Origin of the sequence: Avibacterium sp. 21-594 (genome assembly GCF_026226815.1) — a bacterium.
GTDB lineage: Bacteria > Pseudomonadota > Gammaproteobacteria > Enterobacterales > Pasteurellaceae > Avibacterium > Avibacterium avium.
Genome location: NZ_JAKKOC010000001.1, coordinates 230,687 through 461,372 on the forward strand (window position 1 = coordinate 230,687; position 230,686 = coordinate 461,372).

The following is a 230,686-nucleotide window of genomic DNA, read 5'->3' on the forward strand; positions in this document are numbered from 1 at the left end:
TTAATCGCAGGATTTTCTTGCTGAACAGATTGAGTAAGCGCATCAAGATCTTGGAAAATCAATTTATCCACGCCAATGAGTTTGGCAATTTCGTCCACTTCTCTTCCATAAGCAATGAGTTCGTGTTTTGTTGGCATATCAATGCCGTACACATTTGGATAACGAATTTCTGGTGCCGCTGAAGCAAAATAGATTTTTTTCGCCCCCGCCGCACGCGCCATATCCACAATTTGCTCTGAGGTGGTACCGCGTACAATGGAATCATCCACTAATAGCACATTTTTGCCTTTAAACTCAGATGAAATGGTATTCAGTTTGCGGCGTACTGCACTTACGCGCTGCGTTTGCCCCGGCATAATAAAGGTACGCCCTACATAGCGATTTTTCACAAAACCTTGACGATAAGGTTTGTTTAAAATATGGGCGATTTGTAAAGCAATATCATTGGAGGTTTCAGGCACAGGGATCACCACATCAATGTCTAAATCTGGCCATTCACGGGCAATTTTTTCGCCTAAATATTTACCCATATGCACACGTGCGGCATAGACAGAAACGCCATCAATATAGGAATCTGGACGAGCAAAATAAACATACTCAAAAATGCACGGCGTTAATTTTGGATTATCCGCACATTGTTGTGCATAAAATTGGCCATCAAAGGTGATATAAACTGCTTCACCTGGTTGAATATCGCGTACAAATTCAAAGCCAACTACATCAAGTGCGGTGCTTTCTGACGCAAAAATATATTCTGTTTTACCATTCTCTTCTCGCTTTCCTAACACCAAAGGGCGGATACCATTAGGATCGCGAAACGCCACCATTCCGTGTCCGATAATCATTGCCACGCAGGCATAAGCACCACGAATATCATTGTGTGTCGCTTTAATGGCGTGGAAAATGTCTTCAGGCGAAAGATGCTGGGTATAAATATGATCAAGATGATAAGCAAGAATATTGAGCAAAATCTCTGAATCAGAATTGGTATTAACGTGGCGGCGAGCGCGTTCGTATAAGGTCTTTTTCAGTTGTTCAGAGTTCGTTAAATTACCGTTATGAACAAGGCTTAAGCCATAAGGTGAGTTTACATAAAAAGGCTGCGCCTCAGAAACACTGGAACTGCCCGCAGTCGGATAACGAACGTGCCCAATGCCAGCATTGCCTTGCAAACGTAGCATATGTACTTGCTGGAAAACATCACTTACCAGCCCATTTGCCTTACGTAAACGGAAGCGATTTTCATCATCAATAGTGACAATTCCTGCCGCATCTTGCCCTCGGTGTTGAAGAACCGTTAAGGCATTATAAATTGCTTCATTGACAGGGCTTGTCCCCACTATACCGACAATACCACACATTCGTGTTATCCCCTATTGAGTTAATGTTGAGTTTAATAAACTGGAATTTTCCTGAATTTTTTGAAAGAACCATTCCACAATAAAGCCAAAGTGCGGGATTAATTTTGATTCTTTCCACACATCACTTTGACTAAAGTTAGTAAAGGTATCGACAAAGAATAAGAGTGCCGCAACAATCAATACCCCACGTAATAAGCCAAAACAGCCACCTAATACACGATCTGTGCCAGATAACCCGGTTTTATCTACCAGTTGGCTAATTAAATAATTCACAATTGCCCCAATGATTAAAGTGGCAATAAATAAGATGGCAATGGCTACGCCATTACGAATATAGCCTGATTCAATTTGAGTTAAAAAGTTGGCAACATAAGGATAAAAATGATTTGCGACCAAAAAAGCGACGACCCAGCTTGCAAGGGACATCACCTCACGCACGAAACCACGCAAAAGGCTGACAATAATAGAAAAAGCAATAATTCCGATAATAATAAAATCTAAATAATTGTTCACGAAAATAATCTCTACAATAGATAGGATATTTATGACCGCGCTATTCTAGCAAAAAACGAAAACGTTTGCGTAGCATTATTTGCAGTTTTTTATCCTAAAGGTTAAAAAGTGCCGTACTATATCACTCGCTTTTAGCGGGATCAACAAAGCACATATTAAGAGCATTATAAGGATTGCCAAACGTCTGCGGGCAATTTTTGTACCGCCTTTTTTAGTACGAACGCGAGATCTTGATAAGTCGGTTTCTCTGGCATCTTGACACCACTTCCGACTTTTTCTAACTGCTGACAAATTTGCAAAAATTGCACCGCACTTTGTTGAGGCAATGGTGTTTTCGCACGCTTGCCGAGCCAATAAAGCCCTTGCAAAGGTAAACACAAAGAAAAAAGTGCCGTTAATATTGTTGCCGCCAGTGCCACCATATCCCCTTTGGCATACATTTGTTGCCATACCAATGCAAACACTGCCAAAAATGGCATCAACTTTTGTGAAAACAGAGTGGCTTTAATTACGCGATTTTCGGGGAAAATCATTCCCAATTTAGGCATTAACGGCCAAGTGTCGAGATATTGTTGTCCTTGTTGAAGTGCGGTGAAAAATTTCATTGTTTTCCTTGTTATGCTGAACGGTAATCAATTTGGGCATTATAGCTCATTCTTTTCTTTTCCTTCTTCTTTACTTCAATTTTATTTTTTATAAAAAAATTTTAATTTTTAATCATTTTTTTGATAAATATCGTATTTTTTCTGCCTTGAGAATTTATTTTATTGAGTGAACAGTGTATCCTATGCAAGATCTAACGACTTTTATATGTCGCTCCGTTTAGGCTATTTTAGACGGATTCCTTTTAACTTAATTAAAGATAGGTTACTTATGTCTCAAAAATTAGTTCTCGTACTTAACTGCGGTAGTTCATCACTTAAATTTTCAATTTTAGATCCGGTAACGGGTGAAGAAAAATTATCTGGTTTAGCAGAAGCATTCCATTTACCTGATGCACGTATTAAGTGGAAATTACACGGTGAAAAAGGCAATGCCGAATTAGGTGCTGGTGCGGCACACAGTGAAGCGCTTGCATTTATTGTGAACAATATTTTCCCACTCGATCCATCATTAAAAGATGAAATTGTAGCAATTGGTCATCGTATTGTTCACGGTGGTGAAAAATTCACTTCTTCTGTTGTTATCAATGATGAAGTGATTCAAGGTATTAAAGATGCGATCCAATTTGCACCATTACACAACCCAGCTCACTTAATTGGTATTGAAGAAGCGTTCAAAATGTTCCCGCACTTAAAAGATAAAAACGTGGCGGTTTTTGATACAGCATTCCATACAACAATGCCTGAAGAAGCTTATCTTTATGCAATTCCTTATTCTTTATATAAAGAGCACGGTGTTCGCCGCTATGGGGCGCACGGTACAAGCCATTACTATGTAAGCCAGCAAGCCGCGGAGCGTTTAAATGTGCCAGCGGATCAAGTTAATGTGATCACTTGTCACTTAGGTAACGGTGCCTCTGTAGCTGCCGTTCGTCACGGTAAATGTATTGATACGTCAATGGGCTTAACCCCATTAGAAGGCTTAGTGATGGGGACGCGTTCTGGTGATTTAGATCCCGCAATCATTTTCTACCTACACGACAATCTAGGTATGAGTGTTGAAGAAATCAACACTCTATTAACCAAAAAATCAGGCTTATTAGGTTTAACAGAAGTAACTAGCGACTGTCGTTATGCCGAAGAAAACTATGATGCAGAAGCCGCAGCAAAACGTGCATTAGATGTATTCAGCTACCGTTTAGCAAAATATATCGGTTCATATATGGCGGTTATCGGTGAGCGTTTAGATGCTATCGTGTTTACGGGTGGTATTGGTGAAAACTCAGGACTTGTTCGTGAAAAAACCTTAGAGCATTTAAAACTCTTCGGCTATAAACTAGATAACGACAAAAACCTTGCAGCACGTTTTGGTAACGAAGGCGTGATCACCGCAGATAACACCCCTGTGGCAATGGTTATCCCAACAAACGAAGAATTAGTAATCGCACAAGATACTGCAAAACTTTGTAGCTAATTTTATAAACAGACTGCCGAATTATTCGGCAGTTTCTTTTTCATCATTTAACCTGAAGGTTTATTATGTCTCGCACAATTATTCTTATTCCTGTGAGTGCTGGCGTTGGTTTAACCAGTGTTAGCCTTGGTTTAATTCGTTCGCTTGAAGAAAAAGGCGCGAAAATTGGTTTTATGAAACCTATTTCACAACCAAATACTGGCGAAGATAAACTTGATCGCAGCACTTCTATCGTTCGTACTAGCACTTCTATTGAAACCGCTGAGCCATTTATGCTAAGCGTGGCGGAAAGCTTAATCGGACAAAATCAATCTGATGTTTTATTAGAGAAAATTGTTGAAAATCACCAACAATTAGCTAAAAACAATGAAATTATCATTGTTGAAGGTTTAATCCCAACGCGTAAACATAGCTATGCCAACAGCATTAACTATGAAATTGCCCAAGCGCTAGATGCAGAAATCATTTTGGTTGCTGCCCCTTCAACAGAAACGCCAGCGCAGCTGAAAGAACGTGTAGAAGCCGCTGCTTCACAATTTGGTGGTAAAAATAACAAAAACTTACTGGGTGTGGTTATCAACAAATTCAACGCACCAATTGATGAATCTGGCCGCACTCGTCCTGATTTAAGTGAGATTTTTGATGCTTATCAACATAGCCATAGCAACGTGGCTGAAGTGTACAAACTATTTGAAAAAAGCCCAATTAAAGTACTTGCTTGCATTCCTTGGAATGCAGAATTGATTGCAACCCGTGTTATTGATCTAGTAAAACATTTAGGTGCAGCAATTATCAATGAAGGCGATATTCAAACACGCCGTATTCGTAGCATTACTTTCTGTGCAAGAAGTTTACCAAATATGGTGGAACACTTCCGCAACGGTAGCTTACTTGTTACTTCGGCAGATCGCCCTGATGTATTGGTTGCTTCCGCACTAGCGGCAAGTAATGGTATTGAATTAGGTGGCCTTCTACTTACAGGTGGCTACAAAATCGATAATCAAATCAAGAAACTTTGCCAACCAACATTTGAAAGCTCAGGTTTACCAATTTTCCGTATTGAAGGCAACACTTGGCAGACCGCTCTTGCATTACAAAGCTTCAACCTTGAAGTGCCAGTCGATGATAAAGAACGTATTGAAAGCATTAAACAATACACGAGCCAACAATTTGATGCAGACTTTGTTAATTCAATCGTGGCAGAGTCTTCTCGCCAACGCCGCTTATCACCACCAGCGTTCCGTTTCCAATTAACCGAATTAGCACGCCAAGCGAAAAAACGCATTGTATTGCCTGAAGGGGACGAGCCGCGTACTATCAAAGCTGCTGCCCTTTGTGCAGAACGTGGTATTGCAGAATGTGTGCTTTTAGCTAACCCTGCTGATGTTCAACGTGTAGCAGAAGCACAGGGCGTACAATTAGGCAAAGGTATCACCATTATTGATCCAGCAAGCGTGCGTGAAAACTATGTGGCACGTTTAGTCGAACTGCGTAAAAACAAAGGTATGACCGAAGCGCTTGCCCGTGAGCAACTAGAAGACACCGTAGTACTTGGCACAATGATGTTAGAAGCCAACGAAGTTGATGGCTTGGTTTCAGGTGCGGTTCACACCACAGCGAACACCATTCGTCCACCAATGCAAATTATCAAGACTGCGCCGGGTAATTCGATTGTTTCTTCTATCTTCTTTATGCTACTGCCAGATCAAGTGCTGGTTTATGGAGACTGTGCGGTAAACCCGGATCCAAATGCCGAACAACTGGCTGAAATTGCTATTCAGTCTGCGGATTCCGCAAAAGCCTTTGGTATCGATCCAAAAGTGGCAATGATTTCCTACTCTACAGGCACATCAGGCAGTGGTGCAGACGTAGAAAAAGTGAAAGAAGCCACCCGCATCGCCCAAGAAAAACGCCCAGATCTTATCATTGACGGCCCATTACAATACGATGCGGCAATTATGGAAGATGTGGCACGTTCTAAAGCGCCAAACTCACCAGTTGCGGGTAAAGCCACCGTATTTGTATTCCCAGATCTAAATACAGGTAACACCACTTATAAAGCGGTACAACGCTCTGCGGATCTCGTTTCTATTGGTCCGATGCTACAAGGTATGCGTAAGCCAGTGAACGACCTTTCTCGCGGTGCATTAGTCGATGATATTGTGTACACCATTGCATTAACAGCAATCCAAGCAACGCAATAATCATATAACTTAGCACATAAAAATCGCCATTAAGTCAAAAGACATAATGGCGATTTTTTATTTTAAGCAATAATCAATGCGTCTTACTCGCTTTATAGCATTGCTTGCAACAACGAGGATAACCCACTTTGCCGTTTGGTTGGTTTTCTTACCGCACTTTTCCAGCTTTGTTCTGTGCTAAACACAGTAGCTTGGCTTTTGGCGCGCGTAATGCCAGTGTAAACCAATTCGCGGGATAAAATCGGGTTGGGTTCAGTGGGCAACACCATAAAAGCGTGATCAAATTCAGAACCTTGCGATTTATGTACGGTCATCACAAAAGCGGGTTCGTGGCTTGGAATACGGCTAGCTAATTCGCGTTTGCCATTTTCAAAATAAAAATGCCCGCGTGCGTTACCTTGCTCATTAACACTCAATAAATACAGCCCCACATCGCCATTATATAAGCCTACGTTGCTGTCATTTTGCGTGATCATAATAGGTTTGCCGAGATAATGCTCACGCGGTTGATTAAATTGCACTAAGCCTTTTGCACGCAAGCCTTCCGCAATCAGTTGATTGAGTTTCTCACTGCCCAACTCCCCTACGCGTAATGCAGTAAGATAACGCACTTTATTAAATGCGGTGAAAATTTGCTGAATTTTTTCTGAATCTAACGGCTGATTTTGCGCCGTAATTTGCTGAATTAAGGTTAAAAAATCAGCGTAATTTTGCACCGCACTTTTCACAATTAGGTTGGCACAATATTGCTGATACGCCACCGTATTCACGTCCATCTCTTGTGCAAATTGCATAAAATCCACTAAGGTTAAGGGTGAGTTTGTTACAACATCACTTTTCGCCAAATCCCCTGCTTGTAACAGCTGCCAGCTTTCTTCAGCTTTGCCTTGATTAATCAGTTTTGCGAGCTGACCAATGGCGGAATGTTCATCAAAACGATGGCTTTGGGTTAAATGGCAAAGATGATCGCGAATTGGATTTCCTTTCTCCATCGCTGGCAAATGTTGCCCTGTGGTTTGTTGTAAATAAGCCACAAAATCAGGGCTATATCCCTGCACAAGAAATTTGCCTAGCTCCGCCAAAATTGCCCCTGCCTCCACGGAAGCAAGCTGATCTTTATCGCCTAACAAAATCAATTTAGTTTGCGGTTTTAGAGCCTGTAACAATTTCGCCATTAGGGATAAATCAATCATTGAAGATTCGTCCACCACCAGCACATCAATAAGCAAAGGGTTTTGCTTATTATGACGTGGCATTTCTTCATAAAAACGCACGCCAAGCAAGCGGTGCAAGGTTTCAGGCTGGGTGGGAATGGCTGCAATTAAGCTTTCGGGCAAGGCTAGCTCTGCTTGCAGACGAGCTAAGGAATTGTCCATACTCTCTTTTAACCGCGCTGTAGCTTTACCTGTTGGTGCAACCAATTTTATACGCAAACCTTGCTGATACAACTCCTGCAAGGCAAGTAACAAGCGCGTTACGGTGGTGGTTTTACCTGTTCCCGGCCCACCACTGATTAAGGTGAAAGGCTGCTTCAGCGCCATTGCCACCGCAATTTCTTGCCAGTTAATTTGCCTTGGTTGTGGTGAAGCTGGAAAATATTTTTGCAAAATGCTGGCGATGGCTTGCGGATCAAAAGTGCGGTCAAAAATTGCTGAATTTTGCACCGCACTTTGCTGTTTTGTTCCCTGTTCGACACGTTTAATAGCATTAGCAAAATATTCCGCCACGCGATATTCATCTTGCCAAATGCGATAAAAATATAAAGCGTTAAACTGAAATACCAAAGGTGAAACCTTGCTTTTTGGATCAGTGGTAAACGCAATATGATCCTGCAATTCTGCAATCCATTGAGTAACGGGCAGAAAACCTATTTGTTCATTAATGCGGTTTGCGTATTCTCGTTCGCTGTAAGGCAACAAATTCTGTAGCAGATTTTCTTCAAGCAACAAACAGCTATGCCCCTGCAAATAAGAATAGTTGCACAACGCCGCCAATAAAATCGCTAAATTTTGTTGGTGTAAGGAATAGGATTTACCTTGTTGTTTTTCGGCGATCAGCCGTGCAAAATGGTAATCGGCCTCGCTAAACACGCCTTTTTCTTTCAGTTCTTTAATTAGCCCAAGCATTAAAACAATTCCTCCAAGGCTTGAATTAGCCGCCAATCTGGCTTATCAAAATAAATACCGTTTTGATCTTGTCCATTCATTCCACGCAAGAACGTATAAATCACGCCACCAAAATCTCGCTCATATTGATAATCTGGATCGCGGCTTTGTAAATAGCGGTGCAACGCCAAGGTGTAAAGCAAATATTGCCAGTCATAAAAACCGTTTTTCATCACTTCAGGCAACTGCGTAGGCTGATAATTTTCCATTTGATGACCAAGTAAATTTGATTTGTAATCCAACACATAATATTTTCCCTGATGACGAAACACGAGATCAATAAAACCGCGCAACATTCCTTGCAAACGCTCAAAAATCAGATTTTGCGAAGAATATGGGTGATAATCTTGCAAGGCTCGGTTAAACGCCGTAGCGTCAAAGGCCTTATTGAGTTTCAAATAAAATTGCATTTCTTTTAAGCAATCTTGTTGCTGAATTTGGGCAAGGGTTAAGCTTTCCCCAGACAATAATGGGCTGTGATAAATGGCGTGAAACCATTGTTGCAAGGTGGAAATCCACTGCTCATCAAGCTGTAACAGTTGGCATAATTTGGCAAGGTTTTGCTCATCAAGGGCGGATTGTGCGGTATTTTTTTCTAAATAACGGTGCAAAATCGTCCCCACGCGCACGCCGCTTGGCAAATCAAAAGGGCTATAGCCTTGCGGATAAGCATTTTCATTTTCTTGTGGTGGCGTATTTTCTTCGCTTAAATTTGCTGTTGGCGGCACATTGAAATCGTAATCCTTACCTTGATCAAAAACTGACGAAATTTGCCCCGCACTTTCATTTTCTGCCTGTAATTTCAATTTATTACGCTGATGCTTATGCACCATATCGGTGAAACTGGTTACTCCCCAATGATATTCAATGTTACCGTTAAATATAGCAGGGCTAAAGGTTTGATCGTGAGAAGTGGAAACCAAAGGCGCGCTTGCTTCAAGATCTTCAATGCTGTGAATGGCAACATTCTGCTCACCCACTTTTTGTTGTAAGGCTTGCAATAATGAGTTGGTGTCATAGGCTCCAGAGAATGTTATTTTTTCGCCTATCGCCCCTTGGCTTAGGGCATAAAGCAATCCATTCCATTTTTTCTCAAAGGATTGCGGCAGACAACACGCCACTTGGTATTTGGCTCGGGTGAGCGCCACATAAAGCAAGCGCATTTCCTCTGCCAAATTTTCTTTCAAAACCAGCACCGACTGCTGATTTTCCATATCCCACAACACTTGATCTTGTTCTACCGCATAATAGGTGGTGATGGTATCTTTGACGCCTTTCGCAGGGGCGGCAATAAAGGGCAGCCATACCAAATCGTAAGCCAAGCCTTTTGATTTGTGAATCGTCACGATTTTCACTAAATCTCGTTCGCTTTCTAAACGAATGCTTTCTTGCATTCGATCTGTGCCTTGTATTTGCTTTTCAAACCAACGCAATAAGGCGGCTTCGCTTTCATTTAAACGGCTGGCTTGCTGCAAAAGCTCTGCCAAGTGTAAGAAGTCGGTTAAAATACGCTCCCCTTGGCTACGCACAAGCAAGCGTTGAGTGAGTGGATTTTCTTCATTTAACAATAATTGGTGCAACATCACCAAAATGCCTTTTTGTTGCCAGCTTTTTTGATAGGCAAAAAAAGCTTCCACCCAGTGTTCCCACAGATTTTCATCTTGCTTGATTTGATAAATTTCCGCACTGGTTAAGCCAAATAACCGGGTGGCAATGGCATTGAGAATGTGGCGCTCATTCAATGGGTTTAAACAAGCCTGCAAAATTAACGCCAATTCCTGCGCGGTTTCGCTGTCAAACACATTGCTTTTATCCGACAAATACACCGAAGCAATGCCTAAATTTTGCAAGGCAGTTTTAACGCTCAGCGCTTCTTTCCAACTGCGCACTAACACCGCGATATTTTTGGCTTGCAATGGCTCATCACCAAATTTTGCGTGATTTTGCACCGCACTTTTTAACCATTGTTGAATGGAAATGGCACAGGTTTCGGCAAATTGCTCTTGATTATACGCATCGCCTAAATAGCAACTTAAAGCGGGCTGATCTTGTCCGTTAAGGTTAAAGTGCGGTAGATTTTTCCCGGCTTTTACAGGATCAAACGGAATTTCATCAAATAAAAATGGCGCAGGCTGTTCAAAATCAAAAATCCCATTAACACATTGAATTAATGCGGCGGTGGAACGCCAGTTTTCTTTCAGTGTAAAACGCTGATTGGCTTGTTGCGAAGCCTTAAAATAAGTAAAAATATCTGCGCCACGGAATTTATAAATGGATTGCTTTGGATCACCAATCATTATAAAGCCTGATTGTGGTGTTTGATTTTCAATATAAATTTTAGAGAAAATTTGATACTGTTGAGCATCCGTATCCTGAAACTCATCAATCATTGCAAAGGGATATTGATTGCGAATCAGCGCGGCTAATTCTTGCCCATTCTCGCCACATAAGCCTTCTCGCACTAAACGCAACAAATCATCAAAGCTTTTTTGCGTGTGATGATTTTTGTAATCAAATAATTTTTGTCGAATAGTTTGAATGGAATGGTAAAGCACAATGGGCAAGAAAAGTGCCTTTTCTTCTGATTGGTTTAATAACCTTTCTGCTTGGTCGAAAATATGATGTTCAAGCGGCTCTTTACCTTTTTTTGTATTTTCTTTAATTTTGCTTGCGATGAAATGGGTTAATAATTCTTTATATTTACCATTTTTATCCTTAGGTAAATCAATATCACTAGGATCTAATGCCCATTTACGCATTTTTTCAAAGCGACCTTTTGTATGGTGTCCATCTTTTTGATTTTGTGCCAAAAGCTCCAATAATTCTTGCTCATTCGCCAACCACTCTTGCTTAAACTCATCAATATCCTTATAGCGAGCCAATAAATGTTGTTGGAGAAATTCATCAAGAGAAAGTTCAAGCAGACTTGGATCAGAAAGTGCCACATCAAAGGCTTCTTTGTCTAAATAATCCTTAATTTTTTTCAGTAATTCCTGCGGCGATTTTAAGTTTTCATAAACCCATTTCGCCACGATGACAGGCTGATGATAAAAGGTTTCACGCCAAAATTCATTGGTTAAGCGTGCGAGCAAATCACTTTCATCAGTAACCAACTCTAAATTAAAATGCACGCCCGAATTAAAGGCATATTGCATTAGCATACGGCGACAAAAACTGTGGATCGTGTAAATCGCGGCGGTATCCATACTCTGCTCCGCCCAGTTAAGGCGTTGAATCGCCAAAGGAATATCCGGCAAACTTTGTACAAGCTCGCCAAGCAAAGGATCGCCACCTTGGCTAAACACGTCCAAATCCTGTGTTGTTTGATATTGCAAAAGCAGCTGTTTGCTATGGTAAATCCTTGCACGAATACGCTCGCGCAGCTCTTGCGTTGCCATTTCAGTAAAGGTTACCACGAGAATTTTATCCACCGATAGCGGCTGGCTAAAACAGTTCTCCCCTGCTTGTAACAGCAAGCGAATATACAAGGACGCCATAGTATAGGTTTTGCCCGTTCCCGCGGACGCTTCGATCAGGCTAACGCCCTGCAACGGCATTGTGGCTGGATTGAGTGTTTGCGTTTTTGTCGTCATCATAAATTAAAAATTCAGTACCTTATCTGCTGCCATTGTCCAATCTGCAAGCTCAACTAATGTACCAATTTCCACCCCATCAGCAAGCGGTGCATTGTGAATGCCACGGGCATTGGCACAGGTTTTGCATAATTTAATGGTCGCCCCTTGTGCGGTGAGAATTTCGATCATTTGTTGTAAATGATAGCCCTCCGCTGGCTGTTGTTGAGCTAAGCCACCCACCACGGCATCAGACATAAAAAATAAGCGTAATTGCACCGCACTTTTATGTTGCTCTTGTAACTGCAAGGCAAGGCGTAAAGCGCTGAAAAAATGTTCATCGCCATAAGGGGAAGAATGCACGATAAATAAGATGTTTTGCATAAGGAACTCCTATGAAAATTGTAGATACAAAAAAGTGGGCAAATCGCCCACTTAGTTTATCAAATTTGTTTTAGCCAACCCAAACGAATTTGGCAATAAAGAGTAAGGATACCACCCAAACTGGTGCGTTGACTTCTTTCCAGCGTCCTGTGCAAACTTTCATCACACAGTAGCTAATAAAGCCAAAGGCAATGCCTTCCGTAATGGAATAAGTGAACGGCATCATTGCTGCGGTGATAAAGGCTGGTGTGGCTTCGGTTAAGTCTTCCCATTGAACACGAATTAAGCTTGAAGCCATTAAAATCCCCACATAAACCAACGCCCCTGCGGTGGCATAAGGTGGCACAACGCTCGCTAATGGTGAGAAGAAAATAGTTAATAAGAACAACACACCAACCACAACTGCCGTCATTCCCGTGCGTCCGCCTACGGAAACACCAGCGCCACTTTCAATGTAGGTACTGATTGCAGAGGTGCCGATATACGATCCCGCCACGGCGCTCACGCTATCCACATAAAGGGCTTGTTTCATTTTCGGGAAACGTCCTTTCTCATCGCTGATCCCTGCTTTGTCTGTTACCCCCAACAAAGTGCCTGAAGAATCGAATAAATTCACCAATAAGAAAGAGAAAATAATGCCAAGCAATGCGGTATCTAATGCGCCCATAATATCCACTTTGCCCACCACTGGCGCAAGGCTTGGTGGCATAGAAATCACCCCGTGGAACACCACGCTGTCATCAAATAACAACGCAAGCGTGGTCACCACCGCAATTGAAATCAGTACGCCAGAATAAATTTTGCGCGCAGCAAGCACCACAATAATGAAAAAGCCTAAAATCCCCATTAAGACTTGCGGATTATGCAACTCACCCAGCGCCACTAAAGTTGCAGGATTTGCCACCACTAAGCCCATATTTTTAAAGCCAATGAGCGAGATAAAAAAGCCAATCCCCGCCCCAATGCCAACACGCAAACTCAAAGGAATGGACGCCATTAACCAATAGCGAATTTGGAATAACGTTAGCACGAATAATCCCACTGAACCCCAGAAAATTGTACCCATTCCCACTTCCCAAGAATAGCCCAATTTTCCCACTACCACATAGGCGAAAAAGGCGTTCAAACCCATCGCAGGCGCAAGGGCAATAGGCAAATTACTGAACAAGCCCATCGCGATCGTACCAAATGCCGCGATCAAACAGGTGGTAACAAACACCACTTGTTTATCCATTCCCGCATCACCAAGCACTGAAGGATTAACAAAAACAATATAAACCATCGTAAAAAAGGTGGTAATCCCTGCGATGATTTCTGTTTTTGCCGTGGTATTTTTTTGATTTAATTTAAAAAGTTTTTGTAGAAAAGACTGATTTTCCATTTTTTAATCCAGATTAGTTGATAAAAAAGATGAAAAACGCAACTTAAAGAAGGGTGTTTTTCCTGCCAATTCTAGCAGAAAGCAAACGATTTCGCGATAGGTTTTTTAGCAAAAAAATTGCACGATAAAACCAATTTTAGTCTTAATATCACAATAGAATTATAAAATCTCTATAAAAATCACCGCACTTTCTTGTAGAATAGAATGCAATTCTTGGTTGAAAAAGGACAATTTATGTTAAGTATTGAACAAGCTTTGAGTGAAATGTTGGCACAGCTGCCTGCGCCGCAGCAAATGGAAACTTTGCCGCTTTCGCAAGCCAGCCAGCGTATTTGTGCGGCGGATATTATCTCCCCGATAAACGTGCCATCTTTTGATAATTCTGCGATGGACGGTTATGCGGTGCGTCTTGCGGATCTTGCCCAATCACGCACACTCAGCGTGGCAGGCAAAGCTTTTGCCGGCAATCCTTTTAATGGCGAATGGTTGCCACAAAGTGCGGTGCGAATTATGACTGGTGCGATGATCCCAGCTGGCGCGGACGCGGTGGTGATGCAAGAAAATGTGCAACTTAACGAAGACGGCACAGTTACTTTCAACGAAATGCCAAAATTAGGGCAAAATATCCGCCGTGCGGGGGAAGATGTGAAACAAGGGGACGTGGTGCTAAAAACGGGTGAAAAACTCACCGCACTTTCCTTACCATTGCTTGCTTCCTTAGGCATTGCGGAAGTGCCTGTATTTCCGCGTTTGAAAGTGGCGATTTTATCCACTGGCGATGAATTAGTTCCTGTTGGCGAGCCATTGAGCAGCGGTAAAATTTACGATACTAATCGCTTTACCGTGAAATTATTACTAGAAAAATTGCCTTGCGAAATTTTAGACTTCGGCATTCTGCCTGATGATGAAGTCTTATTTGAAAAAGCCTTTTTGCAAGCACAAGAACAAGCGGATTTAGTGATCACCAGCGGTGGCGTGTCAGTGGGGGAAGCGGATTTCACCAAGACGATTTTAGAAAAACTGGGGACGGTTAATTTCTGGAAAATTGCAATGAAACCGGGGAAACCTTTTGCGTTTGGTCAATTAGAAAAGGCGTGGTTCTGCGGCTTGCCGGGCAATCCTGTTTCCGCCTTGGTTACTTTTTATCAGCTTGTGCAGCCTGCCATTGCCAAGCTCAGTGGTTACAGCCAATGGCAAGCGCCACAACAGCTTAAGGCAATCGCAAGTGAAAATCTGAAAAAAGGCGTGGGTCGCAAAGATTTCCAACGTGGTTTTTATTGGGTCAATACACAAGGACAACTTGAAGTGAGAGCTGTGGGTTTCCAAGGTTCTCATTTGTTTAGTGCTTTCATTGAAAGCAACTGTTTTATTGTATTAGAAGCAGAACGTGGCAACGTGCAAGCGGGTGAAATGGTGACCATTGAACCTTTCAATGAATTATTGGGTTAATGAATTATTAGGCTGATTATGATCGAACTCACTGCTGAAGAAGAACTGCGTTACAATCGCCAAATTGTGCTGAAAGCCATTGATTTTGACGGGCAAGAAACGCTGAAAGACAGCACAATGCTGATAATGGGCTTGGGCGGTTTAGGCTGTGCGGCGAGCCAATATTTAGCCGTGGCAGGCGTTGGCAAATTGATTTTAGTGGATTTTGATACCGTTTCTTTATCTAACTTACAGCGCCAAGTGTTGCACGATGATAGCCGTCTTACAATGCCCAAAGTGGAATCCGCCAAGCTCAGTTTACAGCGTTTAAATCCGCACGTTAAGCTGGAAACCATCAATCAACAATTAGATGATGATGCCCTACTCGCATTATTGCAAGGCGTTGATGTAGTGCTAGATTGTACCGATAATGTGGAAACGCGCAATCAGCTAGATCGTTGTTGTGAACAACGCAAAACGCCACTGATTTCTGGAGCGGCAATCCGTATGGAAGGGCAAATTTCTGTGTTCACTTATGAAGAAAATACGCCCACTTACCGCCAACTTAGCCAGCTTTTTGGCAATGCGCCATTAAGCTGTGTGGAAACAGGCGTGCTTGCGCCAATGGTAGGCATTGTCGGCTCAATGCAAGCCCTTGAAGCGATCAAAGTGCGGTTGAAAATAGGTGAGAATTTATGTGGGCGGTTATTGCTCATTGATGGCTTCACAATGAAGATTCGGGAAATTAAAATCCCCGTTTAGCCTAAATCAGCGAAATAAAGCGGCATTAATTGCCGCTTATTTTTTCTCTTTTTTCTGTCATTTTTTCCCTATCGCTTCGTTTGTTCGAGCTTAGACGATTTCTTAAGATGAACGCGCTAAAATTAACACGCGCGTGAAAAGCTGTTTAAACAAACGCGGAATAGACGCAACCCCACGCAGTTTTATCTCATTGGATAATGCCACCGCAAGATCGGGCTTTGATGTGCGTTGTATAGCACGTTGAATGATGCGATGAACTAAATATTTCTGTGAATGATCTTGCCAACGTGCTAATCGAATAAAAGTTTGTTCAAAACCAGCATAATAGAAAAAATGCTCAATGTCTTTTTTCGGCAAATAAGTGAGCCGCATTGCTGGCTGTTCCTTATCATTGAGCAGACTTTTCGCCGTTGCAGAATATTTTTTGCCAGCTTCATCGCCATCAGTCAGCACATACCACTCAATCCCCATCGCTTTGGCATAATGAATCAAAGGGCGCAAGCCACACTGAGCAAATTCCACGATCCTGATGCCTTCCATCGCAAGATCAATACCAAGCAATTCTGCCAATTCAGTTAAAATCCAAACTTCCGTTTCGCCCTCCACCAACAGCCACATTCGAGAAAATAATGCAAGGCTACGGTTATGCCGAATATGAAAGCTCAAACGGCGTAATTCTTCTTTATTTAATTGATGTGCAAGCTGAAAGGCTTGAGTGCGCTCTGCATTTCTTACTAAACGGCAAATGGACTGTAAAGGGATTTGTGAAAGCAATTCTACGGAATTTGTGGTGGTGATACGTTGGATCGGCAAATAACTGACCAGCTCCCAAATAATCGCCACCATTCTTGGGTGCAGGCGAGCATCGGGATCTTCAAATAAAATAATCGGCCGCAAGCTGTGAAAATCGCGTAATTCATCGGCAGAAACAAATAATTGGGTTAATTGTTGCAATAAAATATGGCGCAATGAATGATGCTGTTTTTCACGCAATTTTAGGCAAAGAGATTTCACATCGTTCCAAAGTGCGGTGGTATCTTGCATTAATTCTGTTGCCATCGCACGATTGAGAAAATAATGTTGCAGCAAGTGCAGTGTGGATTGAATTTCACGATTGACTTTCGGATCGTCTAACAAGGGCAACGCTGAAAAATGTTGATGCTTGGCTGATGAATTCAACCTTGCATCACGAAAACGGTAAACAGGGTGCTGTGCAATTAACGCCATTGCCACTTGCTCAGGATTTTCCAGCTTAATCACATTCCCTTCGCCATCTAAAAAATGATAGGTGGTGATAATCTCTACCCCTTGCATTTCCCCTGTAATCTGAAAATAAATTTTGGCATAGGGTTCATCATCAAAAATAGCCAATTGGTTATAAGGAAAATGCGTTAAGGATTTAGCTTCACGATGAACACTAAAGGTAAAGAAAAGGGTGATTTCTTTCGCCGTAAACGCATTATTTTCGTCCTGATAAAAATCCGTTGCTTGGAATTGATAAAGGCGCTTCTCATCATTAAAAATTAAACTCAACGCCGCCAATAAACTGGATTTCCCCCACGCATTTTCACCAATCAACACCATATTCGGTTGTAAGGTAAATGAAAGACGGTTTATGCCACGAAATCCTACAATATCTAATTGACGCAAATACATCACCGCTCCTTATAACCCTTTAAATAGTTTTATATGTATAAGATTAGCTTTACTCTTCTATATATTAACGAATTAAATCGATATTAAATCTTTTCGAGAATTCATCTTCATCTAGGATCTCTACTGCACCTGCACCAATAAATAACCATTTTAATGTTCCTGATGAAAAAGGATCATCCAATACTCTAGTTGTAAAAAATAAATAATTATTTCCATCTTCTTCATCTATTACCGTAGCTCCCCACCAAAACCAACTCCTATCTATTGGCTCCATCAAGAAAATCCAATTTTCAAAAGTCCATCTATTATCCTCAGATTTTTTAGATACTATCTTATGAAAAAAATTAGACCACCATTTTTTAGCTGATTTTCTTTCTTCTTTTTTGAAATTTTTTAAAAAATTCTTAGGAAGAATCTCATGCCATTTTGGATTGCTAGGCCAAGTTTTAGCTGTATATTGCTCATTAATAGCTAATAAAACGTTTTTAGCTAACCCTAACACTTCTGCAGCATTACCATTACACCTAATTAGGAAATTAGCTCCCATTCCATCATTTTCTCTATATTCTGGAAAAGCGGAATTTTTCAATCTTTCTCTTTCCATAATAATCATTTGATAAAAATTATTATTCATTTCCATTTTTTCCACTTCCTTCAATAACATTAGATTTTAATTGATTGATTTGCTCTTTTCTTAACCCATACTGATATTTTGCTTTTTAGGATGTCTGGGGCCTTAGTTCATTTGGTATTTTCAGTTCACTTGCGTAAAATAGCACAATAATTTCATCATTTTAAGGAAAAAACTGTGTTTGAAGGGTTACTCATCGTCCTTGGCCCAATGTGTTTGGGGTATTTTTTTAAGACAAAAAACACCGCACTTTTGCAGCGTATAAATCAAATTGTAATGCTGCTGCTCTATGTGATTTTATTCGTTATGGGCGTATCTTTAGGGCATTTGGACGATCTTGCTAACACTTTACCGTTAATTGGTATTTCTGCTTTCACTTTTGCTTTAATCATTCAAGGCTGCAATATTCTCGGCTTAATACTGTATGACAAACTACGCCCACAGCCACTTAAACATTTAGGCAAAGATTTACCTTCTCGTGGGCGATTATTATTAGACAGCGCCAAACTTTGCTCAATGGTGTTGATCGGTTTTGTGATGGGTATTTTAACCAAAGAATGGCTTGCTTTTCCTTTTAGTACAAGCACTTATGCCTTAGTGCTGCTGATCTTTTTTGTCGGCATTCAGCTGCGTAATAACGGCATTGCGTTGCGTGAAGTCATCTTCAATAAGCGTGGGCTTTATACAGGTCTGGTTTTTATACTTACTTCATTATTAGGTGGGATTATTTCCGCTTATGTGCTGAATTTACCTGTTACACAAGGCCTAGCCATTGCTTCGGGCTTTGGTTGGTATTCCCTTTCTAGCGTGGTGATTAATGATGCTTGGGGGCCTGTTTTTGGTAGCATTGCGTTTTTTAACGATCTTTCACGGGAAATTGTCAGCTTATTCATTATTCCCTTTTTTATGTTTAATTATCGCTCTACCGCCGTTGGAATGGCAGGCGCCACTGCATTAGATTGCACCTTGCCAATTATTCAACGTTCTGGTGGCATTGAAGTTGTGCCGCTGGCCATTAGTTTTGGCTTTGTAACCAATATCGTGCCACCTATTTTACTGGTATTTTTCTCCAGCATTCCCCTTGCTTAAACGTTCATTTTCAGCCTGTATGCTGTGATACAGGCTGAAAAATTCATCAAATTTCCACCGCACTTTACTTATTACCATTTGGCAATAAGAACGATTCTCTCAAATAGAATAATTATTATTAAAATTCCCTTTAAAAATTAATAACTTACAAATATTTTTAGTTGCAAAAAAGAAAAAACTGGTTAAACTATGCCCACTATATTTTATTGACCATTAAGGAAAGGAGTGGCTATGTTACAAGACGCGATTATTAAAAAACTAAACGAACAAATTAATTTGGAATTTTATTCTTCCAATGTGTATTTACAAATGAGTGCTTGGTGCTCAGCAAACGGCTATGAAGGTGCCGCAGCCTTTTTGCTCCGCCACGCAGATGAAGAAATGATGCATATGCAAAAATTATTCACCTATGTAAATGAAACCACAGGTATGCCATTATTAGGCAAAATTGAAGCGCCTAAAAATGATTACAAATCCTTGAAAGAAGTGTTTGAAATCACCCTTGAACACGAAAAATTTGTTACCGCAAAAATCAATGAATTGGTAGAAGTTACCTTTGAACACAAAGACTACTCTACCTTCAATTTCTTACAATGGTATGTGGCAGAACAGCACGAAGAAGAAAAATTGTTCAGCAGCATTATTGATAAATTCAATTTAGTGGGCGAGGACGGACGTTCCCTTTACTACATTGACCGCGATTTAGCCACATTAGAATAATCAGAATAAAGGAGAGAAAAATGTTATCAAACAACGTAATTAAATTATTAAACGATCAAATGAATTTGGAATTTTATTCCTCAAACTTATATTTACAAATGAGCGCTTGGTGCGAACAGCAAGGCTTTGAAGGAGCTGCTCAATTTTTATCTGCTCACGCTGCAGAAGAAATGCAACATATGCGTAAATTGTTTACCTATTTAACTGAAACAGGCGCATTGCCAATCATTAGCGAAATTGAAGCACCACCGCACGAATTTAGTTCATTAAAACAAGTGATTGAAACCACTTATCAACACGAAAAGCTGATCACCAGCAAAATCAATGAATTAGTCGGCAGAACCTTTGAAGAAAAAGACTTCTCAGCCTTCAATTTCTTACAATGGTATGTGGCAGAACAACACGAAGAAGAAAAATTATTCAGCGGCATTTTAGATAAACTAAATCTTCTTGGCGATGACGGCAAAGGGTTATTCTTAGTGGATAAAGACCTTGCAAAACTTGCTGTGAATCACGGTTAGTTGTTTAGCCTATCTTCATTCTAATTTTATTTAGAAAGCGCTCATCTTAACGTGTTTAAAAATGATGAGTGCTTTTTTATTTATATCGAGAATAAGACATAAAAAATCTGCCTTTTAATCAGTAAGATATACTCTAACTGTTAAAGGCAGATATTATCCTTTCCTAAAACGCAATAAAATTATTGCGTTACATTACGGCGTGCTAGTACGGCATCGGATAGAGCTTGTAGTACGGCTTCAGAATCTTCCCAGCCGATACAAGCATCAGTGATACTTTGTCCGTAAACTAATTCCTTGCCTTCTACCAGATCTTGTCTGCCTTCCACTAAGTGGCTTTCGATCATTACACCGAAGATTTGGTTTGAACCCTGTGCAATTTGCTGGCAAACATCTGCGCAAACTTCTAATTGTTTTTTGAATTGCTTATTACTGTTTGCGTGGCTGAAATCCACCATAACGTGCGGAATTCGACCGCTCTTTTCAATGCTTTCGCAAACTTCATTAACATCTTTTGCGCTGTAATTTGGCCCGTTATTGCCGCCACGCAAAATAATGTGGCAATCTGCATTTCCTTTGGTCGAAACGATTGCAGAATGGCCAAATTTGGTTACAGAAAGGAAATAATGTGGTGCTTCTGCCGCGCCAATGGCATCAAGGGCAATGCGTACACCACCATTGGTGGCATTTTTAAAGCCTACGGCACAAGACAAGCCTGAAGCTAACTCACGGTGAACTTGCGATTCTGTGGTTCTTGCCCCAATTGCGCCCCAGCTCATAAAATCTGCCACATATTGTGGTGTGATCATATCCAAAAATTCGCCTGCAGTTGGCACCTCTAAATTATTAATATCTAATAATAATTTTCGCGCGATGCGTAAACCGTCATTGAGTGCATAGCTGTTGTTTAGGTAAGGATCGTTGATTAACCCTTTCCAACCTACGGTTGTACGCGGTTTTTCAAAATAAACACGCATAATAATTTCTAAGCTGTCTTGATATTTCTCACGCATTGCTTTGATGCGTTGTGCATATTCCAAAGCCGATTTTGGATCGTGAATGGAGCAAGGCCCAATCACGACAAGTAAACGATCATCTTTGCGATGAATAATATTGTGTGCTTGTTGGCGAGCTTTTTTTACGGTGTTGATCGCCACTTCGCTTGCTGGATATTTTTCAATTAACGCAATGGGTGGTAGCACCTGCTCTACTTTGCCGATTCGGGTGTCATCGTTAGCAATATAAATGTCATTTTTGCTTTTTGTCATACATCACTCTCTTACATCTTGGTTTGTATTTTATAATTACTTGCTTATCCGCATTGCGAATACTTAATTGTGTGTCAATGTAACATGCATTTTTGTACTAGTAAACTAGTTTAAAAACATTATTAATAAATTTTTAATGACTGCTTAAAACTTGCGCAGGTTGCAATTTTGCCGCGCGACTTGCTGGATATAAACTAGCGATCAAACTTAGCACTAAGGCCACCACAAAGACCACCGCAATATCTTGCCAATGAAGTTCACTCGGCAAAAAGTCCACGAAATACACGCCGTCTGAAAGCAGTTTTCTGCCAATTAAAAATTCAATGCTTTTAATTAATTGGGTGAGATTTAATGCCGTTACGCAGCCTAACAGCAGCCCGATGACACAGCCTTTCATTCCAGCTTGTAAGCCATACCAAATAAAAATTCGCTTAATAAAGCCATCATTTGCGCCAAGGGTACGCATAATAGCAATATCGCCTTGCTTGTCTTTCACCGCCATAATCAAAGTTGAAATAATATTAAAGCACGCCACGCCAATCACTAGCACCATTGCTAAATACATCACCGTGCGAATAAGCTGAATGTCGCGGTACATATAGCCAAATTTACTAATCCAATTTTGCGCGGACAAAAATTGTGGATATTGTTGCAAGGTTGGGTAATCCAGTTGTTGCACGGCGAAAGGGTGCTGCACTTTCAGTTCAACACCTGTGGCCTCATCGGCGGAATAATCCAAGAATTGCTGCGCTGTTGCAAGGGGAATTAAGGCATAACTGTGATCGAGCTGGCCATCAAGGCGCAAAATGCCTGTAATTTGCATACGCTCACGCATTGGCTGGGTAAAATTATTGGTGCCGTCTGATTGAGAAATCAACAATGTTACCCAATCCCCTTCTTGCACCGCTAATTCGCGCGCAATGCCAGAACCTAAGACTAATCCGCCTTCACGAGAGAAATTTTGCCAGCCATCACCTAATACAAATTGCCCTAAGGCACTCACTTGATCTTGCTTGTCTGCTTCAATACCTTTCACTTGCACCACTTTTAACTTCGTGCCATTTTCTACCAACGCGGTAAAGCTGACAAAAGGGGAACTCGCCAACACACTAGGATCTTGTTTTAAAAGTGCGGTTAAATTTTGCCAATTTTTTATTGGCGTACTCTCGCCCTGTTCAGAATAAGCAGAAATTTCAACGTGCGGCACAACCGCTAAAATGCGTTTATTTAGCTCACGTTCAAAGCCGTTCATCGCACTTAGCCCCACGATCAATACCATTACCCCAAGAGCGATGCCAAGGGTCGAAAACATTGAAATCAGCGAAACCAAACGATTTTTCTGCTTACCACGCTGATAACGCCAGCTAATAAAAAAGGGTGCGTTCATCTAGCTTTCTCCACGCAAGATACCATCTTGCATCACCATTCGGCGAGAAAGTTTCTCCGCCAACTGTAAATCGTGCGTAACCAATAAAAAGGCAATTTTTTGCTCTTGGTTTAATTTCAAAATAAGCTCAAAAATGCTTTCTGTGGTTTTGCGATCTAAATTCCCTGTGGGTTCATCAGCTAGCACTAAAGCAGGATTATTCACTAAAGCACGGGCTATAGCGACACGCTGACGCTCACCGCCAGACAACGCAGAAGGACGATGCTTAATGCGATGTGCTAAGCCCACCGCCTGCAACATTTTTTCGGCACGGTCTTGCGCTTCACTACGATTTTGCTTACCAATCAACATCGGCATCATCACGTTTTCTAGCGCGCTAAAATCTGCCATTAAATGATGAAATTGATAGACAAACCCCATATATTGATTGCGCAATTTCGCTAATTCATCAGCGCTTGCCTTTTGCAAAGATTTCCCTTTAATGAACACTTCACCGCTGGTTGGCTGATCTAAGCCGCCTAGGGTATGCAATAAGGTACTTTTGCCCGAACCTGAACTGCCCACAATCGCCACCAATTCGCCTTCTTCCATTGAGAAAGTAACGTCTTTTAGCACCTGTGTTTGGTTTTCCCCTTCTTGGTAAACTTTGGTTAAATTTTGGCAGCTGAGTAAAATTTGCTTCTCTGTCATTCTTTTCTCGTTATTTTTCTGTTTCGCTTTATGGTAAAAAATTTCGTAAAAAAGCACCGCACTTTGTTACGCATTATTCATAGCGCAAGGCTTCTGCTGGCTCAATTTGTGCCGCGCGGTACGCGGGATAAATCGTTGAACATAAAGAAAATAATAAGGACACCGCGACAATCATCACAATCTGCGAAAGATTTAATTCTGTCGGTAAACGAATATTTTCTGCACTAAACCACGCCATAATAGAATCTAAATTTAATGTGGTTAGCACGCCAAGCAGTGTGCCGATCAAAGTTCCACTAATGCCTACTAATAGCCCCTGCCAAATAAACAGGCTGCGCACTTGCGATTTATTCAGCCCTTGGGTTTGCAAAATGGCAATTTCCCCTTGCTTATCCACCACCATTAAGCTGAGCGACGTGATAATATTTGAAATGGCGACCACAATAATCAGGCTAATCAATAAGCCCATCATATTTTTTTCCATTTTTACCGCTTGGAAAAATTCCCCTTTTTGGCTACGCCAATCGGTTATCTGCCATTCATCGGCACTGAAATAGTTAGGAAGTTCGGTAATATCAAAAGGATCGCGTAAAAATAAGCGATAACCTTGCATTTGCTGTGGGCCAATACGCATCAATCTGCCAATATCGGAAAGATTGGCAAACACGGCGTTGCTGTCATTTTGCCCCGAAGCAAAATAAATATCGCTAATGGTAAATAAGCGTTGCACAGGCACACGACCAAAGGGCGTATATTGACTATTTTCCGTGATCATTAAACGGACTTTATCGCCAATTTGTAAATGTAATTTTTGCGCTAATTGCGATCCCATTATCAATTTAAATTCGCCTGCGGGCAATAATTGCTCAAAAGATTGGGGTTGAAAATGGCCCAATAAGGGATCGTCAGAAAAATGTTGAATACCTATCACTTGCCCAGCACTCACGCCTTGTGGTGCTTGTAAAATCACATTCGTGGTGTTAATCGGAATGGCGCGCTGCACAAAAGCTGGCATTGTCGGTGTTGGCACTTCACGGGATAAATGGCCTGACTTTGGCATAATTATGGCGTGGGGAATGGTGGAAAGCACTTGTTTTTTTTGTTGATTTTCCAAACCATTCATTACCGAAAGCACGATGATTAACGCCATAATACCCAGCACAATCCCCATCATCGCAAGGTTGGTAACTAATCGCCCAAAACGATCCGCACTTTTCGCTCGCCAATAACGCAGGGCAATAAATAAAGAAATCGGTAAATTCATCATTATTATTTAAGGGTTGAAATAACAAATTTCCCCTGCATAACAGGGGAAATTTCGTTCGATAATAAATTTATTTGCCCGTTGCGACAAATTCTTCCATATTTTGTGTTACTTTTTTCACCAAAATTTCCACCGCACCATCAGATGCCCAAGCAACGTGTGGGGTGATGATTAAATTTGGTAAACGCGTTGCCGCTTGGATAAGTGGGTTATCTTTCTCAGGCGGCTCTTTCACTAACACATCTAAAGCCGCGGCGGCGATTGTGCCATTTTCTAACGCTTCTGCTAAGGCTTTTTCATCTACTAAAGGCCCGCGTCCTGTGTTGATTAAATATGCCGTTGGCTTCATTAATTTTAATGTTTCTGCATTGATCAAATTGGTGGTTTCAGAGGTTAAAGGACAATGTAGAGTAACAATGTCCGCTTCTTGCAACACTTGCTCAAAAGGTAAATAGCCCTCACGCACTGTTGTCGCTCCTTTGCGTTCTGCATAAATCACCTTCATTCCTAGCGCTTCGGCTAAACGGCCAATTTCTTTACCAAGATTGCCTTTACCCACAACACCTAAGGTTGAACCTTTCACATCGGTGATCGGGTAATCAAAATAGCAGAACTGTTTGCTATCCGCCCATTTGGCGCTGAGCTGATCTTTATACCAGTTCATTAAACTGTGTTTTAAAGCAAAAATTAACCCTAAAACGTGTTCAGGCACGGTAACAGAAGAATAACCAGTCACATTTTTCACTGCGATTCCTAACTCTTTTGCCGCCTCTAAATCCACATTATTTGTTCCTGTGGCAGTGATCGCAATTAACTTTAAGTTCGGGAGCTGTTTCATTGTTTCACGATCAAACACGACTTTGCTCGTAATCACAATATCCGCATCTTTCGCACGCTCAATGGTTTGTTCAGGCGAAGTATGCTCATATTCCACCCATTGATGTTCAAAGTTAGGGCGTGGAATAGGAATGTGTTTTGGAATGGCTGTGCTATCAAGAAAAACAATTTTCATAAAATGCTCCTTTAATCTTATAAATAGAAAAATGCGGTAAAAACTTACCGCACTTTGGTAAGAGAATTTAGATTTTATCGCATTAATTCGCGGTATCTAATTCCTCAAAAGACTTAACCAAATCATCTACCGCTTTCATTTGGCTTACAAAGGCTTCTAATTTGGCTAATGGCAACGCAGAAGGCCCATCGCATTTGGCATTTTGTGGATCAGGGTGTGCTTCAAGGAATAATCCTGCTAGCCCTACCGCTAGCCCTGAGCGTGCCAATTCTGTTACCTGTGCACGGCGACCGCTTGATGCTGCACCAAAGGGATCACGACATTGCAAAGAATGGGTTACGTCAAAAATCACCGGGCAACCTTTGGAAACCTTTTTCATTACGCTAAAACCCAGCATATCCACAATAAGGTTATCATAGCCAAAGTTAGTTCCACGATCACAAAGGATCACTTTATCGTTACCACATTCTTCAATTTTTTCTACGATATTTCCCATTTGCCCCGGGCTTAAGAATTGTGGTTTTTTCACGTTGATCACCGCCCCTGTGCGCGCCATTGCTTCAACAAGATCGGTTTGACGCGCTAAAAATGCTGGCAACTGAATCACATCAACCACTTCAGCCACAGGTTGGCATTGATAAATTTCGTGTACATCGGTAATCACTTTAACGCCAAAGGTATCTTTTAATTCTTGGAAAATTTTCAACCCCTCTTCCATTCCCGGCCCACGGTAAGAATGAATTGATGAGCGGTTCGCTTTATCAAAAGACGCTTTGAACACATAAGGCACATTGAATTTCTGCGTTACTTCAACATATTTTTCACACACTGCCATTGCCATATCACGGCTTTCCAACACATTCATTCCACCAAATAGAACAAATGGTTTATCATTAGCCACTTCAATATCGCCAATGTTGATGATTTTATTTTGCATAATTTTCTCTTTATATTTAGAAACAAAACCACGACAAAGCGACACGTTTTCATTGTTTAGCTTTGCCGTAGCTCAAAAAATCATTTTGATGTAAACCGCGTTATTACACCATTTTATGCGAGAAATAATTTTACTCTCGCAGTATCCGGCACTATTATTGTGTTTCTAAAAAAAAATAGCAACCATAGCGATTATTTATGTACAAATTATCATCAAAACTACTGCCTTTTGTATTAGGCATTTCCTTTACTTTGCACACGCCATATAGCGCCGCTGAAGTGGACGTGGCACAACTTAGCACGCAGCTTCCTACGGGAACGAGTCTTTCTTTTGTGGCGAAAAATTTAAAAACGCAAGAAATTCTCACCGCACTTAATCCACAAACCTTTATGCTTCCTGCAAGTACGCAAAAAGTATTTACTGCGCTCGCTGCCAAACTGACTCTTGGCGATGAATTTCATTTTGAAACAAGTCTGCTACGCCAAGGTGATATTAAAAATGGCGAGTTACGCGGTAACTTAATTGCCAAATTTACTGGCGACCCAGATTTAACCAGTGATCAACTGTATCAGCTACTTGCCCAATTAAAACAACAAGGTATTCAGCGCATTACAGGGGATCTTATTTTAGATACTTCCGTGTTTACAGGACACGACCGTGGCTTAGGTTGGATTTGGAATGATTTGTCAATGTGCTTTAATTCGCCCCCTGCGGCGGTGAATATCAATCACAACTGTTTTTATGTAGATCTTGATGCCAATTTGCCTGTGGGTGAACTGGTGAAATTCAACGTGCCAGCGCAATATCCCGTGCAAGTGTTCGGCCAAGTTCGTGTGGCAAGCAAAGAAGAAGCGCCTTATTGCCAACTTGATGCCGTGTTGCACGACAACAATCGCTATCAGATTAAAGGCTGCCTTGCTCGTCAAAGCAAACCTTTTGCACTCAGTTTTGCTGTGCAAGATCCCAATGCTTATGCAGCAGCCATTATTCAACGTCAATTAAACCGTCTTGGCATTGCATTTAACGGTAAAATTCAACAGCCACACACAGCACAAAAAGGGCGAATTTTGTCGCAACATTTGTCTAAACCGCTGCCAGATTTGATCAAAAAAATGATGAAAAAATCTGATAACCAAATTGCTGATGCCCTCTTTCGCACCATTGGTTATCACTATTACAAACGCCCTACGTCCTTTCAACTTTCCGCGAAAGCAATGCGCCAAATTTTGCAATCTCAAGCGGGTATAAAATTCGATAATAGCGTTATCGCCGATGGTTCTGGACTTTCACGCCACAACTTAATTTCTGCCGATATTATGTTGCAAGCCCTTGAATATATTGCCAATCACGAAACGCAACTGCATTTATTAGACAGCTTTCCCATTGCGGGAGTAGATGGCACATTAAGCGGACGCGGTTCGATGATTAATCCCCCTTTAGCGCAAAATATTTCCGCGAAAACAGGGGCGTTAAAAGGGGTTTATAACCTCGCGGGCTTTATGAAAAATGCCAAAGGCGAGTCCATTGCCTTCGTACAATTTATTAACGGCTATTCCACGGGCGATCTGGAAAACAAAACCAAACGTGCGCCCTTAGTACGTTTTGAAAATGCCCTTTACAACCAACTTTATCAGGATTAAGCAATGAAATTACAGCATATTTACTTATACCCCATCAAATCTACGCAAAATTATGAAGTGGCGCAAGCCGTGGTTCAACCGCAAGGGCTAAATTTTGATCGCACCTTTATGCTCACCGAACCTGATGGCACATTTATCAGCGCACGCAAAGATGCCGAACTGTATCATTTTTACGCCTTACCAACACCACTTGGTTTATATATTCAGCATAAAGATGGTTCAGCCATTCAAGTCCAATATACGGATTTTCAGCAAAGCCAAGCCTGCGAAGTGTGGGGAAATGAATTTAACTCATTGCTTGCATCGCAAGAAATTAATCACTGGTTTAGCGAGAAAATAGGCCGTGCCGTGCAATTGCGCTGGACAGGCGAACACACGCAACGCAAAATTAAACGCTACCCCGACCAACCGCTCTCTTTTGCCGATGGCTACCCACTTTTGCTCACCACTGAAGCGTCTTTTAACGCGGTACAGCAAGCTTGCCCAAGTTCAATTTCACCGCTGCAATTTCGCCCAAATTTAATTATTGACGGCATCGCCCCCTTTGAAGAACAGCAATGGGGTGAAATTCAAATCGGTGAAGTCAAATTCTTACACAGCAAACCTTGCGAACGCTGCGTACTCACCACTCGCAACCCTACCACCAACCAAACAGATCCGAAAATGGAACCTTTCCGCACGCTGAAAAAACTCAACCGAAACGAACAAGGCGCACCACTTTTCGGCATTAATTTAATTCCATTGAATACGGGGATTATTCGCGTAAATGATGAAGTGAAAATTTTGACATTGAAATAAAAAAGTGCGGTGGTTTTAGAGAAAATTTTCCTAAAAACCACCGCACTTGGTTGGTTATTTGGTTCGTTATTGATGATTAATGAATATCACCAAACTCACCTTTGTTAAACGCGTTGAATTTTTCGATTAATTCTTCGCGGGTGTTCATTACGAACGGGCCGTAGGCTGCAATTGGCTCATCAATTGGCACGCCGCTGAGTAGCACCATTTTCACGTTTTCATCACCTGCGGTGATTTTTACTTCGCCGCTTTCGTGGTTGAAAATCACCAATTCTGTTGGATTCGCACGGTCGCTGTCGTTAATCACGGCAGATCCGCGTAATGCCACCAACATTAAATGATGGGTTTCTGGCACGTTAATGGTGACGCTGTGGTTTGCGTTAATATCCATTTCCCACATATTTAACTCAGTAAAGGTGCGAGCTGGGCCTTTTACGCCGTCAAGCTCACCAGCAATAATGCGTGCTGTTCCTGCATTATCCGCAAAGTGATAAGTTGAAATATCTGCCGATTTAATGCTTTGATAACCAGCTGGCGCGTTTTTGTCTTTCGCTGGCAAGTTTACCCAAAGTTGTAGCATTTCAAACATTCCGCCTGTGCGGCTGAAGTTTTCGCTATGGAACTCTTGGTGAACGATCCCATTCCCTGCGGTCATCCATTGCACATCGCCTGCGCCGATTACGCCGCCGTTGCCATCGCTGTCGCGGTGTTCTACTTCACCTTGCAATGCGATTGTAACGGTTTCAAATCCTGCGTGAGGATGTGCGCCTACGCCGCGTGGTGCGCCGTTGTGAGGTTTAAACTCCATTGGCATTGCGTAATCTAGCATTAAGAACGGGCTAGTTACTTTATCTTGTTGGCTATGTGAAAATAAAGGTGATACATAAAAGCCATCACCCACCCAGTGTTTTTGTGGTGCGGTATAAACTCGATTTACTGTACGCATAATTTTTTCTCCTAAATTTGATAAATTCTGTTTTTTTGTGATGCCCTGAATATTCAGGGCGGTTAGTTCATTAATAAGTTGCAACTTGCATTCCACTACGTTGCGCTTCACGCAATTTAGTTGGGGTAACATCATTGCCGTCTGGATCAACCACACTTACGGTAGATAAAATATTGGTTAATTGTCCACGGATTGCCGCTAAATAACGCTGACGTAACGCACTACGCTCATTTAATTCAGCTTCAGAAAGTGCGGTAACTTTTGCTTTGCGAGCTAATTCGTTAATTCTATCTAATTCCAAAATACGCATTTTCTTTCTCCTTGTTTGTTAATCTGTTTGCTTATTTCTTGTGGCGTAGTTTATACTTGTTCCATATAGTGAACAATAGTCAATTTTGAAACATAAGGTTCTATTTATGCAACAAATCGATCTCAATGATATGCGCTTTTTTGTTACCGTGATCCAATCTGGTAGCCTCACGCACGCGGCAGAACAGATGAACGTGCCAAAATCTCGCTTAAGCCGCCGTTTAACCGAATTAGAAAATCAACTGGGCAGCAAACTGCTAGATCGTAATCGCAATGGGGTACGGCTAAATGATCTGGGCGAACATTTTTATCAACACGCCTTAATTGCGGTGGAAGCGGCAGAAAGTGCGGTGAATTCTGTGGCAGATTGTTTAGCCACGCCCCGTGGGTTACTGCGTATTTCCGTTTCTAGTGAAATTTTGCGTTATTGGCTCACGCCCCATTTATCGCACTATTTACAGCAACACCCGGATGTTGAGTTAAATATTACAATGGAAAACCGCCGCGCGAATTTATTGCAAGAAGGCGTGGATATTGCCTTACGCATTGGTGAGCTTGATCTTGATGATGTGGTTGCCAAACATTTATTAGATATTGATTCTGGGGTTTACGCTTCACCTCATTATTTAAAGGCAAATGGCACGCCACTCACCCCACAAGAACTGAAAAACCACCGCTTGCTGCATAAAAGTGATGGCAAACATTGGCTTTTCAAGCAGGGCAATCAACGGGAATTAATTCAAGGGAAAAAAGCCTTACAAGCCAATGATGCTTCAGTGTTGGCGCAACTTGTTGAAGATAGCTACGGCATAGCCCTGTTGCCTGAGCTTTCAGGCTTAATTCAACCTCATTGGCAAAAATTATTACCCGATTGGCAAGTAGAAAGCGTGCCTTTATATGCCATTTATTATAAAAATCGCGGGCTTGCGCCAACGGTGCGAACATTTGTTAATTTTTTAAGCGAAATAGCAAAAAATTCGCAAAAATAACACCGCACTTTCTATTCAGGCGTTGAGCAAGGGAAACAGATAAAGTAAGATTAACGCCCTTTTGAAAACAACTTAACTTATAACAAATACAGGAAAACACAATGAAAATATCCATTATCGGTGCAGGCGCGGTGGGCGTGGGCATTTGTAATTATCTTCTGACAATGGGCGAATGCCAAGAAGTGGTCTTGGTGGATCTCAACAAAGAGCGCACCCGTGGCGAACAGTTAGATTTCAGCCATACCAGTGCATTAACCTTCGCCAAAAACACTAAAATTATTTCCGGTGAATATGAAGATACCCGTGATAGCGATGTGGTGGTGATCACTGCTGGCGCACAAATTAAAGTGGGGCAAGATCGCTTAGAAATTGGTCATATCAATGCGAAAATCACCGTGGATATTGCTCGTCAATTAGAACGTTATACACCCAATGCGATTATCATTGTGGTCACCAATCCTTGTGATATTCTCACCCACTTCATTATTCGCAATACGAACTTCCCTGCGCACCGTGTGATTAGCGCAGGTTGTGTAGTGGATACGGCGCGAATGATGAAAATTATTGCCGATAAAGTAAAAATCGATCCGAAAAACGTTTTCGGTTATGTGATGGGCGAACACGGCGCAAATAGTTTTATTCCTTGGAGTATCGTCAATATCGCAGGGCAAAAAATCGATGATTTTTGCCAGCAAAACGATGTACCAATGCTCGATCCACAAGAGCTACTCAAAGCAACCAAAGCCATTGGTTTAGAAGTGTTTAGCTTAAAACTCAACACCAATCACGCCATTGCGGCGAGCGTGTTCCGCATTATTCGCGCCATTAGCATTAATGAATATTCGGTCTTGCCCGTTGGCACAATGCTCAATGGCGAATACGGCTTAAACGATGTGGTGGTGAACGTGCCAATGGTCATCAGTAGCAAAGGCGTAGAACGCATTTTGAAATACAAACTGCCTGCCGATGAGCTAGAACAACTTCACCAATGCGCCAAAGCCTTACGCCAAGTGGTTGAGCAAGTGGCAGAAAGCACAGGGTTGAATTGTTAATTTAACAAGGTATATGTAATGCTAAACATTTTCAAAAAACCTTATGAAAAAGGAACCTTGGCTGCTTGGGCAAAAATCTCAGATGACATTGCAAAAGTTGCTTTTCTTGCTATACCTGTTATGATTTATGGAAATGATTCATTACCTATAAAACTATTAAATATAGCGCTATTAACCATCGGTATTTATCTTTTTATTTTGGCAGGACGACTTTGTCGGCGTGCTGTTGAAAATCGGAATGAGGAGGAATAAATGGGCATTACACTAGGGCTTATTATTTGGGTTGCTATTGGCGCTTTATTTGTTTATAAGCTAAATCAGCAATTAAAAGAGTGAGATTAATAAAAGAACCGCTTAGTTAGCGGTTTTTTATTATCTTTAATTTAGAATAAAATTCATCATAAAAAATACCGCACTGTTAAGGAAGCACAATGAAAACGATTAAACAACTTACCCCAGAATTAAGCCTACAACAATATAATGAAATCCCTGTGATCGCATTAGATCACCCAGTGGGCAAAGCTTTGATCTCGCTTCAAGGCGCACATTTATTTAGCTGGCAGCCGAAAGGCGCGCAGAAAGACGTGCTTTGGCTGAGTGAAATTGAACCTTTTACCTTAGGCAATGCTATTCGTGGTGGCGTGCCAATTTGCTATCCTTGGTTTGGTGGCGCAAAATCCCCCGCGCACGGTTATGCGCGTATCAGTTTATGGCAACTCAGTGATTATGAAATTGAAGAAAACAAAGTGCGGTTGGAATTTTGTTTATTTTCTTCAGATCATTTAATTGAAGCCAAAACCACAATGATCTTTAGTCAAGATTGCGAAATTATTTTTCAGCATTACGGACAAGAACCTGCCCAACTTGCTTTGCATAGCTATTTTAATTTAAGCGATGTGGCCAATGTGGAAGTGCAAAACTTGCCAACGGAATGTTTCAACGCATTAACGCAGCAGCAAGAAAATGTGCCTTCCCCACGTTTAATTGATCAGCATATTGATTGCATTTATACGGTGCAATCCCCTGTTTCGCATCACATTGTCGATAAAGGGGACGGGCGTACAATTAATGTGGCACATCATAATGCAAGCAATGTGGTGCTGTGGAATCCTTGGCATAAAGCCACTGGTGGAATTAGCGAAACAGGTTATAAAACAATGGTTTGTTTGGAAACTGCAAGAATTGCACAACCGCTCCAACAAGGCGAACGCTGTGCGGTGAAGATCTCGCTTAAACCATAAAGTGCGATGATTTTTTAACAAATTTTAGGGCGAAGATTTTCGCCCTTTTGTTTTTTATTTCGCTGATTCTTACACCCAGCCCATTTGGTGCAAAATAGTTAAGCCTAAGGCAGAGATAAACATTGATGCGAAAGTGGTAATGCCAATAATGTTCGCTGCGGTGTTGGCGTTGCCGCCCATTCCACGCACCATTGCATAAGCCGCAGCCGCCATTGGGGTGGCATTCATTAAGAAAATCACACCTAAATTCACGCCGCTAAAGCCAAATAATTTGCCCAGTAACACCATAAAAATCGGTGCAACAATCACTCGCCCTATGCTTGCCCATAAAGAGATGCCTGAAATTTTATACAAGGCTTTTAATTCAATGCTGACACCAGCACAGATCAACGCAAGCGGTAAGGTCATTGTGGCGAGATATTGGATTGTGGTGAGCATAAATTTAGGAATGGCCAAGTTTAAATAACTGGCTAAAAAGCCTAATACTATGCTGATAATTAAGGGATTTTTTGCCACATTTAAGATCATTCGTGGAATATTCACTTTGCCGTCAGAAAGGGAGCGACTTAAGGTGATCACGCCTAACACATTGTAAATAATCGCCGTGGTGGCGGCATAAATGGTGGCTGGCACTAATGCGGCATCGCCATAGGCATTTAGGCAAAATGCTAGCCCTAAAATACTACAATTTCCGCGATAAACCCCTTGCACAAACGTGCCACGTTCTCGCTTTTCTTGCACAAATTTTGCGGCGAAAATTTCTGCACAAAGGAACAGTAGTAAGGTTCCTAGCACGCACGCCCAAATCATCACCAGTTGTTCATTCAGTTCAGCAATGGGATTTTTAAACACGTTAAGAAAGAGTAAGGCGGGCAAGGTGATTTTGAACACCACGCTAGTGGCTTGCTGGCTGAATTTATCGTCAATGATTTTGCGTTTTCGCAGCCCGATGCCGAGTATTAACAACAATAAGGTCGGTAAAGTTACGCTTATGGAAAAAAGCGCGGAACTCCAAAAATCATTTTGCATATTGCCCCCATATCGCTGTTGCGTGCCGTTTACTGCATATTGCCACATCGTAACACAGAATGCGATTAAAAAAGTGCGGTGAAAAATTTCGTAATTTTCGACCGCACTTTAGTTTTTCATTTTATGCCATTATTCACCACGGCTGGCTAAATAGCGTTCCACCGTATCCACAATGGCTTGGGTTTGTGGATCGATTTCAATATTCACTAAATCCCCCACTTCACGCTTGCCGATCAAGGTGCGATGAATGGTTTCTGGAATAAGGTTTACGCAAAACTCGTTGCCTTTCACTTCGCCGATGGTCAAGCTGATGCCGTCAATGGCGATAAATCCTTTAGTGAGAATATATTTCATCAAGGCCGGATCTGGCAACTCGAACCAAATTTGCAGGTTATTTTCTGACACAATACGCTGCGAAACCTTGGCGGTGGTGTAAACGTGGCCAGACAAAATATGTCCGCCGATTTCATCGCCCATTTTCATCGCACGCTCAATGTTCACCCAATCCCCTTGGCACAATTCGCCTAAATTAGTAATGCGTAGGGTTTCGGTCATTAAATCAAAGCTGACTAAATCCCCTTCAATTTTGGTCACGGTTAAGCAGACACCGTTATTTGCCACAGACGCACCAATTTCCAGATTTTCGGTTAATTCCTGTGGCATTTTCACTACCTGTGTTCTAAAATGAGATTTTTCATCAATAGAATGAATTTGGGCTACGCCCTGCACGATTCCTGTAAACATAATTAGCTCTCTTATCTTAAAAATCATCACCGTAAATTCGGTAAAACTTGCAATAGTATATAACAAATTCGGATATTTTTATGTTATTTAGTTTCATTCAACATCATCGCCAAGAAATGGGCAAATTGGTGGCGATCGCCTTCCCCATTTTACTGGCGCAAATGGCACAAAATTCAATGGGTTTTGTGGATACCATTATGGCTGGTCGCGTCAGCGCGGCGGATATGGCGGCGATTTCGGTGGGTGCGTCCATTTGGTTACCGCTAATTTTATTAGGACACGGTTTACTGCTTGCCTTGCCGCCGATTATTTCTTATCTCAATGGTTCAGGCCAACGCCAGCGGATCGCTCATTATGTGCGACAAGGTATGTGGGTGGTGGTGCTAAGCTGTATTCCTCTTGGTTTGTTTATTTATTACAGCGATTATGTCATCAGCCATATGAAAATGGAGCCAAGATTGGCACAAATCACTATTGATTATCTGCACGCGATGCTGTGGGGCTTACCCGGTTATTTGCTGATGATCAATTTTCGCTGTTTAAATGACGGCATCGCTAAAACGGCGCCAACAATGCTGATCACCTTTGCGGGATTATTTCTTAATATTCCGCTTAATTATATTTTTATTTACGGCAAACTTGGCGTGCCAGCCTTTGGTGCGGTGGGCTGTGGCATTGCAACAGCAATTGTAAACTGGGCAATGTGCTTAATGATGATTAGCTATTCACGTCAAGCTCGCAGTCAGCGTGATATTCATCTTTTTGATAAAATCATTGAAAAACCTGATTTTTCCACCTTAAAAAAAGTGCTAGGCTTAGGCTTCCCTATTGGTATTGCGCTATTTTGCGAAGTGGCATTATTCGCCCTTTCTTCCCTTTTACTCGCCCCACTGGGTACAGATGTGGTAGCAAGCCACCAAGTAGCTTTAACAACAAGTTCATTTATTTTCACTTTCCCCATTTCCTTAGGAATGGCAACCACCATTTTAGTGGGGCAACGTTTAGGTGAAGGGCAATTAAAGCAAGCCAAAGTGGTGTTTCACTCTGCCCTTGCGGTGGGATTAGCCTTAGCTTGTATTACCGCGTCTATCATTGTGTTATTCAATCAACAGATCCCCAAAATTTATGTTACCGATAAACAAGTGATCCTAATCGCTAGCCATTTGCTGTTAATTTCTGCCTTATACCAATTTTCCGATACCATTCAGGTGATCACCGCAGGGGCATTGCGTGGCTATAAAGACACTAAATCCATTTTATACATCACAATGTTCTGTTATTGGGGCATTGGAATGCCGTTGGGCTATATTTTATCGCGCACCGATTGGCTAATACCAAGCATAGGCGCGGCAGGTTTTTGGGTGGGATTTGTGGTGAGCTTAACGGTCGCCGCCGTGCTGCTTATCCAACGTATTCGCAAAATTCAGGCCTTACCTGAACAGCAAATTTTGCAGAAATTAAAAGAAATTCAATAGGAAAATCAAATGGAAAAAATCATTAATGTCGCCATTGCAGGTTTTGGAATGTCCGCCAAAACCTTTCATATGCCTTTTTTAGATCTCGATCCGCGTTTTCAAGTGCGTAAAGTGTTTGAACGCAGCAGCGAAAAAGCGAAACAGGCCTATCCTTATATTGAAGTGGTACATCAGTTTGAGCAATTACTCAGCCCTGATATTGATCTGGTCATCATCACCACACCGAATCTCACCCATTATGAAATGGCAAAACAAGCGATTTTAGCGGGCAAAAATGTCATCATAGAAAAGCCCCTTGCGGTTTACCCTGCGCAAGCAGAAGAGCTAGATAAACTCGCCAAACAGCATAATGTGATGCTTTCCGTTTACCAAAATCGCCGTTGGGATAATGGTGCTTTAACGGTGAAAAAACTGCTTGAACATCAAATGTTGGGCGAAATTGTGCATTATGAAATGCGTTACGAACGGTTCAGCCAAAAACCTAATAGCAAAGCGTGGAAAGAAACGGGCGAATTTGGCTCTGGGCTAGTTTATGATTTAGGCGTGCATTTGATCGACCATTGCGTAGATTTATTCGGTATTCCCACCGCACTTTATGCGGATATGAAAGCACAACGTGCAGGCGCAAAATCGGAAGATAATTTTGAAATTATTTTCTATTATGCGGACAAAAAAGTGGTGCTATCTTCCACCAAATGCGCCCGCGAACCTTCCCCTTATATTATGCTACAAGGTACTAAAGGCAGCTACATCAAAGCCACAATGGATAACCAAGAAGCCCTATTGCTCAAAGGCATAAAACCACAAGGCGATTGGAACGCTGAGCCTGAAAAAGACTGGGGACTACTGCACACCGAAATCAACGGCATTGTTATCCGCAGCCCCATTGAAACCGAACGCGGCAACTACCAAGCCTATTACGATAACATCTACGCCGCTCTCCGCGAACAAGCCCCATTGCAAGTTACCGCTCAACAAGCTACTGACGTGCTGAAATTGATTGCGTTGATCTATGAAAGTGTGGAGAAAGGAATGCAAATGGCTATTAATTTGTAAATAACAGCTCTTATTGCATCTAAGCAATATAGGTAAACGAAGTGTTTTTATGATAAAAATAAAGGCCAATTATCACATTGGCCTAAACATCATAAGTTAAAATGTTTTTTCTACTTCTAACATTAGATCGTTAGCATTGTAAGAAAAAATTGGGTAATTGCTTTTCACCTTTGTATAAGACCAAGTTAATTTCGGCATAAAGCCTTTATAACTTAATTTCTTATTGGAAAGAGATAAAGAACTAAAATATGTCTTATCTTTTTGCTTAATGTCGTATAGCAAGGCTTCTTTTCTTTCTACTATTGAATAACCTAAGGTTATGCTAGACATAAATTCATAAGGCCATTCTCTTCCCCAAGAAAAACGAATTCCTTTTCTAAAATAAGATTCTGTATCTTCTTCAGCTTTCTTCCAACCAAGGTCAAGCGCACCATAAAAATATTGACCGCTAGGCGTGAAATAAGTTAGCGCATTTGTTAAGAAATGACCATTCCCATTACTAATACGGTTAGCGTCTTTATTATAGATAGTACGAGAGAAGTTATAATAAGTACTATATCTCAGTCTTGGCATAAACCAATAATTTAAAGAGAGTGAACTTCCCCATGTATTAGAATAAGAATCTAATGAGCCATAATCACTTAAACCACCACGATATAAGCGTTTAGAAAAATATGGACGAACTTCAACACCAAATTTTGCATCTTGATAACCATAGCCGATACCCGCGTTCAGGTTTAAATCATTATATTTATGGTTATTCCAATAATATTTACCTCTAGCTGACGCGTTAAAGGCTATATATTGTCCATTATTTAAAAAGAATTGTTTATCTGTACTTAAACCTAATGCAATCCCTTTCCCTTTCTGGCGTTCAGTATTGTATGTATAAGTTCCACCATTAGGTAGAGTCCAAGTCGTTCCTGCTGGAGCCGCCTGATTTAAATTTCTGTCATTTAAAAAATTGCCATCTAAACGGAAATTCCATTCAGATTTTTGATCTATCGCCTTAAGATATTGTTGATAAACTTCATCATCTTGCTTAGTTCTAGCTGATGAACTTAATTGTTTAAACAGTTTTTCTGATTCAACATAGCGTTTATTCGCGAATAAAACGCTCGCGTATTGAAACGCAATAAAATCATTATTCGGGAAGTTTTTATTTAACTTACTGAATTTATCACTTGCAGTCCCTAAACTCTTATCTGTTGCTAATAATGCTTCCGCCCACTCGATAAGAGATTCATCTCGTTCAGGAACATTTTTATAAATTCCAATTAAGCTAGGAAGAATAGGCTTATTCATTTTAATTAAGGAATCAAGGAATAAATGCTCTAAGATAGCAGGATTTTCACGTAATTCCTTACCTGTAAGACGTACATAACCATCATCTTTCTTTTTCAATTCGGAAACTTTTTGCTGATAGCTTAAAGCATTTCTTAATTGCTGATTCTCTTGTTCAATGGCATAACGATCTATATTACTATTATCTTGTTGCTGTGCTTGAGTAATTTGTTGATTCACTTCATTTCCGTAAGCAGTCATCGCAAGAGAAGATAATAGCGTAATCGTGAAATATTTTTTTATTTGCATTCACTTTTTCCTAACATTCATTGAAATAATAAATAAACAGCTCCTTAAAGGAGCTGTTTTGACTATTTAGCAGTAATAATTAGTTTACGCTATTAACTGTACCAACATTTTGCTCAGCATTTTCAGCTTGGCCTAGTGGGTTGCTTGGTACCACTACTGGTGTTGGATCTACTGGTTTTGGTTCTACTGGTTTTGGCGCGATAACTTTTTTAGTTACATCTTCTGCACCGAATACAGCACCCCATTTATTGTCAACCAATTTATTATCAACCACTTTACCTGGTCCACCTTCATGACTTGCTACAGCACCGCCTAACTCAGTGTTATCTAAACCAAGTTTTTCATTACCATAGATAGTTGCATTGAATGTACCACCATAGTTAACTGCATCTTCTTTAACATAAGCAAGATTTGATGTACCTGTGATTGCACCATTTGCAGCTAAATCACCGTTGAATTTAACTAAGTCACTATCGTGCTTATCACCATCCACAGTAAATACATCATAAAGTTTACCATCTACTTTACGAGATGCTAAATCTACATCAGCTAATACATGCGTACCACTTACAAATTTAATATCACGAGCTTTAGGTTCTAGTAATGCTGTTGGTGCATCTTCTGTCGCCTCTGCAGGTAAACCATGAATATCATGATCTAAACCATAAGTTACTGCGTGACCTTTATAGGTTAATTTACCTTCTAATTTAGCTAAATCTTCTGCTGAGATATTGTGGATACCACGCGCGAAGTAGTTATCTTCTTTCTCAAACTTACCTTCGTCATTCTCATGATTGTATTTAGCATAAGCTACAACATAAGTATCCAAGTCACCATTTAATTTAAGACCTGGTTTGAAGTTAGCTGCTAAAATTTTATTAGCTTCTTCTTGTTTCAAGTTGCTAGAGTCTAATGCGGTAGTTACACGACCATATTGAACTAATTGTAAGTGACCATCACCACGATGAGTTGCACGTTCACCATAATGAGCGGCTAATGGTAAGTTCTCTGTCGCATTAACTTCTTTGTCGAGACTCATTGTGTTACGACCATATAATTCTGCTACAGTATCTTGTTTTACGTCACTTCTGTTATCAGCATGGAAGTCCGTATAGTTTTGACGGTTAGCTTCATAAACTAAAACTGAACCTGTTTCTGTACCTTGAGTCTTAGTTTTTGTAACGTTGCCAAAGGCATTTTCACGATCGGCCTCTGCACGATCAACACCACCAGCTACGGTCTGAGTACCAATATAGATATGTTCTAATTTACCAACACCTTTATCCTGGCCTGTAACATCTAAATCTTCTACATAAGCGATAGATTTGTTACCTGCTTTAGTTGTTGGCGCTGCAATAACTAATGTGTCAAAACTTGGTTCTGGGTTTTGAGTTAACATAGACTCAGCCACACCAGCAACAGAGTTTCTGCCTTCATCAGGGCGACCTTTAACTTGGAAGTCTGAGTTAGTTTTGTTTACAACTTTGTAACCAACTGGTGAATCTTCTTTGCTAGCAGCTGGTGTAACAGTAGTTTCTTCTTGAGCTGTTTCTTGAGTTGCTTCTTCCTGAGTTGTAGGAGCAACAACTTGTTGGCTTTGAGTGGTTTGATTTGCAGCATTGTTTTGAGCTGGCGCATCAGAACTACCGCCACCACCTGAACTACAAGCAGCTAAAATAACTGATGCAACTAACGTTAATGAAAATTTGATTGCGTTGTCTTTTTTCATCATTTTATTTCCTTAAATAATTTCTCTGATAATTAGACAGGCGATTTTATTCCATGGAATAGAATTAAATCTTAAACTTACCAAATTTAGCTAAATCTGGTCGGCACCTATTCTACCCCCCCCCCGAAATCATAAGTCAAGCGGCTATTTAATATTTTTTAATTTTTTTATAAACTATTTTAGATAGCAGATAGATGTTCTATTTTGGATAAAATGGTAAAAAGAAAAAGTCAGTTAAACTGACGAAATGTTCGTTGCAGAAATTAAGATTGTAAACAAGTTAATGCTATTCCAAATGGCATATTTGGGCTATTAGAAAAAGAAATGCGAATAACTGAGAGATAATCACCGTAGTATTTCCCCTACTATTCATCTCTACAGGTTGGGCATTTATTCTTAAAAGAGCTAAAACGCCTTCAGCGCAATAAAATTAAAAAAATCCACCCTCTCAGGTGGATTTTTATTAGAGCATTGTCTCTGCAACATTAAGGAAAAAAGTAATAATTAAGGCATTGCTAATATTACTAATAAATCCACCGATTAACGGCACAACAAAGAAAGCAATCTTGGAATAGCGATAGCGGGCGCAAACCGCGGTCATTGTTGCCATTGAAACAGGAACAGCCCCTAATCCGAAACCGGAATGACCTGTGGCTATCACTGCTGAGTCATAATTTTTACCACATAATCTAAACGTAATGAAAACGCAAAATACATAGCACAATAAGACTTGCAAAACCAAGATAACAATTAACGGTATCGCCAAATCGGCAAGTTTCCATAATTGCATCGTAATAATCACCACAGAAACGAAAATGGCAAGGGAAATCTCTCCAATAATGCCAATGGTTTCATACAAGGCTTGATTGTCACGCTTTCTCGTATCCAAAATTAAACGTAAAACCACCCCTCCCAACATACTCATTACGTGAATAGGAATGTTCACTTTAGGAAATGCGACTTGTGTAAGGTAAAAGAGCGTTTGCCCAATACCACAAGCCAAAAGCAATAAAAATGCGGCTTGGCTTGAACGGCGATAACTAATTTTGGCAAGAATGCCATTATCTTCACGCTCAACAACCTGCCCATTTTCTACTTGATGTTCTAGATGGTGTTTTTTTATCAAACCTCTGCCTAATGGCCCACCAAGCATACAACCCGCCACCAAACCAAAGGTTGCGGCAGCAATTGCAACTTCCATTGCGCCAACCGCACCTTGCTGCTCTGCTAACGGCGCGAACGCAGCAGCATTACCATGCCCACCCGTTAATGGAATAGAGCCTGCCATTAATGCAGTTAATGGGTTCATATCCAACAATGTTCCAACACCAAGAGCTAAAACATTTTGCAAAATCGCCAATATAGCAGCTAATACACTGAAAATAAGGACTAATTTTCCCCCTTTCTTTAATAGTGCAAAACTTGCGGCAAACCCCATTGCGGCAAAAAACACATTATAGAAAAATGTATTAATCGTTTTATAGTCAAACTGGAAGGAAATTAAATCTAGACTGTGGCTTAACGTTGTTAGTAACGCAAAAATCACACCACCAATAACAGGAGAAGGAATACAATATTTTTTCCAGATTGGAAATTGCTGACGAATAAATTCCCCAACATAAATAGCTACTACGGCAAGCGCTAAGGTTTGAAACATCCCCACTTTTATTAACATAGCCACCCCTTTTATTTACATTTTTAACATAAATTTAACATTTTTATCCTAGTTAAATATAAATTGAATACAACAATGAATATTAAAAAATGTGACGTAGCTCAAATTTTTTCAAATAAAAATGCACCATTCTTCAATGGTGCATTCTTTTTTATCGCCTATCTACTAACAACTATTTTCTAAACACTCTCACATTCCCAAACCCATTTTCTTTTAAATAAAGGGCTTGGAGTTTGCTCATTACGCCGCGGTCACAGTAAAGGACGTAATTTTTGCTTTGGTCTAAGTCTGGAAATAAAGTAGAAAGTTTATAGAATGGGATTAAACGCACTTCCTGCCCTACTAGTTCTAATGGATTTTCGTCTGTTTCTTCGGGGCTGCGGATGTCAATGACAATGTCGTTTTCGCCTAATACAGAAATGGTGTCCACTTCCACCACTTCTTTTTCCGTTTGTTCTGCAATTTGGCGAATGTCTAAATATTGCGCATTTTGCACCGCACTTTCTAATACGCTGAAATCAAAATGATTTTCTTCGCTAAGAATTTTTTCTCGTACCGCTTTAACCGTTGGATTTTTTGAAATCACGCCACAAAATTCCGGCATTGATTTCGCAATATCGTCCGTACCAATTTCTTTTGCCATTGCAATAATTTGTTCTTTATCGTGGGTGATAAGTGGACGCAACACAAGGGCATCGGCGGCCTCATCAATTAGGCGTAAATTGGTGAGCGTTTGGCTGGAAACTTGACCGAGTGCTTCGCCCGTAACAATGGCTTGAATACCAAAACGTTCTGCCACTTTGCTTGCAGCGCGCACCATCATTCGTTTTAACACCACGCCCATTTGGCCGTTGTCGATTTTCTCTAAAATCTCTGCCACCACAGGCTCAAAATTAATCGCCACAAAACGTACTTTGTGCGAGCCACTAAAGCGATTCCAAATGTGATACGCCATTTGTTTTACGCCGATTTCGTGTGCCGCACCACCCAGATTAAAGAAGCAATAATGCACGCGCGAGCCGCGGCGAATCAGCATATAACTGGATACACCCGAATCAAAGCCACCCGAGATAAGCGAAAGCACATCTTCTTGCGTGCCAATAGGATAACCGCCCAGCCCTGTATGACGGGCTTTCACCAACATCATTTTGTCGTCTTCAATATCAATGCGAACAGTAACATCGGGATTGCTGAGTTTCACTTTTGCGCTGGCGATATGTTGATTTAAGCCACCGCCGACATAGCGTTCCACATCAAGAGAAGAGAAATCGTGCTTGCCTTTACGTTTTACACGCACACAAAAGGTTTTGTTTTCAAGCAACGGTGCTACATCTTGCAACGTTTGTTGGAAAATATCTTGCACGTTGTTGAACGGTTTTTCTTCCACTTCAAGAAAATGATGAATGCCGGGGATTCGTCCTAATAGTTCTATTAATAAGGCACGATTTTCCGCATTTTTTGACCGCACTTCGATATAGTCCCAGTGCTTCACCACGGCCACTGTGTCGTCATATTTATTCAAAATATTGCGAATATTCCCTGTCAAAATTTTAATAAAGCGTTTACGCACGCTTTCACTTTTAATCATAATTTCAGGGAAAAGTTTAATAATAAATTTCATTGGAATACTTCTGTTTTAAGCAAAAAATTGGGCGGTATTGTACAACATCTTTTACAAATCCCCAATTTTTCTCACCCGTTGCTTGCACCTGTTTTGGCGCTAAGCAAAGGAAACAAAAGTGCGGTGCTTTTTTCTGAGATTTTTTGCGCAACAATCTTGCTATAGGCTTTAACAAGTCCATAAAAATACAGTACAATGTGGCATTTATTTAGCTTGAACTTAGGAAAAACAATGGCACGCAAACCTACCACAGACGAAAACAGCTTAGATTTTGAAACCACCTTAACCCAATTAGAAAGCATTGTTGCTCGTTTAGAAAGTGGCGAATTGCCTTTAGAACAGGCGTTAAAGGATTTTGAAAGCGGAATTAAGCTGGCGCAATTAGGTCAAGCGCGTTTACAACAAGCGGAACAGCGCATTCAAATTTTGCTTTCTAAAAGCGATAAAGCAGAATTAAGCGACTATCAAAACAACGAATAAGCAACCCAATAACTAAGCCACTGCTATGTACCAATTTGCACAGGATTTACAACAACTTCAACAGCGGATTAATCAATTTCTCGAACACCAATTTGAGCAAATTGATACGCAACCCTCTCCCCTTGCGGAAGCGATGAAATATGCGCTTTTATTGGGTGGAAAGCGTGTTCGTCCGTTTTTGGTTTATGCCACAGGCAAAATGTTAGGGGCAGAACTCGTGCATTTGGATTATGCCGCTGCAGGCATTGAAGCGATTCACGCTTATTCTTTAGTTCACGATGATTTGCCCGCAATGGATAACGATGCGCTGCGCCGTGGCCACCCCACTTGCCATATCGCCTTTGATGAAGCCACCGCTATTCTGGCTGGTGATGCGCTGCAAGCCTTTGCGTTTGAATTACTGAGCCAAACGCCAAATTTATCTGCCGAACAACGCCTTGCTTTGGTAGCAGAATTGGCAAAAGCCTCTGGCGTGCAAGGAATGTGTTTGGGGCAAAGCCTTGATTTACAAGCTGAGCATCAACAAGTTAGCCTTGCGGAATTGGAAAGAATTCATCGCAACAAAACAGGCGCGTTGCTACGCTGTGCATTAAAAATGGGCTTTCTTTGTTCACCGCATTTTGCCGACAAACAACTTTGCCAACAGCTCGAACGCTATGCCGATGCCATTGGGCTGGCGTTCCAAGTGCAAGATGATATTTTAGATATTGAAGGCGAAAGTGCTGTGATCGGTAAAACTGTGGGGGCAGATTTAGCTGCAGATAAAAGCACTTACCCGAAATTGCTCGGCTTGCAAGGGGCGAAAGAAAAAGCGCAAGAACTTCATCAACAAGCCCTTGATGCTTTGGCCAAATTACCTTTTGATAGCTCGCCATTAAAGGCATTGAGCGAGTTTATTGTAACAAGAAAAAATTAATATATTGGACACCGCCTAAGCCTTGTATTATTAAAGTGCGGTCGAAATTTAACCCTTTTTTGGATTTGATTAACAATGGAAAAATATCCTCTTTTATCACTGATTAATTCACCGGACGATTTGCGTCTTTTAAATAAAGATCAACTTCCCCAACTTTGTAATGAATTACGCGGATATTTGTTGGAAAGTGTTAGTCAAAGTAGCGGCCATTTGGCTTCTGGCTTAGGCACGGTAGAACTCACCGTTGCCTTGCATTATGTGTTCAACACGCCATTCGATCAGCTCATTTGGGACGTGGGGCATCAGGCCTATCCGCATAAAATTCTCACTGGACGCCGTGATAAAATGTCCACCATTCGCCAAAAAGACGGGCTTCACCCTTTCCCGTGGCGTGATGAAAGCGAATTTGATGTGCTAAGTGTGGGACATTCTTCCACTTCGATTAGTGCAGGGCTTGGTATTGCCGTAGCTGCAGAAAAAGAGAACGCAGGGCGCAAAACCGTTTGTGTCATTGGCGATGGCGCAATCACCGCTGGAATGGCCTTTGAAGCGCTCAATCACGCTGGCGCCTTGCACACCGATATGCTGGTGATTCTCAATGATAACGAAATGTCTATTTCAGAAAATGTGGGGGCGCTGAACAACTATCTTGCCCGCTTGTTTTCTGGTTCTTTCTATTCCACCTTGCGCGAGGGCGGCAAAAAAATTCTCTCTGGCGTGCCACCGATTAAAGAATTTGTGAAAAAGACGGAAGAACACGTTAAAGGCTTTGTTTCACCGATTGGCACAATGTTTGAAGAGCTAGGCTTTAACTATATCGGCCCAATTGACGGCCATAATGTGGACGAATTAATTAGCACGTTAAAAAATATGAGCAGTCTGAAAGGGCCACAATTCTTACATATAAAAACCAAAAAAGGCAAAGGCTATGCCCCTGCGGAACAAGATCCAATCGGCTTCCACGGTGTGCCGAAATTCGATCCCACAAGCGGAAAATTGCCAAAGTCCACTACCCCAACCTATTCGCAAATTTTTGGTAACTGGCTATGTGAAATGGCAGAGCAAGACCCGAAATTAATCGGCATCACCCCTGCGATGCGTGAAGGTTCAGGAATGGTTGAATTTTCCAACCGCTTCCCACAACAATATTTTGATGTTGCCATTGCCGAACAACACGCCGTTACTTTTGCTGCGGGCTTGGCGATTGCTGGGTTTAAACCTGTGGTAGCCATTTATTCCACTTTTTTACAGCGTGCCTATGATCAAGTTATCCACGATGTTGCCATTCAAAATCTGCCTGTATTATTTGCTATTGACCGGGCTGGTATTGTTGGCGCAGACGGCCAAACTCACCAAGGCGCATTCGACATTAGCTTTATGCGTTGTATCCCAAATCTTGTGATTATGACGCCAAGTGATGAAAATGAATGCCGCCAAATGCTTTATACCGGCTATCAATGCGGTAAACCTGCCGCCGTGCGCTATCCGCGTGGCAATGCCATTGGTGTAGAGCTTGAGCCATTAGCAATGCTACCGCTCGGCAAGGGGAAAGTGTTGCGCGAAGGGGAAAAGATCGCCATTTTAAATTTCGGTACGCTATTACCAAATGCCAAAGCCGTAGCCGAAAAATTAAACGCCACCCTTGTGGATATGCGATTTGTTAAACCGATTGATGAAGCGTTAATTTTGCAACTTGCTGAAAACCACTCATTATTAGTGACACTCGAAGAAAACGCCATTCAAGGCGGTGCAGGCAGTGCCGTGGCAGAAGTGCTAAATTCTCAGCCAAAAACCACCGCACTTTTACAATTAGGCTTGCCAGATTTCTTCATTCCACAAGGCACACAACAAGAAATTTTGGCAGATTTAAAACTAGACGCACAGGGTATTGAAGAGCAAATCTTGGCCTTTCGTGAAAAGCTAAATAACTATTAATAACTTTTATATTTAATTAAATGCGGATTTGATATGGAATTTTTAATCAACTTTTTTACTGACTACGGCTACTTTGCTGTTTTGTTTGTTTTGATCATCTGTGGTTTCGGCGTGCCAATTCCTGAGGATATTACCCTTGTGTCCGGCGGCGTCATTTCTGGCTTAGGCTATACCAATCCGCATATTATGTTAGTGGTGAGTATGTTGGGAGTGTTAATCGGCGATAGCACAATGTATTGGTTAGGCCGCGCTTATGGGGTAAAAATCTTGCGTTTCCGTCCAATTCGCAAAATGCTTACCTTAAAACGCTTACAAATGGTACGTTCGCAATTTGATAAATACGGCAATCGCGTCCTATTCACCGCGCGTTTTCTCCCTGGTTTAAGAGCGGCAATTTATATGGTTTCAGGGATTACCCGCCGTGTAAGTTTTGTCCGCTTTGTGCTGATTGATTTTCTTGCCGCCATCATTTCTGTTCCAATTTGGGTTTATTTAGGGCATTTTGGCGCAAGTAATTTAGATTGGTTGAATGAGCAAATCCACAAGGGGCAATTTGTTATTTACGCCATTATCGGCGTAGTAGCCTTGATTTTATTGTGGAAATGGAAAAAATCACGCAAAAATAAACAAACTGAACAATAGGAAGCCTTATGCTCTGCGCTATTTATAAAAGTAAGAAAAAAGAAGGAATGTATTTATACATTGCTAAACGCGATGATTTCTCCCAAATTCCCGAAACCCTACGCGACAGTTTCGGCACGCCCATTTTTGTGATGCTATTTAATCTTAAAGGCGAAAAATCGCTCATCAATGCAGATAACCAAGAAGTGCTAGAAACAATCCAACAACAAGGCTTTTATCTACAAATGCCTAAACAAGAAGAAAATTTGTTGGAAATTCATAAAAAAAGTACCGCGCTTTTGAATAAATAATTAAAGTGCGGTGAAATTTTTTATCATTTTTGAAATCTTGCAAACCTTAGTATAATGCCCGTCTGATTTTTATAAATGAACAATTAGGAACGTATTGAATGAAAGTAATGTCTTTTAATATCAATGGACTACGAGCAAGACCTCATCAGCTCGAAGCCATTATTGAACAGTATCAGCCCGATATTTTGGGATTGCAGGAAATTAAGGTGGCAGATGAAGATTTCCCTTATGCGTTGGTGGAACACTTGGGTTATCACGTTTATCACCACGGGCAAAAAGGGCATTATGGCGTGGCATTTTTGTTGAAACAACCACCAAAAGCCATTCACAAAGGTTTTCCGACTGATGAAGCGGACGCACAAAAACGCATTATTATGGCGGAAATGGAAACAGAATTTGGGTTGCTCACGGTGATAAACGGCTATTTTCCACAAGGGGAGAGCCGCAAGCACGAAACAAAATTCCCTGCTAAAGAAAAATTCTATGCGGATTTGCAACGTTATTTAGAGCAGGATCACAATAAAGACAATCCCATTATTATTATGGGTGATATGAATATCAGCCCGAGTGATTTGGATATTGGCATTGGTGAAGAAAATCGTAAACGCTGGTTGCGTACAGGAAAATGCTCGTTCTTACCTGAAGAAAGAGAATGGTATAACCGCTTATATGCCTACGGTTTAACAGATACTTTCCGTCATTTAAACCCAACAGTTAATGATAAATTCTCGTGGTTTGATTATCGCTCAAAAGGCTTTGATGATAACCGCGGCTTACGCATTGATCACATTTTAGCAAGCAATAATTTAATCGATCGCTGCACAGATACAGGCATTGCCCTAGATATCCGTGCGATGGAAAAACCTTCCGACCACGCACCAATTTGGGCGGTGTTTGAATAATTAAAAAAACTCACCGCACTTTTTGGCACAAAGGTTTATCCATTTTGTGCGGTGAGAAGATTTTATATCCTAACTACCCCACCTCATTAATCACATTCAAAATCCGTTTATCTGAAATAGGATATTTCGTGCCGAGTTGTTGGGCGAATAGGCTGACGCGTAGTTCCTCAATCATATAAGGGATCTCTGCCACTTCTGCGGGGATTGGCTTGGATTTTGGCAATTTTAATAATAACTGCTGATACGCCTTTTCGACATTTTCTACCCGCAACATTGCGGCACGATCACGGTTGGGATCTTGCAATAATTTGTCAATGCGTTTATCAATGGCTTGCAAATAACGTAATAAATCTGGCAAGCGTTGATAGCCCGTTTTCTGCACAAAGTTTGGGTAAATAAGATGATTAATTTGCGCTTTAATATCTGAAAGAGCAAAGGCTAAGGTGAAATCCATTTTGCCTTTTAAGCGTTTGTTGATTTCAAACACGAGCGTCAAAATCTCTTCCACTTGTTTGGCAATATCCACTGTGGTTTCGTTTAAATTGGCTCGAATGTAATCTTTTAGGCGTTCAAAATCCTGTTCATTCCACACAAAACCGCCGAAATCTTGCACTAATTTATCCACGGCGCAGGCGATACAATCGTCAATCAATTCCAGCACTTTGCCAAATGGTGTGAAATACAGCCCTAATTTTGATTTGTTAGGCAGTTTTTCGTGCAAATACTTTATCGGTGATGGCACGTTAAGCAATAATAAGCGGCGTAGTCCTTGCTCCATTGCGACAGCTTGCTCAAATTCTGTTTCAAATAATTTGATCCCAACAGAATCTTTTTCGTCCACAATGGCAGGATAGGCTTTGATGGTAAAGCCTTGTTTTTTCTGCTCATAATATTGAGGTAATTGGTCGAAATTCCATAAATGAATCCCTGTTTGCTCAATACCTTCATCTGCCACCGCTGACAAGGTTTCCTGCACTTGCTCTTTCAGATTCACTTTGAGTTCATCTAAATTTTTGCTCTCGGCAATTTTCTTACCTTTCTCATTAACCACGCGGAATGTCATTGTTAAGTGCGGTGGAATTTGCGCAAGATTCCATTCATCAGGGGCAACATAAACACCCGTGATTTTGCGTAATTCTGCAGACAGCGTTTCTAGCAAGGGTTTGTCCACATCATTCACACGCCCAAGAAAGGCTTCCGCATAATTCGGTGCTGGCACAAAATGGCGGCGTAATGTTTTTGATAAGGATTTAATCAGGGCGATAATCAATTCTTTGCGTAAGCCCGGAATTTGCCAGTCAAAACCCTGCATTTCCACTTGGTTAAGCAGTGGCAAAGGAATATGCACGGTTACCCCATCGGCTTCCATACCCGGTTCAAATTGATAGCTAAGCTTTAATTTTAAATTGCCTTGATGCCAGAAATTAGGGAAATCTAGCTCGCTGACATTGGCGTTGTCATTGGTGAGAAAGGCTTTTTCAAAATTCAGCAATTCAGGATCTTTTTGCCGCGCTTTTTTCCACCAAGTATCAAAATGCTTTTGCGACACCACTTCTGTGCCAATGCGTTGATCATAAAATTCAAATAAACGGCGTTCGTCCACCAAAATATCTCGGCGGCGCGTTTTATGTTCTAACTCTTCCACTTCGCGAATCAGCCGTTGATTTTGCAAGAAGAAGGTGTGTTTCGTGTGCCAATTTCCTTCCACCAAGGCAGATTGAATAAAAATTTCACGGCTTACCGCCGGATCAATTTTGCCATAGTTCACAGGACGATTTGCCACAATCGGCACGCCATAAAGGGTCACTTTTTCATTAGCGATAACCGCCCCTTTGGATTTTGACCAACGTGGCTCCGCATAAGATTTTTTCACTAAATGCTGTGCCAATGGCTCAATCCATTCGGGATCGATCTCTGCCACCATTCGTCCCCATAATTTGGAGGTTTCCACTAATTCCGCTGCCATACACCATTTGGGCTGCTTCTTGAATAGCACGGAATTAGGAAAAATCGCAAAATGAGCGTTTCTTGCGCCTAAATATTGCTGTTTTTCCGCTTCTTTCATACCAATATGAGAAAGCAAACCCGATAAAAGTGCGGTGTGAATTTGCGGATATTCTGCCGCTTGCGAATTAATCGGCAAGCCCATTTCTCGCACGGTAAGGCGGATTTGATGATAAATATCTTGCCATTCCCGCACGCGGATATAATTCAAATAATCTTTCTGACACAAACGGCGGAACTGATTTTTGCTCAGAGCCTTTTGCTGTTCTTGCAGATAATTCCACAAGTTTAAGAACGCGAGAAAATCGGATTTTTTATCCGCAAAACGGCGATGTTTTTCATCTGCCGCTTGTTGTTTTTCTTGTGGACGCTCTCTAGGATCTTGAATAGAAAGCGCCGCCACAATGATCATCACTTCGTGCAACGCATTGCTGTTTACAGCACTCAGCAACATTTTACCCAAGCGGGGATCAACAGGTAGCTGAGCAAGCTGGCGTCCAATTTGTGTAAGCTGGCGTTTTTCGCCGTGCTTGGTTTTCACGATTTGGAAAGCTTGCAATTCTTCCAATAACTTAATACCGTCTTGAATATGGCGTTTGTCAGGAGCATCTACGAAAGGAAATGCACTAATATCATCTAGCCCAAGAGCAGTCATTTGTAAGATGACGGAGGCAAGATTGGTACGCAAAATTTCAGGATCGGTAAATTCTGGGCGCTGATTAAAATCTTCTTCTGAATACAGGCGGATACAAATCCCTTCGGATACCCGTCCACAACGCCCTTTGCGTTGATTTGCCGAAGCTTGTGAAATCGGCTCAATGGGCAAGCGTTGTACTTTGGTGCGGTAGCTATAACGGGAAATGCGCGCCGTGCCGGGGTCGATCACATATTTAATCCCCGGTACGGTCAGTGAAGTTTCTGCCACGTTGGTGGCAAGCACGATGCGATTTAAGCCACTTGGGTGAAAAATTTTATTTTGCTCTTGCGCCGATAAGCGAGCAAAGAGCGGTAGGATTTCGGTGTGTTTTAAGTGCTGTTTTTCCAAGGCTTCTGCGGTATCACGAATTTCACGCTCACCATTTAGGAAAATCAAAATGTCGCCCCGCCCTTCTGCCTGCAATTCATCAACGGCATTGAGAATGGATTGGATTTGATCTTGTTCTTCCGTTTCCGCCACAGGACGATAACGCACTTCCACAGGATAGGTTCGCCCCGAAACTTCAATAATTGGTGCATTATTAAAATGACGCGAGAAACGCTCCACATCAATGGTTGCCGAGGTGATTATCACTTTTAAATCTGGACGTTTTGGCAACAGCTGTTTTAAATAACCAAGAATAAAATCGTTATTTAGGCTGCGTTCGTGAGCTTCGTCAATGATCAAAGTATCGTATTGATTTAAAAAAGGATCACTTTGAATTTCAGCGAGTAAAATACCATCTGTCATCAGCTTAATTTGAGTATTATCACTGATTTGATCGTTAAAGCGTACCTTATAACCCACCAGCGTTCCTAGCTCACAATGTAGTTCTTCGGCAATGCGTGTTGCCACAGAGCGTGCAGCAATGCGGCGCGGTTGTGTGTGTCCAATTAAGCCTTTTTTTCCACGTCCTAACTCAAGACACATTTTCGGCAGCTGGGTGGTTTTACCTGACCCTGTTTCCCCCGCAATAATCACCACTTGATTTTGCTCAATGGTTTTGAGAATTTCATCTTTGCGCTGGCTTACTGGCAAGTTTTCAGGAAATTCAATTTTTCCCACCGCACTTTCTCGTTGCTGTAAACGCGCTTGCGCTTGCTGAATTTGTACTTGAATTTCTGCTGCGACTTTTTCTTGGGTTTGTGGATTTTTGATTTGATATAGCCCTTTAATTCGCCCTTGCAGACGGCGATAATCCACGTTCATCATCTCCGTTAATTGAGCAAATAAGGCTTTTTGTAATGGGCTAAATGGTTGTTTGTGTTTTGTATTTTTCATTGGTTTTATATATAGGATCACGTCCGTTTTCATTAGGCGTGAAATGATAAATTGTATGAATGCTTTTCAAGGTTTTCTGTTTATCTATTTGTGGGCAAGTTTACTAAAAACAATCAAAAAATAAATAAAATTTGCACCGCACTTTGTTTTTCGTTTTATGCGGACGGACACATAGGTCCGTCCCTACGGGGATCTTTTTAAATAGCTAGAATTCCATCACACTTTGTTTTTCATTTTATGTGGACGGACACATAGGTTCGTCCCTACTAGATCTTTTTAAATAACTAAAATTCCATCGCGCTTTGTTTTTGGTTTTATGCGGACGGACACATAGGTTCGTCCCTACGAGATCTTTTTAAATCGCTAAAATTCCATCACACTTTGTTTTTCGTTTTATACGGATGGACACATAGGTCCGTCCCTACAGGCTCTTTTTAAATAGCCAAAATTCCATCACACTTTTTTTATTTTATTCATTTTTACCGAGATCTATTTATTCCCAGTGAAAAGTTACTCTCTTTTGTAAAGAGGGAGTTGGCGATATTTACCATTATTTCCTCGTAGGGGCGAACCTATGTGTTCGCCCGTGTTCATTTTTCCATTGGTTGTTTAGAAAATATTGTTTCGGGCAGACACATAGGTCTGCCCCTACAGGGCAAAGTGCGGTGAAGAAACTCATCATTTTCTCACCACCCTTTGTGTTGATTTTGTGCAGACGGACACATAGGTTCGTCCCTACAAGGCAAAGAGCGGTGGGAAAATTCATCATTTTTTTACCGCTCTTTAAGGGGATAAAAAACCTTGATAAATCATTCTTATGCGTGTTTGGGTAAAATCGGCTTATAAGAAAAAGGACGCTATGTAGCGTCCTTTCACAATCAGTCTTTAAAAATTAAAGCGCAGATTTTGCTTTTTCAACTAATGCAGCAAAAGCCACTTTGTCGAATACTGCAATATCAGCAAGGATCTTACGATCGATTTCAACAGATGCTTTTTTCAAGCCGTTGATAAATTTGCTGTAAGATAAGCCATTTTGACGGGCTGCAGCGTTGATACGCGCAATCCATAATTGACGGAATTGACGTTTACGCTGACGACGGTCGCGATAAGCATATTGACCTGCTTTAATTACAGCTTGGAACGCAACGCGATAAACGCGTGAACGCGCACCATAATAACCTTTAGCTGCCTTAAGAATTTTCTTATGGCGAGCTCTTGCAATAACACCACGTTTTACACGAGCCATTATTTAATCTCCTATACAATATTATTAACTAAAATTCACTTGACGTACGCTTTACTTGTTTACGCTTATGCGTATGGCAAGCAGGCTACAACTAAAACTTGGTCTGCTTTCGCAACCATTGATTTATGACGTAGATGACGTTTACGTTTAGTGGTTTTCTTAGTCAAAATATGACGTAAGTGAGATTGTTTACGTTTGAAACCGCCAGAAGCTGTTTTTTTGAAACGCTTCGCAGCACCACGTACTGTTTTAATTTTAGGCATTGTTTAAATAACTCCGCATTGTTTAAGTTAGGTTGGATAATTAGGCGAATTTATCAATTTAATAATAAATTACTTGTAAAGCACTAATTATTTCTATTTGTTAGCCAAAGGCTATCAATACACAAGGAAATCAGGTTGCGTAGTTTACCTGATTATCACTTTGTTTTTCTGCAAGGAAAAACGGACGAATTTTATAAGATCCGTCCGCTTTACGCAAGAAATAAAATTATTTTTTCTTCGGTGCAATCACCATTACAGCTTGGCGACCTTCTAATTTACCCGGTGCTGACTCAATCATTGCGATTTCTGAGGTATCTTCTTTAACACGCTCTAACACATTTAAACCAATATCTTGGTGAGCCATTTCGCGTCCACGGAAACGCACGGTAATTTTTACTTTATCGCCATCTTCCAAGAAACGTAAGATGCTACGCAATTTAACTTGGTAATCACCTTCATCTGTTCCTGGACGGAATTTAATTTCTTTAACTTGAACAACTTTTTGTTTTTTCTTCTGTTCTTTTGCCGCTTTTTCTTTTTCGTACATAAATTTACCGTAATTCATAATACGACATACTGGCGGCTCCGCATTAGGGCTGATTTCAACTAAATCTAATTCTGCTTCATCAGCTTTTGCTAATGCTTCTTGGATAGAAACGATACCGAGTTGTTCACCATTTTGATCGGTTAAACGAACCTCTTTTACACCACGAATCTCATCATTTAGACGATGGGCGCGGTTTGTTTGGACACGTTTTGCGGTTTTAATAATAATATTCCTTCTAATCGATTAAATCTAAAATCTACTTATTTTGCACAAAGTAGAATTCATTATTTGTATTTTTACTCTTTGAAGTTTAAGAGAAAAACGTCAAAATTCTAATAGATTTTAACCAACAATGCAACGCTGATTAAGCATTTATTATAAGAAAAGGGCTAAGTAAGAAATCTTATTTAGCCCTTTATTCACAATTGCTTTTATATTAGAAAATTATTTTTTCTTTTTCGCTTTTGGATTTGGTAAGTCGGTGATTGAACCTTCAAACACTTCTGCCGCTAAGCCCACAGATTCGTGTAAGGTTGGGTGAGCGTGGATAGTTAATGCAAGATCTTCTGCATCACAACCCATTTCAATGGCAAGACCGATTTCACCTAGCAATTCACCACCATTTGTCCCTACGATCGCACCACCAATAATGCGGTGAGTGTCTTTATCGAAGATCAATTTGGTTAAACCATCTGCACAGTCAGAAGCGATTGCACGACCTGATGCTGCCCAAGGGAATTTCGCCACTTCGTAGTTAATGCCTTCGGCTTTACATTCTTTCTCGGTTTTACCTACCCAAGCTACTTCTGGCTCAGTGTATGCGATAGATGGAATCACTTTCGGATCGAAATAGTGTTTTTGTCCTGCAATAACTTCTGCTGCAACGTGGCCTTCGTGTACGCCTTTGTGAGCAAGCATTGGTTGCCCAACGATATCGCCAATCGCAAAGATATGTGGCACATTGGTACGCATTTGTTTATCCGTATGGATAAAGCCACGATCGTCCACTTCTACACCAGCAACATTGGCATCGATCAACTTACCATTTGGTGTACGACCGATTGCAACTAACACGGCGTCATAACGGCGAGTTTCATTCGCTGCTTTGCCTTCCATTGAAACATAAATACCATCTTCTTTTGCTTCAACCGCAGTCACTTTGGTTTCAAGTAATAAGTTGAATTTCTTCTCAATACGTTTTGTGTAGATTTGAACAATATCTTTATCGGCAGCCGGGATCACTTGATCAAACATTTCTACTACGTCAATATTAGAACCTAGTGCGTGATATACCGTACCCATTTCAAGACCGATAATACCTCCACCCATAATTAATAGATTTTGTGGTACTTCTTTTAATTTTAGTGCATCTGTCGAATCCCAAATACGTGGATCTTCGTGTGGGATAAATGGTAATTGGATTGGTCGTGACCCCGCTGCGATAATCGCATTATCAAAATGAATGGTCGTTTCACCTTCTTCACCCGCAACAATGATCGTATTAGGACCTGAGAATTTACCATAACCATTTACGACTTGTACTTTGCGCATTTTAGCCATTCCAGCTAAGCCGCCTGTAAGTTGATTGATGACTTTTTCTTTCCAACCACGGATTTTGTCAATATCAGTTTGTGGTTCACCAAATACGATACCGTGTTCAGCTAAAGATTTTGCTTCTTCAATCACTTTCGCAACGTGTAATAAGGCTTTAGATGGGATACAACCAACGTTTAAACACACTCCACCAAGGGTTGAATAACGTTCAACAATAACGGTATCTAAGCCTAAATCCGCACAGCGGAATGCTGCTGAATAACCAGCTGGGCCTGCACCAAGTACAACAACTTGTGTTTTAATCTCTTTATTCATTTTTTACCTCGTTAAATTCTTGCGATTTTTACACCGCACTTTAACTAAACAGCGTTTCCCATTATTAATGAGAAACGCTCAGGAAATTACATTACTAAACGGCGAAGATCGCTTAATACACCATTAATGAAGGTGATAAATCTTGCGCCATCTGCACCATCAATCACACGGTGATCGTAAGAAAGTGATAATGGTAACATTAAGCGTGGTGTGAATTCTTTACCGTTCCACACCGGTGTCATTTCAGATTTAGACACACCTAAAATCGCCACTTCTGGGGCATTTACAATTGGCGTAAATTGTGTACCACCAATACCACCTAAGCTTGAAATAGTGAAACAACCACCTTGCATATCCGAAGCCGTTAATTTACCTGCACGTGCTTTTTTCGAGATTTCCGCTAATTCACGTGAAAGTTCGATAATGCCTTTTTTGTTCACATCTTTAAATACTGGTACAACCAAACCATTTGGTGTATCGACTGCGACGCCAATATTAACGTATTTTTTCAAGATCAAGCTTTGTGCATCTTCGGATAACGAGCTATTGAAGCGTGGATAAGCTTCTAAAGCTTTCGCTACCGCTTTCATAATAAATACAAGTGGGGTAATTTTTACATCAAGTTTTTGTTTTTCCGCAAGCACATTTTGCTCTTTACGGAATTGCTCTAAATCGGTGATATCCGCTTTATCCCATTGTGTAACGTGCGGAATCATTACCCAGTTACGGTGTAAGTTTGCACCGGAGATTTTTTGGATACGACCTAATTCCACTTGTTCTACTTCACCAAATTTGCTGAAGTCCACTTTCGGCCAAGGGAGTAAGCCTAAACCCGCACCATTTGCTGCACCTGTTGATGTTGCAGAGACAGAACCGCTTTCTACGGCTTTCACTGCCGCTTTCACATAAGCTTGAACGTCTTCTTTTAGGATACGACCTTTACGGCCTGTTCCTTTCACTTTATCTAGGTTTACGCCAAATTCGCGCGCTAAACGGCGAACAACTGGTGTTGCGTGAGCAAAACTTGCACTTGCTGTAACTTCTGCTTGGTTAGCAGGCTGAGCTGATTGTGCTGGCGCAGCAGGTGCAGCTGCTTGAGTTTGTGCAGGTGCCGCTGCTGGTTGAGCCGCTGGGGCTGCTACAGGTGCTGAACCTGCTACTTCAAAACGCATAATCAATGAACCAGTTGAAACTTTATCCCCTGATTTCACTAAGATTTCTTTCACTATACCAGCAAATGGTGCAGGGACTTCCATTGAAGCTTTGTCGCCTTCAACAGTAATTAATGATTGCTCTTCAGAAACGCTATCGCCCACAGCAACCATAATTTCAGTTACGTTTACTTCATCACCGCCAATATCTGGAACGTGAACATCTTGTACGCCACCAGATACTGCAGCAGCTGCTGGTGCTTCAGCCGCTGGTTGAGCTGCTGGCGCTGCGGCAGTGGTTTCAAATTTCATTACTAATGAACCAGTTGAAACTTTATCGCCTACTTTAATAAGAATCTCTTTTACCACACCAGCTACAGGCGCAGGCACTTCCATTGAGGCCTTATCACCTTCTACGTTTAAAATAGATTGTTCTTCTGAAACAGAATCGCCTACGCTCACTAAAATTTCAGTCACGTTTACTTCATCGCCACCAATATCTGGAACGTGAATTTCAATCACAGAACCACCCGCACTTTGTGGAGCAGCAGGCGCAGCTTTTTCTTCCACGGCAGGTGCTGGTGCAGCAGCTGCACCTTCTAAAATAAACATCGGTGTACCTGTTGAAACTTTATCACCAACTTTTACTAATACTTCTTTAATGACACCCGCTTCAGGTGAAGGCACTTCCATAGAGGCTTTATCACCTTCAACATTAATTACTGATTGATCAACTTCAACCGTATCACCCGCTTTTACCATTACTTCGGTAACGGTTACTTCATCGCCACCAATATCTGGAATTTGAATTTCTTTAGCCATTTTCTTTTTTCCTCAAAACTCCCCTCACCAAAGCAAGGGGAGCGATGTTAATTATGCGTAAAGTGGATTAATTTTATCTGCATCAATGCCATATTTTACAATAGCATCTGCCACAACTTTCTTATCAACTGTACCTTGTTTTGCAAGCTCAGTTAATGCGGCGATCACAACATAATGTGCATTCACTTCAAAATGTTCACGTAAGTTTTCACGGCTGTCTGAACGACCAAAACCGTCTGTACCTAATACACGATAACTTTGTGCTGGCACATAAGCACGTACTTGTTCTGCATAAAGCTTGATGTAATCTGTCGCTGCTACAGCCGGCGCATCATTCATTACTTGTGCAATGTATGGTGTTTTGGCTTCTGCTTCAGGGTGTAATAAGTTCCAACGCTCTACATTTGCGCCATCACGTGCAACTTCCGTAAATGAAGTTACGCTATACACATCAGAAGTAACACCAAAGTCATCTGCAAGCAATTTCGCTGCTTCACGAACGTGGCGTAAAATCGCACCTGAACCTAATAATTGAACTTTGCCTTTACCTTGTCCAGTTACCGTTTCAAATTTATAAATACCTTTACGAATACCCTCTTCTGCACCTTTTGGCATTGCTGGTTGCTCATAGGTTTCATTTAAGGTTGTGATGTAGTAGTACACATCTTCTTGCTCTGGACCATACATACGGCGAACACCGTCTTGAATAATCACAGGCACTTCAAACGCAAAAGCAGGATCATAAGAAATACAGTTTGGAATAACTGAAGATTGGATATGGCTATGACCATCTTCGTGCTGTAAGCCTTCACCGTTTAGTGTTGTACGACCTGAAGTACCACCAATCATAAAGCCACGCGCACGTTGGTCGCCAGCTAACCACATTAAATCACCAACACGTTGGAAACCAAACATTGAGTAATACACAAAGAATGGAATCATTGGTACGTTGTTTGTGCTATAAGAGGTTGCTGCCGCAATCCAAGATGCGGTTGCACCTTGTTCATTAATCCCTTCTTGTAACACTTGACCATCAATGGCTTCACGATAGTAAGAAACTTGTTCGCGATCTTGTGGCGTATAGTTTTGTCCGTGTGGGTTATAAATACCAATTTGACGGAATAACCCTTCCATACCGAAAGTACGCGCTTCGTCTGCAATAATTGGCACAATGTGTTTACCCACAGATTTATTTTTCAACAATACGTTTAATGAACGAACAAACGCCATTGTGGTTGAAATTGGACGAGATTGGGCTTCAAATAATTGTGCAAACTCCTCTAGTGCAGGCACTTCAAGCTCATAGGTAAAGCGTGGCGCACGCGTTGGTAAATAACCATTTAATGCTTGACGGCGCTCGTGAAGATATTTGTACTCTTCTGAACCTTCTTCAAACTTGATGTATGGTAATTTCTCGATATCTTCATCAGATACCGCAATATTGAAACGATCACGAACGTGTTTAACGCCCGACATATCCATTTTCTTAACTTGGTGAGCGATATTTTTACCCTCAGCGGCATCACCCATACCATAACCTTTGATGGTTTTCACAAGCAATACAACTGGTTTGTCTTTAACTTGTTTTGCTTTATTGAATGCAGCGAAAACTTTTAATGGATCGTGACCACCACGGTTTAATGCCCAGATTTCATCATCTGTCATTTCTGCCACTAAAGCTTCAGTTTCAGGATAACGACCAAAGAAGTGTTTGCGTACATAAGCACCATCTTTTGCTTTGAAGGTTTGATAGTCGCCATCAACCACTTCCATCATTAATTGTAATAATTTACCTGACGTATCACGTTGTAATAAACGATCCCAACGGCGACCCCAAACAACTTTGATCACTTCCCAGCCACAACCGTTAAATTGTGCTTCTAATTCTTGAATAATTTTACCGTTACCTGTTACTGGACCGTCTAAACGTTGTAAGTTACAGTTGATCACGAAAACAAGGTTATCTAATTTTTCACGCGCTGCGAAAGCAAGACCACCGCGAGATTCTACTTCATCCATTTCGCCATCACCTAAGAATGCGTAAACGGTTTGATCTGCCGTGTCTTTCAAGCCACGGTTATGTAAATATTTTAAGAAACGTGCTTGATAAATAGCATTCAATGGCCCAAGACCCATTGATACTGTAGGGAACTGCCAGAATTCAGGCATTAATTTAGGGTGAGGGTAAGAAGAAAGGCCTTTTCCGTGAACTTCTTGACGGAAATTATCTAATTGCTCTTCAGTTAAACGATCTTCAACAAAAGCACGCGCATAAATTCCCGGAGAAATATGACCTTGGAAGAAAACTAAGTCGCCACCATTTTTTTCGGTACGCGCTTTAAAGAAATGGTTGAAACAAACTTCATAGATTGTCGCAGAAGATTGGAAAGATGACATATGGCCGCCAAGCTCTAAATCTTTTTTAGAGGCTCTCAATACCATCATCATTGCATTCCAACGAATCGCACTACGAATACGACGTTCAAGATCTAAATTTCCTGGGTAATTTGGCTCTTCTTCAACAGGGATTGTATTAATATAATCGCTGGTTACACCTGTCGGTAAAGAAACAGAATTAGCACGCGCGTGCTGCATTAATTGATCAATAATAAACTGTGCTCTTTCAACACCTTCTTCACGAATTACTGAATCGATCGCCAATAACCAATCATTGGTTTCGATCGGATCTACGTCATTTGTTAACATTTCTGACATAGTCTTTTCCTTATTAATTAAGTTGAAGTTAAATCCAATTTCGATAAGAAATTGAACAATGGATGGATAACTAATACTTATATCTGGGCTATTCTACAACTATTAAAACCCGTTTACAAATATTTAACAAAATTTATAAAAAGTATAAGATTTTTTGAAAAATACACTAAATAATCACCGCACTTTTCAAAAATCATCTACCAAAATAAAGTTATTTATAACAAAAAACCCATTCTACTGAACCAATAGAATGGGTTTTTTTAATAAGATGATTTATTTTTTCACCACAAGAACAACTGATTCGCCAGCAACAACTTCACCTGTTTTTTTCTCAATATGGCTAATTTCATCCATATTAGAAATCACTACAGGGGTAAGCACTGATTTTGCTTTGGCTTCAAGTAATTCTAAATCTAATTCAATAATGGTATCACCACGTTTAACGGTTTGACCTTCTTCAGCAACGCGTCTGAAACCTTCACCTTTTAATTCAACGGTATCAATACCAAAGTGAACGAATAATTCCACACCATCGGTAGATTCCATTGAGAAAGCGTGATTGGTTTCAAAGATTTTACCTACAACACCATCAACAGGGGCTACAAGTTTGTTACCTGTTGGGCGAATTGCAATACCATCACCAACAATTTTTTCTGAGAAAACAACATCTGGTACATCTTCAATGTTCACAATATCACCTGAAAGCGGTGCATAAATCTCTACTTCAACGGTTTTATTGCTTTTTGAACCAAATAATTTATCAAAAAAACCCATTTTTAGTCTCCTACTAAGTGAATGTTTGGGTTATTCTAGCCCAAAACTTGAATAATTGGTATCTAGTTTAATGCATTTTCTGCTAAAAAGTCTGCAACCAATTTTTCAATATCTGCTGCTGTTGGCTGTTCGAGCGCTTTATCAGCAAGCAATTTTGCATCTTGATAGTTTACATTGCGGATCAATTTTTTAATTCTTGGCACTGAAATTGCGCTCATACTAAACTCGTCTAAGCCCATACCAAGTAGCAATAACGTTGCTCTTTCATCACCCGCTAGCTCACCACACATACCTGTCCATTTACCTTCAGCGTGGGAAGCATCAATCACCTGTTTGATTAAGCTCAATACAGATGGGGTCATTGGATTATATAAATGAGAAATTAATTCGTTACCACGATCCACCGCAAGGGTATATTGAGTTAAATCGTTCGTACCAATACTGAAGAAATCCACTTCTTTCGCTAAGAATTTTGCATTCACTGCCGCAGATGGGGTTTCCACCATCACGCCAATTTGAATGTTCTCGTCAAAAGCCTTGCCTTCATTGCGTAGCTGCGCTTTTAATACTTCAATTTCTGCTTTTAATGTACGAATTTCTTCCACAGAAATAATCATTGGGAACATGACAGCTAATTTACCGAAAGCTGATGCTCTTAATACGGCTCTTAATTGCGCGTGTAAAATTTCTTTACGATCTAGGGCAATACGAATAGCACGCCAGCCTAAGAATGGATTCATTTCTTTTGGTAGATTTAAGTAAGGTAACTCTTTATCACCACCAATATCCATTGTTCTTAATACCACTAAACGGCCATTCATCGCTTCAACAACTTCTTTATAAGCGATAAATTGTTCTTCTTCCGTTGGCAGCTGATCGCGATCCATAAACAAAAATTCTGTGCGATATAAGCCTACGCCTTCCGCACCATTACGATCAGCTCCTTCTACATCGCGAATTGTACCAATATTTGCTACCACATCAACGCGATGACCGTCTAAAGTGAGCGCAGGCAAATCTTTTAATTTCGCTAATTCTGCTTTTTCTTCCGCTAATTGTGCTTCTAAGGCTTTTAAGCGATCAATTTCTTCCTGACTTGGGTTTACATAAACACAATTATTCACCGCATCAAGAATTAAGAAATCACCGGTATTAACTTGTTGAGTAACCGTGTTTGTCCCCACAATCGCTGGCAATTCTAATGAACGTGCCATAATTGAAGTATGAGAAGTTCTGCCACCAATATCAGTAATAAAACCAAGCACTTTATCAAGGTTAAGCTGTGCCGTTTCTGATGGCGTTAAGTCATAAGCAACAAGAATAGCTTCTTCGTTGATCTCACCAAGATCAACAATGTGCATACCTAAAATATTTTTAATTAAGCGATTACCAATATCACGAATATCCCCTGCACGCTCTTTTAAATATTCGTCATCAATTTCTGACAACATTGCCACTTGCTGATCAATAATGGTGCTTGCAGCAACCCCTGCATTCACTTTATTAGTGCGTAAATAATCAATGATTTCTTCTTCTAATTCCTCATCTTCCAAAATCATTAAATGACCTTCAAAGATCGCTGCTTTTTCTTCACCTAATGAAGCATAAGCTCTATCTTTAATTGCGGTTAATTGCTCAACGGCCGCATCGCGTCCTTGATAAAAACGTGCAACCTCAGCCTCAATTTGATCATCTTGAATTTTTTGTGTATCAAGAATAATTTTTTCTTCTTTTAAAACAAGGGCTTTACCGAAAACAATACCGGGTGATGCTGGAATACCTGAAATCATAGTGACCTTCCGAACTAATAATTAAATCTGGCTATAAATAGAACAATAGCCACAAACAGACTTTCCCTTGAAAGTGAAATTTGTGGCTAATGGTATGATTACTCTAATGTAGGAATTAAAGCGACTAAATGATCTACTGCTTTTTGCTCATCTTCGCCTTCAGCAGAAATGGTGATCACAGTTCCTTGTGTTAAACCTAAAGTTTGTAATTTAAAAAGGCTTTTTGCACTTGCACTTTTGCCACCAGAAGTTACAGTAATGTCAGAAGCAAAGGCTTTCGCTTCTTTTACAAACTGAGCCGCAGGGCGAGTATGTAAACCATTTGGAGCAATAATTTCAACATCTTTTGAGTACATAGTAAAATCCTCTTAGTAAATTGTTTAAGTATAAATGTTATCCTAACATCAAACAGTAACTATAAAGCTTACCATTCAATCGTTGTATTTATTTCATCTTTAAAAATAAATCTGAAACTAGTATTCAACTTAACACAACAATAATCAACCCTAATCAACGCAAAATTTGAAGTACATCACAAAAAAATGCTTGAAACGGCGTTTTTTTATGCGTTTATTAACCTTTATTTAACCATTGTCCTGAGTGAAGAAGTGTCTATGCCCCTTTGTTTCAGATAAACTTTCAATTAAATTATGATAGTTTTTAAATCTTACGGGATCGATTTTTCCTTGCTCAACGGCTTCACGCAATGCACACCCCGGATCACTCAAATGTTTACAATCCCTAAATTTACAAGTGCCTAGCACATACTGGAATTCACGGTATCCTTTCGTAATTTGATCGGCGTCCAAATGCCATAAACCGAACTCACGAATCCCTGGAGAATCAATCAGATCGCCCCCTTGCGGTAAATGATAAAGACGAGAAGAGGTGGTGGTGTGGCGGCCTAATCCTGTTCCCTCGCTCACCGCACCAACTTGCGCATTCACATCAGGTAAAATGCTGTTGATTAGACTGGATTTGCCTACCCCTGATTGTCCCACAAAAATAGACGTGCCTTGCGATAAAAGTGCGGTAAGATTTTGCATATTTTCGCCTGTTTTGGCAGAAATCATCAGCGTTTGATAGCCTATTTTTTCATAAACCTTAAGCTGTTTTTCCACTGCTTCACGCTGGTTTTCCGATAATAAATCAGCTTTATTAATCACGATCACCGCAGGGATTTTCGCATTTTCACACACTACTAAATAGCGATCGACAATATTCCAAGACAACTCAGGCACCACCGCGGACACAATAATGATGCGATCAATATTTGCCGCGATCACTTTTAGGCCATCGTAATAATCAGGGCGTGTGATTTCATTTTTACGCGGGTGAATGGCTTCAATCACACCGCTCACGCCTTGTAACTGCTCGCTGCCTTGACGCCACAGCACTTTGTCGCCAACCACTAAATTTGCCAAAGTGCGACGTAAATTACAGCGGAAAATTTCACCTTGCTCATTTTCCACATCGGCATGCAAAGAATAACGAGTTACCACCGTGCCTTCTTGCGTTGGGCCAAGCATTTCATCTTGCCACTGAATATCATCACTTCTGGATTTGTGACGTTGTAATGTTTTTGCATTGTTAGAACGAATTCTACGCTGCTGATTGTAAGTTAATTTTTGTTTGCTCAAAGATAAATCCTTAAAGTGCGGTTGGTTTTCGGTTAAAATATTCTGAACTCATCAAAATAAAACTCACATAGGATACCCTAATGCAATTAGATAAACAAAACCTTATTTGGATTGACTTAGAAATGACGGGCTTAGATCCCGAAAAAGAACGCATCATTGAAATTGCCACCATTGTAACTGACAAAGATCTCAATATTCTTGCAGAAGGCCCTGTGCTTGCCGTTCATCAACCAGATAGTTTACTGGCCAAAATGAGCGCTTGGTGTCAGAAAACCCATAGCGAAAATGGTTTAATTGAACGCGTAAAGCAAAGCAAACTCACCGAACGTGCCGCGGAATTACAAACTTTAGATTTCCTAAAAAAATGGGTGCCTAAAGGTGCATCGCCCATTTGTGGCAACAGCGTTGCGCAAGATAAACGCTTTTTATTCAAATATATGCCTGAACTCGCCGACTATTTTCATTATCGCCACCTTGATGTCAGCACCTTGAAAGAACTTGGAGCGCGTTGGAATCCTGAAATGTTAAAAGGTTTTAGTAAGAAAAATACCCACCTTGCTTTAGATGATATTCGTGAATCTATTGCGGAACTGGCTTATTATCGTGAGCATTTTATCAAAATGCCTTAGCCTATTTATTGCTAAGAAATGGGAAAAATCTCGCTTTCTGATCAATAACTAAACAAGCAATCAAATTTTTTATAATTTTACTTGCGGGCGTAAAAATTTTTCGTATAATACGCCCCGTTCCTTACGGAATATGCGGGAATAGCTCAGTTGGTAGAGCACGACCTTGCCAAGGTCGGGGTCGCGAGTTCGAGCCTCGTTTCCCGCTCCAATCTCCTTATCTCTTGCGGGAATAGCTCAGTTGGTAGAGCACAACCTTGCCAAGGTTGGGGTCGCGAGTTCGAGCCTCGTTTCCCGCTCCAAATTTTCTTTATATTCTCTTATTATCGACATATCTCCTTTAATATTTTTTCCTTTGCTTTGAACTGTTAAATTATTCAAATACAAAAAAAGCGAAGTATTCAACTCCGCTTCATTGTGAAAAATGAGAAAATTTTTAACCGCTCTTACCTAATAATAAAGACAAAATACCCGCCGCAATCAACGGCCCGACAGGAATACCGCCCACAAAGGCAACACCTAAAATTGTGCCAACTAATAATCCTGTGAGCAAAGTCGGCTGTGCGCCCATTAGGTTTACCCCACGTCCACCAAACCACGCCACCAGCACGCCCACAGCAATGGCTAAAAACATTTTCCAGTTCAACAGCTCAGTAAAAGCAGGCAAAGGAATTTTGCCAGAAATAATCGGACTAAGTACGCCGATGGTGAGAATAATAATACCGATATTTAAGCCGTATTTTTCCATAAAAGGAATATATTTAGCCAAAAAGGTTTGTTGCATTAATAGCAAAATCGTCGCCGAAATGGTGATTGAACTGTTGTTACCTAACACGCCAAGCAAAATTAAAATCACCAGTAGCAAGGCGATTGCGTTAAATTGTAATGACATCATTGCCTCGAAAATTCTCAAAAAAAGCACCGCACTTTTACTGTGCGTCAGATGTTGGGATTATACTCTTTTTATTTGCCTAATTCATAAAAAATAAGGCTCGTTATGAGCCTTATCAATTATTTCACTTTAAATTTTAACAAACGATTGGCATTGCTCACCACGGTGATGGAAGACAACGCCATTGCCAGTCCGCCAATCATTGGGTTAAGCAAAATACCAAACAAGGGATACAACACCCCTGCGGCAATCGGTATGCCTAAAATATTGTAAATAAATGCGCCGAACAGATTTTGCTTCATATTGCGTAAGATGCCTTTGGAAAGGCAAAGGGCATCGGCCACGGCAGAAATATTATGGCGCATCAAGGTTAATTCTGCGGTTTCTATGGCAATATCTGAACCGCTGCCCATTGCGATACTCACGTCTGCTTGGGCAAGGGCAGGCGCATCATTAATGCCGTCCCCCACCATCACTACGTTGCGGCCTTCTTTCTGTAATGCCTTGATGATATTCGCTTTTTCAGCAGGCAACACGCCTGCGATCACGCTGTCAATCACCGTGCCTTGCGCCAATGCACGAGCCGTTTTTTCTTGATCACCAGTGAGCATTACCAAATGATAGCCCTGTTCGTGCAAGCGTTGTAAGGCATTCGCTGAATCTTCACGCAAAGGATCGCTTAGCACAAATAGCCCGGCTAATTGGCGATTGATCGCAAAAAAGACCACCGTTGCGCCACGTTCTGTTTGTTGCTGAAAGATCGCCATTGCAGGCTGAATATCCACGTCTTGCTGCGTCATTAAAGCTTGGTTACCGAGCAATAATTCAAGCCCTTCCACTTCCCCACTCACCCCTAAACCTTGCAAGGTGGCAAAGGCATTAAGCGGTTTGAGTTCACCTTGATTTTCTTGATTAAACTGCACTATACCTTTGGCTAAGGGGTGGTTTGAACCCTGTTCTAGGCTTGCTGCAAGCTGGCTAACTTGCGTTTCTGAATAATCATTAAAACAATAAAGTGCGGTGATTTTTGGAGAACCTTTTGTTAGCGTGCCTGTTTTGTCAAAAACAATAGTATCAGCACTAGCGGCTTTTTGTAAGGCATCGGCATCTCGTACTAAAATGCCTAATTCCGCGGCACGCCCAATACCTGAAATAATCGACATTGGTGTCGCTAGCCCTAAGGCGCAAGGGCAGGCAATAATGAGGACGGTAGTAAAAATCACCAAACTATAAGAAAATTGTGGCGCTGGCCCAAGAATATACCAAACCAAGGCGGCGACTAAAGCAATGGTAATCACCACAGGGACAAAAACCGCTGCAATTTTGTCTGCCAGTTGTCCCATTTGGGGCTTGCTACTCTGCGCTTGACGCACTAATTTGATGATATTGGCCAAGGTAGTTTGCTCACCAATTTGTTCTGCACGGTAAATCACCGTACCATCTGAAATAAGCGTTCCAGCGCTGATTTTGTCCCCTGCCTGCTTTTGCACGGGAACAGGCTCGCCTGTTAGCATACTTTCGTCAAACCAACCTTGCCCTTCTGTAATTGTGCCGTCCACCGCCACACGTTCGCCTGTTTGCAAGCGTAACTGCATTCCTGCTTGCACTTTCGCAAGGGGAATGTCTTGCGTGCCTTGTGGTGTAACCAGATGTACGGTTTTAGGGGTAAGATCAAGCAAGCGCGCCAAGGCCTGTGAAGAATGTTGTTTCGCTTTGGCTTCAAACATTTTGCCTAAATTGATGAAACCGATGATCATCGCCGCTGCTTCAAAATATAAATGACGGGCATTTTCAGGGAAAAACTCAGGATTAATGCAAACAAACATTGAATAAAGCCAAGCTGTGCCAGTGCCTAGTGCTACAAGGGTATCCATTGTAGCGGTGCGATTGAGTAAATTCTGCCACGCCTTTTGATAAAAATGTTTGCCTGTCACAATCATCACCAACAAGGTCAGCACACCCACCGCGAGCCAATAAACGCGATTGTTTTGATTCAGGCTCATTGTGCCACCAAGCAAGCCCCAAAACATTAATGCCCCCCCTAAACCAAGGGCAACAATGCCTTGCCATTTACGCTGCTTCACTTCGTGCGCACTTTTGCTTTGCTGTTTTTCTACACGCAGCGCATCATCATTCACCACTTCTGCGCCATAGCCTGCTTGCTGCACGGCGGCAACAAGAGATTGCGGCGTGGCATTGCCGCTCACTAAAGCAGTTTGTTCCGCTAAATTCACTTGCACTTGGGCGACTTGTGGCACGGCTTGCAAGGCTTTTTGCACTTTCATTACGCAAGCGGCACAGCTTAAGCCATCAAGTAAAAGGGCAACCTGATCCTGATGTTGTCCAACTACCACAGGATCAGGTTTTAAGGTTTCTGTGGAAGATTCGGGTAGTGAACTTACTTTGCCGAGTTATCCGCAAGGCGTGCTTGATAACCAGCTTCAACAATAGCATTAATCAACACTTGCGGATCAACATCGCCCACTACAACGGCTTTATCTAAACTCACTTCGGCACTTTGCACGCCAGAAATGCCATCTAAGGTTTTCTGTACGGATTTTACGCAATGTTGGCAAGATAAATCGCTTAACGCTAACACAGTAGTTTTCATCTTTTTCTCCTTCTAGTAAAAATTTTGCATAGCATAAACCTTAACATAGGGTTAATGTCAATATGAAAAATTCAGTGAAATATTAAGAAAAGTGCGGTGTAAAATAAGGCGATTTTTTCGCCTTATTCTAGTTTGGTTTGAATTTCTTGCGAAAATGCTTGCAAGCCTTGTGCGTTACCTGATTTCACCATAGCTTGCATTGCTTGGGTTGGAGTGTGGATCAATTTGTTCATTAGTTTATAGCTTAATTCTTGCAAAATTTGCTCCGCACTTTCACCTTGCTGTAAGGCACTCAAGGCTTTTTCAAGCATTTCTTGGCGGGTTTGCTCCGCTTCTTCGCGATAACGGCGAATTAAATTAGAAAATTGGTGCACCTTGAGCCATTCAAAAAAGGCTTGGTTTTCTTCATCAATAATCTGTTCTGCCTCGGCGGAAGCCTGTTCCCGCTGGGTGAGATTACGCTGAATGATATTTTGCAAATCATCAACGGTGTAATGATAAACGCTTTCCACTTCGCCTGCGCTTTCTTCTACATCACGTGGTACGGCAATATCAACAATTAGCATTGGATTATAACAACGCTTTTTCTGCGCTTGCTGTACCATTGCTTGGCTAATCAAGGTGTTTGGGCTGCCTGTTGAGCTGATCACAATATCGGCCTGCTCTAAGGCTGCTTGAAGATCATCTAGCCCTACCACACGAATTTTCTGTGCCGATCCCAGCTTTTCCACTAACTGTTCAGCACGAGCAAGGGTTCGGTTGGCAATGGTTAAACTTTTCACGCCGTGGCGTAATAAATGGCGCGCCACCAATTCAATGGTTTCTCCAGCCCCAACTAACAAAATATTAAGCTGGCGTAGGCTATCAAAAATTTGACGGGCGAGCGTGCAGGCGGTATAGGCCACCGACACGGCATTTTCACCAATACTGGTTTCCGTACGCACACGCTTTGCAGTGGAAAAGGTTTTCTGGAATAAGCGAGAAAGCTGGCCTGAAATCGCCCCTTGATGTTGCTGATAATAATCCTCACTTAGCTGATAGGCTTGCTTCACTTGCCCTAAAATTTGTGGCTCACCCAATACAAGAGAATCCAATCCGCACGCGACACGCATTAAATGTTGCGTGGCGAACTGATTTTGTTTGACATAAAGGCTATGATTCAACTCTTCTTTATCAAGCTGATGAATTTCGCTCAGCCAATCAATACATTGGCGTTGCCATTGCGCATCATCTTGTGGGGAAATGGCTTTATTATGAAAATACACTTCCGTGCGGTTGCAGGTGGACAAAATCACTGCACTGTCTGCCAAAGCAGATTGCTCAATTTGTTGCAATGCCTGCTGACGCTTTTCATCAGAAAACGCCACTTTTTCACGCAATGCCACAGAAGCGGTTTTATGGTTAATGCCTAAAACAAGAATTGTCATAAATTAATTGAAATTTGACCGCACTTTCGGTCAAGCCCCCACAAAATAAAAAGAAAGAAAATAAAAACTTGCTCATTCTAAGCAATTATTTCCCCTTGAGCAAATTGAAACAACGAATTGTTTATATAGTAAAAATAAATTAAAGGCATCTGTAAACAGATGCCTAAAAATTGTGCGTTAATTCGCTGGTTGTTTGGCTAATTCTTCATCGCGCAGTACGCGGCGTAGAATTTTACCTACATTGGATTTTGGTAATTCATCTCGAAATTCAATGTCTTTCGGTACTTTATAGCCCGTGAGATGTTGGCGGCAATGTTGGCGTAGCTCATCACGCGTCAGACTTTCATCTTTTTTCACCACAAATACTTTAATGGTTTCGCCCGACACTTCATTTGGCACGCCAATGGCCACCACTTCTGCTACTTTGTAATTGAGCATAATCACATCTTCAATTTCATTTGGATACACATTAAAGCCTGAAACCAAGATCATATCTTTTTTGCGATCTACAATGCGTAAGCTGTAAGATTCGTCCATCACCACAATATCGCCAGTAGCAAGCCAGCCGTCTTTCAGTACTTCAGCGGTGGCTTCAGGACGTTTCCAATAACCTTGCATCACCTGCTCACCTTTCACCCAAAGCTCCCCTGGTTCGCCAAGTTGAGCTTCTTCGCCATTGTCTTTGATGATTTTAATATCCGTATTCGGCACGGGAACACCAATAGTGCCATTGTGTTTCACCACATTGATTGGACAAGCGGCAATCAATGGCGAACATTCTGTCATTCCATAGCCTTCAATAATGTTACAGCCGGTGGTTTCGTGCCAACGAGCTGCCACAGATTGCTGAATGGCCATACCCCCACCAACGGAAAGTTTTAATTGTGAAAAATCGATTTCTTTGAAATTTTCATTATTCAACAAAGCGTTAAATAAGGTGTTTACCCCCGTGATAGCAACAAAGCGGTATTTTTTCATCTCTTTGACAAAACCATCAATATCACGCGGATTAGTAATCAGAACGGCAGTAACCCCTAACTCAATAAATAATAGACAATTTACCGTTAAAGCAAACACGTGATAAAGGGGTAACGCGAGAATGGCTTTACGCTCTCGAGTGTGATCACCCACAAAAGGATAGGCAATCCATTTTGCCTGAAATACATTGGTAATAATATTGTGATGAGAAAGCATTGCGCCTTTGGCAACGCCTGTTGTACCGCCTGTATATTGTAAGAAAGCAAGATCATTACCAGTTAAATGCGGACGCACATATTGACGATATTTGCCCACAGCCAGCACTTCACGGAACGTTACGGCGTGCGGTAATTTATATTTTGGCACGAGCTTTTTAATGTATTTCACCACGAAATTCACCAGCGTTCGCTTACCAAAAGAAAGTTGATCGCCCATTCGGGTTAAAATAACGTGTTTTACTTCTGTATTGAACACCACTTTTTCAAGGGTTGAAGCGAAATTTGACACCACCACAATAGCTTTTGCGCCACTGTCTTGTAGCTGATGTTCTAGCTCTCTTGGTGTATAAAGGGGATTAACATTCACCACCACCATTCCAGCGCGTAAAATACCAAATAGCGCAATAGGATATTGCAATAAATTTGGCATCATCAATGCCACAGGATCGCCTTGTTGTAACTTCAATTCATTTTGTAAATAAGCAGCAAAGGCGCGGCTACGCTCTTCTAATTTACGAAAAGTCAGCACTTGCCCCATATTAATATAAGCGGCACGATCGGGGTGTTCGCGCACCGCCTTATCAAACATATCTAAGATATTTTCATAGGCAGAAGTGTCAATATGCTTTTCTGCACCTTCTGGATAATTGATAAACCAAGGCTTTTCCATTTGTTATCCTTATTATTTTTATTAAATCTTACGGATTTTATCACTAGCTCACGAATGTGCCAAATGCTGATGCGTTATTCACGCCCCGGTAACTTTTTCCAAGTTACCTCATTGCGCAAATAAACTGGCTCAATTTCCACCGCACTTATCCATTGTTTCTGCCAGTAATAAGGCAAGGCTAAAGGCAACATTGCTTTAGCAGAAGGCAAGGTAATGTCAGAATCTTTCGCCCAATCTAATGTAGCAAGTTGCGAATAAGCCTGCCAGCCAGTCCCCACTTTAACGCAATTTTCCATTTGTTGAGCCAGCTGAAGCACGGCTTCTGGGCTGCAAACTCGTTCGCTAAATAACGCTTGCCAATCCAAAAACTCGCCAAAATCCGACCGCACTTTGTGTGCCTGAAGTTGGCTAAAATAGACTTCATTCATTCTGGCATCAATGGCGCATAGCACCTGTGTTGTGCCATATTGCTCAAAGGCTTGCTGTGCCATTGTGGTGAGATTAGAAATAGGAATCACCGGCAAATCTGCCCCTAACGCCAAGCCTTGCGCAATACCCGCCCCAACACGCACACCAGTAAAACTACCGGGGCCACGGCCAAAAACCAAGGCATCAACTTGATTGAGCGCAATGCCAGACTGGCTTAAAATTTCATCAACCATTGGCAAAATGCGCTTTGTGTGCGTGCGTTGCGCCAATTCGTCTAAATGGGTGATTTCCCCTTTATGCAATAAAGCAACGGAACAAGCTTCCGTTGAAGTATCTAAAGCAAGTAAAGTTGTCATTATTTTTTCTCTGTTAAAAATTGGATTACGTTGTTTAAATCTCGGGTTCGTTTAGCATTAGGCAAACTTTTCAAAAAGGTTTCACCGTAGGATCGCATCACCAAACGGCTATCACAAATAATCACCGCACCGCGGTCGGTAACATCACGGATCAAACGCCCTACCCCTTGTTTTAAGGTGATCACCGCTTCGGGAATTTGGATCTCATTAAACGGATCTTTGCCCTGCAAGCGGCAATCTTCCATTCGCGCTTTCAGCAAAGGTTCATCAGGTGCGGTAAAGGGCAATTTATCAATAATCACTAAGGAAAGGGCATCGCCGCGCACATCTACCCCCTCCCAGAAACTGGAAGTGGCGACCAACACGGCGTGAGATTGGGTGGTAAACTGTTCTAATAATTTGCTTTTTGCCGTTTCCCCTTGCAGTAACACGGTTAAATCACTGTGTTCACGGAAAAAATCCGCCAGCCCACGCATCATTGAATAAGAGGTACAAAGCACAAAACAGCGCCCCTGATTTTTTTCGATGATCGGTAATAACATTTGCCCGAGCTGCGTTTGCGTGTGCGATTGGTTCAATGCAGGCAGGAAACGTGGCACGCATAATAAGGCTTGTTCAGGATAATTAAACGGACTCGGCAAAATTTTCTGCTCGGCATTTTGAATGCCTAAACGTTGGCAAAAATGCTGAAAATTGCCCCCCACTTCTAAGGTGGCAGAAGTAAAAATCCACGCGGCTTCTTTCTGGCTGAGCTGTTCACCAAATTTATCTGCCACCGTGAGTGGGGTAATATGCAAGCCAAAGCCACGCCCCATTGTTTCATACCAATAGCAATATCCCACCAAATGGGTTTCTTGCAGACGTTTTAAAACCACCTGAATACTGGCGATACGTTCAAAAATGCTGTCTAGGGTTTGCGAGCGACCTAGCGCAAGTTTCACCACATCAGATAAAAATGCCAATTTTTCTTGCAATAATTCTACGCATTTTTGCACCGCACTTTTATCTGCGGAATGCGCCATTGCAGGCTGAGAATACAGCTCGCGCCAGTTGCCACGGCGATTGCCCTCACCCAATAATAAACGAAAATCTTGCACCACCTTGAGCAAGGTATCCGCCGCCACGCCAAGTTGTTTCATATCTTTTAATTCAGTGCGATAAACAATATTGGCATCTTTGCATAAGTCAAATAATTGACGTGAAGTCAGGGAAATGCCGAAATACTGGCTCGCGACATCAGCAATTTGATGGGCTTCATCAAAAATTACCGCCTGCGCATTGGGGATCAACTCGCCAAAGCCACTTTCTTTTACCGCCATATCAGCAAAAAATAAATGATGATTCACCACCACTAAATCGGCATTTAAGGCTTTTTTGCGCGCCGCCGCCACATAGCAATCGCCGTAATTCGGACACTCTGAGCCTAAGCAGCTTTCTGTGGTACTGGTAAGCTGTGGCAAAATCGGGCTGTCTTCCGCAATTTCCACACATTCGCTTAAATCCCCTGTTTTAGTGGCATTGTTCCATTTCCGCACTTTAGCCAGATCTGCTAACACCGTGCGATCGCCCAATACCCCTTGCGCAATCAGCTGATCCAAACGTTCAAGACAAAGATAATTAGCTCGCCCTTTTAAAAGCGCGATTTTGCCTGTATAACCCAACGCTTTTTTAATGGCAGGAAGATCACGATTGAACAATTGATCTTGCAGATTTTTTGACCCCGTGGAAATAATGGTTTTCTTGCCTGCAAGCAACGCAGGCACTAAATACGCAAAAGTTTTCCCAGTGCCAGTTCCTGCTTCCACCACGAGGGCTTGCTTCTGTGCAATCGCTTGTTCCACCGCTTTCGCCATATCTAATTGCTCTGCTCGGGGGCGAAATCCTTTAATATGCTGACTCAGCACGCCCGTTTCCGCAAAGGCGTTGATCACATTTTGGCTATCCATTCGTTCAATTCGGGGTTAGGGTAAATAAAATTAGCGGCTATTCTAACAGATAAGCGAAGAAAAATCCTATACAGTGTTTTACTGGATAAAATGGTGTGTAAAGTGCGGTGGGATTTGGATAAATTTTACCCTTAATAAATCAATTATTAAGGGTAAAGCAAGATAATTATTTTTGAATGAGATAACGTAAAATTGTGCCGTCTTGCTCAATACTCAGCATTGTGTATCCGTGATTTTTCGCATCTACGGGAATATTATTGATAGACTGCGCACAATCACTTAACACTTCCAAAATTTCGCCTTCTTGTAAGGTTGGCATTGTTTCTAAGGTAGCGATTGCGGGATAAGGGCAAGGCTCACCAAGCATATCTAAAGTGTAGGTTGGCGTGATCTCCGCAGGGTGTTTATCTTTCTGTTCAATTACAATAAATGCCATTGTTAATGTCCTCTAAAAATAATGAAAAAATGACCGCACTTTAAATCGTATAACGATTAGTCGCAGCAACGCGTGCTTTTGCTTTGCGGATAAAGCGTTTTTCCCACCAAATAATGAAAATCAAACAGCTAATCATTAAGGCGTAATTAATCAGTAGTCCAGAAATAGGACCAAAAGATTTTAATAGGTTTATTTTTTCATAATCTAACGCTAAAACTGGCGCAAGATCATCCCATAAATAAGCAAGTAAGGTTGAACCAGCAATATTTCCTACACCAACCCACATAAAATGAACTTGACCTTCCATTGCACGATACATCCAGCCTGTTTCACATCCACCAGCCAACACAATACCAAAACCAAATAACAAGCCGCCAATCAAAGCATTTGGGCCGGCCCACATAATTTTAGGATTCATACCAAGCTGAATATAACTAAAAATGCAAATTGTGCTAATGATCATACCGTAGATAATTGCCTTGCCCATATAAGCTCGGCCAGAAACCCATAAATCACGGAAAGCGGAAGTAAAACAAATTTGTGCGCGTTCAATTAATAATCCAAAGACTAAGCCAAATAACATCGCAAAACCGAGTTTAGTTGAATGTTGTAAGGCATAAATGGATAACATTGCCCAGCAAAGAAACACTACCATTCCGATCCAAAAACGGCGCTGCGCTTGCTTTGGATCACTTTGTTTGATTGCTGCGCCGCCTTTTTTTAGCTTTAACGGCGCACGGAAAATTGGTAATAAAGTAAATTTTACCCCTGCGTAAGTACCAATAGCGGTTGTTAAGGTAAAGTACCACGCGTGCATTGAGAATTGTGGAATTCCTGTGAAAAGCGATGCCAAATTACACCCCATTGCCAAGCGTGCGCCAAATCCTGCTAATGCGCCACCAATTAAGGCCTGAAGGATGCGAATTTTATTTTGTGATGCTCGAATTTTCATATTATTCGCCCATAGCGCTGCCGCAATACAACCTGCGAACATTCCTAGGATCATCACCCCATCAATGCGAGTTAGTACAGAACCCTCAAGGCTAATTAATTTATAATAGCCCCATTTTTCAGCATCCACGCCAAAAAATTGCAGAATTTCCCCGCCCCAGCGTGTAAATTCTCCCGTTACCGCCCAATAAGTACCAGTTAAACCAAAATAATAAGCAGATAAAATCCCCGCTGCGATGACTGCAGCTGTCGGATGCCAAAATTTAATAAGATAGTTTTGTTTAAATGATTGCCAAATTTCTAACATTCCTTAAATCCTTAAGCGAAATTGAAAACGGCAAGAATGGTATAACGATGAAAAACAGAATGGAAAACAGTTTGATCATTTCCTATACACAATACTTGCGATATAGATGTTCAAAGAACAGACCGATTTTACGATCTATTCATAAAATTACAAGACTTTCGAATAAAAACCCTTATAAAATTAAGGCATAAAAAACAAACCGCTTTCTATGCCAACATAAGATAACTAACAAGATGGGGCAATGTGATAGCCCAACTTCATATATTCCTAAATTACACTACAATCTGAAATATGCTTATTCAACAATAGGAACAATTTTTGTCGCGTGTGAACCTTTTTCTCCGTGTACTACTTCAAAATGCACTTTTTGCCCAGCTTTTAGCGAACGATAGCCGTCCATTTCAATAACAGAATAATGAGCAAAAATATCAGAATCATTTCCTTCCATTGAAATAAATCCAAAACCTTTAGCATTATTGAACCATTTAACAATACCCACTTCCATAAAACTTTAACCTCTTAAATGGATGATCTCAACGATCTATAACTAATTTAATAAAGCATTTAATACTTTATCCCTCGTTGCAACGAATATTGGAATAAATTGCCTTATTTATCAATCATCAATATTTAAAAATCAAACAGAGATCACAAATTTTTATTAGGATTTTTAGGCTTAATCCGTTCAGCGAAAAAATGTTTTCTATTTTTCTTGATATTTTTCACGTAATTCTTGCGCCACGATGGCAATAGCTTCACCACTGCTAATGCCTTGCTCCATAAGTGCTTGAATTTTTTCTACCGCTTGCTGTTGTTGTTCGTGGGTTAAACTTAATAATGCTTGATCTAACATATTTTTACCTTTATTCACCGAAAAGAAATCAGTAATATACCAACAAAATTAGCAAACACAACATAAGAGGAAAATATTATGCCCTTTAACTTAAAAAACCGTCATTTACTTAGCCTTGTACACCACACCCCAGAAGAAATTAAATTTTTACTACAACTTGCCGAAGACTTAAAACGCGCCAAATATGCAGGCACAGAACAACCTAAATTAAAAGGCAAAAACATCGCCTTAATTTTTGAAAAAACCTCCACACGCACACGCTGCGCCTTTGAAGTGGCGGCTTATGATCAAGGGGCGAACGTTACCTACATTGATCCAAATTCTTCCCAAATTGGGCATAAAGAAAGTATGAAAGACACCGCACGCGTACTCGGAAGAATGTATGATGCCATTGAATATCGCGGCTTTAAACAAGCGGTGGTCAATGAACTCGCCGAATATGCTGGTGTACCAGTCTTTAACGGTTTAACCGATGAATTCCACCCAACTCAAATGCTGGCAGATGTGCTTACAATGATGGAACATTGCGACAAACCGTTGTCTGAAATTAGCTATGTGTATATTGGTGATGCGCGCAATAATATGGGTAATTCATTATTATTAATCGGGGCGAAATTAGGAATGGACGTTCGCATTTGTGCGCCCAAAGCCTTGCAGCCAGAAGCGGAATTAGTGGCAATGTGTCAAGAATTTGCGCAACAAACAGGGGCAAAAATCACCATTACAGAAGATGTGGATCTTGCTGTAAAAGGCGTTGATTTCGTGCATACAGACGTTTGGGTATCAATGGGCGAACCGCTTGAAAGCTGGGGCGAACGCATTGATTTGCTATTGCCTTATCAAGTAACCCCTGCCCTAATGCAACGCAGTGGCAACCCTAAAGTGAAGTTTATGCACTGCCTGCCTGCTTTCCATAATTGCGAAACCGAAGTCGGTAAAAAAATCGCCGAAAAATACCCGCACTTAGCTGAGGGGATTGAAGTAACCGAAGCGGTATTTGAATCACCAATGAATATTGCCTTTGATCAGGCTGAAAATCGTATGCACACCATTAAAGCGGTAATGGTGGCGTCTTTGGGATAATTCTTTGGGATAATGATACATAAACAAAAGTGCGGTAAAAAATGATCTGCACCCCAAAAGTTGGACTAAACAACCAACTGATTAAGGTGCAGATTTTTTATGACTAAATATACTCAACGTTTCAAACAACAAGTGCTCGACTTTTATCATCAAAATGGAAAAAACCGTTCGCTTACTCGCCAGTATTTTCAGCTTCCTCAAAGAACGTTAGCACGTTGGATTGCGAAATTTAATCATAATGGAATCAATGGATTAGCTGTGTTAGGTAAAAAACGATATTATTCTGTTGAGTTTAAATTAAAGGTTATTCAAGCTATCAAAAAAGGCCAGTGCTCCGCTGAAGCCGCCTGCTTTCGCTTTGATATCCCCAGTTCAGGGATAATTAGTCAATGGTTGCAACGCTTTGAAAAACAAGGTATAGATGGGTTATTACTCAAACCTAAAGGTCGTCCAAGTATGAAACTCAACTCGCCTAAAATGCCACCAACGCCCAAAACAGAAGAAGAACGCTTGCGTTACCGAATTTTGGAATTAGAAGCGGAGAATGCAATGCTAAAAAAGTTGCAGGAACTCAACCAACAAAAAATGCAGAAAAAGCCGTCATCGTAAATGCCTTACGCTCGCGTTTCCCGTTGGAATTGTTACTCAGGCTAATCGGATTGGCACGCAGTTCGTTCTTTTATCATCTCAAGCCAAAGGTAGATAAAAATGTAGTGATTTCACAGAAAATAGAGGAAATTTATCGCAAAAATGACGAAAATTATGGTTATCGTCGAATTACCTTGGAATTAAGGAAATACTTGATTATCAACCACAAAAGGGTGCTAGCGATAATGCAACGTTTGGGGTTAAAAGGAAAAAGTAAGCAGAAAAAATATCGTTCTTACCAAGGCAAAGTGGGACACATTGCCGATAATCTGTTGCAACGGGATTTTACGGCAACGATGCCGAATGAGAAGTGGGTAACGGATATCACCGAGTTCAAATGTGCGGAAGGCAAAGTGTATTTATCGCCGATTAAAGACTTGTTTAATAACGAAATTATTGCTTATGATGTGGCGAGAAGTCCGAATTTTGAGCAGATAACCAGAATGTTGACCCAGGCGGTGAACCGATTAGCGGGGAAAAACCGATACTGCATTCCGACCAAGGATGGCAGTATCAAATGATGGGTTATCGAGAGATATTGAAAAAACACGGTATTACGCAAAGTATGTCGAGAAAAGGCAATTGCCTTGATAATGGTGCGATGGAAAGCTTTTTCGGGCGATTGAAGACGGAATGTTACTTTGGCAAGCGGTTTAAAACCTTTGAACAGCTTGAAAAAGTGATTCACGAGTACATTCATTACTACAACAATGAGCGTATTCAAGTGAAGCTCAAAGGACTAAGCCCTGTGGAATACAGAACTCAGTCCTTGAATTAAATTAGAATATAGTCTAACTTTTTGGGGGCAGATCAAAACACCGCACTTTTTTATATCAGCCTTTCTTGTAACCAAGCTAGAAATTCATCAGCATTCATAAATCCCGTAATGCGGGCGGGTTGGATTTCGTTGCCTTGTTTATCAAAAAAGATGATGGTGGGTAGCCCTAGTACATTCAGTTTTTCCATTAACGCTTTGTTTTCTGGGCTATTTTTGGTCATATCTACTTGTAACAATAAAATATCCTCAAAGGCCTGCTGAACGTTGGTATTGGAAAAAGTATATTTTTCAAACTCTTTACAAGCCACGCACCAATCGGCATAAAGATCAAGCATTGCAAAAGTGCGGTCGTTTTTTTGCAAGATTTTTTGTAGTTCGTCATAACTGCTTACTTTTTGGAACGCGGTTTGATGCGCGCGCGTTGTTTGTGCTAAATCAGGTTCATTCCAGAGCCAAGTTTGCAAGGGTTTCACCAAGATCATCGCTAAGATAAAAAAGCCGATACGCAACGCCCAGCCAATGCCCTGCCCTTTGATTTGCAAGCCTGCCCATAAGCAGAAAGACATGCCAAGTAGCGCCCATAAACGATTTTCCCAGATTTCAGGCAGAATACGAGAAAGCAGGAAAACCGGCAAAGCAAGCATTACAAAGCCGAAAATCACTTTCACTTTTTCTAACCATTCGCCTGATTTTGGCAAAATGCGGTTGCCGAAAACCGTGGCTAAAATCAGCGGCACGCCCATTCCCAATGCAAGTAAATAAAGGGTGATTGCGCCAGTAAATAGATCACCGCTTTGCGCCACATAAAGCAATGCGCCCGATAGCGGCGCGGAAGTACAAGGCGATGCCACGAGGCCTGCAATCATTCCCATTACAAAAACGCCACCAAATGCACCGCTCTTTTGTTTTTGGCTTAACAAGGTGAGCTTGGTTTGTAATGATGATGGTAGTTGTAAGGTGAACATACCGAACATTGATAAGGCGAGCAGAACGAAAATCACCGATAAACCGATGAGTACATAAGGGCTTTGCAACGCAATTTGGAAAGGCAAGCCGATGGCGGATACGGCTAGGCCGAGTAAAGTATAAGTGAGCGCCATTCCTTGCACATAAGCAAGGCTTAACCCCAAAGCACGCGCCGTGCTTGGGCGTTGCCCTGTGCCAATCACCACCGCCGAAAGCAGTGGCAACATTGGCAATACACAAGGGGTAAACGCCAAGCCTAAGCCTAATAAGAAAAAGCCAAATACCGCATATTTGCTTTCAAACAGACGTTGCGCCAAGGATTGTTGTTCATTTAACGCAGGTAAAAGTGCGGTGTTTTTTTGTGTCGTTTTTTCTGCGGAATGGGTTGCTAAAGGCTGCCATTGCACGGTTTTAGTTTCTGGCGGATAACAAAATCCTTTCGTGCAACCTTGGTAGGTAACAGAAAAGGTTTGTGGCGTTGCTGATGAAATCGGCACATTTAAGGTGAGATGATCACGGTAAATTTCCGTTTCGCCAAAAAATTCATCTTGATATTTTTCTGCTGGCGGAAAAGGTAGATTTGCGACCTTTTGCTCCCCTTGTTCAAGCAAGATTTCTTTTTTGTAGAGATAATAATCTGGTGCAATTTGCCACGCTAATTGCAAGCTCTCCCCATTAGAATGGGCAGAAAATTGAAAAGCTTCATCAGCCTTCAAAAATTGCGGTTTGCTATCAAAAAGCCCTGCCTGCACCACAAGTGCGGTGCAAAAACAAAGCAAAAAGGTAAAAATCTTTTTCATTCTCGCTTGCTAACCTATTGAATGTTAAAACCTAAAGCTAATCTATGTGGCTTCATTCTAGCACAGTATCAACGCACGAGATGTATAAAAAGTCTTGAGTTCTTTCACTTTATCTTATTTTCTTCGTTTGTCTTAAGATTCTTAGTAGTTAGACTTATTTCTCAAAGAAAAATAAGAGTTGATAATCGTTCCTATTTGATATAGTATGCCTAGCCTAGTTACTTCGCAGTGAAAAATAAGGAGTTATCAAATGAAAAAAGGGATTCACCCAGAAAATTACCGCACTGTACTTTTTTATGACAGCAATGCCAAACAAGGCTTTTTAATTCGTTCTTGCGCCAGAACCACTCAAACAATGAAATGGGAAGATGGCAAAGAGTATCCTGTCTTTATGTGTGATACTTCATCTGCATCGCACCCATTTTATACAGGAAAAACCAGACAAATTAATAACGAAGGCAGAGCAAGCAGCTTCCTAAACAGATACAGTAAATTCGGCTCACTCAAATCAAAATAAGGACAAATAATGCAAGTACTTTCTTCATTAAAAACCGCCAAAACGCGCCACCCAAAATGCAAAGTGGTACGCCGCCAAGGTGTGGTGTATGTTATTTGTAAAGAAAATCCACGCTTTAAGGCGCGTCAAGGGGGTAAAAAGAAAAGACGATAAAAAGAATCTTCTCTGATAGACAAAAATAGCGCGCTAAATGTTTTGGCGCGTTTCCTTTTCTTAATTCAATCAATTAAATTCTATGATTTAGATCATAAAATATGAATGATTTTCCAAAAGTGGCTGTTTTAACACTTGTTACAATAATGTTGCAATTATACAATGTCGAACTTAGAATACCCCATAGTTATTAGGATTTAAGTACAATTTTAGCTGTAAAGGAAACAGATTATATGGTTACTCCACAAATCTTGGTGGTTGAAGATGAAGCCATTACAAGAAACACATTGAAAAGTATTTTTGAAGCGGAAGGGTATGATGTATTTGAAGCGACCGATGGCACGCAAATGCACAATATTCTCACCAGCCAACCTATTGATCTTGTTGTAATGGACATCAATCTCCCCGGCAAAAATGGCTTAATGCTTGCGCGTGAATTGCGCGAGCAAAAAAATACCGCACTTATGTTCCTGACTGGGCGAAACAATGAAGTGGATAAAATTTTAGGCTTAGAAATTGGTGCCGATGATTACATTACTAAACCTTTTAATCCAAGAGAACTAACAATTCGTGCCAGAAATATTTTGCAACGCACAATGCAAGATATGCCTAAACCGCTTAATCAAACGCAACAAATTGAACAATATCGCTTTAATGGTTGGACGTTGGATCTCAATAGCCACACGTTGATCTCACCAGATAATCACCCCTTTAAACTACCACGCAGTGAATTTAGAACACTGCTCCATTTCTGCGAAAATCCCGGCAAAATTCAATCTCGTGAAGAATTATTGAAAAAAATGGCTGGGCGAGAATTAAAACCACAAGATAGAACGGTTGATGTAACCATTCGCCGTATTCGTAAATATTTTGAGAACTATCCAGAAACGCCAGAAATTATCGCCACTATTCACGGTGAGGGCTACCGTTTTTGCGGAAAATTAGAAGAATAGAATCCTTCTGTTATTCTTGATTTTAGAACAAAAGCGAAGAATGAAAAACGAAAAAGAGCGGGAAAAATTCCCGCTCTTTTCGTTTATTTCAGTGTTAAAAAAATGGCTAAGGTTCGCTTAGCCATAAATATATGAATAAAATTTTCAGTTAATTTACTTAAAGTTTTTTAAGTAAATCTTCCCCATTCTAAAAAAAAAAAAAAAAAACAACTAAAATCGCGAAAAAATTTAATTTTTCATTTTTTATTTGTTTTAAATCAATTTTTTGCCATTTATTTAATTCTATAAAATAAATTATTTGATTAATCAGCAATTATTTATCAATTTGCTCAACACGGCTATAAATCACGCCATTCATTAGCTGTGTTTTCACCCGCTCTCCCACTTGCACTTGATGAGTATCAGTAATCGCAATGCCTTGTTCATTTTCAGAAATGGAATAACCACGGGAAAGAATTTTCAGCGGGCTTAATCCGTCCAAGCGTTGGCACAAGGTGGCAAAACGCCCTTGTTTATTTGTCAGCAGTTTTTCTGCGCTAAAATCTAACCGCACTTTTAATTGTTGCAAATGTTGCGCTTGTTTTTGTAAGCGATACGGCAGCGGATTATTATTCAGCCGCTCATTAAGTGCGGTGAAATTTTGCTGTTTTTTTGCCAAATAATGCTGCATTGCCAGCCTTAAACCATAGCCTAGCTGTTGGATCTGGGCTTTTTGCTGATTAAGCTGTTTTTGCGGGTGGCGATTTTGCAAGCGTTGGCTCAGTTGCTGTAATCCTTGTTGTTTCGCGGAAAGACTGCGTTCCATTGCCAAATGCAAACGCTGGTGTTGCACGGCAATTTGCTGTTGCGATTTTTCCACTGCCCGTTGCATTGCAAACTGCAAACGGTAAGCAAGTTGTTCTAGCTGGGCTTTTTGTTGATTAAGTTGAATTTGCGGATGACGATTTTGCAAACGCCATACAAGCTGATTTAAGGCTTGGCTTTTTTCATTAAATAGACGATCTAACGCCATTTCTAAACGCTGACGTTTATAGTTAAGCTGTTGCAATAATTCTTGCTGATCACGGCTTACTAATTCTGCCGCGGCAGAGGGCGTGGGCGCGCGCACATCGGCCACAAAATCGGCAATGGTCACATCGGTTTCGTGTCCCACCGCGCTGATCACGGGGATCACAGAATTAAAAATCGCACGCGCCACCGCTTCTTCATTGAAGCACCATAAATCTTCTAGCGAACCGCCACCGCGTCCCACGATAAGCACGTCCACTTCTTGACGGCGGTTGGCCAGTTCGATCATTTGTACAATTTCATCGGTGGCTTCTTTGCCTTGCACGGCGGTGGGATAAATCACCACATTCAGGCTCGGATCGCGCCGCTGTAAAATATGCAAAATATCTTGCAACGCCGCCCCTGTTGGTGAAGTGATCACGCCCACTTTGCGACTAAAGTGCGGTAGATTTTTTTTCAGATTTTGCGCAAATAATCCTTCCGCTGCCAATTTCATTTTTAAGGCTTCAAATTGCTGTTGCAACAAGCCCTCACCTGCAGGGTGCATACTGTCGATAATCAACTGATAATCACCGCGTGGCTCGTATAAACTAACACTGGCACGCACCAACACTTGCATTCCATTTTGCGGACGAAACGGCACACGCAGATTTTTCATTCGGAACATTGCGCAACGCACTTGGGCATTTTCATCTTTCAAGGTGAGATACCAATGCCCCGAAACAGGTTGGGTGAAATTGGAAATTTCCCCCGTGAGCCACACTAGCCCAAGCTGCCCCTCCAATAATTGGCGAGCCTGCTGATTGAGCTGTGAAACGGAATAAATCGCACTATTTTCCATTTTTAATCCAACAATACCCAGCCATCATCAAGCCAGTTGCACAGGCTGTCTAACAATAATTCCATTACGCTTTCTTTATCTTGCACGTCAAGCATTAAGGCTTGCAAATCGCCTAAGCCAAGGCTTTCGCCATCTGCTAAGCGTTTTAAAATTTGTGCTTCAAGGGGATTGAGTTCATCTAGCCATTCGCCATTGGCATAAATACGCAGCGGATACTCGGTGTAAAGCAATTTGCAATTATTATCTTGTGAGAGCAAACAATCTTCCTCCAAAAGCGACCGCACTTCGTCAGGATCGTACTCCCCTTCTGTTGGTAATAATTCGTAGCGTCTGCTACTTACTGTTGTTGCTAAGGCTTGTTTAAATAAAGCGTCAAATTGCGGACTTTCCGCAAGGCTGGCAAGAAATTGTTGCTTAATGGTGGCGATATTTTGCTGTGCCAATAAACCTGTGGGTTGAAGATCTGGGCTAAGGCGCAGTGGAATTAAAAATTCGCTTAGATCCAATTCTAAATTAGGTTGATTAAAGGCTTTGCCCACATTTTCAAAAATATCCGCCAAATTAGGATAACGCAAGCCGAAAGAGAACGTCAGACAATCATCTTGCGCCACGCCATAATGGGATAAACGCGAAGGTACATAAAGCACATCACCGGGTGCAAGTACTTCATCAAGCACCAATTCGCCCATATCATCAAAAATCCGAATTGGCTGGTTAGGTTTAAATTCTGTGCTAGGATCGCACCATTTGCCAAGCTGCCAACGGCGATGTCCGTAGCCTTGCACGAGGAACACGTCATATTCATCATAATGTCGCCCTACTGAGCCACCTTGCGGTGCGTAAGACACCATAATATCGTCCCGTTGCCATTGGGGAATAAAGCCAAAGGCGTTCCAAAGCAGGCCTAATTCTGGCGACCATTGTTCCATATTTTGCACCAGCACCGTCCATTGTGTTGGCACATCAGCAAAATCTTGCTCTGCCAGCGGGCTAACCTTGAGTTCCCAATTCTCATCGCTGTATTGCTTAATTAAGCGCGCGGTAACCTCTTCACCTTGTGCCAGTTCAATAATATCTTCTGGCTCAAACTGCCCCACAATTTGTGGCAGACCATTGCGAATTAATAAGGGTTTCTTTTGCCAATATTCTTGCAAAAATTGCTCTGGGCTAATGTGATCGGGTAAGCAAAATTTAATCATTGCCTTGTTCCTCTTGAGTTGAAGATGGGGTTGCAGATTGGGATACAGATTGCTGATCTTGGGCTAATTGTTTTGCGCGTTTTTTCGCTTCTTTTTCAGCTTGCTTTTGCGCTTGCTGTTCTTGCAACTGCTGTGCTGCACGCTTACGGCGGATCTCTTTAGGATCAGCCAATAACGGGCGATAAATCTCAATGCGATCGCCATTTTCTAGCACATCGGTGAGCTTCGCAGGGCGGCTGAAAATGCCAATTTTATTTTCGCGTAAATCAATTTCATTAAATTGATGCAAAATGCCCGATTGCAAAATCGCTGTTTGCACCGTTGTGCCTTGCTCCATATGCAAGGTTTTCAAAAAATAGCGATCAGGCAAGGCATAAGCAATTTCAATTTTTAATTTAGACATTAGGCGTAAACCTCCTTAGCGCGTTGCTTGAACGCATCAATCATTTTGCTGGTAAGATGGGTAAAAATCTGTCCGAATGCCATTGCAATAATCGGATTAGAAAATTCAAAATCCAGTTTTAAGGCAATTTTGCAACACTGCTCATCAATTTCCACAAACTGCCATTCCCCTTGTAAAAACTTGAAAGGCCCTTCCACCAACTGCATTTGAATACGCTGATTTTCCACCATGGTATTTTGCGTGGTAAAACGCTGGCGAATGCCTGCTTTGCTGATCACCAATTCTGCCGTAAGCTGATTTTGCTGACGGCTTAGGGTTCGGCTTTCCACGCAGCCCGGCACAAACTCAGGATAGCGTTCATAATTATTCACCAAATCATACATTTGTTTGGCACTGTAAGGCACTAAGGCGCTTTGATTAACACTTGGCATTTTATTTATACTTAGTATTTTTCTCCAAAAAAACTTTGCTATTATAGCGAATATCAAACAAAAGTGCGGTGATAAACGCACGAAAAAATAAGGAAAAACGATGAATTGGGTCATTTTCGCCATTGGATCAGCATTTTTCGCTGGGCTAACCGCCATTTTCGGCAAGCTCGGTGTGGAAGGCATTAACAGCAACCTTGCGACATTTATCCGCACCATTGTGGTGCTTGCGGTTGCAGGCGGTATTATTACTCTGCGCAACGAATGGCAACTGCCCCAACATATCGCCACCAAACCCTTTATTTTCCTGCTCTTATCTGGCGTTGCCACTGGGCTTTCTTGGCTTTGTTACTACCGCGCCCTACAACTTGCCCCTGCCTCTTGGGTCGCCCCGATTGATAAATTGAGTGTCGTCATCGCCATTGTGCTAGGCGTGGTGCTTTTAGGCGAACCGCTCAGCTTAAAACTCATTATTGGATCAATTTTAATTTTAGCGGGTGTGTTGGTGTTGGTTTTTTAATAAAAATATGCTTGTATTTTGATCGCAACCTGAATAAAATGCAACTCGAAAGAAGTATTCGTTACTTCCTTCTGATTTTATATAAAAAAATTTTATAAAAATTTCACTCAGGAGCCTAAATATGAACAATGATCTATTTAAGGCTGATTTCAAGCGTGATGCAAAACACGCGATGAGTAGTATTGAAATTAGCCAACATATCCTTTCTTATAAAAACTTGAAAAAATTAAACCGCGCTTTAGCCGCGATCCTACCAACCACCTTACCAATTCTCTTTGGCGCAGTATCGCTTAGTGCAAATGCGATTATTAATGATACCGCACCTACTAATACTGTAGCCATTGCACCGAAAGATAAAACCGCAACGGCAACTGGGGATAGTGCAATTGCAATCGGTGAAGGTGCAAGTTCTGCGGGAGATAAAGCGATTGCTGTGGGTAAAAATGCGAATGCCGCCGAAGAATACACTATTGCGGTGGGTAGTGGCGCAGCAGCGAAAAAAATCGATGCGGTTGCGATTGGAAGATCTAGCGCAGACAATACAGGAGCAGTGGCTATTGGCAAAGCAAGTACTAGCGGTGGTGGCATTGGTGGTATTGCCATCGGCTATGGTGCCTTAGCACCTATCTATCGTGATGGAAACACAGAAAAACTTGTTGCTTTTGGACGTACAGGCGATAAATATACTGGTGGAATCGCCATTGGTACAGAAACTCACGCTCGTGTAGGCACTATTGATATTGGTAACCGTGATTATCGTGGCGAAATGGGCGATTTCAGCACAGATAAAAGCCGTGTAGATATTCTAAGTGCAGTAGGTGCAACTACCGTAGGGGATAATTCCTTTAACAGTGGGCAACTTGCGGTTATCAACGGGGCATATTCCTCTATCACAAGAGCGCCATTAAAATCTACGGGCGGCTGGGTTGATTTCTTTACCCGTTTACAAAATAAAGCAGATAATGCCCAACACTCCACCCAAGGATTTGGGGCTACTATATTAGGTTCACTTAACTCTATTGAGTCTTCTACAGATCGACATTATGTAGATGGTATGGCAAGTAGTATTGTGGGGGTGGCTAACCGTTCTCAAAAATCAAATGGTGCTCTTATCTTTGGTGCAGGGAATGAAATTACTAATTCCTATTTAGCAATCAGTATGCCTGACGGTTTATCAGAAGGCATTCTGGGAACTAGTTCAATTGATACCGTCAAAAAAATGGCTGATAAATTCCGAGACTTGGCAACAACTGATAGTTCAGGTTCTGTTTCTGTAATTGGTGGCGGTAATAAGGCAAATTACGCGTTATTTTCTCAAGTATCAGGTGTTCGCAATAAATTAATCGGATCTGGGGTTGATAGCGTAAATAATGTGCGCGCTAATAGTGCCGAAACTTATCCTGGATTTAGTGCATTTTCCGCTATATCAGGTTATGAAAATATTGCAACAAATGTATCACATACCAATATTATGGGCTCTCATAACGAAGTAACTAATGCAACTGAAAATATCGTAATGGGTAACCATAATAAAGTAATTGGTGAAAATACCGATCAATCTCAAGCAAAACGCAATGTATTGCTCGGTTTCCAAGACAAAGATGCTGATAAAATCGGTAAAAACATTTCCAACAACCAATTAATCGGTTCAGATATTACGGTTAAAGAAGGCACGAAAAATGGTGTTCTTATTGGTGATCAAGCGGAAATTGCCGCTTCTAATGTGGATAATACAACAGCATTAGATGGTGCGGTAGCAATGGGGGCAAAATCCGTAGCTAATCGTCAAGCAATTAATTCTGCATCAGTAGATACATCTACGGATCAAATTCCTGAAAATGATGCAGCTAAAACAAATAAAGTTTATGCTTTAAAAGCTGCATCAGATGCTGATAAAGCTGCTGTTAAGAAAACAGTAAAAGGTAATTTAGCAGCAGTTTCTGTGGGTAATGCCAACAATACTCGTCAAATTATCAATGTAGCAGCAGGTTCTGCTGATACGGACGCGGTAAACGTGGCACAATTAAGAAGTGCGGCAGCAGCATTACAAACCCACTATTACCATGTAAATACCACAGGTAACCCTAACTACAACAATGATGGCGCCACAGGTAAAAATGCTATGGCTGCAGGGAAAGTAACTGCAAGTGGTGAAAACTCATTGGCGGTAGGTATTGGTGCTGCAGCGAAAAATATCAACTCAATTTCAATTGGTAAAACTAATATCTATGGCGACAATGCTATTGGTATCGGTTCTGGCTATGCCGCTGCCAAAAATGCTATTATCATTGGTAATGGTGCAGTAAGTGATAATATGGGTCCACTTTCCGAAGAAGGCATCGCTATTGGTACAAATGCGAAATCATTGGATTCGTATTCTACTCAACCTAGAACCATCTTTGGATTTACAATTCCATCTATGAAACCCAATGCCCTACCAAATGGCGTAGGCGGTATTGCGATTGGTGCAAATACTTATGCCAATCAAGGTACTATTGATATTGGTATGAAAAAGGCTGAAGGCCCGAATCCAGCAGCACCAAGCCGTACGGTTGTGGGTAGTGAAGGACGTGGCGCAAACCGCCGTGCGGTAACTTCTGTGGGTACAGAATCTTATGCAGCCGCACATTTCTCAAGCATTTTCGGTTCATACTCATCAATCACTTCAGATGTAAACGTACAATATGCAGGCTTGCCGACCCAAGGCTTTGCTTCAAGTATCACTGGTACGCTCAATACCATCAAAGCAAACAGCCCATCAACTCAGACTGCAGCTGCATTTGATGGTATGGCCAATGCAATTAATGGTACAGCCAACGTGATCGAGCATAGTAATGGTGCGTTGATTATGGGTGCGGGTAATAAAATTTCTAATTCATTATTACCAGTTTCAATCTCTGGCTTAAATTATTCAATGGCATCAGACCCTGAAGCATTTAATAAAAAATTAAATACGCCAGACAGCAATGGTGTGAAACCAGCATTGGCTTCTGTGGGTATCTTTGGTGGTGCAAATGAAGTGGATAATTCTCACTATGTGAATGTTAGCGGTGTGGATAACCAGTTGAAAGGCGCAGAAGATGTCACATCAAGCGAATTTGTTTCGATTGATGGTTATATGAACAGAGCAACCAATGTGAAGCATTTGAGCGAGCAAGGTAGCCACAATGAAGTAACCAACGCTGAAGAAAATATTGTAATGGGTAATTACAATAAAGTGCTTGGTGATAATGTTGATCGTAGCGATGCCAAACGTAATGTTATGTTAGGCTTCCAAGATAAAGATGCTGATAAAATCGGCAAAAATCTGAAACATAGCCAAGTTATCGGCTCAAATGTAACAGTTGCAGAAAACACAAGCAACGGTGTATTGATTGGTGATGATTCACACATCAGCTCATCAGATGCAATTGCAATTGGTCATACCGCTCAAGCATTGGCAAATAAAGCAATCTCAATCGGTACAGGCAATGTGGTAACTGGTGAAGGTTCAGGTGCAATTGGTGATCCAAGCACTGTTTCAGGTACAGGCTCATATTCAATTGGTAACAATAATACTGTTGCAACCAATAATTCATTTGTATTGGGTAGCAATGTTAGCCAAACCATCGAAAACTCTGTTGCACTAGGTAAAGATTCAGCGATGACTGCTGGTTCTGCCGTTGGAACAGCAGTTAAAGCAACGGACGGAACAGATGGCGCAACCACAACTGCAGGCGATAAAGGCAATGTAGAAACAGCAACAGTAAACGGTGTAACTTATGGTGGTTTTGCCGGTGCTACTGCTGATGGCGTTGTATCTGTAGGTTCAGCAGGTAAAGAGCGCCGTGTACAAAATGTGGCAGCAGGTGAAATTAGTGAAACATCAACCGATGCCATCAATGGTAGCCAGCTTTATCTCGTTGCTAAAGGCTTAAACGACCAAATGCCGGTGGTATATACAACAGCTGATGGCACAAAAGTGTATAAAAAACCTGATGGCACATTTGTTGATGAGTCAGGCACAGAAGTGCTACCTACTGACGTTATCGCCTCAATGAACAATGGCGAAGGTTCAACCACTGCCCCAATGACCCTAACCAACATCGGTAGTGATCTTACAACTTATACAGATGCACCGAAAGCAGGCTTGGTGAATTTGGATATCCCAAATGTTAAAGATAGCACGGCTGCTACAGTGGGCGATTTGCGTAAGATGGGCTGGATTGTGGGCGCACCAGGCAATGACTACACCGAGCAAGTGAAAAACGCCAACCAAGTAAACTTTGTGGGCGCTGGCGCTGCGAAAGTGACAGGCGAAACCAAAGATGGCGTTCGCACTATTACTATCGATGTGAAAGCCCCTGAAGGTGGCATGAGCGGCTTTGATGTTACGGCGAATGATGTCAACCCAACCACCATCACCGAAGGCAACAAAGTAAACTTCATTGATGGCAACAACACCAAAGTGACCACCATTCCAAAAGATGACAAATCAGGCGTGGATGTGAAAGTCGATTTGGCTGACAACATCACCGTGGGCAAAGACGGCAAAAATGGCGTTGACGGCTCAATCGGTGCCACTGGCAAAGATGGTGCAAGTGCGGTATTGAACGGTAAAGATGGCACTATTGGCTTAACAGGCCCACGTGGTGCTGATGGTGAAGACGGTGTTTCTGCTGCTATTGGCGTGAAAGATGGTGCTAAAGGCCTTGATGGCAATGATGGTGCTAATGGTGATAGCAAAACCCGTGTTGTTTACACCACACCTGATGGCAACACTGAAGAAGTAGCAACCTTAAATGACGGCTTGAAATTTGAGGGCAATCAAGGTGGTACTCTTGATAAGAAACTCAATGAAACCGTAACCGTTAAAGGGGGTTTGGCTAATAATGCTACTGCTACAGATGCAAATACTCGTGTTGATGTTGAAGATGGTGCGCTAGTTGTGAAATTGGCCAAAGATCTCAAAGATCTTGATTCAGCAACATTTGGTACAGATGCAGCCGACCAAACAGTGATCAATAAAGATGGCATCACCATCAAAGGCGATAACAACGTATCATTAACAGATGCAGGTTTGGATAACGGCGGCAACAAGATTGTTAATGTAGCTGCTGGCACAGCCGACACAGACGCAGTAAATGTAAGTCAGTTAAACGCAGTAAAAACTGATGTAAATAATGTGAAAATTGATATGAACAACGTTAAAAACGATGTTACCAATGTTAAAAACGATATGAACACAGTTAAAACAGATGTCGCTGGTGTGAAAACTGATGTAACCAACGTTAAAAACGATATGAACACCATGAAAGTTGATATGACCAATGTCAAAAATGATGTGAATAACGTAAAAGGTGATGTTACTAACGTTAAAAATCAAGTTGAAAGCATAACTCACACTACTTGGAATTTATCTGCTAACGATAACGATAAAGACAAAGTAAACATTGGCACGGCTGATACCGTTAATTTCAAAAATACTGATGACAATATTAAAATTGTGAAAAGTAAAAAAGAAAATAACAAAGTCGATGTCGATATGACGCTAAATGACACCGTCAACATTAAGGAAAAAGTTAATGTAGGTGGCACGACTGGCACAAGCATTAATAAAAACGGTCTAACCACCAATGGCGGTACTGGCCCTAGCGTTACCACTGTGGGGGTTAATGCTGGCAATAAAGTCATCACCAATGTTGCAGCAGGCATTGCACCAACTGATGCAGTGAATGTAAGCCAATTAGATAGCGTAAGAAATCAGCTTAACAACGTAATCAATACCAATTGGAGTATGTCTGTTAATGATGAATCGCCTGAAACTGTTGCGCGTACTGATACTGTTAATTTCAACAACTCAGATAACAACATTAAGCTTGTTAAAACAAGAAATGGCAACAAAATTAATGTTGATATGAAATTAAACGACACTGTGCGTATTGGTGGACAAAATGGCACTGTCATTAATAACCACGGCATTATGACCAACGGTGGCAATGGCCCTAGCATTACTACTTCTGGGGTGAATGCTGGTGGTAAACGTATTACCAATGTTGCAGCAGGGGTTGCGCCAACTGATGCGGTGAATGTAAGCCAATTAAATGGGGTGAAACGTCAAATTGATGATGTGGATAAATCAGCCCGTGCAGGTATTGCTGGTGCATTAGCGACAGCGAACCTTTACCAAGCTTATCTTCCAGGCCATTCTATGGTGTCTGTTGGGGTGGGTACATTCCGCGGACAAAATGCCATTGCAATCGGGGCATCTCGTCTTTCAGATAACGGCCATATCGGTGTGAAACTTAGTGGTATGACAACCAGCCAAGGTGATGTGGGTGGTGCGATGACCGTAGGTTATCAATGGTAATTATCACTTAACGCATTTTAACGGCACTGGCAACAGTGCCGTTATTTTTCTCACAGCTTTTCTTGCTGCAACCGACTTACCCACTTTTCACTTCAAGGTTTATCATTATTAACAGCAAAGGGTTTAAATTGAGTATTGCGAGATTTTTCGCTACAATAGCCCACTATTTTTTGTCCAGTTAAAGAAAGTATGTCAGAAATTAAACTCATTGTTGGGCTGGCTAACCCCGGCGATAAATATGCCGACACGCGCCATAATGCAGGGGAATGGGTGATTGATCGCCTTGCTCGTCAATTTAATTTTCAACTAAAAGAAGAAAGTAAATTTTTCGGTAAAACAGCAAGAGCGGTGATTTTTGGCGAAGAAATTCGTTTTCTCGTTCCTACCACCTTTATGAATTTAAGCGGTAAAGCCGTGAGTGCATTAGCCAATTTTTACCGTATTAAACCTGAAGAAATTCTGATTATTCACGATGAGCTTGATCTCCCGCCCGGTGTTGCCAAAATTAAACAAGGGGGCGGACACGGTGGGCATAACGGTTTGCGTGATAGCATTGCTCAGTTGGGTAATAATAAAAATTTCTACCGTCTGCGCGTAGGCATTGGACACCCTGGTGATAAAAATCTGGTTTCTGCCTATGTGCTAGGCAAACCTTCGCCAAGCGATTGGCAACTGATTGACAAAGCCTTAGATGAAGCCGCCGCGTGCGTGGAAATTCTCATCAAAGAAGGCATTACAAAAGCAACAAATCGACTCAATAGCTTTAAAGCGTAAAACATAACGCTTTAAAACATAACACAATTAAGGAAACATTATGGGATTCAAATGTGGTATCGTGGGCTTACCAAACGTGGGTAAATCCACCCTTTTTAACGCATTAACAAAAGCAGGTATTGAAGCGGCGAACTATCCGTTCTGTACCATCGAACCAAACACCGGCGTTGTGCCAATGCCAGATCCACGTTTAGACGCATTAGCGGAAATCGTTAAGCCTGAACGTGTATTGCCAACCACAATGGAATTTGTGGATATTGCAGGTCTTGTAGCGGGCGCAAGTAAAGGGGAAGGCTTGGGCAACAAATTCCTTGCGAATATTCGTGAAACAGATGCTATCGGCCATGTTGTGCGTTGTTTTGAAAATGATGACATCGTTCACGTTGCAGGGAAAATCGATCCTGCTGAAGACATCGATACCATTAATACCGAGCTTGCACTGGCTGATTTAGACAGCTGTGAGCGTGCCATTCAACGTTTACAAAAACGTGCTAAAGGTGGCGATAAAGAAGCGAAATTTGAATTAAGCGTAATGGAAAAAATTCTGCCTGTATTAGAAAATGCAGGAATGATTCGCTCGGTAGATTTAGACAAAGACGAATTACACGCCATTAAAAGCTATAACTTCTTAACCTTAAAACCGACGATGTATATCGCTAACGTAAACGAAGACGGTTTTGAAAATAACCCTTATTTGGATCGCGTGCGTGAAATTGCAGAAAAAGAAGGTGCAGTGGTTGTGCCTGTGTGTGCCGCCATTGAATCGGAAATTGCTGAACTTGACGATGAAGAAAAAGTAGAATTCTTGCAAGATCTTGGCATTGAAGAACCAGGTTTAAACCGCGTAATCCGCGCAGGCTATGCCTTATTAAACTTGCAAACCTACTTCACCGCTGGTGTAAAAGAAGTGCGCGCGTGGACAGTTTCCGTAGGCGCAACCGCACCAAAAGCCGCTGCTGTCATTCACACGGATTTTGAAAAAGGCTTTATCCGCGCTGAAGTGATTTCTTATGATGATTTTATTCAATACAAAGGCGAAAACGGCGCAAAAGAAGCGGGCAAATGGCGTTTAGAAGGAAAAGATTATATCGTGCAAGATGGCGATGTAATGCACTTCCGTTTTAATGTGTAATTTTCTGCTAAACAACGCTTTTTAATTGAAAAAATAATCAAAAATCTCACCGCACTTTTTAAAGTGCGGTGTTTTTTAATCGGATTTTGATATTACTGTCCAGCGCGTTTTTCTTCCAATTCTTCCCAACGGGCAAAAGCTTGTTCTAACGCTTGTTCCGCATCGGCAAGCTGTTGTAGTTTGTCCGCCGTATATTGATGATCTTGCTGAAAGAAATTCGGATCAGACACTTCCGCTTGAAGTGCGGTGATTTTTTCTTCCAAATCTTCCAATTTTTGTGGCAGTTGCTCTAGCTCTCGTTGCTCATTGTAAGAAAGTTTCACCGGGCGATTTTTCACGGGTTTGTGAGAAACTTTGTTCATTTCCACCGCACTTTCCGCTTGTTTTTCTTTCGCTTTTTTCTCTTTGGCCTGTTCCGCTTCTTTCAAAGCAAACACATTGGCTTGTTGCTGTTTCGCATCGTGGAAACCGCCCACATATTTATTGATCACGCCATTGCCTTCGAAGATGTAACATTCAGTCGCCGTGTTATCAATAAATTGACGATCGTGGCTCACAATCAGCAATGTGCCTTGATATTCCGCGAGTAACTCTTCTAACAACTCTAAAGTTTCCACATCAAGATCATTGGTCGGTTCGTCCAAAATCAATAAATTATTGGGTTTAAGCAATAATTTTGCTAATAATAAGCGGTTACGCTCACCGCCAGAAAGGGCTTTGACTGGCACCATTGCGCGCTTAGGTGGAAATAAGAAATCTTGCAAATAGCCTAAAACGTGGCGTTTCACGCCATTAACTTCAATATCCTGCTTGCCGTCCGCCACGTTATCCATCACGCTTTTTTCAGGATCGAGATCGGCACGATATTGATCGAAATAAGCAATTTCTAATTTTGTACCGCATTTAATGCGCCCTGAAGTTGGCTGAATTTCGCCTAAAAGCAATTTAATCAAGGTGGTTTTGCCGATCCCATTTGCTCCCACTAAGGCAATTTTATCGCCACGCAAAATGGTGGTTGAAAAATGTGAAATCAGTTTTTTCCCTGCAATTTCATAGCTTACATCTTCCACTTCAAAGACGATTTTGCCTGAACGGGTAGAATTATCCACTTGCAACTTGGCGCTACCCTGCACATCTCTACGCTGACGGCGTTCTTCACGCAAGGCTTTCAAGGCACGCACTCGCCCTTCATTACGGGTTCTCCGCGCTTTAATCCCTTGGCGAATCCACACTTCTTCTTGCGCTAATTTTTTATCGAACAGCTCGTTTTGTAGGGCTTCCACACGCAGATTTTCTTCTTTTTCAATGAGATATTTCGCATAATCACCGGGGTAAGACACCAATTTTCCCCGATCGAGATCAACGATACGGGTGGCCATTTTGCTGATAAAAGCACGGTCGTGAGAAATAAAGATGATCGAACCCGCAAAACTCAGTAAGAAATTTTCTAGCCATTCAATGGCATCAACATCAAGGTGGTTAGTGGGTTCATCAAGCAACAATACGTCAGGATCGCACACTAAAGCGCGCGCCAGTGCCGCCTTACGCAACCAGCCGCCTGATAAATCCGCCAACCGCATATTTGGCTCAAGCCCTAATTTCATTAGGGTTTCTCGGATTTTATTTTCAAACCGCCAACCATCAGCGTGTTCAAGTTGGGCTTGAATTTCCGCCAAGCGATTTAGCGTGCTTTCGCTATATTCTTGCTCAAGCAAATCCGAAGTGCGGTGATATTCTTTCAATAAATCGGCCAAATGGGCAATGCCTTCCGCCACATAGTCAAACACATTGCCTTGTGCATTGCGTGGGGGATCTTGTTCAAGGCGCGAGATCACCAGATCACGCTCAAATTGCAGGCGGCCATCGTCCATTACCATTTCGCCTGCCAAAATTTTCATTAAGGTAGATTTGCCTACTCCATTACGCCCCACCAAGCAAACGCGCTCGCCGGCTTCAATGTATAAATCCGTGTGATCTAACAAGGGGTGATCACTAAAAGAAAGATAACCGTTAGTTAAACTAATTAACGCCACATTATGTCCTTAATCTGTCTTTAATACTGATAATGCTATGTTCAAAATTGGCTAATTCGCCATATATTCTTCAATAGTTACAGGTAAAGTCATCACTTTACCAAGACGGGAAATCACCATATTCACCGTGGTGTTTGGTCTGGTGTTGCTAATCACATTCATCATTTGCGCGGGCGATTCTGCTTTAACATCGCCAAATTGCAACATAATATCACCTGCTTGCAAGCCAGCTTTAGCTGCTGGGCTGTTTTCTCTCACGCTGGTGATTTCAATGCCTTTGCTGCTCGTTTGCCCATCGCTAAACAATACGTCCGTTTGAATACCTAGGAAACCACGGATCACACGTCCATCACGGATAATTTTTTTCATTACGTCATTGGCAAGATCAATGGGAATGGCGAAATTCAGCCCTTCGGCAATTTCATTGGCATTTTTACCAATACTCAGGGTGCTAATTCCCACTAATTCGCCAAGGGAATTTATCAGCGCACCGCCTGAATTTCCGCGATTAATGGACGCATCAGTTTGGATAAAATTTTGTCGCCCAATGTAATCACCCACAGCATTGCGCCCTAAGGCACTGATAATGCCTTGCGAAACACTTTGTCCCAAGTTATAAGGATTACCAATGGCAAGCACCACATCACCAACGTGTAATTTACGCTTGGTGTTAGGAATGGTCGGCAGGTTATCTGCACGGATTTTTAGCACGGCTAAATCAGTGAGATTATCAGAGCCAATTAAACTCGCTTCAAAAATTCGTCCATTTTGCATTGCCACCACGATTTGATCGGCATTTTGAATAACGTGTTTATTAGTGAGAATATACCCCTCTTTCGCCATTATCACGCCCGAGCCAAGATTAGTGATCTGCGGTTGCCCACTCACTGAAGTGAAAGATTGACTATACACATTCACCACCGCAGGCGAAGCAAGCCGAACCGCATCTTTAAAAGAAAAGATTTCTTTTTGAAACAAAGGCTGACCTTGCTTTAGGGAAGGGCTAATCAACAAAATTGCCCCTGCGGCAAGTAAACCAATGATGATCGATTGGATAATCTTTCTTAACATTCTGATTCTCTTTGTATTTTTTGTTTTTTCTAGTTGTTGCTTTACTTTTGTTAAATTTGAACTTGGGTTAGTTTTTCGGCTGATAAATGAGCTTTAAATCCTCCCCCACTGGCGTTGCAGATTGTAGCTGCCATAAAGGGGCATCAGCCAATTTATGTAAATGCGGCAAATGGCACAACCCTTTGCCTGCATCGCCTAATAATTTCGGCGCAATATAAACGATTAATTCATCAACCAATTTTGCTTCGATTAACGCACCAGCTAATTGCGCGCCCGCTTCAATCCATAAACTGTTGATTTGGCGTTCTGCCAGTTCGGTTAAAAGTGCGGTGAAAAAATCCGCACTTTTTTCAATCTGTATTGCTTGGCAAAAATCAGGGAAGCCTTGCATATCTCTTGCACCAGAACTCACCAACCAAACTGGTGTAGGTTGTTGAAATAATTGACATTCTGGCGTTACGCGGTGTTGGCTATCTAAAATGATCCGCACAGGCTGACGCAGTTCAGTATCAGGATATTGTTGCTGAACACTCAACGGAAGTTGCTCCCAACGTACATTTAACATAGGATTATCCATTAACACCGTTTGGCTGGTAGAAAGAATTGCGCTAGCGGCCGCACGGTATTGTTGCACATCTTGGCGAGCCTGCTCTCCCGTAATCCATTTACTTTCGCCACTTGCCATTGCGGTACGTCCATCAATGCTCATCGCCATTTTCAGTTGCACAAATGGGCGATTGCTACGCATTCTTTTTAGAAAACCTTGATTGAGCAACTCTGCTTTTTCGGCCAATAATCCCACCGCAGTTTGCACGCCAGCTTGTTCGAGCATTTTTAATCCACGCCCTGCTACTTGCGGATTGGGATCGGTCATTGCGGCAATCACTTTCGCCACGCCTGCTTCAATTAACCCTTTGGCACAAGGTGGCGTGCGGCCAAAATGGGAACAAGGCTCAAGGGTAACGTAAGCCGTTGCGCCACGCGCATTTTCCCCGGCTTCGCGTAATGCCATTACTTCTGCGTGGGGCTGTCCTGCTTTTAGATGAAAACCTTTGCCGATCACCTTGCCGTCTTTTACCAAAACGCAGCCTACGGAAGGATTTGGCGTGGTGGTAAAACGCCCTTGGCTAGCAAGATCCAACGCCATTTGCATAAACTGCTGATCTTGCTGGGTAAATTGTTGTGCATTTTGTTGCATATTAATCCTTCAGGCTCTCAATTTCTTTGGTAAATTGGTTGATGTCGTCAAAACTTAAATAAACGGAAGCAAAACGGATATAGGCCACCTTGTCTAATTTTTTTAGCTCATTCATCGCCAGCTGACCGACAAAATGGCTTGGCACTTCACGTTCCCCAGTCGCACGCAGTTGATGAATAATGCGGTTAATGGATTTTTCCACATCATCAGAACTCACTGGGCGTTTTTCTAAGGCGTGCTGAATACCACGGCGCAGTTTTTCTTCATCAAAGGGTTCACGGGATTGATCACTTTTAATAATTTTTGGGATCACTAATTCGGTAATTTCAAAGGTGGTAAAACGCTCGTGGCAATGGCCACATTCACGGCGGCGGCGAACCTGAAAGCCATCGGACACCAAACGGCTATCGATCACTTTGGTTTCTTCTGTTGAACAAAAAGGACAACGCATAAATCCTCCTAATCCCCTTTTAAATGGTATTTTCCATTTTAAGCGCTAAAACAGCGTAAAAATTCTTCTTATAAAGGCTTGGATTGTAGCAAAATTTCCCTTTTTTTACGATCTTTATAGGGCAAAAAATGATCTTACGCAGGTATTTTGCGACTTTTTGCCTTGCCTTATTGCCTTAGGAGGATTAATTTCCTACTATATCACTCAACTATTTTCATATTTGGAGAAATACAATGAAAAATGAATTAATTTGCTACAAAAAAATGCCCGTGTGGAATAAAGACAGCCTGCCGAAAATGTTCCAAGAAAAACATAACACCAAAGTTGGCACTTGGGGCAAAATCACCGTGTTACAAGGCAAATTGAAGTTTTATGTTTTAACAGAAGATGGCGAAGTGGTGAGTGAACATATTTTCACCGCGCAAGATGACACGCCTTTTGTTGAACCCCAACTTTGGCACCGCGTGGAAGCCGCGTCTGATGATCTGGAATGTTATTTAGAATTTTATTGCAAAAAAGAAGATTACTTCAGCAAAAAATACAATATGACGCCAACCCATTCTGAAGTGAAAAGTGCGGTGGAAATTATTCCTCCTTGTAAAGTGTTGGATCTTGGCTGTGGACAAGGACGCAACTCGCTCTTTTTAAGCCTACTCGGCTATGATGTTACCGCTTGGGATCACAACGAAAACAGCCTTGCTTTCCTCACCAGCACGGCAGAAAAAGAAAATCTCAATATTCAGACCGCACTTTACAACATCAATGATGCCAATATTCAGGAAAATTACGATTTTATTCTTTCCACTGTGGTGTTTATGTTCCTTGACCGCAACGCCATTCCTGCCATTATTGAGAATATGCAAAATCACACAAACGCAGGCGGTTATAACTTGATTGTAGCGGCAATGAGTACCGATGATGTGCCTTGTCCAATGCCGTTTTCTTTCACTTTTAAAGAGGGCGAGCTGAAAAATTATTATCAAGATTGGGAATTGATTAAATACCAAGAAGAAATGGGCGAACTGCACAAAACCGATGAAAACGGCAATCGCATCAAAATGAAATTTGTCACGATGTTAGCGAAGAAAAAATCATAGGAAAGAAAAATAGCAAAGAAAAAGAAAATAAGTGCGGTGAAAAATGTTGAAATTTTTTACCGCACTTTTGTTTTTCGCTTTACTTCTCTCTTTCGCGCCAAAGGGCGAACAATGGGCTATCTTGCATATTTTGCCACTGATCATAGGCGATCACTTTGCCTTGATCCAACAACACCACTTGTTGCGCTAAGCGTGCTAATTCTTCAAGGCTGTGGGTAACATATAAAATGGGAATAGCAATTTCTTGCGCGAGCTTATCCAAATAATCCAATAATTCTAATTTGCGCGGCAGATCAAGAGCGGAGAGCGGTTCGTCCATCAGCAAAATTTCAGGCTGGCTGAGTAACGCTCGTCCAATGGCAACACGCTGTTTTTCCCCGCCTGATAAGGTAATTGGATAGCGTTTAAGCAAATGTTCAATCCCCAAAAGCTGCACAATGCGTGCAAATTCTGCGCTATTTTTCTGCTTCATTCCATAACACAAATTGCCTTTCACCGAATAATGGGGGAATAATCTGCCCTCTTGAAAAACATAGCCCACATTGCGATGATTAGGCGCAAGATTAATCTGCTTTTGCGTATCAACTAACGCTCGCCCGTTCAAGCGAATATAGCCCTGATCGGGTTGTAGCAAACCGCTGACTAAATTAATCAGCGTGGTTTTGCCCGAACCAGACAAGCCGAATAATGCCGTTACGCCTTGCGTGGGCAGCTGCAAATCCACCGCAAACGCCATTTTGCCTAATTGTTTGCGTACATTAATTTCTAACATTGGATTGTCCTAAGCGTTTTTGTGTGTATTTTGCTAACCATTCAGAAATGAGTAAGGAAATCAAGGCGATAGCAATGGCTATCAGACATAAACGCGCTGCTGCACTTTCTGCCCCTGGGGTTTCAATAAAGGAAAACATTGCAAGGGGAATGGTTTGCGTAACTTTTGGGATATTGGAAACAAAGGTGATGGTCGCGCCAAATTCCCCTAGCGAACGCGCAAACCCCAGAATAACACCTGCCAACACGCCGGGCAACGCAAGAGGTAAGGTGATGGTAAAAAAGGTTTTCAAGGCAGACGCTCCCAAGGTGCGCGCTGCTTGCTCAAGCTTGAAATCCACATTTTCGATCGCCAAGCGGATCGATCTCACCACTAAAGGGAAAGACACAATGGCAGAGGCCAACGCCGCACCATACCAACTAAAACCAAAGCTAAAATCGAACCATTGCAATAAATAGCGCCCGATAATGCCATTTCGCCCCATTGCAATTAACAATAAATACCCCACCACCACAGGCGGCAACACCAAAGGCAAATGGATAATGCCGTTGAGCAACGATTTTCCCCAGAAATCTTTCCGCGCCAACAGCCAAGCCACCAAGATCGCGCAAGGTAATCCTGCCAACACGGACACCAACGCCACTTTCACGCTCAAGGCAATGGCATTCAACTCAGCAGGGGAAAAATGAAAACACATTTGCCAATCCATTTGCATTAAATCCTTTTATTTCACCGCAAAGCCAGCTTGAATGAAGATTTGCTTCGCTTCGTCAGATGTTAAATAATCTAAAAAAGTTTGACTTTCTTGATTATGATGCCCTGTTACAATCGCCGCAGGATATTCAATCGGGGCGTGAGAATTTGCAGGAAAAATTACCACCACTTTTACTTTTTGGCTTGCCGCCGCATCAGTGCCATACACAATGCCTAAGGGCGCTTCGCCCTGTTCTACCAAGGCCAATGCCGCACGCACATTATTTGCCCGCGCGAGTTTTTCTTGCACAGCCTGCCATTGATTTAGGCTGGTTAAGGCTTGTTGCGCATATTTCCCTGCGGGAACGTGCGCAGGATCGCCCACGGCGAGATAACTCTCTTTTAAATTCGCTTGCCATTGCGGATTTTCTAGCTTCACGCTTTCAATCTTGCTGTTTTTCGGCGCAATCATCACCAAGGTATTTTGCACTAAATTCACCCGCGTTTTGGGTTCAATTGCATTCTGTTCAGCTAAAAAATCCATCCATTTTTGATTGGCAGAAATAAAAATATCAGCCGGCGCACCTTGCGAGATTTGACGTGCTAATACGGAAGAAGAGGCAAAAGAAAAATCAATATCTTCTTTAGGGTGAAGCTTGAGATAGCTCGCTTTCACTTGCTCTAACACATTGGTCATTGAGGCGGCAGCAAAGACGGTTAATTTCGCGTGTGCAGAAAATGACATCAACGCGCAAATCGCTAGCGCAGAAACCAGTCGATTTTTTATTCTTAACATAGATTTTCTCCCTTTGGGCTTACCATTATAAAATAAATTATATAACGATTAATAAAATAAAAGCTACATTAAAAACTGAACTTTGCGTAAAATGACAAAAAATTCCACCGCACTTTAAAGATAATGACGTAGGAAACCCAATGTTAGATAGCGAAGTGTTACTCACCATAAAACTGCAACAACAACTTTTTGTTGATCCGAAACGGATTCGTCTGTTGCGTGAAATTGCCAAATCAGGCTCAATCAGCCAAGCGGCGAAAAATGCCAAAGTGAGCTATAAAAGTGCGTGGGATCACCTTGAAGCGATGAATGGCCTTAGCCCAATGCCCTTGCTAGAACGCAATACTGGCGGAAAAAATGGCGGTGGCACAACACTCACAACCTACGCCAAACGCCTGCTAAAACTTTATGATCTCTTAGAACAAACGCAACAAAAAGCCTTTTCCATCTTGCAAGACGAACAGGTTTCCCTTGACAGCCTGCTTTCCGCCACTGCGCGTTTTTCCTTACAAAGTAGCGCCAGAAATCAATTTTTTGGCACGGTGAAAAGCCTCACTCAGACAGGCAATCATTGTGCCGTGGAAATTAAAATTCCCCATTTAGATCAATCCATTACCGCCTTTATCACACCACAAAGTGCGGTGCGTTTACAGCTTGTTTTTGGCAAAGAAGTGATGCTGATGATCAAAGCGCCGTGGGTAAAATTATTCACCGAAAAACCGCAAAAAACGTGCAATATTTTCCCCGCACTTTTATCCCACATCAACCAACAAACCAACGCCCAAGAAGCCACACTCACCTTAGGCGAAAACTTACAATGCACCGCCAGCCTTGACGATAACGCAAATTTTCAACAAGGCGACAAGCTGTTTTGCTATATTGATCCTGAACAGATTGTGTTGGTGACGATTTGATTTTTCTGATCTATAAATCTCCCCTTAGCCCTCTTTTTTCAAAGAGGGGTCAAGAGAAATTTAGCAATTTCAAATCAAATACAAAAATCATTCCCTCCATTTTCTCTAAGTATTCTTCCCTCAATTTTCACAGTCATTTAACAAAATTTTCCCATTTTGTGATCTCGATCATTCTGTGTTTATGACAATCATCATAACATCAGCCCGCTTTCTTTAATTAAGCTAACTCTGTCTAACAACAGGGATTAATGTCTCTTATTCATTCCTAGGAGGAAATAATGAAATCATTGAAAAAATTATTAGCCGTAAGTTTAGCCAGTGTGCTTGGTCTTTCTTTATTAACGGGCTGCAAAGAAGATAAAAAAACACAGCAAGAATGGCCATCTGGCCCTGTGACGATTATCACCCCTTGGGCGGTGGGCGGTTTGGCTGATCAAGTCAATCGTGCGATGTCTGAATTTGGTAAAGAACAATTTGGTCAGCCGTTACTGGCAGACAATATTTTAGGTTCTGGCGGTGCGGTAGCACTTACGGAATATCTCAAAGAAAAACCAAACTCAACGAAAATGATTTTTGGTGGTGAAGGTAGCTTTGCTATTGCGCCACTCACAATGAAAGTGGCTTACAAATTCGATGACTTTGTCCCTGTTATTAATGTGTATTCTTCCACTTTCATTTTATTGACTAACCCAAAAACTGGCGTGAAAAGCTATCAAGATTTAGCCCAAGCCATCAAAGACGGTAAAGAAATCAAGATTGGTGCGAACGGAATAAATTCTTCTGAAGCATTACAATCTGCGGCGTTAATTGATGAAATGGGTGGTAAATTCAAAATTATCCCTTATGAAGGCGCAAACCAAGCGCTTGCTGCCGTTGTTTCTGGCGAAATTGATTTTGCGGTTACCCACGCCTCTCTTGCAAAAGAATTTGCTAAAGCGGGCAATATCATTCCTGTTGTGGCATTTGATAACAAACCGTTAAAAGATGATGTATATGACTTGCCAGCAGTTACTCAATTTGGCCACGATACTTGGATGACCAATATCTGTGCAGTATTTATGCGTGCCGGCACCGATCCTGCCAATGTAGAAAAAGCCTACAATGCACTAAAAAATATTATGCAAGAGCCAAAATTCCAGCAAGTGGCAAAAAATATTGGCGTAAACATTGATATTCAAGATAGTCAATGGGTGAAAAGCTATATTGATTCCACCATGGCGAAAGCGAAAAAATATGCTGAGTTGGTGAAATAAACATAAATAAGGGATAAGCAATGAAAATTAAAATTTATAAAGAATTTGTTGGTGCGGTGTTATTTTTGGGTGTTTCCACCGTCTTATGGTGGCTTATCCCTTCTCAAATTGAATTAAGTAAAAATGCAGAAGCGATTAATTCACAAACCTTCCCTAAAATGATTGTTGGTCTAATGTGGATTGCTAGTCTGATTTTATTAGGCCGTGAAATATGGCGAATGGTGTGCCAAAAACCTGTCAAAGTGATGACCTTAGATCTGCAAGAAGAAAGCCGTTCACTGTTAATCATTGGCTTGCTGATTTTATATTGGGGACTGCTCTATGTATTACCTTTTTTGGCCGCCTCACTGATTTTTGCGTTACTTTTTCTTTATTTAAGTCATTGTCGAAAATGGCTTTATTATCTCATTGTCGTGCTAACAATTTTAGCGATTAGCTTGGTTTTTGAATATGTTTTAGGGGTTTCCCTGCCTTAAGGAGTCAATGATGTTAGAACATTTTGTAAATGGCTTTGAAGCTTTCTTTTCTTGGAGTAGCTTCTTTTATATGAATCTCGGGCTATTCCTTGGGATTATTTTTGGTGCTGTGCCGGGGCTAACCGTAATGCTTTGTCTTGTGCTACTTCTACCTCTCACTTATAACTTAGGCGCAATCGATTCTTTTATGTTTCTGCTCGGCATTTATTGTGCAGGTAGCTACGGTGGATCAATTTCAGCCATTTTAATCCGTACTCCCGGAACGCCTCACGCAACGGCAACAATGATGGATGGTAATCCGCTTTCTGTGCAAGGACATTCACAAAAAGCCTTGAATATTGCCCTTTATGCCTCTTTCATTGGGGGAACATTTAGCGCCTTAGTGCTACTTTTCCTTGCGCCAGAAGTTGCCAAGGTGGCAATGAAAATGGGATCGCCTGAATATTTCCTTATTTGTGCCTTTGGCTTAACAATTATTGCGGGAGTCAGTGGTGATAGCTTGCTTAAAGGCATTATTTCTGGTTGTTTAGGATTATTCATCGCAACGGTAGGACAAGATCAAATCAGCGGTGGCACAATGCGTTTCACCTTTGATAATGTGTATCTTTATGGCGGTTTCGATTTAGTCATTGTTCTTATTGGCTTGTTTGCTTTGGTGGAAATCATCAATAAAAGCGCTTTATTCTTAAAAGAAAAAGTGCGGTCAAATTCCGAGCAAAAAATCACCTTTGAAAATGAAAAAATGAGCCGTGAAGAATGGAAAAGCATTAGTAAGCCACTCACACTTTCTTCCATTATCGGCTCAATTATTGGGATTATCCCGGGGACAGGAGCATCAATGGCGTCCTTCTTAAGTTATGATGTGGCAAAGAAAATCTCTAAAAAACCCCAATTATTTGGTAAAGGTTCTATTGAAGGGATTGCTGCAGCAGAATCAGCCAATAATGCGGTAACAGGGGCAACCTTGATCCCACTTTTAACCCTAGGTATCCCCGGTGATGGTGCCGTGGCAATTATGCTTGGTGCTTTAATGATTAATGGCTTAACACCTGGGCCTAATTTATTCCAAAATCACGGCAGCACAGTCTATGCCATTATGATTGGACTCATTTTTGTGAATTTATTTATGCTTATTCAAGGCAAATATCTCACTCGTGTTTTTGCCAAAGTAGTGAAAATTCCAAGTGTAATCCTTGTGCCAATTATTGCGGTTTTCTGCTTTGCTGGCGCTTATTCCATCAAAAATTCAATGTTTGATGTAGGAACGATTATTGCTTTCGGCGTCATATCTTATGTGATTAATAAACTTGGATTTTCCGCCATTCCAGTATTACTCGGCTTAGTGCTTGGAGCATTAACAGAAAAGAATTTCCGCCGTTCACTGATGATTTCAGACGGTAACTGGGATATTTTCGTTACTCGACCTTATGCCCTTGCTTTCCTTATTCTGCTCATTTTGGCATTAGCAATGATTATTTACACTAACTATAAAAAATCTAAACAAACCGACCGCACTTATAAAGTGGTCAAGGAGCTTGTAAAATGACCCGTCCAAATATTCTCTTTTTCTTTTCCGATCAACAACGTTGGGACACCATCGGTGCTTATGGTCAGCCGCTTGATGTAACCCCACACCTTGATGAACTCGCTAAACAAGGGGTGCTGTTTGAAGAAACTTATTCCCCACAACCTGTTTGCGGCCCGTGCCGTGCAATTTTCCAAACAGGGCTTTATCCAACCCAAACAGGTTGTTTCCGCAATAATATTGCACTACCGAAAAATACCAAAACCTTAGCCGATTACTTTACTGAAAACGGCTACGACACCGCCTATATCGGCAAATGGCATTTAGCGAGCGATGGCGAATTGGAGCAAGCTCCAACGGTAGATTACACCATCACCGCCATTCCTCCTGAACGCCGTGGTGGCTACAAAGGCTTTTGGCGTGCTGCGGACGTGTTAGAATTTACTTCTCACGGCTATGATGGCTTTGTTTTTGACGAAAATATGAATAAATGTGAATTCAAAGGCTATCGTGTTGATTGCATTACCGATTTTGCCTTGGAATATTTAGATCAATATAATGGCGATAAACCTTTCTTTATGACGATTTCCCATATTGAACCGCATCATCAAAACGATCGCCAAACCTATGAAGGCCCTGAAGGATCGAAAACGCGTTTTAGCCAATATCAGCTGCCACACGATCTCAAAGTGCTAAAAGGCAATGCAGATGAAATGTATCCTGATTATTTAGGTTGCTGCCGTAGCCTTGATGATAATTTAGGACGAGTCATTGACAAACTGAAAGAAAAAAATCTGTTCGATAACACCATCATTATTTATGCCTCTGATCACGGCTCGCATTTTATGACGCGTAATAAAGATGAACATCTTAACGGTTATGATGATTACAAACGAACTTGTCATTCTTCTGCATTACACGTTCCGCTCATCATTGCTGGCCCTGGTTATCGTGGTGGTTTACGCATAAAAGATTTGGTCAGCACCGCAAGCCTACCAAAAACCTTCCTTGCAATGGCTGGAATTAATGTCGGCGATAAAATGATCGGCGAGAACTTACACGATGTTGTAGAACATACTGATCCACAGCGTCCAAATGAAATTTTCGCTCAAATTAGTGAAAGCCGCATCGGACGTTGTATTCGCACCGATAAATATCTTTACAGCGTCTATGCCCCTAATGTACAAGGTGGCGAGCAAGCTGGTAGTGATTACTATCGCGATGATTTTCTTTATGATTTGGATAAAGATCCATTTGAACTCACCAATGTTGTCGCTGATCCTGCTTATACGGAAATTAAAGCAGACTTACGAGAGCGGTTATGTGAACTAATGGAACAAGCGGGAGAAAAACGCCCAGTGATAGAAAATTAATTACAAAAAAATCACACAAAAATACCGCACTTTAAATGTTCTATCTAAAAGTGCGGTATTTTTTTCGTGGATTTTTAGCCGTTATTTCACAGCGACTAATCTCACTTTACAAGGGGTTGCGTCTGTGGTTTGGGTGGAAATTAAGGTGTTTTCCCCTTTCACTTCGGCTTTGGCGCATTGGCTGGCTTGGGCGAGTTGCCATTTGCCTTTTGCCGTTACGCTAGAATGCTGTGGCTGGGAAGGGGTTTTACGCCAAGTGCGGGAATAAATGCTCACTTCCATTTGTTTGCCGTCTTTCACTTGATCTTCTTCCGTACCTTGATAGAAAGCAAAATCAGGGTTCACAATAGATAGATCAAGATAATCCTTGCCTGCTTCGTTGCCTTGTTGAGCCATTGCCATTAGTGGTTGGCTTGCTCCAAGCAATACGCCGCCCACGTCTTTTTGCTCCGCTTCAAAATAGGCGTAACCTTCTTGACCACTACGCTTATCGCGTACTGCGTGCAATTTGCTGCTGTGGGATAATTTTTGGTAGTCCACTCCTTCATCATCGTTTGGCGCAATGAGTACAGCATATTCATATTGCCCATTTTCTGGTGCTGTGCCGTGATCTAACACTGCACTAGCGAATTTGCCTTGGGTTGGTTTATCGTTGCGATCATCAACAGATTCTTGCTCTTGATAACGCACCGTCAATTTTTGACCAGCGCTCACATAATAGCGGTTGCCCGTTGGATCTGCCAAGGTAACAGGGCTGGATAATTCTTCCACTGTCCCTAAGGTTGCCAGCGCTTTTCCATTGATAAACATTGGCTTGAGATCCGCGACATTATGCTGGAACAAGGTGGTTTCCGTTGCGTGCTGTTTGTCATCATTACGAATATCCGATCCTAAGGCGATAATTTGATTATCAAAAAGGAAGTAGGATTTTTTCGCGAACAAGGATTCTTGCTGATATTTGCTATGGCCGCGCAATTTCATTGCATACATACTATTATTATGCAGATCCGTTCCACCTGCGTAGGTTTCGGTAGAAAGCAGCATTTCTTCCAATCCTGCGGCTGGGAGCTGTAATAATTTGGCTCTTAGCTCAGGGTATGGCAGATGAATGGTTGTGGTGCCTGGGAAACGATTCCAGTCCCAACCGTCATAGCGATAGCCACGATCATCGAAATGTTCAGGAATGATTTCTAACGCGCCGTAGGACATATAACGTCCGTACAGATTGTTTTTTTCGTAGGATTCATTGCCGACTAAATAACGGCTAAAGCCGCGCACAATAGCAAGCCAAGAAAGTTTTGGATCAGCTTGATGACGGCGTTGCACCACCATTGAAGCATAATTCATCGTCCACGCCCCAGTCGGTTCTGCCGCTGCTGGCACGCCTTTAAATTCCGCTTGATGTGCTAATGCCGCATAAATGCCTGCAAAAGTGCGGTTGATTTTTTGCGAATTTTTTTCACCGCTCTTTTCACTACTCTGTTCATCGCCAGCTAAAGCAAACCACTTAAATGGGGAGGCTGCAATGGTGAATTTCCCCGTTGGGTGGCGTCCGCTAAGCACAATTGGAATGTTGCCATCTTTGCTGTACACCCACATTTTATATAGCACGTCATCAAGCCGTGCTTTGGCAGCGTGGCTGAGTGCATAAGGCGATACGCTAATGGCGTAAACCACTGGTGCAAGCCCTGCAAAAGCATCTTTGCCGTAAGCGGTATAATGTTGCGAATGGTGGAAAATTGAACCGTCTGGTTTAAAGCCGCCCGCTACACCTTGAGATTGCAACACGGTGGTGCTTAACCAATGAGAGAACTGTTTAAGCAAGTCTGCGCGCTGGGTTTCATTCGGCAGTAATAAGATACTTTTTAGCATCCATTGTAATTGGGTATTCAAAATATCCACATTGGCTTCTACAATGCGATTATCTGGCTCAAAAATTCGCCCAGCCCCACTAAACCACGCCATAGCGCCTTGTGCTTGCTCAAGCAATCCTTGCTTTTCGAGTAAATCACGCATTAAGAACCACGCATCAAAAATCTCACGATTTTGATAGCCCATATGGGTAACGATTTGGATACTGCTACCACGTACAAAACCTTGATCAAATAAATAACGGGTGGCGAGTAAGAATTGTGTTTCCAGCTGTTGGCGTTGTTCGTCTGTCAGTTTGCCTGTACGCAAGGCTTTTGCACTTTCTAACATCACTTTGCCTAGCTCGCGCATTGACACAGAACGCAGTAGAAACTCTTGATCTTGTTTGCTAAACACCTGTGCGTTCTTCATAAATTTTTGTCTTGCAGGGAAATCCAGCATCGCACCTTGAATTACGCCATCTTTTTCACTAATATTAAACGCTTGATATTTCTGCAAAATTTGTGAAAAATCCACCGCGCTTAGTTTATTTGCAAACACATCTAGCACTTGTTCAAAGCGTTGGTAAATGCTTTCACTTTGCGGATCAGAATGAAAACTCGCATTAAAATCAAAGTGCGGGTAATTTTTGCTTAACATTTGATCATACATCAGCAAGCCATTCCAGTTTTTATTCACCGCCGTGCTTGCCGCAGGGTTCACAAAATCCGCTTGGTAATCTGGAATTGGGTAACGATTATCCACTGGTACGTTGAATAAAAGCTGATCTAAATAAAGCGATCCCGCTTCATCAGGGGCTTGGATCACCAATTTATCGAGACTTGCTACCATTTCGCCTTGCATATCACGAAACGGCACGGCAATACCACGCCAGCCGACAAAATCTAAATTAATTTTAAAGGATTTTTTCACCTGACCATTTTGTTCAAAGGCAAATTGCAAAGGCTGCTTTAAGGCTTTATCGTTATAAAGCCATAGCATAAAGGTCTGCGGTAAAATATCGTCATTTTGTGAAAAATCTAAATTTTGCGCAAAAACCAACCGCCCTTTTGGGTCAAACTGCCAATGCAACGCCTGCTTACCGTCCTTGTAATGCAACGTACTCGGCGCAACTTGCCCATTGGTTACCGTTAAATAAGCTGGTGGCTGTGCATTTTCAAAAAAATCCCACGCATAATTCGCCGCATTAACACTGCCTGCAATAACGCAGGCAGTTAATAGGCTCAGCTTTGGAAATAAGCTCGCTTTCATAGGTTCTCCCTTAGAATAAGAAACGGAAACCCGTGTAGTATTGGTTTACATATTTATTATGTACATTTACGTTGCTGATATTGCGATCTCGCCCAAATTCGATAAAGGTGATCAAGTTTTTGATTGGACGATAATCAAGCCCTAAGGTGTAACCGTGATTTACATTTTCACCACGTTTTTCATAACGGAATTGGCTATAACCTGCAAATTTTGGCGTAATGAAATATTTCGCCGCGAGGAAATGTCTTTTTTCTTTTACTGCATTGGTATCAAGATAGTTTGCACGTTGTAGATCTTTTAATTCACCATAGTTATAAGCAACTTCTAAATTACGGTATTTCACTTCACCGGCCACACGCCACGCAGAGCGGTTTACATCTTTTTCAATCCAAGATTTATTTGCTCCAGTGCTATCTGGTGCTGAGAATTGGTGGCTATCGTAGTTATCGCGGGTATAACCTGCTCTAAAACGGACACGCCAGTCATCATTTAATTTATTCGTATAATATAGCGCAACCCCATAACCATTTTTTAAGTGCTTAGGTGAGTTATCAACGCCTTTTTCAGCGGAACCAAATAAATAATCTGCACCAAATTGGAAACCTGCAAATTCCACTGAACGTAAATGTACGCCTTTATGGGCTTCTGCGGTAAGTGGATTACGCCCACTTCCCCCTAACTGCCAATCGCCCAACATAATGGCATCACCATTGGTTGGTAGGCGGCCTAAATATAAACGTCCTACGGATTTGTGTTCTACGCCAAGATAAAGTTGTGCTGTACGCGGATCGCCAAAGCCTGAATGATTGCTACCGCTAGCATCTTTCCCATTAAAAACAATTCTGGTTTTACCGATTAATCGCAAATCTTCTGCCATTTCTTGTGCAAAGATAAATTCCACACGCGAACCACGATCACGCAAGTCTGAGCGTTGTCCTTCGGTGTGCGCAAGCATTGGTCTGAATTGCCCGTTTATCTGCACGCTCGTGCCATCTTTTTTATAAATTTCTACCGCACTTGCTGTGCTTGTTGCTGCGAGAAGTGAAAGCGCAAGAAGAGAAAGTGATTTTTTCATATAACAATAATCCTCATTATTCATTGTGAAAAGACACCCCAAATTAAATACGATTAATCTGGGCCATTGCGATGTTCAAGCTGGTTAAATACAACACAAAAGTAACTAGAACTGATCATTCGCTATTATGATAGGCAAATATTTCAACGGGAAAAAGTATAACATTTCAAAAATAAGATCAAGATCACAAAAATATTGAAACAATGTTTTGATGTTTGTTTTTATGATACCGATCATAAAGATTCTTGGTTTGATTATTCATAATAAAGAAAAAATCATAAGGATCGCCTATGACATTTTCTTTGATCATTATTCTTATTTTATGCGGTATATTGACTAACCTGATGTCAGCCATTTTTGGTATTGGTGGCGGGGTGTTGATGGTGCCGATTTTGCATACGCTTTTTCCCCATATGCCAATCCAAATGATTTCCGCCACATCACTGACTATTGTGATGGGATCAGCGTTGATCAATTTGTTTTACTTTCATAGGCTTAACATTCAGATCGATAAGAAAAAATTGCTGCTTTGGTCGTTAAGTATGATCCTTGGCGTGCAGCTTGGCTTTCATCTCAGTTTTGAAGTTTCCGACAACGTGATTATTGGGGTGTTTGTGATTACGCTAACGGTGCTGGCATTGAAAACGTTTTTACATCAGCGCAATGAGAAAAAGCAACAAACACAGAAAAATGATCGTTTGCGTGGTAGCCTTTTCTGCTTTTTTGGTGGAGGAATTGCAGGAATTACGGGAATCGGCGGGGGTTCGATTATGTCACCATTAATTAGCCAGTTGCCGAGTGTCAACATTAAAAGTGTGGCGGTTTACACCAACTATATGATGGTGATTGGGGGCATTGGCAACCTGTATGGCTATTTAGCCAAAACGCCCGAAGTGATGATTCCCCATTCCTTGCAAGTTGGCTATGTGAGCTTCTCTATTGTGTTGATTGTAGTGCTAAGTTCTTTTTTTATGAGTTTTGCCAGTATGAAAATTCGTGGCATTATCAAAGAAGACACGGCGCGCAAATTGCTCGGTATGATCTTACTTTTTATTGCCTGCTATATGCTAATATTGCGCGTAATACAAGGATAAATCTCATAGGATATGAAAATGCTTGAACAGATGAATTTAAAAAATTGTCAATATAATCATTTAGTTGCCCTTGAGAAAGGCACACAAATCTATCGCCAAGGGGATACCGCACAGTCTTTTTATTTTGTCAAAAATGGGCTAATTGGGTTGTATCATACCCTTGAAAATGGTAAAGAAAGCTTGGTCAGAATTTATAAAGCAGAGGATTATTTTGGTTTTCGCACGCTTTTTGGCGATAAAAAATATCACTGCACTGCGAAAGTGTTGATGGAAGCTGAAATAATCAAGATCACTCCACAAGATGTTGATTTATTCTTTTTAGATAACCCTGAAACCATTCGGTTATTATTCCAAATTTTATCTAATGAATTACGAGATGCGGAAGATCGCCTTGCCAAAAGCGCTTATTTAAAAAGCCTTGATCGGGTGATTGATAGCATTTATTTCTTAAAAGAAAACTTCCCAGAATACCGCTGGACACACCGTGAAATTGGTGAATACGCTGGCTGCGAAACAGAAACCGCTATTCGTATTAGTCGGGATTTGCGTAAGAAAGGGTTGTTATAAGGCATAAAAAACGGCGTTCCATAATAGGAACGCCATTTTACAAAATATTAGCTTTAATTAGCTTGTTTCTTAAATAAGGATAGTAAGAATAAGAAAGTTGCGCTAATCACCACAGAAGGGCCGGCGGCGGTGTTGTAGAAAGCGGAGAGCATTAAGCCGAAAGAAACGGCGAGAATACTGATAAGCACACCGATAGCCACCATTGCTTCTGGAGTGCGGGCAAAACGCCGTGCGGTGGCAGCAGGAATAATCAGCAAAGACGTGATGATTAGCGCGCCGACAAACTTCATACTTAAGGCAATGGTTAAGGCGGTTAAAATCATTAACACAAAACGCATTTTGCGAATGTCAATACCTTCCACTTGCGCAAGCTCTGGGCTAACTGTGGTGGAAAGTAGCGGTTTCCAGTAATACCACAAACAGCCCACCACCACGAGAACGCCAATGGCGATAAGGTAAAGATCCTCATAGCTAATCGCCAGTAGATCGCCAAATAAATAATTCATTAAATCCACCCGCACATTTTGCAGCAGCCCCACGGTGACTACACCTAAAGAAAGGCAACTGTGGGCAATAATGCCGAGCAAGGTGTCCACGGAAAATTGCGTGTTGCTTTCTAGCCAGACCATTCCTAAGGCGAGCAAGAGCGTGAGAATTAAAATGGTTAGGTAAGGATCCACTTGTAAAAATATTCCGATTGCCACCCCTAGCAAAGCGGAATGAGAAAGGGTATCGCCAAAATACGCCATTCTTCGCCACACCACAAATGCACCTAGAGGTGCGGTGATAAAAGAGAGCAAAAAACCTGAGAGCCAAGCGGGAAGTAAAATCTCAAACATTTTTGTTCCTTAGTTACTTATGTTCACATTGTTGTGATTGAAAATTTTTACCGCAACATACATCACCGTGCATATTATGCTTATGATTATGGTTATGTGTATAAAGCGCAATATTTTGTGAAAATTGATTACCAAAATAATGCATAAATGTCGGATCGTGCGACACAATTTCAGGCGTGCCGGCACAGCAAATATGTTGATTAATACACAGCACTTCGTTGGTGTCCGCCATCACAATGTGCAGATCGTGCGATACCATCAAAATCGCACAATTCAGTTGTTTTCGTGTTTGATGAATGAGCTGATAAAGCTCTGCCTGCCCAGTAATATCCACCCCTTGTGTGGGTTCATCTAACACGAGCAAATTTGGTTTATTCAAAATGGCTCTAGCGAGCAACACCCGTTGCATTTCACCGCCCGATAGCTTTTGCATTGCATTTTGCTTTAAATGAGAAATGGAAAGGAGATCTAACGCCGCTTCAATCTCAGATTTGCTCACGCCTTTTTTTAGTGCAAGAAATTTTTCTACCGTTAAGGGCAAGCTATGATCAAGGTGAATTTTCTGTGGCACATAGCCAATACGCACATTATTGTGATAAATCACTTCACCCGAACTTGGCTTAATCAATTTGAGCAAGACTTTGAGTAATGTAGATTTGCCACCACCATTCGGGCCAACAATGGTGAGAACGGAATCAGAATAAAGAGATAAGTTAATGTTTTGTAAGACATTTCGTTGGTCAAATTGCACATTAATATTTTTTAACTCAATTAATGGCTGTTTAATAGCGTGAATTTGCATTTTATCTCTATACATTACGAAAAATTGGCTTAAAATAGCCTATTTTTATAAGATTAACAAGCAGCATTTAGAAATGCTTATAATTTATTCATTTGGCAAGTTTTTAGCGAAATATAGGGAATTTTTATTCTTTTAACTGGTCTTACTAGTCTTAGTGAAGTAACAATTATCCAGCTTAGTTATCAAGCAATGAAGTAATAAAGGAAAATAGATAGTGCGATATATTAAATTAGCAAGAGATAGACGTAAAAGAAAATCACGGATTAAAGCGGTGATTTTTCTCTCCGCTGTATTATCTATTTTTGTCGGCATTGTACTAAGCGTAAAAGATAATGCGAAAAACGATCCCTTACAGCTTTCCAACGAAAACACTGAATATCACCCTGTTAAACCAATAGAAGATCAGCCTAATGCAGATCTCGATACAGCGTTTAAAGATGTTACTGATCAACTTGCCAATTCTCAAACGGCGGTTAATGATAACCAAGATAATGTAGCAAATAATACGGGCAGTGAAGAAAGTGATGCTACTTCTTATGATGACGATTTACAAGGTCAAGATGACGAAGTTGATGAAGTCAATTTAGATGACGATGATGAAATTGAAAAACTGCCAGAAAATGCGAAAAATGCAGTTAATGATTTACTAGATATTGCCGATCAAGCTATTCGTATTAAAGATCAATTTAGCCATACCGTTGTGCGTGGTGATACATTAAAAGACGTTTTAGAACAATCAGGGCTTGATGATAGCACAAGCAAAAAATTGATCTCTGCTTATCCAGAATTGAAAAACCTCAAAGCTGGCCAACAGTTCTATTGGATTTTGAGTAAAGAAGGCGAACTAGAATATCTCAACTGGCTTGTATCACAAAAAGAAGAACGAATTTACGCACTTTCTGCTAATGGAAAATTCAAACGTGATATTTTACAGAAAAAAAGTGTGTGGAAAAAAGATGTGCTAAAAGGCCAAATTAGCGGCTCGTTCTCAAGCAGTTTAAAAGCGCAAGGATTGAGTTCCAAACAAATTAGCCAATTAACCACCGCACTTCAATGGCAAGTGAGTATAAAAAAACTCAAGAAAGGAGATAAATTTGCTGTTTTAGTTTCTCGTGAATATTTAGATAACAAACTCACAGGCCAAGGTAACGTAGAAGCTATCCATATTCGCTCTGGCGGAAAAAGCTATTATGCAATTCAATCTAATAATGGACGTTATTATAACCGTCAAGGTGAAACCTTAGGCAAAGGTTTTGCTCGCTACCCTATGCAACGCCAAGCTCGCGTGTCTTCCCCATTTAATCCAGCAAGACGCCACCCTGTTACGGGTAGAATTCGTCCACATAAAGGGGTTGATTTTTCAATGTCAATCGGGACGCCTATTATCGCCCCTGCCGATGGTACTGTTGAAAAAGTTGCTTACCAAGCTAATGGTGCAGGTCGTTATATTATGATCCGCCACGGTCGCGAATATCAGACTGTCTATATGCATTTAAGCAGACCATTAGTGAAAGCTGGCCAGCAAGTAAAACGCGGTCAGCGTATCGCTCTTTCAGGTAACACTGGGCGCTCTACTGGCCCACATTTACACTATGAGTTCCATATTAACGGCCGCCCTGTTAATCCACTTACTGTAAAATTACCAGGCACAAGTAGCCAAATGTCCACTGCTGAACGTAAGCAGTTTTTAGTGAAAGCGAAAGATGTAGAGCGGAAATTAAAGCTATAATTTTCTAATTAAAATACCACTCGCTGATTAACTTGTATTATTAAATTAATCAGCGAGTAAGCAAAGCAAAAGCCTACTACTTCTCATACCCTACTAAATCTCTAAGCAGCAAACTTCATTTGTGTTCTAGGTTTAATTTGATGAATGGTATTGGTAATAACACCAATGATTGGCAATTCAGTCCATTTTTCACATTTAATACTTTTCATTTTGGCGTCAAGAGCAAGGAAAAGAAATGCTTTGCCGTCATAGTTTGCTAATTCATAAATGCAAAATTGATTATCTTGTTCCATTACCACTAAATCGCCAATGCTTAAATGCTCGTTTTTTTCTACCACAAGCATATCACCTGCTTCAATTCCCCAAGCAAGCATATTTGGGTTAGTGACTTCTATGACACAAGTTTGCTGTGGGCGTTTAATGCAATGAAGATTCAAATCAAGCTTTTTATTAAATGCTGATTTTAAAGAAGCACGATCAGTTAAAAATGGCATTGGCTGATAAGATAATTGGCTTTGTTCATTGAAATAGTTCATCGTAAACCCCTGTTATTATCTACTATGTGTGTGTATGTGATCTCTTACTAATACTACTTGTTAAAACACTGTTTGTTTATACAGGGTTATAGTACTGGTATTTTATACAGTTAGTCAATATGCAATGTTAAAATTTTTTGCATTTTTATCTATCTTTTATCTATCTAAGGAAAAAATCAAGCTGAAAGGTAAAAATAATCGATTTTATTCAATTTTAAGCGGAATATTTCTTTGTTTGTGCAAATAATATGAAGAAATTGCTGATTTTATATTTTCTTTAGCACAAAATTAGGCTATCTTTACACTCGCTATGGGGGATCTAATTTTAGATCTGAATATCAACAATCTTCTGAAGTCATTGATCTTCAGTTTTAAACACAACATTGTAAATAATTATGAACACATCTCGTTTATATTCTCTGTTTTTTCACGGAAGTTTAGTGAAAAGAATTTCCATTGGTTTAGTGCTAGGTTTGCTACTTGCGATTATTGCGCCAAGTTTGCAATCTGTACTCGGTTTCAACCTTGCTGAAAAAGCAGGTTTTTTAGGTAAAGTATTTGTACGCTCATTGCGTGCGGTTGCACCAATTCTTGTCTTTTTATTGGTTATTTCAGCCATTGCGAATAAAAAAATTGGTACGCAAAGCAATATGAAAGCCGTGGTGATTTTATATTTGTTAGGCACCTTCCTTGCGGCATTAACAGCGGTGTTATTTAGCTTTGCTTTTCCAACAGAAATTGCATTGCAAACACAAGAAAATTCTTTATCACCACCAAGCGAAGTTTCTCAAGTGTTAGGAACCTTAGTGTTAAATGTGGTGGATAATCCAATCAATGCACTGTTTAATGCAAACTTTATCGGGATTCTTTCTTGGGCGATTGGTTTAGGTTTAGTGTTACGCCACGCATCAGACACCACTAAAAATGTGATGAATGATCTGTCTGAAGGGGTATCAAAAATCGTTCACTTCATCATTAGTTTTGCCCCAATTGGGGTGTTCGGTTTAGTGGCTGAAACCCTTGCAGATAAAGGCTTAGGCGCATTATTTGATTATGTACGTTTATTATGCGTATTAATTGGTGCAATGCTATTTACTGCTTTTGTCGTAAACCCAATTTTAGTATATTGGAAAACTCGCCATAATCCATATCCATTGATCTGGACTTGTGTGCGTGAAAGTGGTTTAACTGCGTTCTTCACGCGTAGCTCGGCGGCAAATATTCCTGTAAATATGGAATTAGCGAAACGCTTAAACTTAAATGAAGATACCTATTCTGTATCTATTCCGTTAGGTGCAAGTATTAATATGGCGGGTGCGGCAATCACCATTACCGTATTAACCTTAGCGGCAGTGCATACGCTAGGCGTGGAAGTTTCATTCCCAACAGCATTATTATTAAGTGTGGTAGCAAGCGTATGTGCTTGTGGTGCTTCTGGTGTGGCTGGTGGTTCATTATTATTAATTCCATTAGCTTGTAGCTTATTCGGTATCTCAAATGACATTGCTGCGCAAGTAATGGGCGTGGGCTTTATCATTGGGGTGTTACAAGATTCTGCAGAAACCGCGTTAAACTCATCAACTGACGTGGTGTTTACCGCAGCAGTGTGTATCTCTGAAGAAGATGCGCAAAAAAGCTAATCTTTACTCAAGATAAAAAAGAAAAAAGAGCGGATGAAAATTTCCGCTTTTTTTATAGGTGGCTAATATGATTAAGATCGAAAATGCAACATTCCAACTTGCCCATCATCAACGCTTAAAAATTGATGAATTATCCATTCAGCCCAATGATTATTGGGGCGTGGTGGGCAGCAATGGCAGTGGCAAAACCGCGCTCGCTTTGACGCTAGAAGGAAAATTACCTTTACTGGAAGGCACAATGGAAAATCGCTTCCAAACTATTTGTTCCCTTTCTTTTGAAAAACAACAGAAAATTGTGAGTGAAACCTTTAAAGATCGCAACAATGATGGCGTCAGCCCTGATGATTTCGGCAAAACGGCCAAGCAGACTATTTTGGCTCAGCAGAACGATCTGGCATTATTTGAAGAATATATTTCTCTGTTAAAAATCACCGCACTTTTGGATCGCCCTTTTATCCAGCTATCCACGGGGGAAAGCCGTAAAGTATTACTGTGCCAAGCCTTAGTGCAACAACCTGATTTGCTGATTTTAGATGAGCCTTTTGAAGGGCTGGATCAGCAATCCGTCAAAGAATGGAAAGCATTGCTCGCGCAGTTACAACAAAAAATGGCGATTTTGCTGATCTTAAATCGTTTTGAAGATATTCCTGATGAAGCCAATCATCTCGCTCTGCTGGAACATCAAGAGGTTATTTTGCAAGGAGAGCGCCAGGCTATTGAGCAACAAAGTCTTTATCAACAACTTCACTATGCAGAATCCGCCCAGCATATCCCCTTGCCTGAACGCGCTGTCCCTGAGATAAAACTCGATGAAAATCAACCGCTCTTTGAATTAGAACAGGTTACCATTCAATATGGCGAGAAAAAAATTCTCGATAAACTTGATTGGCAAGTTAAGCGTGGCGAAAACTGGTGGATCAAAGGCCCAAATGGTGCAGGAAAATCCACCTTGCTTTCGGTGATTAGCGGTGATCACCCGCAATCTTACGCTAATAAAGTTCGTTTATTTGGCAATCAACGCGGTTCGGGCGAAACGATTTGGCAAATCAAACAAAAAATTGGTTATGTCAGCAGCCAACTGCATATGGATTATCGTGTGAATTGCTCCGCGCGAGATGTGATCCTATCGGGCTTTTTTGACAGCATTGGCGTTTATCAAAAAGTGCCAGATGCCTTGCATATTAAAGCGATGGAATGGCTTGCCCGTTTGAATTTAACCGCGCAAGCTAATCAGCCGTTTAAATCCTTGTCTTGGGGACAACAGCGTTTATTGCTGATCACTCGTGCAATGGTAAAACATCCGCCTGTGTTGATCTTAGATGAACCTTTGCAAGGGCTAGACGGCGTGAATCGTAAACTGGTTAAAGGCTTTATTGATCAACTGGTGATGAACAGCGAAACGCAATTACTTTTTGTTTCCCACCAAGATCAAGATGCGCCGAGCTGTATCACTCATTTATTTGAATTTGTCAATGAAAATGGACATTATCGCTATGTACAAAAGCCTATTTAATTTGTTAGACTTCAATCAGTTATTACCCATTTTAAGGAGAAGAAAATGGAATTATTAGACGGTTTTCCTGTTGCTGTGGTCGTCTTTGTTATCTTTGTGATTGTTGTGCTGTTTTCCACATTGAAAACCGTACCGCAAGGCTATCATTGGACGATTGAACGCTTTGGGCGCTACACTCGCACGCTCACCCCAGGGCTAAATTTTGTCGTGCCTTTTGTGGATCGCGTAGGGCGCAAAATTAATATGATGGAACAGGTGTTAGATATTCCTTCGCAAGAAGTGATCTCAAAAGATAATGCCAATGTATCCATTGATGCCGTGTGTTTCGTGCAAGTGATTGATGCGCGCCGTGCCGCTTATGAAGTAAACCATTTAGAGCAAGCGATCATCAATTTAACGATGACGAATATTCGTACTGTGCTAGGCTCAATGGAATTGGACGAAATGCTTTCACAGCGTGATAATATCAACGGACGTTTGTTATCCATTGTGGACGAAGCCACCAACCCTTGGGGCATTAAGGTAACGCGTATTGAGATCCGCGATGTGCGTCCACCGCACGAATTAATCGCCGCAATGAATGCACAAATGAAAGCAGAACGTAATAAACGGGCTGAAATTTTAGAAGCAGAAGGGATTCGTCAAGCGGAAATATTACGCGCAGAAGGGGAAAAACAATCCCGTATTCTCAAAGCGGAAGGGGAACGTTCGGAAGCCTTTTTACAAGCGGAAGCTCGCGAACGTGCCGCCGAAGCAGAAGCCAAAGCCACCCAAATGGTGTCGGAAGCCATTGCAGGCGGGAACACCAAAGCCATTAATTACTTTATCGCACAAAAATATACTGAAGCGTTAAAAGAAATTGGCGGCGCAAATAATAGTAAAGTGGTGTTAATGCCACTTGAAGCGGGCAATTTAATTGGCTCAGTGGCAGGCATTGCCGAGCTATTAAAAGGTGAAAAGCAATAATTTGCCTATCAATATCAGGGGCATTGCCCCTTTAAATATAAACTAAGGGGATAAGTATGGAATGGCTCGCAACTTGGTCAGTGTGGCACTGGCTTATTTTAGGCTTTGGCTTATTAATTGCCGAAATTCTCATTCCGGGTGTATTTTTGCTCTGGTGGGGCTTGGCGGCAATTATTATCGCAGGTGTAATGGCATTATTTGTCACCTTATCCTTAACCTTTTTAGTAATTGGCTATGCCATTTTAGCCATTATTTTAAGTTTTTCTTGGTGGAAATACCAACACGGCAAAGATCTCCAAGATCAATCGTACACTTCATTAAACCAACGGGATCACGCAATGCTTGGAACAAAAGGTATCGTGCAAGAAATCAATGAAAACGGCATTGGGCGTGGTCATTTTGGCGACACCACTTGGCGAATTCAAGGCAAGCATTTGCAGGTTGGCGATGCCATTGAAGTGTATAACGTGGAAGGGATCACCTTATTTGTTAAGAAAGTAGAATAGCACAATGAAACATTTAATTATTTTCGCCCACCCAAATGGACAGGGCAGTTTTAATCGCAGCGTATTAGAAGCGGTTGTTCGCAGTAGCCAAGAGCTTAATGTGGAAACTCAAGTGCGGGATTTATATCAGCTCGATTTTGACCCTGTGATTTCTTGGGCAGAATTGCAAGGGGCAAATCAGGGCATTACCCCTGCAGAAATCCGCTATGAACATCATTTAATTCGTGAAGCGGATCTCATCACCTTAGTCTATCCCCTATGGTGGATGGGTTTTCCAGCCATTTTGAAAGGCTATTTAGATCGCGTGCTAAGCCACGGCTTTGCGTATAAAACAGAAGATGGACAGTCTGTCGGCTTATTACAAGGCAAAAAAATGCAACAATTTATCACCCTCGGCAGCAATGTCGAAAAATATCAACAGCTCGGCATTGATAAATCCTTGCGTGATTGCTTGGTGGACGGCTTATTTAATTTCTGTGGCATTAGCGATATTCAGCATTGCTTCTTCGGCGATATTCATATTATTGACGACAAAGCACGTCAGCAAATGCTTGATGACGCCGCGAAAATTACAACGCAAAATCTGACCGCACTTTTATCCGCAAAAGAAATCCCAAACAGCAAGGAAACCTCATAATGAGCAACGAAAATAGCCTGAACCATTTTTCTCTCATTAGCCGCTTATTCGGCAATCTGTTTTACCGCTCACCGCAAGATGCCACCTTGCAAAATGTCTTTGCTTGGTTGCAGCAAAAGCCACTCAATGGACTATGGCCTTTGGAAACTGATAAGCAAAGCGAACAAGCATTAACCGCATTGCAAATGAAAATCGACTTAGCCTTGCTCGATCAAGAATACCTACGTTTATTCGCAGGCGAAAATCCCTTAGTGAAAACCGATCTTGCGGCTTATGATATTGATCCAGCGGATTTTCTTGCCTTTCGTCAAGAACGGGGAATGCCCGAAGTTGAGCAAAGTGCGGTGGGGTTTCCGCTCGTTTTTCTCACAGCCTCTTGGATTGAAGATAATCTTGACTCCACAGAAGCTCAAAAAACCTTATTCGCCGAATTTCTTCTACCTTGTGCAAGCAAATTTTTATCCGCTGTGGAAACACAAGCGAACTTACCTTTTTACCGCGCGTTGGCTATGCTTTCACGCGATCTGCTTGCGGCAATGGCTGATGAACTAGAAGAAGGCAATGTATAACTTCCCCACTTCGGGGATCAACGCGGTTTTCACCTTACAAGAAGGTGTACACACACCTTCTTGTTTAATGATACCTTAAATTTTCTTTAATCTTGCTGGTAAACTTTGCCTAACTGCCGAACCACATACCCAATCTAGCCAAGGAGATTTAATTTCCTTGGTTTCATCCAATAAACCCAAATCGTTAATATTGATACCTTGTTGAATCTGCTGGTTACCCCTGATAACTTTACCATCAATTTCATAACTTGTTGCGCCAAGTTGCTTATGACCATAGCCATGTTCAATAGCAATAACACCTGGCATCACCCCATCAAGTACCATAAGTTGAACCTGCGCTTTTCCACCAGGGGTTGATAGCTCTACAAGATCACCTTGCGTTAAATTCCATTTCCTCGCATCTTGACCGCTTATCGCAACTTCCCCCTTCTTAATTAAATTAAAGATTTGCCATAAAATGATGCTAATTGTTATCCATAAACCGAGTACAGACAGCATACCTAACCCGTAGTCCGTACTCCAAGTGAAGTAATATGGATTCATTAATGCATTATATTTCGCGATAGTTTGAACTTCGAGTAATAGCACCCAACGTACTAATAGCGTTAAAGATAAAGAAAAAATAAGCAATGAAACTTGTAGTAATAGATGACGATCACTCAATACCGTAAAAATTACAGTAATCCCCCAAATACCGAGTGTGAAGTGCGTTATAGGACGATGCATCCAGAGTAACAATAAATCATAGTGGGTTGCATCTGAATAAAAATTAATTGCAAGTACAGTTAAACCAAGCAATATTAGACAGAACAAAATCACTGCCTTCATTGATATCGCAATAGATTCACCTGTGGCGAGATAAATTGCTAAATGAATTAATATTAATGCGCTTGGAAACGCGCTGAACAAGATTAAAGGAATTAACCAAGGTTGATGCCACAGAGAGCGAGCTGCCACATTATACACTTCCATCGTTGTATAAAGCAGAATGAGAATACTGCTAATAATGGTAAGTATTCTAAAAATTTGGCAACATAACTGATTATTTAAATCACCTGAATAAATCCAAGCAAGCCAAGATTGCGTTGGCTGTTGAGGAAGTTGGCGAATTAAGAAAAAAATATATCCCGTTAAGCTCAGCATAAAAACAGGTAAAAATATAGATCCCCAAGCCATCCAAGACCAATTAGCAAAATAAGCATAAAAATGCCATACTCGACCCGGCTGATGTAAATCAGCAGTTAATGCAATAGGTGCTACAATAGCAAAGCTTAAGGCTACAAATAAAGCCATTAATTCTGCTTGGATTTGATAAGATTTAACTCCAAAATGCAGGTAGCACGCAATTAATGCTGAACATAAGGCGAGACCGATAAAAAAGAAGTAACTTACCGCCCAAGGTAGCCAAGCAATTGCTTGTGGTTCTACTAAAACTTCGCGAATCATAAATCATCCTCCATTCCTTGCCATAGCATTGATTGACCTTGTATTCGACTTACAAACGCCTCATCCAACCCAAGATAGAAAACATGTGGTTGAGTCCCTGCTTCTGGTTTTAGCACTTTGAGTTCATTTGTATGTAAATCAAAAAGTTTTCGGATTTGACTATTTGAATCGGCAAGATCGCCAATAATACGCGCACCACCAACGCAACTTTCCACACAAGCTGGTAACAACCCCGCGTTTAACCGATGAGCACAAAATGTACATTTATCTGCTGTTTTGGTTTCTTCATTAATAAAACGTGCATCATACGGGCAAGCTTGAACACAATAGGCACATCCAACGCAACGTTCATTATCAATCACAACAATGCCGTCTTTTTGTTGGTAAGTCGCTTGGACCGGACAAACTGGAACGCAAGGCGGATTATCACAGTGATTACATAATCTAGGCAGTAACACATTATTGATGGTTTGATTTCCATCCGTAATTTCATATTGCCTAACCGTAGTACGAAATTCCCCTATTGGAGTTTGGTTTTCAATGGTGCAACTCACAGTACAAGATTGACAGCCAATACAACGACGTAAATCAATAATCATTGCATAACGATGTTTCGGATCACCGCCCTGCCTTGGTGGTTGAAAGGCCAATGCTTCTAGTGGTACCAAGCTTGCTCCCAAAGTAAGAGCGCCAAATGCCTGAATTGTTGATCGCTTATCCTTATCCATAATCTCCCCCACATCATGATTTTATGTTATTGTGCAAAGGTATTGTGATTGATTTAAACTTGAGCCTCTATTGTGGTTTACCACATAAATAGTATGGATATTGATCTGAGTCAAAAAAGGAGCCACTGTTGAAAACACTAAGGATCATTTATTGCTTAATCTTCTTCATAGGCATACCAAATGTTATGGCACAAACTTGGAAAGTCGGTATTTTAGCCCAACGGGGAGAGCACTATGCTGTACAAAAATGGCAGCCTTGGATCAATTGGTTAAATCAACAATTACCCGAGCAAAACTTTCAACTTGTTCCTTTGCAACTCAATGATCTTTCAAAAGATAAAGCCAAAAATGTAGATTTTATTTTGACCAATCAATCGCAGTTTTTTTATATAAATGATAGTACTGTGCGATGGTTAGCCACATTAACGACTCACAGACAACAAAATATGGATAGCAAAAAGGTAGGAAGTGCTATTTTAGTGAAAGAAAATAGCCCTTTTTATCAATTAACTGATTTAACAGGAAAAACGCTAGGTGCAGTTGGGGAAAATGCTTTTGGTGGTTTTTTACTCGGTTATAATGAACTTTATCAAGCAGGATTAAAAGAAGGGAAAAATCTCTTTTTCCGTTTTAGTGGTTTTCCTGTTGACAATCTGCTGTTTTGGTTAAAGCAAGGCAAAGTAGATGCCGTGATTACTCCCGTATGCTTGTTAGAAGAACTTATTGATGAAGGGAAATTTAATTTAACTGATTTCAGAGTGCTCGGACAACAACCAAATAATACAGGATGTCAGTCAAGTACGCCTTTATTACCTAATTGGTCGTTAGCAGCTATGCCTTCCGTCCCGGATAATCTTGTAAAAAAATTAATAACGCGACTTCTCAGTGAAATTCCCATAGATTTACCGCAATGGGGTCCGCCTTATTCAGATCAACAAGCCAATAATATCCTTCGCTCTTTGCATCGGCATCCACAGCAACAAAATTTATGGAAAGAAATACAATATTGGCTTTTAAACTATAAATGGCAACTGTTTTTTGCAATATTATTTATCTTATTTAATTATTTATGGATGAGCTATCAAATTCATCGTAAAAGCAAAGCATTAATGCAAGCACATAATGAAATACGTTTATATGAACAGCAATTAATTAAAGTGGATCGCTTAAGTATCTTAGGTGAAATGAGTGCTGGCATTGCTCATGAAATTAATCAGCCTCTTACCGCAATCGGTATGTATAGTGAAGGATTAAAATATCAGCTAAAACAACGATCTGATTTAAGTAATGAATTAGATATTTTGGATAAAATACATACACAGGTGGATAGAAGTCGGCAAATTATGCGTAATCTAATTGATTGGACAAAAGGAAAAAGTGATGAGCCACCCCAATTACTTTCACTAAAACCCTATTTACAAAAGATCATTGATTTTATCAAAAAGCATTATGCGTCTAAAATAGAAATCAGCTTATCTTGCTCAGCAAATAGGCAAATAAAAATAAGAAAAATGATGTTAGAACAAGTGATTTGCAACTGTTTACTTAATTCTGTGCAAGCTCAAGCAAATAAAATTAATATAAATGTCATAGAAAAAGCAGAACAGCTGCAAATTATTTTAATCGATAACGGAATTGGATTTACAAAAGAAGAATTAGCTTTTCCTTTTGTCCCATTTAGGAGTCGTAAAAAAGAAGGTTTAGGATTAGGCCTTACTCTATCTCAACGTTTAATGCACTTTATGTCGGGTGAAATTCATTTATCTAATTCTCAAGACAAAAAAGGGGCGGTTGTCATATTAATCTTGCCATTGGAGGAAAATTGATGAAAATTCATATCGTCGATGATGATGAAACAATTTTAGATGCTGCAACATTTATGTTAGCAAAAGCTGGTTATGAAGTAATCAGCTGGTCTGATAGTCGATCGTTCTTAGAAGAAGCCGAAATTTTTGAACCTGCCATTGTTTTACTAGATATGAAAATGCCTTATATAGATGGCAGTCAACTGCACCGCTTATTAAAACAAAAGAACAGCCTATTACAAGTAATTATTATGACCGCCTTTGCGGATGTAAAAATGGCAGTTAATGAATTAAAACTAGGTGCGGTTGATTTTTTAGAAAAACCGCTTGCATTTGACAAACTAAAAGTCGCCTTAGAGAATGCTAAGACATTAAGCCAAAAGCGCTATCAACAATATCAAATTGAACAGAACTATCAGCGATTAAGTGAAAAAGAAAAAGAGATCCTAGCACGCATTGTAGATGGTTATATAAATAAGCAAATTGCTGATGAATTAAATATTGCTGTACGCACTGTAGAAGTGCATCGCTCGCATATAATGGAAAAAATGCAAGCCAAAAACCTTGCTGATTTGGTAAGAAAAGTTAATTTATTAGAATAGAGAATGTTAAATAAACTGTAGAAGATCAGACCTAATCTGACAAATCACTATGAAAGTGAGCGTGTCCCGTTTAGAATATGAGTGTTAAAATCAATCTAAACAAAAAAGGAAACGCTCATGTTTTATTCTAACAACCCCTCATTAAACACAGGACCGGTTTACTTAATTTAACTGAAGAATTAGGTAATATTTCACAAGCCTGTAAAATTATGGGCGTGAGTCGCGATACGTTTTATCGTTATCGACAATCGGTAGAACAAGTTGGCGTTGAAGCCTTGCTCAATCAAAATCGATGCGTGCCTAACCTGAAAACCGTGTCGATGAGAATTGAACAAGCTGTGGTGCAATTTGCCTTAGAAAATCCGGCTTTTGGGCAAGTTCGGGGCAGCAATGAACTACGTAAACAAGGGATTCTTGTCTCAGCCAGTGGGGGAGCTCTATTTGGTTAAGACATAATCTGGCTAATTTCAAACAAAGATTAACTGCACTTGAGAAATGAGTTGCTGAAAAAGGCATTATCTTAAGTGAATCGCAAGTGCAAGCTTTAGAGCGCAAGAAAGAAGACGATATCGCTTGTGGCGAAATCGAAAGCGCTCATCCGGGTTACCTTGGCGCTCAAGACACCTTCTATGTGGGCAATCTCAAGGGCGTCGGACGCATTTACCAACAAACCTTTATCAATACTTATAGTAAAGTGGCATTTGCAAAACTTTATACCATGAAGACGACTATCACCGCAGCAGATATGCTCAATGACAAAGTCCTACCTTTCTTTGAAAGCCAAAGATTGCCGATATTACGCATTTTAACCGACCCAGGCAGTGAATATTGTGGGAAAGTGGAAAATCACGATGACGAGCTTTATTTAGCGATTAATGATATTGAGCACACTAAAACGAAAGTCAAACACCCACAAACTAATGGCATCTGTGAGCGTTTTCACAAAACGATTTTACAGGCGTTCTACCAAGTGGTCTTTAGAAAGCAAATTTATGCGGATTTAGAGCCATTGCAAGCTGATTTAGATGAATAGTTATTGTATTATAACCATCATCGCACGCATCAAGGTAAAATGTGCTGCGGAAGAACGCTTATGGAAACATTACTTGATGGAAAACGTATTTGGGCAGAAAAGAATTTAAGCTCGAATTAATCTGACAGACACGAGTTTTTAAACGGGAGACTGTTAGATTGGAGGGATCTTCTACAAATGAATATCGTATCCCTATTCTATACCATCAGACAAATCGAATGATCTTTTTTCAGATTACCCTTATTCCTGATACAAACTTTCATCGCTTTCGTTCGGACGGGTCTTGAAACGCCGATGTAACCACATATATTGTTCCACGCCTTGCAAGATTTCTTGTTCAACTACTTGATTCATTCGAGTGGCGATGCCAATTTCGGTATTGAGATCAGAAAAATCTACGGGGGCGGATACTTTCACGGTGTAGCCTGAGCCGTCCGCATTGCGTAATGGTGCGAAAGGAATCACTTTGCTGTTTGGGGAAGATTTCAATAAATAATAACTGCCCGTTGTGGTGGAAGCATCTTTCACCGCGAAGAAAGGCACAAAGACGGCATTTTTCCGCCCATAATCGTGATCGGGCGCATACCAAATAATCTCACCACGGCGTAAGGCTTTGATCATATTACGTAAATCTTTGCGATCAAGCATATCTTTGTTAGAGCGTAACCGTCCCCAGGTTTGTAGCCAATCCATTAGCGGATTATCATTCGGGCGGTAAACGCCAATCCCCGGAGTATAAAGTCCTAAAATTCTTGCCCCTAGCTCAAGGGTGAGAAAATGCACACCGGTTAAAATCACGCCGTCTTTTTGGTAGGTTTTTAGGTATTCAATGCCTTCCACCTTCGACCATTTTTTTATCCGTTTATCCGACCAAAACCACGCCATTCCTGTTTCAATAATCGCCATTCCGGTGGCTTTCACATTCTCTTGCGCAATTTTATCAATTTGCTGTTCGCTATAATCAGGGAAACAAAGGGTAAGATTTCGCTTAGCGATTTTCATTCGCCGCTTGCCAACGCTTAACTTAGAAAATAGCCAGCCTAATCCATTCCCAACCTTTAACAAAAGGGGATAAGGTAAGAAAAGAATGAGCCGCCAAATGGCTAAACCAATCCAAAATCCCCAATATTTTGGGGCGAGAAATGCACGTTGAAATCTTGGAAGTGATGAATTTGCCATAACTAAAAGAGAGCTGTTCGTTAAAATTGGTTTAATCAAAGCGGTAGTTTAGCGGAAATTTTAGTAAATAGCATTTATCCTATGGTAAAATCTGCAAAAATTTGTCATTTAATAGAAAAGAATGAGGTCAAAATGGCGCAATATTCTACTCAATTTCAGCAAGCAAAAGTGCTTGTTCTTGGCGATGTGATGTTAGATCGCTACTGGTTTGGTGCAACCAATCGCATCTCCCCTGAAGCACCAGTGCCAGTGGTACGCGTGCAAGAAAATGAAGAACGTGCCGGCGGGGCGGCAAATGTAGCGATGAATATTGCCTCGCTTAATGTGCCTGTTCAGTTACTTGGCTTAACAGGGCAAGACGAAGCGGGCACAGCGCTTTCAACAATGTTGGAAAAGCAAAACATTGATTGCAATTTTGTGCAATTAGCCAGCCACCCAACCATCACCAAATTACGCGTGCTATCTCGCCATCAGCAATTATTACGCCTTGATTTTGAAGAAGATTTTCATAACGTAGAAAGCGATTTATTATTAGCAAAATTACAAAGTGCGGTGCAAAATTTCGGTGCTTTGATCCTTTCTGATTATGGCAAAGGCACACTTAATCAAGTGCAAGCAATGATCCAAATTGCCCGCCGAGCCAACGTGCCAGTGCTAATTGATCCCAAAGGCACGGATTTTGAACGCTACCGCGGCGCAACTTTATTAACCCCAAATATGTCAGAATTTGAAGCGGTGGTGGGCAAATGCCATAGCGAAGAGGAAATCGTTGAAAAAGGGCTAAAATTAATCCGTGATATTGAATTAAGTGCTTTATTGGTTACCCGTTCTGAAAAAGGAATGACCCTACTCCGCCCAGATCAACCGCCATTCCATTTGCCAACAGAAGCGAAAGAAGTCTTTGATGTAACCGGTGCTGGCGACACCGTTATCAGTGTCTTGGCAACGGCATTGGCAGATGGCCGCAGCTTTGAAGAATCTTGCTATTTAGCCAATGTTGCCGCAGGCATTGTAGTGGGTAAATTAGGGACTTCTACGGTGTCGAACGTAGAATTAGAAAACGCCATTCACGGACGCACAACCACTGGCTTTGGCGTGATGAACGAACAACAACTTAAAGAAGCGGTGGCGCAAGCCAAGCAGCGCGGTGAAAAAATCGTAATGACCAACGGCGTGTTTGACATTATTCACCCCGGCCACGTTTCTTATTTAGATAACGCCCGCAAGCTCGGCGACCGTTTAATTGTCGCAGTAAACAGCGATGCCTCAGTGAAACGCTTAAAAGGCGAAAGCCGCCCAATCAACCCACTGGAAGCCAGAATGACTGTACTCGCAGGGCTTGCCGCAGTGGATTGGGTAGTGGAATTTAGCGAAGACACGCCACAACGTTTAATCAGCGAAGTGCTACCAGATCTGTTAGTCAAAGGCGGTGATTACAAACCAGAAGAAATCGCAGGTGGCAAAGAGGTTATCGCCAACGGCGGTGAAGTCAAAGTGCTAAACTTCGAAAACGGCTTTTCTAGCAGTAATGTGATTAATAAAATTCAGTCGTTGAAGTAATTCTATTTTACTGAACGAATATTGTAAAAAATCCACCATTTCGGTGGATTTTTATTGAGGTAAATCGTTAAAAGTGCAGTTTATTTTAAGACAGTTTTTAACGCGGCACCAATTTCTGCAAGGCTTTTTACGGTGGTTACGCCTGCTTGTTGAAGGGCTTGGATTTTTTCATCGGCGGTGCCTTTTCCGCCGCTGATAATCGCGCCTGCGTGCCCCATTCGTTTGCCCTTTGGTGCGGTGATGCCTGCAATATAAGCCACCACAGGTTTGGTGATATTATGACGGATAAATTCTGCCGCTTCTTCTTCCGCGCTACCGCCAATTTCACCGATCATCACAATGGCTTCTGTTTCAGGATCTTGTTGGAAGCGTTTGAGAATATCAATAAAACTTGAACCGGGGATTGGATCGCCGCCAATGCCTACGCAGGTGGATTGTCCAAAGCCCTCATCGGTGGTTTGTTTAACCGCTTCATAGGTTAATGTTCCTGAGCGAGAAACAATGCCGATACGTCCTTTTTTATGAATATTACCTGGCATTATGCCGATTTTGCATTCTTCAGGGGTGATAATTCCGGGGCAGTTTGGCCCGATCATCACAACGCCCGTTTCATTCAGTTTTTGTTTCACTTGTAGCATATCCAGCGTAGGAATGCCTTCGGTGATGCAGACGATTAAGGATAATCCTGCGTTAATCGCTTCAAAAATGGCATCTTTACAAAATGGCGCAGGAACGTAAATCACTGTTGCTGTGGCACCAGTTTGTTCAACGGCTTCGCGCACGGTGTTAAACACAGGCAAGCCTAAATGGGTTGTGCCGCCTTTCCCTGGGGAAACGCCACCCACTAATTTTGTGCCATAAGCAAGGGCTTGTTCGGAATGAAATGTGCCTTGTCCGCCAGTGAAACCTTGGCAAATCACTTTGGTGTCTTTGTTCACTAAAATTGACATTTTATTCTCCCTTTGCTGCTTTCACGACTTCACTTGCCGCTTGTTGTAAACTTTGTGCTGAAATAATGTTGGTATCACTTTCGGCCAACATTGCGCGGCCTAATTCCGCATTTGTCCCCTCTAAACGCACCACCACAGGCACATTTACGCCCACTTCTTTGCTGGCTGCGATAATGCCTTCGGCGATGAGATCACAACGTACAATGCCACCAAAAATATTAACTAAAATGGCTTTCACCGAAGGATCGGTTAAGATGATTTTAAAGGCTTCTGCCACACGTTCTTTGGTTGCACCGCCGCCCACGTCAAGGAAGTTGGCTGGCTGTCCGCCGTATAATTTCACAATATCCATTGTTCCCATTGCCAGCCCTGCGCCATTAACCATACAACCAATGTTGCCATCTAAAGCGACATAGTTGAGATTCCATTTTTCTGCTTGGGCTTCACGAGGATCTTCTTGGCTCAGATCGCGCATTGCAAGCAAATCTGGGTGGCGATATAAGGCATTGCTGTCCACCACCACTTTGGCATCAAGACAATCGAGATCGCCATTTTCCAAAATCACCAGTGGATTCACTTCTAATAATGCCAGATCTTTTTCGATAAATAAGCGACTAAGCTGACAAAATAGATCAGTAAATTGCTTGATTTGTTTGCCCTCTAAGCCGAGTTTGAAAGCCAATTCTCTGCCTTGGTACGGCATTCCGCCAACTAGTAAATCAATGCTAGTACGGTGTAATAAGTGCGGTGTTTTTTCCGCCACTTCTTCAATATTCACGCCACCTTCTGTGGAAACCATAAAGACAATTTGTTGCGAGCTACGATCCACAATCGCACTGAGATACAACTCTTTTTTCACTGCCACACAGCCCGTTACATAAATTTGATTAATCGGCTGCCCTTTCGCATCGGTTTGGAAGGTAACCAGACGCTTACCTAAAAATTTGTCAAAAAACGCCCGCACTTCTTGTTCGGAACTCACTACTTGTACACCACCCGCTTTGCCACGCCCTCCTGCGTGCACTTGACATTTTAGTACCCACTTTGAGCCACCTAATTTTTTGATGGCTTCCAATCCTTGTTCTAAGGTTTCGCACGCATAGCCCTCACCGACGGGCAAGCCGTATTGGGCGAAAAGTTGTTTTGCTTGATATTCGTGTAAATTCATAGAGTTATCTTTCTCCCTTTGTTGCGCTGTAGTTGCGCAGTGCTTCACTAAATCCGTGATAAATTGATAAAAATAAGGCGATAAGATCCCTTATCGCCCTATGTCAAGACTACACTTCTAATAATAAGCGTGTTGGATCTTCCAACATTTCTTTAATGGTTACTAAAAATCCCACACTTTCACGCCCATCAATTAAACGGTGATCATAAGAAAGAGCAAGATACATCATTGGGCGAATCACCACTTCACCATTCACTGCCACTGGACGATCTTTAATGGCGTGCATACCTAAAATCGCACTTTGTGGAGGGTTGATGATTGGTGTGGACATCAGTGATCCAAACACACCGCCGTTGGTAATCGTGAAGTTTCCGCCCGTGAGATCTTCCACCGTTAATTTACCATCTCGGCCTTTTTCCGCTAACGCTTTGATTTGCTTTTCAATTTCCGCCATACTCAGTTTATCGCAGTTGCGTAACACTGGGGTCACCAAACCACGCGGAGTGGAAACGGCAATGCTGATGTCAAAATAGTTGTGGTACACAATGTCATCGCCGTCAATAGACGCATTCACTTCAGGATAGCGTTTTAGCGCTTCCACCACGGCTTTTACATAGAAAGACATAAAGCCTAAGCGAGTGTCGTGAGATTTCTCAAATTTCTCTGCATATTTTTTACGCAACTGCATAATCGGTTGCATATCCACTTCGTTGAAGGTAGTGAGCATTGCCGTGCTGTTTTTCGCTTCTAATAAACGCTCTGCCACGCGCTTACGCAAACGGGTCATTGGTACACGTTTTTCATCACGCCCTGATAAATTTAATGCAGATGTTTCAGGTGCTTGTGGTTGAGATTGTGCCTGTGCGGCTTTTTGCGCCACTTTTTGTGCCACGGTGCGTTCAATGTCTTCACGCGTGATGCGTCCGCCCACGCCAGTACCTTGCACTTCTTCAGCTTTAAGATCGTTTTCTGCTAATAAACGGCGCGCCGCTGGGCTAACCACATCGGCGTTAGTCGGTTCTGATGTTAAGTTGGCTAAATGGCGATCTGCTGGCGTGCTTTCCACTTTTTGTACGCTTTCTTTGGTGGCATTGCCTGCCGCCGCTAAGGCTGAAACTTTACCTAACACTTGGTTGCTAATCACCGTTGCGCCTTCGGCTTCAATGATGCTTTCTAGCACACCATCAGCAACCGCCGGCACTTCAAGCACGACTTTGTCGGTTTCAATTTCGACTAAAACTTCATCACGTTTTACTTCATCGCCCACTTTTTTATGCCAAGTGGCAACCGTTGCATCTGCTACAGATTCAGGTAGCACGGGAGTTAAAATCTCAAAATCGCTCATTTTTCTGTTCCTTCTTTGGTTTGCGTTTTATTTGCGTTCGGTTGTACAAAAGTGCGGTGGTTTTTGACCGCACTTTTTGCTTACAAATTATTCTAAAGCCTCATTCACTAAGGCGCGTTGCTGTTCATTATGTAAAGACATATAGCCCACCGCTGGCGATGCTGAAGCCGGTCTGCCCACATAGCGCAGTTTGCCGTGTTCTGGCAATGAACTCACAAAGTTATGTTGGCTACAATACCACGCACCTTGGTTTTGCGGTTCTTCTTGACACCATACATAATCAGTAACCTGATGATAAGGGGCAAGCGCCGCTTTCATTTCTTCGTGCGGATAAGGATAAAGCTGTTCCACGCGCACAATCGCCACATCGGTTTGATTATTTTTACGGCGTTGCTCTAATAAATCGTAATAAACCTTGCCCGAACACATTACCACACGTTTCACCTGTTTTGGATCGAGCTGGTCAATTTCGCCAATCACGTTTTGATAAGTGCCGTTCACCAATTCTTCTTTGCTGGATACCGCAAGTGGGTGGCGCAGTAAGGATTTTGGGGTAATCACAATCAATGGACGGCGCACTTTACGCAACATTTGACGGCGTAATAAATGGTAAATCTGCGCTGGCGTTGAAGGCACGCAAACTTGCATATTTTGTTGCGCACAAAGCTGTAAATAACGCTCTAAACGGGCTGATGAATGTTCTGGCCCTTGCCCTTCATAGCCGTGTGGTAATAGCATCACTAAACCACACATTCTGCCCCATTTTTGCTCGCCCGAGCTGATAAATTGGTCAATCACCACTTGCGCTACGTTGGCGAAATCACCGAATTGTGCTTCCCAAATAGTGAGCGTTTTTGGTGTCGCTGTGGCATAGCCATATTCATAAGCCAACACCGCTTCTTCTGAAAGCACGGAATCCCACACTTCAAAATGCCCTTGCTGATTATGCAAATGGGTAAGTGGGGTGTAAATTGTGGCATCTTTTTGGCTATGTAAAACAGAGTGACGATGGAAGAATGTGCCACGTCCTGCGTCTTCACCAGATAAGCGAACGTTATAGCCTTCGTCCAACAAGGTGGCGTAAGCCATTGTTTCTGCCATTCCCCAATCAAATGGTTTTTCGCCTTTTGCCATTAGACGGCGATCATCATAAATTTTTTTCACGCGCGAATGAAGTGGGTGATTTTCTGGATATTCACACACTTTTAAGGCAAGCGCGGTAAAGCGTTCTTCATCGAAGCTGCCCTCGTAATCTGACCATTCTTGGCTGAGGAATTTCATCCAATCCGAGGCTTCCACATCACGCTCACGCCATTCTGGCACAACGCAATCGCCATTATCTAAGGCATCGCGATACTTATTCATTAATTCTAGGCTGTAAGCCTCATCAATCACATTGTCTGCAATTAAGCGATCGGCGTACACTTTGCGTGGGGTTGGGTGGCGTTTAATGCGATCATACATTAACGGCTGAGTAACAGAAGGTTCGTCCGCTTCATTGTGTCCGTGACGGCGATAAGAAACCAGATCAATAAAAATATCACGCTTAAATTTGGTTCTAAATTCCACCGCCATTTGTGCCGCATAAGCCACAGCTTCAGGATCATCACCATTAACGTGAATAACTGGCGCTTCGATCATTTTCGCAATGTCGGTACAATATTCCGTAGAGCGGGTATCATTCGGATTCGAGGTGGTGAAACCAATTTGGTTGTTGATCACAATACGAATTGTGCCACCCACGGAATAACCACGGGTCGCCGACATATTCAGGGTTTCTTGCACCACGCCCTGCCCTGCTACTGCGGAATCGCCGTGTACCGTAATCGGCAACACTTGCGAGCGTTCTACATCGTTAATGCGGGTTTGTCTCGCACGCACTGAACCCAGTACCACTGGGTTTACAATTTCTAAGTGAGATGGGTTAAACGCAAGCGCTAAATGCACTAAGCCATCATCAGTCATAAAATCAGAAGAAAAACCTTGGTGATATTTCACATCACCCGTTCCGTTACCCTGATGTTTTCCTGCAAATTCATCAAATAATTCCGCCGGTTTTTTGCCTAGCACGTTCACCAATAAATTCAAACGTCCACGGTGTGCCATTCCCATTACAATTTCTTTAATGCCGTTTTTGGCCCCTTGACGGATAATTTCTTTCATTAGCAAGATAAACGCATCACTGCCTTCAAGAGAAAAACGTTTTGCCCCAGGGAATTTTGCACCAAGATAGCGTTCTAAACCATCTGCGGCGGTTAATTCTTCAAGAAATTTAATTTGTTCTTGCTTAGTAAATAAAGGTTGATTTAACCAATTTTCTAACTTTTTCTGTAACCAAGTTCTTGCTTCCAGATCATTAACGTGCATAAACTCTAAGCCGATCGTACCACAATAAGTGTTTTTTAATGACGTGGTTAGTTCACGTAAGCTAATTTGTTCTTTGTTGTAAACATAGCCACCTATATCAAACACTTCATCAAGATCGGCATCACTAAAACCATAGAATTTATAATCTAAAGTTGGTGCATCCATACGCTGCCAAATTTTTAGTGGGTCAAGATCAGCGTGCAAATGTCCACGGTTACGGTGCGCATTCACCCATTGTAATACTTTAACTAATCTTGCACTCACTTTAGGATCAATGACACTTACCCCATCAGCACCATTATCACGTGCTAAACGTTTAAAATATTGACGAATTGGGGTGTGCGCTTGCTCAACTTCGGTGTGTTTTGGCAATGTATTAAAAATTTGTTGCCAGCTTTCATCGACAGAATGGGGATCTTGGAGATAGTTTTCATAAAGTTCTTCAATATAAGATTGGTTTGCTCCGTTTAAAGAGCTAGAGGCTAACCATTCACTGATTGGGCTCGTTTGTTTCATTAAAATCACCTGATTTCATTTATTAAACATACAGAATAAAGTGAGAATTTTTTCTATTATACATAGGTTTACACAACAAAACCGCTATGTTTTGATTTTCCCTATTTTACTGATTAGTTTAAAAACAAATTGCCAAAATAAGCAACTGTTCCACTTAACAAAACATTAACATTTTTTTCATTTTTTGATCTTTATCTCATTTTTGAAAAAATAACATTTTTTTAACAGGATTTTTTTGCTAATTATAAAGACAGTTTAGAGAGAAAAGGTTATAGTGAAGTGAAAAACAATTCTAAAATCATTTATACACAACTATACACAACATTATTAGACAACTAACTTCATACTCAACCAGATAACTACAAGAGGAGTGTTTATGAGCGAATTAAGCGCAAAATTAACATTAAGTGATGGACGTGAACTGGAACTGCCTGTAAGACAAGGTACTTTAGGTTATGACGTTGTTGATGTGCAATCATTAGTCAAAAATAAACTCTTTACCTTCGATCCTGGATTTATGTCCACCGCATCTTGCGTGTCAGAAATCACCTATATTGATGGTGATGAAGGCGTTTTATTACACCGTGGCTACCCTATTGATCAATTAGCAAAAAATGGAACTTATCTTGAAGTAGCACATTTATTACTGTTCGGTGAGCGCCCTAACAAGCAAGAATATGAGAATTTTGTTCAGTTGGTACGTAAACATACACTCGTTCACGAACAAATCTCCCGTTTCTTCCACGGTTTCCGTCGCGACTCTCACCCAATGGCAATAATGTGTGGGGTAAGCGGTGCATTAGCGGCGTTCTATCACGATTCCTTGGACATTAACGACATCGAACACCGTGAAATCACCGCGATTCGCTTACTCGCGAAAATGCCAACCCTTGCTGCAATGTGTTACAAATATTCCATTGGGCAACCGTTTATGTTCCCGCAAAATCACCTTTCTTATTCGGGTAACTTTTTGTATATGATGTTTGCCACACCTTGTGAGCCTTATGTGGTGAATCCTGTATTAGAACGCGCAATGGATCGTATATTTATTTTACACGCAGATCACGAACAAAATGCATCTACCTCAACAGTGCGTACCGCTGCTTCATCAGGCGCTAACCCGTTTGCTTGTATTGCAGCTGGTATTGCCTCACTTTGGGGGCCATCACACGGTGGGGCAAATGAAGCTTGCATTAATATGCTTGAGGAAATTGGCACCATTGATCGTATTCCTGAATACATTGCCCGTGCGAAAGATAAAAACGATCCATTCCGCTTAATGGGCTTTGGACACCGTGTTTACAAAAACTATGACCCGCGTGCAAAAGTAATGCGTCAAACCTGCCACGAAGTGCTGAAAGAACTCAATATTGATAATCCATTGTTTGACGTAGCAATGGAGCTAGAACGCATTGCGTTAAGTGATCCTTACTTTATTGAGCATAAGCTCTATCCAAATGTGGATTTCTATTCAGGTATTATTCTCAAAGCCATTGGCATTCCAACTTCAATGTTTACAGTGATGTTTGCCCTTGCCAGAACGGTGGGTTGGATCGCACACTGGAAAGAAATGTTCAAACCGGGTAATATGAAAATTGTGCGTCCACGCCAGCTTTACACAGGCCACACCCAACGCCCTTTTGAACCTTTAGATAAAGAATAAAAATCAGCAAAAATAAACCCGCACTTCAAAAGTGCGGGTCTTTTTTTAGTCATTTTAACGTATTTGATTTACAAACTATTTTGCATCGGCACCATATTTAGCAGCTAACTCAGCTTGCATTTTTTTCAATTCAGCAGTTTGTACTTGCGCTTGTTGCGTTTTTTCCTGAACTTCTTCAATGATTTTTTGATCATTTGGATTGTTCATTAATGCTACTGCTGATTTTGTTAAATCAGAAGAAATACCCAATACTTCAATGGTTTTTTCTTGTAATTTTTTCACTTCAGGATCGCTAATTTTAATTGCTTTTAATGAATCAATTGATTTGCTATTACGCGCAACCAAACTATCCATTGCTTCTTTTACTTGAACCAAATCACGGCTAAGAAGTTTCTGCTGATACTCCGCCTGAAAAGCTGCTTGCGTGCTTTCATTCGTTTGTGTCCACTCAACCAATTTTGCGTAATCTGCTTTAGGATCTGCTTTTTCATTACAAGCTGCTAAAGAAAAGGCAAATAATGCCGCCAAACCTAATTTTACTAATTTATTCATTCAATGTTCCTTTAAAGTTTATGAATTAATTTTCCTAGCCACTAATCGGCTTAAGAAGTGCGCATTCTATCCTTACCACTTATAGATTGCAAAATATATCGTTAAAAGTTTTGTAAAGATTGCAGCAGTTTTTGACCGTATTCTGCACGCCAACCTTGTAACAACAAAGGCAGCTGATTTGGATCTTGTTGTTTAATCCAACACCATTTCATTAACCCTTCCAAGCTACGTTTGGTGGCCAAGACATCAGCGGGTAAATTCGCTGGCGTTATCTCTTTTAAACAATGCTGTAACGCTTTTAAAGCTGGGCGATAGCGTTCATCATCAGCCAAGCGAGAAATTGTCGCTGGATAATCATCTACACTGCTTCGCCTTGCTTTATCTAAAATTTGCAACATTTTTTTGCCGTGAATACGCACCTCAGCGGTGGTTAAACCTAGTTCCAACAACTGTGACGTATTTTTTGGATCATTTTTTGCTAATAACCATAGATGTTCCGCTTTTACCACAAAATTTAGCGCTAAATCACGTTTTATCGCTTCTTCATAACGCCATTTTGCTAATAATTTCAATCGCATTAATTCAAGTGAATTCAAGCGCCATGCATTTGCGATATCCAAATATGCCACATCACTAGATTTATTATTTTGGCTATTTTTCACTAAATTTTCACATTCAAATTGCACCGCACTTTGCCAAGGGCTTTGTGCAAGTTGCTGTTGCAATTGTTGATGTAACGGCAGTAAATACCACACATCAGCCGCTGCATAACGGCACTGGCTATCGCTTAATGGACGTGCCAGCCAATCCGTACGCGAAGCGCCTTTATCTAATTTAAGCTGAAAAAAATGCTCCACCAAACCTGCAAACCCTGCTGATGCACCAAACCCTAAAAAATGCGCCACCACTTGCGTATCCACAATAGGCGTAGGCACTTGTTGAAAATAATGGTGAAAAATTTCCAAATCTTCTTTGCAAGCGTGCAACACTTTGACAATCTTTGGGTTTGCCAATAATTGAATAAAAGGTGAAAAATCGCTAATTTTGCTTGGGTCAATCAAGCTCACGGTTTGCCCGTCATAAAGCTGGATCAGCCCTAATTTCGGGTAAAACGTGCGAATACGAATAAATTCAGTATCCAATGCGATATAATCGCATTGTGCTGCTTTCTGGCAAGCCGCAGCTAAGGCTTGATCGGATTCCACCATTTCAAACGAAGGTGGAGAGTGAATTTCTTTAATCACTAAACTCATCGTTTTATAACATTCTAAAATCTAAAAATAACAATAATTTACACCGCTCTTTTGCATCAATCTTTTGTTCCTAGCCCTGATCTTTCAATTTTCGCCATTGGGTAAATTGGGTTAAATTTTCCGCCTGTAAAAAAGGATTAATCCGTTTTTCTAATGCTAAGGTAGTGGGCAAGCTCGGTTGATTCTGTTGGCGTAATGTTGCAATTTTTCTCGTATAATCGGTTAGAAAGTCAGATGAGCCTAACAGGTTCTCGGCAAACTGTAAATTGCTTAAGGTATATTCGTGCGCAGGGCAAACAATGGTGCTATCAGGCAAGGCTTTGAGCCGTTGGAGCGAATCAAACATTTGTGCGTAATCCCCTGTAAACACGCGTCCGCAGCCACCTGAAAATAAGGTATCACCACAGAATAAATGGCCGTCCACCACAAAACTCACGTGATTTTCCGTGTGGCCACCCGAGGGCAGCACTTGGATTTGATAATGCGTGGTGCGAATTTCTCCTTCATTAATGATTTGCGTTGCACCCAAGTCTGCAGTTTCTTGTGGGCCAAACACAGGGACATTAGGATAATGCTGTTTAAATTCTGCCAAGCCGCCAACGTGATCTTGATGCTTATGGGTAAGCAACACTGCTTCCACTTCAAGCTGGTGCTGTTGCAAATAGGTTAATAAAGGTTCGCTTTCTGAGATGTCGATCACAATTACAGGTAAATTTTCTCGTGCATACAGCCAAATATAGTTATCATCAAGGGCAGGAATGGAAACTAACATATTGATCCTTATTGAAAATGAAGTGGAATATTCTCGGCAATCCTAAAATGGACGCCCCGCTAAGTTGGCAACAACTGCCACAAGGTGAGCGTTATTGTAGCCTAATTGGGCAATATTTAACAAAGCACTTTGCACGGCAGGCTGGGGATTATTGTTTAAAATTGGGCGCGTTAAGTGGTGAAGTGGCGTATTACCCTTGCGATCACCAAATTATTGTCAGCGAAAAAATTCCGCAAAATTTGACCGCACTTTCACAATGCCCACACATCGATTTAGTGCAAGCTCAAGCCACGGCACTGCCTTTTGTCGATGAATGTTTCTCCGCCTGCTTACTCACACACGGCTTACATTTCACCGCAGATCCGCACCAAGTGTTACGCGAAATTACGCGCACACTCAATCAAGAAGGGATCTTATTTCTTTCATTATTTAATCCGCTCAGCCTATTTTCCCTTAAACAACATTTGCCTTTTGGCACAAATAAATTGCCGTTTCACCCTTATTTTGCCACTAGGATTGTGGATTGGCTAAGCCTGCTCAATTTCGATCTACTTGATCAGCAATGCTTATCCTTGCAAGGGAAACCCCATTATTTTGGCGAAATGATGATCATTGTGGCCCAAAAGCGCACGTTGCCAATGACCTTAAATCCCCAAACATCGCCCTTTTCCCCTGTTCTCAACCCAGCTAATGCTTTTCGCCAAGCCGCCAAAGCGGAAAGGCTTATTAAAGACAATCCATTGAAATAACAAGCAGGTTTTGCTTTTTAACAGGATTTCCCCTTGCTGAATAGGTGAAACTTACCTATTATGCACAGCTCAATATCATTTGCCCCCATTGGAGAACATAAAATGACTGAACAAACCTTTATTCCCGGCAAAGATGCCGCCCTTGAAGACAGCATTGCAAAATTTCAGCAAAAATTGACCGCACTTGGCTTTGATATTGAAGAAGCCTCGTGGCTCAATCCCGTGCCGAATGTTTGGTCTGTGCATATTCGTGATAAAGATTGCCCGCAATGCTTCACTAACGGTAAAGGGGCAAGCAAAAAAGCGGCGCTGGCTTCTGCCTTAGGGGAATATTTTGAACGTCTTTCCACCAACTATTTCTTTGCCGATTATTACCTTGGACAAGATCTTGCCAATGCGCCTTTTGTGCATTATCCCAATGAAAAATGGTTTGAAATTGAAGATGAAACCGAACTGCCCGAAGGCATTTTAGATGAGCATTTATTGGCTTATTATGATCCCAATGATGAATTGACGCCGGATTTATTGATCGATCTCCAATCGGGCAATGCAGAACGTGGCATTGTGGCAATGCCTTATGTACGTCAATCAGATAACCAAACGGTATATATTCCACAAAGCATTATCGCTAATCTTTATGTTTCCAATGGAATGTCTGCAGGCAACAGCTTATTTGAAGCGCGTGTGCAAGGGCTTTCTGAAGTGTTTGAGCGTTATGTTAAAAACAAAATCATTGCAGAGGCCATTAGCTTGCCGCTTATTCCGCAAGATGTAATGGATCGCTACCCTACGGTGCAAGAAGCCATTGCAACCCTTGAGCAAGAAGGCTTCCCAATTCTCGCTTATGATGCGTCCTTAGGGGGAAAATATCCTGTAATCTGTGTGGTGTTGCTCAATCCACAAAATGGCACTTGCTTTGCCTCTTTCGGTGCGCACCCTAATTTTGGCGTGGCCTTGGAACGCACGGTAACTGAATTATTACAAGGCCGTAGTTTGAAAGATCTTGATGTGTTTACGCCGCCTTCTTTCAATAATGATGATGTAGCGGAACACGCCAATTTGGAAACGCACTTTATTGATTCAAGCGGTTTAATTTCTTGGGATTTATTCAAACAAGACAGTGATTATCCTTTTGTGGACTGGGATTTTTCTGGCACAACAGAGCAAGAATATCAAAATCTGATGGCAATTTTTCAAACGCTCAATCAAGAAGTCTATATTATGGATTATCAGCATCTCGGCGTGTACGCTTGCCGTATTATTGTGCCGGGAATGTCGGATATTTATCCTGCGGACGATTTAATCTACGCCAATAACAATATGGGAATGGATTGGCGCGAGATCTTGCTTGATCTGCCCCATTTCCATCACGATCAAGACACTTATCAAGAATTACTTGATGAGCTTGATGAACAAGGCATTGATGATGCTACCCGCGTGCGTGAGTTTATTGGCATCGTGCCACCGCCAAAATCGGGCTGGACCACCTTACGCATTGGTGAACTCAAAGCCATGCTCTATCTTGCCACACAAGATTTAGAAAATGCCTTAGATTGGGCAAACTGGACGCTGAATATGAATCAATCGGTGTTCACGCCAGAGCGTGCGAATTATTACCGCTGTTTAGTAAACAGCCTAGAATTATTCCTTGATGAAAACCGCGATCCCGCTCAATATCGTGCCGTATTTGAGAAAATGTATGGCAAAAGTGCGGTGGAATTTGCTTGGAATGCCATTCAAGGTGGCAATCCGTTCTATGATTTATTGGCTGATGATGAGCATTTACAACAGTTCCACGCGCATCAAAAATTGCTCAACGCCTATCATAAATTGCAAAAAGCCAAAACAGACTACTGGCAAAGTGCAGTTTAAGATAAAATAGAAAATAAGGCGTGCAACTGCCGCCTTATTTATCCAATGTATTTTTTTGTGATCTGTGCCAAAGAAATAAATTGAAATTAAGGTTATGATACAAAAGGTTCTTTTCTTACCATAAGGAGTTTTTTATGCAAAATTGGACACCCGAAATGTGGCAACCTGCCCTAATTGGTTTAGTAGTAGGTTTTGTCCTCGCTTATTTATTATTACGCTTTACTAAGGATTCAGTGAAAAAACAAGTGAAAACGGAAGCTGAATTACAAAAAGTAAAAGCAGAGTTGGATCAACAAAAACAACATTTAGAAAAACATTTTTCTGAAAGTGCAGATTTATTGAAAACCCTCGCGCAGGATTATCAAAAATTGTATCAACATTTAGCGAATTCTTCTGCCGAATTGCTACCTCAATTAGAGAATAAACCTTTATTTGAAAATAAACTTATTGAGCAAAATAAAGCTGAAAATGAAGCACCAAACGCTTCAGAAGAAAAACCTGAAACCACTGAAAGCACCGAAACAACAGACGTAGCAGCCCCCCAAGTTTCTGCCGAACCACTAAAAGCAGAAAAATAAACATTCTGCTCAATAGTTAAAATACAAAAAAAGCTAATACTTTGGTATTAGCTTTTTTCTTAATTGCTCTACGATCCCCTATTTCTCATCAACTAAATGCTTTTCATAAGCATACAATGTATTAAACATTAACATCGCAACCGTCATTGGGCCAACGCCACCTGGTACTGGGGTGATGTAACCAGCTCTTTCTTTTGCCTTGTCAAATTCCACATCACCTGAAAGTTTGCCGTCCACACGGTTAATTCCTACATCAATCACCACTGCACCTTCTTTAATCCATTCGCCTGGAATAAATTGTGGTTTTCCTACAGCAACCACTAGAATATCCGCTTGTTTAACGTGGTGTTCTAAATCTTTTGTGAAACGATGCGTTACCGTAACAGTACAGCCTGCAAGTAATAGCTCTAACGCCATTGGACGCCCTACAATATTGGACGCCCCCACAATCACGGCGTGCTGACCATAAAAATCAATGCCTGTAGTTTCTAATAGTTTAATGACACCGTAAGGAGTACAAGCACGCAGTGTAGGAATACGCTGGCATAAACGCCCTACATTATATGGGTGGAAGCCATCTACATCTTTGTTTGGCGAAATGCGCTCAATAACAGAAGCGCTATTAATATGAGCAGGCAAAGGCAGCTGAACTAAAATACCATCAATTAGTGGATCTGCATTCAGCTCATCAATCAGAGCAAGCAGTTCTTGTTCAGACGTACTTTCAGGCAAATCATAAGACTTAGAAAACATTCCTATTTCTTCGCAACTTTTGCGCTTGCTAGCAACATACACTTGAGAGGCTGGATCGGCTCCGACTAAAATCACCGCTAACCCCGGCGCGCGCTTGCCTTGTTGAGCATATTGTTGAATTTTTTCAGCAATTTCTGATTTAATTTCTTTAGAGAGAGCTGTGCCAGAGATGATTTGTGCTGTCATTGCATTTCCTTCTGTGAAAATAGGTGCTGTTAACATAAGAACTGAATTTCTGGCTATTTTCTCAAAAAAATGATGATAATGTAAGCCTAACTGGAATAAATTTAAGCAGTTAGCACAAAATCAGAAAAAACTTATTGACTGATCTAAAAAGAAAACTATAATGGCACACATCTTTCGGCGAGTAGCGCAGCTTGGTAGCGCAACTGGTTTGGGACCAGTGGGTCGTAGGTTCAAATCCTATCTCGCCGACCACTTCTCTTTATATATATCCATTTGAAATGCGCCCTTAGCTCAGCTGGATAGAGCAACGGCCTTCTAAGCCGTAGGTCATTGGTTCGAATCCAATAGGGCGTGCCATTATAATAAATTCTTTTTTATCTAAAACACTATTCTGAAATTAATATTTTCCTAAATAATTTAAATTCTCGATTTTTCATATTCTATTTACTTTTACTTACAATGAAAAAAGTAATGGATAAATACTAAGGGTATAATAATTCACCAATTTATTATCCTATTTTATTTATCAATTCCGAGCTTTTTCTCCCTCTTGAATGTTACCCCAAAAACAACCGCACTTTTTTCTTTTCAGTGATGGATTCGCGTGTTAATATCAGTATAACTATTTATGCTAATTATTCTCATTTGTAAATTCTATTAATATGGTTAAACGCCGTTATTTGTTTATCTTATTATTGTTGCTTTCGGGTATTTCGCTGTTTTTGGGTGTGAGTACGGTTAATTTGCAAGGTTTGCTGGCCTTTGACTCCGCCCAGTGGCAGATCTTTTTAATCAGCCGTGTGCCGCGTTTGGTGAGTATTTTAATTGCGGGGGCATCATTGAGTATTTGTGGATTGGTGATGCAGCAGTTGAGCCGCAATCGCTTTGTATCTCCGACAACCGCAGGCACGATGGATAGCGCAAGGCTTGGCATTTTAATTGCAATGTTGCTGTTTCCTTCTGCGTCAATGTTGCTCAAAACCAGCGTGGCGATTCTGGTTTCTTTTCTCGGTACGTTATTATTTATGACGCTACTCTCTCGTCTCAAATTTAAAGATACCATTTTCGTGCCGTTGGTGGGCATTATGTTTGGCAATATTATTAGCTCGATCACCGCTTTTATCGCCTACCAACAAGATCTGTTACAAAATCTCTCTGGTTGGTTGCAAGGGGATTTTTCCTTAGTGATGGCTGGTCGTTATGAAATGTTATATTTCAGCGTGCCAGCGCTTGTTCTTGCTTATGTTTTTGCCAATCGCTTTTCCATTGTGGGAATGGGGCAAGATTTTGCCGTTAATCTCGGTTTGAACTATCAGCAAGTGCTGTATTTAGGCTTGGCGATTGTGGCAACGGTGTCATCAATCATCATTGTTTCTGTGGGGGTGATTCCCTTTCTCGGGCTGATTATCCCTAATATTGTTACTCTTTATTTAGGCGATAATTTGAAAAAAGTGCTTTCTCACACCGCGCTACTGGGTGCTGTTTTTGTGCTTTTTTGTGATATTTTAGGGCGTTCGCTGATTTATCCTTACGAAATTTCCATTAACGCCATTGTGGGCGTGTTCGGCAGTGCCATTTTTCTTTATATGCTGTTAAAACAAAGGATTCAAAATGGCTAAGCGTTTCTATAATCCTAAAAAATCATTGATTTTACTCAGTATTTTTGCCTTACTGAGTGTGGTGCTGTATGTGTTTTATCATCTGCCTAGCCGTTGGGAATATGCCTTATACAACCGCGCCCTTGCCGTGCTTGCCATTGTAATGACAGGTGTGGCCATTGCACTGGCGACAATGATCTTTCAAACCATTGTAAATAATCGCATTTTAACGCCAAGTATTTTGGGCTTGGATAGCCTTTATTTGCTCATTCAAACCCTGATTATTTTTCTCTTTGGTTCTAGCACCTTAACCTCAATGAACCCCATTGTGTTATTTTTTGCTTGCACCAGTTTGATGATTTTATTCGCAATAGGGCTATATCATTTTCTGTTTAAAACGGAGCAGCAAAGTCTATTTTTCCTGCTTTTAGTGGGGATCATTTTCGGTACATTTTTCCAAAGCTTAACCTCCTTTATGGAGGTGCTGATCGATCCGAATGAATTTCAGATTGCGCAAGATATTGGCTTCGCCAGTTTTAACCGCATCAATATTGATATTTTATGGATCGCATTGGTTGGCTTGCTCGCTACCATTCTTTATACCCTGCGCTATGTGCGTTATTTTGATGTGCTTGCCCTTGGGCGTGAACAGGCAATTAATTTAGGCGTGGATTATCTGGCGATCACTAAACGGTTACTCATTGTCGTGGCAATTTTGACTTCAATTTCCACCGCACTTGTGGGGCCTTTAACCTTCTTAGGCTTGCTGGTAATGAACGTTACCTTTGAATTTATTCGCACTTATCGCCACGCAGTGTTAATCCCCGCGGCAATGTTAATTGCGGTGATCACCCTTGTTTTCGGGCAATTATTGGTTTCCCAAGTTTTCACTTTTAATACAACCCTAAGCATTATTGTGAATTTTGTCGGTGGAGTGTATTTCCTTTATCTGTTATTAAGAGCAAATAAAAAATGGCAATAGAAATTAAAAATATTAATAAAACCTATGGCACGAAAAAAGTGGTGGATAACCTTTCGGTAACCATTCCGCGCGGCAAAATCACCTCTTTTATTGGCCCAAATGGTGCAGGGAAAAGCACGGTGCTTGCCATTATCAGCCGTTTATTGCGTGCCGATAGCGGTACGGTGAGCCTAAATGGTGTGCCGTTAGATCAACAAAAAAGCAGCGACATTGCCAAGCAACTTTCTATTTTGAAACAATCCAACCACATTAATTTGCGTTTAACGGTGGAAGAATTAGTTGCTTTTGGGCGTTTTCCCTATAGCCAAGGAAATTTAACCAAAAACGACCGCACTTTTATTGATAATGCCATTGAATATATGGATTTAGGCGAGTTTCGCCATCAATATATCAACCAGCTCAGCGGTGGGCAGCGCCAGCGCGCCTATATCGCAATGACCTTGGCGCAAGATACCGATTATATTTTGCTTGATGAACCGCTGAATAATTTGGATATGAAACATTCCGTACAAATTATGCAGGTGCTACACAAGCTCACCAAAGAATTAAATAAAACCGTGGTGATTGTGATCCACGATATTAATTTTGCATCTTGCTATTCCGATTACATTATCGCAATGAAAGACGGCAAATTGATGCATCAAGGGGACGTTGCCACAATGATGCAAGAGCCGATTTTAGCCAGCATTTATGATATGCCAATCCCAATTCAACAAATTAATCAGCATAAAATTGCTGTGTATTTTCGACATCAATCAGCTTAATACAGGAGTATGCTATGAAAAAAACCTTATCAACCCTTGCCCTTAGCCTTTGTGCGTTACTCGGTGTTGCCAGCGCCAATGCGGCGGACATCACGGTAGAAAACGCCGCGGGCAAACAGGTGGTGCCACAAAACCCTAAGCGTGTGGTGGTGCTTGATTTTTCTGCAGTGGATACCATTCGTGCGTTGGGGGCGAAAGACAGCATTGTCGGCATTAGCAACGCGGGAAAAGTGCCTGACTATTTGAGCGAGTTTAGCAAAGAACATTACCCAAGCGTTGGCGTGCCACCAGAGCCTGCCTTTGAGAAAATCAATGATCTTCACCCTGATCTGATCATCGCCACAGGTCGCCAAGAAAAAGTGTTGGATCGCTTAAAAGAAATTGCCCCCGTGTTTTTCGTGAAAGTGGATTACGCCAATTTCTATCCAAGTTTTCAACAAAATATCCACGCCTTTGGACAAATTTTTGATAAACAACAATTGGCCGATGAAAAACTGGCACAGCTAGACAAGCAAATGAAAGCCCTTGCCGAGAAAACCAAAGGCAAAACCGCTCTACTCGCTTTAGTCAATGAAAGCCGTATGAGTGCCTTTGGCGAAAACTCACGTTATGGCATTGTGTACAGCGGATTTGGCTTCACCCCAATTGATAAAAACATCAAATCTTCCACGCACGGAATGAGCATTGGTTTTGAATATGTACTAGAGAAAAATCCAGATTATTTGTTGGTTGTCGATCGCACTGCGGCAATTACCGATAAAGCCAACAACGCAAAAACCGTGTTAGACAACGCCATTATTCAGCAAACTCAAGCCTATAAAAATAACCACATTGTTTACTTAAACGCAGCGAATTGGTACTTAACTTTTGGCGGTTTAGAAAGTATGGGCATTATGATTGATGAAGTAAAAAGTGCGGTGGAAAAACGATAAATTTCCCTAACTTATGAATAAATAAAGCATTTAGGATAACCCCTAAATGCTTTTTATTTATTATTACAAACAATTTTTCTCACCACGCGAAAGGCTGATTAAGCCCGAACGGACAATTTCAATCAGCGAACTTTCTTCTTTTAATGCTTTCACAAAAGCATCAAGTTTGTCTTTCGTTCCCACTAATTGAATGGTGTAGGATTTGGTGGTAACGTCCACAATTTGCCCACGGAAGATTTCCGCCAAGCGTTTTAACTCATCACGGGAACTGCCTTGCGCACGCACTTTTACCAACATCACTTCACGCTCAACGTGTTCACAATCGCTTAGGCTGATCACTTTAAACACATCTACCAATTTATGTAGTTGCTTTTCAATTTGCTCTAGCACTTGCTCATCGCCGTAAGCTTCGATAGTCATACGCGAAAGCGTAGGATCATCAGTGGGAGCAACTGTTAGGCTTTCAATATTAAAGGCACGTTGAGAGAATAAGCCCACCACGCGGGATAACGCCCCTGATTCATTTTCTAATAACACTGATAAAATTCTACGCATTAGGCTTTCTCCGGTTTAGTTAAAATCATTTCATTCATCGCACCGCCACGCACTTGCATTGGGTAAACGTGTTCCGTTTCATCCACTTTAATATCAACAAACACTAATTTATCTTTAATAGCAAAAGCCTGTGCCAGCTTTTCTTCCAATTCTTCAGGGTGATCAATTTGAATGCCGACGTGTCCATAAGATTCGGCTAATTTCACAAAATCAGGCAGTGAATCCATATACGAGTGCGAATGACGCCCTGAATAAATTAAATCCTGCCATTGTTTCACCATTCCTAAGAAACGGTTATTAAGGCTAATGATCACTACAGGAATGCCGTATTGTTGTGCGGTAGAAAGTTCTTGAATATTCATTTGAATACTGCCGTCCCCCGTTACACACACCACCGTTGCCTCTGGGTGAGCCAGTTTCACGCCTAACGCTGCAGGCAAGCCAAAGCCCATTGTGCCAAGCCCGCCTGAGTTAATCCAATGGCGAGGCTGATCAAAAGGATAATGCAACGCTGCAAACATTTGATGCTGTCCCACATCAGATGCCACATAAGCCTGACCTTTAGTTAAACGGTAAACCGTTTCGATCACTTGCTGGGGTTTAATCACGCCACTATTGCGATCAAAATCTAAGCATTTCACCGCTTTCCATTCATCAATTTGTTTCCACCAATCACTCAGATCTGCTTGAGATTTGGCTAAGTTATCTTCTTCCAATAAAGCTAACATTTCATTTAACACATTTTCTGCACTGCCCACAATCGGGATCGCCGCTGGCACATTTTTAGAAATGGACGTTGGATCAATATCAATATGCACCACCTTGGCATTCGGGCAATATTTTTCTAAATTATTGGTGGTACGATCATCAAAACGCACACCAATGGCGAAAATTAAATCACTGTGGTGCATTGCGTTGTTCGCTTCGTATGTGCCGTGCATTCCTAGCATTCCTAAGAACTGTTTATCCGTGCTTGGAAATGCACCTAATCCCATTAAAGACGTCGTAACCGGCAAATTCAACTGCTTGGCAAATTGGTTAATTTGCTCGCTGCAATTTGCCGTGATGGCACCACCACCAAGGAAAAGCACGGGCTTTTTCGCCACCAATAAGGCTTTCAAGGCTTTTTTGATCTGCCCTTTATGCCCTTGCACAGTCGGATTATAAGAACGCAAGCTGATTTCTTGCGGATAGGTATAAGTATATTTATTAGCCGGGTTTAACACATCTTTCGGCAAATCAATCACCACTGGCCCCGGACGACCTGTGGAAGCAATATAAAACGCCTTTTTGATCACTTCAGGCAAATCTTCCGCTCGCTTTACTAAAAAGCTGTGTTTCACCACAGGACGAGAGATCCCCACCATATCGCATTCTTGGAACGCATCACTACCGATTAAGCCAGACATTACCTGCCCTGAAATTACAACCAGAGGGACAGAATCCATATACGCAGTGGCAATCCCTGTAATGGCATTGGTTGCCCCGGGGCCCGATGTAACTAACACACAGCCCACTTCTCCTGTGGAACGTGCATAGCCGTCTGCCATATGCACGGCGGCTTGCTCGTGGCGCACCAAAATATGCTCAATACCACCGAGTGTATGAATGGCATCATAAATATCCAACACCGAGCCACCGGGGTAGCCAAAGACAAATTTTACGCCCTGATCACGCAAAGATTGCACAACCATTTCCGCACCTGATAATTTTTTCATTGTTACCTCGCAAAAATTTGCGGAATTTTCACCGCACTTCTGTTTTTTCATTAACGATGAGTATTTGTAACGGATTGAGAATGGCTTGTCTAGCAAGATTTGAGTAAAAATAGCGAAGAATTTTAGGATAAGATTTTTTAAAATCCTAAAATCGCAATATTTTGTAAAATAAAATTCAGCTTAAAATAAAAAAATGCGACAATCTGCCGCATTTTATAAAATAGACGAAATAAAATTTTATTTCCAATTTTGTGATCTAGATCACACTCTAACGTCTTTTAAATAAGAAAATGAGCGCAACCAAGGTGATTGCTGTGGCAATAAAGCCAAACACGCCTGAGGCGGTATAACCGACCACAAGATAGCCCACAATGGTTGCGGCGGCTAAGGTTAAGGCATAAGGTAACTGGGTGGTAACGTGATCCATATGATTACATTTCGCGCCAGTGGAAGACAAAATGGTGGTATCGGAAACGGGTGAACAGTGGTCGCCACACACCGCCCCTGCCATTACCGCTGAAAGACAAGGCAACATTAATTCTGGCGCGGCATTGGCAGCAATGGCTGCTGCGATTGGAAGCATAATTCCAAATGTTCCCCAGCTAGTACCTGTTGAAAATGCCATTACTGCACCTAATACGAATAATAACGCTGGCAACACTGCCACAGGTAAATTGCCAGACACAAGGCTAGATAAATAAGTCCCTGTTTTCATATCGCCCACAACATTGTTGATTGTCCAAGCGAAGAATAAAATCAAAATCGCACCAAGCATTGATTTCACGCCAACGATCCAAGATTTGGCGTATTCTGCAAAACTTACTTGACGATCAATTAAAATACAAAGGGTTGCCACAACAATTGAAGCACAGCCGCCCACCACTAAAGAAATCCCTACCGTAGTGTTTTCAAATGCACCTAATACAGAGAAAGGTTTACCGTCTGCGGCAAGGGCTTCATTACCTGTGTGCAACATCATAAATACCGTTGCGGCAATTAAGGTAACGATAGGTAAAATCAAGTTGCGAACGTGGCCTTTCACGCCGTTTTGCTCATCTTGATCTTCTTCCGTTCTTTCAAGAGCGAGTTTTTCATGTCTTGCCATTGAGCCAATGTCAAAAGAGAAATACGCCACGAAGAACACCATTAAGATAGAAAAAATTGCGTAGAAATTCATCGCACTCATCGCCATAAATGCCCCGATTGGGGTGTAATCTGTAATGGCGTAAGTGGCAAGCAAGCCTGAAATTAAGGTGATAATGTACGCGCCCCAGCTTGAAACAGGCATAATCACACACATTGGCGCGGCGGTAGAATCCAAAATATAGGCTAATTTTGCACGAGAAACTTTGAATTTATCCGTAACAGGACGGGCAATCGCACCCACCGCAAGACTGTGAAAATAATCGTCAATAAAGGTAACAAAGACCAAAGAGGCCGCCATTAATTTCGCTCCACGGCGATTTTTAATACGCTTCTGCGCCCATTCCGCAAAGGCACGATTGCTGCCAGATACCGTTAAAAGTGCGGTCAAAATTCCCAATAATAATAAGAATAAAATGATGTTGATGGTATCAAAGTTCCAACCGTCATCACCATATACCAAAGATTGCACGGTATTCTTTAAATAAATCGCTGTGTTGGCAATATTGAAATCAGCCAACATTAATGAGCCAATTAAAATACCAATGCTTAAGGATAAAATCACTTTGCGCGTGAAAATCGCCAATAATAAGGCTAACAGGGGCGGGACAACCGACCAAATTGATGTGGAATAATCTAAGAGTTCCATTATTGTTCTACCTAAAATAAGGGAGAACCACTGAAGTTTACTATTTTAAAGAAGGGTGAAAATTTAAAATAAAAAGGCAGGCAAAATTACCCAACCTAACCAGTAGCGCTCCATAGTTGTTAAAAAGACTATGACAGTAACGTTTCTTTCGAAAACGCTCCCAACCAATTAAAATGACTTTTAATTGATTTCGGCAACGATTCCTTTCCTTTTTCCTCATCGTTATCCACTCAGAAAAAATACTTATAATAGTTGCACCTCTACATACGTAGGACAATGCAAAGATTACAAACAAGTCAGCAAAAAAGCAAGGGCTGAACGCAAAAATCCCGACATTTTATCTTTATATAAGAAAATTTCTTACGCAAAGGATTGCGTATACTAAAAATAAGCTAACTTATTAAAAATAATAAAAATATAACCGCACTTTCAGCAAGGAATTAGTTACAAAAATAAACATATTGCTTATTTAATTAATTTTTCTGTTTACCTTTAATAATATTTTAGTTATTATATCCTTGGTAGTATTAATTTAATATCGTTATTTGAGGAGATGAAAATGAGCGATTTATTAAAATCATTAAAAAATATTCGTAGTCTGCGTGCAGCAGCAAAAGAGTTAAGTTTAGACGAACTTGAGTCTTCATTAGAGAAATTAAAAACTGTATTAGAAGAAAAACGTGAAGAATTAGCGCAAGCAGCTAAGCAAGAAGCTGAAAGACTAAAAGCCCTTGCAGAAGCCCATAATTTCCTAAAAGAAAGAGGTATTGCGCCAGAAGAATTAGTTTCTGAACCAACTAATGCGCCAAAAGCACCACGTCAAAAACGCCCTGCTCGTCCAGCGAAATATCAATTCACTGATGACAATGGCAACGTAAAAACCTGGACAGGCCAAGGCAGAACCCCGCTTCCAATTCAACGTGCATTAAATGCGGGTAAATCATTATCTGATTTCGAAATTTAATTTCTTACGATAAAAAGTAAAGCATTCTGTGCTTTACTTTTTTTATTTCTCTTTTTTATAACATCATAACTATTACACAACATTATGCTAGAAAAGAAAATTTTACTGACAAATTGTCCCGATGATAAAGGCCTAATCGCCAAAATTACCAACATTTGTTATAAACATCAGCTTAACATTATTCATAATAATCAATTTGTTGATTTTGAAACAAAACATTTCTTTATGCGTACCGAATTAGAAGGGATTTTTAATGATGAAACCCTACTTGCGGATCTCAATTTTAGCTTGCCAGTTGGCACCAATAACCAATTAATTAGCGTGAAGAAAAAACGTATTGTTATTTTAGTCACCAAAGAAGCCCATTGTTTGGGTGATATTTTAATGAAAAACTACTACGGTGGTTTAGATGTTGAAATTGCTGCTGTCATTGGAAATCACGATACCTTAAGAAATTTAGTGGAACATTTTGATATTCCGTTTCATTGTATTAGCCACGAAGGATTGACCCGCGTTGAACACGACAAATTATTAGCAGATAAAATCGATCAATATGCGCCAGATTATATTGTGCTAGCGAAATATATGCGTGTATTAAACCCTGAATTTGTTGCCCGTTATCCAAACCGCGTGATTAATATCCACCACTCTTTCTTGCCTGCCTTTATTGGCGCAAGACCTTACCATCAGGCCTATGAGCGTGGCGTGAAAATTATTGGTGCAACCGCGCATTTCATTAATAATGAATTAGATGAAGGGCCAATTATTATGCAAAACGTGATTAACGTGGATCACACATACAGTGCAGATGCAATGATGCGTGCAGGTCGTGATGTGGAAAAAACCGTTCTCACCAAAGCCTTAGATCTCGCCCTGCAAGATCGGATTTTTGTTTATAAAAACAAAACTATCGTGCTATAAAGTGCGGTGGTTTTGGGCGAATATTATCATTCAAATCATAAAAAAGAGCGGTCAAAATTTTCAGATTTTTGACCGCTCTTTTTATACTTTATTTATGATTTATGACAACACCGAAATGCGTTCGCGAATGTGTTTGCCATTCAATGCTTCATCAATCATTGCAATAGCATAATCGGCATAGCTCACATAGCTTTCGCCTTTTTCATTGACCGTGAATACTTCACCAGCCAAGCGGTATGCGCCTGTTTTTTCCCCTTCAGGATCGAACACCGCTGCTGGGCTAAGATAAGTCCATTGCACATCATCACGCTTACGCAATTCTGCCAATGCCTGTGCCATTGCTTGAGCTAAAGGTTTATATTCCGCTGGGAAATCTGGCGTATCAACAAGTTGTACGGCTAGGCTAGCATCAGTATAAAGGCTACCTGCTCCGCCTACAACAAGCAAATGCACCTTTGTTCCCGCCAAAATATCACATAAATGGGCAAGCGATGTGCTATGTTGTGGTAAAGTTTCTGGCGTCCACGCAGCAAAAGCATCAATTACCACGTCAAAGCCTGCAAGATCTGCTTTGGTTAAATCAAACAAATCTTTTTTAAGCACATGTTGTGCCGCGCTGTGATTTTCACCGCGTACCACTGCGGTAACCTCTAAACCACGCGCTACTGCTTCAGCTACGATCAAACGCCCTGCTTTTCCATTTGCACCAATTACTGCGACTTTCATTTTTTTCTCCTATTTAATGATAAAAATTGTTGTATCTCGTTTTTGTTGAGCGTGATAATATCCCCCTAGCAAACAAAAAGAAAGTAAGCACCAAAAAGTGCAGTAGTTACCTTTAAGAAACTTATATTGAAAAATAAGGAAAAATTGTGAAAGAAAAAGAGAAAAAATTACCTGATTGTGAAGTGGAAATTACCTTAATGATGATGAGCGAACGCTGGCGTGTGTTGATTATTCGTGAATTATTATCTGGCACAAAGCGTTTTGGTGAATTGAAAAAAACCTTAACTGGCATTTCGCAAAAAGTGCTAACGGCGAATTTAAGAGCAATGGAAACGCAAGGATTATTAACGCGAAAAGTCTATGCAGAAGTGCCACCAAGAGTGGAATATACGCTGACAGAAGATGGTAAAAGCCTTAAAAGCGTGCTCAGTGCAATGGCGGCGTGGGGTGAGAATTATCGTCAAAAATATCAAGAGAAATAAAATCTGGAAAAAATCACCGCACTTATTAAAAACGCAAAAACGCTTAAAAGCGCGGTGATTTTTCGGTGGTTTTTTATCACAAAATAAAAGCGAGCATTTAGCTCGCTTTCTTATTTTTTGTGAATTAATCTTGTCCAAGCTCACCAAGCAATTTTAACTCGCGGTTTTTCACTTGGTTTTTCAGAATTTCGGTGAATTCTGCCACGGTGAACGTGCCTAAATCTGCGCCTTTACGAGTACGCACGGCGATTTTGCCTTCGGCAATTTCTTTATCGCCACAAACTAACATATAAGGTACGCGTTTTAAGGTATGTTCACGGATTTTAAAGCCAATTTTCTCGTTGCGTAAATCTGCTTTAGCACGCAAGCCCGCATCAGAAAGGGCTTTCACCACCTCTTTTACATAATCCGCTTGGCTATCGGTAATATTCATCACCACCGCTTGAGTTGGAGCAAGCCAAGGTGGGAAGAAACCCGCGTAATCTTCGGTGATAATGCCGATAAAACGCTCTAATGAACCTAAAATCGCACGGTGAATCATTACTGGAGTTCGGCGATCATTGTCTTCCGCAACATAAGACGCATTTAAACGACCCGGTAAAGCAAAATCAAGCTGGATTGTGCCACATTGCCATTCACGATCAAGGCTATCACGCAGAGCAAATTCAATTTTAGGCCCGTAAAATGCGCCCTCACCTTCTTGAATTTCGTATTCTAAGCCATTGTGTTTTAAGGCATTTGCTAGACCTTGCTCTGCTTGATCCCACATTTCATCAGAACCAATGCGTTTCTCTGGACGCGTAGAAAGTTTCACTTGGATATTATTGAAACCAAACGTACTGTAAATATCATAAACCATACGGATACAACTGGTTACTTCGCTTTCAATTTGATCTTCCGTACAGAAAATATGTGCATCATCTTGGGTAAAACCACGCACACGCATTAATCCGTGCAATGAACCTGACGGTTCGTTACGATGACAAGAACCAAATTCTGCCATACGAATTGGCAGATCACGGTAAGATTTTAAGCCTTGATTGAAGATTTGCACGTGTCCGGGGCAGTTCATTGGTTTAATGGCATATTCACGGTTTTCTGATGAGGTGGTGAACATTAAATCACCATAGTTTTGCCAATGCCCTGTTTTTTCCCATAAAACACGATCCATCATAAATGGCCCTTTCACTTCTTGATAATCGTACTCTTTTAATTTAGTACGCACGAAAGTTTCAAGCTCACGGAAAATCGTCCAACCGTCATTGTGCCAGAACACCATACCCGGTGCTTCTTCTTGCATATGATAAAGATCAAGCGCTTTACCAATTTTACGATGATCGCGTTTTGCTGCTTCTTCTAAACGTTGCAAATAGGCGGCAAGTTGTTTTTTATCCGCCCACGCTGTGCCGTAAATACGCTGTAACATCTTGTTTTTACTATCGCCACGCCAATATGCGCCTGCCACTTTTTGTAACTTGAAATGATGACAAAAACGCATATTTGGTACGTGTGGGCCACGACACATATCAATATATTCTTCGTGGTGATACAGCGCTGGGGTGGCTGTTTTTTCGATATTTTCATCTAAAATCGCCATTTTATATGGCTCACCACGTTGTTCAAAAGTATCTCTTGCTTCTTGCCAAGTTACGCGTTTTTTCACCACATCATAATTGGTTTTTGCTAGTTCAAGCATTCTTTTTTCAATGGCGTCAAGATCTTCTTGCGTTAAAGAGCGGTCTAAATCCACATCATAATAAAAACCGTTTTCAATGGTTGGCCCGATAGCCATTTTTACATCAGGGAAAAGCTGTTTAATCGCGTGTCCTAATAAATGCGCACAAGAGTGGCGAATAATTTCTAGCCCGTCTTCATCTTTGGCGGTAATAATTTCTAGCTTGGCATCTTGATCAATCAGATCACACGCATCACGGCGTTCACCGTTCACACGCCCTGCGATAGTCGCTTTGGCTAAACCTGCACCAATATCTTGTGCAACGTCAAGCACTGTAACGGGTTTATCAAATTGGCGTTGTGAGCCATCGGGTAAAGTAATAATTGGCATATTAAATCCTTATACAGTGGTTACCCATACGAGAGGTAACTTGTTGATTAAAATAAAAATAAAGTAAAAAAGCACCGCACTTTGTTATACCTACAATGTATTTTTCGCACCATGCTTTATAGGTTATCGAATTGCTTTTGCAATGACTTTCGATGCAAGCTCGTGATCATACGCTATTTTGCGCTGAAAACCAACTTTCTGCCCCATTTTACTGGGCTTTTTGTGGGTTAAACCGCTTTATCGAAATATAATTCCACTTGAGATAATTTTGCCATTGTTTCCACATAGGCTTTTACTTTCGGCGGGAATACAAGCCCTTTCACGCAAGTGAGGTTACGCAACATTGGGAAAAGCAAAATATCTTCCATAGAAAGCTGATCATTTGCGCCATTTTCTGACAAAATCAAATACTCAAGTGCGGTGAAATCTTGCTGTAATTTTTCGATATATTGAGCGGAATTTGCCAGATTTTCTGCAAAATCACCAATATTTTCAGTTTTCTTTTTAACGAAATAATCCACCGCACTTTGGGTAGCAAATTCAGGTAAACCTAATTTCACAAAACGCGGTAATAAAAGATGATTATAATAACGGCTCACTGCCTGCATCCACGCTTGAAGATCGCTACGCACATCATCATCTGGCAACAACAGATCACCATAATTTTGATCCACATAATGGACAATATCCAAACTTTCTGGCATTGCCGTGCCGTCTTCTTTAATCAAAATTGGTGCCATTTTTTTGCCGATGAGCGCGACTGGCGTGGCTTCGTCATCACTCAATAACACGTGCTCTTCTACGGGCAAATTTTTCAAGCCAAAAATCATTCTGGCACGCACGCAGAATGGACAATGATCATAAACGTATAATTTCATTTTTTGCTCCTTACTAAACAATTTAAGCGAATAGACGCTACCTTACCGCAAATTTTTCTCTCCGCAAATAAAAAACTTGAAGTTCATCACAGATTATTTTGCCCATTTCCTTTATGATCGAGGCGTGGCGCAAGTTGAATATGGGGGGGACTTATGTGGAAATCAATTTCTCAAGTTTTAGCCGAACATCTTGGTGCGTATTATTTTATCAAGCAAAAACGCAAAGTGCATACTGGCGAAATGCACGAAGCTTGGATTATTGATGATGGAATCCAGCCCGTTTTTGTGAAAATTAATGAAAAATCCTACCGCTCTATGTTTCGTGCCGAAGCCGATCAGCTGGAATTACTAGCCAAAACAGGGACAATTCAAGTACCGCAAGTTTACGGCGTAGGCTGTTCACAAAACCACAGTTTTTTACTGCTCGAAGCCCTTCCTTTCAGCGAACCGAACGAGCAATCAATGGCACAATTTGGCACGCAATTAGCCAACTTGCACCAATGGGGCAATGCCGAACATTACGGACTCGATTTTGACACTTGGCTAGGGCCGGTTTATCAGCCAAATGGTTGGTCGGATAATTGGGCAAAATTTTTCAGCGAACAACGCATTGGCTGGCAATTACAGATCTGTAAAGAGAAAGGGTTAACGTTTACTGATATTGATCAATTGGTCGCCGTTGTCGCCAAAGGGCTGGCCAAACATCAGCCAAAACCAGCCTTGTTGCACGGCAATCTTTGGATTGAAAACTGTGCTGTAGCAAATGGCCAACCTTTTACTTACGATCCTGCGTGTTACTGGGGTGATCACGAATGCGATCTGGCATTTAGTGAATTATTCCAACCGTTCCCTGAAACATTCTATCAAAATTATCACCGTACTTTGCCGATTGATGAGGGCTATGCGCAACGCAAACCGCTTTATCAGCTTTATTATTTGTTAAATTTTAGCCATCGTTTTTCTGCTCATTATGTGGCGCTCACCAAAGCGATCATTGAAAAAATACTCAAGGGGAATCTATGAAATTTCAAGCAGTAATCTTCGATATGGACGGAGTTCTGATTGATTCCGAACCTTTTTGGAAACAAGCGGGCGTGGAAGTATTTGGGCAAATTGGTATTCCTGTTAGCTTGCAAGAAATGCAAGAACTCACGGGAATGCCTGCGCTTGGCATTGTCAAAACCGTTTATCAACGCTATCAAAAAACGTCTGTTCCTATTGAAGAAATGGTCAAACGAATGAATGACTGCGCCATTTCAATGATTTTAGAAAATAAGCCGTTAATGCCAAATGTGCCAGAAACCCTTGAAAAACTCACCGCACTTGGCTGCAAACTGGCGGTTGCTTCCGCTTCGCCACGTTATTTATTGGAACAAATCACTGAACGCTGCGGCATTGCGTCTTATTTCCAATATCTTTCTTCCGCCACAGAATTAGATTACAACAAACCGCACCCGCAGGTTTATTTACACGCGGCACAACAATTAGGGGTTGAACCCCAAGACTGTTTAGGCATTGAAGATTCGGTGCTAGGAATGACTGCAGTCAAAGCCGCATCAATGCGCTGCGCTGTTATCCCAGCTCCCGTTGAACGCAAGGATCCACGTTGGGCATTAGCGGATTATCAACTAGAACAGCTAGCTCAAATTCCTGAGATTTGTGCATAAAAAAGTGCGGTATTTTTCACCGCACTTTTTACCTAGCCTATTTCTTATTCCACCTGAATGGCATAATCAGACAATTTAGGAACCTGCTTAATCAGGCCTTGTTGTTGCATAAATTGTGCCATTTTCTCATAACGTGCGTTATCTAGGGCGCTTGGGCGTAAACTTAAACGTGGCAAGGTATCGCGCCAAGCCAAGCGATTGAGTTCGTTGTCTAAATCTTGCGGTTTATAACTCACAAACGCCAGCCAACTTTGTTGTGGGTGGTTTAAAATATAAACGCTGGCTTGTTCAAGTGCGGTCAAAAATGCACGAATTTTTTTCGCAGGAAGCTGATTTTTATTGGCCACGACAATCAATTCATCATACATTGGCACGCCCTGTTCTTCTGGATAAAACGCCTTGCCCGGTTTCTTTTCTATCGCCATCTGATTTAGCTCAAAATTACGAAATGCCCCGATCACCGCATCGACTTGTCCGCTAAATAATGCGGGAGAAAGCGACCAATTGACGTTCACTAATTCCACATCATTTAAAGAAAGGTGGACGGATTTCAACATTGCACCAAGTAACGCATCTTCAAAACCGCTCACTGAATAGCCGATCTTTTTCCCTTTTAAATCGGCAATTTGTTCAATACCGCTATCTTTTAGCACCACAAGACTATTTAACGGCGTTGAAATTAAGGTGCCAACACGCACTAGCGGCAAACCTTCCGCCACTTGCATTTGCAGCTGTGGCTGATAATCCACCGCTAAATCTGCCTGCCCTGCTGCCACTAATTTAGGCGGCATTGAAGGATCAGCAGGCTCGATAATCTCAACCTGCAACCCATTTTCCGCAAAAAAGCCTTTTTGCTGTGCCACAATAATGGCGGCATGATCGGGGTTGACAAACCAATCCAGTAATAAGGTTAATTTTTCTTTGGCTTGCGCGCTAATGCTCATACCTAAAGCGAAAATTAAACTGCATAAATACCATTGTTTTTTCATTTTTTCTCCTAACGTAAATGACAGACCCAAGGAATAATGCGGTGAAGCAATTTATCTATCACGAAATACAGCAAGAGCGCGATAACCACCAAAATAAACAACGCCGCGAACATTAAGCTAATTTGAATTCGAGCATTGGCTTGCAACATTAAATAACCAAGCCCTTGTGATGATCCTACCCATTCCCCCACGATCGCTCCAATAGGGGCTACGGAAACCGCAATACGCAAGCCCGAGGCTAACGCAGGCAAAGCGGCAGGTAAGCGAACCTTAAATAATAATTGCCCTGATGAAATTCCCATTGTTCGAGCCAGCTCCAACCATTGCTTTGGGGTGTTACGCAAGCCGTCATAACAGGCAGCAGTAACAGGAAAATAAATAATCAAAATCGTCATTGCGATTTTTGATGCAATACCGTAACCAAACCAAAGAACCAATAAAGGGGCAATCGCAAAAACAGGAATCGCCTGCGAAGCAATTAAAATGGGTAATAAAAAAGCAGAAAGTGTTTGTGAAGAAGCAAGCAATAAGGCAGAAAGCAAACCAAATAAAAAACCTAGCACCAATCCTAACAAAATTTCCCATAAGGTAATTTTGCCGTGCATAAACAATAATCCCCATTGCGAAGAGATTTCATTAAGTACGGAAACGGGTTCAGGCAATAAATAATGAGGGATCGAAAAGACGAAAATTGCCCCTTGCCAACATAAGGCAAAAAATAACGTCATCATCAATGCTCGGAATAAACTTTGCCACGCCAACATTATTGTTCCTCCATTAATTGCGCAAACAAATATTGCTGCAATTGCCATAATTTTTCTTGCGAAAAATCTCGTGGTGCATTACCTTGCGGGCAAATAGGTTCAGAAAGCTGAACAGGTTGCTGGCGTAAAATATAAATTTTATCTGCTAACAATAAGGCTTCTTGCGGATCGTGGGTGATTAGCAGTACGGTTTTATCCTTTAATAAACGATGTGAAAGTTGCTGTAATTGCAAACGGGTTACCGCATCTAAAGCAGAAAATGGCTCATCCATTAAAATAATCTCCGCCTCCTGCATTAATGTGCGAGCCAGTGCAACGCGCTGACGTTGTCCACCGGAAAGTTGATAGCAAGGTTTGTGCAAATGTTGTTCCATTTTCACCGCACTTAATAATGCCCGCGCTTTTTCTTCCGTTTTTTTCGTTTTGCTATGAGTAAGATGTTGATAAAGCTGAACATTATCTAAAATCGAAAGCCAAGGATACAAACTATCTTGTTGTGCAAGCCAAGCAATTTTCCCTGAACATTTAATGTTACCCTGTGTAATCGCCTGATGTTCTAACCCTGCAATAGCACGCAATAAAGTGGATTTTCCCACTCCTGATGCACCAAGCAACGCCACCCATTCCCCTTGCGATACCGTAAAATGAAAATGCGAAAATAAAGGTTGCTCAGCAAAGTTAAGTTGAAGATCGGAAATGTCGATCGCTTTCATCGTTCACTCACAAATCAACGTGATTGAAAAAAGCAATAATAGAAGTGCGGTAAGAATTTAATAAAAAAAGAAGATCGTTCATAATTAGTTTCCTACGTCAGTGTTAGCTGTATCAGGTTCACGGGTATCATCTCAGCTTAAATAAGCACCCCGACTAATGCAAAACAGTGTAGCGAAACTAATAAATAAAATCAAAGTATTCTGAAAAAATAAAAATAATTAAATTAATGATGTTCTATAATTTAAGAATACTGTTTTAAAAATAAGAAATTTATTTTCTTCACATTTGGCAAATAAAAAACGGTGAAAATCTCACCGCTCTTTAACTCTTTTTATATCACTAAATGATGCCTAGTTTTGCAATAAAGGCGTTAAGGCTTGTACACAGCGATCCACCACTTGTTCAAAAGTGCCGTCAATATCAATGTGGATCACATCTGGTTCGTCCGCTTGTGGCGATTCTAAGGTATCGAATTGGCTTTTGAGCATTTCTGTTTTCATATAATGCCCTTTGCGGTTTTTCATTCGCTCTAGCACAAGATCAAAACTGCCTTCTAGGAAAAGAAATTTCACGCTTTCATTACCATCACGGATTTGATCACGGTATTTTTTCTTGAGCGCAGAACACACGATAATTCCCACTTCACTTTTTTGTTCAAGACTAAATGCCGCATCACGAATGCGTTCAAGCCAAGGCGCTCGGTCTTCGTCATTAAGCGGTTGGCCATTACCCATTTTGATGATGTTGGCTCTTGGGTGTAGATCATCACCGTCTATGAGCTTTAAACCTAAACGGTGGCAAACTTCAGTACCTACGGAGGTTTTGCCCGTGCTGGAGACGCCCATTAGGATAAAACTTTTGCCTTTTGCTTTTTCCATTTTGTTTTCCTCATTTTTATTATGCTAACGCAATAATGAATTGGTTCTGTGCTAACCATAGCAAAAAATCGCCAGTTGGCGTTACTGGTAACATTCTATTTTGTGATCCGTTTCACAAATTTTTAACAAAGATCGCAATTTTTGTCGTTATTGTTTGAACTTAAGGGGGGATTTCCCTAATAATAGACGCATCTACTTTACCTTTCCAGATAATTTTTGATGTTACGGGTAAATTAGCTATTCGTTCTTTTCCTTTCGGTTAAGAAAACGCTTTCATCTATAATTGAGGACGTTATATGTTAATTTTCATTATGATTGCTTCAGTGTTGCTGTTGCTCTTATTAATTATGAAATTCAGAGTTCACGCTTTTGTGGCATTAATTATTGTGAGTTTACTCACCGCACTTGCGACAGGCGTGCCTTTTAAAGATATTCTGCCAACTTTAACAAAAGGTTTTGGCGGTACGTTAGCTTCTGTCGCATTGCTTGTGGGCTTGGGCGCAATGATTGGGCGTTTACTTGAGATCACTGGCGGTGCAAAAGTGTTGGCAGATACGCTTATCAATAAATTTGGTGAGAAAAATGCCCCATTCGCACTTGGTTTTGCTTCTTTATTATTTGGTTTCCCAATCTTCTTTGATGCTGGTTTAGTGGTGATGTTGCCGATTATCTTTAGCGTAGCAAAACGTTTTGGTGGCTCGGTATTACGCTATGCCTTACCTGCCGCAGGGGCATTTGCTGTAATGCACGCCTTTGTTCCACCACACCCTGGCCCGGTGGCATCGGGTGATTTACTCGGCGCAAATATGGGCTTATTAGTCATTGTTGGCTTGGTGTGCGGTATCCCAACTTGGTACATTGCAAGCTATTTATTCAGCCAATATTTAGGCAAAAAAATTATGGTTGATTTGCCAAAAGCATTCTTAAATGCCAATGCAATCAATGAAACTGCGGTGTTAAATCCCCCAAGTTTTGGCAAGGTTTTAACCATTCTTCTGTTACCTTTAGTGCTGATCCTATTTGATACAGGATTGAACACCCTTTCTGTTGTGGGTGTGGTAGATGGCTCGCAAGCTTGGGTTCAAGGCTTACGTTTGTTAGGCAAAACGCCTGTGGCATTGCTTATTACCCTAATCGTTACTATTTTGTTATTGAAAGATCAGCGTAGCAACGAGCAAATCGAGAAAATCTGCGATAATGCCCTTGGCCCAATTTGTTCAATCGTGTTAGTAACAGGGGCTGGTGGTATGTTCGGTGGCGTATTGCGTGCAAGTGGCATTGGCGATCAACTTTCTGCAATGTTTGCCGATACGGGTATGCCTGTGATTGTTGCAGCGTTCATTATTTCAATGACATTGCGTGTAGCACAAGGTTCAGCCACTGTGGCATTAACAACAACATCTGCACTCATTGCTCCAACGATTGCTGCAACGGCAGGATTAAGCCAACTTGATTTATGCTTTATCGTCATTGCCATTGCATCTGGCGCAACCGTATTCTCCCACGTTAATGACAGTGGATTCTGGTTAGTAAGCCGTTTCTTAGAAATGGATACCAAAACCACATTAAAAACTTGGACTGTGCTAGAAACCCTTATCGGTTTCACCGGTTTCGGCTTTGCTTTAGTAGGAAGTATTTTGTTCTAATTTGATGAATACTGAATACACAAAATCCTCCTGCGGGAGGATTTTTTTTGTGGTAAGAGTGATAATCAAAAGTGCGGTGGAAATTGGGGAAGTTATTTGTTCATAGTATATGCGGATGCTCGGTATTACAATATTCGCAAAATCCCTATCCAGAATTAGTTTCAATTCACGGCCATCTGGGAGATGGCCGGCGTCAGCAAGGATATTTACCGCCCCTAATGCAGGGTTTCAATTCACGGCCATCTGGGAGATGGCCGGTGACTTCACCAGCTTTAACCAAAGCAGACGTGCTGTTTCAACTCACGGCCATCTGGGAGATGGCCGGCGCCCTACCACACTTTTAGTGCCACCAAGCCTAGTTTCAACTCACGGCCATCTGGGAGATGGCCGGATCGCCTGGTATGCAGAAAGCGACCGCTTAGCGGTTTCAATTCACGGCCATCTGGGAGATGGCCGGTGCAATTTCTGCGTTTTTTGTTGGATCTGTATCTCAGTTTCAATTCACGGCCATCTGGGAGATGGCCGCCGCTAGATCGTGGCGGTTTTTTGCGTTAAATCGCGTTTCAATTCACGGCCATCTGGGAGATGGCCGGCAAGATCTAACATATAGACGGATCTAGATAGCAGTTTCAATTCACGGCCATCTGGGAGATGGCCGTTGCTTAAGCTCTTTGATTTTCATTGCAGGCATTGTGTTTCAATTCACGGCCATCTGGGAGATGGCCGTAGTCGATAAATTAATTGGAGAGTAATATAATGATAGTTTCAATTCACGGCCATCTGGGAGATGGCCGCTTAAATTACCTTGTTCGATTTCTCTCTGTTGCTCGTTTCAATTCACGGCCATCTGGGAGATGGCCGAAGTTACGTTTTCCTAATCTATCGATTTTTGTTATGTTTCAATTCACGGCCATCTGGGAGATGGCCGGTTGTCCAAACTTTGCGTTGAATAAGGTAAGTGGTTTCAATTCACGGCCATCTGGGAGATGGCCGTATTGGTAATAAAGACTATAGCTTTACTGCAACAGTGTTTCAATTCACGGCCATCTGGGAGATGGCCGGTGATTTTTTTTACGTTTATTTCTTTTTCGGTGGGTTTCAATTCACGGCCATCTGGGAGATGGCCGAAAGTGCGTTGTTTTTTCTTATCTGTTTCGGATAAGTTTCAATTCACGGCCATCTGGGAGATGGCCGTTTTGCTCCAAAATGTAATACTACACCCACAAAAAGTTTCAATTCACGGCCATCTGGGAGATGGCCGTTCTGTTTTTGGCACAATCGAAAAAGATTGTGTAAGTTTCAATTCACGGCCATCTGGGAGATGGCCGATGCAGGCTTCGTGATTTTACATTCAGGGTAGTTAGTTTCAATTCACGGCCATCTGGGAGATGGCCGAAATTGCTCGGCTGTCCGTGGTTTTACTTTTAAAGGTTTCAATTCACGGCCATCTGGGAGATGGCCGTTCATTAATCAAAATGTGAAGTTACAAAGGGCAGGGTTTCAATTCACGGCCATCTGGGAGATGGCCGCACCTGTGTTTTTATCACCTTGTAAATAATAGGCGTTTCAATTCACGGCCATCTGGGAGATGGCCGGAGTTTTACCGCTTAGGCGTTGAGCAGTATGACGAAAGTTTCAATTCACGGCCATCTGGGAGATGGCCGTTCCAAGCGTTGCGGTATATGGTGAACAGTAACGAGTTTCAATTCACGGCCATCTGGGAGATGGCCGTTTAACACCACAACGATCCCACTGATGCAACCATTGTTTCAATTCACGGCCATCTGGGAGATGGCCGCTACGTCAGATGGTTCAACATTAAGTACTAAAGATGTTTCAATTCACGGCCATCTGGGAGATGGCCGAGCACAGGGGAAAAACATAACAAAAATAAGGTGTTAACCTTATTATTTCGCTAATCATTCTTTTCTGTGCGAGAATGGATTATAGCATAATCATTGCCAAATAAAATTTAGAATTAATTATTTGATTTTTAAAGAACGATGATACTTCGCTAAGCTAGTAGGAATTTGATGAGAACAGTAGGTTAGCGATTATAGAATTATGGCATCTTGGAAAATATCAATCGATGGTTTGGCTCCGTGATGCTCCACTTTTCTGCGCCATTTACTTCCTAAATGGTAAAAACGCAAACTATCAGTTTCAGGATTATAGGTATCCAATAGTTTGGATTTTAATACCACCCATTGATCAGGGGCGATATCACATTCAAACACGGAATATTGCACGCGAACACCATAATCAAGACAATGTTTCGCAATACGACGCAAACGCGCTTGACCTTGTGGATCATCAAGAGAAATATCATAAGTAATCAGCATTAACATATTGTTATCCTAACGCATTAAAAATGGGGGATATTGCGCTAAATCACCGCGTAAATGCCGTGCTAGTAGCATTGCTTGTATATGGGGTAATAATCCTATTGCAACATTTTCCTGCAAAAATGGGTGGAGTATTTTTTCTTGCTTCTTCGCTTGCCAAGCTTGGAATAGGCTTTTTCGCATTTCAGGTTTCAAATTAACTGCACCGCTACTTTCTTTTACAAAATCACTTAGTTTAATTTGCCCACGGTTAATTAGGCTTAATACGGTTCTATCCACCCACCAAGCACGAAATTCTTCCAATATATCTTGTGCTAAACTATCTCTGCCCGGACGATCAGCATGTAAAAAGCCAATTTGTGGATCTAGCCCCACACCTTGCAAAGCACCGCTAATTTCCTTACCTAAAATACTATATAAAAATGATAACAGCGCATTCACTTCATCACGCGGTGGACGGCGTGAACGTCCGTGAAAAGTAAAACCGTTCTTATCCCGCAATAAATGATGAAAAACACTAAAGTAACGAGATGCAGCTTCGCCCTCAATGCCACGAATAGTATCCAACTCGTCAGCTTGCTTAAGCTCCCTTAAACGTGCATTTAAACCATAAATAGCCTGTTGAATTTCTTGATTTTCACCATAATTTCGTAACTGGCGTTGCAACACACGCTTAGATGATTGAATTTTAGCTGCGATAATATGACGTGCAATGGTGGTAGGTTTTTCTGCTGAATATTGATATTGCGCTCGACGTAATAATACATTTCCACTTTGCCGGCCTTGTAGGCGCCCTAAATAGCGCCCATTTTCAGTGAAAAAGGCAAGATTTACATTATTTTCGCCACAAAATCCCATTAAAAATGGAGACACTAACACATTACCAAAACAGAATATATGTCCAATAGAATGAATAGGAAGCTGTGCCACTTTTTTACGCTCTTGTTCAATCACAAGCGTTTCTCTTTCTTTATGCAAATAACTGCCTTGTGTCGTGATATAAATGGTATTTTGTAGTTTTTTCATCGTAAAAATTCACCTAATTAAGATTAAAAAACTCATCATTTTTATACCGCACTTTGCTTTTATTCTTTCTCATCAAACAACCTTTTGATATAAGATTGCGATTTATCTTTTTCCAATAATGCAGGCTGGCAAAGCTCAATTAAAGAGCAAGCCTTACAGTGTTTTCCATATTGTGGTGCAGGCGTTATACCGCTTTCTAACAATGCTTGTACATTCGCAATGGTATCTAATGTTCTGTTTCTTAATTCAGCTGAAAACAGAACGGGTAAGCGATGTCGCGTTTGTAAATACCATATCGCCCCTTCCGTAATAGACTGCCCTGTCATTTCTTCTAAACATAATGCTTGAGCGCAAAGTTGAATTTCATCAATAGGTTCAAGTTTGGGTTTGCCACGTTTGTACTCTACGGGCTTTAATTGACCTGAGCTAAGATCTTGCTCTACGAGATCCAAAATCCCAGCTAATCCAAGCTGTTGCGCGCAAACATGGACGGTTCGCTCAAAGCGAATTCCCTTACGGCTTTCAGGCTCGCCTGAATCGACACGCTCGTGCAAGGTTCTTCCTTGTGCCGTAAGCAAGTTTTCTTCCCACGCTTGCTCATTATGGATTAACGCACATTGGCGTGGGCAGAAAGCATAATGCTGTAATGCCGAAAGGGAAACGATATACATTGGTTAAATTAATTCTTCAATCGTTACGCCTGTTAACCCATCGGTATTCACTGAGATACGGTAATCATCAAATGATTGTGCAGGCATTGCTACATCACCATTCACGCGCTCAACGGTAACTCGCTCAAATAATTTATGCGCTGGTTGATTGCCTAAGGCGTCTTGATGTTTAAATACCACCAGTTTGCGCGCCACCATTTCACCACGCGCGGCAGAATGATCGTGTTCAAACATCAGCTGTAAAGCCTGCCATAACTTCTGTAAATCTTCCTCGCTAAAGCCCGTTTTCTCTGCTAATTTTGCTGAAATAAAGCCATGTACACGATAAAGTCCATAAGGAACAATGGCTTTACGTCCCATAGTACGCTCTTTTTCAAGGTCTTTCTCGTTGGTTACTGCCATACGCGTAATAGAAAGCTCCACTGGAACAATTGGATCGATTGATTGTGCAAAGGCAAATTGCACTGGACCACGAACTTGGCCACTATTGACTTCAGTCGTCATTACTGCGCCAAAACTACGAACATCAAAGAAATTTTTGCACATCCATGCGGTAATTTCGCGTGCTTTGGCTTCATCTTTCGGTAGTTTTTTCGCTTCAGGCTTGATGGATAAAGCTTCATAGGCACGTTTATTTTGTAAATTCAACACGCTTTTTTCTTTCACATAAATCTCGTAGCCTGGCTCATTTTCATAGCATAATTCAATAAAATTACGGATCTTACGTTTTAAACAAACATCTGTAACCAAGCCTTTGCTGGTTTCAGGATCCATGCGCGGTAAATTTCCTGCATCAGGATCACCATTTGGATTCCCGTTAGTAACATCAAAAAAATATACAAATTCATAACGATTCTGGATAGTCATTTTTTACTCCTTGATTGATTCGGTTTCATCAGCATTGACTTTTTTGCTGAAATAACGTTCTTTTTCTTGATAATAGCCTAATGCAAAGCGTCCTTGTTCCTCAATATTCAAATGACGCGGGAAAACGGTTGGTAATTTTGCTAAAATTGCGGCAAGCTCCTTACTTAAATTAATCGCCATCCCCACTTTGTCTTTCTTTAAGCGAGAAAAATGATGCTGAGCCCCTTTCAGAAGACGTGGGAAAACTGAATACGGCACAGTAGATGCCGAGGCATAATAACGATCGACAATATTTGCATTGAGATCACCCAACGCTTGGTATTGAACGCGTTCTAACAACGCAAACAATCGTCCAAGAAGATAAGCTGTATGATCCGTATTTTCATCTAATTCCATAGGAACTCCTTGTTTTATCAAATCTTTTCTAAATCGCCGCTGAAGTACGGCTTTAACCATTGCAATTCTTAATCCTGTTATTTGCCCATCCGCTCTAAATCGCATCAGTAATTGAGATAATAAATTCATCGGATAGAGACTATCAGTAAAAATAGCTCGAGCCAGCTCTCCTGCGAGTACAGGGGAAATATTTTCAGATTTACCTTTACCAGTGCGATCTAATGGCGTTGTTTGCAATAATAAACGCCAAATAGAAGGCGGAGTCTTCCAAGGGCGAGGCTTAAGTGCAAGATCCTGCCAATGCATCGCTAAATTATTGGCTAGCTCACCAAAACTGGTTTCCAACCAAAAACGAATAGAAATTCTTGAGGCATTTGGCGCTAAACCTAAAATGAAAAAACGGGTACTCGGCGCTATCCCGAGATTAATCTCTTGCAAAGGTCTGCCTTTACTCATTTTTTCTAGCATATCAAAAATAGGGCTATTCTCTTGCTCATCATCAGGCGGTGTCAAAAAACCTGCAAAAAATTGTTCCGCCAGCTCCGCTTGTTCAACATCTTCTGCTTCTGCCCAAAAAACGGTACTTGTATCGCCAATCATCAAATGATGATTTTTGTTGCGTAATAAATAATTTAACGCTGTGGTATAAGCAAACGCAGCTTGTTCTGAAACAGGCGCATTATCACCTTGATCCTTATTAAAAGAAGTAAAGGCATCTTTATTGAAAGAAATAATTGAGCCGCCCGAGCTTTGTCCGCCCTGAATACCTTTAATAGAAGGATGCAAGCGTGCAATAGGGGCTTTTTCCCCCGTAATTAAACAAATTCCTTCCGTCTTATCATTCGTGGATAATAGACCTGCCCATAAATTTTGCGCTTCAACACTTTGGTGAATATATTGATTTTCACCATCTAGCTTAAATACAAGGTTGGCATCTAATATTTCAATTGGGCAAAGAGAGTCCGTAAATTTTTCAGGCTCCCAAGTTGTTAAGAATTTCACCAAGGCTTGCAAGCCTTTATCTTGGGTATCCGCGAATGCCTCTAAATGAAACTGTTTGAACGCATCGAAAGTATGACGAGAAAGCAACGCTGGCTGCACTTTCGCACTGGCTTTATCCTGATTGGCTTCCACCCCGAGCACATAAGCCGTTTTATCCCATAAAAAGTTCGGTTTTATGCCAGATGTTCGTTTCACTGCTTGGGGAACATTGATTAACTTCGCTCTCGGCTTTTTGTCATCAGTAAAATTAGGAATGACATCAACCAACTCACCCTTTGAATTTAACACTAAGATATAGCCAATTTTTTCTTCACTGAATCCATAAGAAGGAACTTTAGGCTCACCGGTATCACGATCCTTTTGGGCAGATAAACGCTGATAATAACGAACAAGTGATAACAAAATCACGATACCACCTCCTCGGCCATAAAAGGCGGCACCGTAATAATGCCATCTTGCATTTTGGCTCTAAAAAAGTGCGGTGTATTTTTATTCTGAAAATCAATATCGTGCAACATCCAACCTAAATCACGCTGACGATCATTTTCATCTAACAAACATTCTGGTAACGCCTCATCTTCATTAATAAAGGCAAATTCAGCAGGAAACTCCCTCACTCCCATACAAGGTTGTTGGAAGCATTGTCCTTTCATCGCTCGTCGTTTAAACATCTCTAAATGCTTGGTTAGATTATCACTTTCGCCCGCTTTATCCGTCATTACAATATGAGCTTCAATAACATAAGCAACATTTTTTAATACGGTAGCAGCTCGTTGTTGACGATCTTCTTCAATAATAGTATAAAGTCCTTCAACACTTTTACGTTTCATTGCCCCACTTACTTTAGTGGCTGGTAGCTTACTGCCCAATTCATTTCGGCGAATAGATTCAAACTGGATAGGTTTCAGCACATAGATCTTATCTATCACCCAGTTTATTGCGGGCTTCCAATGGATCGCTGATAATATCCCCCGCGCAGCTGAAGGGGTTATCACATCATAAGATACCCGTTCCACCTTCATTTCTGGGCGGGTGAAACAGGCATAGTCCCCCCAAATATGTAATCTCACTTTATTTTTCATTCACTACTCCATTTATTCTATGGTTATGCTATGACAACTTACCAAGCACAATTTTCCGCAGCAATAAATTCTGGCGTATCCCAATTTAATCCAGAATGTTCACTATATAAATCCCGATTAATCAAATAATAAAACTGCTCACCGAAACGCTCTCTATTGATTAAATCAAGCGCGCCACGCTGATAAAGTGCGGTCAAAATTTTCTCAGAAATTTGGATCGTATAGGGTTGCAACTTGCGTAAAATCCCCCCAATTTGTTCGGCATTTTGCAGGCTATCGATAAGTTTTTCAGCCTCTTCATTAAAAGGAATAATCAAAGGCACAAGATGGCTTTGAATCATTTGAAATTTCTTCGCCATAGTTTCAAAAGGGAAATTTAGCCTTGCATTATGGCAATCTGCTAAAATGCCTGCTTTATCAAGTTCACTCCCCTTTGAAGCATAAACCTGCTTGAAATAATTTAAAATAGCATCTGGTGCCAGTAAATCAGACTGATGCGAGCGTACAACCGAGCGCATACAGGCCGAAAGTACGTTTAACTCCGCTGGCGGCTTCCACTGCTCTTCTGGCTTAAAAATAAAGACTAAACTTTCGCTCTGCGCCCGTTTACCCTCACGATTACAACGTCCTGCCGCTTGAGCAACGGAATCTAAGCCTGCTTCCGCACGCATTACCATCGGGAAATCAACATCAACACCCGCCTCAATTAAGGATGTGGAAATCACCCGACAAGGCTTGCTATCTTTCAAGCAATGACGAATCTCATCAAGTATTTGCGTACGATGTTTAGCACACATCAAGGTGGAAAGATGAAAACATCCCTCCAAGGATTTCGCTAAATGATACAAATGCTGAGCGTGCTTGCGATTATTGACAATAATCAGAATTTGTAGATTTTCAGTTAAATAATTGAGTAACGACTCATCTTTTTGTTCACCAATATGCTGTACAGTGGTACGCGCCAATCGTTCAAATAATTGCTCAGGATTTGGCGCAATTTCGCGTAAATTCTCAAATCCTTTATAGAAACCGTGTTGCTGATGAATCGCAGGTTGAGTCGCGGTACACATTACCACCGAACAGCGATAATTATGCGCAAGTTCATCAATGGCTGCCATAATCGGACGTAATAAATTGAGCGGTAACATTTGTGCTTCATCTAAAATAATCACACTTCCCGTAATATTATGTAACTTACGGCAACGAGATGAACGATTTGCAAATAAAGATTCAAAAAATTGCACCGCTGTGGTTACCACAACAGGCATATCCCAATTTTCAGAAGCTAAGCGCAATTTATCTTTGCTATTTTTATCCGCCAATTTTCCATCATCAAAGGTACTATGATGCTCTAACACCGCTTTCTCACCAAGCTCGCCAAATGCTTGGCGAAATTGTGCAGCATTTTGCTCAATAATACTCGTAAAAGGAATCACATAAATAATACGGCGAAGTTGGTGAATCTTAGCGTGCTCAAGAGCAAATGCCATTGAGGTAAAAGTCTTTCCACCACCAGTTGGCACGGTTAAAGTAAAAAGTCCAGGTGGTAGTACGGCTTGCTGTACCGCATAATCAAAAATCTGACTACGCAGTTGATTCAGCGAAGAAGCTTTCTGATTAGCTGAAGATTGTCTAAATTTTGACTGAATAAATTGATTGAAATGATGCTGTAAGGTAATAAGATCTGGATAATTACCCCGTTCAACGGAAACATTTTGCCCTTTGGCATAAAAAGCTTCTGTCTCTAAAAAATCCGCATCGACCAAACAAGAATAAAGCATTCGGGTAAAAAAAGACAAAGAGAAAAATTGCTCTGTTTTTGATGGTGTGATAGCAGGAAAAGAAAGTTTATCGGCTAACGGAATTTCATCTTGCCAAGCTTTATCTAAAGCAGGAATGATATTTTCTAAGCGCTGAGCTAAGGTTGTTAGCTCCCCTTCTCGCGAACCATTCGCTAACCCAGCGTGATGCCCTGCAATACAAAATGCCATCAGCCAACCGAGTTGAGGGTATTTTTCTATGGCTAATTTTGCCCCTGCAGTTGAATGATCAACCCGCGGCCCACCACGCAAACGCGCTTGATATGGCTCACTATACTTACCAAAGTCGTGTAGCAATCCCATATGATATGCAATCTCTTGAGCGCCAAAATATTGCGCAAAATCAGCTGCCATTTTCGCAACATTGATCAAATGATCACTTAACAACTGCCAATCTTTCTCTGTCGGATCTTCTGTTGAATGTGCGAAAAAAACCATACACGCTACCGCTTTAAATGCTCATCATTAGGCGGAAGTATATAAAAATCCCCTTATCTTTCAATCAGCAAAACAAAATTTTGTGATACATTTCACATTGTTTTTGGAAGTGCTTAAGAGAAACTTAGTAAATTTCTTCCTAAACTTACTATCGATAATTCAAAATAAAAAAATCTGCACGCATTTCTGTTGTGCAGATTTTTTATTATTTGATTATGAATACTAATTATTCTTCAATGCTACGCAATAATTCGTTGATGCCTACTTTGCCTAAGGTTTTGGCATCAACTTTTTTCACGATAACGGCGCAGTATAGGCTGTATTTGCCGTCTTTTGATGGAAGGCTGCCCGATACAACCACTGAGCCTGCTGGTACACGACCGTAGTGGATTTCGCCAGTTTCACGATCATAGATTTTGGTGGATTGGCCGATGAATACGCCCATTGAGATTACACAGCCGTCTTCTACGATAACACCTTCAACCACTTCAGAACGCGCTCCGATAAAGCAGTTGTCGCCGATAATGGTTGGGTTAGCTTGTAATGGCTCTAATACGCCACCGATACCAACGCCGCCTGAAAGGTGAACATTTTTACCGATTTGCGCGCAAGAACCAACGGTTGCCCAAGTATCTACCATTGTACCTTCGCCAACGTAAGCACCAATGTTTACATAAGATGGCATTAATACCGCATTTTTGGCGATATATGCACCTTTACGCACGGTTGCTGAAGGCACAACACGGAAACCTTCTTGTTGGAAACGTGCTTCGTCATAATCTGCAAATTTAAGGGCTACTTTGTCGTAATATTTGGTTTCTGCGCCGTCAATCACTTGGTTGTCGTTAATGCGGAAAGAAAGCAATACCGCTTTTTTCAACCATTGGTGAGTTACCCATTCACCATCAATTTTTTCTGCAACACGGTATTTGCCGCTGTCTAAGCCTTCGATCACTTCTTCGATCGCAGCACGCGTTTCTGCATCTACGCTTTTTGGCGTGATTTCTGCACGGCGTTCAAATGCCGCTTCAATGATAGTTTGTAAATTTGACATATTTTGTTTCCTATTCAAATGAAATAAAAATTTAAAGGGTTATTTTTACCATATTTCCGCTCAAAACTCACCTGTTATCTGAAATTTCTTTCTATTTCAGGCGGATAAACATTGATAAAAAATTACCGCACTTCCAACACGATATCATCAAATAATTTTTTCACGGCGTTGTTATCGTGCAAACGCTCCGCTTGCTCCACCATTGGGCGGGTTAAATGCGGTGAAAACATATTGATAAAATCGTACATATAATTGCGCAAGAAAATGCTATGTTTGAAAGCAATTTGCGTCATACTGGAACGGAAAATATGGCTGGCATCGATCGCCACTAGATCTTTATCTTCTGGCGTATGTGCCATTGAAGCCATAATCCCCACGCCTAAGCCTAAACGCACATAGGTTTTGATGACATCAGCATCAGTGGCGGTAAACACAATATTCGGCAATAACCCTGCGCTGTTGAAAGCATAATCCAAATCAGAAACGCCGGTAAAACCGAAGGTATAGGTAACAAGGGGATATTTACTCAGTTCTTCAATCGTCAGATGTTGACATTGCGCCAAGGGATGATCGTTTTTAACGATCACAGAACGATTCCATAAATAACAAGGCAGTAGCACCAAGTCATCAAATAAATATTGTGCTTCCGTGGTGATCGCCAAATCCACTTCGCCAGAAAGCAATGCGTCATAAATTTGCGTTGGCGAACCTTGATGAATATGTAAGCTCACATCGGGATATTTTTTGGAAAAACGCTCTACCACAGAAGGCAACATATAACGCGCCTGCGTGTTGGTGGTGGCAATGCGTAACACGCCGTGATTAGGCTGCGTATATTCATCTGCCACAGCTTTAATACTTTGCGTTTTCACCAATAATTCGCGCGCAATCGCAACAATTTTTTTGCCCGCTGGGGTAAGGGCTTTGATATGTTTACCGTTGCGCTCAAAAATCTCTAAGCCTAATTCATCTTCCAACAACCGCACTTGTTTGCTGATCCCCGGCTGCGAGGTGAACAAAGTATTTGCCGCTTCGGTTACATTCAAATTTTGATTTACGATTTCAACGATATAACGTAATTGCTGAATTTTCATCATCACTCCTTGATCAAAGTGCGGTGCTTTTTTATGAAATTTTTTAGGCTTTTTATAGAATTTTTAAGCTTTTTTGTAACGTTTATTCATATCCGCATAACGTTTTACCGCACGGCGGATTTGCCCAGTTTTGGCACGTCTGCGTTGTTTGGTAACGTCTAGTTTGCTTTGGGTTTCTGGCTCAAGCCCCACCAATTCGCGCAGATAATTCACATTGGTGAGATCCATTTCTTCCCAACCACCGCGCGGTAAGGTTTTCATTAATTTGATATTGCCGTAGCGAATGCGGATCAAACGGCTGACTTGAATGCCTTGCGATTCCCATAAACGGCGAACTTCACGGTTACGCCCTTCCATTAGGGTAACGTCAAACCACTGGTTCATTCCTTGTCCGCCCATTGGCTTGATGGCTTTGAAATTGGCAGGCCCATCTTCTAACTGCACGCCTTTGCGTAAACGGGCGATCATTGCTTCGTCCACCTGACCAAAAACACGCACGGAATATTCACGTTCCACTTCACGGCTTGGGTGCATTAAGCGGTTTGCTAATTCGCCGTCTGTGGTAAACAGCAATAAGCCAGAGGTGTTAATATCCAAGCGTCCTACCGCAATCCAGCGCGATCCTGTTAAGCGTGGCAAGCGGTCAAACACGGTGGCGCGCCCTTCTGGATCGTGGCGAGTACAAAGTTCGCCCTCAGGCTTGTAATACATCAACACGCGACACACTTCTTTTTGCGCTTGTTGTAAATTCACAACGTGTCCGTCAATGCGGATTTTTAAATTCGCATTCACCACAACACGATCGCCCAGTGTTGCCATTTTGCCGTTTACGCTGACCCGATTGGCGGCGATCATCGCTTCAATTTCACGGCGAGATCCTTGCCCTGCGCGCGCTAACACTTTTTGTAATTTTTCCCCTTCCACTTTATGGGAGGCAGAAAGTGCGGTCTTTTTCACCGCACTTTTTTCTTTGCTTTCGGCATTTGATGCGAAAGGCTTGTCTGTACGTTTTCTTTCCGTGTTATTTTTTTCAGCAAAACGCATTCCCTTGGCGGCATTACGTTGTGAATAAGATGTTGTTTTCATATTTCCTCTTGTCGCTTTCCCAAGCGTCTAACAGCTTGAAAAGATTAAATAAATGGCGTGGTTGAACCGCTACCCTCACGCAAAATCACTGGCGTGTTGTCGGTTAAATCCACCACCGTTGTTGGCTCTTGCCCTAAATAGCCACCGTTAATAATTAAATCCACTTGATGTTCTAAACGATCGCGAATTTCCTCTGGATCAGATTGCGTAATAAATTCTTCCCCTGGCAACATCAAAGAACAAGATAAAATCGGCTCGCCTAAAGTATTTAATAAGGCCAGCGCAATTTGATTATCTGGCACGCGTAAGCCAATGGTTTTGCGTTTTGATGTCATCAAACGGCGTGGCACTTCTTTGGTTGCGGTAAGAATAAAGGTATAGCGCCCAGGCGTGTTATTTTTAATCAGTCGATACGCCATATTATTCACTGTGGCGTAGGTTGAAAGTTCTGATAAATCGCTACACACAAGGGTGAAATTATGATTTTCTGGCAGTTGGCGAATTTGCACAATGCGATCCATTGCGTGCTTATCGCCGAGCATACAGCCCAAGGCATAACCTGAATCCGTTGGGTAAACAATCACCCCACCTTGTTTCAAAATATCCACCGCTTGATTAATCAAACGCGGCTGCGGATTTTCTGGATGTATATAAAAAAATTGGCTCATAACCTTTATCCTGTCATCATTAACTTGGGCATTATACCGAAATTCCCCGTTGATTATAGGGTTAGGGGAAAATAAATTTATCTAAAATAAACTTACAAATTCTCCAACCCAAACTGATATAACGCATTTTTCTTATAGCCATAAAGATCTGCGACAATCGCGGCGGCTTTTTTGAGCGGGAGTTCTTTGGCGATAAGAGTTAAGGCTTTGATGGCCTCGGGGGAAAAGCTTTCTTCTTCGCTGCTCACATTTCCTTCCACGATCAGTACCATTTCGCCTTTGCTACGGTTTGGATCTTCGCTCACCCATTTGCGTAATACGCCGACTTCATCGCCGTGAATAGTTTCCCAAGTTTTGGTCAGCTCGCGTGCTAGCACCACATAACGCTCTGCGCCGAATACCTTTTCCATATCCGCAAGGCAATCTAAAATGCGGTGGGTGGATTCATAGAAAATCAAAGTGCGGTCTTCTTTTGCGAGATTTTCCAATTTATCGCAACGGGCTTTGGATTTGGCAGGCAGAAAGCCTTCAAAACAAAAACGATCGGAAGCAATGCCTGAGGCGCAAAGCCCTGCTATTGCGGCACAAGCGCCTGGAATTGGCACAATTTTAATCCCAGCTTGGCGACATTTTCTCACCAGATGAAAGCCCGGATCACTAATCAGTGGCGTACCTGCATCTGAAACTAAGGCGATCGTTGTGCCTTGCAATAGTTTTTCGCACAGAATATCGGCTTTTTGTTGCTCATTATGATCGTGCAAGGCAAAAAAAGGCTTTTTAATGCCGTAATGACTCAGCAATAAACCACTATGGCGCGTATCTTCTGCAGCGACTAAATCCACTTGTTCCAACACTTGTAATGCGCGTTGGCTAATGTCTTGCAAATTGCCAATGGGCGTTGCCACGATATATAAAATTCCAGTTAAATTGTCCATTTTTACTTCTTTTATTTGATTTTAATTATTGAGATAAGTAAGATCCCCGAGATTGTTTTCAACAACGGAGTAATTATGACTATTCTATTACAACGCATTAATTTAAAAAATCGATTAATGCCTTTTTTATTTGCATTGGTTTTGGCGGGCTGTACCAATTTGTTCGGTAACAGCTTTACAAATGTGCTGAAAAATGATGCAAATGCCAGTTCGGAATATTACATCAATCAAATTCAACGTACACAAAATCTTGAAGATCAACAAACTTATAAATTGCTAGCTACGCGTGTGTTGGTGCGTGAGAATAAAATCCCGCAAGCACAAGCAATGCTTTCCGAATTGAAAGATTTAAACGAAGAGCAACTTTTAGATAAATCGCTGATTGAAGCGCATATTGCTGCCGTGAAAGGCAATAATCAAAATGCTGAAACGCGTTTAAAAATGATCAACTTAGCGTTACTAAGTCCTTCACAAAAAGCGCGTTATTATGAAGTAATGGCGCGTGTGGCGCAAAATCGTAATCAGGTTATTGATGCGGTAAAAGCGCGTATTCAAATTGATGCGTTATTAACTGATAGTAAAAGAAAACAAGAAAATAACGACCGCACTTGGGCGTTATTGCGCAGTGCAAATCGTGGCTTAATCAATGGCACACCAGCAAATGGTAATACGGCATTAGGGGGTTGGTTAGCGTTAGCCAAAGCCTATAACGATAACTTAAATCAGCCCGCACAATTAAGCCAAGCATTACAAAATTGGAAAGCAATGTATCCAAGCCATTCTGCGAGCTATTTGTTCCCAACAGAATTACAAGGCTTATTTAATTTCCAACAAACGCAACTTGGACAAGTGGCATTATTATTGCCATTAAGCGGTGATGCACAACTTATTGGTAGCACCATCAAACGTGGTTTTGATGATGCTAAAGGCGATTCAGCCATTCAGGTTAAGGTGTTTGACACCCTTTCTACTCCTGTTGAAAATATCATTGAACAAGCCAAACTAGAAGGCATTACTACTATCGTTGGACCATTGCTGAAACAAAATGTGGATCAATTAACCAATCGTGCCGATCTTCTACAAGGCTTGAATGTGCTAACCCTTAATTCTACGGCAAACTCTCGTGCTATTGGTCAGCTTTGCTATTATGGCCTAGCGCCTGAAGATGAAGCAGAATCTGCGGCAAATCGCATTTGGAATGAGGGCATTCACAATCCGTTAGTGATCGTGCCACAAAATGATTTAGGCCAGCGTACTGCATCAGCGTTCAACACCCGTTGGCAAAAATTATCTGGCACCGATGCTAACGTAAAATTCTATAACCGTGCTGATGATATTAGCTTTGCTTTACAAGCAGGCATTAATGAGAATATTAAAGGCTTATATATCGTTGCCACCAATACTCAATTAAGCGAATTAAAAACCGTGATTGACAACACCAATGCAAACTTAAAACTTTATGCAAGTTCGCGCAGTAATTCATCTAACAACGGCCCTGAATATCGCTTATTAATGAATGGCTTAGAATTTAGTGATATTCCATTCTTTAAAGATGTGGATTCTGCACAATACAAAAAAGTGGCAGGCTTTACCAATGGTGATTATTCCTTAATGCGTTTATATGCAATGGGCGCAGATGCGTGGTTATTGATCAATCAATTCAATGAGTTACGCCAAGTTCCTGGCTTCAACATTAACGGTTTAACCGGTAAATTAAGCGCAGGCCCGAATTGTAATATCGAACGTGATATGACGTGGTATCAATACCAAAATGCGTCAGTGGTTGTATTAAGCAATTAATATGTTTAAATCCAAACGTCAGCAAGGGGCGAGCTTTGAGCAACAAGCTCGCCTTTTTTTGCAATCTAAAGGGCTAAAATTTATTGCCGCCAACCAGCATTTTAAATGTGGTGAACTGGATTTAATTATGCAAGATGGCGAAACCATTGTTTTTGTTGAAGTGCGGCAAAGAAAAAATGATTTTTTTGGTTCTGCCGTGGAAAGTGTAGATTGGCAAAAACAACAAAAATGGCTAGATGCCGCCAATATGTGGCTGGCAAAACAAGATTGCAGCCTAGAAGATACCGATTGCCGTTTTGACTTAGTGGCATTTGGTAATACAATACAAGACTTACAGTGGATTCCTAATTTTCTTGATGAATAAGTCTGATAAATCACAATGTTAGATAAAATAAAAGATCTTTACAGCGAAAGCATACAAACCCAGATTTCTGCTTCGAGCTTATTGCCCAATGCCATTTTTCAAGCAGTGCAAAACATTGTCGCCTGCCTATTGCGTGGCAATAAAATTATCGTCTGTGGGCAAGGACGATCTTATGCCAATGCACAGTTTCTGGTGGCGAACTTGCTCAACCGCTATGAGCTAGAAAGACCGAGCTTTCCTTCCGTGTTATTAAGTTTGGATAACGCCATTGGATCAGCGATTATTGCCGATCGCCCCAAGCAACAATTCTACCAACGCCAATTCAATGCAGTGGCACAACAAGGGGATCTGTTGGTGGTGTTTTCCCCCTTTGGCAATGAAGAAATGGTGCTAGACACAATTAATTCCGCACTAAATAAAGAAATTAGTGTCATAGCATTAACAGGCGCGAACAATGATCATATTCAAGGCTTTCTCACCGAACAGGATTTGGAAATCACCGCCCCAACGGTAAAAGAAAGCCGTATTTTGGAACATCATCTATTTATTATTAATACGATTTGTGAGTTAATTGATCATTCTCTTTTTTCTCATTCATAGATATCAACCCTTTATAGATAATCAAAAGGAGTACAACTAATGAAAACAAGGAATTTAAAAAAATTAGCCCTTATTCTCGGTACCGCATTTTTATTACAAGGCTGTGTAACCGCAACCGTTGCGGGTGTAGCGGGTGCAGCCGCCATTGGTACAAAAGTCGCCACCGATCCAAGAACAACAGGAACACAAGTTGATGATGAAGTTCTTGAAGAAAAAGTGCTAAGTGCAATCTATAAAGATGGGCAAATCAAAAGCGAAGGCCGTGTTAGCGTGGTGTCTTATAGCGGACGCATTTTGCTTATCGGCGAAGTACCAAATGAAAATTTAAAAGATCTCGCTACGGGATTAGCGGAAGGCGTGGACAATGTTTCCAAAGTGTATAACGAACTGCGTATTGGCTCACCTATTTCGGTATCGCAAATTGCTAAAGACAGCTGGATCACCACACAAATTAAATCCAAAATGTTTGTCAATTCAGGGGTAAAAGCCACCGATGTGAAAGTGATCACCGAAAATGGCGAAGTGTTCCTAATGGGCAATCTCACCGAAGAACAAGCCAATGCTGCCGCTGAAGTTGCAAGAAATGTTTCGGGCGTAGTAAAAGTGGTGAAAGTGTTTAACTATCTCAATTAATCTCACTAATATTTCTATTTCAATTTTGCCCTTAACCAGTTTAAGGGCAAAATTTGACAAAAAATCACCGCACTTTTCTACTTATTTTCCTGCTTGGCTACACAATTTGCTCAGTAATTTTCCTCCATCTCAAAACATTCCCTTTTTCATCTCTTTTATCCCTTAGGTTTAATCTAGTTCCCGACAAAAGCAAACGATTGCTTAAAATCCATTTTCAAGTATAATGCGCGCTATTTTTTATTACTCAGGAAAGCTTATGAACAACAACCTACTCTATTCCGTTGAAGACAAACCGCCTTTCGGGTTAAGTCTATTATTAGCCGCTCAGCATTTGCTTGCCGCCTTAGGGGGGATTATCGCTGTGCCATTGGTGATCGGGAATGTATTAAAATTACCCACCGAAGACACCATCACCTTAGTAAATGCAGCGCTACTTATTTCAGGTGTGGTAACCATTATTCAATGCCGTGGCTTAGGCCCAATCGGTATTCGCTTGCCAAGCGTAATGGGAACAAGTTTCACCTTTGTGGCCGCGGCTCTTGCCATTGGCTTTAGTGAAGATGGCGTTGCGGGGATTTTAGGGGCTTCGCTGGTGGGATCGTTGGTGATGATCATCGGTAGTTTCTTTATGCCTTATATCCGTAAATTATTCCCGCCTGTGGTAACAGGAACCGTAGTGATGATGATCGGTCTTAGCCTTATTCCTGTGGCGGTGGACTGGTTCGCTGGCGGACAACGCAACGATCCGAATTATGCCACGCCAGAAAACCTGATAATGGCAAGTTTCGTGTTAGTCATTGTGGTGATTTTAGTGCAATGGGGCAAAGGCATTTTTTCTGCTGCAGCCATTGTGATTGGAATGATGACAGGCTATGTGGTGGCTCTCGCCCTAGGTTGGGTGAATTTTGATGGGGTGAAACAAGCGCAAATTTTCGCCGTGCCACAACCGCTGCACTTTGGTTTATCTTTCCCTATCGCAGGAATTATTGGTATGTCCATCGCCTATTTGGTAACCATTGTGGAATCAAGCGGCAACTTCTTAGCCTTGGGGAACGCTACGAAAACGGAAATCACAGGGAAACATTTACGCGGCGGCGTGTTGTGTGATGGCTTAGGCTCAGCCCTTGCGGCGATTATGTCCACCACGCCATTTTCTTCTTTCTCACAAAATATCGGTGTGATTTCTCTTACTGGCGTGGCAAGTCGCTATGTGGTTGCTTTAACTGGGGCATTATTAGTGCTAGCAGGCTTATTCCCAGTATTTGGTGCGTTAATCGTGTCAATTCCACTGCCAGTACTTGGCGGTGCGGGCCTGATGATGTTCGCAATGATTATTGCCGCAGGTATTCAAATGTTAGATAGCATTGAACGCAGCAAACGCAACGGCTTAATCATCGCGATTTCCATTGGTTGTGGCTTAGCCGTAACCACTCGCCCAGAATTGCTCGAAAAACTGCCGCACTTTTTCAAAGAAGTGTTAGGTTCGGGCATTACTGTAGGATCCTTATTAGCGTTGATTTTAAATCTCATCTTACCGCAAGATAAGAAAGTAGCGAAAGCGCAATAATTCCCCTTTAATCTCTTTGAAATGGGTGAAATACAGGGTATTCACCCATTTTTTATAAAAATTTCAGTCATTTTTTTACCGCACTTTTTTTGTCTGCACGCCTAATATTATTGATATTGATCACCAATTTCGCTAAATCCCCAATAAAAGCGCGGTTATTTTTTACTCATTTTTGACTAATAAATTTTGCTATCGCCTATTGAAATGATAACGGTTATCAATTAAAATCCACCACCTTTATTTTATTCGCCGTAGGAAATCTTGTGTTTGAATTAGATTCAGTGTCTTTTGCGTTACCTGAAAAAGTGTTGTTGCAGCCTATTTCACTGCAATTCGGCACGGGAAAAATCTATGGCATTATTGGGCCAAATGGTTCGGGTAAATCTACCCTGATTAAACTCTTGGCACGTCAACAATTTCCTTCGAGCGGCACGTTACACTTTGCCAATCAACCTATTCAGCAATGGAAAAACAAAGCCTTTGCCCGTGAAGTGGCATATTTACCACAATATTTGCCGAACGCACAAAATTTAACGGTAAAAGGGCTGCTACAAATGGGGCGATATGCGTGGAATGGGCTGTTAGGACGCAATCCTAAACAAGATGAGCAAGCCATTCAAAATGCCCTTGAGTGGACGAATATGCAAGACTATGCCGATCAATTTGTGGATACTCTTTCCGGCGGCGAACGTTCTCGCGTTTGGCTTGCAATGTTGTTGGCACAACAAAGCCGCTTTTTATTATTAGATGAACCTTTGGCGGCATTGGATATTGCTCATCAAGTGGAAGTAATGCAACTTATCCAAAAGCTGGTGAAGCAGCTCAATTTAGGCGTAATCATTGTGATCCACGACATCAATCTTGCCGCGCGTTTTTGTGATGAACTCATCGCCTTACAATCAGGCAAATTATTAATGCAAGGCACGCCACAAGAGATTATGACTCCACAAGCCCTTGAGCAAATTTATCATATTGATCTGCAAGTGCAATCTCACCCTGTAGATCAGGTTCCTGTGGCGTTCTTTTAGGGGCAATAATGAAAAAATATGCTTACTTATTACACGCCCTTTGGCTTATTGTTACTTTGCCCGCGTTAGCGACACCAAAGGTTGCCACCTTAGATTGGACGATCGCCGAAACCTTACTCGGACTTGGCGTAACGCCCGTTGCCATAGGCGATAAACAAAGCTATCAGAACTGGGTGAGCGAACCTGCGTTACCACAAAGTGCGGTGGATTTAGGCACAAGATTACAACCTAATAAAGAATTATTGGCACAACTTGATATTGAAATTTTCCCCAATAGTGATATGTATTTCGCCACCGCACAAGCCAATTTGCCTTATTTGTCCAACGTAAAAACCTTGGATCTCGTTAATTTCTACCAAGCAGGCGATTTTTGGCAAAATCAACTTCAAGCAACACGCCAACTTGCCAGTGTGGTAGGTGTGGATTCCACGCCCTTAATTGATCAAACCGAAACCCTTTTTGCCGCACAAAAAGCCTTGCTCACCCCATTTCAAGCACGTCCTTTATTAATTGTACAATTTATTGATGGCCGTCATTTGCGTGTTTATGGCAAACAAAGTCTGCCCGGTGTAGTGCTAAGCCATTTAGGCTTACAAAATGCGTGGCAAGAAGAGGTAAATTTATGGGGATTTAGCCAAATTAGCCTAAATCAGCTCGCACAATTCCCCCACGCAAAATTGGTGATCATTAAGCCTTATCCGCAAAATGTACCACAAGAACTGGCGAGTAATAGCCTATGGCAAGCCTTGCCTTTAGCGAAAGATCCCCTGATTTTACCTGCCATTTGGACATTCGGCGCTCTGCCCTCTGCTCAGCGTTTAGCCCTTGCCTTAAGCCAAGGGTTACGTCAGCCACAAGGGGAAAGCCAATGGTGAAAATTCGTTTAATGCCAAGCCTTGGGCTGATTGCACTGGCGTTATTTGCATTGCTACTTTGGCAACAGCCCGAACAAAGTGAAACCAGCCAACTGCTGATTTTCAATTTCACCTTGCCGCGTGTGCTAATGGCAATCTTAGCAGGAGCGAGCCTAGGTGTGGCTTCGCTATTATTACAACAAATTATGAATAATTCGCTGGCTTCCGACAGCACCCTTGCCGTAAGCGGTGGCGCACAATTCGCCCTGTTTCTGGCTACCCTGTTTTTGCCAAATTTATTGCAATTCGGCACCACGCCGATAGCCTTTATTGGGGCATTATTCGCCTTAGGCTTAGTGCTATTACTGGCGTGGCGGCAAATGCTTTCGCCATTGTTGATCGTGCTTGCAGGGCTGGTGGTAAGTTTTTATCTTGGAGCGTTTTCTTCCCTTTTAATGCTGTTTTACCCTGAAGAAAGCCGTGGTTTGCTCGTGTGGGGCAGCGGCTCACTGGTACAGGAAAGCTGGTATGACAGCCTAACCCTGCTGCCGTTACTCGCCCTTGCCATTGTTGGCATTGTGCTACTTAGCCCTGCGTTACAAATTCTGCAATTACAAGAAAGTAACGCACAAAGTTTAGGCGTAAATGTGAAAAGAATCCGCCTGCTCGGCCTGTTGCTTGCCGCTTATTTAGTCGCCATTATCGTCAGTCGCGTAGGAATGATCGCCTTTATTGGCTTAGCCGCTACCACGCTCGCGCGGCAATATCCTGATTATCGCTTTAAGATTTTATTATGGCGAAGTGCCTATTTTTCGGGCGTGCTGTTATTGATCGCTGATTTAACCTTGCAACTGATCGAAAAACAATGGGGCGTAGGCTTGCCGACTGGCTCGGTTACCGCATTATTCGGTACGCCGTTGCTGTTGTGGCTAGTGTTTCGTCATCGCCAACAATATGGACGAGTGGTGGACAGTTCACCCCTTGGGCAAAATGCGTGGAAAAAAACATCATCAAAAAGCACCGCACTTTTACTTGGCTTGCTCTGCCTTGCGGGACTATGTTCGCTGTGGTTCGCACAAGGTCGCCACGGCTGGCAACTTGAATTAAACGAAACCCTCTTCGCTTTGCGTTTCCCTCGCTTGGTTTATGCCCTTTGTGCGGGGCTAATGCTCGCTTTGGCGGGAACGTTCTTACAACGCTTAAGCCGCAATCCAATGGCAAGCCCTGAATTACTGGGCATTACTTCCGGTGTGAGCTTTGGCGTGTTATTAGCGATTTTTGTTGCAGGGGCGAGCGTACTTAGCCAATATGTGTTATGGGGGGCGTTGGGAGCATTATTGATCTTAGGATTAATCTGGCTTATCAACCGCCGCAACGGCTTGCAACCTGATCAAGTGTTGCTCACAGGAATCAGCATTTCCGCCTTATTTGACGCCGTGCAACGCATACTTATCGCTAGCGGCGATCCCCGTGCGTGGCAATTATTAAGCTGGGGTTCGGGGTCGACCTATTACGCCAGCAATGAGGTAGCAATCCCTATGCTGATTATCGCGGCGGTACTTTTCGCCTTGAGCTTCATTTTTGTTCGCTGGCTAGATTTACTCAGCTTAAATAGCGTAGTGGCTCAATCCCTTGGGCTGAACCTTGTACAATCGCGTAGCATTTTGTTTTTATTTGCCATCTTACTCACCTTGCTCGCCACTTTAATTGTGGGATCGCTTAGTTTTATCGGCTTGCTTGCCCCGCATTTGGCATACAGCCTCGGCTTCCGCCACAGCAAAAACCAACTGTTGGCGGCAGGCTTATTAGGGGCAACGGTGATGATTATGGCGGATTGGCTCGGGCGACAGTTGTTGTTCCCTTATGAAATCCCGGCGGGCTTGGTTGCCACCTTGCTCGGTGGAACGTATTTTTTATGGCTGATGAAAAAAATCTAGCCATTGGCTTGACGGGAAAAGGCGTGCGTAAGCCTTGTTTTGCTGAACGTATCAGATTCGCTCAATGAAATTCGCTGTAATGCAAGATATTGTTCCAAAAACTAAAAAGTTATCGCCGTTTGCTTTCAACGGTTGAAATTGAACGGCAATATGGCGGAATTTTACACCGCACTTTGAAAATAGAGGTAGAAAAGTGCGGTCAGAAAATTCCACGTTTTTTTTATTTACAAAATAGGAGACATCAAATGAAAAAACTTACTCATCTCGCCTTAGTATGTAGCTTGGCGTTCCCTCTGGCAGGGCAAGCACACGATTTATGGGCATATGCACAACAAGCGGAAGCGGGCAAAGATTTGCTTGCGGTGCTTGGCTATGGCGATCGTTTTCCTGAAGGGGAAAAAATTGCTGAGGGGCGTTTAAATATTTTAAATCCGCTGGTGTTGCACAGTGCGGACGGCAAAAGCACTACCCTCACCCAAAAGGGCGAAAATTTTCACTATGTAACCACCAGCCCGTTGGCGAAAGCGGAATACAAAATTTCGGGCAGCTATAAACCGACATTTTGGTCGAAAAATGACAACGGCTGGAAGCGTGAAAATCTCACTCAAATGAAAGATGCCAATTACTGCGAAGAATCCAGTATGTTCGCTTCAACCTATGTGAACACGGGCGTTGATGTGAGCGACTTTGCCATTGCCCCAGTGGGATTACCGTTGGAAATCGTGCCATTGGTTGATCCAACCACGCTAAGCCCGATGGAAGTATTCCCCGTACAAGTGTTGTATCAAGGTCAGCCCGCAAAAGGCGTGAGCGTGATCGGCACAACCAACGAATTTACCAAACTTGATGAAAAAGCCGTTTACGATCACCGTGAACCGCAAGCTTTCTCTGGCAAAACGGACGCTCAAGGCAAGGTGAATTTCATTCCTGCTTTAGCGGGGACTTGGAAAATCAAGGCAATTTATGAAATGGATTACCCAGATCAAAAAGTGTGCCAAAAACGTAAACTTTATAGCACTTATACTTTTAAAGTGAAATAACCTTTTTCTTAACTGGCGTGTTCACCGCACGCCATTTTTTATTAACATAATAGGAGCTGTATGAAAGCAAATATTTTTAAACTCTCATTAATTTCCACCGCACTTTTCGCTGCAAGCCAAGGGGTTTTTGCAGAAGAGGTGGAACAGTTGGACGAAATTGATGTTGTTGGATCGGTGGCTAAAGCTGGTCGTGTTGAATTTTTATCACCAAAATCAGTAGATATAATTGATCAAACAACCCTACAAGACATCGGTGCGACACAACTTGATGAAGCTGTTCGCTATGAAAGTGGTGCATTATCACAAATTTATGGGGCAGATTTAGATGATAGTGATTGGTTAAAACTACGTGGTTTTGATGCAACCTTACGCTTAGATGGAACCGCTATTTACAAAGGTGGGTATTCTGGCTGGAACCCTGATTTATATGGTTTTGAATCTGTTGAGGTGGTGAAAGGTGCAGACTCATTGCTTTATGGCTCATCATCGACAGGCGGTGTCATTAACTTAATCAGCAAACGCCCGAAAAATCAAGATATGGGAGAAATTAATGTTTATGGTGGCAGCCGTTCTCAACGTGGCGTCAGCTTTGATGTAAATAAAGCCGTAAACGAAAATCTTTTCACTCGTTTTGTTGGTGATTATGAATATAAAAAAGGGGAGACTTTCGGAACTTGGCGTGAACGTTACTATTTTGCTCCAAGTTTAACTTGGTTAATTAGCGATAAAACAACTCTAACCTTACTTACTAGTGTGCAAAAAGATGTAGGTGTGCCAACAACATCATTCTATCCACTACTCGGTACACTTGATACTAGTAAAGGACGCATTTCACGCCGTACTAATTTAGGTGATCCAACCACAGATTATATGAATCGCCGTGCTTATTCTATTGGTTATGAATTAAGCCATGATTTTGGCGACAATCTCACGTTTAGCCAAAATTATCGTTATAGTGAAGAACAACGTGAGCAGTTAAGTGCTTACTATAGCTATGCAACGGCATTTCCGTTAATCCAACAAGGATCATTGTTTGTCGATGTGGCAACTCATAATCATACCTTAGACAATCGACTGACTAAAAAATGGCAATGGGATAATATTGAAAATACATTAACCGTAGGGATTGATTATCAACGCAGTAGTGCAAAAGGAAATTATGGTTATGGTAGCGGAAATAATATTAATGCACTATCACCGAACTATGCTGGTGTAGCAAAACCAAGCGTTCCCGCTTATCAAGTCAAACAATATCAATTAGGGGCTTACTTGCAAGACCAATTGAAAATTAATAATTGGTTACTAAGTGGTAGTATTCGACACGATAAAGCACGTGGTAATTCAGATACATTTGATACGAAAGAAAGTTATCACGTTAATAATACCTCTTATTCTGCTGGTTTAATGTACGCTGCAGAAAATGGAATTTCGCCTTATTATAGCTATTCACAATCTTTCCAACCAATTGCAGGCAATGATGGTGCAGGCACGTCCTATAAGCCAATTAAAGGCACACAACACGAAGTTGGGATTAAATATCTACCTACTTTTGTCGATGGAATTTTCTCTGCCGCTTATTTCCATTTAAAAGAAGAAAATAGTTTAGTGCAGACAAATGGTATTACTACACAAGTGGCTAAAAATATCAGTAAAGGCATTGAGTTAAGTGCTGATATGAAACTCACTGATAATATCTCAACAGCATTAACCTACACCTATACAAAAGCGAATGAAATTGGACCTTATACAGGAGTGCTAATCCGTAAACCAATTGTTCCACGCCATACTGCTACTGCAAGAGTCATGTATCAGTGGGAAAAACTCACCCTTGGAACCGGATTACGTTATACCGGAACTTCTACAGATGAAGCGGGAAATAAAGGCTATAAAGTACCTGCCGTAACTTTAGTTGATTTAATGGCGAAATATCAATTTAATGATAATTGGGTTTTGCGTGCTAACATCACTAATTTGACCGATAAACGCTATGTATCAGGCTGTTACTATAGCTGTTATTATGGGGAAGGACGTAAAGTCGAAGCCACGTTATCTTATAAATGGTAATGAAATAATTATATCTGTAGGGCTGATCTCTCAGCCCTTTTTCTTTCTGCGCAAAATCTGCTATGGTAAGCATTTCTCTCTCAATATAGGAAAACGGATGTTAAGCTATCTTAAAGAGCATTTTTTTACCCTAATTTTATGGCTAAAAAAACCAAGTAATGGGTTATGGCTCACGCCAATTTTAGGGGCGCTATTTGCCGTATTTTTGGCGCTTTTCTCAGCGTTGATTGAAAACCAAGCACTGCCGATAGATATAATGCCTGATATTAGCGAAGCATTGCTCAATGATATTCTCAGCATTATGGCATCAAGTATGCTGGCGGTGAGTACCTTTTCCCTTTCTATTATGGTTTCCGCCTTTTCGTCTGCTTCTAACGGCGCCACGCCAAGAGCCACGGAATTGGTGATGGGCGATAATACCACTCGCCTTGCCATTTCAAGTTTTATTTCCGCCTTTGTGTATGCGGTGATTGCCAAAATCACACTCGGAATGGGTTATTACAACGAAGCAGGACGCTTTGTGCTGTTTGTTGGCACAATTTGCGTGCTGATTTATTTAATCACTACCTTAATTACTTGGGTGAGCGCCTTATCACAACTCGGGCTATTAAATAATACCTTAGAAAAAATTGAAACGGCTTCGCAACAAGCTCTAATCAATTACTGGCAATATCCCAATATGGGGGCGAAATCTCTTGATAAAATCAGCTTTACTTATGCGATCCACGCCCATAAAACAGGCTATTTAAGCCATATCAATATGCAAAATTTGCAAGATTTTGCTGACAAAAATGAATGCGAAATTGAAATTGCCATTCAACCGGGAAAATTGGTTCATACGAATATGCCACTGGCTTATGTCAATAAATCCATTGAAGAAATGGCTCAGCTGCAAGAAAATTTTATTATCGAAAACAACCGCTCTTATGCACAAGATCCGAAATTTGGTTTGATCGTGTTAAGCGAAGTGGCGCAACGTGCTTTATCTCAAGCGGTGAACGATCCCGGCACGGCAATTAAAGTGATTAGCGTCTTATTGCGCTTACTACTTGATAGCAAAACTGAAAAACAAGCGGTGAAATATGATCGTCTGGCAATGTTAAATCTCAATGAACAAGAACTTGTTTTACAACCGTTCACGCCGATTTGTCGTGATGGAAGTGCAATGTTAGAAATTCACATCAAAGTACAAAAAGCACTCGCGGTGCTACGGACACAATCAGACAACCAAGCGATTCGCGAAGCAGCACTCAAACAAGCCAAAATAGATTTAGATTATGCGCTAAATGGGCTTTCCCTTGAAAGCGAGAAAACGCAGATCCAAGCTTTGCATCAGCATTTATTCTATTAAAGACATAAAAAAAACTGACCTTGGAAAACCAAGGTCAGCTTGTCTTTTTTATAGATTAATTATTTTGCATAAAGCGGAGCTGGGCCAACATTGCCTGCTTCATTTTTCACTTCTTCCGCTTTAACTAACTGACCAGATGACGAAATTTCAACACGGCGGTTGTCGCGTAAACAGTCTTTTAATGCTTGTCCTGTTACATCATTACAAGCTTTAACTGGATTTGCTTTACCATAACCCACTGCTTCAATGTTCGCAGTTACACCTTGTTGAATTAAACGTGCTTTAACACGATCTGCACGGCGTTGTGATAATTTCAAGTTATACGCATCTGAACCTAAACGGTCTGTATAGCCTGCAACTTTAACATCTTTCGCACCAGCTGTTTTAAGCTGAGCGGCTACATTATCAACAACTTCTAAACCTTTCGCTGAAAGGGTATCTTTATTGAAATCAAATAAGAAATCACCTTTTAAGCTGAAAGACAAGCTGCCATTACAGCCGTTTGGATACCAATAGAAGTTTTGTGCGTTCATATCTTTGTCAAATAAGATTTTGTATTGACAAATTTTGTGTTCGCCGTTTTCTTTGTAGTTAAATACATAGTCCCATTCGCGAACGCCAAATAAACCTTCTGAGAAATGTGGACGACCAATTAGGTTATAAATTTGGTCTTTGTTCATACCACGATTAATCATACGAACATTATCCCAATTTGGCCAAGAACCATATTGAGAACCATCGTGATTAAAACTAGAATCTTCAACCTTAGGCCAAACTAGGTTATCTGATGTACCTTCATCAGTAACCTTACTTAAGTTACCACAAGCTACTAATGTAGTCGCAGCAACCGCAGAGAATAAAAGATGTGATAATTTCATATTTTTACCTTAACACTGAATAAAATCATTACTGAAAATGAACGGAATGCTCAAATCGCATTTTGGTTCGGCCATATATAGTAAAGCTAATCACCAATAAAGTAAATTAACAAAACCCTTTACTACACGAAATCCCACAAGTTTTTTGTCAAATAATGTAAAGATAACGTTTTTTATATTTTACCCTTAATACAAAGTCCGCTCATTACGCTTCACCCAGCCCAACAACAGATTATCGGCGCTTTCTTCAGCTTGTTTTCCTAATTTCTGCACAAGAGATTTTTTCATTGTGTATTTCACTGAAAGCACGAGTTTGTCTTTAATGGCTTGTAAGATCAAATCATCGCTGGTGGCAATTTCATCGACTAAGTTTAATCCTAATGCCTGCTGACCAAACCAATGTTCTCCCGTGGCGATTTGTTCCACATCAATTTGTGGGCGGTGTTGGGCGACAAATTGTTTAAATAATTGATGAGTTTCATTTAACTCTTGTTGGAATTTTTCTTTGCCTTTTTCGGTGTTTTCGCCAAGTAAGGTTACCGTGCGTTTATATTCGCCTGCTGTCATCACGTCCACATCAACATCGTGTTTTTTCAGTAAACGATGAATATTCGGCACTTGCGCCACTACGCCAACTGAACCAATAATGGCAAAAGGTGCGGCAATAATTTTATCCGCCACGCACGCCATCATATAGCCACCGCTGGCGGCTACTTTATCCACGGCTACAGTTAATTTTATTTGATGCTGTTTCAAGCGCGCTAACTGAGAAGCCGCCAAGCCATAGCCGTGTACTACGCCACCAGGGCTTTCTAAACGCAGCAGCACTTCATCTTCAGGTTTAGCGACAGCGATAATGGCACTCACTTCTTCACGAAGTGCGGTGGTTTCTGAGGCAGAAATATCGCCTTTAAAACTCAACACAAATAAATGAGGCTTGCGTTCGTTTTCTAGATTCTCGCCCTTTTTGCGCTTTTCTTTTTCGGCTTTGGTTTTTTGTTTTTCTTCTTTTTTACGCGCTTTCTCTGCCTGTTTTAACGCATCTTCAGAAAGATGAAACTCTGCCAAACGCTTGGTGTTTTCTTCATATTCTTGCGATAAGTCGGTGATCACCAACTCCCCTGCTTGGTGAGATTTTTTCTGTTTAAACGCCATAATCATCGCAACAATCCCTGCGATAACCAATAACACAGTAAGAATTTCTAGAATAAATAAGCCATAGCCCATTGCTAATTCTGACCACATAAGCTGTCCTTTTTTGTTAAATAAAAATCAAAATGCGATCATAAAGCATTTCTGGCAAAGTGCAATTTTCCGCTGATTATTTACCATTAAGAAAAAATCTTTTTCCTTTTCTACCATTGTTCTAGAAAAAATTAGCTCTATAATGACCGCACTTTATGATAAGCACAGTTTAAGGATTTATTATGTCAAAAGTTCTTGTTTTAAAATCGAGTATTCTCGGCAATTATTCACAAACCAATCAACTTGCGGACTATCTTGTATCAAAATTACCCGCAGGAACAGAGGTGGTTGTGCGTGATTTAGGCGCTAATCCATTGCCACACTTTGATGGCGTTGCTGCCAATGCCTTGCGTGGTGAGCCAAAAACAGAACAAGATAAAGCATTGCTCACCCTTTCCGATGAGTTAGTGGCGGAATTAAAAGATGCGGATACCATTATTATCAATGCCCCAATGTACAACTTTAATATTCCAACTCAATTAAAAAGCTACATTGATTTCATTGCTCGTCCGCGTGTTACGTTCCAATACACAGAAAACGGCCCTGAAGGCTTAGTGAAAGGCAAAAAAGCGATTGTTTTAGCCTCTTTCGGTGGCGTACATCAAGGACAAGCCACAGATGTTATCACCCCTTATTTAAAAACATTCCTTGGCTTTATCGGCATTGATGATGTTGATTTTGTTTATGTGGAAGGCGTAGGTTCTGGCACAGAAGTCGCGGCAAAATCGCAAGAACAAGCTAGAGCGAAAGTGGATACATTGATTTAATCTTCAAATAAAAGGGCGAAAGCCCTTTTTTACTATTGATAGCATTGTCAAATGAGATTATATTAACGCCAATATCTAATCAAAAAATATAGGGATCTTATGTTTAAAAAAGAGCAAGGCTATGACGAATATGTTATTGAACAAGTCAATATTGCCCTTAAAGAAGTTCAAAACGGAAAATTAGTTTCGCTTGAACAATGCTTTGAAAATGCAGAAAAGGAACTTTATCAAGCACTTGCAGAAGTGAAAGATAATGCCGTCTATGCCTGATAAAAAAACTGTTCTGATCTCTCCTTTAGCAGAAAAAGATATTGCCAACATTATTCGTGGCGTTATTGATTACACTTCCCATTATTCAAGCGGTGAAAGTTTGCTCAACGCACTCCGCACTCAAATCACAATGTTAGGCTTCTTACCTAAAATGGGAAAGAAAGGTATTGTAGAAAATACTCGAGAAATTTTTTGCCGTAGCTATCGCATTATTTATACCGAAACTGCCACTGAAGTCATTATTCTGAAAGTCATCCACAGCCGCAGAAAATATCCATAAAATAAATAATTTATTTCAAGCTAAGATAGCGCTTGACAAAACCCTTTTGTACTAGTTTAATAGTGCATAATTATTTTATGCAAAAAAGGAATTCCAATGACAACGCCTTTTCTCCACGTTTTTTCACAAGAAGTGGCTTATCACAGCGATCCCACTGCAGTATTTGCTACCTTGTGCCAAGATCAAAAAAATACGCTGTTACTTGAATCAGCAGAAATCAGCAGTAAAAATAGCTTAAAAAGCCTGTTATTAATTAACGCCGCATTAAAAATCAGCTGCTTAGGGCAATGTGTTACCTTTACTGCATTAAATGAAAACGGTGCGGCATTGTTGCCTTTAGTGCAAGAAAAATTGCAGCCGATTGCTCAACGCCTTTCCCGCCAAGATAATCAAATGATCGCAGAATTTGCACCACTTAACCCGAATTTAGATGAAGACAGCAAATTACAAGCGCCGACAATTTTTGACGGTTTGCGTTGTTTAACGGATCTTTATAAAACAAATGAAACGCCGATTTTTTTAGGCGGTTTATTCGCCTATGATTTGGTGGCGAATTTTATTCCAATGGAAAACATTACACTCCAATATGACGGTTTAACCTGCCCCGATTATGTTTTCTATGTCGCGGAGCAGTTGCTCGTTCTCGATCATCAGCAACAGCAAGCTCAGCTTCACAGCTTTTGTTTTAGCGAAAATGCTCTCAGTGCAGTAAAACAAAGTGCGGTGCAAATTACGCAAAAATTACAAAAAATTGAACCGCACTTAACGATTCAACCAGCTTCCACGGAAGTGAGCGTAAACATTGAAGATGAGCCATTTAAAGACATTATTCGCCGCTTAAAACATCATATCAATATTGGCGATGTGTTCCAGATCGTGCCTTCGCGCCGTTTTTCTTTGGCTTGTCCAAACAGCCTTGCCACTTATCGTCAATTAAAAGTGAACAACCCAAGCCCTTATATGTTTTATATGCAGGACGAAGATTTCACCTTATTTGGCGCTTCCCCTGAAAGTGCGTTGAAATATAGCCAAGATTCGCGCCAATTAGAAATCTATCCGATTGCAGGATCGCGCCCACGCGGTTTTGATGCCCAAGGCAATATCGATCCTGAATTAGATGCACGTTTAGAACTAGAATTACGCTTAGATAAAAAAGAATTAGCGGAACATTTAATGCTGGTGGATTTGGCCCGTAATGATGTGGCTCGCGTTTGCCAAAGTGGCACGCGCCAAGTGAAAGATTTAATGCAGGTGGATCGCTATTCGCACATTATGCACTTGGTATCTCGCGTGGTGGGCAAACTTCGCCCTGAACTCGATGCCTTACACGCCTATCAAGCCTGTATGAATATGGGCACGCTCACGGGTGCGCCAAAAATCAAAGCGATGCAATTAATCTACCAAGTGGAGCAACAAAAGCGCCACAGTTACGGCGGTGCGGTGGGCTATCTTTCATCTGACGGCAATTTTGATACCTGTATTGTGATCCGCTCTGCCTTTGTGCAAAACGACATTGCTTATATCCAAGCTGGCTGCGGTGAAGTGCTAGATTCCGATCCGCAAATGGAAGCTGATGAAACGCGCCACAAAGCCCGTGCTGTGATTAATGCGATTATGCAAACCAACCAGCTTGCTCAATAAGGACAGATTATGGCTAACATTGTTTTTTTAGATAATTTTGACTCTTTCACCTATAACTTGGTGGATCAATTCCGCACACTTGGACATCAAGTGCAGATTTATCGTAATGATTGCGATATTGCACTCGTGGAAAAAATGGCCTTGCAGCCAAACAGCATTCTGGCGCTTTCACCGGGGCCGGGCAATCCGCAAGAAGCGGGCATTTTGCTGCCACTCATTCAACGCCTTAAAGGTAAAGTGCCAATTATTGGCATCTGTTTAGGGCATCAAGCCTTAATCGAAGCCTTTGGCGGCGATGTGGTACATTCTGGTGAAGTGCTGCACGGCAAGGTGTCTAATATTCGACACGATGAACAAGCAATGTTCGCAGGGTTAAGCAACCCAATGCCTGTGGCTCGTTATCATTCCTTAATGGGTGAAAATTTGCCCGATGAATTTATCGTAAACGCGGAATATAACGGCATTATTATGGCAATTCGCCACAAAATGCTGCCTATTTGCGGTTTTCAATTCCACCCAGAAAGCATTCTCACAGTGCAAGGGGGAAAATTGTTGGAAAATTCAGTAAACTGGTTGCTCAATCGCGATTAAGGATAAACCGATGATTATTGTTTATGGATTAAAAGAACGCCTTTATTCACGCAAAGCCCAGCTTGCAGAAATTATTTATCATTGTTTGAACCTAGAAATGGACATTCCTGCAGGCAAACATTTTATTTATTTCCAAGGCGCAGACGCGGACGATTTGTATCTCCCAAGCGGCCGCAGCGAAGATTTCACCGCCATTGAAATTAATTTAATGCAAGGACGCACAGAATTTACCAAAAAACGTTTAATAAAAATGCTATTTTGCGAACTCGAAAATAAACTCAATCTCGCCCCGATTGACGTGGAAATAACCCTCAAAGAGCAACCTGCCCACTGCTGGGGATTTCGCGGAATGACAGGTGATGAGGCCAAAGATCTCAGCTACAGCATTTATCGTTAAACAAATTTTGTACTTTGATTATTATGAAATCTTAAATAACGTACCTTCGGGTTCCCTTCAGTCTTGCCCGAATGGAAGCTAAATTTTTAGGCGAAAAAAATTGTAATTTTGTGTAGCGAAGCGGAACAAAATCTCTTTTTTCGCCGCCCGAAAAATTTAGCTGGAATGAGGAAAAGTAAGACTGCAGGGTGTGCTTTCTTTTGCCTACTTTGCTTTGCACAAGCAAAGAAAAGTAGGTCGCCCTTAGGGCGAAACGCTAAAATAGATATGCACGATAAAGTTTAGAAAATAAAATTAACAAAATCCATAAGGAATACCCTATGCAAACAGAACAACTTCTTAACCAACTTTTTGAGAAACAACCTTTAACTCAAGCCCAAGCGGAAACCCTGTTCAATGCGGTGTTGCAAGGGGCATTGAGTAACGAACAGCTCGCCGCTGCCTTGACTGCGTTGAAATTACGCGGTGAAACCGCCGAAGAAATCAGCGGTGCTGTGAATGCAGTATTAGCCAACGCTCAGCCTTTTCCAACGCCTGATTATGTTTTTGCGGACATTGTCGGCACAGGCGGCGATGGTGCGAATACGATTAACATTTCCACAGCTTCAGCGATTGTCGGGGCGGCTTGCGGGCTGAAAGTAGCGAAACACGGCAACCGTAGTGTATCGAGTAAAACGGGGGCAAGTGATGTGTTAACCGCGTTAGGGGTCAATGTGAATATTCCTGCGGAAAAAGCTCGCCAAGCCCTTGATGATATTGGGATCTGCTTCCTTTTCGCTCAACAATATCACCCTGGATTTAAACACGCCGTGCCAGTGCGTCAAGCCCTAAAAACTCGCACCATTTTCAATATTTTAGGCCCATTGTGTAACCCCGCACGCCCAAAACATCAATTATTAGGCGTGTATTCCCCCGATCTCATTGCCCCTTATGCAGAAACCGCCCTGCGTTTAGGGCATAAACACAGCATTGTGGTACACGGCGCTGGATTAGATGAAGTGGCGATTCACGGTAAAACGGAAGTAGCAGAAATTCGTGATGGAAAAATTGAACGTTATAGCCTAAGCCCTTACGATTTTGGTTTTGAACCACAACCATTAGAAAGTCTGCGTGGCGGTGAGCCAGAAGAAAATGCAAAATTTTTGACCGCACTTTTACAAGGCAAAGGCAAAGCAGAACACGCCCAAGCGGTGGCAATGAATACCGCCTTATTAATGAAATTATTCGGCTATGAAGATTTGAAACAAAATGCTGAAAAAGTGCTTGCTGTGCTTGCCTCAGGAAAAACGTTTGAAACCTTAATCGCATTGCGTGCAGTAGAATAATCAAGAGAAAACACAATGATCATTAACAACCAAACTCCAACGATTTTACAAAAAATTGTGCAAGATAAAGTGCAATGGGTGGAGGCAAAATCGCAAGCCTTCCCTTTGCAAGCGTTTGAAAAAAAACTTGAAAAATCTGACCGCTCTTTTTATCAAGCGTTGGCACAAGGCACGCATCAACGCCCTGCTTACATTTTAGAATGTAAAAAAGCCTCGCCTTCTAAAGGCTTAATCCGCGCAGAATTTAACCTTGATGAAATCGCTCAAGTGTATAAACATTATGCTGCAGCCATTTCCGTGCTGACGGACGAAAAATATTTCCAAGGGGATTTTGCCTACATCGCGCAAGTGCGCAATCAAGTCAGCCAGCCTGTGCTGTGCAAAGATTTTATGATAAGCCCTTATCAGGTGTATCTGGCGCGTTATCACCAAGCGGACGCCATTTTGCTAATGCTTTCCGTGTTAGACGATGACACCTATGTGCAACTGGCAAATTTAGCCCACGAATTAGGAATGGGCGTGCTCACGGAAACCTCCAATCAGCAAGAATTAGAACGAGCCATTGCTTTGGGGGCGAAAGTGATTGGCATCAATAACCGTGATTTACACGATCTTTCAGTGGATCTTGGCCGCACGCCGCCTCTTGCTCGCCAGATCCCAGCGGATCGCATCATCATTAGCGAATCAGGCATTTATTCTCATCAACAAGTTCAACAATTAAAACCTTATGTCAATGGCTTTTTAATTGGCAGCAGCCTAATGGGAAGTGATGATTTGAACAATGCGGTAAGGGCGGTGATATTTGGTGAAAATAAAGTCTGTGGTCTAACACGCCCTCAAGATGTTCAAGCCGTGTATCAACAAGGTGGTTTATATGGTGGATTGATTTTTGCTGAAACCTCAAAACGCAAATTGTCTTTACGTCAAGCGCAAGAACTTGTGACGCAAGCCCCATTGCGCTTCGTTGGCGTATTCCAAAATCAACAAATTGATTTTATTGTAAAAATTGCTTCTCAGCTAACGCTTTTTGCGGTCCAGTTACACGGTAGTGAAAAGGCAGAATTTATTGCACAATTACGTCAGCAATTGCCTACTGAATGCCAAATTTGGCAAGCCATTTCTATTCCAGTAGAAAGACAAAGTACGGTACAAATTGAACCCATTTCACATATTGATCGCTATGTCCTCGATAGCCAACTTGCCAAGCAACAAGGTGGTACAGGGCAACCCTTTGATTGGTCGCTCATTCCTACTGAAATAAAAAATAAAGCAATGCTCGCAGGGGGCATTAATCTGGAAAATGTCGCACTTGCCCTATCGCAACATTGCTTAGGTTTAGATATTAATTCAGGCGTAGAAAGCAGTGCAGGTGTGAAAGACGCCCACAAGCTCGCGCAATTATTTCAACAAATTTTAGATTATTAAGCATAAGGAAAAATTATGTCAGAAACCCAGCTTAACCCCTATTTTGGTGAATTTGGCGGAATGTATGTGCCAGAAATTTTAGTCCCTGTGCTAAAACAACTGGAACACGCCTTTGTAACGGCGCAAGCCGATCCTGAATTTCAGGCAGAATTTCAAGATTTACTGAAAAACTATGCCGGTCGTCCTACCGCATTGACCCTGTGTCGTAATCTCACCAAAGGTACTAAAACGAAACTTTACCTAAAACGGGAGGATTTATTGCACGGTGGTGCGCACAAAACTAACCAAGTTTTAGGGCAAATTTTACTTGCTAAACGAATGGGAAAAACACGCATCATTGCTGAAACAGGTGCTGGTCAGCACGGGGTTGCCACGGCCCTTGCTTGTGCAATGTTGGATATGCCTTGCCGTATTTATATGGGGGCAAAAGATGTGGAGCGTCAATCACCAAATGTGTTTCGTATGCGTTTGATGGGGGCGGAAGTTATCCCCGTCGAAAAAGGCTCTTGCTCGTTAAAAGATGCCTGTTGTGAAGCGATGCGCGATTGGTCTGCCAACTATGAAACCACACATTATTTACTTGGTACCGCAGCAGGGCCTCACCCTTTCCCAACTATCGTGCGTGAATTTCAAAAAATGATCGGCGAAGAAACCAAACGCCAAATTTTAGAAAAAGAAGGGCGTTTACCCGATGTGATTATCGCTGCCGTAGGCGGGGGATCTAACGCCATTGGAATGTTTGCTGATTTCATTGATCAACCACAAGTGCGTTTGATCGGCATTGAACCTGCGGGAAAAGGCATTACCACTGGGCAACACGGCGCGCCACTTCGCCACGGTAAAGTCGGGATTTATTTCGGAATGAAATCGCCAATTATGCAAACTGATGATGGACAAATCGAAGAATCTTACAGTATTTCTGCGGGCTTAGACTTCCCTTCTGTGGGGCCACAACACGCCCATTTACACGCCATCGGACGTGCAGAATATGAAAGTATTACAGACGGTGAAGCCCTAGATGCCTTCCAAGCGCTCGCCAAACACGAAGGTATTATCCCAGCGTTGGAAAGCTCGCACGCGTTGGCTTATGCGTTAAAATTAATCCAACAAAATCCAAACAAAGAACAATTAATCGTCGTAAATTTATCAGGGCGTGGGGATAAAGATATTTTCACGGTGGATAAAATCTTAACTGAAAAGGGGAAAATGTAATGAGCCGTTTTGAAACCTTATTCACCCAACTTAATACTAAAAATGAAGGCGCATTCGTGCCGTTTGTCACGCTATGCGATCCCGATTTAGCACGCTCTTTTGAGATTATTTGTACCCTTGTGGATAACGGTGCAGATGCGTTAGAACTGGGTTTTCCTTTTTCTGATCCCTTATTAGACGGCCCCGTCATTCAAGCGGCTAACAATCGTGCCTTAAATGCAGGTTGTAGTACGGCAGAAAGTTTTGAGCTGCTGGCAAAAGTGCGGACGAAATATCCTGAAATTCCGATCAGTTTATTATTATGTGCGAATTTAATTTATGCACAGGGCTTAGATCATTTCTATCAACGTTGTGCCGAAGTGGGCGTGGATGCCGTGCTTGTGGCAGATATTCCTTTACTTGCATCTGAACCTTATATCCGTGCTGCGAAAAAACACGGTATACAACCTGTGTTTATCTGCCCACCAAATGCCGATGAAGCAACCATTAAAGGCGTAGCACAACATAGCGAAGGCTACACCTATTTAGTTTCTCGCGCTGGCGTAACCAGTGCCGAAAACCAAAGTCACGCAGCAAATTTAGATACCCTTGTAGAACAGCTTAAAGCCCACCAAGCCCCATCAATCCTACAAGGTTTTGGTATCGCCCAGCCTCAACAAGTAAAAGAAGCCTTGCAACTTGGTGCAGCCGGGGCTATTTCAGGCTCTGCAACAGTCAAAATTATCGAACGCAATCTAGATAATCATCAAAAATGCTTGAGCGAATTGGCTCAGTTTGTGAAAGCGATGAAAGGTGCAACGTTGTAAAGCAGCGTCAATGCTAAAATAAAAGAGCGGTGGAAAATTCAACATTTTTCACCGCTCTTTTGCATTTAATTTTCCCAAGAGAATTAAAAATCCAATTGCTCAAGATGAAGATTTAACGCATCAGCAATTTTCTGCTTAGTGGTTTTGCGCAGTCGAGTGGCATTTTCATACTGGCAATAAGCGGATTGCGATACCCCAAGGCGAGCTGCGACCTCAGCTTGCGTAAGATTCAAATATTCTCGCCACGCCCGCACGGCAGAAATATCCTGTTTAAGTGCAAGGGCTGCAACCTCATAAGGAACACCAGTATCAAGGGGATTTTTCAAGCCTGCTTTGCTTTTTAACCATTCTAGGGTTGCAAGTGGTACAACAGCAAAAGCAGGGTTGCCTTGCTCATCGTTAATATATTGGATATTAGTAAGTGCGTTCATCGCGTTTTTTCACCTCTTCAATGGAGACCACGCTTAATGCGTCGCCAATCAACTGGAAAAATACCCGATAACGCCCCACACGGAAGCGATAAGGGTATTTATGATTAATTAAGGATTTCACATTAGCACACAAAGGAAATTGCTTTAATTCTTCACATTTATCAATAATAACAGAACGCTCGGGAATGCGACGCAGTTGTTTTAAGGCTTTGGGTTGGATAATTAAAGTTTTCATTTTGGCACAATATTAGTGATTTAGGCTTATTTTATAAGTTACTTTATAAGAAATCAAGAAGGGTTTATAGCTATTTACTACAAAGACAACTTTTATTTGGGCAAGCCGCCAAAAAGAGCGGTGGAAAATTTCACTATTTTTCACCGCGCTTTCCCCACCACCTCATACCTGTTGTTTATCCCACATAGATTAATTTACCACTTCCCTATTATTCGCTATACTGTGCTTTCGTTAATTTTGGAGTATTTCAATGAAAAAAATCGAGCAACTTTTCGCCAATAATTACAGTTGGGCAACACGGATGAAAGAGGAAAACTCTGACTACTTTCGTGAACTGGCGGATCATCAAAAACCGAGTTACCTATGGATTGGTTGCTCTGATAGCCGTGTACCGGCAGAAAAACTCACTAACCTAGGGCCGGGTGAACTTTTCGTGCATCGCAACGTAGGCAATCAGGTTATTCATACCGATCTCAATTGTCTTTCTGTGGTGCAATATGCGGTGGACGTGTTGGATATTGAGCATATTATCATTTGCGGGCATACCAACTGCGGTGGGATAAAGGCGGCGATGTCGGAACAGGATTTAGGCTTGATTAATAATTGGTTGCTACATATTCGTGATATTTGGTTTAAACATAGCCATTTATTGGGTAAACTTCCGCCTGAAAAACGCGCTGATATGCTGACCAAGCTGAATGTGGCGGAGCAAGTTTATAATCTTGGGCGTTCTTCTATTGTGCAATCTGCGTGGAAAAGGGGGAAGAAACTTTCCTTACACGGCTGGGTTTATGATGTGAATGACGGCTATTTGATTGATCAAGGGGTGATGGCAACCAGCCGTGAAACCTTGGAAATTTCTTATTTAAGTGCAATTTCTCATCTGTTAAAACAAAATGAAGATGAACGAGAAGAGGCGGAAAACAACGCTGAAAATACAGAAAAATAAGCAAAAAATACACCGCACTTTGCGTGCAAGATTATTCTTTTAACCAACATCATCAAGGATTTTATAATGCAAAAAAGTGCTTTATATCCCGTCATTTATGTCTTAGGTAATGGGCAGCTTGGGCGAATGCTGCGTTATGCTGGCGCGCCTTTAGATATTCAGGTTGAGCCGTTGCCTTTCAATGCGACTGTGTTTGAGCTGCAAGAGAACTGTCTGATTACCGCGGAAATTGAGCGTTGGGAAAGCACCCCGCTGACGGAAAAATTAGCCAATCATTCGCAGTTTATTAATCGTTCCGTTTTTGGCTTGCTTGCCGATCGCCTTTCACAAAAATCGCTTCTTGATGAACTCAATCTTCCCACTTCTCCTTGGACACTCATTCATTCTGCTTCTCAATGGCAAGATATTTGGCAACACATTGGCGAGAAAGTGGTGGTAAAACGCCGTACTGGCGGCTATGACGGACGTGGACAGTGGATCATCACGCAAGAAAATCAAGATCTGATTGGCGATGAATTATTTGGCCAAGTGATCGCAGAAAAATTTATTCCTTTTGACGGTGAAATTTCCCTCGTGGGGGCAAGATTTAAAGACGGCTCAACCCGTTTTTATCCTGTTACCCACAATTTGCAACAAAACGGTATTTTACGTTATAGCGTAGCGGATACCGCGCTGCCACAACAGGCCGTATTACAACAGCAAGCGGAAGCAATGTTAGCCAAAATAATGCACAAGTTGGAATATATCGGTGTGATGGCAATGGAATGTTTTGTGGTGGGCGATAAGTTATTGATTAACGAACTTGCGCCACGGGTTCATAATAGCGGACATTGGACGCAACTGGGCTGTTCCATTAGCCAATTTGAATTGCATTTGCGTGCCTTACTGAATTTACCAACGCCAGAATTAGTTAGCACTATGCCTGCGGTGATGATTAATTTGATTGGCACGGCACATAATCCTCAATGGCTCAATATACCGTTTAGCCAGCTACATTGGTATGGCAAAGAAGTACGCGAAGGACGCAAGGTGGGACATATTAATCTAGCTCACCCAAATCGCCAAGAATTAATGCGTTTATTAGATCAATTTGCGCAACAACTGCCACAAGATTATCAATCTGGTTTAACTTGGGCAAAAGAAAAATTGAAATTATCTAAATAATTATTGTAATTTTTGAATAAATATTGGCTTTCTTAAGGAGAAAGCCTATTTAGTATCAATAAATACTTGCGAAAAGGGTTAATTCTCAAGTATAACTTGGCACAGGATTTTCTTCACAAAAAGAAAATCGGATTATTAACAACAAAACACAACATTAGAAGGATAATGACTATGTTTGAACATATTAATGCTGCTCCTGCGGATCCAATTTTAGGTTTAGGTGAAGCGTTCAAAGCAGATGATCGTGCTAACAAAATCAACTTAGGGATTGGTGTATATAAAGATGCCAAAGGCAACACACCAATTATGAAAGCGGTGAAAGCTGCCGAACAACGTTTGTTTGATGTAGAAACCACCAAAAATTATCTTTCTATTGACGGCGTTGCCGATTTCAATGCGCGTACGCAAGGCGTGTTGTTCGGTGAACATTCTGACATTGTGAAACAAGGACGTGCCAAAACTGTGCAAAGCCTTGGCGGCACAGGGGCATTACGCATTGCCGCAGAGTTTATCAAACGCCAAACTAAAGCACAAAATGTGTGGATCAGCACGCCAACTTGGCCAAACCACAATGCAATTTTTAATGCGGTAGGGATCACCATTCGTGAATATCGCTATTATGATGCAGAACGCAAAGCCTTAGACTGGGATAATCTAATTGCCGATCTAAGCAACGCTGGCGAAGGCGATGTGGTGTTATTACACGGCTGCTGCCACAACCCAACGGGGATCGACCCAACCCCTGAACAATGGCAACAACTGGCGGAAATGTCTGCTAAAAACGGCTGGTTACCACTATTCGATTTCGCTTATCAAGGGTTAGCAAATGGTTTAGAAGAAGATGCCTTTGGTTTACGCACTTTCGCAGCGAACCATAAAGAATTATTAATTGCGAGTTCTTATTCTAAAAACTTCGGCTTATATAATGAGCGTGTTGGTGCGTTCACCTTAGTTGCCGAAACCGCGGAAATCGCTACAACAGCATTGACTCAAGTGAAATCCATTATCCGCACACTCTACTCTAACCCAGCATCTCACGGTGCTTCCAGCGTGGCGATCGTACTCGCCGATCCCGCATTAAGAGAAGAATGGACAACCGAGCTAGGGGAAATGCGTCATCGTATTAAAGAAATGCGTCACCAATTCGTCGCATTATTAAAAGAATACGGCGCACAGCAAGACTTCAGCTTTATTGAGCAACAAAACGGTATGTTCTCATTTAGTGGTTTAACACCAGAGCAAGTCGATCGCTTAAAAGAAGAATTTGCTATTTATGCTGTGCGTTCAGGGCGAATCAATGTTGCAGGTATCACCGAAGATAACATTCGTTACCTTTGTGAAAGTATTGTAAAAGTACTTTAGAAGATAAAAAAATGACCAAATATGGTCATTTTTTATTATCTAGTTTATTCTTCTACCAAAAACCTTTCCCTTAACTGATGCAACTGATCACGTACCGCAGCGGCTTTTTCAAATTCCAAGTTTTGGGCGTGTTTGTACATTTGTTGTTCCAGTTTTTTGATTTGTTGCTGAAGTTCTTTTGTACTGGTTGGTTGATAAAGTGCGGTAGGTTCTGCCACTGATTTTTGTTTTTGCTTGCTTTTTGCTTTGTTATTGGTTGCATTTTGTCCAATATCAAGCAATTCACCGACTTTTTTATTCAACGCTTGTGGCACAATGCCGTGTTCTTCATTATATTTCATTTGTTTTTCACGGCGGCGGTTGGTTTCGTTAATAGCTTTGTCCATTGATTTGGTAATACTATCAGCATACAAAATGGCTTTACCATTTAAATTTCGTGCCGCACGTCCAATGGTTTGGATCAATGATCGTTCGGAACGCAAAAAGCCTTCTTTATCTGCATCTAAAATTGCGACTAAAGACACTTCGGGAATATCTAAGCCCTCACGCAATAAGTTGATTCCGACCAATACGTCAAATTCCCCTAAACGTAAATCTCGAATGATTTCTACCCGTTCTACGGTATCAATATCAGAATGTAAATAACGCACGCGCACACCGTGTTCTTCTAAATAATCGGTCAGATCTTCTGCCATTCGTTTGGTGAGTGTAGTAACTAAAACGCGTTCATTTTTATCCGCTCTTTGGCGAGCCTCGGAAAGTAAGTCATCCACTTGAATCGCTACGGGGCGGATTTCAATTTCAGGATCGAGTAACCCCGTTGGGCGCACGACTTGATCGATAATCTCACTGCCTGATTTTTCTAATTCGTAAGGGCCGGGCGTCGCTGAAACATAAATGGTTTGCGGAGCAAGGCGTTCAAATTCTTCAAAACGTAATGGGCGATTATCCAACGCGGAAGGCAATCGAAAGCCATATTCTACCAAGGTTTCTTTACGTGAACGGTCGCCACGATACATTCCGCCAATTTGTGGCACAGTAACGTGAGATTCATCAATAATCAATAAGCCATCAGCGGGAATATAGTCAAATAACGTCGGAGGTGGCTCACCTTCTTTACGCCCAGATAAATAGCGAGAATAATTTTCAATGCCTGAGCAATAACCCAATTCGTTCATCATTTCAATATCAAACTGAGTGCGTTGGGTAATACGTTGTTCCTCTAGCAATTTATTTTCTTTGATGAAATACTCTCGGCGCTGCGCCAGCTCCGCTTTGATTTGCTCAATGGCATCTAAAATCCGTTCACGCGGGGTAACATAGTGGGTTTTCGGATAAATAGTGTAACGTGGCACGGCACCGAAATTGGCGCCAGTGAGCGGATCAAATAAACTTAAACGTTCAATCTCATCATCAAATAATTCAATACGGACCGCTTGATCATCAGATTCCGCTGGGAAAATATCAATAATTTCTCCCCGCACTCTGAATGTCCCGCGCTGAAATGCCTGATCATTGCGAGTATATTGCAACTCCGCTAATTTCGCTAAAATTTGTCGCTGGTTAATAATCGCGCCCGTTTGTAAATGTAACATCATCTTCAAATAACTATCGGGATCACCCAAACCATAAATAGCAGAAACGGAGGCAACCACAATGGTATCACGCCGTTCTAAAAAGGATTTTGTTGCAGATAGACGCATTTGTTCAATTTGGTCATTAATAGACGCATCTTTTTCAATAAACGTATCACTACTTGGGACATAGGCTTCTGGCTGATAATAATCGTAATAAGAAACAAAATATTCCACCGCGTTTTCAGGGAAAAAGGCTTTCATTTCCGCATAAAGCTGAGCGGCAAGGGTTTTATTTGGCGCAAGCAACATTGCAGGGCGATTGAGCTTGGCAATCACATTGGCAATGGTAAAGGTTTTGCCCGATCCCGTTACCCCAAGCAGGGTTTGGTGCGCTAAACCATCATTGAGATTTTCACTCAGCTTTTCTATCGCCTGCGGTTGGTCGCCAGACGGCGAAAAATCAGAATGAAGAATAAAAGGTTTGCTGTGAATTTTGTTACTCATAAAAAACTGCCTATCCGAAAAGTGCGGTCAATTTTAGCATAATTTTTTACATTCGGCTTGAGCAAAATTTTAAGTTTTACACAGACTTATATTTGTCAAGATTGAAATCTCACAAAATCAAAAAAAATTTTAAAAAAATTTCTAGATTTTTATTAACTTATTGATAAATAAAGAAATGCTATTTTACAATCAATTTTATTGCCAATTCGCAAAACCCTAGTTTTTTCAAGGGATCGGCGATTTTTTCAAATTAAAACTCACAGACTTATCCACAGGCGCTGTGGATATAAAAAAAGAACATAATTTTTCAACATTTTTTTAATTTCACTGTTGACAAAGGAAAGACAGATCATTATCATCTGCGACCAATTCCTTGTGATACAGAATTATTCCTCCTTAGTTCAGTCGGTAGAACGGCGGACTGTTAATCCGTATGTCGCTGGTTCAAGTCCAGCAGGAGGAGCCAATTTTCTCTTTTGGCAGTTTTTATTTGTCTCCTTTTATAAAAGCTATTTCGTTCCAAAAGAGCTTAAAGCCCATATCCTCCTTATGGGCTTTTATTTTTTTCTCATCAGCCTTTCATAATAATGATAATATTCGTTACTTTTCATCATTTATAGGACACGCAAATGTTTTTATCTTTTCTCGCTATACTGGTCGGATTGGCGATTTTAGTCTGGAGTGCAGATCGTTTTATTGACGGTGCGGCTTCTCTCGCCAGTTATTTAGGTATGTCGCCCTTGTTGATCGGCATTGTGATTATTGGTTTTGGTACTTCTGCGCCTGAAATTATTGTTTCAGCGCTTTCTGCATTAAACCACAGCCCAGGGATTGCACTGGGAAATGCTTACGGCTCAAACATCACCAATATTGCCTTAATTTTAGGGGTAACCGCAATGATTAAGCCGATTATGGTCAATTCACAGGTGCTAAAAAAAGAATTGCCCGTGTTAATGCTAGTTACCCTACTTTCTGCCTTTTTAATTTATGACGCCACCATTTCTCGCCTTGATGCGGTGATTTTACTGGCGGTATTCACCCTCTATATGAGCTGGACAATTTGGCAAGGCACAAGACATTCAGGCGATAGCCTTGAGCAAGACATTAACGATGAACTCAAAGAAAAATCACAAATGCCGTTGAAAACTGCGGTGTTGTGGTTAGTGATTGGCTTGGCGCTATTAATGGCTAGCTCGCAATTATTAGTGTGGGGCGCGGTGAATATCGCCACCTATTTAGGCGTGAGCGATTTGATTATCGGTTTAACCATTGTCGCCATTGGCACGTCATTGCCTGAATTGGCGGCTTCCATTATGGCAGCGAGAAAAAATGAATTAGATCTCGCGGTGGGCAATATTATTGGCTCGAACCTGTTTAACACCCTTGCGGTGGTCGGCATTGCTGGCGCAATCAGCCCAATTCAAGCCACGCCAGAAGTGTTTAGCCGAGATATGCTCGTTATGATTGTATTAACAGGCTTGCTGTTTTTATTTGGTTATGGTTTCAAAGGAAAAAATGGGCGAATTAACCGAGTTGAAGGATTGGTGCTATTTCTGTGCTATGTAGCTTATAATTCTTTGTTAATTTACACCGCACTTTAAGCTGAAAGCCTGATACGATGAAAAGAAAAAGGGGTGAAATTTCACCCCTATTTTTCATCTGAAAGATTATCCACCAAATAGCACCGCCCCACCACGCACAGGCAAGGTTGTGCCATAAAATAATGCTGTCGCAAAGAAGATCACCACAAATCCTGCGATCAATTTCACCGCAATTTCGGCATAAGGGGAATGTTCTGCGCTCACATACCAACGCCCTAATTTCACCGCGGTCTGCCTTGCATATTGCACAATCAAGGCAAATAAAGAAAGCGTAATCCCTGTGCCAACGGCCATCGCCATTGCCGCTGCCATTCCCCAGTGATAAAGATCCAGCATATAGGAAAGAAAAAGAATAAAAATCGCCCCTGAGCAAGGTCGCATCCCAATGGTTAAAATCACAAGCAAACGAGATTTAAAATTGGTCGCCTGCTCTAATTGCTGCGAACTCGGCAAGTGTTGATGGCCACAACTGCAACCTTCTGCGTGATCGCTATGATCACAATGGGATTGCACAAGCTGAACTGGTTTTTCTGAAATCGCTTTTGCCGAAATGGGTTTAATGGCGTGAATTTTTCCCACTGAAATGGTGCGTTTCTTGTGACAAAATTCTCGCAAAAATTTCGCCGCACTTTGATAAATCCAATATGCGCCTAGCAAGAACATTAAAATAAAGGCGGATCGCTCAAGCCAAAGTTGGCTCAATTTGAAATAATGGGAAGACAAGCGCAATCCCACCACAATAATGGAGGTCGCTGCCACCGCCACCACGCCTTGCATTAAAGAAGACAACAAGGTGAGCTGAACGCTGGTTTTTAACTTTGCTTGGTGAGTGGATAGATAACTGGCAATGACAAATTTACCGTGCCCCGGGCCAAGTGCGTGCAACACGCCATACAAAAAACTGATAAACATTAAGCCTAAACCTGCTTGCACAGGATATTGTTTTATTTGATGTAAATAGCTAGAAATACTCTGGTTAAAGGCCTTTTGCCAACTGATGGTTTGCTCAAATAAATAAGGCAAGATATAAAACCCTAGCCCTACGAGTAACAGCAATATTGCCAGATACTTGCAGGCCTTTTGGGTGCGGTTGTTTAATTGCATACAATCTCCACTTTTTGGCTAAACACTTCGCCAAGGGAACTGTCCTCATCACGCTGACTACGATCTAAAGACGCCGCGTATTCACGCACCTTTTCATCAACATTTGGTTCAATCACCTTGCCCGTACATTGGGCAGGAAGTTGTGAAAAATCCACCGCACTTTGTTTATTTTCTGTAGGCTTATTTTCGGTTGGATAAGTCATTGCCACAAAATAAGTGGGATCGTATGTCGCTAATTCAAACTGGTTTTCCTTCAGCACTTGGGGCTTAGACAACAAAAAATCAAAATAGTACATCACTTGTTTGCCATTTGATTTCATTCCATAATTTTGTGGCTGTGCTTTGTACTTAATCTTTTTATTATCTTTATCAAAGAGATAGCTAAAGTAATGCTCATTCACAATATTTTTCATTGCTTCATCAATCAACCTTTGCTTATCACTCGGTTGCGTGGACTGGGCTAAATCATAAATAATACTGGCAGAGCTTGGCTCATCAAGCACCCACTGCATCGAAAACCCAACTAACTCCCCTTTTTCCACCAACACCTTACTTTGCATATCAATAAAGGCGTGCGGGTGGGCAACACTGAGCAACGGAACTAAAGCCAATAGCCCCAAGCATTTTTTGAACATAATCTTCCTTACTAAAACAAAAGAAAGCAAAATCCTACCACTAAATCCAAAGGCAGACAAAATGCCATTTGCTGATTTAAACAACAAAATCTCACAAAAAAACTCTATTTCTGTGATTTATATCAAAAAAATGTAAATTCATCATTTATTTATCAACAGCTTATAGGTAGTATATGCCCTGTCGAGTGATTGCTTGATATTCATAAAGTTCCTAAATAAAATAATCAAAATAAATAGCTAAACTACTTTCCTACCTCCCTTTTGGGAGGTTTTTTTTCGCTTTCAATTCGCCAAAAGGTAGACCCAGCCTAAAATGTTATCCATAAAAATGCCCTGACCATTTACGATCAGGGCGATAGCAAAAATAGCCTTGTACTAAATTTAACTATAAGAAATCAATAATTCAGCGCCGCAAGCCTGTGCATAGCGTTGTAATGTCATCACGGAAGCTCGGCTGGCATTTTTTTCTAATTTACTGACCGCTGGCTGAGAAACCCCCATACGTTCTGCCACTTGTGAAACGGTTAGGCCTGCTTGTTGACGTAATGATTTTAACAAAAGCTGTAATTCTTCTATTTTTCGTTCTTGAATATAAAGCGCCTTGGTTTCCTCATCTTGCAATAGTTTTTCTTTTACTGTTTTGTAACTTATTGGTTTAACTTTCATCCATCATCTCCTCTAAACGCTTGAATGCCAATTCAATTTCATTAAGCGGGGTTTTCTGTGATTTTTTCACAAAAGTACGCAAAATATAAATTTTCTGCCCAATGGCAAAAGCAAAAAAAGTGCGAGAAATATCTTTGCTGCCCGCTCTTAGCTCAAATAATCCTTCCCTAATCGGCCTGGTATGGGGAAAACGAAGTAAATTGCCTTGTGCTTCTAACTTATCTAACGCATTTAATACTTTTGCTTTCATTAATGGTGTTAAGCTTTCAATTTCAGCAATTGCTTCAGGGTGAAAAAGCAATTCAAACATCATTCGCCCTCATAATCCATAAACTTTAAGTTATAATAAGACAGGGAGATTTATAAATCAAGAGTTATATTAATGCTACGAAATTCAGTTTTTAATTAAGCAAAAATTCAAGTAAAATAACCCGCACTTTTTACAGCTAAGAGAACAATTTATGTCATCACAATTTGTTTATACGATGCACCGTGTCGGTAAGGTTGTGCCGCCGAAACGTCATATTTTAAAAGATATTTCCTTGAGCTTTTTCCCAGGCGCAAAAATTGGTGTGCTGGGGTTAAATGGTGCGGGGAAATCTACCCTGTTGCGCATTATGGCAGGCGTGGATAAAGAATTTGAGGGCGAAGCGCGTCCACAACCGGGCATTAAAATTGGCTATCTTCCACAAGAACCCAAACTTGATCCGCAACAAACCGTGCGTGAAGCGGTAGAAGAAGCCGTGGCGGAAGTGAAAACCGCGTTAAATCGTTTAGATGAAGTCTATGCGCTTTATGCTGATCCTGATGCGGATTTTGATAAACTTGCCGCAGAACAAGCAAAGCTAGAAGCCATTATCCAAGCGCACGACGGGCATAATTTGGATAACCAACTGGAGCGTGCCGCTGATGCCTTGCGTTTACCAGATTGGGACGCAAAAATCGAGCATCTTTCAGGGGGCGAACGCCGCCGTGTGGCACTTTGCCGCTTATTGCTCGAAAAACCCGATATGCTCTTACTCGATGAACCAACCAACCACTTAGATGCCGAATCTGTAGCTTGGTTAGAGCGTTTCTTACACGATTATGAAGGCACGGTGGTGGCAATCACTCACGATCGCTACTTCCTTGATAACGTGGCAGGCTGGATCTTAGAACTCGACCGTGGCGAAGGCATTCCTTGGGAAGGCAACTATTCTTCTTGGTTAGAGCAAAAAGAAAAACGCCTAGCTCAAGAAGCTGCGGCTGAATCGGCTCGTCAAAAATCCATTGAAAAAGAATTAGAATGGGTTCGCCAAAATCCAAAAGGTCGCCAAGCGAAAAGCAAAGCCCGCATGGCTCGCTTTGAAGAATTAAACAGTGGCGAATACCAAAAACGTAATGAAACCAATGAGTTATTTATTCCACCTGGCCCACGCTTAGGGGATAAAGTAATTGAAGTGAGCAATTTGAGTAAATCCTATGGCGATCGCACTTTGATTGATGACTTATCTTTCAGCATTCCAAAAGGCGCGATTGTTGGCATTATCGGGGCGAACGGCGCAGGGAAATCCACCCTTTTCCGTATGCTTTCAGGACAAGAGCAACCAGATAACGGGAGCATCACCCTTGGTGATACTGTGGTGCTTTCTTCTGTGGATCAGTTCCGTGATGAAATGGACGACAGCAAAACCGTATGGGAAGAAGTTTCACACGGGCAAGATATTTTGCGTATTGGCAACTTTGAAATCCCAAGCCGTGCTTATGTGGGACGCTTCAACTTCAAAGGTGTCGATCAACAAAAACGCGTTGGTGAGCTTTCAGGTGGGGAACGTGGACGTTTACATTTAGCCAAGTTATTGCAAGCAGGCGGTAACGTGCTGTTATTAGACGAACCGACCAACGATCTTGATGTGGAAACCTTGCGCGCCTTAGAAAACGCGATCTTAGAATTCCCTGGTTGTGCGATGGTGATTTCCCACGACCGCTGGTTCTTAGACCGTATCGCGACCCATATTTTGGATTACGGCGATGAAGGCAAAGTTACCTTCTATGAAGGCAACTTCTCAGACTATGAAGAATGGAAAAAGAAAACCTTCGGCGCTGATGCTGTGCAACCTCACCGTATTAAATACAAACGGATTGCGAAATAATTAATAAAAAGCAAAAGAGCGGTAAAAATTTTATTATTTTTTACCGCTCTTTTTTCTATTATGCCTTATTATTTCCCACCTAAAATATGGCAAAGTTCCCCTTTATTATAATGGCAAGGCATTAAATAAAAATCCTTACCTCCTTTTTCATAGCTTTTCCCCAAAATTAGACTATTACAGTTTTTACCTAGAATAAAATATTGTTCATTATTCACTTCCAGTTTATGGTAAGTCTCTTTATTAAAAGGCCTGAGATAGCCCACTAAACAAGACAAAATCATAAAATAAAAATAGCCTGCGATCATCAAAGGTAAAATATTACGATCGGCACGGGTAATAAAATACCAAAGCATACAAATATTATATTTCTTTAGAAATCCTGCTAATAGTATAGTAATCGTAAATAATACGGCTAAATAAATTAATAAACTGTAAAGGCTGATCACTTTGATTAGCACGGTAACTTCTAAAAACAATGGAAAGGTTAGGATAAAGCAAGTAATTAATGTGCGGATAAAATTAAATCGCACAAAAGAAAGTTTATCTTTAATGGCAATTAAAAGTTTAATTCCTGCAATATAAACAGAAATCATCACAGTAGACACAACGATAACGTGGAATAAACTGCGTGCAATGTCTGCTTTGCCAACTTCTACGATTTCCCAAGGATAGCCATAATACCAAGCCAATCCCCAGTTATAGCCATAAGCGACCGACCAGCCAACTAGCACCAGAAATGCAAGGAAAATAGATGAATTTAATAGTTTCGCAAAAGAAAAATTTTCGTTCATACCCACCTCAAATAGGAATTCTTCTCAACGCGAATTTTAAGAAAAAATATGCTTATTTCAAATAGGCTAAAAATTGGTAGGATCAGTAGTGAAAAAGTAGTAAAAAAATGAAAAAAGCCCCGCACTTGCAGGGCAAAAGATTATTTATGTGCTTTATAAATTGCCACAGCCTCTGGCATTAGGCGAAGGAGATTTTGTTGGCGATCTTTATCGCTTGGGTGAGTGGAAGAAAGTGCGGCAAGTACACCTTGTGAACCCGATGACGCTTTTTGCATTTTTTCCCATAATCTAGGTGCGGCTTCTGGGTTGTAGCCCGCTTTTGCCATTAATAATAAGCCTACTTCATCGGCTTCTGTTTCAGCACTGCGAGAATAAGGTTTATCGAGCGCCCAGTCTTTGGTTAAGCCGACCACTAAGCCACTGCCATCAGCGCCAATTTGGGTTGAAAGTGCAACGTGCGCAACCTGTGCAATCACTTCGGTAAATACGCCCATATTTACTTTTTTCTTACCGTGTTCTTTGAGTGCGTGCGCCATTTCGTGTCCCATTACGGTTGCGATTTCATCATCACTGAGCTGCAATTTATTCACTAATCCGGTATAAAATGCCATTTTTCCACCTGGCATTGCCCATGCGTTTAGCTCATCGGATTTAATCACCGTAATTTGCCAGTTGAACGGTTGCCCTGTGTGGTTTTCTTGATTCGCATAAGGGTACATTTTGTTAAAGACTTTATGAATGCGTTTTGCGGTGGTGGAAGTGGTATCCACTGCTCCTTGCTGTTGTGCTTGATTCACCGTTTGGCGGTAATTTGCCGCGGCTTGTTGGTTAATGCTCGCGGAATCCGCACAGGCGTTAAGCATTAATGCCAATACAGAAAGTGCGGTGATTTTTTTCAAGGTTTTTAACATTTTCACTCCTTAAGTTTACACATAGAAAAATACCGCCCTACGAAAAGGCGGTATTAAAAGTAAAGGAAAAATTATTTTTTCGCACGCTCAAAAGACTCTAAAATCTCTTGACGAGCGGCTTCAACACCTTCCCAACCATCAACTTTCACCCATTTACCCGCTTCAAGGGCTTTGTAGCTTTCAAAGAAGTGTTGGATTTGGGCTTTTAATAAAGCGGGTAAATCGCCAACATCTTTAATGTGATCGTATTCTTTGCTTAATTTTGTGTGTGGCACGGCGATCACTTTCGCATCTTGACCTGATTCGTCCGTCATTTTTAACACACCCACTGGGCGGCAACGGATCACAGAACCTGGTTGTAATGGATAAGGCGTTGGGACTAATACATCAACAGGATCGCCATCTAAAGATAAGGTGTGGTTAATGTAACCATAGTTCGCTGGGTAGAACATTGCGGTTGCCATAAAGCGATCAACGAATAATGTCCCAGTTTCTTTATCCACTTCATATTTGATTGGATCTGAATTAGCTGGGATTTCAATAACAACATAAATATCATCAGGAAGTTCTTTTCCTGCTGGAACGATTTCTAAACCCATTTGGTCTTTCCTTCTAGTTAATGAATGGTAATAAAACTCTTGAATTATAGCTTGATTTTTTTGCTTTTGCCAAGATAAATGGGCAATTTAGCCATTGTATTTTTATTTTGTACTATTATAATAGTTCATCGATACCAGTATTAAACTTATAGGTGAATTTATGAAAAAAAATCCTTCCTTATTCGGCGGTGCAATGATTATCGCTGGCGGCACCATTGGTGCAGGAATGTTGGCAAACCCTATTGCCACTTCTGGCGTGTGGTTTATCGGCTCTATTTTGATCCTCTGCTACACTTGGTTTTGTATGACCACATCAGGCTTGATGCTGCTTGAAGCCAACTTGCATTATCCCACAGGGGCAAGTTTTGACACCATTGTGAAAGACTTGCTCGGCAAAGGCTGGAACGTGCTAAATGGGCTTTCCGTGGCGTTTGTACTCTATATTCTCACCTACGCTTATATCACCTCTGGCGGTGGTTTAACGGAAAGTTTTCTGAATCAATTATTTAGCAGCGAACAAAGTGTGGTGGAAATTGGACGTGTTTCTGGCTCGCTGATTTTCTGTGCAGTACTCGCCTTTTTCGTGTGGTTTTCCACCAAAGCCGTGGATCGCTTTAGTACCGTTTTAATCGCGGGAATGGTGGTCGCCTTCTTACTTTCTGTAACCAATTTGTTAGGAATGGTAAACACCGATATTTTGCTTGATAGCCTAGCCACAGAAAATAGTCAATATCTACCATTCGCTCTTGCTGCTTTACCTGTTTGTTTGGTGTCTTTTGGTTTCCACCAAAATGTGCCGAGCTTAGTGAAATATTATGATCGCGATAGCAGCAAAGTGACCAAATCTATTATTTACGGCACATTCATCGCATTAATCATTTATATGTTATGGCAGCTTGCCATTCAGGGCAATTTGCCGCGTAATGAATTTATCCCTGTAATCCAAAAAGGCGGCGACATTGCTGCATTACTTGAAGCCTTGAATAGCCAAATTCAAACGAATTTTGTGGGCTTAATGTTGCGTTTCTTTGCCTATATGGCGATCGCCAGCTCATTCCTTGGCGTAACCCTTGGCTTATTTGATTACATTGCGGATTTATTCAAATTCGACAACAGCAGCGCGGGCAGAACAAAAACCGCATTAATCACTTTCTTACCGCCGTTGATTTTAAGTCTGCTTTTCCCTTATGGCTTTGTGATCGCCATTGGCTACGCAGGGCTTGCGGCGACCATTTGGGCGGTGATTATTCCTGCACTTCTTGCCAAGGCTTGTCGCGCGAAATATCCAAATCAAACCTACCAAGTTTATGGTGGCAGCGGAATGATTTACTTCGTTATCCTGTTCGGTCTGCTCAATATCTTTATTCAACTGGCTGATCTCTTTGGCTTGTTACCGGTATTTGGCAGATAAACCTAAATCCCTTAAAATAGGCTTAAATTTCAACCATTAGCACGGGAAACCGTGCTAATTTTTTCGCATAACAATAATGAAAACCTCTGTTTACGATAAAGAAGGCTTTTTTGAGCTTTACCAAAAATTACGTCAAAATCCCATTAGCCTGAATGAAATTGTGGAAAAGCCCACAATGCTCAGTTTACTGCCTGATTTAACAGGCAAAAAGCTGCTCGATCTGGGTTGTGGAATGGGTGAACATTTGCAGCTTTATTTGCAAAAAGGTGCAGCATTTGTGGTGGGAATGGATTTATCTCAAGCAATGTTGCAACAAGCAGCAAAAAATCTCGCCGAAAAACAACCGCACTTTGCGTTATATCAACTGGCAATGGAACAACTCAACACTCTGCCTGATGACAATTTTGATGTGGTTACCAGTTCTTTCGCCTTTCATTATGTGCAGGATTTTCCCCAGCTGCTCGCGGATATTTATGCCAAACTCAACACCAACGGCACGCTTATTTTCTCACAAGAACACCCCATTGTAACTTGCTATCAAGGCGGTGAGCGTTGGGAAAAAGATCAGCATAAACAACAGCTTGCTTATCGTTTAAATTATTATCGTGATGAAGGAGAACGGGATCGAAATTGGTTCAAACAACCTTTTAAAACCTATCATCGCACCCTTTCTACCATTGTAAATGATCTAATTCGCGCAGGTTTTCAAATCGAAAAAATGGCTGAACCAATGCTGGCAGATCGGCCCGAATGGCAGCAGGAATTCAAGGATTTGCAGCATCGTCCCGTGTTACTTTTCATTAAAGCGAAAAAAAGTTGAAAATTTTGCTTGCATAAAAAAATTTTTTTGCATAGATTAATAACCAGTTAGTTTTTGGAGAAACACAAAATGAATTTTAATCGCAACACTCATCATCACCATCATCCTGAATAATCTTTCAGGCGATGGCTATTGCTTGGAAGATAGGACTTCCGAGCGAGTGTTGCCAATCCTACTAATTTAAAAATTAGCGATCTCTCGGAAGTTTCTTTCGAGAGATTTTTTTATACCCAATATTTTTAATTAGAAGGAAAACACAATGACTAACCCAACTCGCTTAAGAATCGCCTTACAAAAGAAAGGTCGCCTCAGCAAAGATTGCGCCGAGCTGCTCAAGCAATGTGGCGTAAAAATTAACTGGAACGAACAACGTTTAATCGCTTATGCGGAAAATATGCCCATTGAAATTCTGCGCGTGCGTGATGATGATATTCCCGGTTTAATTTTTGACGGTATTGTGGATCTCGGCATTATCGGCGAAAACGTGCTGGAAGAGGAAGAACTCGGTCGCCTTGCCACAGGCGAAAGCGTGGCTTACAAAAAATTACGCACCTTAGATTTTGGCGGCTGCCGTTTATCCTTAGCCATAGATCGCGATCGCAGTTACAACAGCGTGCAAGACTTCGCCAACTGCCGCATTGCTACCTCCTACCCTAATTTACTCAAACGCTATATGAACGAACAAGGCGTTGCCTTCAAAAGCACCCTGCTCAATGGTTCGGTGGAAGTTGCTCCGTCTGCGGGTTTAGCTGATGCTATTTGTGATTTAGTGTCATCAGGCGCAACCCTTGAAGCGAACGGCTTAAAAGAAGTGGAAGTGATTTATCGATCCTCCGCCTGCCTGATTCAACGCAAAGAACCGTTATCAAACGAAAAACAAGCCCTTGTGGACAAACTCCTCACCCGCATTCAAGGTGTGCAGCAAGCAGGCGAATCGAAATACATTATGCTCCACGCCCCTAAAGCACAGCTCGAACGCATTATCGCTCTGCTTCCGGGGGTAGAAAACCCGACCATTCTTCCCCTTGCGCACGATGAAAGCAAAGTGGCGCTACACGCCGTTAGCCAAGAAACCCTGTTCTGGGAAACAATGGAACAGCTCAAAGCCGAAGGCGCAAGCTCCGTGTTAGTGCTACCGATTGAAAAAATGCTGGCATAAAGTGCGGTGAAAATTTGCGAAATTTTAAGGAAAAATAAGGAATAATTATGCAAACGCTTATTTGGAAAAACTTAACAGAACAAGAAAAACAACAAGCCCTAATGCGCCCTGCCCTTTCCGCGGTAGAAAGCATTAAAGAGGCAGTAAACGCCATTCGTGAGAATGTGCAAGGCAACGGTGATAAGGCGTTATTTGAACTCAGTGAAAAGTTCGACAAGGTGAAGTTAGACAGCCTGATTGTGCCACAACAAGCCATTCAAGCCGCCACAGCACGTTTACCTAAAGCGCTCAAAACCGCTATTCAGAATGCGAAAGCCAATATTGAACGCTTTCACCAAGCACAAATTCCGCAACCGGTGGATATTGAAACGCAGGCTGGCGTGCGTTGTCAGGTGGTTACTCGCCCGATTAATCGCGTTGGATTGTATATCCCCGGGGGATCAGCGCCACTTTTTTCTACCGTGTTAATGCTTGCTATTCCAGCCAAAATTGCAGGCTGTAAAAAAATCGTGCTTTGCTCTCCCCCACCGATTGCCGATGAAATTTTATATACAGCAAATTTATGTGGCGTCGAAACCATTTATGCCGTGGGTGGTGCGCAAGCCATTGTAGCAATGGCCTTTGGCACGGAAACTGTGGCGAAAGTGGATAAAATTTTCGGCCCCGGCAACGCCTTTGTTACTGAAGCCAAACGCCAAGTGAGCCAAGCACTGAACGGTGCCGCCATTGATATGCAAGCTGGCCCTTCTGAAGTGCTGGTCTTAGCAGACGAAAATGCCAATCCCGATTTTGTCGCCAGCGATCTGCTCTCACAAGCGGAACACGGTGCAGATAGCCAAGTGATTTTGGTTACCCCGAGCGAAACGTTAGCAAAAAGCACCGCACTTGCCATCGAACGCCAACTTGCCCAATTACCCCGTGCCGAAACTGCGCGACAAGCGTTGTCCCACAGCCATATTTTTATTGCCGAAGACTTAGCGCAAGCAGTGGAAATCAGCAATCAATACGCCCCAGAGCATTTGGTGGTACAAGTGGAAAACGCCCGTGCCTTGCTCGATCAGCTGGATAACGCAGGATCGATTTTTCTCGGCGCATATAGCCCTGAAAGTATGGGCGACTACGCCAGCGGCACCAACCACGTTCTGCCCACTTACGGCTACACCCGCACCACGTCCAGCTTAGGCTTAGCGGATTTCAGCAAACGAATGACCGTGCAAGAACTCAGCCCACAAGGCTTCCAAGATCTCGCACCAACAGTGATCCAAATGGCCACCGCCGAACAGCTCGATGCCCATAAAAATGCCGTGTTAGTGCGGTTGGAAAAGTTGCAAAAATTGCACAAATAACGAACAGCTAACTGTTTTTATATACAGTTTTATGTCGGAGAGAATATGCAAAATCAAATTGAAATTTATCAATCGCAAGATGGTTCAACTCAGGTTGAAGTGCAGTTTAATCAAGAAACGGTTTGGCTTAGCTTACAGCAAATGGCAGATATATTCGGGCGTGATAAATCCGTTATTTCACGCCATTTGCGTAATATTTTCAAAGAAGGAGAATTAGATCCAACTTCAACTGTTGCAAAAAATGCAACAGTTCAAAAAGAAGGGGAGCGACTAGTTGAACGTAATATTGAGTTCTACAATCTTGACGCAATTATTTCTGTAGGCTACCGAGTTAATTCAAAAGCTGGCACGCAATTTCGTATTTGGGCAACTCAACGCCTTAAAGAATATCTTGTTCAAGGTTATACGTTAAATCAAAAACGTTTAGCTGAAAAAGGTGTAGAGTTTGGTCAAGTTATCGCCCTGCTGGATCGTACATTAAGTAATCAAACATTAGTGAATGAAGAAGGAAAAGCTGTGCTTGCCGTGGTGCAAGAATACTCACGCAGCTGGAGCTTATTGCAGGCTTATGACGAGCAAAATCTAAATTCCAATCAGCAAAAACAAAATGAAATGCGCCCATTATTAATACCAGACGTCGAAAACGCGATTGCACAATTAAAGCAAACGCTCATTGAAAAAGGCGAAGCCACACCATTATTTGCCAACCCTCGCAATGACGGGCTGGCGTCTGCTATTCATACCATTGAACAAGGTTTTGGTGAGGAATTATTTTATCCAAATATCGCTAGCCGAGCGGCACATTTGTTATATTTTATCATTAAAAATCATCCACTTACTGATGGAAATAAACGAACTGGCGCATTTCTATTTCTTTGGTATTTAAGATTAAATCAACATTTGCTTGCCAAGCCAGTAGAACAGCTGATTAATGATAATACCTTAGTGGCGCTTGCTCTGCTTGTGGCAGAAAGTTTGCCAGAACAGAAAGAATTAATGATAAAACTTATTGAGCATTTTATTTTAATTAAATAAAACTGCGGTCAAAAAAACAAAAATTTTAGAGAGAACAAAAATGACAATCACAACATTATCACGCAAAAATATTCAAGCCTTAACCCCTTACCAATCGGCGCGCCGTTTGGGGGGAGAGGGCGATGTGTGGCTTAATGCCAATGAATACCCGCTTTCCCCTGATTTGAATTTGCAACAGCGCCAATTTAATCGTTACCCTGAAGC

At 41.4% G+C, this 230,686-nt stretch carries 197 protein-coding genes, 5 tRNA genes, 7 pseudogenes, 1 CRISPR repeat array, 2 riboswitches and 1 other annotated feature (2 of these 213 cut by a window edge); of the genes and pseudogenes, 101 read left to right on the top strand and 108 right to left on the bottom strand.

Annotated features, from left to right (window positions below; genetic code table 11):
- From purF to yfbV, 3 genes are all read right to left on the bottom strand, one after another.
- Positions 1-1,361, bottom strand: partial view of an amidophosphoribosyltransferase gene (gene purF / locus L5B76_RS01110; RefSeq protein WP_265753910.1) — the 5' portion only. 151 nt of this gene lie to the left of the window's left edge; only the first 1,361 of its 1,512 coding nucleotides appear in the window; its start codon is at positions 1,359-1,361; the stop codon falls past the left edge of the window.
- A gap of 12 nt (positions 1,362-1,373) precedes the next feature.
- Positions 1,374-1,874, bottom strand: coding sequence for a CvpA family protein (locus tag L5B76_RS01115; RefSeq protein ID WP_250350294.1), 501 nt, complete (start codon positions 1,872-1,874; stop codon positions 1,374-1,376).
- A 164-nt stretch (positions 1,875-2,038) separates the two neighbouring features.
- Positions 2,039-2,479 carry a terminus macrodomain insulation protein YfbV gene (yfbV, locus tag L5B76_RS01120; RefSeq protein ID WP_265753911.1) on the bottom strand — a complete coding sequence of 147 codons (441 nt, stop codon included), beginning with the start codon at positions 2,477-2,479 and terminating at the stop codon, positions 2,039-2,041.
- Positions 2,480-2,747: 268 nt separating this feature from the next.
- Between yfbV and L5B76_RS01125 the strand changes: the two genes are divergently transcribed.
- Together L5B76_RS01125 and pta are read left to right on the top strand one after the other, a co-directional pair.
- Positions 2,748-3,950, top strand: a complete 1,203-nt coding sequence (locus L5B76_RS01125) for an acetate kinase (RefSeq protein WP_265753912.1) — start codon at positions 2,748-2,750, stop codon at positions 3,948-3,950.
- A 65-nt stretch (positions 3,951-4,015) separates the two neighbouring features.
- Positions 4,016-6,154 carry a phosphate acetyltransferase gene (gene pta, locus L5B76_RS01130; protein WP_265753913.1) on the top strand — a complete coding sequence of 713 codons (2,139 nt, stop codon included), beginning with the start codon at positions 4,016-4,018 and terminating at the stop codon, positions 6,152-6,154.
- A gap of 92 nt (positions 6,155-6,246) precedes the next feature.
- On the opposite strand, the gene recD is transcribed toward pta, so the two are convergent.
- The 4 genes from recD to L5B76_RS01150 all read right to left on the bottom strand — a co-directional run bounded on the left by recD (position 6,247) and on the right by L5B76_RS01150 (position 13,656).
- Positions 6,247-8,280 (bottom strand): exodeoxyribonuclease V subunit alpha, encoded by a 2,034-nt coding sequence (recD, locus tag L5B76_RS01135; RefSeq protein WP_265753914.1) that lies wholly within the window; start codon positions 8,278-8,280, stop codon positions 6,247-6,249.
- Positions 8,280-11,912: an exodeoxyribonuclease V subunit beta gene (recB, locus tag L5B76_RS01140; RefSeq protein ID WP_265755502.1), complete on the bottom strand. Its 3,633-nt coding sequence runs from the start codon at positions 11,910-11,912 to the stop codon at positions 8,280-8,282. Before recB ends, recD begins: the two co-directional genes overlap by 1 nt.
- 6 nt (positions 11,913-11,918) lie before the next feature.
- Positions 11,919-12,275, bottom strand: a complete 357-nt coding sequence (locus L5B76_RS01145; protein WP_265753915.1) for a DsrE/DsrF/TusD sulfur relay family protein — start codon at positions 12,273-12,275, stop codon at positions 11,919-11,921.
- Between the two features lie 70 nt (positions 12,276-12,345).
- Positions 12,346-13,656 carry an NCS2 family permease gene (locus tag L5B76_RS01150; RefSeq protein ID WP_126372444.1) on the bottom strand — a complete coding sequence of 437 codons (1,311 nt, stop codon included), beginning with the start codon at positions 13,654-13,656 and terminating at the stop codon, positions 12,346-12,348.
- 234 nt (positions 13,657-13,890) lie between these two features.
- Here L5B76_RS01150 and moeA point away from each other — a divergent pair, with 234 nt between their 5' ends.
- Together moeA and moeB are read left to right on the top strand one after the other, a co-directional pair.
- Positions 13,891-15,105 carry a molybdopterin molybdotransferase MoeA gene (gene moeA / locus L5B76_RS01155; protein ID WP_265753916.1) on the top strand — a complete coding sequence of 405 codons (1,215 nt, stop codon included), beginning with the start codon at positions 13,891-13,893 and terminating at the stop codon, positions 15,103-15,105.
- Between the two features lie 18 nt (positions 15,106-15,123).
- Positions 15,124-15,846 carry a molybdopterin-synthase adenylyltransferase MoeB gene (gene moeB, locus L5B76_RS01160; RefSeq protein WP_265753917.1) on the top strand — a complete coding sequence of 241 codons (723 nt, stop codon included), beginning with the start codon at positions 15,124-15,126 and terminating at the stop codon, positions 15,844-15,846.
- Between the two features lie 102 nt (positions 15,847-15,948).
- Here moeB and L5B76_RS01165 read toward each other — a convergent pair whose 3' ends face one another.
- Together L5B76_RS01165 and L5B76_RS01170 are read right to left on the bottom strand one after the other, a co-directional pair.
- Entirely contained in the window at positions 15,949-17,502 is a 1,554-nt protein-coding gene (locus L5B76_RS01165; protein WP_265753918.1) for a DUF2813 domain-containing protein, read from the bottom strand.
- A gap of 64 nt (positions 17,503-17,566) precedes the next feature.
- Positions 17,567-18,142: a hypothetical protein gene (locus L5B76_RS01170; protein WP_265753919.1), complete on the bottom strand. Its 576-nt coding sequence runs from the start codon at positions 18,140-18,142 to the stop codon at positions 17,567-17,569.
- Positions 18,143-18,310: 168 nt separating this feature from the next.
- Here L5B76_RS01170 and L5B76_RS01175 point away from each other — a divergent pair, with 168 nt between their 5' ends.
- From L5B76_RS01175 to ftnA (L5B76_RS01185), 3 genes are all read left to right on the top strand, one after another.
- Positions 18,311-19,222, top strand: coding sequence for a lysine exporter LysO family protein (locus tag L5B76_RS01175; RefSeq protein WP_265753920.1), 912 nt, complete (start codon positions 18,311-18,313; stop codon positions 19,220-19,222).
- Between the two features lie 231 nt (positions 19,223-19,453).
- On the top strand, positions 19,454-19,942 hold the full coding sequence (gene ftnA / locus L5B76_RS01180) for a non-heme ferritin (protein ID WP_115249686.1): 489 nt from the start codon (positions 19,454-19,456) through the stop codon (positions 19,940-19,942).
- 20 nt (positions 19,943-19,962) lie between these two features.
- Positions 19,963-20,463: a non-heme ferritin gene (gene ftnA, locus L5B76_RS01185; protein ID WP_103855330.1), complete on the top strand. Its 501-nt coding sequence runs from the start codon at positions 19,963-19,965 to the stop codon at positions 20,461-20,463.
- A gap of 179 nt (positions 20,464-20,642) precedes the next feature.
- On the opposite strand, the gene aroG is transcribed toward ftnA (L5B76_RS01185), so the two are convergent.
- The 6 genes from aroG to kdsA form a co-directional block, all read right to left on the bottom strand.
- Positions 20,643-21,728, bottom strand: a complete 1,086-nt coding sequence (gene aroG / locus L5B76_RS01190) for a 3-deoxy-7-phosphoheptulonate synthase AroG (protein WP_268738876.1) — start codon at positions 21,726-21,728, stop codon at positions 20,643-20,645.
- Between the two features lie 133 nt (positions 21,729-21,861).
- A complete protein-coding gene (lolE, locus tag L5B76_RS01195; RefSeq protein ID WP_265753921.1) occupies positions 21,862-23,115 on the bottom strand; it encodes a lipoprotein-releasing ABC transporter permease subunit LolE in 1,254 nt (417 codons plus the stop codon).
- Positions 23,116-23,805 (bottom strand): lipoprotein-releasing ABC transporter ATP-binding protein LolD, encoded by a 690-nt coding sequence (gene lolD, locus L5B76_RS01200; RefSeq protein ID WP_265753922.1) that lies wholly within the window; start codon positions 23,803-23,805, stop codon positions 23,116-23,118. It lies immediately after the preceding gene.
- Between the two features lie 73 nt (positions 23,806-23,878).
- Positions 23,879-25,069 (bottom strand): lipoprotein-releasing ABC transporter permease subunit, encoded by a 1,191-nt coding sequence (locus L5B76_RS01205; RefSeq protein ID WP_265753923.1) that lies wholly within the window; start codon positions 25,067-25,069, stop codon positions 23,879-23,881.
- Positions 25,070-25,139: 70 nt separating this feature from the next.
- Entirely contained in the window at positions 25,140-26,081 is a 942-nt protein-coding gene (locus L5B76_RS01210) for a 2-hydroxyacid dehydrogenase (protein WP_265753924.1), read from the bottom strand.
- Between the two features lie 82 nt (positions 26,082-26,163).
- Positions 26,164-27,018, bottom strand: a complete 855-nt coding sequence (gene kdsA / locus L5B76_RS01215) for a 3-deoxy-8-phosphooctulonate synthase (protein WP_265753925.1) — start codon at positions 27,016-27,018, stop codon at positions 26,164-26,166.
- A 197-nt stretch (positions 27,019-27,215) separates the two neighbouring features.
- Between kdsA and dacB the strand changes: the two genes are divergently transcribed.
- A complete protein-coding gene (gene dacB, locus L5B76_RS01220) occupies positions 27,216-28,658 on the top strand; it encodes a serine-type D-Ala-D-Ala carboxypeptidase (RefSeq protein ID WP_265753926.1) in 1,443 nt (480 codons plus the stop codon).
- A gap of 3 nt (positions 28,659-28,661) precedes the next feature.
- Entirely contained in the window at positions 28,662-29,456 is a 795-nt protein-coding gene (locus L5B76_RS01225) for an MOSC domain-containing protein (protein WP_265753927.1), read from the top strand.
- Positions 29,457-29,532: 76 nt separating this feature from the next.
- Here L5B76_RS01225 and L5B76_RS01230 read toward each other — a convergent pair whose 3' ends face one another.
- Together L5B76_RS01230 and L5B76_RS01235 are read right to left on the bottom strand one after the other, a co-directional pair.
- Positions 29,533-30,402 carry a pirin family protein gene (locus L5B76_RS01230; RefSeq protein ID WP_265753928.1) on the bottom strand — a complete coding sequence of 290 codons (870 nt, stop codon included), beginning with the start codon at positions 30,400-30,402 and terminating at the stop codon, positions 29,533-29,535.
- Positions 30,403-30,472: 70 nt separating this feature from the next.
- On the bottom strand, positions 30,473-30,712 hold the full coding sequence (locus tag L5B76_RS01235) for a DUF896 domain-containing protein (protein ID WP_103855086.1): 240 nt from the start codon (positions 30,710-30,712) through the stop codon (positions 30,473-30,475).
- A gap of 106 nt (positions 30,713-30,818) precedes the next feature.
- On the opposite strand from L5B76_RS01235, the gene L5B76_RS01240 reads away from it, so the two are divergent.
- The 4 genes from L5B76_RS01240 to L5B76_RS01255 all read left to right on the top strand — a co-directional run bounded on the left by L5B76_RS01240 (position 30,819) and on the right by L5B76_RS01255 (position 33,993).
- Positions 30,819-31,700 (top strand): LysR family transcriptional regulator, encoded by an 882-nt coding sequence (locus L5B76_RS01240; protein WP_265753929.1) that lies wholly within the window; start codon positions 30,819-30,821, stop codon positions 31,698-31,700.
- A 101-nt stretch (positions 31,701-31,801) separates the two neighbouring features.
- The gene (locus L5B76_RS01245) at positions 31,802-32,752 is read left to right on the top strand and encodes a lactate/malate family dehydrogenase (protein WP_265753930.1); all 951 of its coding nucleotides are present in this window, start codon (positions 31,802-31,804) and stop codon (positions 32,750-32,752) included.
- 18 nt (positions 32,753-32,770) lie between these two features.
- Positions 32,771-33,004 carry a hypothetical protein gene (locus L5B76_RS01250; RefSeq protein WP_265753931.1) on the top strand — a complete coding sequence of 78 codons (234 nt, stop codon included), beginning with the start codon at positions 32,771-32,773 and terminating at the stop codon, positions 33,002-33,004.
- Positions 33,005-33,183: 179 nt separating this feature from the next.
- Entirely contained in the window at positions 33,184-33,993 is an 810-nt protein-coding gene (locus L5B76_RS01255; protein ID WP_265753932.1) for a D-hexose-6-phosphate mutarotase, read from the top strand.
- Between the two features lie 69 nt (positions 33,994-34,062).
- Here L5B76_RS01255 and L5B76_RS01260 read toward each other — a convergent pair whose 3' ends face one another.
- Positions 34,063-35,022 carry an AEC family transporter gene (locus L5B76_RS01260; protein WP_265755504.1) on the bottom strand — a complete coding sequence of 320 codons (960 nt, stop codon included), beginning with the start codon at positions 35,020-35,022 and terminating at the stop codon, positions 34,063-34,065.
- Between the two features lie 129 nt (positions 35,023-35,151).
- Positions 35,152-35,766: a riboflavin synthase subunit alpha gene (locus tag L5B76_RS01265; RefSeq protein ID WP_115249698.1), complete on the bottom strand. Its 615-nt coding sequence runs from the start codon at positions 35,764-35,766 to the stop codon at positions 35,152-35,154.
- 80 nt (positions 35,767-35,846) lie between these two features.
- Here L5B76_RS01265 and L5B76_RS01270 point away from each other — a divergent pair, with 80 nt between their 5' ends.
- The gene (locus L5B76_RS01270; protein ID WP_265753933.1) at positions 35,847-37,241 is read left to right on the top strand and encodes an MATE family efflux transporter; all 1,395 of its coding nucleotides are present in this window, start codon (positions 35,847-35,849) and stop codon (positions 37,239-37,241) included.
- 9 nt (positions 37,242-37,250) lie between these two features.
- Positions 37,251-38,297 carry a Gfo/Idh/MocA family oxidoreductase gene (locus L5B76_RS01275; RefSeq protein WP_265753934.1) on the top strand — a complete coding sequence of 349 codons (1,047 nt, stop codon included), beginning with the start codon at positions 37,251-37,253 and terminating at the stop codon, positions 38,295-38,297.
- Between the two features lie 96 nt (positions 38,298-38,393).
- Here the strand turns inward: L5B76_RS01275 and L5B76_RS01280 are convergent, their stop codons facing one another.
- The 4 genes from L5B76_RS01280 to thiI form a co-directional block, all read right to left on the bottom strand.
- Positions 38,394-39,890: a surface lipoprotein assembly modifier gene (locus L5B76_RS01280; protein ID WP_265753935.1), complete on the bottom strand. Its 1,497-nt coding sequence runs from the start codon at positions 39,888-39,890 to the stop codon at positions 38,394-38,396.
- Positions 39,891-39,969: 79 nt separating this feature from the next.
- Complete coding sequence (locus tag L5B76_RS01285; RefSeq protein ID WP_265753936.1) at positions 39,970-41,622, bottom strand: transferrin-binding protein-like solute binding protein; 1,653 nt, start codon at positions 41,620-41,622, stop codon at positions 39,970-39,972.
- 460 nt (positions 41,623-42,082) lie between these two features.
- Positions 42,083-43,294 carry a sodium/glutamate symporter gene (gene gltS, locus L5B76_RS01290; protein ID WP_265753937.1) on the bottom strand — a complete coding sequence of 404 codons (1,212 nt, stop codon included), beginning with the start codon at positions 43,292-43,294 and terminating at the stop codon, positions 42,083-42,085.
- A 172-nt stretch (positions 43,295-43,466) separates the two neighbouring features.
- Entirely contained in the window at positions 43,467-44,915 is a 1,449-nt protein-coding gene (thiI, locus tag L5B76_RS01295) for a tRNA uracil 4-sulfurtransferase ThiI (RefSeq protein WP_265753938.1), read from the bottom strand.
- 231 nt (positions 44,916-45,146) lie between these two features.
- Here thiI and xseB point away from each other — a divergent pair, with 231 nt between their 5' ends.
- From xseB to xthA, 6 genes are all read left to right on the top strand, one after another.
- Positions 45,147-45,395 (top strand): exodeoxyribonuclease VII small subunit, encoded by a 249-nt coding sequence (gene xseB / locus L5B76_RS01300; protein WP_103852912.1) that lies wholly within the window; start codon positions 45,147-45,149, stop codon positions 45,393-45,395.
- A 25-nt stretch (positions 45,396-45,420) separates the two neighbouring features.
- Positions 45,421-46,311 (top strand): (2E,6E)-farnesyl diphosphate synthase, encoded by an 891-nt coding sequence (gene ispA / locus L5B76_RS01305; RefSeq protein ID WP_265753939.1) that lies wholly within the window; start codon positions 45,421-45,423, stop codon positions 46,309-46,311.
- Positions 46,312-46,386: 75 nt separating this feature from the next.
- Positions 46,387-48,246: a 1-deoxy-D-xylulose-5-phosphate synthase gene (gene dxs / locus L5B76_RS01310; RefSeq protein ID WP_265753940.1), complete on the top strand. Its 1,860-nt coding sequence runs from the start codon at positions 46,387-46,389 to the stop codon at positions 48,244-48,246.
- A 33-nt stretch (positions 48,247-48,279) separates the two neighbouring features.
- Positions 48,280-48,888 carry a DedA family protein gene (locus L5B76_RS01315; RefSeq protein ID WP_265753941.1) on the top strand — a complete coding sequence of 203 codons (609 nt, stop codon included), beginning with the start codon at positions 48,280-48,282 and terminating at the stop codon, positions 48,886-48,888.
- An 8-nt stretch (positions 48,889-48,896) separates the two neighbouring features.
- A complete protein-coding gene (locus tag L5B76_RS01320; protein WP_265753942.1) occupies positions 48,897-49,178 on the top strand; it encodes a YcgL domain-containing protein in 282 nt (93 codons plus the stop codon).
- Positions 49,179-49,276: 98 nt separating this feature from the next.
- Positions 49,277-50,080 (top strand): exodeoxyribonuclease III, encoded by an 804-nt coding sequence (gene xthA, locus L5B76_RS01325; protein ID WP_265753943.1) that lies wholly within the window; start codon positions 49,277-49,279, stop codon positions 50,078-50,080.
- Between the two features lie 73 nt (positions 50,081-50,153).
- Here the strand turns inward: xthA and hrpA are convergent, their stop codons facing one another.
- The 11 genes from hrpA to rsgA form a co-directional block, all read right to left on the bottom strand.
- A complete protein-coding gene (gene hrpA, locus L5B76_RS01330) occupies positions 50,154-54,062 on the bottom strand; it encodes an ATP-dependent RNA helicase HrpA (protein ID WP_265753944.1) in 3,909 nt (1,302 codons plus the stop codon).
- An 892-nt stretch (positions 54,063-54,954) separates the two neighbouring features.
- Positions 54,955-55,308: a 50S ribosomal protein L20 gene (gene rplT, locus L5B76_RS01335; protein WP_005546410.1), complete on the bottom strand. Its 354-nt coding sequence runs from the start codon at positions 55,306-55,308 to the stop codon at positions 54,955-54,957.
- A 65-nt stretch (positions 55,309-55,373) separates the two neighbouring features.
- On the bottom strand, positions 55,374-55,571 hold the full coding sequence (gene rpmI / locus L5B76_RS01340) for a 50S ribosomal protein L35 (protein ID WP_005596065.1): 198 nt from the start codon (positions 55,569-55,571) through the stop codon (positions 55,374-55,376).
- Positions 55,572-55,797: 226 nt separating this feature from the next.
- Positions 55,798-56,358, bottom strand: a complete 561-nt coding sequence (infC, locus tag L5B76_RS01345) for a translation initiation factor IF-3 (protein WP_425451085.1) — start codon at positions 56,356-56,358, stop codon at positions 55,798-55,800.
- A 204-nt stretch (positions 56,359-56,562) separates the two neighbouring features.
- Positions 56,563-57,987, bottom strand: a complete 1,425-nt coding sequence (gene lpdA, locus L5B76_RS01350; RefSeq protein ID WP_250350226.1) for a dihydrolipoyl dehydrogenase — start codon at positions 57,985-57,987, stop codon at positions 56,563-56,565.
- 86 nt (positions 57,988-58,073) lie between these two features.
- Positions 58,074-59,960 carry a pyruvate dehydrogenase complex dihydrolipoyllysine-residue acetyltransferase gene (gene aceF / locus L5B76_RS01355; RefSeq protein ID WP_265753945.1) on the bottom strand — a complete coding sequence of 629 codons (1,887 nt, stop codon included), beginning with the start codon at positions 59,958-59,960 and terminating at the stop codon, positions 58,074-58,076.
- A 51-nt stretch (positions 59,961-60,011) separates the two neighbouring features.
- Entirely contained in the window at positions 60,012-62,675 is a 2,664-nt protein-coding gene (gene aceE / locus L5B76_RS01360) for a pyruvate dehydrogenase (acetyl-transferring), homodimeric type (RefSeq protein WP_265753946.1), read from the bottom strand.
- Between the two features lie 273 nt (positions 62,676-62,948).
- On the bottom strand, positions 62,949-63,449 hold the full coding sequence (gene crr / locus L5B76_RS01365) for a PTS glucose transporter subunit IIA (RefSeq protein WP_115249718.1): 501 nt from the start codon (positions 63,447-63,449) through the stop codon (positions 62,949-62,951).
- 62 nt (positions 63,450-63,511) lie between these two features.
- Positions 63,512-65,239: a phosphoenolpyruvate-protein phosphotransferase PtsI gene (ptsI, locus tag L5B76_RS01370; RefSeq protein WP_265753947.1), complete on the bottom strand. Its 1,728-nt coding sequence runs from the start codon at positions 65,237-65,239 to the stop codon at positions 63,512-63,514.
- A 98-nt stretch (positions 65,240-65,337) separates the two neighbouring features.
- A complete protein-coding gene (ptsH, locus tag L5B76_RS01375) occupies positions 65,338-65,595 on the bottom strand; it encodes a phosphocarrier protein Hpr (RefSeq protein WP_100295592.1) in 258 nt (85 codons plus the stop codon).
- Positions 65,596-65,823: 228 nt separating this feature from the next.
- Entirely contained in the window at positions 65,824-66,879 is a 1,056-nt protein-coding gene (gene rsgA, locus L5B76_RS01380; protein WP_265753948.1) for a small ribosomal subunit biogenesis GTPase RsgA, read from the bottom strand.
- 80 nt (positions 66,880-66,959) lie between these two features.
- On the opposite strand from rsgA, the gene orn reads away from it, so the two are divergent.
- The 3 genes from orn (at position 66,960) to L5B76_RS01395 (ending at position 67,807) form a co-directional block, all read left to right on the top strand.
- Complete coding sequence (gene orn / locus L5B76_RS01385; protein WP_265753949.1) at positions 66,960-67,508, top strand: oligoribonuclease; 549 nt, start codon at positions 66,960-66,962, stop codon at positions 67,506-67,508.
- 132 nt (positions 67,509-67,640) lie between these two features.
- A tRNA-Gly gene (locus L5B76_RS01390) sits at positions 67,641-67,716 on the top strand.
- A 15-nt stretch (positions 67,717-67,731) separates the two neighbouring features.
- A tRNA-Gly gene (locus tag L5B76_RS01395) sits at positions 67,732-67,807 on the top strand.
- 134 nt (positions 67,808-67,941) lie between these two features.
- Here L5B76_RS01395 and L5B76_RS01400 read toward each other — a convergent pair.
- The 11 genes from L5B76_RS01400 to L5B76_RS01450 form a co-directional block, all read right to left on the bottom strand.
- Positions 67,942-68,397, bottom strand: coding sequence for a DUF441 domain-containing protein (locus L5B76_RS01400; RefSeq protein ID WP_115249721.1), 456 nt, complete (start codon positions 68,395-68,397; stop codon positions 67,942-67,944).
- Positions 68,398-68,516: 119 nt separating this feature from the next.
- Entirely contained in the window at positions 68,517-70,751 is a 2,235-nt protein-coding gene (locus L5B76_RS01405; RefSeq protein WP_442780763.1) for a copper-translocating P-type ATPase, read from the bottom strand.
- A 44-nt stretch (positions 70,752-70,795) separates the two neighbouring features.
- The gene (locus L5B76_RS01410; RefSeq protein ID WP_103855319.1) at positions 70,796-71,008 is read right to left on the bottom strand and encodes a cation transporter; all 213 of its coding nucleotides are present in this window, start codon (positions 71,006-71,008) and stop codon (positions 70,796-70,798) included.
- Positions 71,009-71,130: 122 nt separating this feature from the next.
- Complete coding sequence (gene hemA, locus L5B76_RS01415; protein ID WP_265753950.1) at positions 71,131-72,435, bottom strand: glutamyl-tRNA reductase; 1,305 nt, start codon at positions 72,433-72,435, stop codon at positions 71,131-71,133.
- A gap of 177 nt (positions 72,436-72,612) precedes the next feature.
- A complete protein-coding gene (gene fadD, locus L5B76_RS01420; protein ID WP_265753951.1) occupies positions 72,613-74,301 on the bottom strand; it encodes a long-chain-fatty-acid--CoA ligase FadD in 1,689 nt (562 codons plus the stop codon).
- Positions 74,302-74,375: 74 nt separating this feature from the next.
- Positions 74,376-75,086, bottom strand: coding sequence for a tRNA (adenosine(37)-N6)-threonylcarbamoyltransferase complex dimerization subunit type 1 TsaB (gene tsaB / locus L5B76_RS01425; protein WP_265753952.1), 711 nt, complete (start codon positions 75,084-75,086; stop codon positions 74,376-74,378).
- On the bottom strand, positions 75,086-77,032 hold the full coding sequence (locus L5B76_RS01430; protein WP_265753953.1) for an ATP-dependent DNA helicase: 1,947 nt from the start codon (positions 77,030-77,032) through the stop codon (positions 75,086-75,088). Before L5B76_RS01430 ends, tsaB begins: the two co-directional genes overlap by 1 nt.
- 166 nt (positions 77,033-77,198) lie before the next feature.
- Complete coding sequence (yedF, locus tag L5B76_RS01435) at positions 77,199-77,468, bottom strand: sulfurtransferase-like selenium metabolism protein YedF (protein ID WP_115249727.1); 270 nt, start codon at positions 77,466-77,468, stop codon at positions 77,199-77,201.
- A 40-nt stretch (positions 77,469-77,508) separates the two neighbouring features.
- A complete protein-coding gene (gene yedE, locus L5B76_RS01440; RefSeq protein WP_265753954.1) occupies positions 77,509-78,726 on the bottom strand; it encodes a selenium metabolism membrane protein YedE/FdhT in 1,218 nt (405 codons plus the stop codon).
- 295 nt (positions 78,727-79,021) lie between these two features.
- Complete coding sequence (cspD, locus tag L5B76_RS01445) at positions 79,022-79,231, bottom strand: cold shock domain-containing protein CspD (protein ID WP_115249729.1); 210 nt, start codon at positions 79,229-79,231, stop codon at positions 79,022-79,024.
- A gap of 198 nt (positions 79,232-79,429) precedes the next feature.
- A complete protein-coding gene (locus L5B76_RS01450) occupies positions 79,430-79,579 on the bottom strand; it encodes a YoaH family protein (protein ID WP_265753955.1) in 150 nt (49 codons plus the stop codon).
- A gap of 78 nt (positions 79,580-79,657) precedes the next feature.
- On the opposite strand from L5B76_RS01450, the gene L5B76_RS01455 reads away from it, so the two are divergent.
- A complete protein-coding gene (locus L5B76_RS01455; RefSeq protein ID WP_194751678.1) occupies positions 79,658-80,662 on the top strand; it encodes an ornithine carbamoyltransferase in 1,005 nt (334 codons plus the stop codon).
- A 99-nt stretch (positions 80,663-80,761) separates the two neighbouring features.
- Positions 80,762-82,088, top strand: a pseudogene (locus L5B76_RS01460) (IS3 family transposase).
- A gap of 50 nt (positions 82,089-82,138) precedes the next feature.
- Here the strand turns inward: L5B76_RS01460 and L5B76_RS01465 are convergent.
- Positions 82,139-83,854, bottom strand: coding sequence for a protein-disulfide reductase DsbD (locus tag L5B76_RS01465; protein WP_265753956.1), 1,716 nt, complete (start codon positions 83,852-83,854; stop codon positions 82,139-82,141).
- Between the two features lie 250 nt (positions 83,855-84,104).
- On the opposite strand from L5B76_RS01465, the gene L5B76_RS01470 reads away from it, so the two are divergent.
- The 3 genes from L5B76_RS01470 (at position 84,105) to arcA (ending at position 85,477) form a co-directional block, all read left to right on the top strand.
- Positions 84,105-84,371 (top strand): type B 50S ribosomal protein L31, encoded by a 267-nt coding sequence (locus L5B76_RS01470; RefSeq protein WP_103852717.1) that lies wholly within the window; start codon positions 84,105-84,107, stop codon positions 84,369-84,371.
- 9 nt (positions 84,372-84,380) lie between these two features.
- Positions 84,381-84,524 (top strand): type B 50S ribosomal protein L36, encoded by a 144-nt coding sequence (gene ykgO, locus L5B76_RS01475; RefSeq protein WP_194751680.1) that lies wholly within the window; start codon positions 84,381-84,383, stop codon positions 84,522-84,524.
- Between the two features lie 233 nt (positions 84,525-84,757).
- On the top strand, positions 84,758-85,477 hold the full coding sequence (gene arcA / locus L5B76_RS01480; RefSeq protein ID WP_115249733.1) for a two-component system response regulator ArcA: 720 nt from the start codon (positions 84,758-84,760) through the stop codon (positions 85,475-85,477).
- Between the two features lie 313 nt (positions 85,478-85,790).
- Here the strand turns inward: arcA and xseA are convergent, their stop codons facing one another.
- The 4 genes and pseudogenes from xseA to L5B76_RS01500 form a co-directional block, all read right to left on the bottom strand.
- A complete protein-coding gene (gene xseA / locus L5B76_RS01485; protein ID WP_265753957.1) occupies positions 85,791-87,326 on the bottom strand; it encodes an exodeoxyribonuclease VII large subunit in 1,536 nt (511 codons plus the stop codon).
- Positions 87,327-87,328: 2 nt separating this feature from the next.
- On the bottom strand, positions 87,329-88,525 hold the full coding sequence (locus tag L5B76_RS01490; RefSeq protein WP_265753958.1) for a ribosomal protein uL16 3-hydroxylase: 1,197 nt from the start codon (positions 88,523-88,525) through the stop codon (positions 87,329-87,331).
- Positions 88,526-88,652: 127 nt separating this feature from the next.
- A pseudogene (locus L5B76_RS01495) lies at positions 88,653-88,928 on the bottom strand (RnfH family protein); the annotation flags it as partial.
- Entirely contained in the window at positions 88,928-89,359 is a 432-nt protein-coding gene (locus L5B76_RS01500; protein WP_126372945.1) for a type II toxin-antitoxin system RatA family toxin, read from the bottom strand. The gene L5B76_RS01500 and the pseudogene L5B76_RS01495, both read right to left, overlap by 1 nt.
- A gap of 100 nt (positions 89,360-89,459) precedes the next feature.
- Here L5B76_RS01500 and L5B76_RS01505 point away from each other — a divergent pair, with 100 nt between their 5' ends.
- The 4 genes from L5B76_RS01505 (at position 89,460) to ychF (ending at position 98,131) form a co-directional block, all read left to right on the top strand.
- On the top strand, positions 89,460-89,876 hold the full coding sequence (locus tag L5B76_RS01505) for an EamA family transporter (protein ID WP_265753959.1): 417 nt from the start codon (positions 89,460-89,462) through the stop codon (positions 89,874-89,876).
- 121 nt (positions 89,877-89,997) lie between these two features.
- Positions 89,998-96,225 carry a YadA-like family protein gene (locus L5B76_RS01510; RefSeq protein WP_265753960.1) on the top strand — a complete coding sequence of 2,076 codons (6,228 nt, stop codon included), beginning with the start codon at positions 89,998-90,000 and terminating at the stop codon, positions 96,223-96,225.
- 189 nt (positions 96,226-96,414) lie between these two features.
- Complete coding sequence (gene pth / locus L5B76_RS01515; RefSeq protein ID WP_103853176.1) at positions 96,415-96,999, top strand: aminoacyl-tRNA hydrolase; 585 nt, start codon at positions 96,415-96,417, stop codon at positions 96,997-96,999.
- A 40-nt stretch (positions 97,000-97,039) separates the two neighbouring features.
- The gene (gene ychF / locus L5B76_RS01520) at positions 97,040-98,131 is read left to right on the top strand and encodes a redox-regulated ATPase YchF (protein ID WP_115249739.1); all 1,092 of its coding nucleotides are present in this window, start codon (positions 97,040-97,042) and stop codon (positions 98,129-98,131) included.
- Positions 98,132-98,223: 92 nt separating this feature from the next.
- Here ychF and L5B76_RS01525 read toward each other — a convergent pair whose 3' ends face one another.
- The 4 genes from L5B76_RS01525 to nrdR all read right to left on the bottom strand — a co-directional run bounded on the left by L5B76_RS01525 (position 98,224) and on the right by nrdR (position 102,884).
- Positions 98,224-100,164, bottom strand: a complete 1,941-nt coding sequence (locus L5B76_RS01525) for an ABC transporter ATP-binding protein (RefSeq protein WP_265753961.1) — start codon at positions 100,162-100,164, stop codon at positions 98,224-98,226.
- A 51-nt stretch (positions 100,165-100,215) separates the two neighbouring features.
- A complete protein-coding gene (degS, locus tag L5B76_RS01530; protein ID WP_265753962.1) occupies positions 100,216-101,235 on the bottom strand; it encodes an outer membrane-stress sensor serine endopeptidase DegS in 1,020 nt (339 codons plus the stop codon).
- 67 nt (positions 101,236-101,302) lie between these two features.
- A complete protein-coding gene (ribD, locus tag L5B76_RS01535; RefSeq protein WP_265753963.1) occupies positions 101,303-102,433 on the bottom strand; it encodes a bifunctional diaminohydroxyphosphoribosylaminopyrimidine deaminase/5-amino-6-(5-phosphoribosylamino)uracil reductase RibD in 1,131 nt (376 codons plus the stop codon).
- A 1-nt stretch (position 102,434) separates the two neighbouring features.
- A complete protein-coding gene (gene nrdR / locus L5B76_RS01540; protein ID WP_103853080.1) occupies positions 102,435-102,884 on the bottom strand; it encodes a transcriptional regulator NrdR in 450 nt (149 codons plus the stop codon).
- A gap of 233 nt (positions 102,885-103,117) precedes the next feature.
- On the opposite strand from nrdR, the gene tehB reads away from it, so the two are divergent.
- Complete coding sequence (tehB, locus tag L5B76_RS01545; RefSeq protein ID WP_265753964.1) at positions 103,118-103,981, top strand: SAM-dependent methyltransferase TehB; 864 nt, start codon at positions 103,118-103,120, stop codon at positions 103,979-103,981.
- A gap of 94 nt (positions 103,982-104,075) precedes the next feature.
- Here the strand turns inward: tehB and modC are convergent.
- The 3 genes and pseudogenes from modC to modA all read right to left on the bottom strand — a co-directional run.
- Positions 104,076-104,753 (bottom strand): annotated as a pseudogene (gene modC, locus L5B76_RS01550) (molybdenum ABC transporter ATP-binding protein); the annotation flags it as partial.
- Complete coding sequence (gene modB, locus L5B76_RS01555) at positions 104,740-105,462, bottom strand: molybdate ABC transporter permease subunit (protein ID WP_265753965.1); 723 nt, start codon at positions 105,460-105,462, stop codon at positions 104,740-104,742. The pseudogene modC and the gene modB, both read right to left, overlap by 14 nt.
- A 15-nt stretch (positions 105,463-105,477) precedes the next feature.
- Positions 105,478-106,242 (bottom strand): molybdate ABC transporter substrate-binding protein, encoded by a 765-nt coding sequence (gene modA / locus L5B76_RS01560; protein WP_265753966.1) that lies wholly within the window; start codon positions 106,240-106,242, stop codon positions 105,478-105,480.
- 140 nt (positions 106,243-106,382) lie between these two features.
- Here modA and L5B76_RS01565 point away from each other — a divergent pair, with 140 nt between their 5' ends.
- The 5 genes from L5B76_RS01565 (at position 106,383) to L5B76_RS01585 (ending at position 111,783) form a co-directional block, all read left to right on the top strand.
- Positions 106,383-107,156 carry a TOBE domain-containing protein gene (locus tag L5B76_RS01565; RefSeq protein ID WP_265753967.1) on the top strand — a complete coding sequence of 258 codons (774 nt, stop codon included), beginning with the start codon at positions 106,383-106,385 and terminating at the stop codon, positions 107,154-107,156.
- Positions 107,157-107,434: 278 nt separating this feature from the next.
- Positions 107,435-108,409, top strand: a complete 975-nt coding sequence (locus L5B76_RS01570; RefSeq protein ID WP_265753968.1) for a tripartite tricarboxylate transporter substrate binding protein — start codon at positions 107,435-107,437, stop codon at positions 108,407-108,409.
- Between the two features lie 20 nt (positions 108,410-108,429).
- The gene (locus tag L5B76_RS01575; protein ID WP_265753969.1) at positions 108,430-108,885 is read left to right on the top strand and encodes a tripartite tricarboxylate transporter TctB family protein; all 456 of its coding nucleotides are present in this window, start codon (positions 108,430-108,432) and stop codon (positions 108,883-108,885) included.
- 10 nt (positions 108,886-108,895) lie between these two features.
- Positions 108,896-110,431, top strand: coding sequence for a tripartite tricarboxylate transporter permease (locus L5B76_RS01580; protein WP_416082711.1), 1,536 nt, complete (start codon positions 108,896-108,898; stop codon positions 110,429-110,431).
- Positions 110,428-111,783 (top strand): sulfatase-like hydrolase/transferase, encoded by a 1,356-nt coding sequence (locus L5B76_RS01585; protein ID WP_265753971.1) that lies wholly within the window; start codon positions 110,428-110,430, stop codon positions 111,781-111,783. Before L5B76_RS01580 ends, L5B76_RS01585 begins: the two co-directional genes overlap by 4 nt.
- A gap of 81 nt (positions 111,784-111,864) precedes the next feature.
- On the opposite strand, the gene L5B76_RS01590 is transcribed toward L5B76_RS01585, so the two are convergent.
- Positions 111,865-114,906, bottom strand: a complete 3,042-nt coding sequence (locus tag L5B76_RS01590; RefSeq protein ID WP_265753972.1) for a chondroitinase family polysaccharide lyase — start codon at positions 114,904-114,906, stop codon at positions 111,865-111,867.
- A gap of 10 nt (positions 114,907-114,916) precedes the next feature.
- Complete coding sequence (locus tag L5B76_RS01595; RefSeq protein WP_265753973.1) at positions 114,917-115,981, bottom strand: porin; 1,065 nt, start codon at positions 115,979-115,981, stop codon at positions 114,917-114,919.
- Between the two features lie 290 nt (positions 115,982-116,271).
- Between L5B76_RS01595 and L5B76_RS01600 the strand changes: the two genes are divergently transcribed.
- Entirely contained in the window at positions 116,272-117,075 is an 804-nt protein-coding gene (locus tag L5B76_RS01600; RefSeq protein WP_265753974.1) for a sulfite exporter TauE/SafE family protein, read from the top strand.
- Positions 117,076-117,087: 12 nt separating this feature from the next.
- A complete protein-coding gene (locus L5B76_RS01605; protein WP_103852681.1) occupies positions 117,088-117,642 on the top strand; it encodes a Crp/Fnr family transcriptional regulator in 555 nt (184 codons plus the stop codon).
- Positions 117,643-117,695: 53 nt separating this feature from the next.
- On the opposite strand, the gene znuB is transcribed toward L5B76_RS01605, so the two are convergent.
- Complete coding sequence (gene znuB, locus L5B76_RS01610; RefSeq protein ID WP_265753975.1) at positions 117,696-118,481, bottom strand: zinc ABC transporter permease subunit ZnuB; 786 nt, start codon at positions 118,479-118,481, stop codon at positions 117,696-117,698.
- 13 nt (positions 118,482-118,494) lie between these two features.
- Positions 118,495-119,283: a zinc ABC transporter ATP-binding protein ZnuC gene (znuC, locus tag L5B76_RS01615; RefSeq protein WP_265753976.1), complete on the bottom strand. Its 789-nt coding sequence runs from the start codon at positions 119,281-119,283 to the stop codon at positions 118,495-118,497.
- Between the two features lie 214 nt (positions 119,284-119,497).
- On the opposite strand from znuC, the gene mepM reads away from it, so the two are divergent.
- Entirely contained in the window at positions 119,498-121,012 is a 1,515-nt protein-coding gene (gene mepM, locus L5B76_RS01620) for a murein DD-endopeptidase MepM (RefSeq protein WP_265753977.1), read from the top strand.
- A 101-nt stretch (positions 121,013-121,113) separates the two neighbouring features.
- On the opposite strand, the gene L5B76_RS01625 is transcribed toward mepM, so the two are convergent.
- Complete coding sequence (locus L5B76_RS01625) at positions 121,114-121,548, bottom strand: LexA family protein (RefSeq protein ID WP_115249755.1); 435 nt, start codon at positions 121,546-121,548, stop codon at positions 121,114-121,116.
- A 395-nt stretch (positions 121,549-121,943) separates the two neighbouring features.
- Here L5B76_RS01625 and sstT point away from each other — a divergent pair, with 395 nt between their 5' ends.
- From sstT to L5B76_RS01655, 6 genes are all read left to right on the top strand, one after another.
- Complete coding sequence (gene sstT / locus L5B76_RS01630; RefSeq protein ID WP_265753978.1) at positions 121,944-123,188, top strand: serine/threonine transporter SstT; 1,245 nt, start codon at positions 121,944-121,946, stop codon at positions 123,186-123,188.
- A gap of 67 nt (positions 123,189-123,255) precedes the next feature.
- Positions 123,256-124,701: a molybdate ABC transporter ATP-binding protein ModF gene (gene modF / locus L5B76_RS01635; RefSeq protein ID WP_265753979.1), complete on the top strand. Its 1,446-nt coding sequence runs from the start codon at positions 123,256-123,258 to the stop codon at positions 124,699-124,701.
- 45 nt (positions 124,702-124,746) lie between these two features.
- On the top strand, positions 124,747-125,667 hold the full coding sequence (locus L5B76_RS01640) for an SPFH domain-containing protein (RefSeq protein WP_265753980.1): 921 nt from the start codon (positions 124,747-124,749) through the stop codon (positions 125,665-125,667).
- A 56-nt stretch (positions 125,668-125,723) separates the two neighbouring features.
- Positions 125,724-126,173, top strand: coding sequence for an NfeD family protein (locus L5B76_RS01645; protein WP_265753981.1), 450 nt, complete (start codon positions 125,724-125,726; stop codon positions 126,171-126,173).
- Positions 126,174-126,177: 4 nt separating this feature from the next.
- A complete protein-coding gene (locus L5B76_RS01650) occupies positions 126,178-126,810 on the top strand; it encodes an NAD(P)H-dependent oxidoreductase (protein ID WP_265753982.1) in 633 nt (210 codons plus the stop codon).
- Positions 126,810-127,379 (top strand): TorD/DmsD family molecular chaperone, encoded by a 570-nt coding sequence (locus tag L5B76_RS01655; protein WP_265753983.1) that lies wholly within the window; start codon positions 126,810-126,812, stop codon positions 127,377-127,379. The genes L5B76_RS01650 and L5B76_RS01655 overlap by 1 nt, the downstream gene beginning before the upstream one ends.
- Before the next feature lie 75 nt (positions 127,380-127,454).
- Here L5B76_RS01655 and L5B76_RS11630 read toward each other — a convergent pair.
- From L5B76_RS11630 to ttrB, 3 genes and pseudogenes are all read right to left on the bottom strand, one after another.
- Positions 127,455-127,805: pseudogene (locus L5B76_RS11630) on the bottom strand (molybdopterin dinucleotide binding domain-containing protein); the annotation flags it as partial.
- A gap of 147 nt (positions 127,806-127,952) precedes the next feature.
- Positions 127,953-128,825 (bottom strand): annotated as a pseudogene (gene nrfD / locus L5B76_RS11635) (NrfD/PsrC family molybdoenzyme membrane anchor subunit); the annotation flags it as partial.
- Complete coding sequence (ttrB, locus tag L5B76_RS01665) at positions 128,822-129,553, bottom strand: tetrathionate reductase subunit TtrB (protein WP_265753985.1); 732 nt, start codon at positions 129,551-129,553, stop codon at positions 128,822-128,824. The gene ttrB and the pseudogene nrfD, both read right to left, overlap by 4 nt.
- Positions 129,554-129,738: 185 nt before the next feature.
- Here ttrB and L5B76_RS01670 point away from each other — a divergent pair, with 185 nt between their 5' ends.
- The 3 genes and pseudogenes from L5B76_RS01670 to L5B76_RS01680 all read left to right on the top strand — a co-directional run bounded on the left by L5B76_RS01670 (position 129,739) and on the right by L5B76_RS01680 (position 133,113).
- A complete protein-coding gene (locus L5B76_RS01670; protein ID WP_265753986.1) occupies positions 129,739-131,379 on the top strand; it encodes a sensor histidine kinase in 1,641 nt (546 codons plus the stop codon).
- Complete coding sequence (locus tag L5B76_RS01675) at positions 131,379-131,960, top strand: response regulator (RefSeq protein ID WP_265753987.1); 582 nt, start codon at positions 131,379-131,381, stop codon at positions 131,958-131,960. Before L5B76_RS01670 ends, L5B76_RS01675 begins: the two co-directional genes overlap by 1 nt.
- Positions 131,961-132,100: 140 nt before the next feature.
- Positions 132,101-133,113 (top strand): annotated as a pseudogene (locus tag L5B76_RS01680) (IS481 family transposase).
- 120 nt (positions 133,114-133,233) lie between these two features.
- Here L5B76_RS01680 and L5B76_RS01685 read toward each other — a convergent pair.
- A complete protein-coding gene (locus tag L5B76_RS01685) occupies positions 133,234-134,172 on the bottom strand; it encodes a Kdo(2)-lipid IV(A) acyltransferase (RefSeq protein ID WP_265753988.1) in 939 nt (312 codons plus the stop codon).
- Positions 134,173-134,304: 132 nt separating this feature from the next.
- Between L5B76_RS01685 and hldE the strand changes: the two genes are divergently transcribed.
- Positions 134,305-135,732, top strand: a complete 1,428-nt coding sequence (hldE, locus tag L5B76_RS01690; RefSeq protein ID WP_265753989.1) for a bifunctional D-glycero-beta-D-manno-heptose-7-phosphate kinase/D-glycero-beta-D-manno-heptose 1-phosphate adenylyltransferase HldE — start codon at positions 134,305-134,307, stop codon at positions 135,730-135,732.
- An 80-nt stretch (positions 135,733-135,812) separates the two neighbouring features.
- On the opposite strand, the gene sucD is transcribed toward hldE, so the two are convergent.
- The 4 genes from sucD to sucA all read right to left on the bottom strand — a co-directional run bounded on the left by sucD (position 135,813) and on the right by sucA (position 142,078).
- Positions 135,813-136,682 carry a succinate--CoA ligase subunit alpha gene (sucD, locus tag L5B76_RS01695; RefSeq protein WP_194750175.1) on the bottom strand — a complete coding sequence of 290 codons (870 nt, stop codon included), beginning with the start codon at positions 136,680-136,682 and terminating at the stop codon, positions 135,813-135,815.
- 1 nt (position 136,683) lies between these two features.
- Entirely contained in the window at positions 136,684-137,850 is a 1,167-nt protein-coding gene (gene sucC, locus L5B76_RS01700; protein ID WP_265753990.1) for an ADP-forming succinate--CoA ligase subunit beta, read from the bottom strand.
- 109 nt (positions 137,851-137,959) lie between these two features.
- Positions 137,960-139,195 carry a 2-oxoglutarate dehydrogenase complex dihydrolipoyllysine-residue succinyltransferase gene (gene odhB, locus L5B76_RS01705; RefSeq protein WP_265753991.1) on the bottom strand — a complete coding sequence of 412 codons (1,236 nt, stop codon included), beginning with the start codon at positions 139,193-139,195 and terminating at the stop codon, positions 137,960-137,962.
- An 87-nt stretch (positions 139,196-139,282) separates the two neighbouring features.
- The gene (gene sucA, locus L5B76_RS01710) at positions 139,283-142,078 is read right to left on the bottom strand and encodes a 2-oxoglutarate dehydrogenase E1 component (RefSeq protein ID WP_265753992.1); all 2,796 of its coding nucleotides are present in this window, start codon (positions 142,076-142,078) and stop codon (positions 139,283-139,285) included.
- 376 nt (positions 142,079-142,454) lie between these two features.
- On the opposite strand from sucA, the gene L5B76_RS01715 reads away from it, so the two are divergent.
- Entirely contained in the window at positions 142,455-143,741 is a 1,287-nt protein-coding gene (locus L5B76_RS01715) for a citrate synthase (RefSeq protein WP_115249766.1), read from the top strand.
- Between the two features lie 75 nt (positions 143,742-143,816).
- Here the strand turns inward: L5B76_RS01715 and L5B76_RS01720 are convergent, their stop codons facing one another.
- The 3 genes from L5B76_RS01720 to gloB form a co-directional block, all read right to left on the bottom strand.
- On the bottom strand, positions 143,817-144,293 hold the full coding sequence (locus L5B76_RS01720) for a hypothetical protein (RefSeq protein WP_265753993.1): 477 nt from the start codon (positions 144,291-144,293) through the stop codon (positions 143,817-143,819).
- Between the two features lie 101 nt (positions 144,294-144,394).
- Complete coding sequence (gene rnd, locus L5B76_RS01725; protein ID WP_265753994.1) at positions 144,395-145,546, bottom strand: ribonuclease D; 1,152 nt, start codon at positions 145,544-145,546, stop codon at positions 144,395-144,397.
- Positions 145,547-145,616: 70 nt separating this feature from the next.
- A complete protein-coding gene (gene gloB, locus L5B76_RS01730; protein WP_265753995.1) occupies positions 145,617-146,318 on the bottom strand; it encodes a hydroxyacylglutathione hydrolase in 702 nt (233 codons plus the stop codon).
- A 17-nt stretch (positions 146,319-146,335) separates the two neighbouring features.
- Between gloB and L5B76_RS01735 the strand changes: the two genes are divergently transcribed.
- The 3 genes from L5B76_RS01735 to L5B76_RS01745 all read left to right on the top strand — a co-directional run bounded on the left by L5B76_RS01735 (position 146,336) and on the right by L5B76_RS01745 (position 149,517).
- A complete protein-coding gene (locus L5B76_RS01735) occupies positions 146,336-147,067 on the top strand; it encodes a class I SAM-dependent methyltransferase (RefSeq protein ID WP_265753996.1) in 732 nt (243 codons plus the stop codon).
- Positions 147,068-147,169: 102 nt separating this feature from the next.
- Entirely contained in the window at positions 147,170-148,939 is a 1,770-nt protein-coding gene (ycaO, locus tag L5B76_RS01740; RefSeq protein WP_265753997.1) for a 30S ribosomal protein S12 methylthiotransferase accessory factor YcaO, read from the top strand.
- 134 nt (positions 148,940-149,073) lie between these two features.
- Positions 149,074-149,517: a YhcB family protein gene (locus L5B76_RS01745; RefSeq protein ID WP_265753998.1), complete on the top strand. Its 444-nt coding sequence runs from the start codon at positions 149,074-149,076 to the stop codon at positions 149,515-149,517.
- 78 nt (positions 149,518-149,595) lie between these two features.
- On the opposite strand, the gene folD is transcribed toward L5B76_RS01745, so the two are convergent.
- Positions 149,596-150,456, bottom strand: a complete 861-nt coding sequence (gene folD, locus L5B76_RS01750; RefSeq protein WP_265753999.1) for a bifunctional methylenetetrahydrofolate dehydrogenase/methenyltetrahydrofolate cyclohydrolase FolD — start codon at positions 150,454-150,456, stop codon at positions 149,596-149,598.
- 175 nt (positions 150,457-150,631) lie between these two features.
- On the opposite strand from folD, the gene L5B76_RS01755 reads away from it, so the two are divergent.
- The 6 genes from L5B76_RS01755 to L5B76_RS01780 all read left to right on the top strand — a co-directional run bounded on the left by L5B76_RS01755 (position 150,632) and on the right by L5B76_RS01780 (position 154,732).
- Positions 150,632-150,708, top strand: a tRNA-Pro gene (locus L5B76_RS01755).
- A 28-nt stretch (positions 150,709-150,736) separates the two neighbouring features.
- Positions 150,737-150,813, top strand: a tRNA-Arg gene (locus L5B76_RS01760).
- 305 nt (positions 150,814-151,118) lie between these two features.
- Complete coding sequence (locus tag L5B76_RS01765; RefSeq protein ID WP_265754000.1) at positions 151,119-152,075, top strand: ABC transporter permease; 957 nt, start codon at positions 151,119-151,121, stop codon at positions 152,073-152,075.
- Positions 152,068-153,036 (top strand): iron chelate uptake ABC transporter family permease subunit, encoded by a 969-nt coding sequence (locus tag L5B76_RS01770; RefSeq protein ID WP_265754001.1) that lies wholly within the window; start codon positions 152,068-152,070, stop codon positions 153,034-153,036. The genes L5B76_RS01765 and L5B76_RS01770 overlap by 8 nt, the downstream gene beginning before the upstream one ends.
- Positions 153,027-153,800 (top strand): iron ABC transporter ATP-binding protein, encoded by a 774-nt coding sequence (locus L5B76_RS01775; protein WP_265754002.1) that lies wholly within the window; start codon positions 153,027-153,029, stop codon positions 153,798-153,800. Before L5B76_RS01770 ends, L5B76_RS01775 begins: the two co-directional genes overlap by 10 nt.
- 14 nt (positions 153,801-153,814) lie before the next feature.
- Positions 153,815-154,732 (top strand): siderophore ABC transporter substrate-binding protein, encoded by a 918-nt coding sequence (locus L5B76_RS01780; RefSeq protein WP_265754003.1) that lies wholly within the window; start codon positions 153,815-153,817, stop codon positions 154,730-154,732.
- A gap of 63 nt (positions 154,733-154,795) precedes the next feature.
- Here L5B76_RS01780 and ilvN read toward each other — a convergent pair whose 3' ends face one another.
- From ilvN to L5B76_RS01795, 3 genes are all read right to left on the bottom strand, one after another.
- Positions 154,796-155,287 (bottom strand): acetolactate synthase small subunit, encoded by a 492-nt coding sequence (gene ilvN, locus L5B76_RS01785; protein ID WP_017805703.1) that lies wholly within the window; start codon positions 155,285-155,287, stop codon positions 154,796-154,798.
- Positions 155,287-157,005, bottom strand: coding sequence for an acetolactate synthase 3 large subunit (locus L5B76_RS01790; RefSeq protein WP_265754004.1), 1,719 nt, complete (start codon positions 157,003-157,005; stop codon positions 155,287-155,289). The genes ilvN and L5B76_RS01790 overlap by 1 nt, the downstream gene beginning before the upstream one ends.
- 268 nt (positions 157,006-157,273) lie before the next feature.
- Complete coding sequence (locus L5B76_RS01795) at positions 157,274-158,797, bottom strand: Na+/H+ antiporter NhaC family protein (RefSeq protein ID WP_265754005.1); 1,524 nt, start codon at positions 158,795-158,797, stop codon at positions 157,274-157,276.
- A gap of 95 nt (positions 158,798-158,892) precedes the next feature.
- A riboswitch (Lysine riboswitch) is annotated at positions 158,893-159,068 on the bottom strand.
- A 288-nt stretch (positions 159,069-159,356) separates the two neighbouring features.
- On the opposite strand from L5B76_RS01795, the gene L5B76_RS01800 reads away from it, so the two are divergent.
- Together L5B76_RS01800 and purU are read left to right on the top strand one after the other, a co-directional pair.
- The gene (locus tag L5B76_RS01800; protein ID WP_265754006.1) at positions 159,357-159,761 is read left to right on the top strand and encodes an H-NS family histone-like protein; all 405 of its coding nucleotides are present in this window, start codon (positions 159,357-159,359) and stop codon (positions 159,759-159,761) included.
- 84 nt (positions 159,762-159,845) lie between these two features.
- Positions 159,846-160,682 (top strand): formyltetrahydrofolate deformylase, encoded by an 837-nt coding sequence (purU, locus tag L5B76_RS01805; protein ID WP_265754007.1) that lies wholly within the window; start codon positions 159,846-159,848, stop codon positions 160,680-160,682.
- Positions 160,683-160,781: 99 nt separating this feature from the next.
- Here the strand turns inward: purU and L5B76_RS01810 are convergent, their stop codons facing one another.
- On the bottom strand, positions 160,782-161,408 hold the full coding sequence (locus tag L5B76_RS01810) for an NAD(P)-dependent oxidoreductase (protein ID WP_265754008.1): 627 nt from the start codon (positions 161,406-161,408) through the stop codon (positions 160,782-160,784).
- Between the two features lie 146 nt (positions 161,409-161,554).
- Between L5B76_RS01810 and L5B76_RS01815 the strand changes: the two genes are divergently transcribed.
- Positions 161,555-161,890, top strand: coding sequence for a winged helix-turn-helix transcriptional regulator (locus L5B76_RS01815; RefSeq protein WP_265754009.1), 336 nt, complete (start codon positions 161,555-161,557; stop codon positions 161,888-161,890).
- A gap of 124 nt (positions 161,891-162,014) precedes the next feature.
- Here the strand turns inward: L5B76_RS01815 and thrS are convergent, their stop codons facing one another.
- Positions 162,015-163,955: a threonine--tRNA ligase gene (thrS, locus tag L5B76_RS01820; protein ID WP_265754010.1), complete on the bottom strand. Its 1,941-nt coding sequence runs from the start codon at positions 163,953-163,955 to the stop codon at positions 162,015-162,017.
- A 227-nt stretch (positions 163,956-164,182) separates the two neighbouring features.
- Positions 164,183-164,833, bottom strand: coding sequence for a glutaredoxin 2 (grxB, locus tag L5B76_RS01825; RefSeq protein WP_265754011.1), 651 nt, complete (start codon positions 164,831-164,833; stop codon positions 164,183-164,185).
- Between the two features lie 153 nt (positions 164,834-164,986).
- Between grxB and L5B76_RS01830 the strand changes: the two genes are divergently transcribed.
- Positions 164,987-165,856, top strand: coding sequence for a fructosamine kinase family protein (locus L5B76_RS01830; RefSeq protein ID WP_265754012.1), 870 nt, complete (start codon positions 164,987-164,989; stop codon positions 165,854-165,856).
- Positions 165,853-166,500, top strand: coding sequence for a hexitol phosphatase HxpB (gene hxpB / locus L5B76_RS01835; RefSeq protein WP_265754013.1), 648 nt, complete (start codon positions 165,853-165,855; stop codon positions 166,498-166,500). Before L5B76_RS01830 ends, hxpB begins: the two co-directional genes overlap by 4 nt.
- 44 nt (positions 166,501-166,544) lie before the next feature.
- Here hxpB and L5B76_RS01840 read toward each other — a convergent pair whose 3' ends face one another.
- From L5B76_RS01840 to L5B76_RS01855, 4 genes are all read right to left on the bottom strand, one after another.
- On the bottom strand, positions 166,545-167,489 hold the full coding sequence (locus L5B76_RS01840) for an ABC transporter substrate-binding protein (RefSeq protein WP_265754014.1): 945 nt from the start codon (positions 167,487-167,489) through the stop codon (positions 166,545-166,547).
- An 8-nt stretch (positions 167,490-167,497) separates the two neighbouring features.
- Complete coding sequence (locus tag L5B76_RS01845) at positions 167,498-168,253, bottom strand: ABC transporter permease (protein WP_442780767.1); 756 nt, start codon at positions 168,251-168,253, stop codon at positions 167,498-167,500.
- Complete coding sequence (locus tag L5B76_RS01850) at positions 168,253-168,966, bottom strand: ABC transporter ATP-binding protein (protein WP_250363170.1); 714 nt, start codon at positions 168,964-168,966, stop codon at positions 168,253-168,255. Before L5B76_RS01850 ends, L5B76_RS01845 begins: the two co-directional genes overlap by 1 nt.
- 72 nt (positions 168,967-169,038) lie before the next feature.
- Positions 169,039-169,129: riboswitch (TPP riboswitch) on the bottom strand.
- Between the two features lie 188 nt (positions 169,130-169,317).
- Positions 169,318-169,845 carry a gluconokinase gene (locus L5B76_RS01855; RefSeq protein WP_265754015.1) on the bottom strand — a complete coding sequence of 176 codons (528 nt, stop codon included), beginning with the start codon at positions 169,843-169,845 and terminating at the stop codon, positions 169,318-169,320.
- Positions 169,846-170,141: 296 nt separating this feature from the next.
- Between L5B76_RS01855 and L5B76_RS01860 the strand changes: the two genes are divergently transcribed.
- Positions 170,142-171,491 carry a GntP family permease gene (locus L5B76_RS01860; RefSeq protein ID WP_265754016.1) on the top strand — a complete coding sequence of 450 codons (1,350 nt, stop codon included), beginning with the start codon at positions 170,142-170,144 and terminating at the stop codon, positions 171,489-171,491.
- Positions 171,492-171,649: 158 nt separating this feature from the next.
- A CRISPR array of direct repeats spans positions 171,650-173,356; the repeat unit is 32 nt; unit sequence GTTTCAATTCACGGCCATCTGGGAGATGGCCG.
- 189 nt (positions 173,357-173,545) lie between these two features.
- Here L5B76_RS01860 and cas2 read toward each other — a convergent pair.
- The 12 genes and pseudogenes from cas2 to rsmI all read right to left on the bottom strand — a co-directional run bounded on the left by cas2 (position 173,546) and on the right by rsmI (position 185,975).
- The gene (gene cas2, locus L5B76_RS01865) at positions 173,546-173,839 is read right to left on the bottom strand and encodes a CRISPR-associated endonuclease Cas2 (RefSeq protein ID WP_103853153.1); all 294 of its coding nucleotides are present in this window, start codon (positions 173,837-173,839) and stop codon (positions 173,546-173,548) included.
- A 9-nt stretch (positions 173,840-173,848) separates the two neighbouring features.
- Positions 173,849-174,862 (bottom strand): type I-C CRISPR-associated endonuclease Cas1c, encoded by a 1,014-nt coding sequence (gene cas1c, locus L5B76_RS01870; RefSeq protein WP_265754017.1) that lies wholly within the window; start codon positions 174,860-174,862, stop codon positions 173,849-173,851.
- Between the two features lie 59 nt (positions 174,863-174,921).
- Complete coding sequence (gene cas4 / locus L5B76_RS01875) at positions 174,922-175,533, bottom strand: CRISPR-associated protein Cas4 (protein ID WP_265754018.1); 612 nt, start codon at positions 175,531-175,533, stop codon at positions 174,922-174,924.
- A gap of 3 nt (positions 175,534-175,536) precedes the next feature.
- The gene (gene cas7c, locus L5B76_RS01880) at positions 175,537-176,400 is read right to left on the bottom strand and encodes a type I-C CRISPR-associated protein Cas7/Csd2 (protein WP_265754019.1); all 864 of its coding nucleotides are present in this window, start codon (positions 176,398-176,400) and stop codon (positions 175,537-175,539) included.
- 3 nt (positions 176,401-176,403) lie between these two features.
- Positions 176,404-178,206 (bottom strand): type I-C CRISPR-associated protein Cas8c/Csd1, encoded by a 1,803-nt coding sequence (gene cas8c, locus L5B76_RS01885; protein ID WP_265754020.1) that lies wholly within the window; start codon positions 178,204-178,206, stop codon positions 176,404-176,406.
- On the bottom strand, positions 178,203-178,880 hold the full coding sequence (gene cas5c, locus L5B76_RS01890) for a type I-C CRISPR-associated protein Cas5c (RefSeq protein WP_265754021.1): 678 nt from the start codon (positions 178,878-178,880) through the stop codon (positions 178,203-178,205). Before cas5c ends, cas8c begins: the two co-directional genes overlap by 4 nt.
- Before the next feature lie 38 nt (positions 178,881-178,918).
- On the bottom strand, positions 178,919-181,138 hold the full coding sequence (gene cas3, locus L5B76_RS01895) for a CRISPR-associated helicase Cas3' (RefSeq protein WP_265754022.1): 2,220 nt from the start codon (positions 181,136-181,138) through the stop codon (positions 178,919-178,921).
- Between the two features lie 226 nt (positions 181,139-181,364).
- A complete protein-coding gene (dapD, locus tag L5B76_RS01900; RefSeq protein WP_194750137.1) occupies positions 181,365-182,192 on the bottom strand; it encodes a 2,3,4,5-tetrahydropyridine-2,6-dicarboxylate N-succinyltransferase in 828 nt (275 codons plus the stop codon).
- A 122-nt stretch (positions 182,193-182,314) separates the two neighbouring features.
- The gene (gene cysB, locus L5B76_RS01905) at positions 182,315-183,286 is read right to left on the bottom strand and encodes an HTH-type transcriptional regulator CysB (RefSeq protein WP_265754023.1); all 972 of its coding nucleotides are present in this window, start codon (positions 183,284-183,286) and stop codon (positions 182,315-182,317) included.
- A gap of 63 nt (positions 183,287-183,349) precedes the next feature.
- Positions 183,350-184,261 (bottom strand): annotated as a pseudogene (gene rluB, locus L5B76_RS01910) (23S rRNA pseudouridine(2605) synthase RluB); the annotation flags it as partial.
- Positions 184,262-184,416: 155 nt separating this feature from the next.
- Entirely contained in the window at positions 184,417-185,040 is a 624-nt protein-coding gene (locus L5B76_RS01915; RefSeq protein WP_265754025.1) for an L-threonylcarbamoyladenylate synthase, read from the bottom strand.
- A 92-nt stretch (positions 185,041-185,132) separates the two neighbouring features.
- A complete protein-coding gene (gene rsmI / locus L5B76_RS01920) occupies positions 185,133-185,975 on the bottom strand; it encodes a 16S rRNA (cytidine(1402)-2'-O)-methyltransferase (protein ID WP_265754026.1) in 843 nt (280 codons plus the stop codon).
- 75 nt (positions 185,976-186,050) lie between these two features.
- Here rsmI and L5B76_RS01925 point away from each other — a divergent pair, with 75 nt between their 5' ends.
- The 11 genes from L5B76_RS01925 to L5B76_RS01975 all read left to right on the top strand — a co-directional run bounded on the left by L5B76_RS01925 (position 186,051) and on the right by L5B76_RS01975 (position 199,213).
- Positions 186,051-187,775, top strand: coding sequence for a penicillin-binding protein activator (locus L5B76_RS01925; protein ID WP_265754027.1), 1,725 nt, complete (start codon positions 186,051-186,053; stop codon positions 187,773-187,775).
- Between the two features lies 1 nt (position 187,776).
- On the top strand, positions 187,777-188,139 hold the full coding sequence (locus tag L5B76_RS01930) for a YraN family protein (protein ID WP_103852552.1): 363 nt from the start codon (positions 187,777-187,779) through the stop codon (positions 188,137-188,139).
- A 15-nt stretch (positions 188,140-188,154) separates the two neighbouring features.
- Complete coding sequence (locus L5B76_RS01935; protein ID WP_115249812.1) at positions 188,155-188,739, top strand: D-sedoheptulose-7-phosphate isomerase; 585 nt, start codon at positions 188,155-188,157, stop codon at positions 188,737-188,739.
- Between the two features lie 39 nt (positions 188,740-188,778).
- On the top strand, positions 188,779-189,372 hold the full coding sequence (gene dolP / locus L5B76_RS01940) for a division/outer membrane stress-associated lipid-binding lipoprotein (RefSeq protein WP_265754028.1): 594 nt from the start codon (positions 188,779-188,781) through the stop codon (positions 189,370-189,372).
- Between the two features lie 256 nt (positions 189,373-189,628).
- A complete protein-coding gene (locus L5B76_RS01945; RefSeq protein ID WP_265754029.1) occupies positions 189,629-190,939 on the top strand; it encodes a nucleobase:cation symporter-2 family protein in 1,311 nt (436 codons plus the stop codon).
- A gap of 263 nt (positions 190,940-191,202) precedes the next feature.
- Positions 191,203-191,967: an ABC transporter ATP-binding protein gene (locus L5B76_RS01950; protein WP_265754030.1), complete on the top strand. Its 765-nt coding sequence runs from the start codon at positions 191,203-191,205 to the stop codon at positions 191,965-191,967.
- An 8-nt stretch (positions 191,968-191,975) separates the two neighbouring features.
- Positions 191,976-192,842, top strand: coding sequence for an ABC transporter substrate-binding protein (locus L5B76_RS01955; protein ID WP_265754031.1), 867 nt, complete (start codon positions 191,976-191,978; stop codon positions 192,840-192,842).
- On the top strand, positions 192,836-194,758 hold the full coding sequence (gene fhuB / locus L5B76_RS01960; RefSeq protein WP_265754032.1) for a Fe(3+)-hydroxamate ABC transporter permease FhuB: 1,923 nt from the start codon (positions 192,836-192,838) through the stop codon (positions 194,756-194,758). The genes L5B76_RS01955 and fhuB overlap by 7 nt, the downstream gene beginning before the upstream one ends.
- A gap of 245 nt (positions 194,759-195,003) precedes the next feature.
- On the top strand, positions 195,004-195,798 hold the full coding sequence (locus L5B76_RS01965; protein ID WP_265754033.1) for a DUF4198 domain-containing protein: 795 nt from the start codon (positions 195,004-195,006) through the stop codon (positions 195,796-195,798).
- Between the two features lie 60 nt (positions 195,799-195,858).
- Positions 195,859-197,862, top strand: coding sequence for a TonB-dependent siderophore receptor (locus tag L5B76_RS01970; RefSeq protein WP_265754034.1), 2,004 nt, complete (start codon positions 195,859-195,861; stop codon positions 197,860-197,862).
- Between the two features lie 97 nt (positions 197,863-197,959).
- The gene (locus L5B76_RS01975; protein WP_265754035.1) at positions 197,960-199,213 is read left to right on the top strand and encodes a DUF2254 domain-containing protein; all 1,254 of its coding nucleotides are present in this window, start codon (positions 197,960-197,962) and stop codon (positions 199,211-199,213) included.
- Between the two features lie 59 nt (positions 199,214-199,272).
- Here the strand turns inward: L5B76_RS01975 and L5B76_RS01980 are convergent, their stop codons facing one another.
- Together L5B76_RS01980 and sohB are read right to left on the bottom strand one after the other, a co-directional pair.
- Complete coding sequence (locus tag L5B76_RS01980) at positions 199,273-200,091, bottom strand: OmpA family protein (RefSeq protein WP_115249819.1); 819 nt, start codon at positions 200,089-200,091, stop codon at positions 199,273-199,275.
- Positions 200,092-200,277: 186 nt separating this feature from the next.
- Entirely contained in the window at positions 200,278-201,336 is a 1,059-nt protein-coding gene (gene sohB, locus L5B76_RS01985) for a protease SohB (RefSeq protein ID WP_265754036.1), read from the bottom strand.
- A 182-nt stretch (positions 201,337-201,518) separates the two neighbouring features.
- Between sohB and L5B76_RS01990 the strand changes: the two genes are divergently transcribed.
- The 10 genes from L5B76_RS01990 to trpA all read left to right on the top strand — a co-directional run bounded on the left by L5B76_RS01990 (position 201,519) and on the right by trpA (position 210,050).
- On the top strand, positions 201,519-202,103 hold the full coding sequence (locus L5B76_RS01990) for an FMN-dependent NADH-azoreductase (protein ID WP_265754037.1): 585 nt from the start codon (positions 201,519-201,521) through the stop codon (positions 202,101-202,103).
- A 99-nt stretch (positions 202,104-202,202) separates the two neighbouring features.
- On the top strand, positions 202,203-202,373 hold the full coding sequence (locus tag L5B76_RS01995; RefSeq protein ID WP_265754038.1) for a hypothetical protein: 171 nt from the start codon (positions 202,203-202,205) through the stop codon (positions 202,371-202,373).
- The gene (locus L5B76_RS02000; protein WP_172459079.1) at positions 202,366-202,653 is read left to right on the top strand and encodes a type II toxin-antitoxin system RelE/ParE family toxin; all 288 of its coding nucleotides are present in this window, start codon (positions 202,366-202,368) and stop codon (positions 202,651-202,653) included. Before L5B76_RS01995 ends, L5B76_RS02000 begins: the two co-directional genes overlap by 8 nt.
- Positions 202,654-202,749: 96 nt before the next feature.
- On the top strand, positions 202,750-204,294 hold the full coding sequence (trpE, locus tag L5B76_RS02005) for an anthranilate synthase component I (RefSeq protein WP_265754039.1): 1,545 nt from the start codon (positions 202,750-202,752) through the stop codon (positions 204,292-204,294).
- Positions 204,295-204,303: 9 nt separating this feature from the next.
- Complete coding sequence (locus L5B76_RS02010) at positions 204,304-204,885, top strand: aminodeoxychorismate/anthranilate synthase component II (protein WP_265754040.1); 582 nt, start codon at positions 204,304-204,306, stop codon at positions 204,883-204,885.
- Positions 204,886-204,895: 10 nt separating this feature from the next.
- A complete protein-coding gene (locus L5B76_RS02015; RefSeq protein ID WP_265754041.1) occupies positions 204,896-205,282 on the top strand; it encodes a tautomerase family protein in 387 nt (128 codons plus the stop codon).
- A gap of 320 nt (positions 205,283-205,602) precedes the next feature.
- Positions 205,603-206,607 carry an anthranilate phosphoribosyltransferase gene (trpD, locus tag L5B76_RS02020; RefSeq protein WP_265754042.1) on the top strand — a complete coding sequence of 335 codons (1,005 nt, stop codon included), beginning with the start codon at positions 205,603-205,605 and terminating at the stop codon, positions 206,605-206,607.
- A 15-nt stretch (positions 206,608-206,622) separates the two neighbouring features.
- Positions 206,623-208,032 (top strand): bifunctional indole-3-glycerol-phosphate synthase TrpC/phosphoribosylanthranilate isomerase TrpF, encoded by a 1,410-nt coding sequence (gene trpCF, locus L5B76_RS02025; protein WP_265754043.1) that lies wholly within the window; start codon positions 206,623-206,625, stop codon positions 208,030-208,032.
- 15 nt (positions 208,033-208,047) lie between these two features.
- The gene (trpB, locus tag L5B76_RS02030) at positions 208,048-209,244 is read left to right on the top strand and encodes a tryptophan synthase subunit beta (protein ID WP_265754044.1); all 1,197 of its coding nucleotides are present in this window, start codon (positions 208,048-208,050) and stop codon (positions 209,242-209,244) included.
- Positions 209,244-210,050 (top strand): tryptophan synthase subunit alpha, encoded by an 807-nt coding sequence (gene trpA / locus L5B76_RS02035; protein ID WP_265754045.1) that lies wholly within the window; start codon positions 209,244-209,246, stop codon positions 210,048-210,050. Before trpB ends, trpA begins: the two co-directional genes overlap by 1 nt.
- 83 nt (positions 210,051-210,133) lie before the next feature.
- Here trpA and L5B76_RS02040 read toward each other — a convergent pair whose 3' ends face one another.
- Together L5B76_RS02040 and L5B76_RS02045 are read right to left on the bottom strand one after the other, a co-directional pair.
- Entirely contained in the window at positions 210,134-210,481 is a 348-nt protein-coding gene (locus L5B76_RS02040) for a helix-turn-helix domain-containing protein (RefSeq protein WP_264256855.1), read from the bottom strand.
- The gene (locus L5B76_RS02045) at positions 210,465-210,716 is read right to left on the bottom strand and encodes a type II toxin-antitoxin system RelE family toxin (protein WP_115250193.1); all 252 of its coding nucleotides are present in this window, start codon (positions 210,714-210,716) and stop codon (positions 210,465-210,467) included. The genes L5B76_RS02040 and L5B76_RS02045 overlap by 17 nt, the downstream gene beginning before the upstream one ends.
- A 250-nt stretch (positions 210,717-210,966) precedes the next feature.
- Here L5B76_RS02045 and can point away from each other — a divergent pair, with 250 nt between their 5' ends.
- From can to L5B76_RS02060, 3 genes are all read left to right on the top strand, one after another.
- Complete coding sequence (can, locus tag L5B76_RS02050; RefSeq protein WP_265754046.1) at positions 210,967-211,665, top strand: carbonate dehydratase; 699 nt, start codon at positions 210,967-210,969, stop codon at positions 211,663-211,665.
- Between the two features lie 66 nt (positions 211,666-211,731).
- Positions 211,732-212,829, top strand: a complete 1,098-nt coding sequence (gene purK / locus L5B76_RS02055; RefSeq protein ID WP_265754047.1) for a 5-(carboxyamino)imidazole ribonucleotide synthase — start codon at positions 211,732-211,734, stop codon at positions 212,827-212,829.
- 171 nt (positions 212,830-213,000) lie between these two features.
- Entirely contained in the window at positions 213,001-214,191 is a 1,191-nt protein-coding gene (locus tag L5B76_RS02060) for an amino acid aminotransferase (RefSeq protein WP_265754048.1), read from the top strand.
- A gap of 44 nt (positions 214,192-214,235) precedes the next feature.
- On the opposite strand, the gene uvrB is transcribed toward L5B76_RS02060, so the two are convergent.
- A complete protein-coding gene (gene uvrB, locus L5B76_RS02065; protein ID WP_265754049.1) occupies positions 214,236-216,272 on the bottom strand; it encodes an excinuclease ABC subunit UvrB in 2,037 nt (678 codons plus the stop codon).
- A 390-nt stretch (positions 216,273-216,662) separates the two neighbouring features.
- Between uvrB and L5B76_RS02070 the strand changes: the two genes are divergently transcribed.
- Together L5B76_RS02070 and L5B76_RS02075 are read left to right on the top strand one after the other, a co-directional pair.
- Positions 216,663-216,738, top strand: a tRNA-Asn gene (locus L5B76_RS02070).
- A gap of 163 nt (positions 216,739-216,901) precedes the next feature.
- A complete protein-coding gene (locus L5B76_RS02075) occupies positions 216,902-217,873 on the top strand; it encodes a calcium/sodium antiporter (RefSeq protein ID WP_265754050.1) in 972 nt (323 codons plus the stop codon).
- Positions 217,874-217,939: 66 nt separating this feature from the next.
- Here the strand turns inward: L5B76_RS02075 and zevB are convergent, their stop codons facing one another.
- The 4 genes from zevB to L5B76_RS02095 all read right to left on the bottom strand — a co-directional run bounded on the left by zevB (position 217,940) and on the right by L5B76_RS02095 (position 220,591).
- A complete protein-coding gene (gene zevB / locus L5B76_RS02080; RefSeq protein WP_265754051.1) occupies positions 217,940-218,977 on the bottom strand; it encodes a zinc transporter permease subunit ZevB in 1,038 nt (345 codons plus the stop codon).
- The gene (locus L5B76_RS02085; protein ID WP_265754052.1) at positions 218,968-219,612 is read right to left on the bottom strand and encodes a DUF1007 family protein; all 645 of its coding nucleotides are present in this window, start codon (positions 219,610-219,612) and stop codon (positions 218,968-218,970) included. The genes zevB and L5B76_RS02085 overlap by 10 nt, the downstream gene beginning before the upstream one ends.
- A 381-nt stretch (positions 219,613-219,993) precedes the next feature.
- Entirely contained in the window at positions 219,994-220,278 is a 285-nt protein-coding gene (locus L5B76_RS02090) for a helix-turn-helix domain-containing protein (protein ID WP_194750108.1), read from the bottom strand.
- Entirely contained in the window at positions 220,268-220,591 is a 324-nt protein-coding gene (locus L5B76_RS02095; RefSeq protein ID WP_265754053.1) for a type II toxin-antitoxin system RelE/ParE family toxin, read from the bottom strand. Before L5B76_RS02095 ends, L5B76_RS02090 begins: the two co-directional genes overlap by 11 nt.
- Before the next feature lie 148 nt (positions 220,592-220,739).
- Between L5B76_RS02095 and ettA the strand changes: the two genes are divergently transcribed.
- Positions 220,740-222,410: an energy-dependent translational throttle protein EttA gene (gene ettA / locus L5B76_RS02100; RefSeq protein ID WP_265754054.1), complete on the top strand. Its 1,671-nt coding sequence runs from the start codon at positions 220,740-220,742 to the stop codon at positions 222,408-222,410.
- Positions 222,411-222,478: 68 nt separating this feature from the next.
- Here ettA and L5B76_RS02105 read toward each other — a convergent pair whose 3' ends face one another.
- The 3 genes from L5B76_RS02105 to ppa form a co-directional block, all read right to left on the bottom strand.
- Complete coding sequence (locus tag L5B76_RS02105) at positions 222,479-223,201, bottom strand: hypothetical protein (RefSeq protein ID WP_265754055.1); 723 nt, start codon at positions 223,199-223,201, stop codon at positions 222,479-222,481.
- Positions 223,202-223,341: 140 nt separating this feature from the next.
- Positions 223,342-224,112 carry a M48 family metallopeptidase gene (locus tag L5B76_RS02110; protein ID WP_194750104.1) on the bottom strand — a complete coding sequence of 257 codons (771 nt, stop codon included), beginning with the start codon at positions 224,110-224,112 and terminating at the stop codon, positions 223,342-223,344.
- Positions 224,113-224,183: 71 nt separating this feature from the next.
- Positions 224,184-224,711, bottom strand: coding sequence for an inorganic diphosphatase (gene ppa / locus L5B76_RS02115; RefSeq protein ID WP_103854223.1), 528 nt, complete (start codon positions 224,709-224,711; stop codon positions 224,184-224,186).
- Positions 224,712-224,871: 160 nt separating this feature from the next.
- Here ppa and L5B76_RS02120 point away from each other — a divergent pair, with 160 nt between their 5' ends.
- From L5B76_RS02120 to hisC, 6 genes are all read left to right on the top strand, one after another.
- The gene (locus L5B76_RS02120) at positions 224,872-226,122 is read left to right on the top strand and encodes an aromatic amino acid transporter (protein ID WP_265754056.1); all 1,251 of its coding nucleotides are present in this window, start codon (positions 224,872-224,874) and stop codon (positions 226,120-226,122) included.
- Positions 226,123-226,195: 73 nt separating this feature from the next.
- The gene (locus L5B76_RS02125) at positions 226,196-226,942 is read left to right on the top strand and encodes a class I SAM-dependent methyltransferase (protein WP_265755507.1); all 747 of its coding nucleotides are present in this window, start codon (positions 226,196-226,198) and stop codon (positions 226,940-226,942) included.
- A gap of 89 nt (positions 226,943-227,031) precedes the next feature.
- Positions 227,032-227,169: a sequence feature (His leader region), on the top strand.
- Between the two features lie 32 nt (positions 227,170-227,201).
- Entirely contained in the window at positions 227,202-228,101 is a 900-nt protein-coding gene (gene hisG / locus L5B76_RS02130) for an ATP phosphoribosyltransferase (protein ID WP_265754057.1), read from the top strand.
- A 47-nt stretch (positions 228,102-228,148) separates the two neighbouring features.
- A complete protein-coding gene (hisD, locus tag L5B76_RS02135; protein ID WP_265754058.1) occupies positions 228,149-229,447 on the top strand; it encodes a histidinol dehydrogenase in 1,299 nt (432 codons plus the stop codon).
- A gap of 45 nt (positions 229,448-229,492) precedes the next feature.
- Entirely contained in the window at positions 229,493-230,482 is a 990-nt protein-coding gene (rhuM, locus tag L5B76_RS02140) for a virulence protein RhuM/Fic/DOC family protein (protein ID WP_103854218.1), read from the top strand.
- A gap of 40 nt (positions 230,483-230,522) precedes the next feature.
- A protein-coding gene (gene hisC, locus L5B76_RS02145; RefSeq protein ID WP_265754059.1) for a histidinol-phosphate transaminase crosses the window boundary here: on the top strand, positions 230,523-230,686 show its 5' portion. Its footprint extends 892 nt past the window's final position; only the first 164 of its 1,056 coding nucleotides appear in the window; the start codon lies at positions 230,523-230,525; its stop codon lies off the right edge, out of view.

What these genes read in the sequence shown, in the direction of transcription:
- L5B76_RS01965 (WP_265754033.1), top strand. Translation starts at nt 195,004, where the DNA reads ATGAAAAAACTTACTCATCTCGCCTTAGTATGTAGCTTGGCGTTCCCT.
- cspD (WP_115249729.1), bottom strand. Translation starts at nt 79,231, where the DNA reads ATGGAAGTGGGTATTGTTAAATGGTTCAATAATGCTAAAGGTTTTGGA.
- ppa (WP_103854223.1), bottom strand. Translation starts at nt 224,711, where the DNA reads ATGGGTTTAGAAATCGTTCCAGCAGGAAAAGAACTTCCTGATGATATT.
- L5B76_RS01230 (WP_265753928.1), bottom strand. Translation starts at nt 30,402, where the DNA reads ATGCGTACAGTAAATCGAGTTTATACCGCACCACAAAAACACTGGGTG.
- arcA (WP_115249733.1), top strand. Translation starts at nt 84,758, where the DNA reads ATGGTTACTCCACAAATCTTGGTGGTTGAAGATGAAGCCATTACAAGA.
- rnd (WP_265753994.1), bottom strand. Translation starts at nt 145,546, where the DNA reads ATGAGTTTAGTGATTAAAGAAATTCACTCTCCACCTTCGTTTGAAATG.
- L5B76_RS02090 (WP_194750108.1), bottom strand. Translation starts at nt 220,278, where the DNA reads ATGAAAGTTAAACCAATAAGTTACAAAACAGTAAAAGAAAAACTATTG.
- degS (WP_265753962.1), bottom strand. Translation starts at nt 101,235, where the DNA reads ATGTTAAGAAAGATTATCCAATCGATCATCATTGGTTTACTTGCCGCA.
- rsmI (WP_265754026.1), bottom strand. Translation starts at nt 185,975, where the DNA reads ATGGACAATTTAACTGGAATTTTATATATCGTGGCAACGCCCATTGGC.
- L5B76_RS01855 (WP_265754015.1), bottom strand. Translation starts at nt 169,845, where the DNA reads ATGGAAAAAGCAAAAGGCAAAAGTTTTATCCTAATGGGCGTCTCCAGC.
- L5B76_RS01590 (WP_265753972.1), bottom strand. Translation starts at nt 114,906, where the DNA reads ATGAAAGCGAGCTTATTTCCAAAGCTGAGCCTATTAACTGCCTGCGTT.
- grxB (WP_265754011.1), bottom strand. Translation starts at nt 164,833, where the DNA reads ATGAAATTATACGTTTATGATCATTGTCCATTCTGCGTGCGTGCCAGA.
- hisG (WP_265754057.1), top strand. Translation starts at nt 227,202, where the DNA reads ATGACTAACCCAACTCGCTTAAGAATCGCCTTACAAAAGAAAGGTCGC.
- L5B76_RS01670 (WP_265753986.1), top strand. Translation starts at nt 129,739, where the DNA reads ATGGCACAAACTTGGAAAGTCGGTATTTTAGCCCAACGGGGAGAGCAC.
- dapD (WP_194750137.1), bottom strand. Translation starts at nt 182,192, where the DNA reads ATGTCAAATTTACAAACTATCATTGAAGCGGCATTTGAACGCCGTGCA.
- hemA (WP_265753950.1), bottom strand. Translation starts at nt 72,435, where the DNA reads ATGACAATTCTTGTTTTAGGCATTAACCATAAAACCGCTTCTGTGGCA.
- znuB (WP_265753975.1), bottom strand. Translation starts at nt 118,481, where the DNA reads ATGTTTGAGATTTTACTTCCCGCTTGGCTCTCAGGTTTTTTGCTCTCT.
- ettA (WP_265754054.1), top strand. Translation starts at nt 220,740, where the DNA reads ATGTCATCACAATTTGTTTATACGATGCACCGTGTCGGTAAGGTTGTG.
- L5B76_RS01490 (WP_265753958.1), bottom strand. Translation starts at nt 88,525, where the DNA reads ATGATTAAATTTTGCTTACCCGATCACATTAGCCCAGAGCAATTTTTG.
- dolP (WP_265754028.1), top strand. Translation starts at nt 188,779, where the DNA reads ATGAAAACAAGGAATTTAAAAAAATTAGCCCTTATTCTCGGTACCGCA.
- L5B76_RS01455 (WP_194751678.1), top strand. Translation starts at nt 79,658, where the DNA reads ATGCCCTTTAACTTAAAAAACCGTCATTTACTTAGCCTTGTACACCAC.
- L5B76_RS02010 (WP_265754040.1), top strand. Translation starts at nt 204,304, where the DNA reads ATGGCTAACATTGTTTTTTTAGATAATTTTGACTCTTTCACCTATAAC.
- L5B76_RS01995 (WP_265754038.1), top strand. Translation starts at nt 202,203, where the DNA reads ATGTTTAAAAAAGAGCAAGGCTATGACGAATATGTTATTGAACAAGTC.
- L5B76_RS02040 (WP_264256855.1), bottom strand. Translation starts at nt 210,481, where the DNA reads ATGAACGCACTTACTAATATCCAATATATTAACGATGAGCAAGGCAAC.
- L5B76_RS01775 (WP_265754002.1), top strand. Translation starts at nt 153,027, where the DNA reads ATGGCAATAGAAATTAAAAATATTAATAAAACCTATGGCACGAAAAAA.
- trpE (WP_265754039.1), top strand. Translation starts at nt 202,750, where the DNA reads ATGACAACGCCTTTTCTCCACGTTTTTTCACAAGAAGTGGCTTATCAC.
- tehB (WP_265753964.1), top strand. Translation starts at nt 103,118, where the DNA reads ATGAAAAATGAATTAATTTGCTACAAAAAAATGCCCGTGTGGAATAAA.
- L5B76_RS01945 (WP_265754029.1), top strand. Translation starts at nt 189,629, where the DNA reads ATGAACAACAACCTACTCTATTCCGTTGAAGACAAACCGCCTTTCGGG.
- L5B76_RS01245 (WP_265753930.1), top strand. Translation starts at nt 31,802, where the DNA reads ATGAAAATATCCATTATCGGTGCAGGCGCGGTGGGCGTGGGCATTTGT.
- yedE (WP_265753954.1), bottom strand. Translation starts at nt 78,726, where the DNA reads ATGTTAGAAATTTGGCAATCATTTAAACAAAACTATCTTATTAAATTT.
- cas4 (WP_265754018.1), bottom strand. Translation starts at nt 175,533, where the DNA reads ATGTATATCGTTTCCCTTTCGGCATTACAGCATTATGCTTTCTGCCCA.
- sucC (WP_265753990.1), bottom strand. Translation starts at nt 137,850, where the DNA reads ATGAATTTACACGAATATCAAGCAAAACAACTTTTCGCCCAATACGGC.
- hxpB (WP_265754013.1), top strand. Translation starts at nt 165,853, where the DNA reads ATGAAATTTCAAGCAGTAATCTTCGATATGGACGGAGTTCTGATTGAT.
- L5B76_RS01655 (WP_265753983.1), top strand. Translation starts at nt 126,810, where the DNA reads ATGAGCAACGAAAATAGCCTGAACCATTTTTCTCTCATTAGCCGCTTA.
- L5B76_RS01280 (WP_265753935.1), bottom strand. Translation starts at nt 39,890, where the DNA reads ATGCAAATAAAAAAATATTTCACGATTACGCTATTATCTTCTCTTGCG.
- L5B76_RS01685 (WP_265753988.1), bottom strand. Translation starts at nt 134,172, where the DNA reads ATGGCAAATTCATCACTTCCAAGATTTCAACGTGCATTTCTCGCCCCA.
- L5B76_RS02085 (WP_265754052.1), bottom strand. Translation starts at nt 219,612, where the DNA reads ATGTTCAAAAAATGCTTGGGGCTATTGGCTTTAGTTCCGTTGCTCAGT.
- L5B76_RS01955 (WP_265754031.1), top strand. Translation starts at nt 191,976, where the DNA reads ATGAAAAAATATGCTTACTTATTACACGCCCTTTGGCTTATTGTTACT.
- L5B76_RS01570 (WP_265753968.1), top strand. Translation starts at nt 107,435, where the DNA reads ATGAAATCATTGAAAAAATTATTAGCCGTAAGTTTAGCCAGTGTGCTT.
- lolD (WP_265753922.1), bottom strand. Translation starts at nt 23,805, where the DNA reads ATGACAGAGAAGCAAATTTTACTCAGCTGCCAAAATTTAACCAAAGTT.
- sstT (WP_265753978.1), top strand. Translation starts at nt 121,944, where the DNA reads ATGAACACATCTCGTTTATATTCTCTGTTTTTTCACGGAAGTTTAGTG.
- L5B76_RS01150 (WP_126372444.1), bottom strand. Translation starts at nt 13,656, where the DNA reads ATGGAAAATCAGTCTTTTCTACAAAAACTTTTTAAATTAAATCAAAAA.
- hrpA (WP_265753944.1), bottom strand. Translation starts at nt 54,062, where the DNA reads ATGAAAAATACAAAACACAAACAACCATTTAGCCCATTACAAAAAGCC.
- ptsH (WP_100295592.1), bottom strand. Translation starts at nt 65,595, where the DNA reads ATGTACTCAAAAGATGTTGAAATTATTGCTCCAAATGGTTTACATACT.
- L5B76_RS01605 (WP_103852681.1), top strand. Translation starts at nt 117,088, where the DNA reads ATGAAAATGCTTGAACAGATGAATTTAAAAAATTGTCAATATAATCAT.
- L5B76_RS01970 (WP_265754034.1), top strand. Translation starts at nt 195,859, where the DNA reads ATGAAAGCAAATATTTTTAAACTCTCATTAATTTCCACCGCACTTTTC.
- L5B76_RS01270 (WP_265753933.1), top strand. Translation starts at nt 35,847, where the DNA reads ATGTTATTTAGTTTCATTCAACATCATCGCCAAGAAATGGGCAAATTG.
- L5B76_RS01640 (WP_265753980.1), top strand. Translation starts at nt 124,747, where the DNA reads ATGGAATTATTAGACGGTTTTCCTGTTGCTGTGGTCGTCTTTGTTATC.
- L5B76_RS01720 (WP_265753993.1), bottom strand. Translation starts at nt 144,293, where the DNA reads ATGAATAAATTAGTAAAATTAGGTTTGGCGGCATTATTTGCCTTTTCT.
- moeA (WP_265753916.1), top strand. Translation starts at nt 13,891, where the DNA reads ATGTTAAGTATTGAACAAGCTTTGAGTGAAATGTTGGCACAGCTGCCT.
- L5B76_RS01980 (WP_115249819.1), bottom strand. Translation starts at nt 200,091, where the DNA reads ATGAAATTATCACATCTTTTATTCTCTGCGGTTGCTGCGACTACATTA.
- L5B76_RS01645 (WP_265753981.1), top strand. Translation starts at nt 125,724, where the DNA reads ATGGAATGGCTCGCAACTTGGTCAGTGTGGCACTGGCTTATTTTAGGC.
- L5B76_RS01830 (WP_265754012.1), top strand. Translation starts at nt 164,987, where the DNA reads ATGTGGAAATCAATTTCTCAAGTTTTAGCCGAACATCTTGGTGCGTAT.
- rhuM (WP_103854218.1), top strand. Translation starts at nt 229,493, where the DNA reads ATGCAAAATCAAATTGAAATTTATCAATCGCAAGATGGTTCAACTCAG.
- cas5c (WP_265754021.1), bottom strand. Translation starts at nt 178,880, where the DNA reads ATGAAAAATAAAGTGAGATTACATATTTGGGGGGACTATGCCTGTTTC.
- L5B76_RS01170 (WP_265753919.1), bottom strand. Translation starts at nt 18,142, where the DNA reads ATGGAAATGAATAATAATTTTTATCAAATGATTATTATGGAAAGAGAA.
- hldE (WP_265753989.1), top strand. Translation starts at nt 134,305, where the DNA reads ATGGCGCAATATTCTACTCAATTTCAGCAAGCAAAAGTGCTTGTTCTT.
- L5B76_RS01145 (WP_265753915.1), bottom strand. Translation starts at nt 12,275, where the DNA reads ATGCAAAACATCTTATTTATCGTGCATTCTTCCCCTTATGGCGATGAA.
- rplT (WP_005546410.1), bottom strand. Translation starts at nt 55,308, where the DNA reads ATGGCTCGTGTAAAACGTGGTGTTATTGCAAGAGCTCGCCATAAGAAA.
- L5B76_RS01735 (WP_265753996.1), top strand. Translation starts at nt 146,336, where the DNA reads ATGAAGTGGAATATTCTCGGCAATCCTAAAATGGACGCCCCGCTAAGT.
- yedF (WP_115249727.1), bottom strand. Translation starts at nt 77,468, where the DNA reads ATGGCATTTATTGTAATTGAACAGAAAGATAAACACCCTGCGGAGATC.
- cas2 (WP_103853153.1), bottom strand. Translation starts at nt 173,839, where the DNA reads ATGTTAATGCTGATTACTTATGATATTTCTCTTGATGATCCACAAGGT.
- aceE (WP_265753946.1), bottom strand. Translation starts at nt 62,675, where the DNA reads ATGTCAGAAATGTTAACAAATGACGTAGATCCGATCGAAACCAATGAT.
- L5B76_RS01600 (WP_265753974.1), top strand. Translation starts at nt 116,272, where the DNA reads ATGACATTTTCTTTGATCATTATTCTTATTTTATGCGGTATATTGACT.
- lpdA (WP_250350226.1), bottom strand. Translation starts at nt 57,987, where the DNA reads ATGAATAAAGAGATTAAAACACAAGTTGTTGTACTTGGTGCAGGCCCA.
- dacB (WP_265753926.1), top strand. Translation starts at nt 27,216, where the DNA reads ATGTACAAATTATCATCAAAACTACTGCCTTTTGTATTAGGCATTTCC.
- L5B76_RS02015 (WP_265754041.1), top strand. Translation starts at nt 204,896, where the DNA reads ATGATTATTGTTTATGGATTAAAAGAACGCCTTTATTCACGCAAAGCC.
- ychF (WP_115249739.1), top strand. Translation starts at nt 97,040, where the DNA reads ATGGGATTCAAATGTGGTATCGTGGGCTTACCAAACGTGGGTAAATCC.
- L5B76_RS01585 (WP_265753971.1), top strand. Translation starts at nt 110,428, where the DNA reads ATGACCCGTCCAAATATTCTCTTTTTCTTTTCCGATCAACAACGTTGG.
- aroG (WP_268738876.1), bottom strand. Translation starts at nt 21,728, where the DNA reads ATGACAAAAAGCAAAAATGACATTTATATTGCTAACGATGACACCCGA.
- gltS (WP_265753937.1), bottom strand. Translation starts at nt 43,294, where the DNA reads ATGTTAATAAAAGTGGGGATGTTTCAAACCTTAGCGCTTGCCGTAGTA.
- L5B76_RS01745 (WP_265753998.1), top strand. Translation starts at nt 149,074, where the DNA reads ATGCAAAATTGGACACCCGAAATGTGGCAACCTGCCCTAATTGGTTTA.
- L5B76_RS01795 (WP_265754005.1), bottom strand. Translation starts at nt 158,797, where the DNA reads ATGGAACTCTTAGATTATTCCACATCAATTTGGTCGGTTGTCCCGCCC.
- L5B76_RS02095 (WP_265754053.1), bottom strand. Translation starts at nt 220,591, where the DNA reads ATGATGTTTGAATTGCTTTTTCACCCTGAAGCAATTGCTGAAATTGAA.
- uvrB (WP_265754049.1), bottom strand. Translation starts at nt 216,272, where the DNA reads ATGAGTAACAAAATTCACAGCAAACCTTTTATTCTTCATTCTGATTTT.
- L5B76_RS01450 (WP_265753955.1), bottom strand. Translation starts at nt 79,579, where the DNA reads ATGTTAGATCAAGCATTATTAAGTTTAACCCACGAACAACAACAGCAA.
- L5B76_RS01930 (WP_103852552.1), top strand. Translation starts at nt 187,777, where the DNA reads ATGTTTAAATCCAAACGTCAGCAAGGGGCGAGCTTTGAGCAACAAGCT.
- recB (WP_265755502.1), bottom strand. Translation starts at nt 11,912, where the DNA reads ATGACGACAAAAACGCAAACACTCAATCCAGCCACAATGCCGTTGCAG.
- ptsI (WP_265753947.1), bottom strand. Translation starts at nt 65,239, where the DNA reads ATGATTTCAGGTATTCCAGCATCACCCGGTATTGTTTTCGGTAAAGCC.
- L5B76_RS01915 (WP_265754025.1), bottom strand. Translation starts at nt 185,040, where the DNA reads ATGAGCCAATTTTTTTATATACATCCAGAAAATCCGCAGCCGCGTTTG.
- L5B76_RS01975 (WP_265754035.1), top strand. Translation starts at nt 197,960, where the DNA reads ATGTTAAGCTATCTTAAAGAGCATTTTTTTACCCTAATTTTATGGCTA.
- L5B76_RS02105 (WP_265754055.1), bottom strand. Translation starts at nt 223,201, where the DNA reads ATGAACGAAAATTTTTCTTTTGCGAAACTATTAAATTCATCTATTTTC.
- L5B76_RS01240 (WP_265753929.1), top strand. Translation starts at nt 30,819, where the DNA reads ATGCAACAAATCGATCTCAATGATATGCGCTTTTTTGTTACCGTGATC.
- cas1c (WP_265754017.1), bottom strand. Translation starts at nt 174,862, where the DNA reads ATGAAAAAACTACAAAATACCATTTATATCACGACACAAGGCAGTTAT.
- L5B76_RS01285 (WP_265753936.1), bottom strand. Translation starts at nt 41,622, where the DNA reads ATGATGAAAAAAGACAACGCAATCAAATTTTCATTAACGTTAGTTGCA.
- folD (WP_265753999.1), bottom strand. Translation starts at nt 150,456, where the DNA reads ATGACAGCACAAATCATCTCTGGCACAGCTCTCTCTAAAGAAATTAAA.
- L5B76_RS01465 (WP_265753956.1), bottom strand. Translation starts at nt 83,854, where the DNA reads ATGAAAAAGATTTTTACCTTTTTGCTTTGTTTTTGCACCGCACTTGTG.
- L5B76_RS01810 (WP_265754008.1), bottom strand. Translation starts at nt 161,408, where the DNA reads ATGAAAGTCGCAGTAATTGGTGCAAATGGAAAAGCAGGGCGTTTGATC.
- can (WP_265754046.1), top strand. Translation starts at nt 210,967, where the DNA reads ATGAAAAAAATCGAGCAACTTTTCGCCAATAATTACAGTTGGGCAACA.
- L5B76_RS02000 (WP_172459079.1), top strand. Translation starts at nt 202,366, where the DNA reads ATGCCTGATAAAAAAACTGTTCTGATCTCTCCTTTAGCAGAAAAAGAT.
- L5B76_RS01935 (WP_115249812.1), top strand. Translation starts at nt 188,155, where the DNA reads ATGTTAGATAAAATAAAAGATCTTTACAGCGAAAGCATACAAACCCAG.
- L5B76_RS01595 (WP_265753973.1), bottom strand. Translation starts at nt 115,981, where the DNA reads ATGAAAAAATCACTTTCTCTTCTTGCGCTTTCACTTCTCGCAGCAACA.
- L5B76_RS01790 (WP_265754004.1), bottom strand. Translation starts at nt 157,005, where the DNA reads ATGAAAAAATTATCAGGTGCGGAAATGGTTGTGCAATCTTTGCGTGAT.
- L5B76_RS01765 (WP_265754000.1), top strand. Translation starts at nt 151,119, where the DNA reads ATGGTTAAACGCCGTTATTTGTTTATCTTATTATTGTTGCTTTCGGGT.
- crr (WP_115249718.1), bottom strand. Translation starts at nt 63,449, where the DNA reads ATGGGTTTTTTTGATAAATTATTTGGTTCAAAAAGCAATAAAACCGTT.
- yfbV (WP_265753911.1), bottom strand. Translation starts at nt 2,479, where the DNA reads ATGAAATTTTTCACCGCACTTCAACAAGGACAACAATATCTCGACACT.
- L5B76_RS01400 (WP_115249721.1), bottom strand. Translation starts at nt 68,397, where the DNA reads ATGTCATTACAATTTAACGCAATCGCCTTGCTACTGGTGATTTTAATT.
- L5B76_RS02060 (WP_265754048.1), top strand. Translation starts at nt 213,001, where the DNA reads ATGTTTGAACATATTAATGCTGCTCCTGCGGATCCAATTTTAGGTTTA.
- thrS (WP_265754010.1), bottom strand. Translation starts at nt 163,955, where the DNA reads ATGCCAATTATTACTTTACCCGATGGCTCACAACGCCAATTTGATAAA.
- L5B76_RS01500 (WP_126372945.1), bottom strand. Translation starts at nt 89,359, where the DNA reads ATGCCAAGTGTTAATCAAAGCGCCTTAGTGCCTTACAGTGCCAAACAA.
- cas3 (WP_265754022.1), bottom strand. Translation starts at nt 181,138, where the DNA reads ATGGTTTTTTTCGCACATTCAACAGAAGATCCGACAGAGAAAGATTGG.
- L5B76_RS01410 (WP_103855319.1), bottom strand. Translation starts at nt 71,008, where the DNA reads ATGAAAACTACTGTGTTAGCGTTAAGCGATTTATCTTGCCAACATTGC.
- dxs (WP_265753940.1), top strand. Translation starts at nt 46,387, where the DNA reads ATGGAAAAATATCCTCTTTTATCACTGATTAATTCACCGGACGATTTG.
- L5B76_RS01800 (WP_265754006.1), top strand. Translation starts at nt 159,357, where the DNA reads ATGAGCGATTTATTAAAATCATTAAAAAATATTCGTAGTCTGCGTGCA.
- ispA (WP_265753939.1), top strand. Translation starts at nt 45,421, where the DNA reads ATGTACCAATTTGCACAGGATTTACAACAACTTCAACAGCGGATTAAT.
- L5B76_RS01315 (WP_265753941.1), top strand. Translation starts at nt 48,280, where the DNA reads ATGGAATTTTTAATCAACTTTTTTACTGACTACGGCTACTTTGCTGTT.
- trpCF (WP_265754043.1), top strand. Translation starts at nt 206,623, where the DNA reads ATGATCATTAACAACCAAACTCCAACGATTTTACAAAAAATTGTGCAA.
- cysB (WP_265754023.1), bottom strand. Translation starts at nt 183,286, where the DNA reads ATGAAAATTCAGCAATTACGTTATATCGTTGAAATCGTAAATCAAAAT.
- L5B76_RS01625 (WP_115249755.1), bottom strand. Translation starts at nt 121,548, where the DNA reads ATGAACTATTTCAATGAACAAAGCCAATTATCTTATCAGCCAATGCCA.
- L5B76_RS01925 (WP_265754027.1), top strand. Translation starts at nt 186,051, where the DNA reads ATGACTATTCTATTACAACGCATTAATTTAAAAAATCGATTAATGCCT.
- tsaB (WP_265753952.1), bottom strand. Translation starts at nt 75,086, where the DNA reads ATGACAACTTTACTTGCTTTAGATACTTCAACGGAAGCTTGTTCCGTT.
- ykgO (WP_194751680.1), top strand. Translation starts at nt 84,381, where the DNA reads ATGCAAGTACTTTCTTCATTAAAAACCGCCAAAACGCGCCACCCAAAA.
- thiI (WP_265753938.1), bottom strand. Translation starts at nt 44,915, where the DNA reads ATGAAATTTATTATTAAACTTTTCCCTGAAATTATGATTAAAAGTGAA.
- aceF (WP_265753945.1), bottom strand. Translation starts at nt 59,960, where the DNA reads ATGGCTAAAGAAATTCAAATTCCAGATATTGGTGGCGATGAAGTAACC.
- L5B76_RS01840 (WP_265754014.1), bottom strand. Translation starts at nt 167,489, where the DNA reads ATGAAAAAACAATGGTATTTATGCAGTTTAATTTTCGCTTTAGGTATG.
- trpD (WP_265754042.1), top strand. Translation starts at nt 205,603, where the DNA reads ATGCAAACAGAACAACTTCTTAACCAACTTTTTGAGAAACAACCTTTA.
- L5B76_RS01260 (WP_265755504.1), bottom strand. Translation starts at nt 35,022, where the DNA reads ATGCAAAATGATTTTTGGAGTTCCGCGCTTTTTTCCATAAGCGTAACT.
- nrdR (WP_103853080.1), bottom strand. Translation starts at nt 102,884, where the DNA reads ATGCGTTGTCCTTTTTGTTCAACAGAAGAAACCAAAGTGATCGATAGC.
- odhB (WP_265753991.1), bottom strand. Translation starts at nt 139,195, where the DNA reads ATGAGCGATTTTGAGATTTTAACTCCCGTGCTACCTGAATCTGTAGCA.
- L5B76_RS01430 (WP_265753953.1), bottom strand. Translation starts at nt 77,032, where the DNA reads ATGGATAGCCAAAATGTGATCAACGCCTTTGCGGAAACGGGCGTGCTG.
- ilvN (WP_017805703.1), bottom strand. Translation starts at nt 155,287, where the DNA reads ATGCGTAGAATTTTATCAGTGTTATTAGAAAATGAATCAGGGGCGTTA.
- L5B76_RS01225 (WP_265753927.1), top strand. Translation starts at nt 28,662, where the DNA reads ATGAAATTACAGCATATTTACTTATACCCCATCAAATCTACGCAAAAT.
- ttrB (WP_265753985.1), bottom strand. Translation starts at nt 129,553, where the DNA reads ATGGATAAGGATAAGCGATCAACAATTCAGGCATTTGGCGCTCTTACT.
- sucA (WP_265753992.1), bottom strand. Translation starts at nt 142,078, where the DNA reads ATGAAACAAACGAGCCCAATCAGTGAATGGTTAGCCTCTAGCTCTTTA.
- L5B76_RS01275 (WP_265753934.1), top strand. Translation starts at nt 37,251, where the DNA reads ATGGAAAAAATCATTAATGTCGCCATTGCAGGTTTTGGAATGTCCGCC.
- rpmI (WP_005596065.1), bottom strand. Translation starts at nt 55,571, where the DNA reads ATGCCTAAAATTAAAACAGTACGTGGTGCTGCGAAGCGTTTCAAAAAA.
- sucD (WP_194750175.1), bottom strand. Translation starts at nt 136,682, where the DNA reads ATGTCAATTTTAGTGAACAAAGACACCAAAGTGATTTGCCAAGGTTTC.
- fadD (WP_265753951.1), bottom strand. Translation starts at nt 74,301, where the DNA reads ATGGAAAAGCCTTGGTTTATCAATTATCCAGAAGGTGCAGAAAAGCAT.
- moeB (WP_265753917.1), top strand. Translation starts at nt 15,124, where the DNA reads ATGATCGAACTCACTGCTGAAGAAGAACTGCGTTACAATCGCCAAATT.
- xseB (WP_103852912.1), top strand. Translation starts at nt 45,147, where the DNA reads ATGGCACGCAAACCTACCACAGACGAAAACAGCTTAGATTTTGAAACC.
- purU (WP_265754007.1), top strand. Translation starts at nt 159,846, where the DNA reads ATGCTAGAAAAGAAAATTTTACTGACAAATTGTCCCGATGATAAAGGC.
- L5B76_RS02120 (WP_265754056.1), top strand. Translation starts at nt 224,872, where the DNA reads ATGAAAAAAAATCCTTCCTTATTCGGCGGTGCAATGATTATCGCTGGC.
- L5B76_RS01675 (WP_265753987.1), top strand. Translation starts at nt 131,379, where the DNA reads ATGAAAATTCATATCGTCGATGATGATGAAACAATTTTAGATGCTGCA.
- L5B76_RS01265 (WP_115249698.1), bottom strand. Translation starts at nt 35,766, where the DNA reads ATGTTTACAGGAATCGTGCAGGGCGTAGCCCAAATTCATTCTATTGAT.
- pth (WP_103853176.1), top strand. Translation starts at nt 96,415, where the DNA reads ATGTCAGAAATTAAACTCATTGTTGGGCTGGCTAACCCCGGCGATAAA.
- L5B76_RS01205 (WP_265753923.1), bottom strand. Translation starts at nt 25,069, where the DNA reads ATGAATTTACCGATTTCTTTATTTATTGCCCTGCGTTATTGGCGAGCG.
- trpA (WP_265754045.1), top strand. Translation starts at nt 209,244, where the DNA reads ATGAGCCGTTTTGAAACCTTATTCACCCAACTTAATACTAAAAATGAA.
- pta (WP_265753913.1), top strand. Translation starts at nt 4,016, where the DNA reads ATGTCTCGCACAATTATTCTTATTCCTGTGAGTGCTGGCGTTGGTTTA.
- L5B76_RS01780 (WP_265754003.1), top strand. Translation starts at nt 153,815, where the DNA reads ATGAAAAAAACCTTATCAACCCTTGCCCTTAGCCTTTGTGCGTTACTC.
- xseA (WP_265753957.1), bottom strand. Translation starts at nt 87,326, where the DNA reads ATGGAAAATAGTGCGATTTATTCCGTTTCACAGCTCAATCAGCAGGCT.
- L5B76_RS02045 (WP_115250193.1), bottom strand. Translation starts at nt 210,716, where the DNA reads ATGAAAACTTTAATTATCCAACCCAAAGCCTTAAAACAACTGCGTCGC.
- L5B76_RS01990 (WP_265754037.1), top strand. Translation starts at nt 201,519, where the DNA reads ATGTCAAAAGTTCTTGTTTTAAAATCGAGTATTCTCGGCAATTATTCA.
- modF (WP_265753979.1), top strand. Translation starts at nt 123,256, where the DNA reads ATGATTAAGATCGAAAATGCAACATTCCAACTTGCCCATCATCAACGC.
- orn (WP_265753949.1), top strand. Translation starts at nt 66,960, where the DNA reads ATGCAATTAGATAAACAAAACCTTATTTGGATTGACTTAGAAATGACG.
- xthA (WP_265753943.1), top strand. Translation starts at nt 49,277, where the DNA reads ATGAAAGTAATGTCTTTTAATATCAATGGACTACGAGCAAGACCTCAT.
- L5B76_RS01210 (WP_265753924.1), bottom strand. Translation starts at nt 26,081, where the DNA reads ATGAAAATTGTTTTTCTTGATAGCACAGCCATTCCAAAACACATTCCT.
- L5B76_RS01470 (WP_103852717.1), top strand. Translation starts at nt 84,105, where the DNA reads ATGAAAAAAGGGATTCACCCAGAAAATTACCGCACTGTACTTTTTTAT.
- L5B76_RS01845 (WP_442780767.1), bottom strand. Translation starts at nt 168,253, where the DNA reads ATGTTGGCGTGGCAAAGTTTATTCCGAGCATTGATGATGACGTTATTT.
- L5B76_RS01580 (WP_416082711.1), top strand. Translation starts at nt 108,896, where the DNA reads ATGTTAGAACATTTTGTAAATGGCTTTGAAGCTTTCTTTTCTTGGAGT.
- L5B76_RS01250 (WP_265753931.1), top strand. Translation starts at nt 32,771, where the DNA reads ATGCTAAACATTTTCAAAAAACCTTATGAAAAAGGAACCTTGGCTGCT.
- zevB (WP_265754051.1), bottom strand. Translation starts at nt 218,977, where the DNA reads ATGCAATTAAACAACCGCACCCAAAAGGCCTGCAAGTATCTGGCAATA.
- L5B76_RS01565 (WP_265753967.1), top strand. Translation starts at nt 106,383, where the DNA reads ATGTTAGATAGCGAAGTGTTACTCACCATAAAACTGCAACAACAACTT.
- L5B76_RS01235 (WP_103855086.1), bottom strand. Translation starts at nt 30,712, where the DNA reads ATGCGTATTTTGGAATTAGATAGAATTAACGAATTAGCTCGCAAAGCA.
- L5B76_RS01320 (WP_265753942.1), top strand. Translation starts at nt 48,897, where the DNA reads ATGCTCTGCGCTATTTATAAAAGTAAGAAAAAAGAAGGAATGTATTTA.
- L5B76_RS01715 (WP_115249766.1), top strand. Translation starts at nt 142,455, where the DNA reads ATGAGCGAATTAAGCGCAAAATTAACATTAAGTGATGGACGTGAACTG.
- L5B76_RS01125 (WP_265753912.1), top strand. Translation starts at nt 2,748, where the DNA reads ATGTCTCAAAAATTAGTTCTCGTACTTAACTGCGGTAGTTCATCACTT.
- modB (WP_265753965.1), bottom strand. Translation starts at nt 105,462, where the DNA reads ATGGATTGGCAAATGTGTTTTCATTTTTCCCCTGCTGAGTTGAATGCC.
- ftnA (WP_103855330.1), top strand. Translation starts at nt 19,963, where the DNA reads ATGTTATCAAACAACGTAATTAAATTATTAAACGATCAAATGAATTTG.
- modA (WP_265753966.1), bottom strand. Translation starts at nt 106,242, where the DNA reads ATGTTAAGAATAAAAAATCGACTGGTTTCTGCGCTAGCGATTTGCGCG.
- L5B76_RS01770 (WP_265754001.1), top strand. Translation starts at nt 152,068, where the DNA reads ATGGCTAAGCGTTTCTATAATCCTAAAAAATCATTGATTTTACTCAGT.
- ribD (WP_265753963.1), bottom strand. Translation starts at nt 102,433, where the DNA reads ATGCAACAAAATGCACAACAATTTACCCAGCAAGATCAGCAGTTTATG.
- L5B76_RS01255 (WP_265753932.1), top strand. Translation starts at nt 33,184, where the DNA reads ATGAAAACGATTAAACAACTTACCCCAGAATTAAGCCTACAACAATAT.
- purK (WP_265754047.1), top strand. Translation starts at nt 211,732, where the DNA reads ATGCAAAAAAGTGCTTTATATCCCGTCATTTATGTCTTAGGTAATGGG.
- fhuB (WP_265754032.1), top strand. Translation starts at nt 192,836, where the DNA reads ATGGTGAAAATTCGTTTAATGCCAAGCCTTGGGCTGATTGCACTGGCG.
- ycaO (WP_265753997.1), top strand. Translation starts at nt 147,170, where the DNA reads ATGACTGAACAAACCTTTATTCCCGGCAAAGATGCCGCCCTTGAAGAC.
- gloB (WP_265753995.1), bottom strand. Translation starts at nt 146,318, where the DNA reads ATGTTAGTTTCCATTCCTGCCCTTGATGATAACTATATTTGGCTGTAT.
- znuC (WP_265753976.1), bottom strand. Translation starts at nt 119,283, where the DNA reads ATGCAAATTCACGCTATTAAACAGCCATTAATTGAGTTAAAAAATATT.
- kdsA (WP_265753925.1), bottom strand. Translation starts at nt 27,018, where the DNA reads ATGCAAAATAAAATCATCAACATTGGCGATATTGAAGTGGCTAATGAT.
- L5B76_RS02110 (WP_194750104.1), bottom strand. Translation starts at nt 224,112, where the DNA reads ATGTTAAAAACCTTGAAAAAAATCACCGCACTTTCTGTATTGGCATTA.
- ftnA (WP_115249686.1), top strand. Translation starts at nt 19,454, where the DNA reads ATGTTACAAGACGCGATTATTAAAAAACTAAACGAACAAATTAATTTG.
- L5B76_RS01650 (WP_265753982.1), top strand. Translation starts at nt 126,178, where the DNA reads ATGAAACATTTAATTATTTTCGCCCACCCAAATGGACAGGGCAGTTTT.
- L5B76_RS01575 (WP_265753969.1), top strand. Translation starts at nt 108,430, where the DNA reads ATGAAAATTAAAATTTATAAAGAATTTGTTGGTGCGGTGTTATTTTTG.
- trpB (WP_265754044.1), top strand. Translation starts at nt 208,048, where the DNA reads ATGTCAGAAACCCAGCTTAACCCCTATTTTGGTGAATTTGGCGGAATG.
- lolE (WP_265753921.1), bottom strand. Translation starts at nt 23,115, where the DNA reads ATGAACGCACCCTTTTTTATTAGCTGGCGTTATCAGCGTGGTAAGCAG.
- L5B76_RS01510 (WP_265753960.1), top strand. Translation starts at nt 89,998, where the DNA reads ATGAACAATGATCTATTTAAGGCTGATTTCAAGCGTGATGCAAAACAC.
- L5B76_RS01850 (WP_250363170.1), bottom strand. Translation starts at nt 168,966, where the DNA reads ATGAAAGCGATCGACATTTCCGATCTTCAACTTAACTTTGCTGAGCAA.
- L5B76_RS01505 (WP_265753959.1), top strand. Translation starts at nt 89,460, where the DNA reads ATGAATTGGGTCATTTTCGCCATTGGATCAGCATTTTTCGCTGGGCTA.
- L5B76_RS01165 (WP_265753918.1), bottom strand. Translation starts at nt 17,502, where the DNA reads ATGTATTTGCGTCAATTAGATATTGTAGGATTTCGTGGCATAAACCGT.
- recD (WP_265753914.1), bottom strand. Translation starts at nt 8,280, where the DNA reads ATGCTTGGGCTAATTAAAGAACTGAAAGAAAAAGGCGTGTTTAGCGAG.
- L5B76_RS01860 (WP_265754016.1), top strand. Translation starts at nt 170,142, where the DNA reads ATGTTAATTTTCATTATGATTGCTTCAGTGTTGCTGTTGCTCTTATTA.
- L5B76_RS02075 (WP_265754050.1), top strand. Translation starts at nt 216,902, where the DNA reads ATGTTTTTATCTTTTCTCGCTATACTGGTCGGATTGGCGATTTTAGTC.
- cas7c (WP_265754019.1), bottom strand. Translation starts at nt 176,400, where the DNA reads ATGACTATCCAGAATCGTTATGAATTTGTATATTTTTTTGATGTTACT.
- hisD (WP_265754058.1), top strand. Translation starts at nt 228,149, where the DNA reads ATGCAAACGCTTATTTGGAAAAACTTAACAGAACAAGAAAAACAACAA.
- sohB (WP_265754036.1), bottom strand. Translation starts at nt 201,336, where the DNA reads ATGTGGTCAGAATTAGCAATGGGCTATGGCTTATTTATTCTAGAAATT.